This window comes from Nocardia sp. FBN12, from assembly GCF_050320175.1.
In the GTDB taxonomy this organism is placed as follows: Bacteria; Actinomycetota; Actinomycetes; order Mycobacteriales; family Mycobacteriaceae; genus Nocardia.
In genome coordinates this window covers 901,998-1,129,917 of the sequence record NZ_CP190048.1, presented here as the reverse complement: position 1 = coordinate 1,129,917, position 227,920 = coordinate 901,998, and the positions used below count along the sequence as shown (strand labels likewise).

Below are 227,920 nucleotides of genomic sequence, written 5' to 3'. Positions count from 1 at the left end.
TCATCGACGGTCTCCAGGTTCTCCCAGAGCGCCCGGAAATCCGGCAGGTCGGCCGCGGTGATGAACGGTGCGGGTATCGGATTCGCGCCGTCGATCACGACGAGTTCGCCGACGGAGTCGGGATACTCGCAGGCGTAATGCACGACCAGGTCCGCGCCGTACGAGTGGCCCGCGAGGATGGGCGCCGAGGGCAGGCCGCGGCGTCTCAGCTCCGCCATCACCGCGACGAAATCGCCGAGGAACGCCTCGAAGGAGTATCGGTCGGCGGCGGACGAAAGGCCATGGCCCCGTAGGTCGAAGGTCACGACATCGAAGTCGCGCCGCAACGCGTCGATGAGTTCGTGCAGCTCGGCCTGCGTCGAAGTCAGACCGGGGCACAGCACCAACGGTCGCCCGGTGCCGCCGCGAGACACCGGGATCGTGACGCCGTTGTGGCGGACGGTGAATTGATCGGCTGTCGTATTCATGCCGACCATGCTGCGGGGTTGCCCTTGCGTCAGGGTCAACCGTTGGCAGTGACGGGAGCCGCCTGTGCGCTGCGGGCGTATTCCGTCGGCGACATCCCGATCTCGGCGGTGAATTCGCGGCTGAAATGCGCCTGGTCGAAATAGCCGAGGTCGGCGGCCAGGACCGCGAGGTCGGGGCGGCCGTGTGCGAGCAGGTCGGCGGCGTCCTGCAGCCTGAACCGGCACAGCACCCATTTCGGGCCTGCGCCGACGTAGCGGCGGAACAGGCGTTGCAGGGTGCGGATCGGGATCGCGAAACGATCGGTGACCTGGTCGACCCTGGTCAGTTCCTGATCGTTCGCCATGGCCGTGACGATGCGGGTCACCAGCGCGTAGTGCGGATCGTCGGTGCGCCCGCGGCCCGCGAAGAATTCCTCGACGATGGTCCGTCTGCGTTCGTCGTCGGGTTCGGCCAACACCCGTTCAGCCAGCCCGAGAGCCGCAGGCAGCACCGACGTCAACGGCGCCGAATCATCGCGTAGCGCTCCGACATCCATGCCGGTGAAGGCACCGAAGCCGCCGGGGGCGAACCGGATGCCGAAGGTCTCGCCTTCCCCTTCGAGTTCGCGCACATACTTCGTCGTGCACACTCCGGTGACGAAACCGCCGGTGCGGGTGGTGCTGCGTTCGAAGGTGACATTCACACACGGAAACGACAGCACCTCGGCCGAATAGCTGGGCAGACCACGCAGATCCCATCGCACCACCCAGTACCGGTCCGCGAACTCGGCCAGCGCGGGCCCAACGCCGAGCCGGTTCAGCGACCGGTGCCTGGCCTGCTCCTCCGGGTGCAGGATGCCTTTCATATCACCGGGATCCGGTGCCGCTGTCATCACCGGCCGAACTGTCGCGTTCTTACAAGACGGTCCGTCATCGGCGGACGAGGATCGTAGTCATGACCAATCCCGTTGCGCCCATTCCGGAGGGCTACCACTCCATCACCTGCTTCCTGGCCGTGCCGGACGGTAACGCGGCCATCGACTTCTACACCGCGGTCTTCGAGGCGAAGCTGATCAGCCGAGCCGACCTGCCCGACGGACAGCCCGCGCACGCCGAACTGCTCATCGGTGATTCCACCCTGCAGCTCGGAATGCCCATCCCCGACAACAATGTTCGCGCCCCCGCGGACTGGGTGCACACCTCGGTGGTGCACTACTGCCCCGACGTGGACGCGGTGATCGCCCGCGCGCTCGAACACGGTGCCCGCAGCGCCGAGGAGCCGCAGACCTTCGTCACCGGCGACCGCTTCGGCGTGGTGATCGACCCCTTCGGCCACCGCTGGGCGGTGATCACCCGCGTCGAGGACGTCTCCAAGGAGGAGGCCGACCGCCGCGTCGCGGCCTGGATGGCCGAGCAAGGCTGACGGCGCGTGCCGCGGGGCTCGGTTCGACATCCGAATCAGCTGAGCCCCGCGGCGTCCATGCCGCGCAGCTCCTTCTTCAGGTCGGCGATCTCGTCGCGCAAGCGGCCCGCCAGCTCGAACTGCAGTTCGCGGGCCGCGTTCATCATCTGCGCGGTGAGTTCGGTGACCAGGGCGGCCAGTTCGGCACGTGGCATCGACTTCACATCGCGGTCGGTGTAGATACCCGCACTGGCCCGGCCCGGCTCGCCTTGCGCGCGCCTGCCGCGGCTGGCGTTGCGGCCCGATCCGCCGACGGCCACCTCGTCCTCGGCCTCGGTGTACACCTGGTCCAGGATGTCGGCGATCTTCTTGCGCAGCGGCTGCGGGTCGAGACCGTTCTCGGTGTTGTAGGCGATCTGCTTGGCCCGGCGGCGGTCGGTCTCCTCGATGGCGTGCCGCATCGAGTCGGTGATCTTGTCGGCGTACATGTGCACCTCGCCGGACACGTTGCGCGCCGCGCGGCCGATGGTCTGGATGAGGCTGGTGCTCGACCGCAGGAAGCCTTCCTTGTCGGCGTCGAGGATCGCGACCAGCGACACCTCGGGCAGGTCGAGGCCCTCGCGCAGCAGGTTGATGCCGACGAGTACGTCGTATTCGCCAAGGCGCAACTGCCGGAGCAGCTCGACACGGCGCAACGTGTCGATCTCGGAGTGCAGGTAGCGAACCTTCACCCCTAGGCCGAGCAGGTAGTCGGTGAGGTCTTCGGACATCTTCTTGGTGAGCGTGGTGACCAGGACGCGCTCGTTGCGCTCGGCGCGCTCTCGGATCTCGTGCACCAGGTCGTCGATCTGGCCCTTGGTGGGCTTGACCACGACCTTCGGGTCGACCAGGCCGGTCGGGCGAATGACCTGCTCGACCACCTCGCCGCCGACCTGACCCAGCTCGTAGTTGCCGGGGGTCGCCGACAGATACACCGCCTGACCGATCCGTCCGGCGAATTCCTCCCAGGTCAGCGGGCGGTTGTCGACCGCGGAGGGCAGCCGGAATCCGAAATCGACCAGGTTGCGCTTGCGCGACATGTCGCCTTCGAACATGCCACCGATCTGCGGCACCGTGACGTGCGATTCGTCGATCACCAGCAGGAAATCGTCGGGGAAGTAGTCGAGCAGCGTGGCAGGCGCCGAACCCGCCGGACGCCCGTCGATGTGGCGCGAATAGTTCTCGATGCCCGAGCAGAAGCCGACCTGACGGATCATCTCCAGGTCGTATTCGGTGCGCATGCGCAACCGCTGCGCCTCGAGCAACTTGCCCTGCCGCTCGAACTCCGCCAGCCGCGCGGCCAATTCGGTCTCGATGTCGGCGACCGCCCGCTCCATCCGCTCCGGTCCGGCCACGTAGTGGGTGGCCGGGAAGATGCGCGCCGAATCTACTTGGCGCACAACATCACCGGTGAGCGGGTGCAAATAGTAGAGCGCCTCGATCTCGTCACCGAAGAACTCGATGCGGATCGCCAGCTCCTCATAGGACGGGATGATCTCGACAGTGTCGCCGCGCACCCGGAACGAGCCGCGGGTGAATGCCATGTCGTTGCGGGTGTACTGCACGTCGACGAGCAAACGCAGCAACGCGTCGCGGTCGATCTCGCCGCCGACCTCGAGCTGCACCGACCGATCCAGATACGACTGCGGGGTGCCGAGACCGTAGATGCACGACACCGACGCGACCACGACGACATCGCGACGCGAGAGCAGACTCGAGGTCGCCGAGTGCCGCAACCGCTCGACATCGTCGTTGATCGAGCTGTCCTTCTCGATGTAGGTGTCGGTCTGGGCGATGTACGCCTCGGGTTGGTAATAGTCGTAGTACGAGACGAAGTACTCCACCGCGTTGTTCGGCAGCATCTCGCGCAATTCGTTGGCGAGCTGGGCGGCGAGGGTCTTGTTCGGCGCCATCACCAGGGTGGGGCGCTGCAGCTTCTCGATCAGCCAGGCGGTGGTCGCCGATTTACCCGTACCGGTGGCGCCGAGCAGCACGACATCTTTCTCCCCCGCGTTCACCCGGCGCTCCAGCTCGGCGATGGCCGCGGGCTGGTCGCCTGCGGGCGAGTACTCGCTGACCACCTCGAAGCGCGCGCCCGTGCGCTCGATCGTGCCGACGGGGCGGTGCTCGGAATGGGCGATCGGGTGACCCCGCTCTTCGTACCCTTCCGTCGGGATCTCGGTTGCGAATGCCATGGATCAAGCTTAAGCGCGACCACTGACACATTCGCTTCCACGAACCGTCAGCCCAGCGGCCATCGGACGCGTCCCTGGCGGTCAGCCGGTAGATTCTGCGCTCATGACGCAGGCATCCACCGTGCACGTGCATCCGCCCAAGGTCGAGTACTTCGACGTCGCGGCCAAGACGAACACCGATCCCAAGGGGTTCGTCCGGGCGGTGGAGGTCTACCGGGTGGAGCCGTGGGGCCTGTACATGGGCCGTCACTCCGATCACGCGCACTTCCACTACCTCGAATCGTGGGTGCTGCCCGAGCTGTCGTTGCGAGCGTCGAAGCTGCACTACAACCCCGGCGTCGAGCAGTGGCAGGACATCTATGTCGATGTCGGCTCGTTCACCTGGGAGTCTCCGACTCTGATCCGCGGGGTCGACCACTACCTCGATCTGCTCGTCCGCACTGGACGCGATGTCCGGCTCGTCGATGTCGACGAGCTGATGGCCGCCCACAGTGCCGCCCTGCTCGACTCCGCGCAATGCCAGGCCGCGATCGAGCACGCGACCGCCGCGGTCGACGGGATCGCCGCGCACGGGTATTCACTCGAGCGCTGGCTGAACACCCACGCCATGACGCTGACCTGGCGCCGAAACGACGCACCGCCCGGACCTCGGTAGCGGTCCGGGCGGTGCGAATTGGCGGAGTCAGCCGGCCGACAGGCTCGGGAACAGATCCGCGAGGCCGCCGCCACACGACGCGCTGCCGGTGCTCCCGGCCTGGCCGACGGTGACGGTGATCGAGTCGCTGATCAGCAGCTGACGCGCTTCGAGCTTGTGCTGGCCCGCCGTGGTCGGCTTCCAGGTGATGCTCACCGTGCCCGACAGCAGCGACGGCGAGACCGGACTGCCCGGGATGTCAACGCCGTTGTCGGTGAACTTCACCGAGGTCAGTCGATCGACCTCGACGCTCGCGGTCAACTTGTAGCTGCAACCGACCTTGTGGTCGGTTCCGGCCACGCCGAGGTTGCCGACCCAGGCCGAGGCCTGCGGAGCGGCCAGCACGATACTGGCGGCGACGGCACCGAGTGCGGTGATGCCGAAGCTCGCACGGCCGAACTGACGGTGATGTGTTGTCATACGCGCTACAACTTTCCCCTGTGATTCGAGTCACCCGGTAGTGACTTCGCACAATGTACCCAGCGCACGACACCGTTCGGCCGTTTTCCGAAACATTGATGTTTAACAGTTTTCCGCGTGGTTCACCCGCGGGCGCGAGCCCACTCGGTGACCACCGGATAGACCGCGTCGAACCACGGTTCCTTCACGCCGTAGTAGGCGTCGCCTGCCGCGTCGGCGGCCAGATCCGCCGCCGCGAGTTCGGCCCCACGCTTGATCGCCAGGTACTCCGCTCGCGCGCTCTCGTTCGCCCGCAACCAGTCGCGCAGATCGAGCGCGAACCGCTGACCGAGCGAATCCTGCACGCGCAGATGGACATTGGCGGGCCGACCGGGATCGGCGTTGCCGTGCAGGCGTTTTCCCCACCGGGCGAGGTCGGTGCCCGCCGGATCGCTCGCGCTCGGCTTCGGATTGTCGTGCGTCACGTGCGCGGCCAGGGGAAATCCGCCCGCCGTCAACGCGTCCGCCAGCGATTCGGCCGTGGCCATGTCGGCCACCGTGACCTGGATGTCGATGATGTCCTTGGCAGGCAGTCCGTGGACCGCGGTCGATCCGACGTGATCGATGCGCACCGCCGACGCACCACAGGCCAGGTGCAACCTGGCGATGATCCGGCGCGCCTGCACATCCCATTCCGGGTCGGTGACGAGGCGATACTCGGCACGCGCGCGGACGCCCTCGCGCTGGTTGCGTTCGAACGGCACCAAGCGCCGCTCCCACAGCTCACGAACCTGCGCTTGCACCATCTCCGGCGCGCCGTTGTTGTCGAGCCACACGTCGGCGACCGCGCGACGCTGATCGTCGGTGGCCTGCGCGGCGATCCTGGCCCGTGCGTCCGCTTCGGCCACACCGCGGTGTTCGACCAGCCTGCGCAGCCGCGTCTGTTCTTCTGCTCCGACGACAACGACGAGCTGCATCAGCGGTGCGAGCCCGTTCTCCACGAGCAACGGAATATCCTGCACCACAATGGCGTCCACGGGGGCGTCACCGATCAGTTCGGCTTGGCGAGCACCGACTAGCGGGTGGGTGATGGCGTTGAGCTTGCCGCGCGACACATCGTCAGCGAAGGCGACCGCGGCCAGCGCGGGCCGGTCCAGACTGCCGTCAGGGCTCAGGATCCCCGCACCGAATTCCTCGACCAGCGCCGTCAGACCCGGCGTGCCGGGGGCGACGACTTCACGGGCGATCGCGTCGGAGTCGACGAGTACCGCCCCGAGCTCGACCAGTGTCCGCGCCACTGTGGATTTACCCGCTCCCATGCCTCCGGTGAGGCCGATCCGCAACATGGGCCCAGTCTCGCATCCCAACCGCCGCGCCGGGGCAGCACCTGCGACACGCCCATGCCCGGAGCGGCGGAAGATCCCGGGCCGGGCGCGTCGCGTGGATTAATCTTCCGCGCGGGCGAGAAGGCCGCACGACTACCGACAGGATGATCATGAGTACCAGGAACCACCGGGCGGCTCGCCACCGCCTCGGTATGCCGGGCGGCGTGCACTGCATCGAATTCCCCGCTGTGGCAGCAACTCTCGCCGAATACCGGCGCTCCTGGTTCACCGCCCTGCTCTCCCCCGCCAGACACAGCTTCGCCGCGATACGCAAACGACCCAGCATGCCCGCCGGCTACTGGTCACCCGCCGCCGCGAGCTGAGGACCGCCCGCGAGGCGAACGCACCGCCGGTGATCCGCCGGCAGCCGGGTCCAGTGCCCTACTCCCGCAACCCGAGTGAACGGACCAGATCGAGCATCTCCGCTCGATAGAGCTTGTCCGGTTGTTGCGCCCGAGGCCCGAGATGACCGTAGATCTCCAATGCGAGCAACCCGTGCATGCGCCCCCACATCCGCAGCGCGAGAGCCAATCCCGCGGGTGGCAGATCGGGGAATTCACCGCGCACGTGATCGACGAGCGCGGGATCGAAATCCGGCCACGCCGGTGCGCCGATGGTCTGCGAGGCCGCCGCGTGCGGCCAGGCCGCCGCGGCCAGGCCGACCAATCCGCTGCACGCACGCAGCTCCGCCTCGCGAGCGGGCCCCTCCGACGGCGGCTGGTAACCCAGGACCGGATCGCCGTAGATCAACTTGAACCCAGCGGGATTGGCGACCGCCCACTCCCGGACAGTCTCGCCCCAGGCCACGATCCGCCCCGCCGGATCGGCCTCGGGCACCGCATCGCGCGCGGCCTCGGCCCGGTCGACGAGCGAGGTGTAGACATCGGCGATCAAGGTGGTGATCAGGTCGTCCCGAGCCGGGAAGTATCCGTACAGCGCCCCGGCGGTCATCCCCATCTCTCTGGCGATGGCGCGCAACGAAATCGCGTCGGGACCACCGTCGGCCAACAGCCGCAACGCGATCGCCTTGATCTCCGCTGTCGCTTCTTCGCGCAATCGCTCACGCCGATTCCTCACCTCGACCACGGTTGACACCTTACAGCGTTCGTCTACTATCAGCCGTGCTGTTACTGAACGGCGTGTAGTAAACGAACCCTGAAGAGAAACCGAGGTCATTGTGAACATCGGAGTATTCGGCGCGACCGGCGTCATCGGCTCCCGAGTGGTTGCCGAAGCACAGCATCGAGGTCACCGGGTGACGGCGTTCACCCGCGATGGCGCCCGTTTTCCCGCCGAGCAGGGCGACACCACGTGGCGAGCCGCCGATTGGCTCGACACCGACAGCATCGCCGCCGCGATCGAGGGGCTCGACGTGGTGATCAGCGCGGTCAACGCGGGGCACGGCATCGCCGACACCATCGCCAAGGCAGGCAACTTCGTCGTCGGCGCGCGGGCGATGGTCGGTGCGCTGCAACAACATCCGGACATCCGGTTGGTCGTCGTCGGTGGTGGCGGCAGCTTGGAGGTCGCCCCCGGCCTGCAGCTGGTCGACACACCGGACTTCACCCGGGTGCTCACCGAGGAACTGCGAGTACCGGCCGAGTATCGCGAAGCCGTACTCGCCGGCCGCGATGCGCTGAATGTCTATCGTCAGTCCAATCGGCACTGGACCTATCTGAGCCCGTCCTCGGGGCGGATCGAACCGGGGCCGCGCACCGGTCGCTATCGACTCGGCGGCGATCAGCTTCTCGACTCCGACACCGATATCTCGGCCGAGGACCTCGCCGTCGCGCTCCTCGACGAGGTCGACAACCCGCGTCACCTCCAGCGACGCTTCACCGTCGGCCGCTGAACACGATCACCCCGGAAAAGGCCGAAGGCCCCGGTCCATGTGGACCAGGGCCTTCGGTTGTGTAGCTGTCGATTCAGGCGTTTGCCGCTGAATCAGGCGTTGCCGCTGAGCTTCTCCCGCAGAGCCGCGAGCTGGGCATCGCTGGCCAGCGAGCCGCCCGTGGACTCGGCCGCACCGGAGGTGGACGCAGGCGCGCTGCCACCGGTCTCGGAGGAGTAGTTGCCCGCGACGGGACCACCAGCGGCGGCCTCGGCGGCAGCGTCGGCTGCCATCTTCTCCATCTGGGCAGTGTGCATCTTGTGGCGACGCTCGGCCTCGGCGTAACGGCCTTCCCACTCTTCACGCTGCTTGTCGAACCCGTCGAGCCATTCGTTGGTGTCGGGATCGAAGCCTTCGGGGAAGATGTAGTTGCCCGCATCGTCGTAGCTGTCGGCCATGCCGTACTTCGACGGGTCGAACTCGGCGTTGTAGTCCTCGTTCGCCTGCTTCAGCGACAGCGAGATACGACGACGCTCGAGGTCGATGTCGATGACCTTGACCATGGCGTCGTCGCCGACGGCCACAACCTGGTCCGGGACCTCGACGTGGCGCTCGGCCAGCTCGGAGATGTGGACCAGGCCCTCGATGCCCTCTTCGACGCGCACGAAGGCACCGAAGGGAACCAGCTTGGTGACCTTGCCGGGCACGATCTGGCCGATGGCGTGGGTCCGGGCGAACTGACGCCACGGGTCTTCCTGGGTCGCCTTGAGCGACAGGGAGACGCGCTCGCGGTCCAGGTCGACGTCGAGAACCTCGACGGTGACCTCGTTGCCGACCTCGACAACCTCGGACGGGTGGTCGATGTGCTTCCAGGACAGCTCGGAGACGTGCACCAGGCCGTCGACGCCACCCAGGTCCACGAAGGCACCGAAGTTGACGATGGAGGACACGACGCCCTTGCGGACCTGGCCCTTCTGGAGCTGGTGCAGGAACTCGCTGCGGACCTCGGACTGGGTCTGCTCGAGCCAGGCGCGACGCGACAGAACCACGTTGTTGCGGTTCTTGTCGAGCTCGATGATCTTGGCCTCGATCTCCTTGCCGACGTACGGCTGGAGGTCGCGGACACGACGCATCTCGACGAGTGAGGCGGGCAGGAAGCCACGGAGACCGATGTCGAGGATCAGGCCGCCCTTGACGACCTCGATGACGGTGCCCTTGACGGCCTCGTCCTTCTCCTTGAGCTCCTCGATCGTGCCCCACGCGCGCTCGTACTGCGCCCGCTTCTTGGACAGGATCAGGCGGCCTTCCTTGTCCTCCTTGGTGAGGACCAGGGCCTCGACCGCGTCGCCCACGGAAACGACCTCGTTCGGGTCGACGTCGTGCTTGATGGAGAGCTCGCGGGAGGGGATGACGCCTTCGGTCTTGTAACCGATGTCCAGCAGGACCTCGTCACGATCGACCTTGACGATGGTGCCTTCGACGATGTCACCATCGTTGAAGTACTTGATCGTTGCGTCGATGGCGGCCAGGAAATCCTCGGCGGAGCCAATGTCGTTAATGGCTACCTGCGGCGAGGTGACGGTGGTGGGCATATGTGGGTTTGCTCCGGACGGATTGTGGTCGGTTGCGGACATTGGATCTTTCGGTACGCTGCGAGATCACCGCGACGACGCGACGAAGGGATACCGGTAAAGTATCGCACGGACCGTCGCACTTGCCGCTGATCAAATTCAGCGTCCCTCTACAGCGTGCATCAGCCTACGCGACCGGCGCGGAGCCGGGCAAACCACCCCCCGCGCCGCGCCGATACCCTGTGCGGCGTGTCCGACGACGAACGCCACGCGCAGGCCAACGCGCTGCTGGGTACCTCAGCGACCACCCGAACCAAGATCGACTCGCGCGACAGCGAGCGCGCGAATCGCCGCTGGTGGGACGCCGACGCCGAGCAGTACCACCAGACCCACGCCGACTTCCTCGGCGTCGACTCCCCCGGCGGCGAGTTCGTGTGGTGCCCGGAGGGTCTGCACGAGGGTGACATGGGGTTCCTCGGTGACGTGACCGGCAAGACCATCTTGGAGATCGGCTGCGGGTCGGCGCCGTGCTCGCGGTGGCTGGCCGGGCACGGCGCGTTCCCGGTCGGGCTCGATATATCGATGGGGATGCTGGAGCGTGGCGTGGCCGCGATGGATCAGGGCGGACCGCGGGTACCCCTTGTCCAGGCGGGCGCCGAGGCGCTGCCCTTCGCCGACGCGACGTTCGACCTGGCCTGCTCGGCGTTCGGCGGAGTGCCGTTCGTCGCCGATTCGGCGCTGGTGATGCGCGAGGTGGCGCGGGTATTGCGGCCGGGTGGGCGCTGGGTGTTCTCGGTGAACCATCCGATGCGCTGGATCTTCCCCGACGACCCCGGCGAGGCGGGTCTCACGGCCACGATCCCCTATTTCGACCGCACTCCTTATGTAGAGGTCGACGGTGACGGCGTACCGACCTATGTCGAGCACCATCGCACGATCGGCGACCGGGTCCGCGAGATCGTCGGCGCCGGCCTGCACCTGGTCGACATCGTCGAACCGGATTGGCCGGAGTGGCTCGACCGCGAATGGGGTCAGTGGTCGCCCCTGCGTGGGCAGATCTTCCCCGGGACCGCCATCTTCATCGCCGAGAAGCCCTAGAACTCCGGCAGCACCGCGAAGGACGGGTCGACCCGCACGCTGGGCACCGTGTCGGCGATCCAGCGGCGCGCCCTGGTCAGCGCGTGATCGGGGAACTCGGCATCGAAACGAACGTCGTCGGACAACAGATACGGCAACCGTCCGCGCAGCCCGGGCGCGTACGGGTGCGGCGGGCACATCTCGGTGCGACGGACCTGCCGCCCGATCGCGGTCTCGCGCGCGCCGGGCACCCCGGTCTCGGGGCAGATGATCTGGAACACCGCCGAGCACCGGTCCTTGGGCACCACGATCGACGCGGCGAAAACGAGTTCACCGCGCGGACCCGGCAGTTGTGTCTTCTCCACCCGGAGCAAGGCGGGCAACTGGTCGACCCACACCACGAAGGCCTCGATCAGGCAGCCGGTGCGCGCGTGATGCTCGGCCAGCCGCCTGCGCAACCGTTTCAGGTCGTGCAGGCGGGCGGGCAGATCGGGCGTGCCGTTGACATAGTTGAGCGCGACGACGTCACGAGTGGCCGGATTCCCCCAGGTCGTGTCGTCCAACTGTTGCATTCCAGGAATGTCGAACGAGATGGGCACCGGATCAATTTACCGGCGGTTACGAGTTCGGTTGTCCCCCTGGGGCGCCCGGCGCGCCGATCAGGGGAGAAACGCGCTCGTCGACCAAGTCGACCAGCAAGGCTTCGTGACTGATCACCATCGCGCGGCTGCGCGGGGTGGCGAGCACGGTCGCCAAGGCGGTGCGAAAGGCTTCGGCGGCGGCGCGGTCGTCGAAATCCAGGTCGATGAGCACGCGTGCCTGCGCGCCGTCGAGCCGGCCGACGCGGTAGGCGCGTACGCCGTTGTCGGCACGGAAGCGCTCGTACTGGTCGAACGCGGCCTTCCAGTCGTCGTAGTCGCGCACGGTGTTGTCGATGTGCAGGGTGACGGTCATGATGGCCTCCGTTGTCGTGCCGAATGGGTATCTCCATGGTCGACCGGTCCGATGCATCGCCGACATCCCTGATCCTGGGGGTCTTCCGCCGTAGACTGGGAAAGTGCCGAGCACCTTGGCCGACCGGATCGGCCGTCTGTGCCGCACCGATCACTCCGCCAAACGACTCCGTGAACTCGTGCTGATCGAGATCCGCGCGACGATCCCGTTCGCCGGTCATGTCTTCGCCCTCACCGATCCCGTCACCGCGGTGGCGACGGCACCACTGGCCGATGTCCCCGGTCTCGATCTCGGGCTCCTGCCGGACTTGATCCGCGCCCGCTACCTCACCCCACTGAATCGCTGGGACACACTGCGCGGCACCGGTGCCCACTCGTTGCTCGGCGCCACCGACGGCGACCCCGACCGCTCCCTGCTGTGGCGCGCCGCGCAGCGCGATCTCGGCATCACCGACTCCGCCACCATCACCTTCGCCGACCGTTACGGCTGCTGGGGCTTCCTCGAACTTCTCCGCTGCACCGAATCCCCTTTCACCGCAGCAGAACTCGCCGCACTGAGTGCGCTGACAACCACAGTCACCGCCGGCCTGCGCCACACTGTCGGCGCCACCTTCGTCGAAACCGACGCCCGGCTCGCGCCACTCGGTCCCGCCGTCGTACTCCTCGACGACACCCTGCGCGTGCGCTCCCAAACGGCAGCCGCCGCGGATTCGCTGCTCCGCCTACTCCCCCCGGACGAACCGATTCCCCCCGTCCCCGCCTCGGTCTACAACGCGGCCGCCGCCCTCCTCGCCACCGAGGCGGGCACCCCCGTCGGCCCCGCGACCTCCCGCGTCCACCTGGGCGGCAACCGCTGGCTCACCGTGAAAGCCGACCGTATCGGCACCGACATCGCCGTGTCCCTCGAACCGAGCACCGCCACCGAACGCCTCGACCTGTTCGCCCGAGCCCACGCCCTCTCCGCCCGGGAATCCCAGGTCCTCACCCTCCTGGCCACCGGCCTGGATTCCCGCGAACTGGCAGCGGAACTGTTCCTCTCCGAACACACGATCAACGATCACGTGAAGGCCATCCTGGCCAAATCCGGAACCCGAACCCGCCAGCGCCTCCTCTCCCGCGTTCTCGGGGTCGGCTGACACGGCGGGATCGATCCGCTAGTCGCGCTTGGGTTTTCGGCCCGCTTGGTCGAGGGCGAGGCGCAGGGCGTATTCGATCTGGGAGTTGATGCTGCGCAGGTCGTCGGCCGCCCACTTGGCTATTGCCTCATGGACGGCCGGGTCGAGCCGCAGCAGGATCTTTTTGGGGTCCTTCTTCGGCTGGGTCACGGGGCGGCTCAGGCGTAGAGGGATCCGGTGTTGACTACCGGCTGGATGGCGCGGTCGCCGCAGAGTACGACGAGCAGGTTGGAGACCATGTTGGCCTTGCGTTCCTCGTCGAGTTCGACGGTGCCCTGTTCGGCGAGGCGGTCGAGCGCGAGGGCGACCATGCCGACGGCGCCTTCGACGATCTGGACCCGGGCGGCGACGACCTGGGCGGCCTGCTGGCGCACGAGCATCGCCTGGGCGATCTCGGGGGCGTAGGCGAGGTGGGTGATGCGGGCCTCGATCACCTCGATGCCCGCGGTGAGGGTGCGTTCACGCAGCTCGACGGTGAGTTCCTCGGCGACCTCGGCACCGTCGCGCAGGCTGGTGCGGGCGTCGTCGTGGGCATCGTAGGGGTGGGTGGTGGCGAGGTGGCGCACCGCCGCCTCGGACTGGGTTTCGACGTACTCCTCGTAGTCGTCGACGGCGAAGGCCGCCTTGAAGCTGTCGACCACCTTGTAGACCACGACCGCCGCGATCTCGACCGGATTGCCGTCGGCGTCGTTGACCTTGAGCTTCTGGGTCTCGAAGTTACGTACCCGCAGCGAGATGGTTTTGCGGTCGGTGAGCGGGACCACCGAGAAGAACCCGGGGTCACTGACCGAGCCGATGTAGCGGCCGAAGAAGGTGACGACCTTGGCCTCGTTGGGATTCACGATGATCAGCCCGGTGGCGAGCAACGAGACGACCAGCATCGCGACGATGGCGGCTACCGCGCCGGTCCAAGCCAGTGCGCCACCGTCGTTCTTGGTGGCGGAAATGAACGCGAGAACGGTGGCGGCGCCGAGCAACAAGGTGAACACCAGCCACCCCAGCAAGACAGCGAACCCGTTGACGCGGAATGCGGACCGAAGCTTCATGACATCCTCCCGATATCTGAGTGATATCACTAAGATAGTAGATATCGGGAGGCTGAGCAAGCCGCGCTAGGAGCCGGGAGCGATATTCCGGTTGGCGCGGAACATGTTCCGCGGGTCGTACTTCGCCTTGGCCGCAGCCAGCCAGCGGTAGGTGTCCGGGGAGTATCCGGCCGCGGTCTGCGCATCGTCGGCCGCACCGCCCGCGCCGTAGAGGAACGCGAGACTGTGCCCGATCATCCACGGCGCCAACACCTCTCGGACCGCCGCGAGGCCTTCGGGCGCGGAGTCGCCCTCGCCGGGCGCGGTGATCACCCGCACGATGTAGTCGGCGTTGCGATGATCGATCGACGCCGCGCCACCGTGCCGGAGAGCCGCACCGAGATGACGGATGTCGATGACCGCGTCGACCGACCCGCCCGGCGCGGTCAACGTGCGCAGCGCGGACAGCCCCTCTGGAGTCAGCTCCGAGAGCAAGGCGTTGGTCGCGGCGTAAGCATGCGGGAAAGGCGGATCACTGTGGATAGTGTGCGATTCGGCGTAGGGCATGGTGCGCAGGTCATCACTCAGCCGAGGTCCGAGCTGCCGCAACGGCGCGACCCACCGCTGCCCCTCCTCGTCCGGCCCGTCGAAGGCGATCCGGATCGAGGCAACGTGGCGGCCGCGCAACGATTCCGGCACGGGCGGGATATCGGGATAGGTCACCACGGCGATCGTGGAAGTCAGTTCGCTCGGCACGGTCGCGGTCCAAATGCGCCAGGCCTCCAGCGCCGCATCGACCAGCGGCGTATCGAAAACCAGCTGCCCGCCGTAGATTTCGGTGACGGGCACGAGATCGAGTTCGAGCCCGGTCACCACACCGAAGTTCCCGCCCGAACCCAGTACCGCCCCGAACAATTCGTCTTCGGGCGTGAGTGTGCGCATCCTGCCATCGGCAGTCACCAGGTCCAACGAGCGCACATGATCTGCCGCATAACCGAATTCCCGAGCCAACAGCCCGAGCCCACCCCCGAGCACATACCCGACCATCCCCACCGACGGCGAGGACCCGTTCAACGGCGCCAGCCCGTACCGAGCGGCCGCCTCGACCAGTGCCCCCGCCCGCACTCCCGCACCGATGCGCGCGGTGCGGGCCCTGGGATCGACGGTGACGGCGTCCATCCGGCCGGTCGTGATGAGCACGCCGCCATCGGCAGCCACGGACAGTCCGTGCCCGGTGGCCTGCACCGCGACCGGAAGGTCGTGCCGCGCGGCGAATTCCACCGCCGCCCGCACATCCTCGGCGTGCAGGGCGCCGACCACGAAGGCGGGACGGTGGGTATAGGCGGTTTGGAAGCCGGCGATCTCCTCGGCGTACCCGGTGTCGCCGGGAGTGAAGACAGGGCCTGCGAAGGTCGATTGCGTCGCGATATCGGTCATGTCTTCGACTGTGCGCGGGATCGATAAGTAAGTAAAAGAGATAGTTCTTCTGATACGTATAATCGATAGTTATGGAATTGCGGCAGCTGCGCTACTTCGTAACGGTCGTCGACGAAGGCGGCTTCACCCGGGCCGCCGAACGCCTGCACCTGGCCCAACCGGGTCTCAGCACCCAGATCCGTCAGCTCGAACGCGAGCTCGGGCAGCCGCTACTCGACCGAGGCGCCCGCACCGTGACGCTCACGGAAATCGGCGCCGCCGTCCTCGAACACGCGCGGGCCGCATTGGCCGCGGCCGACCGGATCGGCGAGACCGTGCAGGAGTTCACGGGGCTGCTGCGGGGTCAGGTCCGGTTGGGAATGATCTCCGGTGCGGCGTTCGAGATGTTCGATGTCGCAGGAGTACTCGCCGATTTCCATCACGATCATCCACAGGTCGGGATCAGCCTCACCGAGGACACCACCGAAAGGATGCTCGCCGCCATCGAAAACGACGAGCTCGATATCGCGTTGACCGGATTGACCGGCGCCCCAATCGGTTCCGGGGTCGGCGTGGAGGTCATCCTGGAGACCACCCTCGCCGCCGCGGTCGCTCGCGACGCACCCGTCGATCCCGCCGAGTCGGCTGGCACCATCGCCGTGGCCGACCTCGCCGACCGGCGCCTCATCTGTCTCACCCGCGGCACCGGCCTGCGTGGTGTCTTCGAACGGTCGTGCACGGCAGCGGGTTTCACCCCCGACATCGCCTTCGAGGCGGCCGCTCCACCGTTCCTGCTCGAACTCGCCGCGCGCGGTCTCGGCACCGCGATCGTCCCCGCGCTCACCCTCGCCGAGGCAGCAAACTTCGCGGTGCGGACACTCGACATCGTCGCCCCGCGAATCCACGGCAGGCTGGCACTCGTGTGGCGCACCGACCGCCCACTCAACCCGGCCGCGAAGGTGCTGCTCGGCCAGTTGCGCATCGCGTTCGGCGGCCACACCGCGGACACCGGCGACGATCCGGCATGATTCGTCAGGTACCGCCGCCGACGTGCCGCTGACGGCGGCGCGCCCCTCGGCGCTACGCTCTAGCGAACCGATGAAGGAGAGCTCGACCAGGACGAGGAAGGGCGTGCGTGGTGGAGTCGACTACTGCTGCGAAACTGCAAGAGCTTCGGAACAATCTGACGGCCGCGCGGGAACCCGCGGGGGACGCGGGGATCGCCAAGCGGGCGGCGAAGGGAATTCCCAGCCCACGCGAACGCATCGAAATACTGCTCGACCAGGGCAGTTTCACCGAGATCGGCGCATTGGTGAAGCAGCCGGGTGCGGCCGACGGTCTCTATGGTGACGGTGTGGTCACCGGGCACGGCCGGATCGACGGGCGCCCGGTCGTGGTAATCGCGCACGACCAGACCGTGTTCGGTGGTTCGGTGGGTGAGATGTTCGGGCGCAAAGTCGCGATGGCGATGGATCTGGCGGCCGATATCGCGTGCCCGTTCGTGGCGATCAACGACTCCGGTGGCGCCAGGGTGCAGGACGCGGTCACCTCGCTGGCCTGGTACGCGGAGATGAGCAGGCGCCAGACCCGGCTGTCGGGGGTGGTGCCGCAGGTGTCGGTGATGTTGGGCAAATGCGCTGCGGGCGCGGTGTATTCGCCGATCAACACCGATGTGCTGATCGCGACCGAGTCCGCGTACATGTTCGTGACGGGTCCCGAGATCATCCGCGAGACCACCGGCGAGGAAGTGACTCTCGACGAGCTCGGCGGCGCGTTCAACCAGGCGCACAACGGCAACATCCACCATGTGGCGGTGGACGAGAAGGCCGCATTCGAGTGGGCGCGAACCTATTTGAGCTTCATGCCGTCGAACTGCTACGAGCGGGCACCGCTGGTCAATCCCGGTCTCGAGCCCGAGATCACCGACTCCGATCGCGAACTGGATTCGCTCATACCGGATTCCGACCGCATGGGTTACGACATGTACGAGGTGCTGCTGCGGATCTTCGACGACGGCGAGTTCCACGAGGTCGGCGACGGCGCCGCGCGCAATCTGATCACCGGATTCGCACGGGTCGACGGACGCAGTGTCGGTGTCGTCGCCAATCAGCCACTGGTGGCGAGCGGCGCGATCGACGCGCGCGGGTCGGACAAGGCCGCGCACTTCATCCGGCTCTGCGACGCGTTCGAGATTCCGCTGGTGTTCGTGGTCGACACACCGGGCGTACTGCCGGGTGTCGAGGAGGAGAAGATCGGCGTCATCAAACGCGGCGGCCGGTTCTTCTACGCGGTCGTCGAGGCCACCGTCCCGATCATCACCGTCGTGGTTCGCAAGGCCTACGGCGGCGGCTACGCGGTGATGGGCTGCAAGCAGCTCGGCGGCGATATCAACCTCGCCTGGCCGACCGCGCGCATCGCGGTGATGGGCGCCGAAGCCGCGGTCGGCCTGACGCAGCGCAAACAGCTCGCCGCCGTCCCCGAGGCCGAGCGGCCCGCCGTGCGTCAGCAGATGGTCGACTTCTACAACGCCGCCGTCGCCACCCCGTGGATCGCCGCCGAACGCGGCTATATCGACGCGGTCATCGAGCCCTCGACCACCCGCCTGGAAATCCGCAAGGCACTGCGCCTGCTCGGCGACAAACACATCGAGCAGGCCCCGCGCAAACATCGCCTGATGCCGTTGTAGCGGCTGGTCACCGCGAGGTGGCCAGTACGCACGCTGCCACATAGCCCCGCACGAGTGGGCGGTTGTCGTCGCGACGCCAGGCCAGGGCGAGTTCGCACGGGCTCAGGCCGGTGACCGGCCTGGTCACCACGCCGTCGTGGGCGACCAGCGCGGCGTTGCCGGTGGCGAGCAGGACGATGCCGTCGAGGTTGACCAGTGCCTCGTAGGTCTTCCTCGGTGCTCGACACTTCGGCATGCTACGCGCTGACCGAACTCGTCTGCGGCACCGGTGAAGTACCACGCTGGGTGACCTCACGCACCAGCAGGTAGATCGGGAAGGCGATGGGCGACAACAGGATCGTGCCGACCAGCAGCGGGCCCATCAGCAGTGGGTGGACGTTGCGCTCGCGGCTGTCGAGGTAGATCCAGCGCCCGAGGAACAGGTCCCAGGCGATGATCTGCGCCCACAGCGCGGTCAGCACAGCGGGGTCGGCGACGGCGTCGGTGATGGCGGCCAAGGACGGCGAGGTCACCAGCGACCACAGCGCACCCAGCACCGGGACTGCGACAATCGCCCACACCACCAAGGGCACCAGCACAATCCACGGTGACGAGATGATCGCGCGGGTCAAGCGCCAGGTCGGGGCGAAGATCATCAAGGCCCAGAACGGCACCGTGACGAAGAACGACAGATCGAACAGGGTGCTCATGCGGTGGCTACCTTTCGAAGGTCGGTCGCGCTCGCGACCGAGATCAATACTCCGACAACGACTCCGGTGAGAATCGCGGCCGCGGCGGTGAGGGTGGCCTGATCAGGGTGGATCAGGGGCTGACCACGCAGTGCCTGCCAGGTGACCAGGGCGAGGACCGCCGCGTAACCCGCCGACGCGGTGATGATCAAGCCGAGTCGCACGCGCACCGACCGCAACAAGGGGATCCGCGGCGCCGAGAACACCAGTAGTGCGGCGAGCAGGGGCAATGCCTGCAGGGCGTGCATGCCGAAGAAGTGCGGGATGCGCAGGTCACCGTCGGTGGTGCTCCACCCGGTCAGCGGCATGCCGGGTGTGCCGTCGGGGGCTCCGACCGTGTGCGCGCCCGCGATACCCTCGACGCCGGATTCCTGTTGCGGCATCAGATTTCCCAGTGCCAACCCGACCAACGTGATCGCGATGCCGAGACGAATCGACCAGGTGACCGAGGCGTCGCCGAGACGTGCGCGCATCAGCCCGATGCCGATCACCAGGGTTGCCAGGAACAGGATGACGATGCTGGATCCCATGATCACCCAGAGGGCGCCGTCGAAGGCGGTGGTCATGTTGTAGTGGCTGCGCGTGCCGCGGATCACCTGCCCGAAGATGATCACCTGTTCGATCACGCCGGTCACCACGATCACCGTGGCCATCCACGAGGTGAGCCGAGAAGGCTTGGGCCGCAACGACATCAACCAGGCCAGCGCCACGCTGTAGAACACGAACGAGATCGCGAACTTGGTCGGCTTGAACCAGGCGGTCGACCCGGCGATCACGCGGTCGTCGACCAGCATCCCGATCAGTCCGACCACTACGAGCGCAGCGTTGACGGCGGCGAAATACATCAGCGGTCGATGCAGCGGGGCGTTGGGGCGGGGCAGCGAAGGGACGGTCAGGACAGACATGCGAATCTCCCAGAGATAGATAGCTATACTATCCGTTATGGATAGCTAGACTATCCGCTATGGGTGACGTAGGCAAGGGGTAGGAACGAAATCGGAGGTAAGAGTGCGAATCTCGGAGTTGAGTGAACGCAGCGGCATCGCGCTGGCGACCATCAAGTACTACCTGCGCGAAGGATTGCTGCCCCCGGGCGAACGCACCAGCCCCAACCAGGCCAGCTACGGCGAAACCCACCTGCGCCGGCTGCGCTTGATCCGCGCGTTGATCGAGGTGGGCGGCATCCCGGTTGCCACCGTCTCCGACGTTCTCGCCGCGATCGACTCCCCCGAGATGCCGCTGTTCCATGTGCTCGGAGTGGCACAGGACAGCCTGTCCACCCCGGTGCCCGCCGCCCATGACGCCGACTGGGACCGTGCGTACGAGGCCGTGCGCACGGAGATGGACCGGCGCGGCTGGGACATGAAGCCGAGCCCGCAGGCCATCGACACGCTCACCGGAGTGATCGTTCGCCTCACGCAACTCGGCTACCGCGACTGGGCAACCACCACCCTGCCCACCTATTTCGACAGCACCCGCGCAGTCGCGGAAACCGACGTGGCCTCCGCCCTGTCCGCGGGCGGGCGCGACGACATCATCGACGCGGTCGTCGTACTGACCGTCCTCGGCGACACCGCACTGGCCGCCATCCGCCGCATCGCCCAGGCGCAGGTCTCGCTGGAACGGCTGAAGAACCCGGACACCCCCTGAACGCGAAACGGCCCCGCGTGAACCCAAGAATCCGCGGGGCCGTTTCGGCGTATCTCAGAGCAGACGTGACAAGAACGCCTGGGTCCGCTCGTGCTGTGGGTTGGCCAGCAGTTCACGCGGCGGTCCCGACTCCACCACCACACCGGCGTCCATGAACACCAGTTCGTCGGCGACCTCACGGGCAAAGCCCATCTCGTGGGTCACCACCAGCATGGTCATGCCCGAATCGGCCAGCTCCCGCATCACCGCGAGCACCTCACCGACCAGCTCGGGGTCCAGTGCCGAGGTCGGCTCGTCGAACAGCATCAGCTTGGGGTCCATCGCCAGCGCTCGCGCGATGGCGACCCGCTGCTGCTGACCGCCGGACAGTTGCGCGGGGTAGGCGTTGCGCTTGGCCGAGAGCCCGACCCGCTCGAGCAGCTCCTCGGCCCTGGCGATCGCCTCGGACTTGCGGATCCCGCGCACCTGGATCGGTGCCTCGATCACGTTCTCCAGCGCCGTGCGGTGCGGGAACAGGTTGAAATGCTGGAACACCATGCCGATGTCGCGACGCTGGACCGCGGCATCGCGCTCGTGCATCTCGTAGAGCTTGCCGTTCTTCTCCCGGTAGCCGACGAGATCGCCGTCGACGTAGAGCCTGCCCGCGTTCACCTGCTCGAGGTGATTGATGCACCGCAGGAACGTCGACTTGCCCGAGCCCGACGGCCCGACCAGGGTGAGCACCTTGCCGCGCTGCACCTCGAGCGAGATGCCCTTGAGCACCTGCAGCGCGCCGAAGCTCTTACACACCCGGTCGGCCAGGACCATCGGCGGAACTGCCACTTCTGGTTCGGTCATTTCGCCTTCACCGCCGCCTGCGCCGTGGCCAGTTCCTGCAGCTGCTTGGCTGTCAGCTGCCGGGTGGCACCGCGCGAGTAATAGCGTTCCAAGTAGTACTGGCCGACCATGAGGATGCTGGTGATCGCGAGGTACCAGGTGGCACAGACGAGCAGCAGCGGGATCGGCTGGAAGTTCACGCCGTAGATGTCACGGGCGCGGCCGAACAGGTCGGTGCTCAACGGGATCGCGGTGACCAGCGAGGTCGTCTTGAGCATGCCGATCAGCTCGTTGCCGGTGGGCGGGATGATCACCCGCATGGCCTGGGGCAGCACCGTGCGGCGCATGGTCTGCGTCCACGACATGCCGAGCGCCACCGACGCTTCGCGCTGACCCTCGCCGACGGAGTTGATACCCGCGCGCACGATCTCGGCCATGTAGGCGGCCTCGTTGAGACCGAGGCCGATCACCGCGAACATGAACGCTGCCTGCAGGTTCTGCACGTCGAAGTGGAAGAACTGCGGACCGAACGGCACGCCGAGGTCGATCTGCTTGTAGAGCGACGGGACCAGGCCCCAGAACACCAACTGCACGAACACCGGGGTGCCGCGGAAGATCCACAGGTAGATCCACGCGGCGGTACGCAGCACCGGGTTCGGTGACAGGCGCATCACCGCCAGCACCGTGCCGAGACCCACCGCGATCGCCATCGCGAGCACGGTGAGCTCCAGGGTGACGATCGCGCCCTGGGTGATGCGACTGTCGAACAGATACTTGCCGTAGGTGTCCCACCGGTAGGCGGGATTGGTAGCAGCACCGTAGACGAACAATCCGACCAGGATCAGGATGATTGCCGCCGCGATCCAGCGGCCCGGCCTGCGCAGCGGGACCGCTTTGATCGGTTCGGGTTCGGTGCCCGGTCCGGGCACCTCCACCGTGTCTTTCTTGTCGGTCACGTCAGCTCACTGCACCGTTGATCACCGAGGTCTTGATCTGACCGTCCTGCACACCCCAGTTGGTGGTGATCTCGCCGTACTTGCCGTTGTCGATCAGATGTTGCAGCGCCTTCTGCAACGACACCGCCAGCGGCGAGGTCTTCTGCACGGCCCAGCCGTAGGGCGCGGAGTCGAACAGCGGGCCCGCCGACTCGATCTTGCCTTCGCTCTGCTTGATCGCGTACGCGGTCACCGGGGAGTCCGCCGACATCGCGTCGACCTGACCGAGCACCAGCGCATTGGTCGCGGCGCTCTGCTCATCGAAAGCCTTCATATCGATGGCGGGCTTGCCCTCGGCGACGCACTTGGCGCTCTTGGCGGGAATTTCGTCGGTGTGCTCGACCGTAGTGGCCTGTACGGCGACTTTCAGGCCGCACGCATTGTTCGGATCGATCGCTTTACCGGTTTGCTGGGCCCACTGGATACCCGCGGAGAAATAGGTCGTGAAATCGACCTGCTGTTCGCGTTCGCGCGAATCGGTGATCGACGACATACCCACGTCGTAAGTGCCCGCCTGAATGGCCGGAATGATCTTCTCGAACGAGGACTCGACGTAGTCGACCTTCAGTCCGAGGGTGCTCGCGACAGCGTCGAGCAGGTCGACATCGAAGCCGACGATCTTGCCGCTGGCGTCCTTGTACTCGTTCGGCTGATACGGCACGTTCACGCCGACGACGATCTTGCCTGCCTGCTTGACCTTGTCCGGAAGGGTCGCCGCGATCGCGTCGACCTTCTCCACAGACACCTTGTTCACCGAGGCGCCGTCGCCCTCGGTGTTGTCGGCGCAGCCGGTGAGGACCAGCGCACCGCCGGCGACGGTACACAGCAGTCGCACGGCGCCACGGCCGAGGACAGTTCGAACAGACAAAGGAGCCTCCACATTTCACGTCGACGCCGGCCACGTGTCAGCGCCTGTTTGGCAATGTATGCGAACCGGACACAGCGTGGTGCGACAGTAACCGAAGATTAATCAGCGAATGTGAAAGGGGTACCTTCACCTCCGGTGCACGCGGGCCCGTACCTGCTCGGTGAATTCGCTGGTGGAAGCCAGACCGCCGAGATCCGCGGTCGCGATTCCGGCGGCCAGCGTGGCCGCCACAGCGTGGCTGATGCGGTCGGCGGCATCGTGTAGCAAACGGTTCTCGGCGCGAACCGCCAACCAGCGCAACAACATTGCCGCCGACAATTGCAGCGCGGCGGGATTGGCCCGATTGTGCCCGGCCAGACCGGGCGCCGCGCCGTGCACGGCCTGCGCCATCGCGCGCGTGTCGGAGCAGTTGAGTGAGGCGGCCATGCCGAGTGAGCCGCTGAGCTCACCGGCCAGATCGGAGAGGATGTCGCCGAACAGGTTCTCGGTGACGATCACGTCGAACTCGGCGGGTGCGCGGACCAGGTGCGCGGCCATCGCGTCGACGTGTGCGTCGTCGACGGTCACCTCCGGATACTGCTCGGCCACTTCGTAGCAGACATCACGGAACAGGCCGGTCGTCATCGGCAGCACATTGGCCTTGTGCACCACGGTGACCCGCTTGCGCCTACCCATGGCCAGGCGCAACGCCTGATGCGCGATCCGCTCGCACGCCTTGCGGGTGATCACCGCCACCGCCATCGCCACGTCCTCGGTGGGGCGGAACTCCCCCGACCCGGCGAACATATTGCGGTCGGCGTAGAAGCCTTCGCTGTTCTCCCGGACGATCACCAGATCGATGTCGGGCGCCATCGCGCGCACCCCGGCGAACGCGGCGGCGGGGCGGATGTTGGCGTAGAGCTCGAGGCGTTTGCGGATCACGCCGCCCGGCGCCACTCGCATGTCCGACGGATAGGAGGCGTTGTCGTGGGGGCCGAGGATCCAGGCGTCGAGATCCTCCAGCGCCGACAGCGTCTGTTCCGGCAGCGGGTCGCCGCAGGCGGCGATTGCGTCGTGCCCGATCTGCAGCGGCACCCACTCCACCGGGGCGAGCCCGGCCGCGCCGATCGCTTCGTCGACGACCGCTCTGGTCGCGGACACCACCTCGGGGCCGATTCCGTCGCCGTCGATCACTCCGAGTCGCAGGTTCGCCTTCGTCGCATTCACCCCGCTATCTTCGCGCGCGCCCGTCGGGCGCCGGGCACGTGGTGCGCCCTGACACGCGGCCGGTACCGAATTTCTGGCCGTTGTAGTGGGGATTCACGGCCCGCGCGGACGGTGGGCCCGGGAGCGTCGAACGACCGGGGGAAGATATAGGAACGCCGCGGCGTTACAGCCGGGGACACCGACAAGGAGAGGACGTCATGGCCACCCAGACGCTGACCCAGCAGAACTTCGACGAAGTCATCACCGGAAACGACGTGGTCCTCGTCGATTTCTGGGCTTCCTGGTGCGGTCCGTGCCGCAGTTTCGCGCCGACCTACGAGACCTCGTCGGAGAAGCACACCGACGTCGTCTACGGCAAGGTCGACACCGAGGCCGAGCAGGGGCTCGCCGCTGCCGCCAATATCCAGTCGATTCCGACCATCATGGCCTTCCGTGAGGGCGTGCTCGTGTTCGCCCAGCCGGGCGCGCTGCCGCCCGCCGCGCTCGAGGACCTGGTGACCCAGATCAAGGATCTGGACATGGACGAGGTGCGCAAGCAGATCGCCGAGCAGCAGGAGTCCTCTCCCGCCGAGTAGGCTGCTGCGACCCAACGCCGAACATACAAGGGCCCGTTCACCTCGAAAGGTGAACGGGCCCTTGCGTGTTCGGGTGGTGTCAGCCCGCGAGCAGGTTGACGCCGGCGATCATGGCGCGCACGGTCGATTCCGCGCTGCCCGCGGCGGTGGCCACCGCCCAGCCGCGCCTGCCGTTGAACTCGCACTGCATGAAAGTGGCGGTGCCGTCGGTGGTCGGGCGCTGATGGAAGTGCAGGATCTCGAGGGGGTAGCCCTCGTCGTAGAGCGCCGACGTCATCGCCGCGACCGGGCTGCCGGTGGCGATGACGGTGCGAAGGTGGTCGGCGAATTCCAGGGTGGCGGTGAAATCCGTTCCGGAACAGGACCATTCGCGAAGCGCGATGGACCCGTCGGCGCGGGTGTACCGGTCGAGGAATGCGGCGGGGTCGAGGTCGGTGAGCTCGGCGCGCAGGCCCTTGGGGGCAGCGGCGAACAGGGCATGGTCCAGTGTCAGCGTCATTGCAGGTGAGGTCTTCCCGAAGATGTCTTCGTTGGCAGGTGGGACCAGCAGAACGATGAGATACAGCCCGCAGCGTAGGGGCTGGTCCGAATCAGACCCCGCTACGGCGGATTACTACGAGAAGAATTCGCCGTGAAGCTTCCTGCGCGGTCTGCGCAGCAGCGACCGCGAGGTCGCGGTCAGCGACTAGCAGCGCGGCACAGCGGGCGGGATTCGGCACGCAGTCGAGGATAGGGCGATCGTCGCGAGATCGCAACCTGGTTTACCGCACGGAGTGTCTACCGGTGAGTACCATCACCGCAGCTCAGGATCGGTAACAGTCGGCGCGGGCGCGGCGATGGGTATCGTGGCGGGCATGGGGCTGCTCATGGCGATGACGATTCCGGGTCTCGCGTGTCTGCTGATCCTGTTGGCGTTCATCGAGGTGGCGATCAATCGCGCGACCGGGACACGATTTCTGCCGTGGACGCGCAAGCGTGGGGGCACGGTGGCCGCGGCGACCGGCTTCGAACATCTCACCGCGATGTTCCAGGGGTCCAAGCATCACGAGTTCGAGCAGCGGCAGAGCACGCTGATGCATCGCGAGGACCCGTCCGAGGGCGCGCCGCCGCGGGACCAGGTGGATCTGACAGGTGGGTCGGCGCGACTCGTCGCCCGCGAGCGCTGACGCCGTTCGCAGCTCGGATTCGTCGAAAGTCCCAGTGCGCCTGAGCTTTCGACTACATCGCCAGTGCTGTTCGGATCAGTTCTTCGGCAGCGGAACTACCGAGGCGAGGGCGCGGGCCGAACCGTCGACGTCGAGCTGCACGCGCAGGCTGTCGAGTCGCGAGCTCGTCCGCAACACCACTTTGTCGCGCATCATCACCGGTCCGACGTGTTCGACGATCGCCCGGTACGGAAGTTGATGACGGTCCGGGTGCGCGGCGAGCGCTTCCTCCACGGCCTCCCAGTAGACGGCGTTGTTGACGTGGCCCAGCCGGTCGACGTCGGTGACACGCAGCGGGAACGGCACTGCCTCCACGTGCGGATCGTCGAGTTCGGCGAGGGCCGCTTTCCAGCGCAGGCGGTGTTCGGTGGTGCTGGCGAGCATCGGCGCCATGAACGCGTCGCTCATCCGCGCGGGGCGGCCCGCGACCGGGTCGATGTGGATCAGGAACGCCGCGGCCTCGATGTGCCCGCCCTGCTCTCCACGAAGCTGAATTCGCATGTCGCACCATCGGTTCGAGAGCGCGTCGGCCCAGCGGCGTAACTGGACGCGATCGCCGAACATGATCGGCTCGTACACGTCGATCACCGTGCGCCGCACGATCCACGCCTGATGGAGATCCCCGTCCTCGACCGCGTCGAGGTGATCGAACCCGATGTCCTGCAGATACCGCGCGACCGCGTCGAGCCGCAGCCGATCGTCGCCGTCGGTATCGCCCAGCCGCACCGGCCACGACATCGCGAAGGCCTGCTCGATGTCGGGGCAGTCGGGCAGCGGGGTCGCGATGACGTCAGCAGTCATACGGCCGATGCTGCCACAGTTCGCCGCGCCAGGGCCGATCCGACCGGCCGTGGACCGGTCGGGCGCCGACAGCACCACCCGGCCGGCGCGCCGCCGAGCGAACACACGCAACCGAGGAAGTCGTGCGGCATCCCTCCGGCGTGTCGAGTATCTCACCGAAACGTCAACCGAAGACGTTGAACCGCAGCTCTTTTCGTCCGTATGGTCAGCTCGACGCCTCAGACAGGATGGACGCGATGCTGATCGATTTCCTACCGGACAAAGCGCTCTACCCCTTCGAATCCCAGTGGTTCGACTCCTCCGCAGGCCGAGTGCACTACATCGACGAGGGCTCCGGGATCCCCATCCTGTTCTGTCACGGCAGCCCCACGTGGAGCTTTCTCTATCGCAAGATCATCGACGAGCTGCGCGATCGGTTCCGCTGCGTAGCAGTCGATTACCTGGGGTTCGGACTGTCGGAACGGCCGGCGGGCTACGGCTACACCATCGCCGAACACGCCGCCGTGGTCGGGGAACTCGTCGACCACCTCGGGCTGGATCAGTTCGTGATCATGGGGCAGGACTGGGGCGGGCCGATCGGCACCGCGGTCGGCACCGAGCGGGCCGACCGGGTTCGGGGACTGGTTCTCGGCAACACCCTGTTGTGGCCGACGGACACCTGGCCGCAGAAGGCATTCAGCCGGGTCATGGCCAGTGCGCCGATGCAGCGGCGGATCTTGCGCGACAACCTGCTGGTCGAGCGATTTCTGCTCGGTGAGCTGCGGAACACGATCAGCGACGCCGAGGCCGATCACTACCGGAAGGTGCAGCCATCGCCGGCGGCCAGGCGCGGCATCGCCGCCATGCCCGGACAGATCCTGGCGGCCCGGCCCTTGCTCGAGCAGCTGGCCACGAACGTTCCGGCTCGGCTCGGCGCCACACCGACCCTGCTGGTCTGGGGCATGAAGGACATGGCGTTTCGCGCTCCGGCGTTCCTGCCGCGAATGCGCGAGACGTTCACCGATCACCAGGTCCTCGAACTTCCCGAGGCCAAGCACTTCATCCCCGAACACGAGCCGGCCACGATCGCCGAAGCCATCCGCCTGCGTTTCCGCTAGCTGACGGTGCGCTGGTCGCCATGATCGGGCACGAGCAAATCGTTGGCTAACATATTGTGACCAGATCGTGAATCTCCCGCGAGTCGCCGCCGAGAACGACCGATCGCACGGTAGCGTCGCGGCCGCTAGGCCAATTGTTACTGCGTGAAAGGACATGTTCTACATGGCATTCGAAGTCACTGGGGCTATCGGCGATCACTACAACGAAGCCGGTGGTGCGTCCAGCCCGCTGGGTGAACCGACCTCGGCAGAGCAGGACGCCCCCAACGGTGGCAAGTTCCAGGAATTCACCGGCGGCGTCATCTACTTCAAGCTCCCGACCGGAGCCAAGACCGTCTACGGCGCCATCCGTCAGGCATGGGAAGCCGAAGGCGGCGCGGGCGGCCGGTTCGGCTACCCCACCTCCGACGAGCAGGACATCGAAGGCGGCAAGATCAGCCACTTCGAGAACGGTTCGATCAGCTACAACATCGCTGACGACGCCGTGACGGTCAACGCGTAACTCGCGTCCCCGCACGCCACGATGGGCACCGACCCCGGGTCGGTGCCCATCGTGCTGTGTGGAGCAGGTCAGTGCGCGGCCGCGTCCCAGCTGCGGCCGGTGCCCACGGAGACGGTGAGCGGGACCGAGAGTTCGATCGCGGCCGACATCTGTTCGCGCGCAAGGGCTTCGAGCGCCGCACGTTCGCCGTCGGCGACCTCGAAGACCAGTTCGTCGTGAATCTGCAGCAGCATCCGCGATTCCAGGCCCGCTTCGCGAATCGCGTTCTGCACGTTGATCATCGCGACCTTGATGATGTCGGCGGCAGTGCCCTGGATGGGGGCGTTCAAGGCCATCCGCTCAGCGGATTCGCGGCGCTGACGGTTACTGGAATCCAGGTCGGGCAGGTAGCGGCGGCGGCCGAACAGGGTCTGGGTGTAGCCGACCTTGCGGGCCTGGTCGACGACATCGGACAGGTAGTCGCGAATGCCGCCGAAGCGGTCGAAGTAGACGTCCATCTGCTCTTTGGCCTCGGCGGTGCTGATCTTCAGCTGGGCGCTCAGACCGTAGGAGCTGAGACCGTAGGCGAGACCGTAGGACATGGCCTTGATCCGGCGGCGCAACTCGGGGCTCACCTCCGCGATCGGGATGTCGAAGGCCTTCGACGCGACGAAGGTGTGCAGGTCCTCGCCGGAGTTGAAGGCCTCGATCAAGCCGGCGTCACCGGACAGGTGCGCCATGATGCGCATCTCGATCTGGCTGTAATCGGCGGTCATGAGTTCGGCGAAGCCGGGGCCGACGACGAAGGTGTCGCGGATCTGGCGGCCGGTGTCGGTGCGGATCGGGATGTTCTGCAGGTTCGGCTCGGTCGAGGACAGGCGACCGGTGGCGGCGATGGTCTGGTTGAAGGTGGTGTGGACGCGGCCGTCGTCGGAGACCGACTTGAGCAGGCCGTCGACGGTCACCTTGAGCCGGGTCGCGTCGCGGTGGGCCAGCAGGTGTTCCAGGAACGCGTGGCCGGTCTTCTCGAACAGTGATTCCAGCGCGTCGGCGTCGGTGGTGTAGCCGGTCTTGGTGCGCTTGGTCTTGGGCATGTCGAGCTCGTCGAACAGCACCACCTGCAGCTGCTTGGGCGAGCCGAGGTTGATCTGCTTGCCGATCACCTCGTAGGCGGAGTTCGCGGCCTCGCTGACGCGGTCGGCGAACTGCTGCTGCAGGTTCTCGAGCTGGGTGACGTCGACCGCGATGCCCGCTTCCTCGAGCTGGCCGAGCACGCCGAGCAGCGGCAACTCCATCTCCGTGAGCAGCGGGGTCGATTCGATCGCCTCGAGTTCGGTATCGAGGGCGACTGCCAGGTCGGCGACCGCGCGGGCGCGCAGCATTTCCTCGCGGGCGATGTCGGCGGCGACGGTGTCCTCGTCGTCGAGCAGGGAGAGCTGGCCGGTGTCGCCGGTCTCGACCCGCAGTTCGCGCTTGAGGTAGCGCAGGGACAGATCGTCGAGGTTGAAGCTGCGCTGGCCGGGGCGGACCAGATAGGCGGACAGGGCGGTATCGGTGGTGAGACCGCCCAGCGCGAAGCCGCGCCCACGCAGTGCGTGCCCGGCGGACTTGGCCTCGTGCAGCGCCTTGGGCACCTCGGGATCGGCCAGCCAGGTGGCCAGGGCCGTCTCGTCTTCGGGGGTGAGGACGGTCAGGTCGATGTAGCCGCCCTCACCGTCGGCGGCGGCGATTGCCAGGGCCCGCGCGTCGCCGTGGATCGGCGTTCCGGTCCCGACAATCGAGAGACCGTGGCGCACACCTGCTTTCGCGTGCTCTGCCAGCCAGTCGGCGACCGCTCCCTGATCGAGCGCACCACCGCTGATCTCGAAACCCGACTCAGCTTCCGGCTCGGGGGAACCGAGCGTGTCGAACAGCCGGTCGCGCAGCACCCGGAACTCGAGGTCGTCGAAGAGCTGGTGGATCTTGTCGCGGTCCCACGGCGCCTTGATCAGCTGATCGGGGCTGTAGGGCAGCGGCACCTCGCGCACCATCTCGGTGAGCTGCCGGTTGAGCACGACGCTGGACAGATTCGCGCGCAGCGAGTCGCCGACCTTGCCCTTCACCTGGTCGACGCGGTCGACCAGAGTGGCGAGATCGCCGTATTCGCGGATCCACTTGGCGGCGGTCTTCTCCCCCACGCCGGGAATGCCGGGCAGATTGTCGCTCGGGTCGCCGCGCAGCGCCGCGTAGTCGGGGTACTGCGCGGGAGTGAGGCCGTATTTGGTCTCCACCTCGGCCGGGGTGAACCGGGTCAGATCCGAGACGCCCTTCTTCGGGTAGAGGACCGTGACGTCGTCGTTGACCAGCTGGATCGCGTCGCGGTCGCCAGTGACGATGAGGACCCGGTAGCCCTGGGCCATCGCCTGGGTGGTGAGGGTGGCGATCACATCGTCGGCTTCGTAGCCGTCGATGGCCATCACCGGGATGCCCATCGCGCCGAGCACGTCCTTGGTGAGTTCGACCTGCCCACGGAATTCGTCGGGGGTGGCGCTGCGATTGGCCTTGTACTCCGGGTACGCCTCGGTGCGGAAAGTCTTGCGCGACACGTCGAACGCCGCGGCCACATGGCTGGGCTTCTCGTCGCGCAGCAGATTGATCAGCATCGAGGTGAACCCGTACACCGCGTTGGTGGTCTGACCGGTGACGGTCTTGAAGTTCTCCGCCGGTAGCGCGAAGAACGCGCGATAGGCGATCGAATGCCCGTCCAGGAGCAGCAGCGTAGGCCGCTCACCCTCGGGGGCAGTGGTCGTTGTCGATGCCTGCGCAGTCGTCGGTGAACTCACCCGACAGAGTCTAGGGACACCCTCTGACAGACACGAACACCGCCATCACCACATCCCAAACCAGACTGCCCCGTCTTCAACAACCCTCCAAAAACCCAGTCACCCCCCCGCGACCCCAAGGGAACGGCGGCCACGAAGTGGCCCGTCGCGGCCGGGTCACCGCTCAGCCCCCGGGCCGTAGGCGACGAAGCCCTACCCCCGATCCGCCATGACCGCACTCCCAGCCCCCACCCGCGACCCTTAGGGAGCGGCGGCCACGAAGTGGCCGGTCGCGGCCGGGTCGCCGGTTAGGCGCCGGGGCGTAGGCGACGAAGGAGCAAGCCCCGGTGCCTAACCGGCGGCCCCTCGGGGCCGCGACTCGAGCGCGCCAGCGCTCCAATAAACACAGCGTCAAACCTGCCTGGGACTACCGAACGCAGGTCACCCTCGCACCCGCGACTGCCAGCCGCATCGTCGAGGGGCCCGCGCCGTCGGCAATTCAGTCGACACCCAGGTAGGCCGACATCACCGCAGGATCAGTCAGCAAAGCCGCCCCGGGACCGGACTTGGTGACCTCGCCGGTTTCCAGGATGTAGGCACGATCGCTACGCGTCAGCGCCTGCTGGGCGTTCTGCTCCACCAGCAGCACCGTGGTGCCCTGACGGTTGATCTCACTGATGATCCGGAAGATCTGCTGGATCACCATGGGCGCCAGGCCCATCGACGGTTCGTCGAGCAGCAGCAGCTTCGGGCGGGCCATGAGGGCGCGGCCGATGGCGAGCATCTGCTGTTCGCCGCCCGACATCGTGCCGCCGATCTGTTTGCGGCGTTCGGCCAGGCGGGGGAACAGTTCGAAGACCCAGTCCAAGGTCTGCTGGTACTCGGACTTGTTCTCGAAAGGCCTGCCGTAGCAACCCATGTCGAGATTCTCCGCGACCGTCATGCCGGGGAACACGCCGCGACCCTCGGGCGCCTGGATGAGACCCTCGACCACCCGGTCGTGCGCCTTCATCGTGGTGATGTCTTTGCCCTGGAACAGAATTCGTCCCGAGGTGAGCGGCAGCAGCCCCGACATCGCCCGCATGGTGGTGGTCTTGCCCGCGCCGTTGGCACCGAGCAGGGTCACCAGTTCGCCCTCGGCGACCGAGAGCGAGATGCCGTGCAGCGCTTCGATCCGGCCGTAGTTCACGACCATGTCCTGCACCTCGAGCAGTGGGGTCGCGGTCTCGACCACGGCCTCCGGCTCATCGCGCGACTGCACCACCACGGCGTCGGCCACCGGCGTCGGGGTCGCCCCTTCTTCCGCGGCGGCCACCGATTCCTCGCGAACCTCCTCGATCGTGTCCGCGTCGGGCACGCCGAGGTAGGCGGCGATCACCGCCGGATCCTCGCGGACCGCGGCGGGCAGGCCGTCGGCGATCTTGCGCCCGAATTCGAGCACGACGATCCGGTCGGTCACGCCCATCACCAGGCGCATGTCGTGCTCGATGAGCAGCACGGTGTAGCCGTCGTCGCGGATCTTGCGGATCAGGTCCATCAGCGCCGACTTCTCGCTGGGGTTGAACCCGGCAGCCGGTTCGTCCAGACACAGCAACTTGGGCTCGGTGGCCAGCGCACGCGCGATCTCGAGCCTGCGCTGATCGCCATAAGACAGGTTGCGCGCCTTCTCGACCGCGCGCGGTGCGATACCGACGAACTCGAGCAGCGCCATGCCACGTTCGATGGCATCACGCTCCTCGCGCTTGAACTTCGGCGTGCGGAAGACCGCGCCGGGGACCGAGGTGGTGTGGCGGGCGTCGGTGCCGACGACCACGTTCTCCAGCGCGGTCATCTCGCCGAACAGCCGCACGTTCTGGAACGTGCGCGCGATACCCATCCGGGTGATCTCGTTGCGCTTGGTCTTGGCCAGCGGCTGACCATCGAAGTGCACACTGCCCGACGCGGGCTTGTAGACGCCGGTGATCGCGTTGAAGCAGGTGGTCTTGCCCGCGCCGTTGGGGCCGATCAGGCCGAGGATCTCGCCGCGGCGGATCTCGAAACTGACGCCGTCGAGCGCGGTCAGACCACCGAACTTGACGGTCAGACCATCGGTGCGCAGCAGTGGCTCACCGACCGCGGTCTCGATCGCGCGATGCGGCGCGACCACCTCGGCGACGGTCTCGGCATCGGCGAGTTCGGGCATCACCGCGGTGACGTCGACGTCGCCCGTCGGCTCGACTTCGGGCGGCGGCTGGTAGCCGGCCTTCATGTCTTCGTTGTCGAACAGCGCGTCTCCCGCGCCTGGCCCCGTCATCGCCCTGCTCCGATCGATTCGGCCGCCGGCTTGCGCACGACCGCCTGGTACACCTGTCTGCCGTAGGCGAGCAGCTTCTGCCGCACCGGGAACAGACCCTGTGGCCGCAGAATCATCATCACCACGAGCGCGATGCCGAAGTAGAGGTACTTCAGGTCACCGAGGTTCTGCGCGCCGCCGGGACGGAACAGCAACACACTGCCGAACAGCAGCAATCCGAGGATCACGGCGACGATCGCCGTTCCGATCACCGCCCGCCGGACCCACGTGCCCAGCGCGTCCTTCTTCCACCGCCACAGCAGCCAGAGGCCGATCAGCAGTGCGATATCGAGGCCCAGCAGCAGGTAGCCGGTCGACTCGCTCGACACCAGCTGCACCGACTGCAACCGCATCGGCAGGTAGGCGATGAGGAACGCGCCGACGATCACGCCGAGCTTGTTGCCCGAACCACCGAGCACGACCGCGCACAGGAACAGCATCGACAGGATGATGTCGAACTGTTTGGGGTTCACGTAGGTGACCTGACCGGCGTACATCGCGCCCGAAAGGCCGCCGACCGAGGCGCCGATCACGAACGCCCACAGCTTGAACTTGAAGGTCGGCACGCCCATGATCTCGGCGGCGTCCTCGTCTTCGCGGATGGCGACCCAGGAGCGGCCGACCCGGCTGCGCTCGAGGTTGCCGATGATCAGCAGCACCACGATCACGAAGACCATGCCGAGCCAGAACCACCAGGTGCCGTTGTTCGCTCGGGTGAAGGGGTTCCAGCTGCTGGTGTCGCCGAGGTTGCCCGGGGAGAAGAAGCCACCGGGGTGCGCTTCGGATTCCCCAACCTCGGGGTAGGCGATCTTCGACAGCCCGAGGCTGCCGTTGGTCACCTCGCCCAGGTTGTCGGCCATCAGCCGAACGATCTCACCGAAGCCGAGCGTCACGATCGCGAGGTAGTCACCGCGCAACCGCAGGGTGGGCGCGCCGAGGATCAGGCCGGCCAGCGCGGTGAGCGCGACCGCGAGCGGCAGGCAGGCCACCCACGCCCAACCCGAACTGAGCCACCCGCCGTCGGTCTGGTTCCACGGACTGTTCGGGCTGGTGAGCAGGCCGACCGTATAGGCGCCGACGGCGTAGAAACCGACGTAACCGAGGTCGAGCAGACCCGCCTGGCCGACCACCACGTTCAGGCCGATGGCGATCAGGGCGTACATGGCGAACTGCGCCATCACGCCACCGAAACTCACGCCGGGAGTGTTGAGCAGCGGGGGCGGGAACAGCGGCAGGATCGCGAGCGCGGCGATGATCGGCACGCCGACGGCCCACTGGCCCGGCCGCGACAGCCCGTCCCACCAGGTCCGGATAGCATCGCCGAGGCCGCGCCGATCCTGCTGCGCGACAGGCGTTTTCGGAGTCTTCGTCAGGTCTGTCATGCGCGTGCCCTCCCCAGGCTCTCGCCGAGGATGCCGGTCGGCCGGAACATCAGCACGGTCACCAGCAGCACGAAGGCGACCACGTCACGCCATTCGTTGCCGAACAGGATCGACCCGTACTGCTCGGCGATGCCGAGGATCAACCCGCCGAGCAGCGCGCCGCGCAGGTTACCGATACCACCGAGCACCGCGGCGCTGAACGCCTTGATACCGAGGATGAATCCGCCGGAGAAGATGATGCCGGTGGGAATGTAGAGGGTGTACAGCATCGCCGCGGCGCCTGCCAGCAGACCACCGATGAGGAAGGTCAGCACGATGACCCGCTCGCGCGAGACACCCATCAGCGTGGCGGTGTCGGGATCCTGTGCCACCGCGCGGATGGCGCGGCCGAATTTGGTTCTGTTGATGACGATTTCGGTGGTCACCGCGAGCACGACGGCCGCGGCGAAGATCACCAGCGCCACATTGGTGACCGACGCGCCGAGGAAGGTGAACTGTACCTTCGGCTCCACGAGCCGGATGCCGGTCTGGGCGTTGGAGCCGCCGAGGCCCGGCTTGATCTTGGGCAGGATGTAGTGGACGAACTCCTGGATCACGAACGACATACCGATCGCGGTGATCAGGAAGGCCAGCGGCTTCGCGCCACGCCTGCGCAGCGGGCGATAGGCGACCCGTTCGAGCCCCACCGCGGCGATGCCGGAGACCAGCATGCCGAACAGCATCGCGACACCCAGATAGAGCACCGTCAGCAGGACACCCTGGGAGTACACATTGCCGCTGGGCGCGAAGCCGAGCAGTTCCAGACCCACATAGGTGCCGAACATGCCGAGCATGAAGATTTCGGAGTGCGCGAAGTTGATCAGTCGCAGCACGCCGTAGACGAGCGTGTAGCCGACCGCGACCAGGGCGTAGATCGAGCCGTAGGTGAGACCGTCCACGGTCAATCGCCAGAACTGGTCGATCACCCCGGAAACGTTGAAATCGATGGACCCCTCGGCCAACAGGGTCACACCGAGCGAAGCCGCTGATGTCATGGTTACTCTCGCGTCAGGCGCGCGGTGCGCGTGGGATCACCACGCGCACCGCGCACACGTCATCGGAACTACTTGACCTGGTACATCCAGATCTGGATGTTGGCCAGTTCGCCGGTCTCGCCCCACTTGTACTGGCGGGCGACACCAGTTCCGCTGTAGTTACGGACGTAGTCGACGAGCTCGGCGCGGGTGACCTTTCCGGAGTCGATGCCCTTGAGCAGGATCGTCGTGAGGTCGTATCCCTCGACGGAGTAGACGCCGGGCGCCTGACCGTTGAGCGCCTTGTAGTCGGCGGAGAACTTCTCCGGCGCCGGGCTGCACGGGCAGGACAGCAATGCGTCCTTGGACGAGGAGCCTGCCTGGCGGACGAACTCGGGATCGTTGCTGCCGTCGGCGGAGACGAAGGTGGCGGTCACGCCACCGGAACGCAGCTGCTGCACGAACGGCGCGGCCTCGGCGTAGTAGCCGGCGTAGAAGATGGCGTCGGGCTTGGCCGCGTTCAGCGACGACACGGCGGCCGAGAAGTCCTTATCACCTTCCTTGACATTCACCGCGCAGGACGGGTCAGCCGCGGGGCCGGCCGCGGTGATGAACGCCTTCGCCAGACCGGCGCCGTAGTCGGTGTTGTCCTGCACGACGCAGAGCTTCTTGAAGCCCTTCTCGCCGGTGAGGTAGTTGGCGATGGCCGGACCCTGCGAATCGTCGTTGCCGAGCCCGCGGAAGAAGGTCTTCCAGCCGTTGGCCGTCAACGTGGGGTTCGTGGCCGATGCGGTCAGCGTGGGCATGCCTGCCTCGCTGAGGATCTGGCCGGTCGCCTTGGTCTCACCCGAGAAGGTCGGGCCGACCAGTGCCACGATGTTCGGGTCGGCGACGATCGTCGGAACCACCTGGCTGGCGATCTGCGGCTTGCCCTCGGTGTCGAACTGCTTCACCGAGACCTGGCAGTCCGGGTTGGCCTTGTTGTGCTTGTCGAGCGCGAGCTTCACGCCCATGATGATGTTGATGCCGAGGGCGGCGTTGCCACCGGTCAGCGGGCCCGCCATGCCGAGCGTCAGCGGCGCGCACTTGGCCTTACCGTCGCCTGCGGGGTCCGCGGCCGCACCGGCATCGGTTGTCGCGACGGCCTTGCCCTGGGTATCGAGCTGAACCACCGGCTGGATGGAGAGATCGGTGTTGCCGCCACCGCCGCCATCTGACGACTTGTCACTGCATCCGGACAACACCAACGACGCGGCAGCTCCGATAACCAGAACTCCTCGCGTCGACCGACTGCGCCATGTCGAACTGAGCACGTCTCACCTCTATGTCCTGTGCTCCCCGGGTTCACCGAGGGGGCCGACCACGTTCAGCCCGCAGAGAACATATCGCCGCTTTGTTAGATCCGCATCACATTCGCATCATGTCGGATGCCTCTTGTCCAAGCAATAGTTCACATTATTGTTTCGCTTCCGTAAACATTTCCGGCTTTGGGCCCGCGCGACAGTAAGAGCGAAACCGAGTTACTGCGGAGTGAGGTTCTCCAGCACGACTTCGGCGACCGCCTTCATCGTCGTGCGCCGATCCATCGCGGTGCGCTGAATCCATTTGAACGCCTGCGGTTCCGAGAGGCCTTGGGTCTGCATGAGCACACCCTTGGCCCGCTCGACCAGTTTGCGCGTCTCCAAACGATCCGACAGATTCGCGACTTCGGTTTCCAGCGCGGTGATTTCGTGAAAACGACTGGCCGCGAGTTCGATCGCGGGGACCAGATCGGACTTGGTGAACGGCTTCACGAGATAGGCCATCGCGCCCGCGTCGCGTGCGCGCTCGACCAGGTCGCGCTGACTGAACGCGGTCAGAATCACCACGGGCGCAACGCGTTTCGACGCGATCTCGGCGGCGGCGTCGATGCCGTCACGGCGCGGCATCTTCACGTCCATGATCACCAGATCCGGGCGAAGTTCCTCAGCGAGCTCGACGGCCTGCTGCCCGTCGCCCGCTTCGCCGACGACGTCGTAGCCCTCTTCCTTGAGCATCTCGACCAGGTCCATCCGGATCAAGGCCTCATCCTCGGCGACGACGACCCGCTTGGCCGCGGCCTCACGCGTGGCGCCGGCTGCATTCGTGCTCATAGGTTCGACCCCTCTGGATTCCGGTGCCCGTCGATCACACCACGACCGGCGTTGTAAAGAGTACCTTTCACCTCCGCGCGGAGAATGCGCCTGCGATGAGATCGCGCACACCCTGCGCCGGATACTCCCCCGCGGAGCGCGGCATGTGCCGCGCTGCCGCCGTGGTGCCGAGTGTGGGACTCGAACCCACACGTCCTTTCGGACAACGGTTTTTGAGACCGTCGCGTCTGCCAGTTCCGCCAACCCGGCGCACCGCGGTCACTATAGCGTCTCGGCGCGCCGGGAAGCGAACTGCCGGTCGAACCGGAGGCCCAGCTGCCCCGTAGTACCCCCAGAGGGCACCACGGAAGGGGCTGCGATCATGCGCGTAAAGAGGACCACGGTCGACCTCGACGCCTACCCCGACCTGGTGATGATCCTGCTCGGCATGCGGGTGCGCACGCCGCGAGGGCTGCTGCGACTGCTCGGCGTCGGCCCGAAGTTGTATCGCTCACATGCCGACCGGCCCGACGGGTTGCTGCACCACGATGACGTCGTGTGGTCGATGCTGCCGCCGCATTGGGGCGCCCGGCAATACTGGCGCGATCTGGATTCGCTCGAACGCTGGACACGCTCGGAACCACACCGGCAGTGGTGGCGCGAATTCCTGCGCGATTCCGGCGGCACCGGTTTCTGGCACGAGGCCTATTTCCGCCGCGGTGGCATCGACGCGGTCTATGACGACATGTCCGCGGCGACGGGGCTGGCGGCGTTCGCGCCGGTCGTGCCCGCGCGTGGCCCGATGTTCTCCACCAGGGGCCGGGTGCACGGCACCCCACCGGGCGTGCCACCGGTTATTACCGAATCGAATTATTATGATCCGAACGAGTGACGATCGACACATATCATCGCGAGGTTTCCACGCCATATCTCGTGGGTATCACGGTCACACACAACGGATTTGCGCATCGTGAATGATGTACGGCGTTCAACCGAAAGGTGAATAAGTAGTACCGCGCTTGTGATGGTTACAATTCCGGCCTACTCCGTGACAATCGACCCGATTACGGTGTCGGTATGCACGTGCTCTTCGTCTGCAACTCCAATGTCTGCCGTTCGGTGATCGCCGAACGGCTCACCCTGGCATTCGCGGCGGAGCACGGTCTACCCGGCCTCACCGCGGAGAGCGCGGGCACCAGGGCACTGGTCGGCTTTCCGCCCGAGCCGCTGGCCGTGGAGACGATCCAGGGCCTGGGCGGCGACACCAGTGGTTTCAAGGCCCGAAAACTCAAGCCCGAGATGGTCGATCGCGCCGACCTGGTGCTGACGATGACCGATTCCTTACGCGACCAGGTCGGTGAACTGGCCTTCGGTATCGCCCCGCGCACCTTCACCCTCGCCGAGGCGCATCGGATCGCCAAGGTCACCGGCGCGAAATCCATTGCCGCACTGCATCACGCACGCAACAACCTGGCCTATGTCGGGCGGGAGAACATCGCCGACCCGATCGGCCTTTCGGCCGAGGCGTTCCTCCAGGTCGGCGACCGCATCGCCGAATTGCTGTTCCCCGTGCTGGGAGCGCTGGCACCGCACGAGCAGACGAAACTCTCCGGCGACGGCGATCGTCCCGGCCTGGTGATCGCTCCCGGCGGGCCCCGCCCCCTTTCGGCGTTCCTCGCCGCCCAGCGCGGACGCTGAGCCGGGCCGAGTCCACCCGTAGGACTGTTCGCCACGGCGCGCAGGGATTACACTTCGGCGCGGACGTGGGTGTTACCCCTTGCAGGTTCGACACACGACGGGACCACAGACTTGCCGAAACGCATTTCGGATGTTTCGCTCCATGTGTACGTGACACCGGAGACCCTCGACCGCATCGTCGCCAGTGTCCGGACGGTCCTCGACGACCACGTACACGACCGCAACGTCTATGCCTGGCGGTTCACCCTGCCGGTCGACACGAGCGATCCGGTCCATCACCACCTCGAATCCCAGTGGCGCAGTAGCTGTCCCGGCGTCGACCCGAGCGCGGAGAGCACCTACGAGATCGCGCTGAGCCTGGTCGGCGAGTCGGCCGAACTCACCGACGCCGACATCGCCGATCTCGAACACGGTCTCGCGCTGGCCGTGTACGGCGCGACGCAGGCGCAGCCCACGTGCGGTGTGCCGTTCACGTTGCGCGCGCATCAGCGCACCGATGTCGTCGCACCCGAACTCGACCGCGAACTGCGCTGAGGAACCTCAGCGGGCCGGGAAGTGCCGGATGACACCTTCCTGCACGGTGGTGGCGATCAATTCGCCTGTGCGCGAATAGAACCGGCCGGTCGCCAGACCACGCGAACCGGCCGCGACCGGTGACTCGGTGGAGTAGAGCACCCAGTCGTCGAACCGGAACGGACGGTGGAACCACATCGAGTGGTTCACCGTCGCCGCGAGAATCCGGTCCAGCCCCCACGACAAGCCGTGCGTGGTGATGATCGAATCGAGCACGGTGGTGTCGGAGGAATAGCCGAGCGCGGCCACGTGCAGCAGTTGATCATCGGGCAACCGGCCGTCGGTACGCATCCAGACCCGGTTGTGGTTGAGCTTCTCCCCGGTGCCCTTGAGGATCCACGACGGATCGTTGGTGTAGCGCATATCGATCGGGTGCGGCGCCTTGATGAACATCTCCAGCTTGTCCTCGAAGCCGGCGAAGCTCTCCTCCACCCGGGGCAGGGTTTCGGGGTCGGGCACGTCCGGACCCTCGTGCGCGTGCTCGAGGCCCTTGCCCCAGTCCTGGAACGCGGCCAGCATCACGAACAGCTCCTGGCCGTCCTGACTGGCGGTCACCGTCCGGTTGGCGAGCGCGCGGCCGTCGCGATGGCGCTGCACGTGGTACTCGATCGGCTTCTTCACATCGCCGCCACGCACGAAATGCGCGTTGAGCGCGTGCAGCGGCCGGTCGCCCGCCGTGCGGCCTGCCGCCATGATCGCCTGCGACACCAGCTGGCCGCCGAAGGTGCGGCTCCACACCTTCTCGGGGTGGTTCCCGAGAAAGGTGTCCTCGCCGATCGACTCGAGGTCGAGCAGGTCGAGCAACACCCGCAGATCAGGTGTCGGCTCGCCCTGGGTGGTCTCGATGTCGATCGAACTGCTCACTACTAGTGGTCCTCTTCGCCGATGCGGTGCACGTGGATCAGGTTGGTGGAACCGACGGTACCCGGAGGGGAGCCGGCGACGATGACCACCAGGTCACCCTTGCGATAACGCTCCAGCGACAATAGCGCCTGATCCACCTGGTGGATCATCGCGTCGGTGGTGTCCACCATGGGCACGATGAACGTCTCGGTACCCCAGGTCAGCGTGAGCTGGCTGCGCACCTCCGGCAGCGGGGTGAACGCCAGCAGCGGCAGCGGGGTGTGCAGGCGGGCCAGGCGGCGCACGGTGTCACCCGACTGGGTGAACGCGACGAGCGCCTTGGCGTTGAGCCGCTCGCCGATGTCGCGGGCGGCGTAGGAGATCACGCCACGCTTGGTGCGCGGCACGTGGGTCAGGGGTGGCACCCGCGACGTCTCGGACTCGACGGCGGTCACGATGCGGGCCATGGTGCGCACCGCGTCGATCGGCCAGGCGCCCACCGAGGTCTCCCCCGACAGCATCACCGCGTCGGCGCCGTCGAGCACCGCGTTGGCGACGTCGGAGGCTTCGGCGCGGGTCGGCCGGGAGTTCTCGATCATCGATTCGAGCATCTGGGTGGCGACGATGACCGGCTTGGCGTTCTCGCGCGCCATCTGGATCGCGCGCTTCTGCACCAGCGGCACCTGCTCGAGGGGCAGCTCGACGCCGAGGTCACCGCGGGCGACCATCACCGCGTCGAAGGCGAGCACGATCGCCTCGAGGTTGTCGATCGCCTCTGGCTTCTCCAGCTTGGCGATCACCGGCACACGGCGGCCGACGCGATCCATGATGTCGTGCACGAGTTCGATGTCGGACGGCGAGCGCACGAAGGACAGTGCGATGAAGTCGACGCCGAGCTCCAGGGCGAATTCGAGATCGGCGATGTCTTTTTCGGACAGAGCGGGCACCGACACGTTCATGCCGGGCAGCGACAGCCCCTTGTTGTTGCTCACCGGGCCGCCCTCGGTCACCCGGCAGACGACGTCGTTGTCCTCGACGGATTCCACCGTGAGGCCGACCTTGCCGTCGTCGACGAGCAGCCGGTCCCCGGCCTTGGCGTCCTGGGCGAGCTCTTTGTAGGTGGTCGAGACACGGTCGTGGGTGCCGTCGACCTCGTCGACCGTGATCCGCACCTGCTCGCCGTTGGCCCACACGGTCTTGCCGTCGGCGAAGCGGCCGAGGCGGATCTTGGGTCCCTGGAGGTCGGCGAGGATGCCGACCGCGCGGCCGGTCTCGTCGGAGGCCGCGCGGACCATCTTGTAGTTGTCGGCGTGGTCGGCGTGGTCGCCGTGGCTGAAGTTCAGCCGGGCCACATCCATGCCGCTTTCGACGAGCTCACGAATACGATCCTGGGTAGCAGTGGCCGGGCCCAAGGTGCACACAATCTTCGTCCGTCGCATCACGGCCCCCAGCCTAGTACTCGGGCAGCGCCGAGTCTTTTCGCCTGTCGGGTTGCACGTTTAGTTCGACTTGTGTTCACGAAAACTGTTGCTAGCGAACAGCCACATGCCGGGAAAGTCTTGTTTCGAGACGGCTCTGACCGAACCCGAGGATCAGGCAGATCACCCAGTAGTAGAGCGCCGCGACGCCGTAGAGGGCGAAGAAGTCGAAGGTGGGGGCGGCGGCCAGCTGGGCGGTGCGCAGCAGTTCGGTGACCAGGATGGTCGAGGCCAGCGAAGTGTCCTTGACCAGGGAGATCAACGTGTTCGACAGCGGCGGCACCGCGATCCGGGCGGCCTGCGGGAAGACGATGTCCCAGAGCGTCTGCACGTAGGTCATGCCCAGCGATTGCGCGGCCTCCCACTGCCCGTGCGCCACGCTCATGATCGACGAGCGCACCACCTCCGCGGCGTAGCCGCCGACATTGAGGCTGAACGCGATCACCGCCGCCGGGAACGGATCGATGACGATCCCGAACTGCGGCAGCGCGTAGAACACGATGAACAGCTGCACCAGCAGCGGGGTGCCGCGGATGATCGAGATGTAGAAGCGGGCGGGCGCCGACAGCACCCGCCGCGTCGACATCCTGGCCAGCGCGACACCGACCGCGATGGCCAGGCCGATGACGAAGCTGATGGCGGTGAGCGGCAACGTCATCGTCACCGTGGCCTTCAGCATCGGCACCAGGTTGTGCCGGATCAGCTCCCAGGTAGCCGGATCCATCCGCTATTTGCTGACGTCGGTGCCGAAGTACTTCTCCGACAGACGGGCCAGCGTGCCGTCGGCGCGCAGCTCTTCGAGGGCCTTGTCGACGTCGGTGATGAGCCCGGTGTCATCCTTGCGCGCGGCGAAGGCCTGCTTGCTGGTCTCGCCGGTCTCGGCCGCGATCTTGATACCGGTGTCACCGGTCTTCTTGGTGTACTCGCCCACGGCCAGGGTGTCGTTGACGGTGGCGTCGACCCGACCGGCCTTCAGCAGCTGCACCGCCTGCACGAACCCTTCCACCGCTTCGACTTTCGCGCCGGCGCCCGCGGCGACCTTGCTCCAGTTGCTGGTGGCCGACTGCGCGGTGGTCTTGCCCGACAGGCTCGCCAGCGAGGTGATGGTGGTGTTGTCGGCCTTGGTGACGATCACGCCCTCCGACGTCGTGTACGGCTGCGACAGCGCGTACTTGGCCGTGCGCTCGGGATTCACGGTGACCTGGTTGGCGACCAGATCGAAACGCTTGGACTCGAGCCCGGCGAAGATCGAGTCCCACGGGGTCTGCACGAATTCCACCCGCTTGCCGAGCTTTTCGCCGACCGCCTTGGCGACCTCGACGTCGTAACCGGTGAGCGTGCCGCCCTCCTGGTAGCTGAACGGCGCGTAGGTGCCCTCGGTACCGACCTTCAGCACGTTCGGGTCGGACGCGGACGAGCAGGCCGACAGGCCCGTCGCGGCGACGACAGCGAGTACGGCGGCGGCAATGAATTTGCGCACGGACATCCCTTTCTCCGCTGCGCGTAGGGGGCACGCGCAGGCCAAGCGACGCTACGGCGCCACCACAGACCGACACAGAGTATCGCTCACCGTGATCGCAAATACCGGGGGGAAACGCGAAACGGGCGCCCTGCGTGAGCAGAGCACCCGTTCATCCCCGTGTGATGACGTGTCAGTCGCGCAGCGGGCGACCCTGCGCGTCGGGCACCTTGCCGGTGAGCATCATGATGCCGTCGATCAGCGGCCAGATGGCGCCGAGACCACAGGTCAGCCAGGTGACCGCGATCTGGGCGATGCCGAGACCGGTGTAGCCGAGGTAGAAGCGGCCGACGCCGAAGCTGCCGAGGAAGATCTGCAGCAGACCGGCCATCAGCTTCTGCTTGTCCGAGAACGGCACGCCGTACATGTCCCGGCCGTAGGGCGCCTCCGGGTCGTTCGGGTTGAAGCCCTGCGGCATCGCCCCGTACGGCGCGGCACCGTAACCCGGCTGCTGGGCGTACGGGTCTGCGGGCTGACCGTACTGCGGCTGCGGCGCACCGTACTGCGGCTGACCGTAGCCGGGCTGCTGGGCGTACGGATCGGACGGCTGACCGTAGGCCGGCTGACCGTACTGCGGCTGCGAACCGGAGTTCTGCGGCTTGTTCAGGTCAGGGCCGTACTGTGGATTGGGGTTATAGGGGTCGGTCACTCATGTCCTCCATCATTCGTGCGGGTACCCGTCGTGGCCCCCGGCCAGTGGTGATCGGCCGAACGGCGGTGCGCGCGCGACGATCACGGGCCATTGTTGCCGGTACTGCCCGCCGTTGTCTTGTCGGGTACCACCCGATCCGGCCTCGCCACACATTCGAAATATCGCGACGGGCGCCCGCGATGTTGCCGGGCGCCCGTCGATTCCCTGAAAACCGTCGTGGATCAGGACTTCTTCGCCGCTGATTTCGTCGGCTGCGCGGCGGCATCGGCTTGCTTCTCGGCGGTATCGTCCGCCACCGCGGCCGCTTCGCCGGAGTCCGTCGAATCACCTTCGGCCGCAGCCGAATCCGGCTTCTTCGTCACGTCGACGGCCGTGGCCTCGGCAGCCGGGGCCGCGGCGGCGTTGTCGGCCGCACCGGCGGCGCGCAGCGCGGCGAACTGCCACGGCCATGGGCGCGGTTCACCGTCGGGCTGCAGCTGCGCGGGCGTCTCGCGGCCCTTGGTCGCCAAGGCGAAGTAGGCCATGGCGCCGAGGAAGACCAGAGCGGAGGTGAACGAGTTGATCCGGATGCCGAGAATGTGGGTGGCTTCGTCGCTGCGCAGCAACTCGACGAAGAACCGGCCGAAGCTGTAGCCCGCGACGTAGAGCGCGAACAGGCGCCCGTGACCGATCTTGTAGCGCTTGTCGAGCAGCACCAGCGCGATGACGACCAGCACGTTCCAGACGAGCTCGTAGAGGAACGTCGGCTGCACGACCTCGAGCACCCGCCCGGTCGACACCCCGTTCATCATGTCGCGCGCGCCGGTCTCGGCGTCGAACCGCTCGTAGATCTCCAGACCCCACGGCAGGTCGGTGGCGCGCCCGTAGAGCTCCTGGTTGAAGTAGTTGCCGAGCCGGCCGATGGCCTGGGCAAGCAGCACGGCGGGCGCGACCGCGTCACCGAGCGCGGGCAGCGGGATCTTGTACATCCGGCAGCCGATCCAGGCGCCGATGGCGCCGAAGAACACCGCACCCCAGATGCCGAGGCCGCCCTGCCAGATATACAGCGCCTCGACGGGATGCTTACCCGCGCCGAAGTACTTCTGCCAGTCGGTGGCGACGTGATAGATCCGGCCGCCGACCAGGCCGAACGGCACCGCGAACATCGCGACATCGAGCACGGCGCCCGGCTGACCACCGCGCTCGCGCCACCGCCGTTCACCCCACCAGATGGCGACGACGATGCCGAGGATGATGAACAGCGCGTATGCCCGCAGCGGGAAGGGTCCGAGTTGCCAGACCCCCTGGGGCGGACTCGGAATATAGGCCAGGACTGAGTTCACGCGCCCCACGTTAGTGGAGAGGCTTACGGCCGTGTTGCCGCGACCCGGACGGCGGACGACGGGCCGGTGACGAGCGATGGGCCCGGCCACTGATCAGCGGCCGGGCCCATCGCGGGAACCGCTAGGACCGAACGGTTGCCGAGCGCACGCCTTCGGCCAGTTCGGCAGTCAACGCGCGGACCGCGTCGAGGCCTTCCGGTACGGCCGAGACCAGTGCCGAGCCGACGATCACGCCGTCGGCGTACGCGGCGATCTCGGCGGCTTGGGCACCCGAGCGCACGCCGAGGCCGACGCCGATCGGGATGTCGGAATGGGCGCGGATGCGCGAGCACAGCGCGGGGGCGGCCGAGGAGACCGCGTCGCGGGCGCCGGTGACGCCCATGGTCGAGGCCGCGTAGATGAAGCCGCGCGAGGCTTCCAGGGTCTTGACCAGTCGCTCTTCGGTCGAGGAGGGTGCGACCAGGAAGATGCGGTCCAGGTTGTGGGTGGAGGAGGCGACGAACCAGTCGTCGGCCTCGTCGGGGATCAGGTTGGGCGTGATGATGCCGGCGCCACCGGCCGAGGCCAGGTCGCGGGCGAAGTTGTCGACACCGTACTTGAGCACCGGGTTCCAGTAGCTCATCACCACGGCCTGACCACCGGCATCGGTGATCGCCTCGACGACGGAGAACACGTCGCGCACCCGCACACCGCTGCGCAGGGCCTGCTCGGCGGCGGCCTGGATGACCGGGCCGTCCATCACGGGATCGGAGTAGGCGACGCCGACTTCGACGATGTCGCAACCGGATTCGACGAGGGCGCGGACCGCGGCGATGGAACCGGCGAGGTCGGGATAACCGGCGGGCAAGTAGCCGATCAGCGCGGCCCGTCCTTCGCTACGCGCGGCGGCGAAGGTATTCGCGAGGCGGGACTGCTGGCTCACTGCTTGTGCTCCTCAGCATCCTCGTCGAACAAACCGAACCAGCGGCCCGCGGTGTCCATGTCCTTGTCACCACGACCGGACAGGTTGACCAGGATGACCGCGCCCTCACCGAGCTCCACACCCAGTTTCAGCGCACCCGCCACCGCGTGCGCGGACTCGATCGCCGGGATGATGCCCTCGGAGCGCGAGAGCAGCAGCAGCGCGTCCATCGCCTCGGTGTCGGTGATCGGCCGGTACTCGGCGCGGCCGATGTCCTTGAGGTGGGCGTGCTCGGGGCCGACGCCCGGGTAGTCGAGACCGGCCGAGATCGAATGCGATTCGATGGTCTGGCCGTCGTCGTCCTGCAACAGGTACGAGTAGGCGCCCTGGAACGCACCGGGCGTGCCACCGGTGAAAGTGGCTGCGTGCCTGCCGGTTTCGACGCCGTCACCGGCCGCCTCGAAGCCGACCAGGCGCACACCCGCGTCGGGGATGAAGGCATGGAAGATGCCGATGGCGTTGGAGCCACCGCCGACGCAGGCCACGACCGCGTCGGGCAGTCTGCCCGCTTGCGCCGGAAGCTGGATCTGCTCGCGCGCCTCCAGGCCGATCACGCGCTGGAAATCACGGACCAGCAGCGGGAACGGGTGCGGGCCCGCGGCGGTGCCGAAGCAGTAGAACGTGTCGTCGGCGTGGGTGACCCAGTCGCGCAGTGCCTCGTTGATGGCGTCCTTGAGCGTCTGCGAACCCGAGGTCACCGGGATCACCTCGGCGCCGAGCAGCCGCATGCGGGCCACGTTGAGCGCCTGGCGGGCGGTGTCGACCGCGCCCATGTAGATCACGCAATCGAGGCCGAGCAGCGCGCACGCGGTGGCCGTGGCGACGCCGTGCTGGCCCGCACCGGTCTCGGCGATGACGCGGGTCTTGCCCATCCGCTTGGCGAGCAGTGCCTGGCCGAGCACATTGTTGATCTTGTGCGAGCCGGTGTGGTTGAGGTCCTCACGCTTGAGGAAGATCCGCGCGCCACCCGCGTGCGCGGCCAGCCGGGTGCATTCGAACACCGGCGACGGACGACCGGTGTAGTCGCGCTGCAACCGGTCGAGCTCGTCGAGGAAGCCGCGGTCGGTGCGGATCTTGTCGTATTCGGCGGTGACCTCTTCGATCACGGCCATCAGCGCCTCGGGGACGTGCCGTCCGCCGTAGACGCCGAAGTGGCCGCCCGCGTCGGGTTCGTAGTCGGAGTGCTGCGCGACGCCGGCGCTCGCCGGGGGAAGCACTGTCACCGAATGCTCCGGCGAGCCGGCTTCGGGCAGGACGGGTGCGTGCCCGCGGTCACCAGTTCCGACACCGCCGAACGCGGGTTACCGCTGGTCACCAGGCCTTCGCCGACGAGCACGGCGTCGGCGCCCGCACCGGCGTAGGCCAGCAGGTCGGCGGTACCGCGGATGCCGGACTCGGCGACCCGGATGACCTCCGAGGGCAGACCGGGCGCGATCCGCGCGAACACATCGCGGTCGACCTCGAGGGTCTTGAGGTTGCGCGCGTTGATGCCGATCACCGTCGCACCGGCTTCGAGGGCGCGATCGGCCTCTTCCTCGGTGTGCACCTCCACCAGGGCGGTCATGCCGAGGGATTCGGTGCGGTCGATCAGCGAGGCGAGCACGTCCTGTTCGAGGGCGGCCACGATCAGCAGGATCACGTCGGCGCCGTGGGCACGGGCCTCGTGGATCTGGTACGGGCCGACGACGAAGTCCTTGCGCAGGACCGGGATGTTCACGGCGGCGCGCACGGCGTCGAGATCGTCGAGCGAGCCACCGAAGCGGCGACCCTCGGTGAGCACGCTGATGATCCGCGCGCCACCGTCTTCGTAGGCCTTGGCCAGTACGGCGGGATCGGGAATGTCGGCGAGCGCGCCCTTGGAGGGGCTGGCTCGCTTCACTTCCGCGATGACACCGATTCCGTCCTCGTGCAGCGCGGCGTGTGCGTCCAGCGGCCCCTTGACCGCGGCGGCAGCAGCTTTGATCGCTTGAAAATCGAGGAGGGCTTCGCGAGCGGCAACATCCGCTCGGACCCCGTCGAGAATCGAGTCGAGTACCGTCATCTGGCTCGAATCCTTTCTGGGGAGACGCACTTCTCGCCCGAGAGTCCCCTCGGGCGCTGTCTCACCGATGCTGGTAAAGAATAAATGCCCGCCGCGCGTGTCACTGCGGCGGGGGTGCTGCTGGTCACTTGTTCTCTCCGGCCGGACCGTGGTAGGCGCCGGGGGTATCGGAGGTGTCGGTCGGGTCGGTCCCCGCGTCGAGCGCGTCCCACAGCACTCGGTCCGACAGTGGCGCCGCCGATCCGGTCTCCGTGTGCTGCTTGCTCACCGCCGCGCTGGCGTCGGCCCGGCGGAACACCGGGTTGTCGTATTTGTCGGAGGCCTCGGCGCGTTCGCCGGTGCGGCGGGTGAGCAGGATGCCCGCGGCCAGTGCCAGGCACGCCGCGAAGATCGACAGGATCGCGGGACCGAGGTGGGTGTCGGCGCCGCTGACCACCGCGCGCACCGGCAGTTCGGCCAGCGTGCCCGCCCGCTCGGCGGTCTTGCCCGCGCCGACCGCCAGCGCGAAGCCCGGTACCGCGGCCGCGGCGGCGACCACCGAGATCACCACCCCGAGCAGCTGCCGCAGCACTCCCTTGACCGCGAACACCGCCGCGATCGAGGCGACCAGCACCAGGGCAAGTGGGGTGAGCGCGCCGAACCACACGCCACCGTTGAGGTCGTCGGTGCGCGGTTCGGTGAGCCCGTCGGCCGAGTGCACCGTCACCCACGTCATCCGCGAGGAGGCCCACAGCCCGGCTGCCGCCAGCGCGAGCAATACGACCGCGACGACGGGCTTCGCGGCCGGAGCGGGCGCCACACCCGTGGCCGCGGTGGAGTCGGTGCGGTCGGCAGGCTGTGACGTATCGCCGGACGTGTTCGGACCATCAGGGTGGACTTCCGGCGCAGCCGACTCCTCGGCGCCGACGGGCCGACCGGTGCGTTCTTCTCCTGATTCGGCCGTCACAGGTGCCCGCCTTCGTAGGTGCGCAGGGTCTGCGCCGCCGCGATCGCCTTGAGTACCGCCATGGCCTTGTTGCGGGCCTCGGTGTCCTCGTAGACCGGATCGGAGTCGGCGACCACGCCCGCGCCCGCCTGGACGTAGGCGGTGCCGTTCTTGAGCAGGGCGGTGCGGATGGCGATGGCGGTGTCGGCGTCGCCCGCGAAGTCGAGGTAGCCGACCACACCGCCGTAGACGCCGCGCCGGGTCGGTTCCAGCTCCTCGATCAGTTCCATCGCGCGCACCTTCGGCGCACCCGACAGCGTGCCGGCTGGGAAACAGGCACGCACCGCGTCGAGCGCGATCTTGCCCTCGGCGAGCAGCCCGGACACCGTCGAGACCAGGTGCATCACGTGGCTGTAGCGCTCGACGTGACGGTACTGGGTGACCTTCACCGTGCCGGGACGGCAGACCCGGCCCAGATCGTTGCGACCGAGGTCGACGAGCATCAGGTGCTCGGCGTTCTCCTTCTCGTCGGCGAGCAGGTCCTTCTCGAGCAGGATGTCGTCCTCGGCGCTCTCGCCGCGCCAGCGGGTGCCCGCGATCGGATGTGTCGTCGCCACCCCGTCTTTCACGGTGACCAGCGATTCGGGACTCGAGCCGACGATGGAGAACGCGGTGCCACCCTCGCCGTCGGGAATGTGCATCAGATACATGTACGGGCTCGGGTTCGAGGCTCGCAGCATCCGGTAGACCGCGAGCGGCGACCCGGTGTAATCCATTTCGAAGCGCTGCGAGAGCACCACCTGGAAGGCCTCGCCCGCCTCGATCTCCTTGATCAGGCGGTGCACGCCCGCACCGAATTCCTCGGTGGTGCGCCTGCGCAGGAATCGCGGTTCGGGCTGGTCGAAGACCGACACCGTGGAGGGCGCGGGGGTGGCCAGCGCGGCGGTCATCCGGTCGAGCCGGGCGACGGCGTCGTCGTAGGCGGCGTCGACCCTGGAGTCGGTGCCGTCCCAGTTCACCGCGTTGGCGATGAGGGTGATCGCGCCTTCGTGGTGGTCGAACGCGGCGAGGTCGGTGGCCAGCATCAGCACCAGTTCGGGAAGTTGCAGATCGTCGGCGGCGAGTTCGGGCAGCCGTTCGATCCGGCGTACCGCGTCGTAGCCGAGATAGCCGACCATGCCGCCGGTGAGCGGCGGCAGGCCGGGCAGCCGCTCGGTGCGCAGCAATTCGAGGGTCTCGTGCAGCACGCGCAGCGGGTCACCGCCGGTGGGCGCGTCGACGGGCACCGTGCCGAGCCAGGCGGCTTCGCCGTCGACCACGGTGAGCGCCGACGGACTGCCCGCGCCGATGAACGACCAGCGCGACCACGAGCGCCCGTTCTCGGCGGATTCGAACAGGAAGGTCCCCGGCCGGTCGCCCGCCAGTTTGGAATAGGCCGAGAGCGGAGTTTCGGAGTCCGCCAGCACCTTTCGGGTCACCGGGACGACCCGGTGCTCGGCGGCGAGCAGCCGGAACTGTTCGCGGGTCGTGGTGGTTGGTGTCGACGCGCCCTGCATGGCCCCATCATCCCAGGCGTGCCGCCGCCGACGCGCGCGGACCCGACCCCCGCGCCGAATCGGGCGGTGACCGGCATCACTACACTCGCGCGCGTTCCATGTCGCATGCGGTTATCCCCTTTCCGAGAGGAGCAATGTTGTACCCCTCGCACCAGGGCGCACAGGAGGGCCGGCTGGCCATCCCGTCGCAGCAGCACTACGGCCCCGGCCAGCAGTCGGCCACGAGCGCGCTCAATTCGTTCGTCACCTACGCCAAAGCCATCCAGGATCTCGACAAGAAGAACTTCCCCGACGAGTACGCCGGGCACAGCGACCGCATCCGCGAGCTAGAACCGCTGCTGCGCGCGCACGGCATCCTCGACGTGATGCAGATCCGCAATCCCGACGTCGCGGCACTGCTCGGGCAGTAGGCCCGCAGGTCCCCGTTCGCGCCCGCGAGCGGGGATCTTCCCTACTCGGCCGCCGGTCGTTACTGTCTGGGCATGCAGCCAGGCCAGCGCGCTCCGCAGTTCGAGCTCCCCGATCAGTCCGCCCAGCTCCGCTCGCTCGACGGCTTGCTCGCCGACGGCCCGCTGGTGCTGTTCTTCTACCCCGCCGCCAATACCCCCGTGTGCACCGCCGAGGCCTGCCACTTCCGCGACCTGAGTGGTGAATTCGCCGCGCTGGGCGCCACCTGTGTCGGCATCAGCACCGACAGCACCGAGGTGCAGGCCGGCTTCGCCAGCAAGCAGCGCCTCGACTACCCGGTGCTGTCCGATCACGACGGCGCGGTGGCCGCCGAATTCGGCGTCAAACGTGGCCTGCTCGGCAAACTCGCCCCGGTCAAGCGACACACCTTCATCATCGACACCGACCGCACGATCCTGAAGATCGTCACCGGCGAACTGCGTGCCAACGTCCATGCCGACGAGGCACTGGCCTTCCTGCGCGAACGCAGCACCACGCCCGAGTAACACCTGTCCATGGTCCGCCCCGCGGCCTCCCCGGACAGGGCAGGATGGCGGCCGAACGGGCGAAGCGGATGCAGTACCGTCGTGCGTATGACCAGGTCGACCCGCCCCACCGGACGCCAACGTCCCAGTGGCGCTTTCGGGCCGGTCCGTGACGAGACCCGGAATGCTCGCATCATCGAAGCGGTCTTGGACCTGATCGTCGAGAGCGGGTACGCCGACCTCACCATGGGTGCGGTCGCCGCGCGCGCAGGGGTGGCCAAGGCCACCGTCTATCGTCGATGGGCCTCGCGCGAGGACCTCGTCGCCGACGCCCTGGAGAGCATCATGATCCCGGCTGTCCCGGCCGGGGTGCCGACCGCCGGGACACTGCGCGAGGACCTCATCGCCACGCTGACCAACAGTTCCGCGTGCCTGCGGCCCCGGGAGCGTCGCTTCTCGGCGGTGCTGGCCGCGGCGACCGCGTCTCACCCACAGATCGCCGACACCTTGCGCGAGCGGTACATCGCCGTGCAGCGCGAGGGGATCGTCTCCTGTCTGCACCGAGCTCGAGAGCGCGGCGAAATCACCGCGGACCGGGTTGAGCGTCTGCTGGCGCCGCACAGGCTGGAGATCGCCGCGGCCGTCGGCGTGCTGGTCCTGCAGGAGGACTTGCTCGGTGCCGTTCTCGACGTCGAGGGGATAGCGCGCCTGGTGGACCAGGTCATGCTGCCCCTCGTCGGCACCACCTCCACCGGCTGAGGCCCTACCCGCCGGTTCATCGATTCCACGTCATATCTGTTCGGCCGATTGTCGCTCGGCCTGCGCTCAGGCATGCCCATCAACTAGGTACACCGAAGACTCGATACTGTAGAGTCTCTAGTTGATGGCCGTTCGCGCCCGCGTGCCGATGAATCGTGACCAACAGAAAGCAGGACCTGGTATGCCGACCAACGACAAGGCGAAAGTGCTGATCACCGGGGCAACCGGAATGCAGGGCGGCGCCGCTGCCCAGGCGCTGCTGCGCGCCGGTCATCCCGTGACCGCGTTCGTGCGCGACCCCTCTTCGGCCCCCGCCCAGGCGCTCGCCGCGCAGGGCGTTGCCCTCGCGACCGGAGACCTGGAAGACCCCGCGTCGCTCGAGGCCGCCGCAGCCGGACACGATGCGGTCTTCTCCGTGCAACTGCCGGGCGTCGACCCGGCCGACCCCGGCGCCGAGCAGCGCCAGGCTCGCAATATCGCCACCGCCGCCAAGCGGGCCGGCGTGACTCAGATCATCCACACCTCCGTCTCGGCGACCGGGTGGCGCACTCAATACCCCGACATCGACATCACCGACTCCGGGATGGAGGCGTACTGGGACGAGAAGGAAGCCGCCGAAGAGGCGATCCGGCAGGCAGGCCTGGAGCGCTGGACCATCCTCAAGCCCGCCTTCTTCATGGACAACTACCTCCTTCCCTCCAAAATCGCTTTCATATTCCCCGAGCTGCCGCAGGGCGAGCTGGTCACCTCGGCGAGCCCAGAGGCGGTGTTGGTGATGACCAACACCGACGACTTCGGCGCGGCGGTCGCTGCTGCCGTGGCCGATCCCGACACGTTCCACGAAGCTGAGATCGAACTCGGCGGCGACGCGCTGACGCAGAACGAAATCGCCGACATTCTCGCCAAGGCCACCGGCCGCGAGATCACTGCCGTGTTCATCTCCTCGCAGGAGCAGGAAAAACGCGCCGGTACGCCCACGGCGTGGAGTGATACGTGGACCGACCGCGTCGGCTACCCCGCACGCCCCCACCACGCCGCCCGCTACGGCCTGACCACGACGTCCCTCGAACAGTGGGCAGCACAGCAGGACTGGCACTCCCCGGCTTCCTGAACTGGGCGCGGCGATTTATCGCTCCTCGGCCACACGGCTGCGACTTCGACTAGTGACCACACCGGTCGGCGAATCGCCGGGCGACGGACCGACGCCCGGCGTTCCGGCGCACTTACGCTGGGCAGATGACAACCGGCGAGGTGCAGTCGAGCGGTCAGAAGTCCACCGCTGTCGTGTGGCGTAACCGGGCCATCTTGGCCCTCGCCACGGTGGCGGTCCTGGTGATCGCCTATTTCATCCTGTCCTCGTTCATCCCCCGATGGTGGGCCCAGCGGCTGGCCAACACCGTGCAGGGCAGTTTCAGCGCGGGCATCTGGTGGGGTCTGGTGTACGGGATCGTGTTCACCCTGCTACCGCTGCTGCTGGTGATATTCGCGGTGCGGGTCTGGAAACGCAAGGGCGGCAAGTTCATGGCGGGCGCGGCGGTGATCATCGCCTTGGCCTGCGCACTGCCGAACCTGATGACTCTGACGATCGTGCTCGGTGGCAACAACGCCGCACACGCCGGTCAGCGAATTCTGGATGTCGACGCGCCCGCCTTCCGCGGCGCCTGCCTGGTCGGCGCCATCATCGCCGCGGTGCTGTTCGTCGTGGTGGTCGCGCTGATGGGCAAGCGGGGACTCAGCCGTCACAAGGCCGCCAAGGCCGCGACACCGCCGCCGGAGCCCACCGTGCCGCCGATGACCGGCGACCGGTAACCCGCACCGGCACTCCCGCGGTGATGTGAGTGACCTCACGACCACCGCCAACTCGCGGACGTCACAGCGACGTCGTGGCAAACTCTGTGCTGTGCGCGCCTCACTCCACCATGTCCGCCGTCCGGCCGCGAGGCAGCTCCGGCGATGACTCAGTGGCTCGACCCCGTCGAACAGCGCGCATGGCAGGCGATCGTCGCGCTCATGACCCGGATTCCCGGCGCGTTGGACACCCGGCTGCAACGCGAGTCGGGGCTCACCCATTTCGAATTCCGGGTACTCAGCCTGCTGTCGGAAGAGGCGGGCCATCGCCTGCAACTGAGTGATCTCGCCCACAAAGCAAATGCGTCGCTATCGCGGTTGTCGCACGTGGTGTCGAAGCTGGAACGCCTCGGCTGGGCGCGACGCGACACCACCGCGGGCAGGCGGGGTGTGTACGCGGTCCTCACCGACGCGGGTTTCGAGAAGGTGATCGAGGCCGCCCCCGGCTATGTGGACGCCGTACGCAGCCTCGTTCTCGACGGTCTCACCGATAAGCAGACCGCGCAACTCGCGGTGCTCGGCGAAGCGCTGTCGGACCGGCTGAATCGGGCCCTGGTCGACGACGCCGACTAATCGGCGGCCAGCAGCACGTCGGTGTCGAAGCAGGTGTGGGTGCCGGTGTGGCACGCCGCGCCTTCCTGATCGACGATCAGCAGCAGCGTGTCGCCGTCGCAGTCCAGGCGCACTTCGTGCACGTACTGGGTGTGGCCCGAGGTCTCGCCCTTGACCCAGTACTGCTGACGCGATCGTGAATAGTAGGTCGCCTTGCGGGTTTCCAGCGTGCGGGCCAGCGCCTCGTCGTCCATCCACGCCATCATCAGCACGTCGCCGGTCGCCTTCTCCTGCGCGACCGCGGCGATCAGTCCGTCCTCGGTGCGCTTGAGGCGGGCGGCGATGGCAGGGTCGAGGCTCATGCCTCGTTTATAACAGCAGCCAGTTCGATCGCCACCAGCAGTTCGACGAGGTCGTTCACGCTGCGCACGTTGCGACCGGTGAGCTCGGCGATCCGGCCGAGCCGGTACTTGGCGGTATTGAGGTGAATGTGCAGAGTGTCGGCGGCCTCGCGCAGATTCATGTCGGCGGCGGCGAACGCGCGGATCGTCTCCGCCAGCGTGCCGCCGCGAACCCGGTCCTCGGCCAGCGCGCTGCCGATGCGCGGGTCGACCAGCTGTCGGGTGGTGTCATCGGCGCGCAGGAGCAAGTATTTGAAGGGGGTGAGCTGCGGTAACGCGAGTACCCCTCCCCCTTCGGGCAGGAGTTCGAGCGCGGCTTGGGCCTGCCGGTAGGCGCGCGGGATCTGAGCGACCTCGGTGACCGCGGTGCTCACACCGACGGCCAAGGTGATGCCCTCCGCGCCCAGTTCGTCCTGTATCGCGCGCAGCCGCTCACACAAGCCGTCGGCCGCCGCGCCCGGACGCAGCGCCGGCACGGCGACGATCTCCGAGCCGCGCACCACCGACAGCGTCCGCAACCCGTTGACCGTGCACCGCGCCAGCGCCGCGGACACCAATTGCCTTGCTTCACTGAGCTTTTCGGTCGAATCCTCGGTGCGCTCCGCTCGGTCGAGTACCACCGCGGTCACCACGACCACGGGCGTGGTGCGCTCGGCCCCGATGCCGTGCGCGGTGGCCACCGACAGATGCGGACCGCTCGCGGGCAGCGCGCCGTCGAGCAGCGCGTCCATCAACGCCTGGGAGTCGCGACCGGATTCGGCGGCCACGTACTGCTGGAATTCCAGATACGCGTCGGTCGCCTGGGTGCTGATCAGATCGGTATAGCGCGCCAGCGGCCCCGCCAGCGACAACACCGCCGCCTGCCCGGTCTCGGAATCGCCCGCGTGCGCGAGCAACGTCTTCCACATAGCCCGCTGGCCGAGGCGGAAGGCGGCGATGTAGTCGACCAGCGGCAGCCCGGTGCGGGCCCGTCGCGCCGCGGCCTGCCTGGCGTAGGCGACATCGGCCGGGCAGACGCGTCGACGCTCGAGCAGCGCGCCGAGCCCGGTGCGGCTGAGCCGCGCCAGCTGATCGTGCACATCGTCGAGCACACCGGGACCAGCGGAGGCGTACCCGGGCAGCTGGACGAGGATCTTGGCCATCACATCGTCGGCGATCTCGTCGGCGTGTGCGTAGGCGCAGCCCGCAATCCGCCGACGCTCGGCCTGCACCTGCTCAGACTCGGCCGAAACGGATAAACGTGACACAGCTGACATGTTTCGGGAGTGTGCATGCGCGCGCCCACAGTGTCAACCACGTCACACTGTCCGCAGCGGACGAGCGGCGGCTGCGTTCTTGGTCCGCAACGTCCAATGTGGGCTCCGACCTGCGGTCTTAGTGTTTGCCGCATGCTCGAGATAACCAACCTGACGGTGCGCTTCGGCGGCATCACCGCCCTGCAGGACGTCGGGTTCACGGTCGCTCCCGGCGAAATGGTCGGCCTGATCGGACCCAACGGCGCCGGCAAGACCACCCTGTTCAACTGCCTGACCCGGCGCAACCGGCTGACGTCGGGCACCATGCGCTACCGCGATACCGATCTGTCGACGGCGCGCCCGGACGCGCTCGCCGGACTCGGCATCGCCCGCACCTTCCAGAACCTCGGCTTGTTCCCCCGCCTCTCGGTGCGCGAGAACATCCTCGTCGGCGCGCATCACCGGGCCTGCGCGGGCTTCGTGTCGGCGGGGCTGCGGTTGCCGAAGGTCCGCAAGGAGGAGAAGGCGCTGCGCGTCGAGGCCGACGAACTGCTCGAACGCCTCGACCTGACCGCGGTCGCCGAGCATCCAGCCGCGGGCCTGCCCTTCGGCACCCTCAAACGCATCGAACTCGCCAGAGCGCTGGCGGTGCGACCACAACTGCTGCTGCTCGACGAGCCGGTGAACGGCCTGAGCCACGGCGAAGTGGACGAATTCGCCCAGCGGCTGCGCGCCCTGCAGGCCGACCTCGCGCTGACCGTGATCGTCGTCGAACACCACATGGGTTTCGTGATGGGCACCTGTGATCGGGTGATCTGTCTCGAGTTCGGCCAGGTGATCGCCGAGGGCACACCGGAAGCGGTACAGCAGGATCCGGCCGTCATCCGCGCCTACCTGGGAGCTTCGGCATGAGCGAGCACTGGCCGACCGCAGACGACGCGTACCTGGTGGTCACCGACCTGCACGCCGGGTACGGTGCCGCGAAAGTCCTGCACGGCGTGAGCTTTTCGGTCGCACAAGGCGCGGTATGCGCGATCCTCGGCCCGAACGGCGCGGGCAAGACCACCCTGCTGCGCGCCCTGTGCGGGATGATCAAGGTGCGCGGCAGCCTGCTCCTGGACGGTGACGAAGTGTCCGGTCGCGCACCGGAGACGATGGCGCGCCTCGGTGTCGCCCATGTGCCGGAGGGGCGCGGCACCTTCGCCCCGCTCACCGTCGAAGAGAACCTGCGCCTCGGCGCCTACCCCCGCCGTGACCGCGCCGCCGTCGACACCGACCTGCGCCGCGTCTACGACTACTTCCCGATCCTGCGCGACAAACAGCGCGACGCCGCGGGCGGCCTGTCCGGCGGCCAGCAGCAGATGCTCGCCATCGGCCGGGCCCTGATGCTGCGGCCCCGCCTGCTGCTGCTCGACGAGCCCTCACTCGGCCTCTCGCCGCTGGTCACCCAGGAGTTGTTCGGGATCGTCGCCACCATCAACGAAGAGGAACGCACCACGGTGATCGTCGTCGAACAAAACGCCCACCTCGCGCTCAATGTCGCCCAGCAGGCGCACGTCCTGGAAACCGGGCGCATCGTCTTGTCGGGCACCGCCGAGCAGATCCGGGCCGATGAGCAGGTCACCCGCTCCTACCTGGGAATCCAGGTGAAGCCGTGATCGAATTCCTGCAGCAACTCGTCGAGGGACTCTCGGCGGGCGCCATCTACGCGGGCCTCGCGCTGGCCCTGGTACTCATCTACCGATTCACCGGAATCGTCAATTTCGCCCAGGGCGAGCTGGCCATGTTCTCGGCGTTCCTGGCCTGGCAGCTGAGCCAGATCATGCCGTTCTGGACGGCGCTGCCGCTCACCTTGGCCATCTCGTTCGCCGGCGGCATGCTGATCGAACGAGTGGTGATCCGTCCGGTCGAGGGCGCACCCGAGATCACCCTGGTGATCGTCACCGTCGGACTGTTCTTCACGATCCACGCCGCCGCGGGCTGGATCTGGTCGTATCAGACCAAGTCGTTCCCGAACCCCTTCCCGGAGGGCGCTTTACGTGGTGGCGGCCTGAGTGTGGGCTACGGCAGCCTCGGCATTCTGCTCGTCGTCGCCGTGGTCATGGCACTGCTGTATCTGCTGTTCCGCTACACCAGGATCGGGCTCGCGATGCGGGCGGTGGCGTGTAACCCGCAGTCGGCCAAGCTCGTCGGCATCCGGGTCGGCACCGTGCTCGCGCTCGGCTGGGGTCTGGCCGCGCTGGTCGGAGCGGTGTCGGGCGTGCTGTCGGCACCGCTGCTGTTCCTCGAACCCAACATGATGGGCGGGGTCCTGATCTACGCCTTCGCGGCGGCGACGCTGGGCGGGTTCGACTCCCCCGGCGGCGCGGTGGCAGGCGGTCTGATCGTCGGCGTCGCCGAAACCCTCACCGGCGCTTACGTCGACGCGATCGGCACCGAACTCAAGATCGGTGTGCCGCTGGTGATCATCCTGGGCGTGCTGTTGCTGCGCCCTCAAGGCCTGTTCGGACACGCGGCGGTGGAACGAGTATGAGCGAAGTGAACATTGCGGCAAGGCCTTCGGCTACCCCGGTCGCGAAACCGATACTGCACCGGCTGAATACGGTGCGCTGGCCACTCGTCGCGATCGGCGTGCTGCTCCTTCTCGCCTGCCTCGCCCCCTTCCAGTTGGTGCCCTTCCATACCTTCCAGCTGGCCATGGCGATGATCTACGCGGTCACCCTGCTCGGGCTGAACCTGCTGGTCGGCCACACCGGCCAGATCTCGCTCGGTCACGGCGCCTTCTTCGCCATCGGTGCCTATACGGCCGCGATCGCGATGGAACACTGGGACACACCGTATTTGGCGACCATTCCGATCGCCGCGGCCGTCACCTTCGCCCTCGGCTTCGCCCTCGGGGTCCCGGCGCTGCGGCTGCGCGGGCTGTACCTGGCACTGGTCACCCTGGCCATCGCGATCTTCCTGGTGCCGCTGCTCAAGCGGTTCGACGGACTCACCGGCGGTTCCATGGGACTCACCGTCACCAAGCCCGTCCCGCCCGCGTGGACCGGGCTGGCCGAGGACCAATGGCTGTACTTCCTGGCACTGGCCACCACCGTGGTGAGCTTCGTGCTGGTCGCCGGGATGCTGCGCTCCAGGGTCGGGCGCGCGCTGCACGCGGTGCGCGACAACGAGATCGCCGCCGAGGTACTCGGAGTGAATCTGGCGCACTACAAAACGCTCGCCTTCGCCTGGAGCGCGCTGCTGGCGGGCATCGCGGGCTGTGTCTACACCTGGGTGATCGCGTTCGTCTCGCCCGACTCCTTCGCGCTCACACTGTCGATCACGCTGCTGGCCGGACTGGTCGTCGGCGGACTCGGCACCACCTGGGGCCCGCTGCTGGGCGGACTGTTCGTGATGTTCGTGCCCAGCTTCGCCCAGGACGTCAATCAAGCCGCCCCCGGCGTCATCTTCGGACTGCTGATCATCGCGGTCATGTACCTCGCACCGAAGGGTTTGGCCGGCCTGGCCACCCAGTGGTCGCAATGGCTCGGACATCGTGTCCGGAAAGGGAAAACTCATGCGCACTAGGGCAATCCGCTCCATCGGCGTGACGGCCGCGCTCCTCGCGACCCTCACCGCGTGTGGCGGTCGCGGCGAGGAGACCGGCTCTGTCGGTCAAGGCGACTGCAAGGGTCAGCAGACCACCGGTATCACCGACAGCACCATCAAGCTGGGCGGGGCGTACCCGCTGTCGGGCCCGGCCTCGGCTTACAGCGAGGTGCCCAAGGGCGCCAAGGCCTACTTCGACTACATCAACGCCGAGCAGGGCGGCATCGACGGCCGCAAAGTCGAGTACATCGTGCGCGACGACGGTTACCAACCGCCCAAGACGGTCGAGGAGACCCGTCGCCTGGTCGAACAGGACCAGGTGTTCGCGGTCTTCCAAACACTGGGCACGGCAACTTCTTCGGCGGTCACCGACTACCTCAACCAGCGCAAGGTGCCGCAGGTGTTCGTCGCCACCGGGGCCAACAAGTTCGGTTCCGCCACCGAGAACCCGTGGACCATGGGCTGGCAGCCCAGCTATCGCACCGAGGGTCTGGCTTACGCGCAGTACGTGAAGCAGCAGCGACCGAACGCGACCGTAGCGGTGCTCTACCAGAACGACGACTTCGGCAAGGACCTCCTGGCGGCGTTCACCGAGGGCGTCGCGGGCAGCGGGGTGAAGGTGATCGCCGAGCAGAGCTTCGAGGTCACCGACCCCACCGTCGACGCTCAGGTCCGCAACCTGGCGAACTCGAAAGCCGATGTGCTGCTGAATTTCTCGACACCGAAGTTCGCCGCGCAGGCACTGGCCGCCGATGTGCGCAACGCCGACTGGAATCCGTTGCACGTGCTGGCCGTGGTGTCCAACACCATGGCCACCCTGCGTCCGGTCGGGCTGCCCAACGTCCAGGGCACGGTGACCGCGGCGTTCCTCAAGGACGCCGCCGACCCGCGCTGGTCCACCGACACCGGCATGCAGACCTACCGAGCCAAGCTGACGCAGTACGCCCCCGGCGCCGATCCGGAGAACCAGCACGCCATGGCCGGATGGACGATGGCCGAGAGCTTCCGCAAGACCATGGAAGCGGCGAAGTGCCCCACCCGCGAGGGCCTGCGTGACGCGATGCGCTCGCTCGACAACGTCTCCGCCGACCTGATGCTGCCCGGCATCTCGATGAAAACCGGTCCCCAGGACGGCTATCCGCTCGAAGCCGTCGGCATCCAGACCTTCGTCGGCGAGCACTGGTCGCTCAAAGAGGGCGGCCTGATCGACACCAGCGGCAAATAGTCGCTGCCCCAACCGTTGCGCAGCGCATCCCAGCGTGCGCGGCCTGTCCGAAAACACCGATCGATGAGGTTCGAAGATGAGAATGTCCACCACCTTGGCCACGGCGGCCATGACCGCGCTGGCCCTGTGTGCCAGTACCGGAACCAGCCACGCCGATCCGGCTCCCCAGACCGAGGTTCGCTACGAGGTCAGCAGGCAGGGTGACACCGCGGTGCTGTCCACCGACGGCAAACTGCAGGTTGTCGACGGCCAGTTGGTACTCACCACCGGCGCCGACACCCCGGTCGCCGCACTGCCACTGACCTACCGCATGGACGACAAGGTGTACCCGATCGCGGCCACCATCGACGGCGGCAAGGCGACCCTGACCCCGTCTCGCGAGGGCGGCACCCCGGTGGCCCCGGCGACGAACCTGATCACCCAGGACGTGGCCGCGCAGCAGATCGCCGAGTCGTTCACCCCGCGTGATCAGGCCGCCCTCGGCGTGCTCAGCCAGCGCCTCGGCGTCGGTGGCGCCGTGGCGGCCATCGTCGGCGCGGTGGTCGGCGGCGGCATCGGTTGCCTGGTCGGCGGTGCCGCGGGCGCGACCATCGCCAGCCCGGTGATCATGCTGCTGGTGCCGTGGGTCGGCGCCACGGTGGCCGGTTGCGTGCTCGGCGCGGCCACGCTCGGCGCGGTCGGCACGATGATCGGGCTGGTCACCGTCGGTGGTCCGCTGGCGCTGTTCTCGGCATACCAGTACTTCTCGACGATTCTCGCGCCGTGCCCGGCCGACCTCGGCGCCTACTGCAAGGATCCCGCGGTCCCCACCCCGCCGAAGTAGTCCCAACGCACCGCCGTCTCGCCGGCCCGCCCGATCAACTCGTCGGGCGGGTCGGCTCGTGGCCTTTCCGGCCGGTAAGGAATCCTTCATGCGCAGAACAGTTTTCGATGCCGAGCACCGCGCCTTCCGGGCGGCGATGCGCGCGTTCATCGAGGCCGAAGTCGTGCCGAGTTTCGGCAAGTGGTACGACAACGGACTGGTGCCGCGCGAATTCTATTACCGGCTGGGCGAACTCGGGATTCTCGGCATGGAGGTGCCCGTCGAATACGGCGGCTCCGGCCTGGACTCGTTGCGGTACCGGGCGGTGCTCACCGAGGAGATCGCCCGCGCCGCGGTATCCTTCGGTGGCGCACGCGCCCATGTGTCGCGCTGTCTGCCGCTGATCACCGACTTGGCGACCGCCGAACAGCGGCAACGGTGGTTGCCCGGATTCGTCACCGGCGAAACGATGTTCGCGCTCGCGGTCGCCGAACCGGGCACCGGGACCGAACCGTCGGATATGCGGACCACCGCGCCGTTGTCGCTGGACGGCACCGAATATCTGCTCAATGGTTCGAAGACCTTCGTCGTCGGTGGTGTGCACGCCGACCGCGTCATCGTGGTCGCGCGCACCGCGGCCCCGAACAGCGAAGACCCCACCTACGGCCTGTCGCTGCTGGTCGTCGACGCCGCCGCGCCCGGCTATCGGGTCGGCCGCGCGCTGGACACCCTCGGCCGAAAGGTCTCGGGCACAGCCGAACTCACCTTCACCGATGTCCGGGTACCGGTCACCGATCGCCTCGGCGACGCGCACCGCGGCGATGCCCACCTCGCCGCGCAGCTGCCACGGGAACGGCTGACCATCGCGGTCGGCGCCCACGCACAGGCGGGCGCGGCGGTCCGGTTCGCGCACCGCTTCACCGCCGAGCGCACCGCGTTCACCCACTCGGTGGCGGGCTTCCAGAACACCAAGTTCGAACTGGCCGCCTGCCGTGCCGAGGTCGACGCGCTGGAGGCGGTCGTCGACCGCGCCCTGGCCGCCCACGACCGCGGCGACCTGACCCCCGCCGATGCGGCCTCGGCCAAGATGTTCTGCACCGAGTCGGCGGGCCGGGTGATCGACCGCTGCCTCCAATTGCACGGCGGCGTCGGCTATCTCGCGGACTCCCCCATCGCCCGCCTCTACGCCGACCACCGCATCGACCGCATCCTGGGCGGCACCAGCGAAGTCCTGCGCACCACCATCGCCGCGGACATGGGACTGTGAGGGTGGTTCAGCGAGCGCGGTTCAGCTCACCGAGCAGCCGCCAGGTGCGCTGCTGGTCCTCGGGCGTGGTCAGGTCGGTCTGCGAGAACACCACATCGGTGGCGCCCGCGGCGAAGTAGTCGGCCACCCGCGCGGCGACTGTCTCCTCGTCACCGATCACCACCAGCTCGGCGGCCCGCTGCGCGCCCGACAGCGCGACTACCCGCTGATAGGACGGAACCGTGTCGTAGAAGGCAGTTTTCGCCTCGGCGACACGCTGTGCCTCGGCGACGTCGGCGGTCACGACGCCGGGGACCATCGCGACGACGCCGGGACGCGGCCTACCCGCCGTCGCCGCGGCGGTGGTCAACGGCGCGACAATGTGCTCGGCCAGTGCCTCGGGACCGACCAGGAAGGGCAACGTGCCGTCGGCCAGTTCCCCGGTGGCCTGCAACGCTTGCGGCCCCATCGCCGCGACCAGCACCGGCACCGTCGGGTCCGCCCCCGCGACCGCCGTGGGCATCGGACTGGCGGCGGTCACTGTCTCACCACGGAAGTCGACCTCCCCGGTATCGAGAATCGACCGCAGCGCCGTGAGGAACTCGCGCAATCGGAGGGCAGGCCGATCGAACGGCCCGCCGAACGCCTGCTCGGACAACGACCGAGCGCCCAGCCCCAACCCGAGCACGAACCGCCCACCGGCCGCCGCCTGCGCGGTCTGCGCCTGACTCGCCACCAGCAACGGATGCCTGCCCGGCACCGGCACCACCGAAGTCCCCACCTCGATCCCCGGCACCGCCCGACCGATCAACGCCGACAACACAATCGAGTCAGTGCTGAACGTCTGCCCCAACCACACAGAACTCAACCCGACCTCGGCGGCCGCGCGGCCGAGGTCCACGGCCGTGTCCACAGCATTGGCGGACTGATCGAAGGCAAAAGGGGACAACGCGATTCCGAAACTCATCCCCGAACCAACATCGGCGCCACCAGAATCCATCGCAGTCGCCGCACGATGATTCCAAATGACGGCGGGCTCCGATGACAGCATCGCGGATTCGACAGCCAGGATGGGGGCTGCCTACGGCACAATGGGATTCGTGCTGCCGCGCGAGATCGTCTCCGACGCCGCGCTGTCGCGTCTGCGCGCGGGCTCACGGGTCAGCGGACGGTGATGCCGTCCGCTCGCATCGCATCCTTGACCTGACCGATCGTCAGATCGCCGAAGTGGAAGACGCTCGCGGCGAGCACCGCGTCGGCTCCGGCGTGGACGGCAGGAGGGAAGTGTTCGATCGAGCCCGCGCCACCGCTGGCGATCACCGGTACGCGGACCGCGGCGCGGACCGCGGTGATCATCGGCAGGTCGAAGCCTGCCTTGGTGCCGTCGGCGTCCATCGAGTTCAGCAGGATCTCGCCCACGCCCAGTTCGGCGCCGCGGATGGCCCATTCGACGGCGTCGATGCCGGTGCCGCGCTTGCCGCCGTGAGTGGTGACCTCCCAGCCGGAGGGGGTGTCGGGCTGGCCGTCGGGGACGGTGCGCGCGTCGACCGAGAGCACGATGCACTGGGCGCCGAAACGCTGCGACATCTCGAACAGCACTTCGGGGCGCGCGATGGCGGCGGTGTTCACCGACACCTTGTCCGCGCCCGCGCGTAGCAGCCGGTCGACGTCTTCGACCGTGCGCACGCCGCCGCCGACGGTGAGCGGGATGAAGATCTGCTCGGCGGTGCGGGTCACCACGTCGAGCATGGTGGCGCGGTCGCCGGTCGAGGCGGTGACGTCGAGGAAGGTCAGCTCGTCGGCGCCCTGGGCGTCGTAGGTCGCGGCCAGTTCCACCGGGTCGCCCGCGTCGCGCAGGTTCTGGAAGTTCACGCCCTTGACCACGCGGCCCGCGTCGACGTCGAGGCACGGGATCACCCGGACCGCCAGCGTGCTCGCCGCGGTGGTTTCGGTGCGCGGTGTCATGGGGTTCACCCTCGTTCTTCTTCGCTGACGGTACAGATCATTTCCAGCAGTTCCTGGTGCACGCCCGGTGCGGCGGCCAGCACCGAACCGGAGGTGATCGTCCACGGCGCGCCCGCCAGGTCGGTGACCACGCCGCCCGCCGCGCGCACCAGCGCGACCCCCGCCGCGTTGTCCCACGGGTGGTGCCCGAAAACCACCGCGCCGCCGAGCGCTCCGGAGGCGGTGAACGCCAGGTCGATGCCGGTCGCGCCGTGCATGCGCACACGCGAGGACAGCCGGCTCAACGCACCGAGCAGATCGAAGCGGAACTGGCCGGGGATGCGACCGGCCGAGTCGAGGTTGAAGGCGCCGAACCCGATCATCGAGTCCGACAGTTTGGCCGGTTCCAGCGGCGGCAGCGCCACGCCGTCGAGATACACCGGCCCGCCGGATACCGCGGCATAGCGGCGGCCGAGCATGGGCAGCCAGGTCAGGCCGATCACCGGCTCGCCTTCGTGCACCAGCGCCAGCAGCGTGCCCGACATGGGGTGACCGGAGGAGTAGTTGAAGGTGCCGTCGATCGGATCGAGCACCCAGGCCGTGCCGGAGGTGAGCGCGGGCCCACCGAATTCCTCGCCGTGCACCGCGATCCCGGTGCGCTGCTGGAGTTCGGCGGAGATGGTGCGCTCCAGCTCGAGATCGAGTTCGGTGGCGAAGTCGTTGCGGCCCTTGGTCACCGCGCTCGGCGCGCCGAGCCCTTCGACGAAACGCGGCACCACCCCGTCCAGAACCTGGGTGGCGACGGTCAGCAGGTCGGTCAGTTCGGCGGTGCTCAGCGCGGCGGTCATCGGCGGTGTCAGCGCACCGCGGCCAGAGCTTCGGGCAGCGTGAACCGGCCCGCGTACAACGCCTTGCCGATGATCGCGCCCTCGACCCCTTCGTCGGCCAGGCCCGCGATCGCGACGAGATCGTCGAGCACCGAGATCCCGCCGGAGGCGACCACCGGCGCCTCGGCCGCGTTGGCGACCTCGCTCAGCAGCTCGAGGTTGGGGCCGGTCAGCGTGCCGTCCTTGGAGACATCGGTGAGGACATAGCGCGCGCACCCGTCGCGCTCGAGTCGTTCGAGCACCTCCCACAGGTCGCCGCCGTCGGTCACCCAGCCGCGGCCACGCAGCCGCCACTGCCCGTCGATCTGCTTGACGTCGAGCCCGACCGCGATCCGGTCGCCGTACTCACCGAGCACCCGCGCACACCACTGCGGATCCTCGATCGCCGCGGTACCGATGTTCACTCGCGCGCACCCGGTGGCCAGCGCCGCCTTCAGTGAATCGTCGTCACGGATGCCACCGGACAGCTCGACCTTGACATCGAGTTCACCGACGACCTGCGCGATCAGCTCCCGATTGCTCCCCTTGCCAAACGCCGCGTCCAGATCGACCAGATGCACCCACTCGGCCCCCGCCTGCTGCCACGCGAACGCCGCGTCACGAGGCGACCCGTAGCTCGTTTCGCTACCGGCCTCCCCTTGCACAAGGCGCACGGCCTCACCATTGGCGACATCGACAGCGGGCAACAGCACAAGACTCACGCGACCAGACTAGTAGGTCTGCCCACCGGACCACGCAACGGTCCACCGCGGCGCCGTGTCGATGCGCGCGTGCGCCCGCCCGGCCGTGACGCGGCCGGACGGGCGGGTCCCGCCTCAGTGTCCGGTCGACACCAGATGCTGGTCGTCGGCGGCGGCAGCGGTGTTCGCGCGACGGGTCAGCAGCAACAGCAGTGCGGTGAGCAGACCGACCGCGGCGAAGATCGCGGTGGCCGCGAAGCCCGCCTGGAAGCCGTCGGTGCGCGCCTGGAAGCCCGGGTCGGGGGTGCAGGCGAAGGCCACCGACGAGGCGACGGCGATGCCGAGCGCGGCACCGATCTGGAACGCGGCGTTGTTGATGCCGGAGACCAGACCCGATTCCTCCGGGCGCGCACCGGTCAGCGAAGCGATGGAGGCCGACCCTCGACGACTGCGGCCGCACCGCCGCGGGGTAGTCACCTGTTCGGGACAGGCCGGATCCGATGAGCCCGGCCTGTGACGACTCCCCGACTCGATCAGCCGGCCACGGCTTCGAACATGCCGGGCTCATAGGAACCGCCCTGCTGACGCAGGATCACCCCGAGCCGATTGGCCGCGTTGATCTGGGCCACCACGGCAACCAAGGCGGCGAGCTGCTCGTCGTCGTAGTGCTGACGCGCCTGGGCCCAGGTCTCGTCGGACACACCCCGCGCGGCGTCGGCGACACGGGTACCTTCCTCGGCCAGCGCCAGCGCCGCCCGTTCCGCGTCGGTGAACACGGTCGATTCGCGCCATGCGGCAACAAGATTGATCCGCGTCGCGGACTGGCCGGCGTGAGCGAGGTCCTTGCTGTGCGCGTCGGTGCAGTAGCCGCAGCCGTTGATCTGACTGACGCGCAACATCACCAGGTCCTGGGTGGCTTTCGGCAGCGTCGACTGCATCAGCGCCAGGCTGGCGTTGCCGAATCGCTTGCTGAACTTGGCGCCGACCTCGGTGTCGAAAAGGTTGAATCGGGCTTCCATGACGGGTTCCTCACTGGTAGTGCTGGATCGGACGACCATGAGACGAACGCGACCGGAGCTCCGTAACACCCGGTCGGCGTGACGCACGCCACTGCGGATCGGTGTTACGCCACGGCGGCGGCCGGCGTCTGGTGTGCGACACATCCGAGCGGAGACAGGAGCTACCCATGGCGCCGCGGACCACGCCCGACGACACCGCGACCGCGGTGTTCGTCGCCCATCGCAATCTGCTGTTCACGGTCGCCTACGAGATGCTCGGCTCGGCCGCCGACGCCGAGGACGTGTTGCAGGAGACGTGGCTGCGGTGGGTGGGCGTCGACCTCGATACGGTGCGGGACCAGCGCGCGTATCTGGTCAGGATCACGACCCGCCAGTCACTCGATCGGCTGCGAACGCTCGGCCGGCGCCGGGAGTCCTATGTCGGTCCCTGGCTACCCGAACCGCTGCTGACCACGCCTGACGTGGCCGAGGACGTCGAGCTGGCGGAGAGCGTCTCGATGGCCATGCTGCTCGTCCTCGAGACGCTGGCGCCGATCGAACGAGCGGTGTTCGTGCTGCGCGAAGTGTTCGATCTGCGCTACGACGAGATCGCCGACGCCGTCGACAAGAGCCCTGCCGCCGTCCGCCAGCTGGCCTACCGGGCGCGCGCCCACGTCGCGGCCCGCCGACCGCGCGGGATCGTGTCCGCGAGCGAATCCCGCGATGCGCTCGCGGCGTTCCAGCGGGCGATCGAAACCGGCGATCTGCGGAATCTGCTCGACCTACTCGCGCCGGATGTCGTCTTCCTCGGTGACGGCGGCGGAATCAAGCAGGCGGCGCTGTCGCCGATCGTGGGCGCCGACCTGGTCGCCGCCTTGCTCACCGCCAGTGTGCCGAGGATCGGCGCCGAGATGACCGTCGAACCGGCCCAGCTCAACGGCCACCCCGCCCTGATCCTGCGCCGCGACGGCGCGATCGACACGGTCTTCGCGGTCCGCGTCGACGACGGCCTCATCACCGGGCTCTACTCCGTGCGTAATCCCGACAAGCTCTCGCGGACGCAGACGGCGACCGCTCTTCGGCGCTGAGCGAGAGTTATTGCCCCGGTGAACTTTTCGCGGATTCCGAGAAGGGTCGAATCGTTCAGCCGAGGCGGCGGCGGAGTTCGGGCAGGCCGTCGCCGGTGAGGTCGTCGAGGGCGACGGTGCGGCCGACCACGGCGAGCGCGATGGCCTCGCCCGGGCCCCGGACTTCCGGGCCGTTGCCCGAGGACCAGGTGACATCGGTGGCGACGAAGCGCAGGCCCTTGGTGTATCTGCCGGGGAAGGCGAAGGGGTCCGGGTAGGAAAGGACAGCGGTGAGACGATCGGCGGGAATGGTGCGGGGGCGGCCGAGCGGGCGGCGGATATCCTGGTGGTGGACCACCAGGTCGGACAGCATCAGCCGGGGTGAGAGCTTCGACAGTCGACCCGCCTCGTTGTCGAGCTTGTCCACCATCTGCGCGGTCGGCAGCGCCGAGAACGACTGCGCGATCGTGTTATTGGTGCGATTCACCGACCCGAGACTCTTCACCACCACTCCCGCGTAATTCAGCGGACTCAGCGTGTCCTGCAGCATATGCCCGACGACATCGCGCACTCTCCACCCCGCACACAGCGACGGCGTCTCCCACTCCTGCTCGCTCAAACTCCGCAGCAGTGCGATCAGTTCGGCCCGTTCCTCGGTCAACATCCCCCGGTAGCTCATATCGCCACCTTATGTCCGCCCGCTGCGCACCGAATCCACCCACAGTCGGATTTTGTCGGGCCGGACACGACTACGACGCCGAGAGCATCACCCCGCCTCCCCCGCTAGGACGATGCGCGACAATGGACGGCCGCGAACTTTCGCGCCGCTGCCCATCCCCGTCACGAACAGGACCCTGCCTCTTGGCCAAGCAGAATCGTCGACGTCGCACGGGCCGTAAACCGGCAGCCGCTCCCGGACTTCCGGTCGACGCCGCGCTCTCGGGTGACGTGGCGCAGGTCGCCGACGCGATCGCGACGGTGGCCTTCCTCGCCGCCCAGGGCGACAAGAACGCGATCGCGCGGTTCGTCGAACAGGTGGCCGGCGCGGAGTTGACCGCCGGAATGCAGCTCGCCGGGCAGCGAATCATCGCCCGCGCCTTCGAGTTCGGCTGGTTACCCGCCGACATCCACGAGGCCGCGCGCAGGCGGGTGGACGAGTTCGCGACCGGCTATCTGGCGGACCTGATGGCCGAGCATCTCGCCGAGTTCCCCGCCGAATCCGTCGACGAGATCTGGCAGTCGCAACTGGGCGAGCTGGCGGCCACGGTGTGGTGGACGGCCGACCGCCCGCACCTCGACCAGTGGGCCGATCGCCGATTGCTCACCGGAGCGGAGGCCCTCACCGCAGCCCTGAGCGCCCTGAGCCTGCTCATCCAGCTCCCGAAACTCGAGCAGATCCTCCCGCTCCCCGGCACCCGCGGACAAACCACCACCCACCACCACGTCGACGAAAAGACCCTCGGCCGAGTGCGCGGCCTCCTCGCCAAAGCCGAGTCGACCTCCTTCGCCGAAGAAGCGGAAACCCTCTCCGCCAAAGCGCAGGAACTCATGACCAAATACGCCATCGACCGCGCCCTACTCGACGCCGAGCGAGCCGACCCCGACCTCCCGGCCGCCCGCAGAATCTGGCTCGAAACCCCCTACACCGACGCCAAAGCCCTGCTCATCGACATGGTCACCCGAGCCAATCGCGCCCGCGCGATCTTCGTCGCCGACTGGGGTTTCGTCACGATAGTCGGCGACGACCTCGACCTCGACGCCGTGGAGATCCTGTCCACCTCCCTGCTCGTCCAAGCCACCCGCACCATGATCGACAACGCCACCACCGAGGAATCCCGCTCCCGCCACTACCGCAAGGCGTACCTCACCGCCTATGCCACGAGAATCGGCGAACGCCTCGCCAAGGCCGCCGAGGTAACCATCGCCGACGCGCCCACCCACCTGCTCCCAGCCCTGGCCTCCCACCGACAACGAGTGGACAAAGCCTTCGACACCTACTTCCCCACCGCCCGCACCCGAGGCATCACCATCCGCAGCGCCGAAGGCTGGACCGCGGGCACCGAAGCCGCCGACCAAGCGCACTTCGACAATCGCTGACCATTCGCGCCCAGCTGACCGCTGCCGATGGTGGCTACGACTGGATCGACTGAACGATCAGTGGCCCGCTATCGGCCCGTCCGATCGCTGAACAGCTGGTCCAGATCTATGACGGCCCGCACTTGCGGACCGCTCAGTTCGAAGTACTCGGCCGCGGACACGTGATGCAGCGAAGCGACCAGCATGGCGGGCGCGGATTCGACCTTGGTGTTCAGGGCACGGACATTCGCGTTGTACAGGCGCCTGGAAGCCGCGATCCGGTCCTCGATGTCGGCCAGCTCGCGCTGCAGTGCCGCGTAGTTGCGCACAGCTCCCAGCTCGGGATACTCCTCGGAGAGGGCCTGCACGCGCCTGAGCTCCGTGGTCAGAGCGTTCTCGGCGGAGGCGACCGCGAACACGGCGGTGCCAGTAGGCTTCGCGGCGCCGGTGAGTGCCCGCGCACGGTTACGCGCCTCGATCACCGCTTCCAAGGTGCCGCGCTCGAAGGCCGCGGCCCGCTCAACGGTGGCGACCACATTCGGTACCAGGTCGTGGCGGCGCTGCAGCTCGACGTCGATCTGTTTCCATGATTCGGCGACCAGGTTCCGGAGCCGGACGAAGTCGTTGTAGGCAGCGAAGTACCACAGAACCACGATCAGCCCCACGACGACAGCGGTGACCAGGACAGCGGTACTCATGCGAAATTCCGTTCTCTGAGAGCGTCGGGGCCGTACTGCTCCGACCGATCGGACTGAGTCGCGTAGTCGGTCCAGACGAACCTGGGGATGCCCTCGGCGACGATTCGCATCACCTCGAACACCGTGCCGATCTCGCGGGGTCGATTGCCGAGGATGGTGACCCCCACCAGTTGGTTGCCCACGATCTCGAACTTGGTCACGCTCGCCGCCTGCCTTCGCGGCCCGAGGTTCACCAGCAGCTCGATCGTGCGCGGTGTGAAAACCGCGTGTGCGAACGCCGGATTCGACGAATGCACCGAGTAGTGCTTGTTGAAGTCCGCGGATTCGAACTCCACCCGATCACCGGTGGACAGGTCCAACGTCGGCCCCATCGTCAACCGGGGAAGCGCCGCGGGAAGGTCGATGATGAAGACATTTCGGTAGTGAGTGCTGATGTTGATCTTGTTGTTGTGGAGCCAGGTCAGATGGAAGAAGCTGGCCGGGTAACTGCCGATCCTGCCCTGCATCGCGTCGCGGACCCGAAAGCGCCGTGCCCGGCCGATAGTGAACGGCGGGAAGTCCCACTCGGGCACCGGCCATCCTGCCGCGCGGTGATAGACGAAACCGTGCTCATCGGCCCATCGCGCGGTCCACCGCTTGCGAACAGCCTTCACGATGATCCCCGAGGGCACGAACGCCAACAGCGGTGTCGCGAGCACCAAGACCCACGAAAACGGGCGACCATGGTCGCGCCACCACCCGTACTGCAGGATCACCAGGACGACAAAGGTCATCGCCGTCACCGCGTCGAGGAACCGCGGGCCCGTCCAGAAAGGATCGTTACCGCTGCCCGAGTGCTGGCCATCGACCGTCTCGCCCACAATGTCTCCTACCGTCAACGCACCTCCGAGAAGAGGACGCGTGAACGATCGCAGTGGCCACTTGCAGACTCCTTACGCCGACCTTTATCCAGGGTCCGAACGAGGTTGCCTGGCTCGCAACCGAGCTCGTACGCTCGAAATGTGCGGCCGATCATGTCCGAACGGGAGCTGGATGTCGGTTGGGACCTGGCGAGGTCGACAGCGACAGCGATGGCGGGCGTTTCGATGGACGGGTTTCGCGACCGTGGGTCCGTGGGGTGCGATATGCGGATTTTCGCTCGGCCGGAGGTCACCGTGGTGATCCAGTTCGGGGACAGTCGTTTGACCGTGGACGGTCCTGATCAGCAGCCCACCTTCGATGGGCTGGTCGCCGGTCTCGTTCCCGGTATTCGTCATGTCCGCGCGGAGCGCCTCGAATGCGTGGAGTTGCGGATGTCGCCGATCGTCGCCTACCGCCTGCTCGGTGTCGCTCCGGCCGACTTGGCCGGCGCCTTGGCGGGACCGGGCGAAATCTGGGGATCGGCGGCACCGCTGCTGTGCGAGCAGCTGTCCGAAATGACAACGTGGGCGCAGAGATTCGCGGTGACAACGAAATTTCTGGCCGCCCGGGAAACAACCAGGATGGCCGATCCCGAGGTCGCCGCCTGCTGGGAGCGAATCATCGCGGACAGGGGCGCGGTCCAGGTGCGGGAGCTGGCCGAACTGACCGGGTGGAGTCGCCAGCGCGTGTGGTCGAGATTCACCGCACAGGTCGGCGTGACACCCAAACGAGCGGCGATGGTGGTCCGATTCCGCCGCGCGTTCGACCTGCTGACGGTGGGCCGCTCCGCCGCCGAAGTCGCTGTGGCATGCGGCTATTCGGACCAATCCCACCTCCACCGCGACATGGCGGCCTTCGCCGGAATCACCCCCGGCGCACTCGCGGCGACCTGATGCCGAACATTCGTCCAAGACGCGACCACGCTCGAGGCCGACAGTGGTCACATGAGCAATTCCCAGGGCCTCGAGCGGCGGATCCGCGCGGCGGAACAACGTGTTGCCGCCACCTACGGACTGACGACCACCGAACACGTAGTCATGCTGGGCGACCCCACGGTTCGCGTCCTGACAGTCGGCGAGGGTGAGCCGCTCGTCCACATCAACGGCATCTCCGCGCCCGCGATGGGCATGGCACCCCTGGTCGCCGGCCTGCCCGGCTTCCGGCACATCCTGATCGACCTCCCCGGCCACAGCCTCGCCCCGCCCTGCACCTGGCAGGGTCGAACAGTCCGCGAACTAGCGATCGGCGTAGTCACCGGAACTCTCGACGCGCTCGACATAGAACGAGCCGCATTCGTCGGCAGCTCCCTGGGCGGCCTGTTCACCCTCTGGACGATGCTCGACGCACCCGAGCGAGTATCGCGAGCAGCGCTGGTCGCCACCCCCGCCACCGCCTTGCCCGGATCCCGCGTCATCGCCGAGTTCGCAGCCCTGACCTCCCCGATCCGGGGACGTTTCGACCAGAGCCTGATGCGACTACCGTCCCCTCGGTTCATCGCACGGATCGCTCTCACCGAGGCGATCGGCGCGAACGCGGCACGCGCGATGTCGGACGACATGCTCGACCTACACCGCCTGCCACTGCGCCTACCAGGACAAGCCGCGTCCTACCGCGCCCTCCTGCGCCGCCTGATCCAAGATCGGACCGCACGCCCCGAGAACGTCCTCACCGACGCCGAACTCGCCCGAATCGACACTCCGACCCTGTTCGTCTGGGGCGAAGACGACGTCTTCTGCTCACCCGAACAGGCACGGTCATCCGTGGCGAAGATCCCCGGCGCACACCTCGCCGTCGTTCCCGGCGGCCACGCCCCATGGTTCGACGACGCCCACCGTTGCGTCACGCTGGTCCGTGCGTTCCTGGCCGGCGATCGCCATGCGTAGCCACGAGTGGAAATATTGTTCACCCCTGGCGAGACCGTGGCGTCGACGGCCCACGAACCGCCGGAACTACAGCGACCCGATCCAGTTGCGCAGCAACTGCGCACCCGCATCGCCGGACTTCTCCGGGTGGAACTGGGTAGCCGACAGTGGCCCGTTCTCGACGGCTGCCAGGAACGGAACCCCGTGTTCGGCCCAGGTGAGCTTCGCGGGGGCGATGTGCTCGTTGTCGGGGAGTTCCCACTGCTGGGCCGCGTAGGAGTGGACGAAGTAGAAGCGGGTGTCGGCGTCCATGCCGGCAAACAGGGTGCTGTCGGCGGGTGCTTTGACCGTGTTCCAGCCCATGTGCGGGAGGACGGGGGCGTCCAGACCGGCGACCGTGCCCGGCCACTCACCGCAGCCCTCGGTCTCGACACCGAACTCGACGCCGCGGTCGAACATGACCTGCATGCCGACGCAGATGCCGAGTACGGGACGTCCGCCCGCGAGGCGCTGACCGATGATCCGGTCACCGCGCACCGACAGCAGCCCGGCCATGCAGGCCGCGAACGCGCCGACACCGGGGACGACGAGGCCGTCGGCGGCCAGCGCGGCTTCCGGATCGGCCGTGACCTCCACCTGCGCACCCGCACGCACCAGCGCGCGTTCGGCGGAGTGCAGGTTGCCGGAGCCGTAGTCCAGCAGCACAACGGATTTCACAGCACACCCTTCGTGGACGGCACACCACTGACCCGGGGGTCGATTTCGACGGCGGTGCGCAAAGCCCGTGCGACAGCCTTGAATTCGGCCTCGGTGATGTGGTGCTGGTCGCGGCCGTAGAGCACCCGCACGTGCAGGGCGATACGGGCGTTCTGCGCGATCGACTCGAAGACGTGCTTGTTGAGCACCGTCGAATACGAGGCACCGGGACCCGCGCTGGGAATGATGGTGTGCACCAGGTGTTCCGGCTCACCGGTGAACACGCAGTACGGTCGCCCGGACACGTCGACGGCGGCGTGCGCGAGGGTTTCGTCCATCGGGATGAACGCGTCGCCGAAGCGGCGGATCCCCTTCTTGTCGCCCAGCGCCTGGCCGAGTGCCTGGCCGAGCACGATCGCGGTGTCCTCGACCGTGTGGTGCGCTTCGATCTCGATGTCGCCCTCGGCTCGCACGACCAGGTCGAACCCGGCGTGCGCGCCGAGCGCGGTCAGCATGTGGTCGTAGAACGGCACGCCGGTGGAGATCTCGGTCTGCCCGGTACCGTCGAGGTTCAGCTCCACCAGAATCGAGGACTCTTTGGTGACGCGTTCCACCCGCGCTGTTCTGCTCATGATGTGCTCCTCCACAGGTGGATTCAGTGAGTAAGGTCGGTGCCCGCGATATCGCGGCTCACGCGCAGGAATTCGTCGTTCTCGGCGGCGAGGCCGATGGTGGCGCGCAGGTAGCCGGGGATGCCGACGTCGCGGATCAGCACGCCCGCGTCGAGGTAGTGCTGCCATGCGGCGCCCGCGTCGGTGAACCGGCCGAACAGCACGAAGTTGGCGTCACTGGGGATCACGTCGAAGCCGAGCGGCACCAGCGCGGCGGCGACCCGATCACGCTGGGCCGCCAGTTCCGCGACACTGCCGAGGGTTTCGTCAGCGTGCCGCAAGGCCGCGCGGGCGGCGGCCTGGGTGACCACCGACAGGTGATACGGCAAGCGCACCAGCAGAATCGCGTCGATCACCGCGGGCGAGGCGGCCAGGTAGCCCAGGCGCCCGCCCGCGAAGGCGAACGCCTTGCTCATGGTGCGGGTGATCACGAGCTTGGTCGGGAACCGGTCGATCAGGGTGATCGCGCTGGGCGCCGCCGAGAACTCGCCGTAGGCCTCGTCCACGACGACGATGCCGGGCGCGGCATCGAGAATCCGCTCGAGCTCGTCGATCGGAATGCTGTGCCCGGTCGGGTTGTTGGGGCTCGTCACGAACACCACGTCAGGCCTGCGTTCGACGATCTGCGCCACCGCGTAGTCGATATCGAGCGAGAAGTCACCGCTGCGCTTGGCCTCGACCCACTCGGTGTCGATCCCCTCCGAGATGATCGGATGCATCGAGTACGAGGGCACGAAACCCAGTGCGCTGCGGCCCGGTCCGCCGAATGCCTGCAACAGCTGTTGCAGAATCTCGTTGGAGCCGTTGGCCGCCCACACATTCGCGGTGTCGACCGCGACGCCGGTCTGCCGGGTCAGATACTCGGCCAGGTCGTGGCGCAAGGCGACGGCATCTCGATCCGGGTACCGGTGCAGATCGGCCGCGGCGGCACGCACCGACTCGGCGACGTCGTCGATCAGCGCCTTGCTCGGCGGGTGCGGGTTCTCGTTGGTATTGAGCTGCACCGGCACCGTCAATTGCGGTGCGCCATAAGGAGACTTGCCCCGCAGGTTGTCGCGCAGTGGTAGCTGGTCCAGGGTCGCCGAGGCGCCGGGCACGGTGGGAGTGCTCACGACAGCGCCTCGAAACGCGCCTGCACGGCCTGACCGTGCGCGGGCAGATCCTCCGCATCGGCAAGGGCGACAACGTGTCCGGCGACATCCTTCAACGCCGCCTCGGTGTACTCCACGATGTGGATGCCACGCAGGAACGTCTGCACGCTCAGCCCCGAGGAGTGCCGCGCGCAGCCTGCGGTCGGCAGCACGTGATTCGAGCCGGCGCAGTAGTCACCCAGGCTGACCGGCGCCCACGGGCCGACGAAGATCGCGCCCGCACTGCGCACCCGTGCGGCGACCGCGGCAGCGTCGACGGTCTGGATCTCGAGGTGCTCGGCGGCATAGGCATCGACGACCCGCAAACCCTGCGCGATGTCGTCGACGAGCACGATCCCGGACTGCTTGCCCGACAACGCTTCCCGTACCCGATCATTGTGCTTGACCACCGTGAGCTGAGCATTCAGCGCGGCATCGACCGCGTCGGCCAGCGCGGGAGAATCGGTGACCAGCACACTGGCGGCCAGCACGTCGTGCTCGGCCTGACTGATCAGATCAGCGGCCACGTGCACCGGATCGGCGGTGGCATCGGCCAGCACCGCGATCTCGGTCGGGCCCGCTTCGGCATCGATGCCCACCAGCCCGCGGCACAACCGCTTGGCCGCGGTGACGTAGATATTGCCCGGCCCGGTGATGAGATCGACGGGCTCGAGCGCCCCACCATCGGTATCGACACCGCCGTACGACAGCAATGCCACCGCCTGCGCACCGCCGACCGCCCACACCTCGTCGACGCCGAGCAGCGCGGCCGCCGCCATGATCGTGGGGTGCGGCAGCCCACCGAACTGGGACTGCGGCGGCGAGGCCACCACCAGCGACTCGACACCCGCGGCCTGCGCCGGGACCACATTCATCACCACAGACGACGGATACACGGCGTTGCCGCCGGGCACATACAGCCCGACACGCTCCACCGGCAGCCACTTCTCGGTGACGGTGCCACCGGGCACGACCTCGGTCACCGTGTCGGTACGCCGCTGATCGGCGTGCACCTTCCTGGTCCGCTCGATCGCGACCTCGAGCGCCGCCCGAACAGCCGGGTCCAGCTCGGCGAGGGCTTTGCTCAGCTCGCCGACCGGCACCCGCACCACCGCGGGCCGCACACCGTCGAACTTCTCGCTGTAGTCCAGCGCGGCCGCGGCACCTCGATCACGAATGTCCTCGACGACCGGCCGCACATGATGCAGCACCGAGTCGACGTCGACCCCGCCACGCGGCAGCGCGGTGCGCAGCTCGGCAGTGGAAGGAGTACGACCGCGCAGATCGACGCGGGCGAGCTCGATGCGGGTAGTCATATCGGGGTACGGTCCTGTTCTGTGCTGGGGCTCAGGTCAGCTACCAGCCTAATGGTCGCCCGCCATCGCTTTTCCAGCACATCCTCCCCAGCCGCGCCGCCTCGACCGGCCGCGGCGAACAGGCAGCGGGCCCGGTCACGATCACCGAGCCCGCCGCGCGTGCCTGCTACTTCGCCGCGGGCACGTCCGGGATCCCGTTCGCGGTCGGTTTGTCCTGGTCCGCGCCGGAGTTGTCCTGGGTGATCGGGGTGTCACCGCCACCGGTCACCAGGACCGGCGTGACCGAGGTAAGCGCGCCGTTCTTGATCTCGGCGACGCGCACACCCGACATCCCCAGGTGGTTGTCCTTCGAGAACCGCAACGGTGCCAGCCCCGGCCCGTCGAATTCGGCACCGACCTTCTCGATCGCCGCCACAATGCCCTCGCGGGTCGGTTCGGGTCCGGCCGCCTGCAAGGCCTGCACGAAGGTGTAGGCCTGTGCCATGCCGTAGACGTGGTAGCCGGTGAGCTCGCCCTGCTGGCCACTCTCCTGCCACACCGTGCGCCACAGATCCGTCCACGGATCGCCCACGCTCTCGGGATCGGCCACGTAGGAGGTGGTCATCACACCGTCGAGCATGCCGCCACCGTTGCCGACCGCGCCTTCGGAGAACCGGGCGAGCAGCGAACCGACCAGCGCCGGGTCGGAGCCCACATTGCTGTAGAACCAGGACGGTTTGTAGTTGAGCTTGAGCGAGCCGAGCTGGCTCAACGCCGTGTACGAGGGGACGTTGAAGCCCACCACCAGGTCCGCTCCGGCGGCCTGCAACGCGGCGATCTGGGGGCCGATGTCGGTGTTGCCGGGGGTGTAGCGAACGGCCTGGACGACTTGGTTCTTGATGTACTGGTTGATGCCCTTCTCGCCATCGGCGCCGAGATCATCGGCCTGCAGGAACAAGCCGACCTTCGCGTTCGGCTTGTTCTTCTTGATCCAGTCGCCGATGATCTTGCCTTCGACCTCGTAATCGGGCTGCCAACCGAAGGTGAACGGCTTCTTCTGCACCGCGTCACCCCAGGCCAGCGACCCGGAGGAGACGAAGAGATCGGGCACCTTCTCGCTGTTGAGGAAGTCGACCACCGCGCTGTGCGTCGGGGTGCCGAGCCCGCCGACAATCGCGAAGACCTGGTCCTTGAGCACCAGTTCGTTGACGACACGGCTGGTGTTGGTGGGGTTGTAGGCGTCGTCACGCGCGAGGAACTCGATCGTTCGCCCGTTCACGCCGCCCTTCTTGTTGAGGTAGTCGTAGTAGGCCTGATGGCCGACGGGGATCTCGCTGTAGCCGGGCGCCGCGACGCCGGTGAGCGGGAAATGACCGCCGATCTTGACGCTGGTGTCGGTGACGCCGACGCTGGACTCACCACCACCGCCCCCGGTTCGCTCCGCGCCCGCACCGCACGCCACCAGCGACGCTGCCGCCACGCAGGCGCAGGTGGCCGAGGCCACCCGTTTCATCCATGTCTTCATCACTGCCGAATCTCCTTCGAACCGGGTTGATCGTTACGGATCTGGGCTTGGTCATCGCGAGGCCGCGAGCGCCGCCGCAGCAGTGCGCCGGCAATGCCGACGAGACCCGACGGAGCCGCCAGGATGACCGCGATGGTGGTGAGCCCGTAGATGAGCGGGGTGAGCTCAGCTGCTTGGATGTCGCTCAGCCCGATGCCCGAGCCCAGATCGGTGACGGCGGGCGGCAGATAGGTGAGCAGTGCCGCACCGACCAGCGCACCGACGAGGCTGCCGAGCCCGCCCAGCACGATCGCGCTGAGCAGCACCAGCGAGAGCGTGAGCGGAAACCCGCTCGGCGCGGTGATCCGCACCGAGAGCGCCATGATCGCGCCGGCCAGCCCCGCGCACGCGGTGCTGACGACGAAACTCTGAATCCTGGTTCGGCCCAGATTGATTCCGGCCAGCGAGGCGGCGATCTCATCGTCGCGCACCGCCCGCCAACGCCGTCCGACCCGGCCCGCCGACAGGTTCGCCAACAGCACGAACACCACGATGAGACAGCACCAGCCGAGGTAGGCCACGTACTTGCTCACCGACATCTCGTTCCCGGTCAGAAAGAACGCCAGGTCGCCGAGCCAGTCCGGCACAGCGGGGGCGCGCACGTTGAGTCCCTGTTCGCCGCCGAGGAATTCGTCGAAGTAGATGGCCAGCCCCGGTACACCGATGGCCAAAGCCAAGGTGGCCCCCGCGACGTAGGGGCCGTGCAGGCGCGCCGCCGCCACCCCGACCACCGCGCCGATCATCGTCGTCACCACGGTCGCGACCAGCAGGACGACGAGAATCGGTGCGTCCGAGAACTTCTGGAGAACGACCGCGGTGGTGTAGGCGCCGATCGCCAGGAACGCGCCGTGCCCCAGCGACAACTGCCCGTTGAGGCCGGTGAGCATCGTCAGCCCGCCCGCGGCGATGGCCAGGTAGGCCATGGACGCCAGCTGCACGGATCGGTAGTCGCTCACCGACTCCACCACGACGACGATCGCGACAAGGCCGAGCAGCGCCAGCGTCAGGTGCCGCAGCAGCACCGATGTCTTCAAGGTGCGCAACATGATTCAGACCTTCCGAGTCGCGGTCCGGGAGAACAGACCGCCGGGGCGCGCCAGCAGCACCGCCAGCAAGATGACCAGCGAGGCCAGCGGGACCAGTTCCGAACCCACGTAGCCGCTGACGAAGCTCAGTCCCAACCCCAGCAGCAAGCCGCCGACCACCGCGCCGACCGGGCTCTCCAGCCCGCCGATCACCGCGGCGACGAAACCGAACACCACTACCGAGTCCATGAACGCCGGATGCACCAGATTCCCGCCCGCGATGAGAAGTCCGGACAGAGTCCCAGTCAGTGCCGCCAGCGCCCAGCCCAAGGTGAGCATCCGGTTGACCTTCACTCCGAGCAGCCGGGCGACCTCCGGGCTGAACGCCGAGGCGCGCATCTTCAGTCCGACATCGGTGAACCGGAACAACGCCGCCAGCAGCACCATCACGATCAGCACCGACACGATCGTGAACACACCGAAACCGGTGAGCGCCAGATTGAATTCGCCGATCTGGAAACCGCGCAAGCCGAACGGCGCGGGAAAGGATCGGTACCGGGTGCCGAAGACGATGGCCGCGATCGCCTGGATCACGATGAACAGGCCGAGCGTGACGATGACCGCGTTGATATCCGGTTTCCCCTCCACCGGCCGGATGACCACGCGTTCGGTCACCGCACCGAGCAGGAAGCCACACGCCAGCGCCGCGAAAAACCCCAGCCAGTAGGAGTATCCGGCGTCGACGATCACGAGCGCGACATAGACGGTCACCATCGCCATCGGCGCCTGCGCGAAATTCACGATCCGGGTGGATCGCCAGATGAGTACCAGAGCCAGTGCGAACGCCGCGTAGATCGCGCCCGAACTGATGCCGGTGAGCAGTGTGTTCACCAATTGCTGCACGAGAGGTCCTAACCGGAAGTGCTTCTCAGAAGCCGAGATACGCGTGGCGGAGTTGGTCGTCACCGGCGAGGGTCGCGGCGGCGTCGCAGACGACGACCTTCCCCAGATTGAGCACGACGCCCTGGTCGGCGATGGACAAGGCACTGCGGGCGTTCTGCTCCACCAGCAGGATCGTGAGCCCTTCGGTTTCCACCAGACCGCGCAGGAGATCGAAGATCTCGGCGACGACGCGCGGTGCCAGGCCCAGCGACGGTTCGTCGAGCAGCAGCATGGTGGGGTCGGCCATCAGCGCACGGCCGATCACCAGCATCTGCCGCTGCCCACCCGAGATGGCGCCTGCGAGCTGGTCGCGGCGCTGCGCGAGCATCGGGAACAAGGTGAACACCCGGTCGATGTCGACCGGCCGGGACTTGTCACGCCGGCCGAGCGCACCGAGCCGAAGGTTCTCCGCCACAGTCAATTCCGTGATCACCCCGCGCCCTTCCGGCACGTGGGACAGGCCGAGCGCGGACATGTTCTCGGCCGGGGTGCGGGTCAGGTCGTGGCCGTCGAGCAGCACGGTCCCGTGCTCGGCGCGGACCAGGCCCGAGATCGTCCGCAGGAGTGTGGACTTGCCCGCCCCGTTGGCGCCGAGCACCGCCGTGACCTGGCCGCGCGGCACCGTGACCGTCACGTCGCGCAGTGCGCGCACCGGACCGTAAGCGACACTGAGATGCTGGATTTCGAGCATCGGATTCACCGTTCCCCGGTAACGGCCGAGTGGTGAACTTCCTCACCGAGATAGGCGGTGATCACCGCCGGGTCCTCACGCACCTGGGCGGGTGTGCCACAGGCGATGAGCTTGCCGAAATCCAGGACCGCGATGCGGTCGCAGACGCTCATCACCAGGTCCATGTGATGTTCGACGAGCATGATCGACATCCGTTGCGCGAGTTGACCGATGAGTTCGCCGAGTTCGTCCATCTCCGCGTTGGACAGCCCGCTCGCCGGTTCGTCGAGCAGCAGCAGCCGTGGCTGCGCGACCAGCGCCCGCGCCAGCGCGACGCGTTTGCGGACCGGATAGGGCAGGCTGCTCGGAACTCGCCCCGCCACCTCGGCGATACCGAGCTCGGCCAGCACATCCATGGCACGCGCGCGCAGCGCCCGTTCGTCTCGCGAACCGAGCGCGAACAGTCCCGCGAGGAATCCGGCACCGGCGTGCCGGTCGGCGCCGATCATCACATTGTCGAGCACGCTCATGTGGTCGAACAGCCCGAGCCCCTGCAAGGTTCGGGCGATGCCGAGCCCCGCCAGCTGATGTGGCCGCAGCCCGGTCAGTTCGGCGCCCTGCCACCACAGCGACCCGTGGTCAGGGCGGACGAATCCGCACGCGACATTGAACAGGGTCGTCTTCCCCGCGCCGTTGGGGCCGATCACGCCGAGCACCTGCCGCGGCGCGATGTCCAGCGAAACATCCGACAGCGCCACCAGCCCGCCGAACGATATCGAGATCCCGTTCATGGCCAGTACTGCTGACGGCGGGTCAGGAATCCCCGGTTCCGCAAGACTCATAGCAATTCTCTCTTACCACTGTGCACCAGACCGCCTCGGTATCAACCGTTTCGGTCCCTCGACCAGGCTACTAAGCGCTCAGTCAGATGTGACTTAATGCATAGTTGCTAGCTAAGGTGGGAAAGTCAAGGGCTGCACTCGGACAGCGGTGCGGATTCCCGCGCGCGGTCCGCGTCGCGGCCACCCGGCGGGCGAGCGCAGATCGGAGCGGCTATGGCCACGCGGCAACCGGACGAATCCCACGGCTGGCAGTTTGACGATCCACGGCTACAAGACTTTTCACCCGAACTGTGGCCGGACACCTACAGCGAGGTCGCCCGGAATCTGCTCACCTCCGCGACCCGATGCTTCGCCGCGAAAGGCTTCCAGGGCACTACCACTCGCGACATCAGCGCGGGGGCGGGCTTGAGCCCCGCCGCGATGTATGTGCACTTCCCGGCCAAGGAGCACATGCTGTTCGAGATCACCCGCGTCGCCCATGTCAAAGCCCATGAGGCCCTGCTGGTTCCCGATCCCGGCGACCCCGTCGAGCACCTACGCAGCGTGGTGACCGAACACGTCATCAGCAACGCCCGCTGCCACGTGGCCGCACGAGTAGCCCAATACGAGATGGCGAACCTCACCGCCGACCATCTCGCCGAGATTCGCGTGATTCGCCGCCGCACCACCACCCTGTACCGAAACCTGGTATCGCACGGCATCGACAGCGGCGCCTTCACCCCCATCGATGTCACCAGGGTGGTGCGCGGCATCATCGCCCTCGCGATCGACCCGGTGCGCTGGTATCGGCTCAGCGGCCCCGACACCCCGGAGGAACTGGGCGCGTTCAACGCCGGGCTGGCGGTGGCCCTGGTCACCGGCAATTCGCCGGATCAGGGGTCCGGTCGGCGAAACAGCGTATCCACCAGCTGAATTCGGCGCCCCGCCGATTCCGCCCGCTGTCGCGACGGTCAGAGTGCGAGCACCAGTTTTCCGGTGTTGCCGCCGGTGAACAGCAGGTTCAAGGTTTCGCCGAACTGTGCCACGCCGCCGTCGACGACGTGTTCGCGGCTCTTCAGCGTCCCCTCGGCCAGCCACTGACCGATCTGCGCGACCGCCTCGCCGTAGCGATCGGCGTAGTCGAAGACCACGAATCCGGTCATGGTGGCGCGGAATACGAGCAGCGACATATAGCGCGACGGCCCCAGCTGCAGCTTCTCGTCGTTGTACGCCGAGATCGCCCCGCACAGCACCACCCGGGCCCCGCGGCGGAGGTTGGCGAGCGCGGCATCGAGAATCTCGCCACCCACATTGTCGAAGTAGATGTCGATGCCCTTCGGCGCCAGCTCACGGATCCGGCGCAGAACGTCGTCACCGCGGTAGTCGATGGCGGCGTCGAAGCCGAGCTCCTCGGTGAGCAATCGGCACTTTTCCGGCCCGCCCGCGATCCCGATGACGTTCGCGCCCTTGGCCTTGGCGATCTGGCCGACCACGCCGCCGACGGCGCCGGCCGCGGCCGACACCACCACGGTCTCACCGGGCGCCAGCTTCCCGACCTCGAGCAGACCGAAATACGCTGTCATGCCGGGCATTCCGAGCGCGCCGAGCCAGGTGGGTCCGGGCGCGACGCTCAGGTCGACCCGCCCGACGCCCTTGCCGTCGCTGATCGCGTACTCGGTGACGCCGAAGGTCCCGCTCACCGTGTCGCCGACCGCGAAGTCCGGGTGCGCCGATTCGACCACCGTCGCGATATCCAGCGCGCGCATCACGTCGCCGAGCCCGACCGGCGGCACGTAGGAGCGCACGTCATTGAGCCAGCCACGCATCGCCGGGTCCAGCGAAATGAAGTCGACTCTCACCAGAATCTGTCCGGCGGACAGCGCGGGAAGCTCCTCGGTCGTCACCGTCCAGGTGTCGGCGTCGGGAAGTCCGGACGGACGCTGCGCGAGCCGCACCTGCTGGGTTTTCGTCATGGTGACCATCTCATTCCTCGGCCGGAGCCGCGCGGCGATCAATATTGAAGTTGATACCGGATTCAGATAGGGTCGCGATAACGAAGTGACTCACATCACATGTGCCGAGCCGCGGTGGTCGGGCGAACCACTCGAGTTCGCCCGACTTCCGACTAGCGCGTATCCCCGTCGATGCGCAGATTGCCGCCCGAGTTCACCACACGCATGACCATCGCCTTGGTCGAGCCGTTGATGGTGATGCTGGCCAGGCGCATGTTCGTGGATCCGTCGGCATTGTTGCCGCTCACGGCGGTGATGCTGGCGAAGTTCTGGATGGAGCGGTCGTTCCAGTACTCACGGAAGGCGGACTCGCCGCCGTAGACCTGCTGGGCGGCGGGTGTGAGCAGTGACCACGAACCGGCCGGGTCGCTGAAGAACGCCTCAACCAGCTGACCGGCCGAGCCGATGTCGACCGTGCCGACATTGCTCGCCTGCCCGAGCGGCGGAACGGTCGCGCTGGGCTTGGGCGCGGCCGAGGCCTGCGCGGAGGTCTGCGGACCGGCCTGCGTCTGCGGCGACTCCGAGTCCGAGCTGTTCAACGCGCTGAACGCGACGGCGACCGCCGCCACCACGGCACCCACCGCGGAACCGATCAGCACCGCACGCCCCTTGCCCGCCTGCTTGCGCGGCGCGGGCATCGGCTGAGCCTGGGTACGCGGATGCGCGGCGGTGTCCTGACGGGGCTGCGGACGCGGGTTCGAGCGGATCTGTCGCGTCGTCGAGGTGGACGCGCCTGCATGCGAGGCCCGGCGCCCGGACTGCCGGATCACCTGGGTGGTCGCCGCGGAGTTGCGTCGATTGAAAGCCTCACTGGCAGGCACGAATCCGGCCGGCACCGCGTTCTCGTCCTCGGCGAACGAGGCCAGCGCGTCGCGCGCCTCGGTCATCGTCGGGCGGTCGAGGGGGTCCGGGCTGAGCAGGTCGAGCAGGAAATCGGTGGCAGGGCCCGCGTTGTGGGGCTCGCGCACCTGTCCGTTGGCGGCGGCGTAGAGCACCGCGAGGGGGTTGGCGTTGGCGCCGTAGGGCGGTTCGCCTTCCAGCGCGTGGAAAAGCGTTGCGCCGAGGGCGAATACGTCGGCCGCGGGGGTCGGATCGGAGCCGCGGGCGACCTCGGGTGCCAGATAGGCGGCGGTACCGCAGATCAGCCCGGTCTCGGTGAGCGTCACGTCACCTGCCGCGCGGGAGATGCCGAAGTCGGTGATTTTCACCTCACCGTGGTCACCGAGCAGGATATTGCCCGGTTTCACGTCGCGGTGTACCAAGCCGGCCTGATGGGCGGCGATCAGCGAGGAGGCGACCTTCTCACCGATCCGGGCGACCTCGAGCAGCGGCAGCGGGCCCTTCTGGCCCAGCTCACCGGCGAGGCTGACCGACTTGAGGTACTCCATCACCAGGCACGGATCACCGTTGTGCTCGGTGATGTCGAAGACCACGATGGCATTGGGATGCTGGAAGCGTGCCGCGTTGCGGGCTTCCCGAATCGCGCGCTGGCGCAACACATCCCGCTCGCCCTCGGGCAAGCTGGGTTTGATGTGGATCTGCTTCACTGCCACGGAGCGTTGGAGGCGTTCGTCGACAGCACGCCATACAACGCCTGTGCCGCCGCTACCAATACGCTCGACCAGGCGGTAATGCTCCGCGATCTTCTGACCGGTATCGATGGCGCCTACTCCGAACCTTCTCGAAATTGTGACATCCCGCGTATTGACCATGGATATGGTCCGCCGACGAGTGTAGCTGGCTGGGTGATGACCGCGTGCGGCAGCGGGGGGATTGCTCGCCTGCGGGGGGAAAGACGACTCATGGTGTCACACGTAGCATCCGTCCCGCTGCCTCGACCGCCGGACCGGAGCTGCCCGCGTCCGCGACGAACACCGCGAACGCCACATCACCGTCGATGCCGACGAACCAGCCGTGGGCATGGGTGTCGTCGAGATACTCCGCGGTACCGGTCTTGCCGAGCAGACCGGGGATGTCGCGCAGCGCGGTGGCGGTACCGGCGCTCACGGTCTCCGCCATCATGGTCTCTATCTGCGACGTCACCGCTTCGGGCACCGCGGGCGACGTCCGATCCGGGGCGCCGGGACGTCCACGGATGATGCTCGGCGGCGGCGCGGAACCGTGCGCGAGGGAGGCCGCCACGAGCGCCATGCCGAACGGCGACGCGGTCACCGTGCCCTGTCCGATGCTCGATTCGACCCGTTGCGCCGGGTTTTCGGCGGAGGGAACTTTCCCGGTGACAGTCGTCAAGCCGGGTGTCACATAGTCCACACCCAGACCCAGTTGTTGGGCGGCCGCGGTCAGTCCGTCGGCGGGCAACTTCACTCCCAACTCGGCCATCGTGGTGTTGCACGAGCGTGCGAACGCGGTGTGCAGAGGCACCATACCCAGGTCGAAGCCGTTGTCGTTGGGAATCGTGCGGCCCTCGATGGTGGCGCGGCCCGGGCAGGGCAGCACGGTGTCGGGGGTCAGGCCGCCCGCTTGCAGTGCCGCCGAGACCGTCACGGTCTTGAAGGTGGAGCCCGGCGGGTAGAGCCCGGTCAGCGCGATCGGGCCCTGCGCGTCGCCGGGCTCGTTCTGTGCCACGGCCAGCACCTCCCCCGTCGAGGGGCGCAGCGCGACGATGGCAGCCGGGGTGGCGATCGGGGTGAGTGCGTCCTCGGCGGCGTGCTGCAGGTCGATGTCGAGCGTGCTGGCGATGTCTGTGGTGGGCTCAGCGTCGGGCCCGGCGATGCGCCGGGTGCCTTCGGCGGTCTGCGCGCGGATCGCCCAGCCTGCCGCGGCGTCGGCCTGTTCCTGCCAGATCTCGGCCAGGCCGCCGATGGTGGGTCCGGCGAGTGCCTTGTCGACGGTGAGCAGCCGGGTCTGTGGCGCGAGCGTCACCCCGCGCACCCCGGTCAGCGACTGCTGCACCGGCGCGATGTCGGCGTCGCGCAGGGCGACGGCGGTGATCGGCTTGCCCTGCGCCGCAGCGAGATCCGCCTGCAAGCCGGCCTCGGTGACGCCCTGCGGCGCGAGCAGCGCCGCGGTGGCGGCCAGGTCGGCATCGGGCGCGACGTTCACCAGCGTCACCACCTGCTGGGTCATCAGGTCACCGCCGGTGGCGTCGAGTACACGGGCAGGCTTCGCCTCGACCGGGCTGTAGCTGAGCGGGCCGAGGTCGAGGCCGGGCGCGACCGTGGTCGGCTGCCAGGCGATCTTCCACTCGTCCTCGCCGGTGGTGGTTCCGGCGCTCGAGTAGGTCCACGCGTTGCGGCCCTCGGGGCCGAATTTCCAGGTGGATTCCAGCGTGAAGGACTTGCCGTCGGTCGATGTCACCCGGACCGTGTCGTTCTTGCCGAGGTTGTCGAACAGCGCGGTCAGGGCCGGTCGGGCCTGCTCGGGCGCATCGGTCAATGCCGCGGCGGCGGAGGCGTCGCCGCTGGTCAGCGCGGCGGCGAAGGACTCTGCGACGGTCTGCGGCTGGTCGGGTCCGGACGAGCAGGCAACAGGAAACGCAGCGAGCGCGACGAACAGGACCGAGACCTTCCGTGGGGTGCGCACGGTCCGAGAGTAGCCGGATCTGTGGTGCCGGTGTGGTTGTTGTGGCTGCGGTGAGCAGTCTCCCGCGCTACCACCAGCCGGTGATCGCCCCGATCTGACGGCCGAGTTCGGGGGCGAGCGAGCGGGCGTAGCTGGCGGTCAGGTGGTGTTCGTCGCGATAGATGAGCACATTGCCCTCGACCACGCGGCAGCGCTGCGGCCGGCAGACCGCGTCGGACAGGTCGAGCGGGTGGATGTTCGGGTAGCCTGCCGCCGGTTCCGCGGCGGGGTCGTGCGGGTCGAGGACCTCGGCGCGGTCGAGCCCGCAGCTGTCGGGGTCGCCACGGTGGGCCAGGCAATCGGTGGCCCGGTAGAGGACACCGTCGCGGCGTAACCGTGGCGTGTCGCGCAGCGCGAGCACATTGAACCCGCGATCCTGCATGGCCGTCCACACCTCGAGGTATTCGGCGGGCACCTCGTCGCCGAGGCCGTTCATGCGGTAGCGCGTGGACAGCGTCAGCACCCAGTTCGGCGGTTCGGCGGACAGCCGGTCGAGTACCTCGACGGACCACTCGTGGCATTCGGGGAACGGCCACTCGGCGTAGGACGGCTCATCGGCGAGGACGACCGGGCACCCCTCCTTGAGGTAGGAGATCACCCGGAACCCGTGTTCGACGCCGAGCACCTCCAGCGCGGGCAACCAGTGCTCGGAGTGTGAGCCACCGACCAGCGCGATCGAACGGTCGGCGGTGGGGTCGCCGTAGGTACAGACGCGGACCTCGCGGTCGGGGGTGATGCAGCCGTCGGTGGTCGGCGACGGGGTGTCGGCTTGTCCTTCGAAGACGGTGGGACGCATGGGTTCCGGCGAGTATTCGGCGCCGGAGAGCAGTGCCTGGGCACCCGGGTAGCGCTGGGCGTCCAGTGCCCGCGGTGGCACGGCCGGGTTCGCCACGAGCACGACCTGCCAGCCCACCGAGGCGATCAACACCGCGACCGACAGCGCGGTGACAAGGGCGCCGGTCCCCCGGCGGCGTTCGGTCGGCTCGCCGCGAGGCGGCATCCGCAACGGCGTCTCGATCAGGCGGGTTGTCGCGTAGGCCAGGATCAGCGAGGCGCCGATCACCACCAGCCCGTCGACGACCCCGGCATCGGCCCGACCGGTCTCGCCGAGATAGAAGATGAGAATCGGCCAGTGCCACAGATACAGCGGATAAGCGAACGCGCCGAGTTCGGTACAGACCCGGCCTGCCAGCAGCCGATTCGGCCACGCCCGCGCGGTGCCACCGAATCCCGACGCGATCACCAGGCAGGCGGCCGCCACCGGCCACAGCGCCGCGACGCCGGGGAACTGATTCGCCCCGTCGAACAGCGGCCCGCACGACAGCACCATCGCCAGCCCGAGCGCGGCCGCGAGTGCACGCAGCCGGTTCGGCATCCGCAACCAGGGTGCCGCCACGGCCAGCAACGCACCGGCCAGCAACTCCCAGCCGCGCGCGACACTGTCGTAGTAGGTCCACGCCTGGTGCTGTGCGGTGCCCGATGCCGCGTACCAGAACGACAGCAGCCCGAGCCCGGCCAGCACGAGCACCAGGGCGAGGCGCCCGGCCGACCCGCGTCGCCGCAACCACGCCCACCCGGCCAGGAGCGCGAGGATCGCCAGGTAGAACTGCCCCTGCACCGACATCGACCACAGGTGCTGCAACGGGCTCACCGACGGATCGGGCGAGAGATAGTCGAGTTCGGCGGTCGCCAGATACCAGTTCTGGCCGTAGAACATCGAGGCCAATGTCTGCGCGGAGGCTTCCCCCAGCTGGGTATAGGGCCGCAGCACGACCGTCGCGAGCAGAACCGTCCCCAACACCACCACCAGCGACGGCATCAACCTGCGCGCGGTCCGGCGCGCGGTCTCCCCCACGGAAACGCCACCGCGCCGCTCCACCCCGCGCACCACGGCACCGGTGAAGAAGAACCCCGACAGCACCAGAAAGATGTCGACACCGCCGGATACGCGGCCCGCCCACACGTGGAAGGCCACCACGAGCGCGATGGCTATCCCGCGCAGCCCGTCCAGATCCTGCCGTCGTTCGACGGTGCCACGAACCGCCGCACCGGCTTCGACCGGCAACGCGAGACGAACGTTCGGCACCATCGACCCCACAGAATCGGCCCCCACAACGGAATTGTTTCCCGGCAAGTAACCATCAATTTGCCGTAGCGCCATCCAGGAAGCAAACCGCCGTGCCGTGTGGGGACAGCGCTATCCGGTTCGCCAGGGAGTGGCCGCGATGCTGGTGGCGTCGGTTTCGGTGAGGTCGATATCGAATATTTCGGCCAATACCTTGGTCAGCTCGGTGGGGTCCAGATCACGTGAAGTCGAGGTGCCGTCCGGGTATTCCGCGATCAACGTCAGGTCGTCGAGCACGTGGTGGACATCGGGCAGGAACCGCTGGAGGAAGGGCCGGGTGGTGAACGGCGACCGTGGTGAGGTCGACACGAAGTGGTTGCCGACCGTGTAGTCGATGCGGAACTGCGGGTTCTCGGTGAAGGTGTAGCGGTCGAGCCAGCCGTCGCGGCCGAACTGGAACAGCACCCACTGGTCAGCCCGGTGTTCGAGCCGGTAGCGCCAGTCACCGAGCGTGAATTCGCCTGCGCTGTCGACCAATTCGAACGGCTCGAGCGGACCGAAGCCGAAACCGACATCGCAGATCCAGACGCGGTCGTCGTCGGGGGTGTGCACGCGCAGCAAGGCGTGGGTGGCGGGCCGCAGGACACCGGTATCGGCCACTCCGTAGGTGACCCGGCCACTGAGTCCGGAGACGCCGAACCCGAGCCGTTCGAGCGCGGCGGCGAAGATCGCGGCGTTCTCGTAGCAGTAGCCACCGCGACGGTGCCTGACCAGCTTGTCCTGCAGGGAATTCAGGTCGAGCGGGATGCCACGTCCGAGGATGATCTCGAGATTCTCGAAGGGGATCGTGGTGGTGTGCGCCCTGACCAGTGCGCGCAGGGTGTCGACCGAGGCGGTGCGCGGTCCGTCGTAGCCGATCCTGGCCAGATAGGCGTCCAGGTCGAGCTCGTCACCCTGCCAGCCGTGATCGTCGGTCATCGCGTCCTCGTTTCGGTCGGTGTCTTCTCGCACAACCGCACTTCGACGAACGTTGTTCCCGGGCGGCTCAGGCCGCGCACTTCGCGCCTACGGGCGCCGCGGGGGCGGTGACCAGCCCGTTCTCGACATCGACAATATAGTCGCTGACCTGCGGCGCGAGCGGCTCGGTCCCCGCGAGCAGCCGCAGCACCACACACCCACCCTCGAACAGCGCGGGCCCGACGGAGTGGTCACCGGGAACGATCGCGCCGGTGAGGTCGCGCCCGCTGACCACGGTGTAGAAGGAGAACGGTTTGCCCGCCGCGGTGAGCGCCGCCCGCAGTTCCACGCTGGTCGCGAAGGGCACGATGGCGTCGGCGGTGCCGTGGATCAGGAAGGCCCTGCGCATGCTCAGCCGGTCGGCGAGCAGCGCGGGCGAACGGTCGACATAGGCGAGCGGGCAGATCACCGGCGTGCAGCCGCCCGCGTCACGTTCGATCTGGCGCGGGAGTGCGGGATTCACCGATCCACTGGCCGCCCACATGGTGAAATCATCGGCGGGACCATAGTTGTCGACCCAGTAGTCGAACAGGCCGGGCGGCCCGTGTGCCACCGCGAGCCCGCTGGTGATGCCGCCCTGACTCCAGCCCCACAGCACGGTGGACGCGATATCGGGATGCTCGCCGCGATACCACTGGGTCGCCGCCACCAGGTCGTGCCAGCCCGCCCACAGATTCCAGTCGCCGGTGCGCCACGGCCCGTCGGCGCTGCGCAGATCCATCAGCAGGATCGGCGACCCACCCGTGCGCGCGAGCGCGGTCATGTACGGGGCGAAATCGGCCGACGAACCACCGTGCCCGTGCACCGCCACCACCAGTTTCGTCGCCGGGATATCGCCTGGCACACAGCGATACGGCTCGTACACGCGGCCGGTCGCCCGCTCGCCGTCGACCGTGATCGCCACCGGCCGCAGGTCGACGCCCGGCGTGCACGTCGGTTGTGCCCGCACGACCGGTCCGACCACGGACAACATCGTGAGCAACGCGGACACCGCGACGAGGACCCCGACCCGCTTCATGGCGCGATTGTCCGCCACCCCGCGGCCGGGGTCCAGCATCTCGGCGCGCGTCCCCATCGCGCACCGCGACTGCCCACGGCCGAGCTGTCCCGGTCGTCAGCGCAGTGCGGCCTCCGACCCGCGATGCAACTGCACCGGCGCCGTCTTGCTCGCGGTATCGGCGTTGATCCCCTTGGCGGCCGGATTCGCCTGTTCCAGTTGAGGTTTGCGATCCAGCAGCGTCTTGGTGAGCACGCAGGCCAGGTTCGCGTCGAGGTCCTCGCGCACGACGAGCAGGTTGGGCACCACGATGGTCGGCGCGTCAGCGGGCAGACCGTAGGTGGCGGCCGGGATCGTGCCCGTCTCGTAGACTGGGTTGATCTCCTTCAGCTTCGGCAGCACCCCGGTGATGTCGAGAAAGCGGACCTTGTCCTTGGCGGTGGTGAACAGGTCCGTGATGCCGGGCGTCGGCAGGCCACCGGACCAGAACATGGCGTCGATGGAGCCATCCTTGAGCCCGTCGACGGTCTTGGTCAGGTCGAGGCGCTGGGCGGCGACATCGGTGTCGGGGTTGAGGCCCGCGGCCTGCAGCACGCGCTGGGCGATCACCTCGGTGCCCGATTTGGGCGAGCCGGTGGAGACCCTTTTGCCGCGCAGGTCGGCCAGTGAGTTGATGCCCGCGTCGGTGCGCACGATGACCTGGGTGTAGTTGTCGTAGAGCCGGGCCAGCGCGCGGATCGGCTGCGCGGTGGTGAAGCTGCCCTTGCCCGCGACCGCGTCGGCCGCGGAGTCGGCGAGCGAGAAGCCGACCTGATAGGTGCCGCCGACCACCTGCTGGATGTTCTGCACCGAGGCGCCGGTTTCGGCCGCCGTGGCTTTCACGGTGCCACCGGTGGCGGTCGAGATCTGCTCGGCGTAGGCGTTGCCCAGCGCGAAGTACACGCCGGTCGCGTTGCCGGTGGCGATGCCGATCCTGGTGTCCTGCTTCACTTCACAGGTGACCTCGCCGCCCCCGTCGGCCGTCGGGGTGTCCTGGCGGCCACCACAACCGGTGAGCAGTGTGACAGCGGCGGTGACCGCGACCACGGCGACAATACTTTTGACCATCAGGTCCCCTCTCGTCGACGGCGACGCCGCCTGCCGATTTCTGTCGATCACGGTGTGCCCGTGGACGTTTTCCGTACCCGGTCGACGAGCCCCGCCACCACGGCGACGACCAGCAACCCGAGCCCGATTCCGGTGGCGAGCGGATTCGGGTACAGCAATGTCAGGCCTGCCGCGGCGGCCAGTCCGCGCGGAATCGGACCGATGGCACCGATCCCGAACAGCCAACCGCCGGTCGCCGCCGCCAGCGCCGCGACTCCGACGCAGGCGGCCGCGGTGACCCACAGCACGTCGAGCGCCGCACCGCGTCCGAGCAGGTGCTGCCCGGAGTCGGTGAGCACGAACATCAGTGGCACCAGGAAGGCAGGCAGCGCGTATCGCAGGGCGTGCCACATGGTCGGCATCGCTTTCGCGCCGGTCACCGCCGCCGCCCCGACGGCGGCGAGGGCGGTCGGCGGTGTCACTTCCGAGAGCACCGAGAAGTAGAAGACGAACATCGCGGCGGCGGGCGCGGCGACGTGCAGGTCGAGCAGTGCGGGCCCGATGATCACCCAGCCGATGACGAACGACGCCGTGACCGGCACCGCGAGGCCGAGCAGCGACAACGCGATCGCCGCCAGCACAGCGGTGGTCGCCAGGACGACGGCGGGATCATCCGACAGCGCCGAGCCGGCCTTGACCAGCAGCGCGGCCAGTTGGGCACCGAGCCCCGTCTTGGTGGTCATCGCGGTGATCACGCCTGCCGCCGCACACACCGCCACCACGGGCAGAGCCGAGCGCATACCGACCGAGAGGGCACGCAATGCCTCGAAGGCGAACTGCGTCACGGTCTTTCGCGTCCAGCGATACCTGCCCGGCGCGTCCGCCTCGGCGGCGGGGGTCGCTGTGCCCACGGGCGCGGCAGTCGTCGGCGCGGTGTCTGCCGCGGCGGACCTGCGCAGCATCCGATCCGGGATGGCCAGGAGCAGCGCCAGGACGGTGGCGTAGACGACGGCGCGCGTCGCACTCACGCCGACCAGCAGCAGCACGACGATCACGATCAACGACGAGAAGTGATATCCGAAGCGTCCCAGCAGCTTCCACCACGGCGTCGGCAGCGGCCCGTCCGCCAGATCCGCCGGCGCGCGCCCGTCCGCGTGGATGCGGCGCGCGTCGATCTCGACCGAGAGCAGGATGCCGAGGTAGTACAGCAGCGTCGGGATCAGCGCCCACCCGAGCACCGTCACATACGACACATCGAGATACTCCGCGACGATGAACGCCGCCACACCCAGCGTCGGCGGCGACAGAATCGCACCGACGCCCGCCGCCGCGAGCATCCCACCGGCCTGTTCGGGCCGGTAACCGGCTTTGCGCAGAATCGGCCAGGTCACCGCGCCGGTGCTCACCGCGGTCGCGGTCCCCGACCCCGAGACGGTCCCGAGCAAGAAACCCGAAGCCACCGCTGTACGTCCCGCCGCGCTGTGCGAGCGACGGAACAACGACACCGACAGATCGACGAAGAACCGTGCGGCACCGGAGAATTCGAGCACCGCCCCGTACAGCGTGAACAGCACGATGTAGCTGGCGGCCACGTCCAACGGTGTGCCGTAGAAGCCGCTGCCGGAGTTGTAGAGCGCGTCGACGATCTGATCGATGTCGAGCCCCGCGTGCGCGATCGACCAATCCTGGGGCAGCAGCCCGCCGTAATACCCGTACCCGAGGAACACCAGACACACCACCGGCAAGATCACCCCGGTGGTGCGCCTGCACGCCTCGAGCACGAGCACGAGCAGCAGCCCGCCCATCACCACATCGAGTGGCGCCAGCATCCCCTGGCGATCGAGGAACGCGTCGTATCCCCCACCCGCGTCCCCGATCCGGATCGGCAGCACCGGATACAGACACACCACCACAGTGATTCCGGCCAACACCCAGTCCAGCACCGACGGCCCATCAGCTCGATCGAGCCGCCCCCACCACGACCGATAACTCAAATAGACCAGCGGTAGCGCGACGGCCAGAAAGATGACCAGGTAGTACTGACTCCCCTGCGCCAACGGCCGAAACACCTGCCACACCGACAACAGCGCGAGCCCGAGCGCGACGACACCGACCAGCCGATGGGGGAATCCGGAGAGCACCCGCGCGGGCCGCTCCTCATCGTCCACCCCCAGCTCAGCCGCAGTAACAACCGGTGGCGCTGCGTTCATGAGCGGACGATAGCAACGAGATTCACGCCGGGGAGCGAAACCGAGAACCACGCAGTCTGCACAAAATGGACACTACGCACGGTGGCATTCGGCAGCCTTCTCGACCTCATCCGCCCCTGGCACCCTGATACCCGCCGTCCAGCACAAAGGCTTCGCCCGGGCCGTCGGTGCGCGCGGTTGTCGGTGCCCCCGCATACCATCCGGTCATGCTTTCGATCGATACCGCGCAGCGTCGCGCCCGGCTGGCGACTCGGCATCGGCTCGCGCCGTCGGCCCGTTCGACCGACCCTGTGGACATCGCGCGTTCGATGGTGGTTCTGCACGCTACCGATCCCGCGACGGTGTTCCTGTCCGTCGGGGCTCGTGGCATCGACCTCACCCCGGCCGAGGTGGAGAAGGCGCTCTACGACGACCGTGCGCTGATTCGGATGCTCGCTATGCGTCGCACGATGTTCGTCGCGCCGACCGAACTGCTGCCTATTCTGCAGGCGTCCACCTGTGATGCGCTGGCCCACAAGCAGCGTCGTACCTACGGTCGCTATATCGAACTGGCGGGTGCGGTCGACGGTGACATTTCGGCGTGGCTGGCCGAGGTCGAAGCCGAGACCCACGCGGCGTTGCTCACCCGGGGAGCGGCCACCGGCGTCCAGCTGAGCAAAGACGTGCCGCGCCTGCGCACGCAGATCGACACCGCTCCTGGGAAGTCCTATTCGAAACCGACGAGCATCACCACGTGGGTGCTCGTGGTGCTCGGCGCCGAGGGACGGATCGTGCGCGGCCGCCCGAACGGCAGCTGGACCAGCAGCCAATACACCTGGGCGCCGGTGGAAACCTGGCTGCCCCAAGGGTTTTCACCGATGCCCGCCACGGAAGCCCGCGTCGAGCTGGTGCGTCAGTGGCTGCACACCTTCGGCCCGGCTCCGATCACCGACCTGAAATGGTGGACCGGCTGGACGCTGGGCGACGTCCGAAAGGCCTTGGCGGAACTCGACACCGTCGACGTGGACCTCGACGGAACCCCCGGGATACTCCTCGCCGACGACCTCGACCCGGTCGCCACCCCCGAACCCTGGGCAGCCCTGCTCCCCGCCCTCGACCCCACCCCCATGGGCTGGCAATCCCGGGAGTGGTTCCTCGGCCCCCACGCCCCCGCCCTCTTCGACACCAACGGCAACATCGGCCCCTCCATCTGGGCCGACGGCCGCATCGTCGGCGGCTGGGCCCAACGCCCCGACGGTGAAGTAGTGATCCGCCTCCTCGAAGACGTCGGCACCGATACCGAAAAGCTCATCGACGCCGAAATCGACCGCACCACAACCTGGTTCGGTGACGTCCGGGCCATCCCCCGCTTCCGCACCCCGTTGCAACGCGAACTCACCGGCTGATCCTCAGACGCGGATCACCGTCGGCCCGAGCGCCTCGTATCGCCGCGCTTGCGCGATCCCCAACTCGGCGCCGGTGATCAACGATTCGAAGTCGCAGACCTCGGCGAACCGGCAGAAGCTCGTCACCCCGAACTTGCTGTCAGCCGCCACCAGGATCCGCCGGGCCGAACGCCGAACCGCCTCCCCTTTCACGGCGGCCACCGCGGGATCGGGGGTGGTCAGGCCGTTCTCCACCGAGATCCCGTTGGTGCCGAGATAGGCGAGGTCGATGCTGAGCTCGCCCAGCATGCGCAGCGCCCAGTGGTCGACGGTCGCCAGGGTGCGCCCGCGCATCCGCCCACCGAGCAGCAGCACCGTGATCCCGGGACTGTCGGCCAGCACTTCAGCGGCCAGCAGCGAGGCGGTGACCACGGTCAGTTCCCGGTCCGCCAGCTTCTCCGCGATCAACCGCGGCGTGAATCCCTCGTCGAGATATACGGTTTCGGCACCGTGCAACTGCTCGGCGGCGGCCCCGGCGATCCGATGCTTCTGCGCCAGATCGACCCGGCTGCGGTATTCCAGACTCGATTCGAAGACCGCGCTCTCCATCGGGATGGCGCCACCGTGCACCCGGCGCAGCAGCCGACGTTCGGCGAGGGTGCGCAGGTCGCGGCGGATGGTCTCCGCCGCGACCCCGAGTTCGTCGGCCAGGCCGAGGACATCCACCCGCCCTCGTGCGCGGGCGTACTCCACGATCTGCGACTGCCTCGATTCCGAATCCACCACGCTATTCTGCGATATCGGCGTGCGCTTGCACGTCACCGAGTGCGGCCGCGATCTCCTCGCGTGTCGCCGCCGACCGCAGCCGCCGCACCTGCTCGGCGTCGGCGAAGACCGTGGCGATCCGCGACAGCACCGCCAGATGGTCGTCCCCGGCACCCGCGATGCCGACGACGAAATCCACCCGATTCCCGTTCCAGTCGATCGCTTCCTGGTACCGCACCACCGCGATCGCGCTATGCCGGATGGCGTTCTTGGCCGCGTTGGTCCCGTGCGGTATGGCCAGCCCGTTGCCCATGAAGGTGGACACCGTGCGCTCTCGCTCGTGCATCGCCGCCACATAGTCCTGCTCGACCGCGCCGGCGGCCACCAGCAGCGCACCTACCTCATCGATGGCCTCGGCACGGCCTCGAGCCAGGCCCGCGAGCACGATCGAATCGGACGCGAGCAGGTCGGGAGCTGTCTCGGAACCTTCTGCACGGGACAGCATTCCGACGATCTCGCCATAGGTGGGACTGTTCATGAAGTCGGTCACGGACACGTGCAGCGCCGAGGGCGTGCGAGTCCGCGCCCGTTCGGCCAGGTCAGCGTGCGTGACCACCAGGTCGTAATCGTCACCGAGGCTCGCGATCGCGCGATTGACCACGCTCACGTCGGCGAATCCCGCCTCCCGAATCCGCTTGCGCAGCACCGAGGCACCCATCGCCGAGGAGCCCATGCCGGCATCGCAGGCGAAGACGATGGTCGAGATCCGTGCCGGGGCGGGATCATTCGCCCCCAGCAGCGTCGAGGCGATCGAGCGCTTGCCCTTCATCGCTTCCATGGTGGCGGTCGCGTCCGCCAGGTCGGGCTCGGCGCCGGTCCGGTCGGTCCGCAGCAGCACGGCCGCGATCAGAAACGTCACGATCGTCGCGCCGAGCACCGACAGCGTGACACCCAGATAGCTGTCGCCTGCGGTCTGGGCGTACACCGCCAGGATCGAACCCGGTGCGGCAGGCGCGCGCAGACCGGAACCGAACACGACATTGATCAGCACCCCCGCCATGCCGCCCGTGATGACCGCCACGATCAGCCGCGGCTTGGTGAGCACATACGGAAAGTAGATCTCGTGGATGCCGCCGAGGAAGTGGATCACCGCGGCGCCCGACGCCGACGCTTTCGCCGCGCCCCGCCCGAACACCGCGAAGGCCATCAGCAATCCGAGGCCAGGGCCGGGATTCGCCTCGAGCAGGAACAGCACCGACTTGCCGGTCTCGCTCGCCTGATTGGTGCCGAGCGGGGTCAGGATGCCGTGGTTGATCGCGTTGTTCAGGAACAGCACCTTGGCCGGCTCGATGAACACCGAGGTGAACGGCAACAGGTTGTTCTCGACGAGCAGGTCGACGATATTGCTTGCCGCCCTGCTGAATCCGGTGACCAGCGGCCCGATCCCGAAGAAGCCCGACACCGCCAGCACCGCACCGGCGATCCCGGCCGAGAAGTTGTTCACCAGCATCTCGAAGCCGGGACGGATCTTGTTCTCCCACACCGCGTCCAGCCGCTTGATCACCCAGCCACCGAGTGGGCCGACGATCATCGCGCCGAGGAACATCGGCACTTGCGCACCGGCGATCACGCCCATGGTGGCGATCGCGCCGACCACCGCGCCGCGCGCGCCGTAGATGAGCCGCCCGCCCTGCGCACCGATCAGGACCGGCAGCAGGTAGGTGATCATGGCGCTGACGATGCCCCCACCGTCGTAATCACCCCATCCGCCGATGCGGGCCACCCAGCTGTCCTCGCCCCAGGCGCCGGTGAGCGAAGTGATCCAGCCCTTTTCGATGAACAGGGCCGTGAGCAGGCCCCAGGCTATGAAGGCGCCGATATTCGGCATGACCATGCTGGACAGGAACGTCCCGACCCGCTGCACGTGGACGCGCAGTGCGGTGCGTGATTCCGGTGGTGAGACAGACATCGTATTTTCCTCGAACGGCTCGAACAGATGTGACCCTGGCCACATTGACCCACTCAGTAGAGCGCACATTCGGTCATCTTGACAAGCATTCGGGCATAACTGGGCAGCCATTGCAGTGGATTTATGCCCGAATGGTCGCTACCGTAGGCGCGGAGACACAGCCCACACCCGGCCGGAGACGGCGAAAGGAAGACGGCTCACATGAAGGCCCTGCGCTATTACGCACCCGAGGACATCCGCCTCGAGGACATCGACGAACCCCAGTGCGGCCCGGACGAGGTCAAGCTCAGGGTGCGCAACTGCTCCACCTGCGGCACCGATGTCAAGATCCGGTACAACGGCCACCAAAACCTCACGCCCCCACGCACTCTCGGCCACGAGATCGCGGGGGAGGTCGTGGAAGTGGGTGCGCGGGTGGCCGAGCTGTACGGCGCGTCATGGCAGGTCGGTGACCGCGCGCAGGTCATCGCGGCGGTGCCCTGCGGTGACTGCCACGAGTGCCGCAAGGGCTGGATGGCGGTGTGCCGCAACCAGACTTCGGTCGGCTACCAGTACGACGGCGGTTTCGCCGAGTACGTGATCGTGCCGCGAGAGGTATTGCGCGTCGACGGCCTGAACCGGATTCCCGAGAATGTCGGCTTCGCGGAGGCATCGGCGGCCGAGCCGCTGGCCTGCGCGATCAACGCCCAGGAACTGCTCGGCATCGAATCCGGCGACACAGTAGTCGTTTTCGGCGCGGGCCCGATCGGCTGCCTGCACATCCGGATCGCGCGCGGCGTGCACCAGTGCGGGCCGGTCTATCTCGTCGATGTCAATGCCGTGCGGCTGGCGTTGTCGGCGAAGGCGGTTGCGCCCGACGAGGTCATCGACGCGTCGCAGACCGACGTCGTCGATCGCGTCATGGAGCTGACCGGCGGCCGCGGCGCGGATGTGGTGATCACCGCGACCGCCGCGAACATCACCCAGGAGCAGGCCATCGCGATGGCCGCACGCAACGGCCGCATCTCCTTCTTCGGCGGTCTACCGAAAACCGACCCCACCATCACCTGCGACTCCAACGTCATCCACTACCGCCAACTCCACATACACGGCGCCAACGGCTCTGCCCCCGAACACAATCGGCGGGCCTTGGACTACATCGCCACCGGCCGAGTCCCGGTCCACGACCTGATCACGCACCGCATCCCCCTCGCCGACGCACTCGAGGCGTTCACCGTCGTCGAAAAGGGCGAGGCCATCAAGGTCACCGTCGAACCGTGACGGACCACGCCTGAGCGGCTCGCTCACATATCGAGCCCGAGGTCGAGCACGCGGACCGAGTGGGTGAGAGCGCCGATGGCGAGGTAGTCGACGCCGGTGCCCGCGTATTCGGCGGCTTGTTCGAGCGAAAGTCCGCCGGAGGACTCAAGTTTGGTGTCCGGCGCCGTCGCGTCGCGGCGCTGGACGGCGGCCTGGGTCTGCCAGAGGGGGAAGTTGTCGAGCAGGACCAGTTCGACGTTTTCGGCCAGGACGGCGTCGAGTTGTTCGAGGCTGTCGACCTCGACCTCGCAGGCGATCTCCGGTGCCAGTTCGCGGACCGCGCGCAAGGCGTTGACGACCGAGCCCGCCGCCACCACGTGATTGTCCTTGATCAGCGCGGCATCGCCCAGACCCATGCGGTGGTTGACGCCGCCGCCGACGCGGACCGCGTACTTCTGCAGGGCACGCAGGCCGGGCAGTGTTTTGCGGCTGTCACGGATCTCGCATCCGGTGCCGTCGACCTCGTCGACCCAGGCGGCGGTGGCGGTGGCGATGCCGGACAGGTGGCAGACCAGGTTGAGCATGGTCCGTTCGGCGGTGAGCAGGCCGCGGGTGGGGGCGACGATGCTCAGCACCGAAGTGCCCGGCTCCACGCGGGTGCCGTCGGCCACCCGGGCGGTGATCTCGTAAGTACCCGCGCCGAGGACCTCGTCGAGCACGAGCAGTCCGACGTCCAGGCCCGCGACAGTGCCGTGCTGGCGCGAGACCACCGAGGCCTTGCTCACCGCGTCCGCGGGCACGGTGGCGACCGTGGTGACGTCGGGGCCGTAGCGCAGGTCCTCGTCGAGGGCGGTACGGATCAGCGTCAGCAGCTCATCACGGTCGAGGGTGGCATCCAGTGCCATCACTGCACTCCTGTTCTCGGGCGACTGGTTGCCGCGTCGATCGGGCGGGAGACTCTCGCTCCGCCGGTATTACCTGAACAAACAGCATGGTGACGCGACGACTCTCACCGCGTCCCCACCGGCTCGGAATCCACTGCCATGGTGGACAGCTCGAGACCACTGTGCGTCTCACGAATCGCGGTACTGTGCCGTTGCCGATCGACCGACTCCGGATACTCTGAACGCGTATGGCACCCGCGACTCTCGGTCCGGCGGGCCGCCGCGTGCAGCAGCGCCCGCGCGGTCAAGGTGAGCGCCGCGTCTTCGATGCGCCGCAGATACTGCGCCGATTCCGCACCGAGGTCGAGCAGCGGCACCGCCGACATCGCGGCCTCGATGCGTCCCAGCGCCTCGGCGAGTCCGGCACCGTCGCGCACGACCGAGGCATGCTCGGTCATCGCCTGTTGGACCACCGAACGATCGGCGAATTCCAGTGTCCACGACGCGATCTCGTCGACCCGCGCGCGAACACCGACCCGCTCCACCGCCGCCGCGCCTGCCCGCTCACCGACCACCAGCCCTTCGAGCAAGCTGTTGGAGGCCAACCGATTGGCGCCGTGCAGCCCCGTTCTGGCGACCTCACCCGCCGCGAACAGCCCCGGCACACCGGTCCGTCCGTGGGTATCGGTGAGAACTCCACCGCACTGATAGTGCGCGGCGGGTGCGACCGGAATCAATTGCGCCGCAGGGTCGATCCCCGCCGCCAGACACGAGGCGGTGATGGTCGGGAACCGCTGCGCGAACCCCTCGACAGCGCGTGCGTCGAGGAAGACGTGGTCGGTCCCGAGTGCCCGCATCCGCTCAGCGATCGCCCGCGACACCACATCCCGAGGTGCCAAGTCACCTCGTGGGTGCCCAGCAGTCACCGAGTTCCCTTGGGAGTCAACGAGTATCGCTCCTTCGCCGCGGACCGCCTCGCTGATCAACGGCCGCCTGCCCACCCCGCCCGGCGTGTAGAGCACCGTCGGATGGAACTGCACGAATTCGAGATCGGCCACCGCCGCCCCGGCCCACAAGGCCAGCGCCACACCGTCCGCGGTCGCCCCGGGCGGATTGGTGCTCAGCGCGTAGAGCTGCCCGAGCCCACCGGTGGCCAGCAGCACCGAGGGCGAATGGACGACGCCGAAACCGTTGTCCGACACCGCGATAACGCCCTGCACCCCGTCGGGCCCGGTCACCACACGCAGCGCGGCGGCACCGAACAGCACCGGCAGCCCCGCCGCGTTCAGCGCACGTTGCACCTCGGCGCCGGTAGCGTCCCCACCGGCGTGAATGATGCGTCGCGTGCTGTGCCCACCCTCGCGGGTGCGCGAGATCTGCCCGTCGCGTCCGAGGTCGAACACCGCACCGAGGTCGGTCAGCGCGGCGACCGCGGCCTGCCCGCCCTCGACGATCGAGCGCACCGCGTCGACCTCGCACAAGCCCGCCCCGGCCTCGACCGTGTCATGCACATGCGAATCGACCGAATCGCCCAGTGGCGCAACGACAGCGATGCCACCCTGCGCGTACTGCGTCGACGTATCGGTCGGGCCACCTTTGCTGAGGATGAGCACCCGCAGGCCACGCAACGAGGCCGTGCGCGCCGCGGTGAGACCCGCGACGCCACCGCCGATGACCACCAGGTCGACCTCGGCCTCCCAGGAAACCACCATGGTCGCCTACCGTCTCGGCCGAACGGTGCCGGTCACTCTCCACCACCGGAGTTGCCGATCGCGATCATCCGCTGCACGGAAGCGCGCCCAGCCTCGGCCATCGCCAGGTCGACGTGCACCTCGTCGGCGCCCTCGACCAAGCAGCGCAGCAGCGCGGCCGGGGTGATCATCTTCATGTACTTGCAGGACGCGCGATCGTTGACGGCCTGGAAGTCGATCCCGGGCGCCGCCTTGCGCAGCTGGTGCAGCATGCCGATCTCGGTCGCCACCAGCACCTGGTTGGAGTGCGATGCCTTCGCCGCGTCGATCATCCCGCCGGTCGACAGGATGTGCACCCGCTCGGCCGGGAACGCGCCCTCGCCGGCCAGGTACAGCGCCGAGGTGGCGCAACCGCACTCCGGGTGCACGAACAGCTCGGCATCGGGGTGCGTGCGGGCCTGCTCGGTGAGCTCGTCGCCGTTGATGCCGGCGTGCACGTGGCACTCGCCCGCCCAGATGTGCATGTTCTCGCGCCCGGTCTCCCGCTTGACGTGCGCGCCGAGGAACTGATCGGGCAGGAACAGCACTTCGCGGTCGGGGTCGATCGAGTCGACCACGTCGACGGCGTTGGAGGAGGTGCAGCAGATGTCGGTGAGTGCCTTCACCTCGGCGGTGGTGTTCACATACGACACCACCATCGCGCCGGGGTGCTCGGCCTTCCAGGCGCGCAGTTCCTCGGCGGAGATCGAGTCGGCCAGCGAGCAGCCCGCGCGCTGGTCCGGGATGAGTACGGTCTTGGCCGGGCTGAGGATCTTGGCGGTCTCGGCCATGAAGTGCACGCCGCAGAACACGATGGTGCCCTCTTCGGCCTCGGCCGCGATGCGCGACAGGGCCAGCGAGTCGCCGACGTGGTCGGCCACGTCCTGGATCTCGGGCAGCTGGTAGTTGTGCGCGAGGATGGTCGCATTGCGTTCGCGCGCCAGCCGGCGCACCTCCTGCGCCCATTCCGGCGTCGCCTCGACACCCGCGTAGCCCGTGGGTCCGTCGAAGACCGAATCCATCAGCGTCCGCTGTGCAGTCGTCGTCGCCATGGTGGCTCCCTTCATCGTGCGAGCGGCTCCATCGCCGCGATTCGCACCAAACCAGGTTTTCGACTTACAATCGAAAACGTGCCCCATAGTAACACCATCCACGAATCGCTCACCGCGGTGTTCCAGGTTCGCCGCTTCCCCTCGAGCATTTCCGCAGGTAGAGGCGCCAAGTACCCGGAGTTGGCGGTCCTGCTGTGGGAACGCGCGCTCGATCCGCAGAAGGGCACGTGGTCGCTACCCGGCGGCCGCCTGCGCGACGACGAGGACCTCGACACCTCCGCGCGGCGCCAGCTCGCCGAGAAGGTCGACGTGCGCGACCTGCACCACCTCGAGCAGTTGTCGGTGTTCAGCAATCCCGAGCGCGTCCCGGCCCCGCGCCGCATCGCCTCGGCCTACCTCGGCCTGGTCCCCCTCACCACCGAACCCAAACTCCCCTCCGACACCACCTGGCACCCGGTCTCGAACCTGCCCGACATGTCCTTCGACCACCGCACCGTCGTCGACCACGCCCGCACCCGCCTTGCCGCCAAACTCTCCTACACCAACATCGCCTACGCGCTCGCTCCCGACACCTTCACCATGTCGACCCTGCGCGAAATCTATTGCGCCGCACTCGGCTACGACGTGGATACCACCAACCTCCAACGAGTCCTCACCCGCCGCAAGGTCATAACCCCCACCGGTGCCACCGCGCCCTCCGGCCGAGCAGGCGGCCGGCCCGCGGCCCTCTATCGCTTCACCGACTCCGGCCTCCGCGTCACCGACGAGTTCGCGGCCCTACGCCCCCCGACCTGACCGGACCCAGCGGGATGCCTCTCGGCTACCGCATCACCGTGCGGACCGCGGCGGAGGACCGAAAGTTGTCGGTGGGCGGTGTCACACTGCAGGCATGGACAACAACCGAGCGGACGCGAAAGAAACCACCTCCTACGACGACCCTGACGCGCCATGGAACAAGGAGTTCTCCGAGGAGGAGATGGCAGGCTGGAACGACGGGGTCATCACGGAGTTCCGCGAGAACGAGGGAAGAGTCGGGGGCGACTATGCGGGCGCCACGTTGCTGCTGCTGACGACGACCGGCGCCAAAAGCGGTAAGCCGCACGTAGTTCCGCTGGGTGCGTTGTATCGCGGCGACGTGATGTACGTGAGCTCGTTCATGGAGGACAAGTACCCGGCCTGGTATCACAACGCCAAGGCTGATCCCCGGGTGACGATCGAGTTGGGTGGGGAAGAGTTCGCGGCGAAAGCCGACGTACTGACGGGCGAGCGATACGACGAGTTCGCGGCGTGGGCACTGGCGGAGAATTCGTTGCTGGCCGAATATCAGGCCAAGGTCGACAAGCCGTTGCCGCTGGTGGTGCTGACCCGGACGGAACCGGAATAGTCCGGCCCGTTCAGGATTCGTGGCGGCGGTCGCGGTGCTTGGGCGAGCGCCGGTAGGCGCGCCCACTCGGCACCGCGGTGGCGGCGGACGAGCTGCGCAGGGCGTGGCGGCGGCGCCAGGCGACCAGATCGGGTCGCTCGGCGGGCTGTTCAGCGGCCTGCTCGGCTGCGGTCTTCATGGTCAGGTCCTCCCCCGAAACTTCGATGTCGCCAGGATAAGGAGCTGGTACGACCACATTCCACTGGTTTTCCGGTGAACCGATCCACGCCGAGGTCTATTCCTTGTCCACCGCGGTCGCGGCAGCCTTGCCCGACTTCTGCTGCGGCGCAGTCTTTTTGTCGATCGGCGCGCCGATCAAGACATCCGCCCATCGCGTCGTCGGATCGATGTCGAGCAGCAGCGCCTTCACCAGCAAGGTCAGCGGAATCGCCAGCAGCGCCCCCAGCGCACCGATCACCCACGCCCAGAACACCAGCGACAAGAACGTGATGGTCACCCCGAGTCCCACGGCATCACCGACGAATTTGGGCTGGATGATCGACTGGATCACGAAGTTGATCACCGAATAGATCACGATCACCCAGATCATCAGCACCGGACCGCTGTCGAGTAGCGCGAGCAGCGCGGGCGGGATGACGCCGATGACGAACCCGATGTTGGGGATGTAGTTGGTGATGAACGACAGCAGCCCCCACAGAATCGGCAACGGCACACCCATCAACCACAGCGCGCCGCCGTCGATCACCGCGACGATCGCGCCGAAGACCGTCGACACGATCAGGTACTTGCGGGTCCCGGTGGCGAAGGAGGTCAGCGCGTTCGCGATGGCGGGCCGCTCCCGCGCCACGAACTCCATCCGCTTGGCCATCGTCATGCCGTCGACGGCCATGAACAGCAGCAGCGCCAGCACGAAGAACAGATTCGAGAACACCCCGAGAACCCCACCGAGCAGCATCTCGATGGCGCCCACCGCCTTACCGACGTCCACGCCATCGAGGACACTGTGGATCTGCTCGGTGCTGACGCCCAGGTCCGACAGCCACCCCCGCGCGTTGTCGAGCAGCGAGTTCAGCTTGTCCGCGTATTCCGGCAGCAGTGAGGCCAACTGCACCGCCGACAGCGCGAGCGCACCACCGATGCCGACGATGATCGCCACCACCGCGGCGAGCGCCACCGCCATCCCCGCCCACGCGGGCCATCCGCGCCGCTGTGCCCAGCTCTGCAACGGCTCCACCGCGACGGTGAGCATGAGCGCGAGGAAGACCGGCCCGACGATCCCGGAGAACGCTTTCAACCCGGCGATGGTGACGACGGCGGCGGCCAGCGACAGCAACACGATCAGGCCGCGGGGAATCGACCACTCGGCGGGCGGTGCTGCGGCGTCGGTGCTCGGCTCGGACATGCGCCGAACGCTAGCCACGCGAAAACGCCGCCACCTCCCCCGTTCCGGGTGAGATCCGCGCTCAGGCGGTCTTCATCTGCGGCTTCGGTGGTGGCGCCGCGGTGCGGCGGGCGATCCGTCCGGTCGCCCAGAAACCCAGTTCGACCACCCAGAAGACCAGCAGCGCGGCAGTCACCACCACAACAGGCACCGCGAGGAAGACCACCGAGGGCACCGCGATCAGCAACCAGCCGAGCACATCGACCGCGCGAGCCCCACGCAACCTGCTGCCGAGGCGCACCGCCGCCCACATCATCCAGCGCCGCGGCACCGATACCCCGGCCTCGTGCAGGCTGCGCCGGAATATCCCGTCCGCGTCGGCGGGCCCGACTTCGCCTGTGCGGCACAGATAGTCGTGCAGGATCGCGGCCCGGGTGTAGGCGCCGTAGCGGGGAATCAGCCACACCAGCGCGCGCGGCACCGACGCGAAGTCGGTGCGGAATCCGCTGGGGACGGTGAAGGTTTCGACCGCGCCCTGATAGGTCAGCGGTTCGGTGAGCCGCCAGAATCTCGCGTCGAGTTCCTCGACGACCGGACCACCACCGATGAATCCCACGACCGTTCCTCTCGCATCGCAAGCAAGTACCTACCTGCTGTTATGCGAAAATGGTATCGCGCTATGGGCACTCAGCCGCGGGGTTGCGAACTCGGATCGAAATCGCCGCTCGGCCGATACTGTTCGGCGCCGTACGGCAGCCGGTATTCGTCGGCGTCGTCGGCGAAGTCGGCTGGGCGCAAGTCACCGAGCAGCCCGGCGGCGCCGGTATTGAGATCGGCGGCCGGGTGCAACGCGGCGAGGAACAACAGCACCAGGGCAGCGAGAAACGGTTGCACCAGCAGGGCGAGATCGGTGCCGACTTCCGCGGGCAGCGCGACGATCTGACCGATCGCCGGGTCGTCGGGGCGCGGATGACGCACGCCCGCAACCCCTTCGCCGATCCACATCATCAGCACCGCGCCGAGCCCGGAGGCGAGCAGCACGCCGAGCACCAGCGCGGGTCCCCGCGCGACCCGCACCCGCCAGGCACCGACCGCGCTCAACACCGCGACCACCGCGCCGATGCACAGGAACATCCCGACCGCGTCGAACAGGTGCATGCTCTCGCCGGTGAGTACCGCGGCGCGACCGGGCTGGGTCACCCGCAACCGCTCGGTCGGCGCCAGCAGACCCCAGACCACGCCGGCCGCCGCACTCGCCACCAGCACCACGGCCATGACGACGCCGACGCCGACGACCTCGCGCCGCAATACCTCCGGACGCTCCCCGCGGCCGAGCACTACCGGCGTTCCAACCGCGCCGATTCGATGACACCGTGCCGCGAGCACTTGGCCCACCAGCCGTCGGGGCTGATCTGCACGATCATCCGGCGCCCGCAGTGTTCGCAGAATCGCGGCGGTTCGAGACCGAGCGTGGCCGACGCGGGCATCGCGTCGTCGATTCCGGGCACGATCCGCTTACCCGTGAACGGGTTGTAGCGCTCATCCAATGCGGTTACCGCCTCCGTGAAGTGCGACTCGGCGGTCGTGTCATCCCTGCCGACCTGGGTCGATACTCGATCGTACACAGCGATTTACAGTGTTTCGTTGAACGCCTTGATCGGCATGCTCAGCTCGCCGAGCAGATCCAGATCGGACTCGGCGGGACGGCCGAGGGTGGTGAGGTAGTTGCCGACGATGACGGCGTTGATCCCGCCGAGCATGCCCTGCTTGGCGCCCAGGTCGCCGAGGGTGATCTCGCGACCACCGGCGAAGCGCAGGATGGTGCGCGGCATCGCGAGCCGGAAGGTGGCGATCGCGCGCAGCGCGTCGGCGGCGGGCAGTACCTCGAGGTCACCGAACGGGGTGCCCGGACGCGGGTTGAGGAAGTTCAGCGGAACCTCGTCGGGGCTCAGCGCGGCCAGCTGCGTGGCGAACTCCGCGCGCTGCTCGATGCTCTCGCCCATGCCGAGGATGCCGCCGCAGCACACCTCCATGCCGGCTTCACGCACCATCCGCAGCGTCTCGAAGCGCTCCTCGTAGGAGTGGGTGGTGACGACCTTGGGGAAGTGCGACTTGGCGGTCTCGAGATTGTGGTTGTAGCGGTGCACGCCCATGGCGGCGAGCTGGTCGACCTGCTCCTGGTTGAGCATGCCGAGCGAGCAGGCGACCTGGATGTCGACCTCGTTGCGAATGGCCTCGACACCCGCGGCGACCTGCGCCATCAGGCGCTCGTCGGGCCCGCGCACGGCGGCGACGATGCAGAACTCCGTGGCGCCGGTCTTGGCGGTCTGCTTGGCCGCCTCGACCAGGCTGGGGATGTCGAGCCAGGCCGCGCGCACCGGCGACTGGAACAGGCCCGACTGCGAGCAGAAGTGGCAGTCCTCGGGGCAACCGCCGGTCTTGAGGCTGATGATGCCCTCGACCTCGACCTCCGGGCCGCACCACTTCATCCGCACGTCGTGGGCGAGCTCGAGCAGCGCTTCCAGGCGGTCGTCGCCGAGGCGCAGCACCTCGACGGCCTGCTGCTCGGTGAGGCCCTCGCCGCGCTCGAGCACCTGCTCACGGGCGATGGCCAGAATATCGGTCTGGACGGGTGCCTGTGTCACGACGTGATGTCCCTTCGACGGGGGTATGCGCACGAGCCGTGGGCGTGATCCACCCGGCGTGGCCGTGCAACTTGAACGGTGTTCAGGATAGGGTAGCGGCTACGAGTGAGTCACGACACTCGGGTCGGAAATTCACCACGAAAGGACGCGCGTGCAACTGCGGAAGACGGATGTGGTCGATGCCGCCGTCGCGATTCTCGACCAGTACGGGCTCGCCGACCTGACGATGCGCCGCCTCGCGGGCTCGCTGCAGGTACAGCCGGGGGCGCTGTACTGGCACGTCAAGGACAAGCAGACCCTGCTGGGCGCGGTGGCCGACCGGATTCTCGCCCCGATGGACGAGCCGATCACCGCCACCGAGTGGCCCTCCCAGCTCACCGAGTTGGCGCATCGGCTGCGCGACTGCCTGCTCGCCTTCCGCGACGGCGCCGAACTGGTGTCGGCTACCTATGCCTCGCGGCTGACCACGAGCAAGGCGCGGGAACGCCTGGCCGGCATCGTCATTCGCGCCGGAATGACCAGGGAGGAAGCCGATCTCACGGCCTACACCCTGCTCTACTACGTGCTCGGCCAGACCGTCGACGAGCAGTCGCGCATGCAGATGGACTCCGTCGGCGCGCTCGGCGAGGACAACACGCCCTTGCTCGAAACCCCCGATCCCACCGCCCGATTCGACTTCGGCTTGCAGCTGTTCATCGCGGGCGTGCGCACCATTCTCGGTACCCGCGTGCGTTGATCAGGGCGGATCGTGGCGATTGGCTTCCTGGAAGCGGCGCACGAACGGCAGCACCTGCGATTCGATGACCTCGTTGTATTCGCCGGGTCGCTGAATCGGATTCGCGTGTTCGATCTGACCCGGCCGCACTACCGACAGTGTGCCGTCGACGCCACCGGCGTGTTCGATCAGCACGTCGTGGGAATAGGCCACGTCCACCACGCCGTCGCGGGCGGCGTCGCGGGGGCGGATGAACACGATGGCCGGGTTTCGCTTGTCCGGATTCGGCCGGCCGAGCGCCCGGAGATCCGCGGTGCCGCCGCCCGCGACGATCGCCAGGAACTGCGACTCGATCAACCCGTTACTGGCCGCATCTCGCGAGAAGATCTTGTCGCGCAACACCTCCGACGCCGCCGCGCCCATCGCGCGATAGTCGATGTCGTAGAACAGCCCGTCGCGCTGCGCGAAACGTTCACGCCGCACCGACATCTCGACCGCGAAGCGCAGCAGCCTGCTCTCTCTGGCACCCGGCAACCAGCCCAGCCATCGCACCAGATCGGCACCACGACTACGACTTTCGGGTCGCACCGCATCCAGGTCCATCGGTGTGCAATCCAGCACAACGGCCACCAAGCGCCGATCGCTACCGAGGTGGATGTGCCGCGCCACTTCGAGCGCGATGATCCCGCCCATGCTGTGCCCGACCAGCACGATATTGCGCACATTGCCGTACTTGGCGGCCCGCACGATCATCTCGGCGATGACCTTGGTGTCGATACCCGCGTTGTCGTAGCGCACGGCCCACACCACCCCCAGCCGACTCAGCGCGGGCAATGCCTTGGCGGTCGGCACCGCGTTGACTCCCCCGAGCCCGACCATATCGACGACCGCCGTATCCCAATCCCGGGAATCCGCAGGCAGATTCGCAGGCAGCAACTCCGGCGTGGTCTGCGCCAGCCGCTCGCGCTCGGGAACCACATCATGCACCCAGTACTGCCCGAACACGATCATCGCGACCAGCAGCACCCCGCCGATGCGCAGCGCCGCCAACCTCGTCCGGCGCCAGCGGCACCACGCGTGACCCAGCCGGGTTTCGCGCAACCGTTCCCGCCGACGCGCATCGTCGAAGTCCGCGACGGTGGACGGATGCCGATCGAATGACGACATAACTCCACTGTAGGGGCGGCTGTCAGCCCGTGCCGGTCACCATCCGGCCATCTGAAACGGCAGCCTCCGCCCGCGCGAGCCGTTACCCCTGCTCGTAGCGCTGCGCGTACCGGGTCGGCGGTTCCCCGAAAATCGTGCGGAAGTCGCGACTCAGATGGGCCTGGTCGGCATAGCCCAACGCGGCGGCAAGCGCGGCCCAGTCGATCTCCACTCCGTCGGCGAGACGCTCGGTGACCTCGTGCAGCCGGTAGCGCCGCACCACCCACTTCGGCCCGGGGCGTCACCCGAATGGGCGGCCCGATGGAGCTGCCCGCGTCCTTGGTCGGCGGCATGGTTGTCGGAGAGCTGACCGTGCACGGCTGGGATCTCGCCCGCGCCCTCGACACCACCCTGTACTGGGACGATGACCTGCTGCGCTACGTCCACAACGAAGTGATGGCCACCGCCGACCAAGGCCGTGCGATGGGTATCTACGGACCCGAGATCCCGGTCGCGCCCGGTGCGCCCCTCCTCGACCGAATCCTGAGTCTCACCGGCCGCGATCCCGCGTGGCGATAGGCCACTACATCACCGCAGGCCCAGGTCGTGCGCCGAAACGCTCTGGGCCAGAGTCTCATTCATCGCTGACCATTCGTGGCTGCACTCGCCCGGGGAACCAGCGGTAGATCGCGACGGTGCCGAGGCCGACGCCGACAGCGAGCAGGGCCCCGGCGGCGGCCAAGCCCGCGACGGCGCCCACCAGGCCGACAGCGACCGGACCTGCGAACATTCCCACGTCGTGGGTCAGGCGCCAGGCGCCGAGGAATTCCGCGCGGCGGTCCTCCGGTGCGGCGAAAGCGCCGACGGTCATGATGAGGCCGTTGCTCAGCCCGTTGGCCAGGCCGAGCAGCATGGTCGCCGCGCCCATGGTGAGCGCGGAGTGGGTGAAGGGCAGGGCCGCGTAACCGGCGGCGAAGCAGATGCCGCAGGCGATGCCGGTCACCCGGCTGCCCGCGCGGTCCAACCACACCCCGGCCGGGTACGACATGAGGACGTCGACCGCGCCGGCCAGGCCGAACAGCAGACTGGTGGTCGCGGCGTCGATACCGAGATGGGCCGCCCACAGCGGCAACAGTGCCGTGCGCGATGCCCGCGCCGCGCCGACCGCTACCGCGGCGAGCCCGAGCGTGCTCAGCGCCCTGCGGTTTTCGGACAGCACCGTGTGCAGTGGCCGCAGCGTCGACGGATCGTCGAGGTCACCGGAACGGATCGCCACCATCGCCGCCGACGCCGCCACCGTGGTGACCAACTGCAACCACAGCGCACCGACCGGCCCGAGCCCGTGCACCAGTGCCGCACCGAAAAACGGCCCGCAGAAGAAGCCGAGCCGGTGCGCACCGGCCAGCGTCGACATCGCCCGCCCACGCTGTTCCGGCGCCACCACCGACACCAGATACGTCTGCCGTGCCAACCCCCACACCGCGCCCGCCGCCCCGTTGAGCAGCAGGCCAAGCGCGAGTACTCCGAGATTCGGCGCGAAGATCGCCGCGAGCACCCCGACCGTGCCGAGCACACTGCCGACCCCGATCGCCGCCCGCTCGCCGATCCGGGCGACGATCCGGCCCGCGGGAAGATCGGCGAGCACCATCCCGAGCCCACCGAGCGCCACGATCAGCCCGGCCGTGCCCGCCGACGCCCCGAGATCCAGTGCGCGCAAGGCGTACATGGGTGCGGCGGCACCGGTTCCGGTGCCGTACAACGCCATCGGCGCGAACACCGGCCAGACGAGCGAACGCAGGCGCAGCGGCTCGGCGTCCAGCGCGGCCGCGCTCATCGCGCCCTGCCGCGGCTACCTCGACCAGGGCAACAACTTCCGTCGGAATCAGGGCTCATCCGACAGCGGCGGGCGTCTGCGCGAACTGACTGCGCGGTCGAGCGAGTCCGAAGTGGTCGCGCAGCGTGGTCCCGGTGTATTCGGTGCGGAACAGCCCGCGCTCCTGCAGGATCGGCACCACCGTTTCGGCGAAGACCTCGAGTCCACCGGGGTAGTACGGCGGCATCACGTTGAAGCCATCCGCCGCACCCTGTGTGAACCACTCCTCGATGGTGTCAGCCACCTGCTCGGGCGTTCCCGCGAACACCCGGTGCCCGCGCGCACCCGCCAGCCGGTGCAGTAGCCCTCGCAGCGTTGGCCGTTCCCGCTCGACGATCCCCGCGACGACCTGCAATCTGCTCTGCGCGTTGTCGGTGACATCGCCCGCCCCCGCGAACACTTCCACGGGTACCGGCTCGTCGAGCACGAGACCACGCAGCGAGGTTCCGGTGATCGATTCGAGCTGCTTGATTCCGTATGCCGGCACTGTCAGTTCGTTGAACTCGCGTTCCAGACGCAGTGCGGCGGCCTCGGTGCCGGCGATGAACGGGCTGATCCCCGGCAGGATCTTCACCTCGTCGGCGCTGCGTCCGAACTCGGCTGCCTTGGACTTGATATCGGCATAGAACGACTGCGCGTCCGAAAGTCGTTGGTGGGCGGTGAATATGGCCTCCGCGTACTTGCCGGCGAAGGCGCGCCCCTCGTTCGATGCGCCCGCCTGCACCAGCACGGGACGGCCCTGTGGTGTTCGGGCCGAGTTGAACGGTCCACGCACACTGAGATGTTCGCCGACGAAGTCGATCGGGTGGATCTTGTCCGGGTCGGCGTAGATACCGGCGGCACGATCGAGCACGATCGCGTCGTCCTCCCAGCTGTCCCACAGCCCGACCACAGCGTCGACGAATTCCCGTGCGCGGGCATAGCGTTCGGCGTGATCAGGGTGGCGTTCGAGTCCGAAATTCGCCGCGGCCAGATCGGTTCCGGTGGTGACGATGTTCCAGCCCGCACGTCCACCGGAGATGTGGTCGAGCGAGGAGAACAGCCGCGCCAGATTGTAAGGCTCGTAATAGGTGGTCGAGGCGGTCGCGATCAGGCCCAGATGTGTTGTCGCCGCGGCGATCGCGGTGAGCAGAGTGATCGGCTCGAGGCCGGGCGCGGCATTGTGCCGCACGTCGGTGCGCAGGGCGGGTCCGTCGGCGAAGAACACCGCGTCGAGCTTCGCCGCCTCCGCGGTCCGCCCGATCTCCTGGTAGTAGGCGACGTCGTAGATGCGGTCGGGCCTGCTGTCGGGATGCCGCCAGGCGGCCTCGTGGTGCCCGGACGGGTAGATGAACGCGTTGAGACTCAGTTGACGCGGTGCACTCATGACGCCTGCTTCACCTTCTCGAATTCTGTGGTGTCGACACCGAGTCCGGCCAGCAGCGTCTCGCGCAACCGCACGAACTCCGGGTGCGCGTGCCTGCGCGGGCGTGGGGTTTCGATCCGCTGATCGATCGTGATCCGGCCCTCGTCGAGAACCAGCACCCGATCGGCAAGCAACACAGCCTCGTCCACATCGTGGGTCACCAGCAGCACGGCGGGTCGATACCGCTCGCACAGCGCCTGCAACAGGGCATGCATCCGGATCCTGGTCAGCGCGTCGAGCGCGCCGAACGGCTCGTCGGCCAGCAGTAGTTCCGGTGCGCGCACCAGCGACCTGGCCAACGCCACCCGCTGCTGTTCACCTCCGGAAAGCTCACGCGGCCAAGCCTTCTCGCGCCCCGCCAGTCCCACTTCGGCCAGCGCCGACCGCCCCCGTTGCCCGGCATCACGCCCGGTCAACCCGAGCACCACATTGTCGAGCACCCGCGCCCACGGCAGCAGCCGCGAGTCCTGGAACACCACCGCGCGCTGCGCAGGCACCGTCAGCTCGCCCGAACCGGGTACCTCGGAATCGAGTTCGGCGAGCGCTCGCAGCAGCGTGCTCTTCCCGGAGCCGCTGCGCCCGAGCAACGCTACGAACTCACCGCGCCGGATCTCGATATCGATGCCGTTCAACACGATTCGCCTGCCGAAGCCGCGCGTCAGCGCGCGGGTACCTACGACGACCCGCTCGTCGGAGCTCAGTCGCCCAGTGTCTGTCGCCATGCCAGCACCTTTCGTTCCGTTGCCCGCACGGCGAGGTCGCCGAACAGTCCGAGTAGCCCGTAGATCACCAGGCCGACGACGATCACATCGATCTGCCCGTAGGTGCGCGCCTGCGTCATCAGGTAGCCGATGCCGCTGGTCGCGTTGACCTGTTCGACCACCACCAGCGCCAACCAGGAGATGGTCACCGCCAGCCGTAACCCCAGGAAGAAGCCGGGCAGCGACCCCGGCAGCGCGATCCGCCGCAGAAACCCCCACCGCGAAAGGCCCACCGTCTCAGCGAGTTCCACATAGCGCGCGTCCACGCTGCGCAGGTAGGCGTGGGTGTTGATGTAGATCGGGATGAGCACGCTGGTGGTGATCACGATCAGCTTCATCTGCTCGCCGATCCCGAACCAGACGATGAACAGCGGGATCAGCGCCAGCGTCGGGATCGCCCGCTTGATCTGCACCGGACCGTCGACTACCGCTTCGCCGATCCGGCTCAGCCCAGCGATCAGCGCGAGCACCACGCCGATCGCCACACCGAGGACCAGGCCGATCACGGCTCGCTGCAACGAGGTCAGCAGGTTGGACTGCAACCGGCCGTCGGCGATCAGGTCTGCGGCGGTCTGCGCGACCGTCCACGGTGCGGGCAGCGTCTCCGGGTCGATGGCGCCGATCGCGGAGCCGATCACCCAGGTGCCGATGAGCAGCGCCGGACCGAGGGCGAAACCGAACGGGATCGGTTTGCCTGGTCCCAGCCTGCGTCTGCCCCGCCCACGCGGCGCGAGCGCCTCGACCGGCACGGCGCTCGTCCTGATCCGGCGCAGGACGCCGACGTCGAGGGTGGCCATCAGCTCGCCGCCGGCGCGAACGCCGCCCCGCTGGCCGTGACGGCCTCGGTGACCGCGGCGTCGAAGCGCAGGTCGAACCCGTCGGCGGCCTTGATCTTCTTCGGCAGCTCACCCACGGCGTCGATCGCGTCGATGGTGGCCTGCTGCCGGGCGATCAGCTGCTGGTCCAGGTGCGGGAAGGTGTAGGTGCCCAGCGATTCGACGATCCGCTCGGCGTCGTCGGCACTGACCTTCTGGCTCTCGATGTAGTACCGGCTCGCCCATTCCTCGCGATGAGTGTTGGTCCACTGCCAGGCCCGCACGAACGCACCGACCAGGGCGCGAGTCGCGGCGGCCTTCGCCGGATCCTGGACCACCGCCCGGCGCGCGTACACGTACGCGAGGCCGCTGTAGATGCCCGTGGTCTCCGAATCCGGGATCAGCGAGGCGCCCTGGGTGCGCAGGAACCGGGTCACGTTGGGTTCGATCAGCGGCGCCACATCGACCTGACCGGTGCGCACCGCGTCGGGGAACTCGGCCAGCTGCAGCCGGACCAGTTCCACCTCGGTGGGCTTCAGACCCGCCTTGGTGAGCGCCTTCAGCACCGACGCCTGCTGGGCGGTGCCCTCGGCGTACGCGATCTTCCTGCCCTTCAGATCCGCGAGCTTCGCGATCGAACGTCCGGGTGCGACAGCGAGTTTCATCGCCTGCGGGTTGGTTTGATAGGAGCCGATGATCGGTACGTCCTGGCCCGCGGCCAGCGCGTGGATCGGCGGAACATCACCCACCTGACCCACATCGGCCGCGCCCGCCCGGAACGCCTCGAGGATGGCCGGGCCACCGACGAAGTTCGCGAACTCGATCTTGAACGGCAGCTTGTCCAGCTCACCGGACAGCCGCAGCGCCGATTGCAGGCGTTCCTGCTGATCGGCGACGACGAGCGTGGTCCCCGGCGGCACCTCGGTCGGTAGCGGTTCGTCGGGGGTACCGACCGGCGCGTCATTGCCCTGCGCGCAGCCGGTGAGGCCGAGCGTCGCAACGGTTGCCACCGCGAGGAGTGCGGCGGTGGCGCGGCCACGCAGGCCGGTTCGAGAGGTATTCGGTCGGTACATACACCGAATTCAAGCAACCGCGCCCGCCGCCGAACACCTTTAGCTTTCCGGTGATTCGAAGGGCCGGATTCGTTCACCCGTACCCACCCAGCCACGTGGCACCGCGTGCCGCGTACAGTCGCGTTGTCCTCCCCGGCGGGTGCGGGAATCCGGTGTAATTCCGGGACGGTCGCGCCACTGTGATCGCCTCACGGCGAAAGTCAGACCTCCCTCGCCGGGACACCCTCTGAAAGGGCCGCGCCTTGCCTGTGGAGAATTCGCGATGATCCGTGCTCGGATCTCGCTCGCGTTACCCCTGCTCGGGGCCCTGTTACTGGTGGCCATGATCGGCGCGACCGGCTTCGGTGCGGAGATCGTGCCCGTCGCCGCGGTCCTCGACACCCTCACCGCCCGGCTCAGCGGCACGACACCCACCGACCTCGGCATCGACACCATCGTCTGGCAGCTCCGAGTGCCACGCACCCTGCTGGCAGCGGTCGTCGGTGCCGGGCTGGCGCTGGCCGGCGCGGCGATGCAGACATTGGTGCGCAACCCGCTGGCGGATCCGTTCCTGCTCGGTGTCTCCTCCGGTGCGGGAGTCGGCGCGGCCGCCGTCATCACCTCCGGCCTGTTCGCCGGTGCGGGCATCTGGGCACTGTCGGGCGGTGCGCTGCTCGGCGCGCTCGGCGCCGCGACCCTGGTATTCCTGATCGCGTTCGCCCAGGGCGGTCTCACACCGTTGCGGCTAATTCTCACCGGCACTGTGCTCGGTTCGGCGTTCGCCGGGTTCAGCAGCTTCCTGGTGTTTCGCAGCACCGATCCCGCGGCGGCCGAGTCGGTGCTGTTCTGGCTGCTCGGCAGTCTCGCCGGTGCTGATTGGACGACTCTGGCCCTGCCGTTCACGGTCGTGGTGGCGTGCGGCGCGATCCTGATGGCGATGGCGGGCTGGCTGGACGCGCTCACCCTCGGCGCGGATACCGCGTCGTCGGTCGGAGTTCCGGTGCGGCACCTACGCATCGGCCTGTTCGTGCTGCTCGCGGTGCTCGTCGGGGTGCTCGTCGCGGTGTCGGGCGGCATCGGTTTCGTCGGGCTGGTCGTCCCGCACGCCGCGCGGATGATCGTCGGCCCACGCCACCGCGACCTGCTGCCCACCTGCGCGCTCGGCGGTGCGTTGTTCCTGGTCGTCGCCGATGCCGCCACCCGAGTACTGGTGCGCCCCACCGAGATACCCGTCGGCGTCCTCACCGGCCTCATCGGCGCACCCATCTTCCTCTTGCTGATGGGCCGACGCCGCTACCAATTCGGCACGTCATGAGCCGCTATCAGCGGGTCTTCAGCCGACGAGCAACGAGCCCCGACAACGCACCACACGCTCTCGCACAGCACGAAACCACCTACGACCTCGGCAGGCCTTCGCCTGGCGGCGTTGCGGCCGGCAGCGATTCGCGAGCCGAGGAGGCGGGCTCGCTCGATTCGCGCGGCCGGGCCGAAGGGTCGCGCACGGCGGAGGGAGCAGGCGAAATGCGAGCCGCCGCGCTCACCTGCGCGATCGGGCGGCGGAATATCGTTGTCGGCGCTGATTTTTCGATCAAGTCCGGCGAGACCGTCGGCATCGTCGGGCCCAACGGCAGCGGCAAGTCGACGTTGTTGCGGGTGCTGGCCGGTGTCAACAGACCGGCACACGGCCAGGTGCTCGTGGACGGCCAGGACCTGCACGCTCTCCGGCCCCGGCACCGTGCCGCGACGGTGGCGTTGGTGTCGCAGGACGAGAGTCCGCCCGCCGACATGCTCGTCGGCGAAGTGGTCGCCCTCGGGTTGACGCCCTACCTGCCGCCGTGGGGTCTGGGCGCCCCGCGCGAACAGCGACGGGTGGCACAGGCTCTGGGATCGGTCGATATGCCCGGTTTCGCGGGCCGACAGGTGCAGCACCTGTCGGGCGGCGAGCGGCAACGGGTACTACTCGCCCGGGCCCTGCTCCAAGACACCCCCGTCCTGCTCCTCGACGAACCGACGAACCACCTCGACGTCACCCATCAGCTGGAGCTGCTCGCCCTGATGCGAAACCTGAACCGCACCGTCGTCGCGGCCCTGCACGATCTGTCACTGGCCGATCGCTACTGCGATCGGATCATCGTGCTGCACAACGGTTCCACCCGACCACCCGCACCACCGGGCGAGGCGCTGACCCCCGATGTCGTCGCCCAGGTCTTCGGTGTCGATGCCGCGCGCGTCCAGCATCCGACGACCGGCGAACACCACCTGCTGATCACCCCGCGAGAGGCGCGATGATGAACAACCACGGCCGAATCCTGGCCACCACTGCCATGGCCGCCATTCTGACGGCCTGCACCGGCACCGCCACGCAGTCCGCCACGACGGTCCCGATCAGCAACTGCGGCAAGCAATCCCAGTTTCCCGCCCCCGCGCAGCGCCTGTTCGTCAATGACGGGAATCTCGTCTCGATGGTGCTCGCCCTCGGTGCGCAGGACCAGGTCGCCGCGGTCTCGAGCATTCAGCGCGACGCCGATACGCTGCGCGCGCACTACGGCGCCGACATCGTCGACGGCCTGAAATCTGTTGCACCCGAATACCCCTCACGCGAGACCGTGCTCGCCCAACGCCCGGACGTCATGGTCGCCGGCTGGAGCTACGGCTACGACGAGGCGAGCAACCTGACCCCAGCGGCGCTGCAGAAAGACGGCATCGCCGCCTATGTCCTCACCGAGAGCTGTCGTCAACTCGACGGCGCGGCCGCACGCGGCACCGTCGAGCCGTGGACCGCGTTGCGCACCGACCTCACCGACCTCGGCACGATCACCGGACACCCCGACCGCGCCGCCGAGGTCACCGCCGACCTCGACCGCAGGCTCGCCGCCCTGACCGCCGCACCGAAGCCGGCGAAACCCCCGACCGTGTTCCTGTTCGACAGCGGCACCGACACCATCTTCTCCAGCGGAAGATTCGGTGCGCCGCAGGCGATCCTCGAAGCCGCGGGTGCCCGCAACATCCTCGATGATGTCGACGACACCTGGACCAAGGTCTCCTGGGAGCGTCTCGCGGCCGCGGACCCGGACGCGATCATGTTCGTCGACTACCCCGGCCAGAGTTACGCGCAGAAGGTCGACCTGCTGCGTGCCAAGCCGGGCATCAACGGTCTACGCGCGGTCCGCGACAGCCGGTTCTTCAACCTGCCCTACGCGCTGTGGACCAGCGGACCGCTCAATATCGATGCGGCAGAACAGATCCGCAAGCAGCTCGAAACGTGGAATCTGGTCCCCGGCTCGCAGATCACGCCCCGCGCCGACGACGCCGTACGTTGAAACCCTCGGTGCGGGCAGTGCGCTGACCAGCGCGATCAGCGCACCGGCGGCACTCAGCCGATGGTCCCCCGCTCGGCGAGCGCCACCAGTTTCGTGAGCGCCAGCTGCCAGCCGATCTCGTTCTCGACGGGACCGAGCCCGGCCGGTACCCCTTCATGCAGTACCTCGAGGTGCGTGCCGCCGTCAGCGTCGGTCAGAGTGAAGGTGACGGTCTGGGCCCCGGTCATGTCCGGCTTCTCCGTGACGAATTCCAGCACCTCGACCACCTGCTCATCCGCGATCAACGAGCGAAATGTCCCGAAATAGGCATCGTGCTGCTGCCGGACAGTCCCCGCGTCGTGCTGCCCCGTGTCGGTGGGATCGTCGTAGGTGAGGGTGATCGAGAACGATCCGCCCTCCACCGGCTCGAAGCGATGTACCTCGACAGCTATCCCGTCGGGCATCATCCAGGCAGCCACCGCGTCGCCGTCCACCAGTAGCTGGTAGACGGCCGAACGAGGAGCGTTGATCTGCGTACCGATCCTGGTCGTCGCCATGACTTTCACGATAGCCGCCCGGCCGATGCCGACCGGTCAACCACCGGAGCTACGCGCCAATGTCTGCAGAGGGTCGGTCAGCACATCGGCGAACGCCAGCTCAGCGGCCCCGATCAGCGGCGCGTCGTCAGCCAGCGCCGAGGTCCGTAGCCGGACCCGTTCGCGCACCGCGAGCAGTCCGTTCACGGCCAGCCTGCTCCGGACCTGGGCGGCGGAGCCCAGATAGATCTCGCGCAGCACGCCACCGAACACGACCATTGTCGGGTTGAAGATGTTGACCAGGTTGGCCACCCCGTAGCCGAGCCAGTCACCGACCTGGTGCAGCGCGTCGCGGGCGGTCGCGTCACCGCGGCTCGCCGCGTCCACGATCGCCTCGACCGCGGCCCGACCGGTGAGGTCAGCACGTCCCGCCGCGGCGATCAACGCCAGCTCGCCCGCCTCGGCTTCGAGGCAACCGCGCGAACCGCATCGGCACGCCCGCCCACCCGGGTTGACGATCATGTGCCCGACCTCACCGCCGTAGCCGCCCTCACCGCCGAGCAACTCGCCACCCATGATGACGCCACCACCGATGCCGACTTCACCGTGCAGGTAGATCAGATCCGACACCCCCACCCCGACACCGCGCTCGCGCTCGGCGACCGCACCCAGGTTGGCGTTGTTGCCGACGACGACCCGAACCCCCAGCCGCTGCGACAGTTTCGCGCCGACCGGCACATCCACCCAGCCGATGTTCGGCCCGTACCGCACGACACCGTCGCCCTCGCGCACCATCCCGCAGAACGCGAGACCGACACCCACGCAGACACTGTCGTGCGCCGCCGTGCCGATCATCGTCTCCGCCATCACGGCGAGCGATTCGATCACTTCATCGGGATCGAATGCCGTACTGTCGCGCGGAGTTTCGCGCTGGTCGAGAATCACACCGCCCAGACCGACCCGCGCCACCGCGAGCCGGTCCGCACCGACATCCAACGCGAGCACATACACCCGCTCCGACTCCGGCCGCACCACCAGCGACGGCCGTCCGGCCTTGCCGGTCTGGCGTGGCAGTTCCTCACTCACCAGCCCGGCAGCGGCGAGGTCGGCGGTCAGCGCCAGAATGGTGCTGCGGTTCAGGCCCATTCGCTCGGCCAGCTCCGCCCGCGAGACCGGGCCACTCAGATGGACGTGGCGCAGCAGCACGGCGAGATTGCGTGTTCGGATCTCGTCCGGGGCGGGTGCAGCCCTCATTCGGCCCAGCCTTCCCGGTCGATGGTCAACTTCCTGGCAGCGAACGCTTGCGGGACAGCGCGTCCACCCCCGCCGCGAGCAGCAGAACGAATCCTGTCACAACGAATTTCGTGCCCGCGCTGTAGCCCATCAGCCCCATCCCGTTGTTGATCACCGCGACCACCGCCGCACCGAGCACCGCGTCCAGCATCCGGCCGCGACCACCGAACAGGCTGGTGCCACCGATCACCGCCGCACCGACCGCGGTGAGCAGCACGTCGGAACCACCGGTGTTCGGATCGACCGAGTTGGCCCGCGAGGCCGCGATCAACCCGCCGACGGCGGCCATGGTCGAGCACAGCACGAAGGCACTGATCTTGATCCGATCGACCGGAATGCCCGCGCGCCGAGCCGCTTCCACGCTCCCACCGACCGCGTAGACATGCCTACCGAACGAGGTGCGATCGAGCACGAACGTCCACAGCAACAACAGCGCGATGATGATCGGCACCACGATCGGCATGCCCTGCAGCGAGTTGACCTCCGGGTTGCGACTGCGCTCGTCATTGAGCACCAGCACCGCGATCCCCGCGACGAGCGCGACAGTCGCTATCCGCAACGCGACCACCGGTGCCGTCTCGCCGGTCAGCCCGAGGGTGGTGCGCGCCCGCAACTTTCGGTACTGCACGAACGAGAACCCGGCGAGCAGCACCAGATACATCACCCAGCCGAGCAGTGGCGGCACGTTCTTGTTCGCGATCGCCAGGATCGTCTCGTCGTGGATGGAGATATTGCGGCCGTTGTCCATGATCTTCAGCGCCACACCCTGCAGCGCCAGGAACGCGGCCAATGTCACCACGAACGACGGGACCCCGACCTTCACCACGATCGCCCCGATAGTCAGCCCGATCACCACGCCGGCGAGCAGTGACACGAGAACCGCTGCGTACCAGGGCCATCCCTTGTCGGTGAGCAACACCGCGAGTACCGCGGCACACACACCACTGGTGAAGCCGGCCGACAGGTCGATCTCACCGAGCAGCAGCACGAAGATCAAACCCATCGCGATCACCGCGATGGCGGCGCCCTGGGTGAGCAGGTTCGCGATATTGCCCTGCGTCATGAACACCGGTCGTGCGATCCAGAACACGACCGACAGCACGACCAGCGCGATGACCGAGGGCAATGCACCCATATTGCCGCTGCGAACCCGCGCGACGTAACCGGTGACCAATTCAGTCACCGGCGCGGCGGGCTCGGCGGCCTTGTCCGTGACAACCGTGCTCATGCCTGCACTCCGATTCCGAGGCTCCCGCTACGGCCGGAGGTGATCAGTTCGACGACTTGCGAATGGGTCACATCCGCGGTCCGTACCTGGGCCGCCATCCGGCCCAGGTACAGCGCCGCGATGCGATCCGAGACCGCGAAGACATCGTTCATGTTGTGCGAGATCAGCACCACCGCAAGACCTTTGTCGGCCAGGCGGCGCACCAGTTCGAGCACCTGCTGAGTCTGGGCGACACCGAGCGCCGCGGTCGGCTCGTCCAGAATCACCACCTTGCTGTTCCACAGCACGGCCTTGGCGATGGCGACGGTCTGGCGTTGTCCACCCGACAGGCTCGCCACCTTCTGCCGCACGGACTTCACCGTCCGCACCGACAGCCCGGCCAGGGTCGCGCCCGCCAGTTCCTCCATGCCGTATTCGTCGAGCACGATGCCGTGCTTCTTCTCGCGGCCGAGGAACATGTTCTGCACGATGTCGAGGTTGTCGCAGAGCGCGAGATCCTGATACACGATCTCGACCCCCAGCTCCGCCGCGTCCCTCGGGTTGCCGATCTGCACCGGCTTTCCGTCGAACAGCACCTCGCCCGCATCGATCGCATGCGTGCCGCCGATGCATTTGACCAGGGTGGACTTGCCCGCGCCGTTGTCGCCGACCAGCGCCGTCACCTCACCGCTGAAGGCGGAGAAGTCGATATCGTGCAGGACGTGAACCGGGCCGAAGCTCTTCTCCACTCCGCGTAGTTCGATGAGCGGGGTGTCGGCCATCAGCGGACGCCGTTATCCGCGCAGAGCTTGGCGAATTCACCGGTGCACAGCTCGGCCTTGTCGACGAATCCGTCCGCGACGACGTCGTTCACAGTGTTCTTGAAGATCGCCTTCGGCTCGAGCAGCACCGCGGGCACCTTGGTCTTCGCCTCGGGGTCGTCGACGGTGCTCGGCGCCTCGCCCTGCTCACCGTTGGCCAGCGCGATCGCGAGCTTCGCACCGGCGGCGGCCTCGAGCTTGATCGCCTTGTACACGGTCATGCACTGATCGCCGGCGAGCACGTTCTGCAGGCCCTGCACCGTCGCGTCCTGACCCGTCACCGGGATCTGCCCGTTCAGCTTCTGCTTCTTCAGCACCGCGATGGCGGCGTTGGCCAGACCGTCGTTGGCCGCGACGGTACCGCCGAGGTTCGGCGTCCCGGTGAGCATCTGCTCGAAGATGGTGCCCGCCTTGGTGTTATCCCATTCCGGGACGGCCTGATCCGGGCCCTTCACGTACTCACCCGCGTCGAACTTCGGCTTCAGCGCGCCGTCGTAGCCGCTCTTGAACAGCGCCGCGTTGTTGTCGGTCGGGCCGCCGTTGAGGTAGGCGACGACCGGTTTCGCCGCCCGCTTGTCGGCCAGGCACTTCGCGAGGCCGTCGCCCATCAGCTGTCCGACCTTCACATTGTCGAACGACACGTAGTACGGCGCGCCGCCGCCGAGGGTCAGCCGGTCGTAGTCGATCACCGTCACACCCTGGGCCTTGGCCTTCTGGATGACCGCCTTGCCGGTGCCGCTGTCGAGGTTGGTGATCATCAGCACCGAGGCGCCATTGGTGATCATCTGATCGGCGATCGTCTGGAAGGCGTTCTTGTCGCCCTGGGCATTCTGGATGTCGGCCTTGATCCCCGCGGCGTCGAACGCCTGCTGGAGATACTTGCGATCGGCCGTCTCCCACCTCGCCGAGGTCTTGCTGTCGGGCAGGATGACGCCGATCTTGGCGCCGGCTCCCGAAGAGGTCGTAGTGTCGTCGCCGCAGGCGGTGACCGAGGTGAGAAGTGCGATCGAGACGGCCGCGATGCCGAAGATCCCCTGACGCATGAGCGTGGGCCTTTCGTGGAACCACCGCCTGGTGGGCGGTCGAGCTGGAGCGAATGTTGTTCTCGACAACATACTCCAGAGTGACGCGGCCCACTACGGAAACGCAAAAAGGCCCTCCAACCGAAGTTGGAGGGCCTTTCGCAATGATGTTCCGGCAGTGTCCTACTCTCCCACACCCTGTCGAGTGCAGTACCATCGGCGCAGGTGGCCTTAGCTTCCGGGTTCGGAATGGGACCGGGCGTTTCCCCACCGCTATAACTACCGTAACTCTATGAAACTAGACAGCGCTCCCCACACAACAACCCCAAAAAAGGTCTGTGTGAGTGTGCTGCAGTGTCTGTTGTTTCAGAAACCGCACAGTGGACGCGTAACACCTTTGTAGTAAGCCCTCGGCCTATTAGTACCAGTCACCTACACCAGTTACCTGGCTTCCAATTCTGGCCTATCAACCCCATGGTCTGTAGGGGGCCTTAACCCATCAAGTGGGAGAGAAACCTCATCTTGGAACAGGCTTCCCGCTTAGATGCTTTCAGCGGTTATCCCTTCCGAACGTAGCCAACCAGCAGTGCTCCTGGCGGAACAACTGGCACACCAGAGGTTCGTCCGTCCCGGTCCTCTCGTACTAGGGACAGCCTTCCTCAAGTTTCTTACGCGCGCGGCGGATAGAGACCGAACTGTCTCACGACGTTCTAAACCCAGCTCGCGTGCCGCTTTAATGGGCGAACAGCCCAACCCTTGGGACCTACTCCAGCCCCAGGATGCGACGAGCCGACATCGAGGTGCCAAACCATCCCGTCGATATGGACTCTTGGGGAAGATCAGCCTGTTATCCCCGGGGTACCTTTTATCCGTTGAGCGACACCGCTTCCACTTGCCGGTGCCGGATCACTAGTCCCGACTTTCGTCCCTGCTCGACCTGTCAGTCTCACAGTCAAGCTCCCTTGTGCACTTGCACTCAACACCTGATTGCCAACCAGGCTGAGGGAACCTTTGGGCGCCTCCGTTACATTTTGGGAGGCAACCGCCCCAGTTAAACTACCCACCAGGCACTGTCCCTGAACCAGATCATGGTCCGAGGTTAGAAGTCCAATACGATCAGAGTGGTATTTCAACGACGACTCCCACAACACTAGCGTGCCGCTTTCACAGTCTCCCACCTATCCTACACAAACCGTACCGAACACCAATACCAAGCTATAGTGAAGGTCCCGGGGTCTTTTCGTCCTGCCGCGCGTAACGAGCATCTTTACTCGTAATGCAATTTCGCCGAGTCTGTGGTTGAGACAGCAGAGAAGTCGTTACGCCATTCGTGCAGGTCGGAACTTACCCGACAAGGAATTTCGCTACCTTAGGATGGTTATAGTTACCACCGCCGTTTACCGGGGCTTAAATTCTCAGCTTCGCGGACAAAGTCCGCTAACCGGTCCTCTTAACCTTCCGGCACCGGGCAGGCGTCAGTCCGTATACATCGTCTTACGACTTCGCACGGACCTGTGTTTTTAGTAAACAGTCGCTTCTCTCTGGTCTCTGCGACCTTCCCCAGCTCTGAGTGCAAGACTCGTCACCAGGGCAGGTCCCCCTTCTCCCGAAGTTACGGGGGCATTTTGCCGAGTTCCTTAACCACAGTTCTCTCGATCGCCTTAGTATTCTCTACCTGACCACCTGTGTCGGTTTGGGGTACGGGCCGTGTACCAGCTCGCTAGAGGCTTTTCTCGGCAGCATAGGATCACTGAATTCCCCTCAACGGGTACGCATCACGTCTCAGGATATGTGTGTGACGGATTTGCCTATCACACTCCCTACACGCTTACACCAGGTATTCCATCACCTGGCCCAGCTACCTTCCTGCGTCACCCCATCGCTTACCTACTACAACCGGGGTCCTGTGCAGCAATCATCCCTCTCACCCGAAGGCTCGATAAGACAACATTTGGACAGTTAGCACAACTGATTCAGCATTGGGCGCGGATACACGGGTACGGGAATATCAACCCGTTGTCCATCGACTACGCCTGTCGGCCTCGCCTTAGGTCCCGACTCACCCTGGGCGGATTAACCTGGCCCAGGAACCCTTGGTCATTCGGCGGACGAGTTTCTCACTCGTCTTTCGCTACTCATGCCTGCATTCTCACTCCCGTGGCCTCCACAGCTAGTTCACACTGCTGCTTCCACGGCCACAGGACGCTCCCCTACCCATCCACACACCTGGCCCTGCACGAATGCAGGACGGGTTATTGTGTGAATGCCGCGGCTTCGGCGGTGTACTTGAGCCCCGCTACATTGTCGGCGCAGGATCACTTGACCAGTGAGCTATTACGCACTCTTTCAAGGGTGGCTGCTTCTAAGCCAACCTCCTGGTTGTCTAAGCGACCCCACATCCTTTTCCACTTAGTACACGCTTAGGGGCCTTAGCCGGCGATCTGGGCTGTTTCCCTCTCGACTACGAAGCTTATCCCCCGCAGTCTCACTGCCACGCTCTCACACACCGGCATTCGGAGTTTGGCTGACTTCGGTAAGCTTGTAGGCCCCCTAGGCCATCCAGTAGCTCTACCTCCGATGTGAAACACGTGACGCTGCACCTAAATGCATTTCGGGGAGAACCAGCTATCACGGAGTTTGATTGGCCTTTCACCCCTACCCACAGCTCATCCCCTCAGTTTTCAACCTAAGTGGGTTCGGGCCTCCACGACGTCTTACCGTCGCTTCACCCTGGCCATGGGTAGATCACTCCGCTTCGGGTCCATAATGTGCGACTGAATTTCGCCCTATTCAGACTCGCTTTCGCTACGGCTACCCCTCAACGGGTTAACCTCGCCACACACCGATGACTCGCAGGCTCATTCTTCAAAAGGCACGCCATCACCCCACACACTCGAAAGTGGAGGGCTTTGACGGATTGTAAGCGCACGGTTTCAGGTACTATTTCACTCCCCTCCCGGGGTACTTTTCACCTTTCCCTCACGGTACTAGTCCGCTATCGGTCACCAGGGAGTATTCAGGCTTACCGGGTGGTCCCGGCAGATTCACAGCAGATTTCACGGGCCCGCTGCTACTCGGGAGACATCCACAACAGCCAAGAAGTTTTCGTTTACCGGACTATCACCGTCTATGGCAGGCCGTTCCAGACCACTTCAACTAACAACTTGGTTTCTTACTGTTGCTCGACTCGGCAGAGTCGAGAAGAATGTTCCCACTACCCCAACCAGACAACGACTGCCGTCTATCACATCTGATTGGTTTAGCCTCATCCGCTTTCGCTCGCCACTACTCACGGAATCACTGTTGTTTTCTCTTCCTGTGGGTACTGAGATGTTTCACTTCCCCACGTTCCCTCCACACACCCTATATATTCAGATGCGGGTAACACGACATCACTCGTGCTGGGTTTCCCCATTCGGAAATCCTCGGATCTCAGCTCGGTTGACAGCTCCCCGAGGCTTATCGCAGCCTCCTACGTCCTTCATCGGCTCCTGGTGCCAAGGCATCCACCGTACGCTCTTAAACACTTACTAACAAAGATGCTCGCGTCCACTGTGCAGTTCTCAAACAACACACCCACTCGCAACCATGTTCCGGGACTGACTCGACCCGAAGGCCGGCAGTATCTCGAAGATCCGAGCGGATCGTTTGTTTTGCCTTGAAAGACACTCGCGTGTTCTTTCAGGACCCAATAGTGTGTCGGTATATCACCACGGCCGAAGACATTGCTTCCACCTAGTGCGATGAGTTTGTCAGTGTTCCACCCATGAGCGTCCGCAGACCTACGAATGAGATCTAAACGGTCTCTGACACAACCTCATCCACCTGTGTGGAGAGTTTGTGTAGATGTGCTCCTTAGAAAGGAGGTGATCCAGCCGCACCTTCCGGTACGGCTACCTTGTTACGACTTCGTCCCAATCGCCGATCCCACCTTCGACGGCTCCCTCCACAAGGGTTAGGCCACCGGCTTCGGGTGTTACCGACTTTCATGACGTGACGGGCGGTGTGTACAAGGCCCGGGAACGTATTCACCGCAGCGTTGCTGATCTGCGATTACTAGCGACTCCAACTTCACGGGGTCGAGTTGCAGACCCCGATCCGAACTGAGACCGGCTTTAAGGGATTCGCTCCACCTCGCGGTATCGCAGCCCTCTGTACCGGCCATTGTAGCATGTGTGAAGCCCTGGACATAAGGGGCATGATGACTTGACGTCGTCCCCACCTTCCTCCGAGTTGACCCCGGCAGTCTCTCACGAGTCCCCGCCATTACGCGCTGGCAACATAAGATAAGGGTTGCGCTCGTTGCGGGACTTAACCCAACATCTCACGACACGAGCTGACGACAGCCATGCACCACCTGTACACCGACCACAAGGGGGCCTACATCTCTGCAGGTTTCCGGTGTATGTCAAACCCAGGTAAGGTTCTTCGCGTTGCATCGAATTAATCCACATGCTCCGCCGCTTGTGCGGGCCCCCGTCAATTCCTTTGAGTTTTAGCCTTGCGGCCGTACTCCCCAGGCGGGGTACTTAATGCGTTAGCTACGGCACGGATCCCGTGGAAGGAAACCCACACCTAGTACCCACCGTTTACGGCATGGACTACCAGGGTATCTAATCCTGTTTGCTACCCATGCTTTCGCTTCTCAGCGTCAGTTACTTCCCAGAGACCCGCCTTCGCCACCGGTGTTCCTCCTGATATCTGCGCATTTCACCGCTACACCAGGAATTCCAGTCTCCCCTGAAGTACTCTAGTCTGCCCGTATCCCCTGCAAGCTTAAGGTTGAGCCCCAAGTTTTCACAGAAGACGCGACAGACCGCCTACAAGCTCTTTACGCCCAGTAATTCCGGACAACGCTCGCACCCTACGTATTACCGCGGCTGCTGGCACGTAGTTGGCCGGTGCTTCTTCTACAGGTACCGTCACTTACGCTTCGTCCCTGTCGAAAGGGGTTTACAACCCGAAGGCCGTCATCCCCCACGCGGCGTCGCTGCATCAGGCTTTCGCCCATTGTGCAATATTCCCCACTGCTGCCTCCCGTAGGAGTCTGGGCCGTGTCTCAGTCCCAGTGTGGCCGGTCACCCTCTCAGGTCGGCTACCCGTCGTCGCCTTGGTAGGCCGTTACCCCACCAACAAGCTGATAGGCCGCGGGCCCATCCTGTACCGATAAATCTTTCCACCACCGACCATGCGATCGGTGGTCATATCCGGTATTAGACCCAGTTTCCCAGGCTTATCCCGAAGTACAGGGCAGATCACCCACGTGTTACTCACCCGTTCGCCGCTCGTGTACCCCGAAGGGCCTTACCGCTCGACTTGCATGTGTTAAGCACGCCGCCAGCGTTCGTCCTGAGCCAGGATCAAACTCTCCGTTGAAGACTCTTAACTCATGTCCGAAGACACAAATCAGAAATATCTAACTAGAGTCCGAAAACCTAGCAAAGCCAAACACCAGCAAAAAAGATTCGCTGTTGTTTTCAATGTCCAACTCTCATGACCGGGGGGTACATGAGAAGTTGGCACCAATAATAATTATTGGCACTGACATTCATCGACACACTATTGAGTTCTCAAAGAACACACGCACACACTTCTACCCACGACTTCTCGGAGGGGTTTCGGTGAGGCAAGGGTTCGTACTTTAGCTCAGAAGGCTCATCGGAAGCAAGTCCCGAAGAGGTAACCCTGAACACATGATCAGTCAGGCGCTCAACGTCCTACCTCGTGTCCGAGCCAGTGGCTCAGTCGGCGTCCGTGTCGCTCTGACTCGAATAAAGTTACGCACCGACCAACACGAAGTCAAATCGGGTGGTCAAGGGCGGTTTCCAGACAGCAGGCCGGTGGTGAACCAGCTCGCCGCGGCCGCTGTGAAGCGATGGCGGTCCCACTGTCCCGCACCTTCGGGGATCATGCCGACCAGCGGAGTCTCGGTGACTCGCGGAAGGTCATCGCGATTGCATCGCGAGGCGAGGTCGGGGTCGGCCGGCCAAGAGCCGATCACCAAACCCGCGCACGCAACGCCGGCCGCGGCGAGCGTGCGGGTGGTGAGTTCACTGTGGTTGAGGGTGCCGAGGCCGGCGGCGGCGACAACAACCACCGGGGCTCCGAGCTTCTGGGCGAGGTCGAGCAGGGTGAACTCCCCCATCCGCACCAGCAGCCCGCCCGCACCCTCGACCAGCACCAGGTCTGCGCCGGCGAGCGAATCGACGGCGGCGACGGTGTCGCTCAGAGTCAGTAGCGGCATGGCCGCGCGGCGGGCGGCGGTGTCGGGAGCGAGCGGTTCCGGGTAGCGGGCGAGCTCGAGGGTGCGGGTCACCCCGGTCAGGCGGGTGATTTCGGCGAGGTCGCCCGGTTCGCCGGGGGCGATGCCGGTCTGGGCTGGTTTGCAGACCGCGACGGTGCGGCCCGCGGCCTGCGCGGCGGCGGCGAGTGCCGCGGTGACGACGGTTTTGCCGACGTCGGTCGAGGTGCCGCTGATCAGCAGGACAGTCATGCCGTCACCGCTTCCTTGCCGCGGGCGGACGCGAGGACGTCACCGAGGACCTCAGCGATCGTCTCGAGTTCAGCGGAGGTGAGGTCGGCGCGGGCGGTGAGGCGCAGCCGTGAGGTGCCTTCGGGGACCGAGGGCGGGCGGAAGCAGCCGACATCGAGGCCGCGGGCGCGGCATGCCTGCGCGGCATCGAACGCGACTTGGGCTTCGCCGAGGACGACGGAGACAACCGCGGAATCAGGATCGGCGACGCCGGCGATCCGGGCGATGTCGGCGGCGCGGTCGAGAACGCGGGTGGCCATCGACGGGTCGCGGCGCAAAAGCGCGAGGGCGGCGCGGGCCGCACCGACCGCGGCGGGCGCAAGGCCGGTGTCGAAGATGAAGGTGCGCGCGGCATCGATGAGGTGGGCGCGGATTCTGGCGTCCGCCAGGACCGCTCCGCCCTGGGCCGCGAATGCCTTCGACAGGGTCGCGGTGATCACCAGGTCCGGCTCGCCGGCCAAGCCCGACTCGTGGACGAGTCCGCGCCCGCCCTCGCCACGCACACCGAGACCATGGGCTTCGTCGACGATCAGGATGGCGCCGTTCGCCCTGGTGACGCGATGCAGGTCGGCCAGCGGTGCGAGGTCGCCGTCGGCGCTGAAGACCGAATCGGTGAGGACCAGCGCGCGTTCCTCGGCGCGCTCGGCGAGCAGTCGTTCGATCGCGGCGACATCGCGGTGCGGTGCGATCGCGACTCTCGCGCGGGAGAGCCTGCACGCGTCGACCAGCGAGGCGTGCGAGCCCGCATCGGAGACGACCAGGGTGCCGCGTCCGGCCAGCGCGGTGACCACGCCCAGGTTGGCGGCGTACCCGGTGGCGAAGACCAATCCTGTTTCGGCGCCGACGAATTCGGCCAGTTCGAGTTCGAGTAGCGCGTGCTCGGTGGTCGTTCCGGTGACCAAGCGCGAGCCCGTGGAGCCTGCTCCCCAGCGACGCACCGCCGCGATCGCGCCTTCGACGACCTCGGGGTGCCGGTGTAGGCCCAAGTAGTCATTGGAGGCGAGGTCGATAGCGGACGACTCGGCGACGCGCTCGCGCAAATGCCGACGTAGCCCGGCGTCGACCCGTTCGGCCGCACGCTCGTCCAACCAGCTCAACGGATCCGTACTCACAGTTGAACAGCATACTTGAACACCGTTCAGGACGGTCGGGCTCATGCGACCGAGGCCTTCACCGCCGCGCGCACGGCCTCGGTGACAGTGGCGATGTCGGCGGTGGTGCTGATGAACGGGGGCATCGTGTAGACGAGATTGCGGAACGGGCGGAGCCAGGCGCCCGCGTCGACCGCCGCATCGGTTGCCGCGCGCATATCGACAGGTTCATCGAGTTCCACGACACCGATCGCGCCGAGGACGCGGACCTCGGCGACGCCGGGGAGCTCGGCGAGCGGCGCGAGGCCTGCCCGTAGTTCGGACTCGATCCGGGCTACTTCGCCGCGCCAGTCCCGTGAGCGCAGCAACTCGATCGAGGCGACCGCCACGGCACAGGCCAGGGGGTTGCCCATGAAGGTCGGTCCGTGCATCAGCCCGCCGTGCGCCGCGCTGATCGCCTCGGCGATCCGTGTGGTGCACAGCGCCGCGGCCAGGGTGAGATAGCCGCCGGTCAGCGCCTTGCCGACGCACATCACGTCCGGCGCGACGCCAGCGTGATCGGCGGCGAACAGCTCGCCGGTGCGGCCGAATCCGGTGGCGATCTCGTCGAAGACGAGCAGGACGTCGTTGTCGTCGCAGATCCGGCGCAGTTCGGTGAGGTAGCGCGGGTCGTGCCAGCGCATGCCGCCCGCGCCCTGCACGACCGGTTCGACGATCACCGCGGCCAGTTCGTCGCGATGGGTGGCGACCGCGCGTTCGAGTTCGGCGACGTAGCCGGGCTCGAAGTCGCGCGGCGGCGCGGGGACGAAGACCTGCTCGGTGAGAACGTCGGTCCACAGCGAGTGCATGCCGCCGTCCGGGTCGCAAACGCTCATGGGTGTGAAGGTGTCGCCGTGGTATCCCCCACGCCAGGTGAGCAGCCGGTTCTTCGCCGGGCGACCGAGGCTGCGCCAGTACTGCAGGCACATCTTCGTCGCGACCTCGACCGAGACCGAGCCGGAGTCACAGAGGAAGACCTTGTCGAGGCCGGCGGGCGTGAGCTCGACCAGCAATTGGGTCAGGCGGGTGGCCGGCTCGTGGGTGAGGCCGCCGAACATCACGTGACTCATGCGCTGCGATTGCGCGAACAGGGCAGCGTCGAGAACGGGGTGGCAGTAGCCGTGGACCGCGGCCCACCACGAGCTCATCCCGTCGACGAGTTCGCGACCGTCGGCGAGGGTGAGGCGCGTTCCGGCCGCACTCGCCACGACCAGCGGCTCGGTGGTCGCGGGGAATCCGCCGTAGGGATGCCACACGTGTTCGGCATCGAGGGCGGTGATCTGCTCGGGGCTCAGGTTCACAGGTTTCCTCGTCGTCGCCCGGTGCTGCCGAGACGACAGCCTTGAACGCTGTTCAAGTTATCACTTGCCGTCGTCGGGAGATCAGGTGTCCGCGTGATTCGCGATCGCGGCGGGCATCCGAGCGAGTGCGTCCCTGACCACGGCGAGCGAGTGCGCGCCGAGTTCGGCGGCGATCGCCTGCTCGATCCGCTGGATGTGCTGCCCGGCCAGCGCCACCGCCCCGTGCCCCGCCGCCGTGAGGACGATCAGCCGCGCGCGCCGGTCGGCGGGGTCGGGTGCGCGCTCCACGTATCCGTTCTTTTCCAGGTGCGTGACCAACTCCCCCATCGACTGCTGGGTCATCCCGGCGGCCTCGGCCAGCGCGGTCACCCGGGATCCGCCCGGCGCCAGGTACCGGAATACCGCGTAGTGCGCGGGGCGCAGGTCGGCTCCGAGCCCCGCGCGCAGCTCGGGGTTCAGCGCACGCTCGTAGGCGTCGGCCGCCTGGACCAGCAGTTTCAGCAATGAGGAGCGTTCAGCCATTGACATAATAGGAAGGTTACCTTTATATCTGGGTGATGGCTGACATCGGTTCCGTCCTCACCTTCCGCAACGGGCACAGGGTCACGCTCGTCGAACGCGGCGCCGACGCACAGGGCGCCTACCTGCGCCTCGAACACGTGCTGCCGCACATCGGCCGGGAGGCGGGCCCGCACTGGCATCCCGAGATCAGCGAGACCTGGACCATCCGCACCGGTCAGGTGCGGTTTCGGATCGGCGGAGCGGAGATCGTCGCACAGCCGGGCGATACGGTGACCGCTCCTGCGCGCGTCGTGCACGAGTTCTGGAACGAAGCCGAGGACACCGTGCTGGACCATGTGATCCGTCCGCCGCTGCAACACTGGGAGATGTTCGCGTTCTGGAGCGGCCTCGACAACGCGAACAAGACGACCACGAGCAAGCTCCCCCGCAATCCGCTCGCCCTCGGTCTGCTGTGGGAGTACCAGGACGGCTATCTCGCCGGTCCGCCCGCTTTCCTGCAGCGGCTGATCTTCGGCGGATTGGCCGGGCTCGCGCGGCGCACGGGCTACGCCCGGCGGTTGCTCGCGACCACATCGGCCTGAGTGGCGGTCAGCGAGCGGACGGTCACATCGTGCGCGGTGGGGCCCGCAGGTCCATTACTGTCGTAGCATGTCGAGCCCGAACGACCGACCCGAGGTGTGGCCGGGCACCGCGTATCCACTGGGCGCGACCTACGACGGCGGCGGCACGAATTTCTCGGTGTTCTCCGAAGTCGCCACGAAGGTGGAGCTCTGCCTGATCGCCAAGGACGGCTCTGAGACCCGCGTCGACCTCGATGAAGTCGACGGTTATGTCCGGCACGCCTATCTCCCGTCCGTCACGCCGGGTCAGCGCTACGGCTTTCGTATCCACGGCCCGTACGATCCGGAGCTCGGATTGCGGTGCGACCCCAGCAAACTGCTGCTCGACCCGTACGGGAAGGCGTTCGACGGGGAGTTCGTCAACGATCCCTCGCTCTACACCTACGGGCTGGACTCGCTGGGCCACACGATGACCGGGGTGGTGATCAACCCGTTCTTCGACTGGGGTCCCGACCGGCCGCCGAACCGGCCCTATCACGAGACGGTGATCTACGAGGCGCACGTCAAGGGCCTGACGATGACGCACCCGGACATCCCGGAAGATCTGCGTGGCACCTATGCGGGCCTGGCGCATCCGGCCGTCATCGGGCATCTGAAGTCGCTGGGCGTCACCGCGATCGAGCTCATGCCGGTGCACCAGTTCTTCCACGACCACGTGCTCACCGATCAGGGACTGCGAAACTACTGGGGCTACAACAGCATCGGCTATCTCGCGCCGCACAACCAGTATTCGGCGCGGCCACGGGGTGACGGCGCGGTCGCGGAGTTCAAGGCGATGGTGCGCGCGATGCACGCCGAGGGCATCGAGGTGATTCTCGATGTCGTCTACAACCACACCGGCGAGGGCAACCACAACGGACCGACACTGAGCTTGCGCGGCATCGACAACGCCGCCTACTACCGGCTCGAAGAGGACGACCCCGAGCACTACAAGGACTACACCGGCACCGGCAACAGCCTCAATGTCCGCCATCCGCACACCCTGCAGCTGATCATGGACTCGCTGCGGTACTGGATTCTGGACATGCACGTCGACGGGTTCCGCTTCGACCTCGCCGCCACGCTGGCACGCGAATTGCATGATGTGGACCGGCTTTCCGCGTTCTTCGACCTCGTCCACCAGGATCCGGTGGTGAGTCAGGTCAAGCTCATCGCCGAACCGTGGGACGTCGGCGAGGGCGGCTACCAGGTCGGCAACTTCCCCAGCCTGTGGACCGAGTGGAACGGCAAATACCGCGACACCGTGCGTGACTACTGGCGTGGGGAGCCTGCGACGCTGGGCGAGTTCGCCTCCCGGCTCACCGGATCGTCGGATCTGTACGAGTCGACGGGCCGGCGGCCGGGCGCCAGCATCAACTTCGTCACCGCGCACGACGGGTTCACGCTGCGAGATCTGGTGTCCTACAACGAGAAACACAACGATGCCAACGGTGAGGGCAATCGGGACGGCGAGAGCCACAACCGGTCGTGGAACTGTGGTGTCGAAGGCGAGACCGACGATCCGCGGGTTCTCGCGCTGCGTGCGCGTCAGCAGCGCAATCTGCTGGCCACGCTGATCCTGAGTCAGGGCACGCCGATGCTCGCCCACGGTGACGAGATCGGGCGCACTCAGCTCGGCAACAACAATGTGTACTGCCAGGATTCGCCGCTGGCGTGGATGGACTGGTCGCTGGCCGAGTCGAACGCCGACCTGCTCGAATTCACCCGGACGGTGATCGCCTTGCGCACCGAACATCCGATCTTCCGGCGCCGCCGTTTCCTGGCCGCCGGTCCGAGCGACGACAACGGCCATCGGCGCGAGATCGCCTGGTTCGCGCCCGCGGGCACCGAGATGACCAACGACGACTGGGACAGCGGCTTCGGCAAGTCACTGGCCGTGCTGCTCGACGGCGACGGGATCGCCGAACCTGGTCCGCGAGGTGAGCGCATCAGCGACGACTCGTTCCTGCTGTGCTTCAATGCGCACGACGAAGCGATCGATTTCGTGCTGCCGGGCCCGGAGTTCGGTGCGCGATGGTCGCTCGCCCTGGATTGTTCGACCCCCACCGGCGCGGCCGACGCGGTACACACGGCCGCGGCGACGCTGCCGGTGGCCAGCCGCTGCCTGCTCGTATTGCGCCGAACCGCCTAGCCGCCGAGCGAGACCATGACCGAGACCTATGTGACCGATCCCCAGACCATGCTCCATCGTGCGCCCGTGCGGGCAGGCACGGTGCGTAGCACCTACCGGTTGCAGTTGCGCCCCGACGCGCTCACCTTCGCCGATGCCCGCGCCATCGCCGAATACCTGCAGCAGCTCGGCATCTCGCACCTGTATCTGTCGCCGATCCTGACCGCGGCGCACGGGTCGACGCACGGGTACGACATCACCGATCCGACCTCGGTCTCCGCCGCCCTCGGCGGGCCGACGGGGCTCAAGGCACTGTCGGACGAAGTGCGCAGTCGCGGAATGGGATTGATCGTCGACATGGTGCCCAACCATGTGGGGGTCGCCGATCCGCGGCAGAATTCGTGGTGGTGGGATGTGCTGCGCAACGGCCAGAAGTCGCAGTACGCCAAGTACTTCGACATCGACTGGAGCTCGGGCAACGGCGCGGGCGGGCGGCTGGCGCTACCGGTCCTGCAGAACGAGAACGACCCGGCGGCGCTGACCGTCGACCGGTCCGGGCCGGAACCGATGCTGGCACTGCACGATCTGCGCTTCCCGATCGCGGCGGGCACCGACGGCGACAACGCGCTGCGCATCCACGACCGCCAGCACTACCGGCTCGTCAGCTGGAAGGCGGGGGTGTGCACGTATCGGCGGTTCTTCGCGGTGAGCAGTCTGGCCGCCCTCCGGCAGGAAGACCCTGAGGTGTTCGAGGCGACGCACCGGGAGCTGGCGGCCTGGTGCGAACACGATCTGATCGATGGTGTCCGGGTGGACCATCCGGACGGATTGTCTTATCCGAGTGCCTATCTCACCCGGCTACGCAGGCTGATCGGTCCGCAGCGGCTGTTGCTGATCGAGAAGATCCTCGCCAATCGCGAGCCGTTGGACGCGACGCTGCCGGTCGACGGAACCACCGGCTATGACGCGCTCGCCGATCTCGGTGGGGTGCTGATCGATCCCGCGGGCGAGACGACGCTGACCGAACTGTCCCAGCACGTCGCCGGACACGGGAGCGACCGGTCGTGGTTCGGCGAGACCGAGCATCGGATCAAACGGGCCGTCGCGGAAACCATTCTGGCGCCGGAGATCCGGCGATTGGTCGCCGCGATCAAACGCGACGGCAACGCGGGCAGTTTCGACACCCTCGCGGTGAGCAACGCGACCATCGAGGTGCTGGCTTTCATGCCGGTGTACCGGGTGGATTACGCGCCGCTGGCCGGGATGACGGCCGCCGTCGTGGCGGAGGTGGAGAAACGCAACGCCGAACTGACGGCGCCGCTGTCGGTGCTGGTGACCGCGCTGTCGGTGGGAGGTGAAGCGGCGACGAGGTTCTCGCAGGTGTGCGGGGCGATCACCGCCAAGTCGGTCGAGGACACGATGTTCTATCAGGGTGCGCGGTTGGTGTCGCTCCAGGAGGTGGGCGGCAATCCGGCGCGATTCGGGCACACCGTCAACGACTTCCACCTGTCCAACAGCGAACGCGCGCAGCGCTGGCCCGCGACCATGACCACGATCTCGACCCACGACACCAAGCGCGGTGAGGATGTGCGCGCCCGGATCGGGGTGCTGTCGCAGATGGCCGACGTCTGGTCGCAGCGGGTTCGTGGCTGGCTGGAAACCACCCCCGCGCCCGACGGGGCGACGGCATTGTTCTTGTTGCAGAACATGTTCGGGGTGTGGCCCGCCGACGGGCGACCTGCCTCGTCGGTGCCGGGCCTGCGGGATCGCCTGCACATGTTCGCGGAGAAGTCGATTCGCGAGGCCGGCACCAAGACATCGTGGGAAGAGCCCGACGCGGAGTTCGAATCGGCCGTGCACGGTTGGCTCGACGCGGTGATCGACGGTCCGGTCGGCACCGGCATCGGCGATCTGGCACATGAGCTCGCGCCGCACGCATGGTCGGACGCGGTGGCGCAGAAGCTCTTACAGCTGTGCGCGCCCGGGATTCCCGATATCTATCAGGGCACCGAGTTGTGGGAGGACTCCCTCGTCGACCCCGACAATCGGCGGCCGGTCAACTTCGCCACCCGGGTCGGGATGCTCCAATCGCTCACCGACACACCGACCCTGGATACCACCGGCGCGGCGAAGATGTGGGTGGTCGCGTACGCGTTGTGGTTGCGGCGGGAGCGGCCGGAGTGCTTCGTCGGCGGGATGTACCGACCGCTGTACGCCGTCGGCGAGCACGCGCATCGGTTCGTCGCCTACGGGCGAGGGCCCGCCGGTGAGGCGCCGGAGGTGATCGTGGCGGTGACCCGGCATTCGGTCGGGCTCGCGGCGACGGGCTGGCTCGACACCACGTTGCCACTGCCCCAGGGCAATTGGACTGATCGATTGACCGGCAACACCTTCTCGGGCAGCGCCAAGCTGGACAAACTCTTCGCCCGGCTGCCTGTCGCGCTGCTGGTGCGCTGACTGCTCGAAGCACGCGCCGGGCTGAGCGAGCACAAGCGAGGGACCGACGCAGGGTGCGTCGGTCCCTCGTGTCCAGCTCAGTGGCTGCGACGTAGGCCCAGATACTGCAGGGCCGCGAAACCGCCGACAGTCACCGACTGCATGACTGCCCACACCGCGCCCACTGTGGTGAGACCGAGCGCGCCGGTCGACAGCGCGACGAGACTGGCCACGACCCAGGCGGCGTTGCCGATCGCCACCGCCGATGCCGCGGCCCGGTTGACCGGCGCCGAGCGGCCGACGACCGCGACGGCGAGGCCGTAGGCGGTGAGGAAAGCGCCGATCACGATGCTGACGCCGGCATCGAGTCCCAGTAGCCGTTCCAGCGGATGCGCCAGTGCCAGATAGGCCAGGCCGTTGGCGGTGGTGACAACGGCGTCGAGACGAAGCGCCAGCAGCAGGCTCTCGCCGGAGGTGAACAACGCGGACAGGCGGGACGGGGCGGTGGCGGTCATGGCGGATTTCCTTGGCTGCGAAGGGGTCAGTTGGTGGCGGGGACCTGGTCGAGGAACCCGTAGACGCTGTCGATTCGGCCGTCGGTGAGGACGGCGACATCGAAGCCGATCACGACGGCGGGAGCGTCGGCCGGGCCGAGGCCCCAGGTGAAGCGGACCTGGTCGTGGTGGGCGTCGACGGGACCGGCCAGGGTGAAAGTCCAGTCGGGGAACTGGGCCTGGACGCCGGCGATGGCGGCCTCGAGTTCGGCGTGGCCGGTGACCGCGACCAGCGGGTCGACGTAGCGGGCGTCCGGGGTGAACAGGCGGGCGACGGCGGAGCGGCGGGCGGCGGGCTCGCGGGTGTTCCACGCTTCCAGGTACTGTGCGACGACGGTGTTCATCTCGACCTCCGAAATAGGCTTTGAGCTGGTGTTTCGCTGGTTGTTCCTGCGATGGGTACAACGTTATGGCGCGCGGGGGGTCGGTCGAATCAGTCGCCTATAGGTACTTTTCCCGTCGCGACTACGGGCGGTACCGGTACGGCGATACGGTGGAGCCCATGCTGCACGGACGCGATGCCGAACAGGCCAGGATCGACGACCTGATCAGCGCGGCGCGCGCAGGACGTAGCGGGGCCCTGGTGGTGCGCGGTGAGGCCGGGATCGGGAAGACCGCGCTACTGGATTACGCAGCAGCGCAAGGTGTTCCGACAGCGCGTAGCGCGGGGATCGAGTCCGAGGCCGAATTGCCCTTCGCGGCACTGCATCTGCTGGTCAGGCCGGGTATGGAGCTGGTGCGCCAACTGCCGTCGCGGCAGCGTGACGCGCTCGAGGCGGCGTTCGGGCTCGGCGAGGGCGCACCCGCCGATCGGATGCTGATCGGGCTGGCGGTGCTGACCCTGCTTGCCGAGGAGGCAGCGCAGGGACCGCTGCTGTGTGTGATCGACGACGCGCAGTGGCTCGACCAGGCCAGCGCGGAGGCACTGCTGTTCGCGGCGCGCAGGCTCGAGGCCGAGGGGGTGGTGATGCTGTTCGCGACGCGCTCGGGGCCGCAGGATTTTCCCGCTCCCGGGCTGCCCGAACTCGCACTGCCGGGCTTGCGGCCCGAGGCGTCGGCGGCACTACTCGATGCCGGTCCCATCCCGCTGAGTCCGGCCGTGCGGTATCGACTGCTCGCCGAGGCGGGCGGCAATCCGCTTGCCCTGCTGGAACTTCCGTCCGTGGTCGGCGACGGCAGTGTCGATGACGCGAATCCCCTGCCGTTGACGCAGCGGTTGCAGCTGGCCTTCCACGGCCGCGTCGCCCGCTTGCCCGCGGCCACCCGGACCGTACTGCTGGTCGCGGCGGTGGCCGGTGCCGCGGACCTGGCACCGATCCTGCGTGCCTCGGCCGGTCTCGGTGCGTCACTGCGGGATCTGCAACCCGCCCAGGACGCGGGCATGATCGGCACCGACGGTCAGGTGCTGACCTGGCACCACCCACTGATGCGGTCGGCGGTGTACCAAGGTGCCGCGCTCACCGACCGCCTCGCCGCCCATCGCGCCCTCGCCGACGCACTGAGCGGCGACGACGCCGCGGACTTGCGCGCATGGCATCTCGCCAGTGCCGCAACAGGTCCCGACGAGGACACCGCGACCGCACTCGAGCACACAGCCGACCGTGCCCGGCGCCGCCACGGCCTCCATGCCGCCGTGACCGCCTACGATCGCGCGGCCGCGCTGAGCATCGACACGAGCGCCCGCGTACGCAGACTCGTCCTCGCCGCCGAGTCCGCGACGGAGGCAGGCCTCACCGACCGCGCGGAGCGACTCGCCGAGCGAGCCGCGTCGCTGTCGAGCGAGGTCCGGGAGCCGGCACGCGAGACCCCCGACGGCCGAGCAACCGGCGGCGCGACCGGGCAGGCAGCGCGGCCTGGCGAACGAGAGCCTTTGAGTTCCGCGGGGGCAGTCGGCGGGCGTGGCGAGCAGGTCATCGCGGCCGAGGTAAGTGATGCCGAGTTCGAACTGCGGCTGGACCTGGTACGGGCGCAGGCCGAATTCGCGGGCGGCAAACCGGGTTCCGCGCATCGGCGGTTGATGTCGGCGGCCGTCGCGGTGCGCGAGTCGGATCCCCGTGGTGCGGCCCGGATTCTGACCAAGGCCGTACACACCGCGTGGTACCTCGGACCCGACGAGCTCGACGAGGTCGCCGATGTCCTGGCGACACTGCGGCTGGTGGACGAAGATCCCGCGACGCCGATCGCGCGGTATCTGACCGGGTCGGTGACGGGTCAGCGGGTCGCCGACCTGCGGGACGCGGCGGCCGCGGCCCGGGCGGGCGGAGCGGACAGTCCCGCCGACCTCGTGCAGTTGTGTGGCAGCGGCTTGGTCGTCGGGCAGGACGAGCAGGTCGAGGAGCTGGCCGGCGACTTGATCAGGGAATGCAGGGAGCAGGGGCGGATCGCCTTGCTGGCGCCGCTGTTGTTCTTCCGATCCGAGGGGTTGTTGTTCGGTGGGCGACCGAGGGAGAGCCGGATCGCGGCCGAGGAGGGGTTGCGGATCGCACAGGACATCGGACAGGTGCAATGGGTCAGTCAGATCCACGCGTATCTGGCGTATCTCGCCGCGCTACAAGGTGATTCGACACGGTGCCGCGACCACGCCGACCGTGCCGTAGCCGAGGAATTCGGTGGGGCGGGCGCGGTCGGTGCGTCGTGGGCGCATGCGGCCATGGCGCTGCTGGCGCTCGGGGAAGGCAGGCTGGAGCAGGCGCGGACCGAGCTCGCGCATATGACGGTCGAACCAGCTCGCCATCACGTCATAGGGCTGCGCACGCTGCCGGATCAGATCGAGGTGGCGGTCCGGCTCGGCGCGACCGAACACGCGACCGAGGCACTGGACCGGCTGACCACCTGGTCGCAGCGGGCCGGGCAGGAGTGGATCGCGGCGCTGGCGGCCCGCGGACGTGCGCTGCTGGCCGATGGATCGGACGCCGAGCAGCACTTCCAGTCCGCACTCACCGCGAACCGGCCGTTCGACGAAGCCCGCACCCGGCTGCTCTACGGCGAATGGCTGCGCCGCGACAAACGCAAGGTCGACGCGCGCACTCAGCTCGAGCAAGCGATGGCGCTGTTCGATCGGCTCGACGCGGCGCTGTGGAGCGAACGCGCCCGCACCGAGCTGGGCGCGCTCGGTGTCGGAACCGGTGCGCGCGCGAGCGGCGGCCCGCTGAACGTGCTCACTCCGCAGGAGTCACAAATCGTCCGGCTGGCGGCACAGGGCCTGTCGAACAGGGAGATCGCGGCCCGGCTGTTCCTGAGCCACCGCACAGTCGGCCATCACCTGTACAAGGCCTATCCGAAGCTGGGCGTGCTGTCGCGCGGTGAGCTGAGCGCGCTCGATCTGGACGAGTGATCCGCGGCGGGCAGACGATGAGCTCGGAAGCGCCGAATCAGCTGCGCGACGCGGTGCGGGTGGCGCCGATGGTCCAGCGGACGGCGGCGACCGCGGCCGCGGCCAGCACCGCGACCTGCGGCGACCCGACGATCAGGAGCAACAGCGCACCGACCACGAGCGCGCCGACGAGCGCCTCGAGCTTGTAGACCGGCCAAGCGCTACCCGCGATGTCGACGGTCGCGGATGCTGCCGGTGAGGTGAGCACTGCCATGCAGACCAGGATAGACGCACATCGAAGTTCGGGCCACCGAACTTATTCGAATCACCCCATCGGGAACATCACATACCGATGAATCGTTGTGCAGGTCATGCCACTCACAGGAGAGTACGCACCGAGCACTTCGGACTGGGCACGCGAACAGGCCGAGACCTACGAGAACTCCGGCGGCGCCGAGGGCACCTCGCTGCAAGGCAAGCCCGTCATCCTGCTCACCACCAAGGGCGCCAAGACCGGCAAGCTGCGCAAGACGCCGCTGATGCGCGTCGAGCACGAGGGTGAGTACGCCGTCGTGGCGTCGCTGGGCGGGGCGCCGAAGAACCCCGTCTGGTACTACAACATCAAGGCCGATCCGCATGTCGAACTGCGTGATGGCACCACCACCAAGGACTACACCGCGCGCGAGGTAGTCGGCGAGGAGCGGGCGCGGTGGTGGGAGCGCGCGGTCGCCGCGTGGCCCGACTACGACGAGTACACGAAGAAGACCGATCGCGTGATCCCGGTCTTCGTCCTCACCCCACGCTGAATCCGCAGGTCCGAGCCCACCCGCCGTGATCACCACGGCGGGTGGTTCCCATCGTCACGCGCGCGGGGCGCCTCGGTAGCATTGTGCGGGTGTCCCCCATCGCTGACGTCGCCGAAGTGTCCGTAACCCGTCCGCCGCTGTCCGCGGACGAGATCGACGCCGCCGCCAAGCGAATTTCCGACATCATCGAGCCGACACCGCTGCAGTACAGTGCGCGGCTGTCGGCGAGCACTGGGGCGCAGGTCTACCTCAAGCGCGAGGACCTCACCGCGGTCCGCTCCTACAAGCTGCGCGGCGCCTACAACCTGATGGTGCAGCTCACCGCCGCCGAGCGCGCGGCCGGTGTGGTGACTGCCAGCGCGGGCAACCACGCGCAGGGCGTGGCCTTCGCCTGTCAGGCGATGGGTGTGCGCGGGCGCATCTACGTGCCGACCACCACCCCCAAGCAGAAGCGTGACCGCATCCGCGTGCACGGCGGTGAGTTCGTCGAGCTGATCGCGGTCGGCGAGACCTATGACGCGGCCGCCGCGGCCGCCGCCGACGATGTCGCCCGCACCGGCGCCACCATGGTGCCGCCGTTCGATGACGCCCGCACCGCCGCGGGTCAGGGCACCATCGCCGCGGAATTCCTCGAGCAGCTCGGCACCGCACCCGACCTGGTGATCGTCCCGGTCGGTGGCGGCGGCTGCCTCGCCGGCATCGGCACCTACCTGCGCGAACGAGCACCGCAGAGCGGCCTGCTGGCGGTCGAGCCCGCGGGCGCTGCCTCGCTCACCGCCGCGCTGGTCGCCGGTGCGCCGGTGACGCTGCCCGAGATCGACCCGTTCGTCGACGGTGCGGCCGTGCGCCGCATCGGCGAACTGCCCTACCGGGCGGCGGCATCGTTCGGCGGCCGGATGGTCTCGCACGCTTCGCTGCCACTGCTCACCACGCCCGAATCCTCCTCCGGCACAGCGCCTTTCCGGGTGATGCTGGTCGACGAGGGCGCCATCTGCACCGCGATGCTCGACCTCTATCAGAGCGAAGGCATCATCGCCGAGCCCGCGGGCGCACTGGCCACCGCGGCGTTGGCCGAGATCGACATCGAACCGGGCAGCACGGTCGTGGTGCTGGTCTCGGGCGGTAACAACGACGTCTCGCGCTACGGCGAGATCATCGAACGCTCGCTCGTGCACCGCGGTCTCAAGCACTACTTCCTGGTCGATTTCCCCCAGGAACCCGGTGCGCTGCGCCGCTTCCTCGACGACGTCCTCGGCCCGGACGACGACATCACCATGTTCGAGTACGTCAAGCGCAACAACCGGGATACCGGGGCCGCGCTGGTCGGCATCGAACTCGGCGCCACCGACGACCTGGCCTCGCTCATGCACCGCATCGAGGAGTCCCCGATCCAGGCCGAACGCCTGGAACCGGGTTCCCCCGCCTACCGTTATCTGACGTAGGAGCGCCGCGCGGCGGTCACGCCGCCGCGCGGTCCTCGCGATGTCCGGACGCGCGACTCGCGCGCACGCTCGACACGACCAGCGGCAGCAGCCAGCCCATGGCGAGCTGGTCGTAGGGCAGCAGTATCTGGTCGAGACGGTTGTGGACGTAGGCCACCGAGAGTCCCGACTGCGGGTCGACCCAGCCGAACGAACCGCCGAGTCCGATGTGGCCGAAACCGTGCCGTGCGCCGGGGACGGGCAACGAGTGGTAGCCCAGGTGCCACATCATCGGAAGATAGAACAGCGCGTGGTCGAGCCGATACGTCTGGACCCGGCGGATCGCGGTGTGCGTGCTCGGCCGCAGATACGGCGTACCGTCGACGCTGACGCCGTCGGCCAGCGCGGCATACATCCTCGCCAGCCCGGCGGCGGTCGCGACACCGTTGCCCGCGGGCATCTCGGTGTTCAGGATCGTGGGGTCGTCACCGTCGAGAATGCCGTCGAGGCCGGGCACGAACAGGCACCGAGCCGCCGCACCGAGCGGTCCGGGCAGCCGGAACCCGACCTTGGCGAGGAAGCCCGCGGCGAGCGGGTGCGCGGCGAAGCTCATGTGCGCGCCGACCAGCCGGGCGTACTCGGTCGACGAGTCCGCGGCGGGACGCCCGAGGTGGATGCCATCGATACCGAGCGGATCGGTGACCTCGCTGCGGATCAGCTCGCTCATACTCCGGCCGGTCACGCCCCTGGCCAGGCCCGCGAGTAGCCAGCCGTAGGTCAGTGCGTGGTAGGTGGGGGTGCCGAGCATCCGGTCGGGAGTGGCCAGCGCGAGGCGATCCTCCATCAGTTCGTGATCGAGGGCTTCCGCGGCGGTGCCGGCGACCATGGACAGCGACGAGAGTCCGGCGCGGTGGGTGAGCACGTCGGCGACGGTGATCGAACCCTTCCCGTGCGCGGCGAAGCGCGGCCAGTACTCGGCGATCGGCGCCTGGTAGTCGATCAGCCCGCGATCGGCGAGCCGGTGGATGACGGTGGCGGTGACGCCCTTGGTCGCGGAGAACACGATCGCCCCGGTGTCCGCGGTCCACGGCCGATCACCCGCGCTACCGGCCCAGAAATGGGCGAGAGGTTCACCGTGGCGATAAACCGCGAGTGCCCCGCCCGCGTCGCGGCGATGGCCGATCAAGGTGGCGAAAGCGCGCACCAGCGGGCCGAATCCAGCCGGGGCGTAACCCCCGACACCGGCCGGGAGGGCAGTGCTTTCCTGCCCGTAAGCGTCGTTGCTCATCATCCGACTATACGGTGTTATGTCTATTCGGCAATGGCGCGTTTCGGACCTGTGGCCGACCCGTAGCCGGGCGAAATCACTCGGTGACCACCGTGCCCGCGCCGTCACCTTCCTCTAGCACGGCGAAACTGTGACCCGAAACAAGTGTTCCCGCACCACTTTCGGTGGCGGGCGACCAGGCGAGCAGCACGCGACCGTGCACCGGGATCACCACTTCGTCCTCGGCGAGGTTGCACACCACTGATATTCGGCCACGACGCAGGATGAACCAACGTTGTGCTTCGTCATAGTCGGCCCACACGCGTTCCAGCCATGGATCGGTGAACTCGGGCCGGGATTTACGCAAGGCCAGCAGGCCGCGATAGCAGGCGAGCAACCGGGCGTGCGGTTCGCGACCGACCTCGGTCCAGTCGAGCTTGGACCGGGCGAAGGTGGCCGGGTCCTGCGGGTCGGGCACCTCCTCGGTGGACCAGCCGTGCTCGGCGAATTCGGCGCGGCGCCCGCTGGCGGTAGCCGCGGCGACGACCGGGTCGGTGTGGGAGGTGAAGAATTGGAACGGGGTCCGCGCACCCCACTCCTCGCCCATGAACAGCATCGGGGTGCTCGCCGAGAGCAGCACCAGCGCCGCCTTCACCGCGAGCTGGCCGGGTGTGAGGTAGGCGCTGGGGCGATCACCGATCGCGCGATTGCCGATCTGATCGTGGTTACAGGTGTAACCGAGCAGCGCGCTGCCGGGGACGAGGTCGCGCCGCAGCGGAGCACCGTGGCTGCGGCCACGGAAGCTGGAATAGGTCGCGGCGTGGAAGAACCCGTGGGTGAGTGTCTGCGTGAGGCAGGCCAGTGAACCGAAATCGGCGTAGTAGCCCTGCCTTTCGCCGGAGACAGCCGTGTGGACGGCGTGGTGCAGGTCGTCGTTCCACTGGCCGGTGAGCCCGTAGCCGCCTGCCGCGCGTGGGGTGATCAGGCGAGGGTCGTTGAGGTCGCTCTCGGCGATCAAGCTGAGCGGTCGGCCCAGATGTGCTGCCAGTGCGGTGGTTTCGACGGTGAGCTCGTCGAGCAGGTGGGTGGCGGTGCGGTCGACCAGCGCGTGCACGGCGTCGATGCGCAGTGCGTCGACGTGGAATTCGCGGAGCCAGCGCAGGGCGTTGTCGATGATGTAGGCGCGGACCGCGTCCGAGCCGGGACCGTCGAGGTTGAGAGTCTGTCCCCAGGTGTTGCGGCCGGTGGTGAGATAGGGGCCGAAGCGTGGCAGATAGTTGCCGCAGGGGCCGAGATGGTTGTAGACCACGTCGAGGCAGACCGCGAGGCCGCGGGCGTGGCAGGCGTCGACGAAGCGTTGCAGGCCGTCGGGGCCGCCGTAGCTTTCCTGCACCGCGTACCATCCGACGCCGTCGTAGCCCCAGTTGTGGGCGCCGTCGAAGGCGTTGACCGGCATGAGTTCGACGGTGGTGACGCCGAGGGTGACGAGGTGGTCGAGGTGCTCGATCGCCGCGTCGAAGGTGCCGTCGGGGGTGAAAGTGCCGATGTGAAGCTCGTAGAAGACCGAGCCGGCAAGTGGTCTGCCTGTCCAGTTCTGGTCGGTCCAGGCTGTTTGGTCGAGGTCGTGAACGGCGGAGCTCGCGTGCACGCCGTCGGGTTGGCGGGCCGAGCGCGGGTCGGGCAGGACCGTCGGGTCGTCGTCGATGAGAAACCCGTATCGCGCCCCCTGACCTGCGTCGACACGCACCGACCAGTTGCCGCCGCCGTTTCTTCGCATCGGGTACTCGACCCCGTCCAGTCGCAGCCGCACCGCTCCCGCCGCCGGAGCCCACACCCGAAACTGCCTCATCGGCCCAGCATCGCATGCCCCGCGCCGGCATGCTCGATCAACGATTCACCGCGCGTGTGCGGCGACCCCGACCGGTCCGGCGCCGATGCACAGCGACTGCCGCTCGTCGAGGGACCTGATCCGCAAGGTGTCGCCACCACCGAGGAGCCGGACGTACACGGTGTTCAAGCCCGCGCGCACGTCGGCGATCGTCTCGGTCTCGCCCTCGAAGGACAGGGCGATCCGGCCGTCCCGTTCGGCGTTGTAGTTCACCTGGGCGGTCCAGTCGCGAATCTGCATCGGGCCGTCGAGTGGGAGCTTGGTGCCGGTGGTGCCGGGCACGCGGTACCCGCAGCGGGGTTCGGGGCCCTCGACGATGGCGCGGTTCCACCAGACCTGCGCGTCGACGATGGCGCCTTCGTCGGTGATCATCCGCAAGCGTGGGGTCGAGAGGGCGAAGGTGGTGGGGGTCGCGATCGGGGCGAAGACGCGGTCGGTCATGTTCTCGGGGAAAGCCAACGGGTTCAAGACATTCCACGGAACTTCTTGCGGCAGCAGCGGCGCGTCGGCGGCGCCGGGAAGAGCGGCACGCACGCCGGTGACGTAGGTACGGGCCGGGCTCGGCTCCCATGACCTGGTGAAGGTGATCGTCGAGTACACACTGCTCGCGAGGAACACGATGATCGCCGCGATACCCACTGTCCGCCGAGCCCGACCGTCGCGTCTCACCTCGACCGCGGCCGATCCACTGACGGTGCTCGAACTCGACCGGTGGCGGCGGGGCGCCAGCGCGATCAACGCGAGCGCGGCGGTGGCGATGACGGCGAAATCGGCGAAATAGCGCACCGACTGCAGGAGCAGACCCGCGGTACTCGGCCCGTCACGGAGGAGGACGACGGGGGCGATTGTCAGGACCGCGTATCCGGCGGCGCACACCCAGATCGCGGCGACTCGGCAGCGGGTGCGAATCGTCCACGCCGCGAACAGAATCAGTGACAGCCAGCTCAGCGCGACCAGCAAGCTCGGCGAATCCGCCCACGGGGTGGCGGGTTGCCAGCGTTCCCAGTGCCATGGGCCGCCGAACAGCGCGGGCACCAATCCGTCGGACAGCGCGCGGCTCCACAGGGCGCCGGGATGTTCGGGTGCCGAGAGTCCCCTCGGACGTTGGATGACAAGCAGAAAACACGCCGACCACGCCAGCAGCACCGCACCGGCCGCCGTCCACAGCGCGCCCCCACGCCGAGCGGCCGACCGCACAGATCCCCCCGTCACGTGGGCGGCCAGCACCGCCACCGCGAAAGCCACCGGCAGCACGACCACCGATTTCTCGAAGAACAGCAACGCCACCGCGAACACCGCCGCGCCCGACACCGCGTACCTGCGCTGCCCGGTGCGCACCAACCGCACCGCGTCCGCGCTCACCCACGCCAGCGCGATCTGCAACGGCAGCGCGTTCACCGCCGCCGACCACCAGGCGAACGCGGGCACCGTCAACGGGACGAACAGGTAGAACGCCAGGGGTCCGAGCATGCGGGCGCGAAGCCCGAGCAGCACGATCAACAGTCGCAGCACCGCCAGCGAAACGAGCAGTTGCAATCCGGTCAGCACCACGACGGCGACTGCCCAATTCAACGGCGCCACCTCGGTGACCAGCCAGGTCAGCACGAACGCCAACGGCATCACGTGCCCGTCGTGACTGGTGAACAGCAATTCCGTCGACAACACCGGCTGACTGCTCACCCGGCCGATCAGCAGGAAATCGTCCCAGTAGAAGAATCCCGAGGCGGCCACCCAGCCGCGCAGGACCAGCTGCGCCAGGATCATCATCGCCGCGACGAGCAACACCGCGCGGCCGGACATCCGCCACGGCACCGGCCGCGATCGGTCCCGGGAGTGGGGCGGCGAGTCGAGCAGCGGCACTGACGTCACGCCTCTCGACGCTAGCTCCTGGTTCGCGGGGCGGCCATCACGACCCACCACAGGGGTGGCACCGATGGTCTGTGTTCGCCCACATGTTCATTTTGTACTGATCTGTTCAAAACGTGCTACGGTCGTCGAATGGCCCGACCCAAGGAATTCGACGAGCATCGCGCGGTGGACGCCGCCATGCGGGCGTTCTGGTCCGCCGGTTACGAGGCGACCTCCACCCAGGACCTCTGCGCCGCGACAGGTTTGGGCCGCAGCAGCATCTACAACACCTTCACCAGCAAACGCGACCTGTTCGATCGCGCACTGCGCCACTACATCACCACGAAGAACGCACCCCTGTTCGACATCCTCGACAGCGACGCACCGGCCAGGGAGCGGATCGGCACCATTCTGCGCCGGACCGCGCAGGCGCCCGACAGCGAACCCGCGGGCTGTCTCGTGGTCAACTCGATCGTCGAACTCGCCCCCCACGATGCCGCCGCACGGGCCACCCTGCGCGCCGACGAGGAGCGCCGCCTCGACGCACTCACCGCGACGATCGAAAGTGGCCAGCGCGCAGGCGAATTCGCGACCGACCGCGACGCGCGCGCCATCGCCCAGTTCCTGACCGCCACCATCAGCGGCATGCGCGTCGCGGCGCGCGGCGGGGCGGATCATGCCACCCTCACCGCGATCGCCGAAACCGCGATGCACTGCCTCTGAGATCCAGCGGCCCGACCCGACTTTCACCATGCCCCAGTTTTGAACCAATTGATCCAAAATAGAACGAAAGGTTGTCATGCCGACCGCTGTGTACATCCTGGGCCTGTCCATCTTCGCCCAGGGCACCTCCGAGCTGATGCTGGCCGGCCTCCTCCCGGAAATGGCCGCCGACCTTGGTGTCTCCATTCCCAGTGCGGGACTGCTCATCTCGGCCTTCGCGCTGGGCATGCTGGTCGGCGCGCCGCTGCTGGCCGTGGTGACCCTGCGCTGGCCGCGCCGTGACGCCCTGCTGGCCTTCCTCGCGATCTTCGTCGCCGCCCACGTCGTCGGCGCGCTGAGCGGCGACTACTGGGTGATCTTCGGGACCCGAGTGGTGAGCGCCTTCGTCTACGCGGGGTTCTGGGCGCTGGCGGCGGCGACCGCGGTGAGCCTGGTGGCGCCCCAGTTGCGCGGGCGGGCGATGAGCATCGTCGCGGGTGGGCTCACCATCGCCACGATCTTCGGGGTGCCCGCGGGCACGGTCATCGGCCAGAATCTGGGCTGGCGCGCGGCCTTCTGGGCGGTCGCCGTGCTGTCCGCGCTGACGATGATCGGTGTGTTCGCGAAGATTCCCGGCGGTCGACCCGCCACGGTCCCGGTGCTGCGCAGCGAACTGCGGGTGATGGCGAACCCGCGACTGTGGGTGTCCTATGGCGCCACCGCGCTGTCGACGGGTTCGGCGTTCGTCACCTTCGCCTACCTCGGCGCGATGCTGGCCGACACCACCGGCATCTCGGTGGCGTGGGTTCCCGCGGTGCTCGGCCTGTACGGCGTCGGCGGGTTGATCGGCATCACGATCGGCGGTCGATTCGCCGACGCGCACCCGTTCCGCACACTGTACGTGGGGGCCGTGGGAATGACGGTGGTCGCGGCCGCGATCGCCGTGACCGCGTACTCCCCCGCCCCGATGATCGTTCTCGTCCTACTGCTCGGCGCTTTCGGTTTCGCGACCAATCCGGCGTTGAACACTCGCGTCTTCACGCTGGCGGACGGGGCCCCGACGCTGGCCGCGGCGACCAACTACTCGGCGTTCAACGTCGGGATCACCGTCGGTCCGTGGCTGGGTGGACTGGCCATCGGCGCCGGGCTCGGCTTCACCTCGGTCGGCTGGATCGGCGCCGGACTCGGGCTGGCCATGCTCGTCACCGTCGCCCTGTCCCACCGGCTGGAACGTCGGCCCCGAACGGCCGCTGCTACCTCCGAGCCGCGTGTACCCGCGTTGATCCACCCGTAGTTCGTTTCCGGCTTCCTCAGCCCAGGCAGCCGGGGCCGAGCAGCGCTTTCAGGTCACCCATCAGCGCCGAGGACGGGGAGACCCGCCAGGCGTCGTCGAGTTTGAGCATGGTGGTCTTCTCGCGAGCGCCGACGTGGCGGATGAAGACATCCGAGGTGCCCTGGTGACGGGTGAGGACCTTCTTGAGTTCACCGAGCTTGTCGGGCGTACACATCCGGGTCGTCATCACCACCGCCACCGGCTTGGCGACACCGATGGCCGAAAGATCGGGGACGACAAGGTCGTTGGCGATCAGCGAGATGCGGTCGTCGCGCACGGAGACCCTGGCCTTCACCAGCACCACGGCGTCTTCGACCACGTCCATGCCGTAGACCGAGTACGACTGCGGGAAGAACAGCACCTCCACACCACCGGTGAGATCTTCCAATTGCGCCGAGGCCCAGGCCAATCCGTTCTTGTTGATGCGGCGGTTCACCGAGGCGAGGATGCCGCCGATGGTCACCTGCGCGCCGTCCTTGACGTCGCCTTCCAGGATCGCCGGGATGGGGGTGTCGACCTGGGCGGCCAGTACGTGTTCGACACCGTTGAGCGGGTGCCCGGATACGTAGAGGCCCAGCATCTCACGTTCGAGAGCGAGCTTGTGCTTGGTCTCCCATTCGTCTTCCGGCACTTTGACGTTGAATACCGACGCCATCGAGTCGTCGCCGTCGCCGAGGCCACCGAACAGGTCGAACTGGCCGATCGCCTCGGCCTTCTTGGTCGACATCACCGCGTCGATCGCATCGGAGTGAATCAGCAGCAGGCCCTTGCGTGGGTGCCCGAGCGAGTCGAATCCGCCTGCCTTGATGAGGGATTCGGTGACCTTCTTGGAACAGGCGATCGCGTCGATCTTGTTCAGATAGTCGGAGAAGTCGGTGAACTTCGACTTCTCCCTGCGAGCGTTGATGATCGAGCCGACCACGTTGGTGCCGACGTTGCGGACCGCGCCGAGGCCGAACCGGATGTCGGTGCCGACGGAGGCGAAGTTCAGCTCCGATTCGTTGACATCGGGCGGCAGCACCGTGATGCCCATCTTGCGGCAATCCGACAGGTAGATCGCGGCTTTGTCCTTGTCGTCACCGACGGAGGTGAGCAGACCCGCCATGTACTCGGCCGGATAGTTGGCCTTGAGGTAGGCGGTCCAGAAGGAGACGAGGCCGTAGCCGGCGGCGTGCGATTTGTTGAACGCGTACCCGGCGAACGGGAGAATCGTGTCCCACAGTGCCTTGATGGCGGGCTCGGAGAAATCATTGGCGAGCATGCCGTCGCGGAAGCCGGCGTAGGCCTCTTCCAGGACGGAGAGCTTCTTCTTACCCATGGCGCGGCGCAGGATGTCGGCTTGGCCGAGCGAGTACCCGGCCACCTTCTGCGCGATCTGCATGATCTGTTCCTGATAGACGATCAGGCCGAAGGTGTCGGCCAGGATGTCCTTCAGTGGCTCTTCGAGTTCGGGGTGGATCGGTTTGACTTCTTGCCGGTTGTTCTTGCGGTCGGCGTAGTCGTTGTGGGCGTTCATGCCCATCGGGCCGGGTCGGTACAGCGCGAGGACGGCGACGATATCGCCGAAGCCGGTGGGCTGCATGCGGCGCAGCAGGTCGCGCATGGCACTGCCGTCGAGCTGGAAAACACCGAGAGTGTCGCCGCGGGCGAGCAATTCGTAGGTGGCCGGGTCGTCGAGCGGCAGGTTGTCCATGTCGAGATCGATGCCGCGGTTGGCCTTGATGTTCTCCAGGGCGTCACCGATGACGGTGAGGTTGCGCAGACCGAGGAAGTCCATCTTCAGCAGGCCGATGGCCTCGCACGACGGGTAGTCCCAACCGGTGATGATCGCGCCGTCCTGCGCGCGCTTCCACACCGGGATCGCGTCGGTGAGCGGCTCTGAGGACATGATGACCGCGCAGGCGTGCACACCCGCGTTGCGGATCAGGCCTTCCAGGCCTTTCGCGGTCTCGTAGATCTTGGCGATATCGGGGTTGGAGCCGATGAGCTCACGCACCTCGGCGGCTTCCTTGTACCGCTCGTGATCGGGATCGGTGATGCCCGAGACCGAGATGTCCTTGGCCATGATCGGCGGCGGCAGCGCCTTGGAGATCTGGTCGGCGATGGCGAAACCGGGCTGGCCGAACAGGACTCGCGCGGAGTCCTTGATCGCGGCCTTGGTCTTGATGGTGCCGAAGGTGATCACCTGGGCGACCCGGTCGCTGCCCCACTTCTCGGTGGCGTAGCGGACCATCTCACCGCGGCGGCGATCATCGAAGTCGATATCGATATCGGGCATCGACACGCGCTCGGGGTTGAGGAATCGCTCGAACAGCAGACCGTGCGGGATGGGGTCGATATTGGTGATGCCCATCGCGTAGGCGACCAGCGAACCGGCCGCCGAACCACGGCCGGGACCGACGCGGATGCCGACTTCCAGCGCGTGCTTGATCAGGTCGCCGACGACGAGGAAGTAGGCCGGGAAACCCATCTCGCAGATGACTTTGAGTTCGAAGTCGGCGCGGTCGAGGTATTCGCGCGAGGGACCGTCCGGGAAGCGACGATCGAGACCATCGAGGACTTCCTTGCGCAACCAGCTGGCCTGGTCGTGGCCCTCGGGCACCGGGAAGACCGGCATCCGGTCGCGATGGGCCCACACGTCGTCGTAGGACTGGACCCGCTCACCGATGAGCTCGGTGTTGTCACACGCGCCGGGGACCTCGGCATCCCAGATCGCGCGCATCTCCGCGGCGGACTTGAGGTAGTAGCCGTCACCGTCGAACTTGAAACGGGTCGGGTCCGAGAGCGTCTTGCCGGTCTGAATGCACAGCAGCGCTTCGTGGTTGACCGACTGGTCCTTGGTGACGTAATGGCAGTCGTTGGTGGCGATCGGCGGGATGCCGAGCTGCTTGCTGATGTCGATCAGGCCCTCGCGGACCCGGCGCTCGATGGACAGACCGTGGTCCATCACCTCGAGGAAGAAGTTGTCGGCGCCGAAGATCTCCTGCCACTTCGCGGCGGCTTCGAGCGCTTCGCGATCGTGGCCGAGGCGCAGGCGCGTCTGCACCTCACCCGACGGGCAGCCAGTGGTCGCGATGATGCCCTCGGCGTGCTGGGCGATGATCTCCTCGTCCATCCGCGCCCACTTGCCCAGCTGACCCTCGATCGAGGCCAGGCTCGACAGCTTGAACAGGTTGCGCAGACCGGTCGCGTTCTCGGCCACCATCGTCATGTGGGTGTAGGCACCCGAGCCGGAGACGTCGTCGCCCTTCTGGCCGGGGTCGCCCCACTTCACGCGCTTGGTGTCGAAGCGCGAGCCGGGCGCGATGTAGGCCTCGATGCCGATGATCGGCTTGATGCCCGCCTTCTTGGCCGAGTTGTAGAACTCCGAGGCGCCGTACATGTTGCCGTGGTCGGTCATGCCGACCGCGGTCATGCCCAACCGATCCGCCTCCGCGAACAGCGGCGAGATCTTCGCCGCGCCATCGAGCATCGAGTACTCGGTGTGGTTGTGCAGGTGAACGAACGATCCGGACGGAGCCAAGACGGTCCTTCCTCCCATAGAGTCGGCGGGGGTTGGCCTTGGCATTCTATGCACGGGGGTCCGACACATTTCGCACTCGGCGCGCGCGCCACGAACCGCACCTCGTGTGGGGCGGCGTATCGTGGTGAACGTCACGACGGGCGCTCGAGCTCGCGAAGAAGTCGACCTGGTCCGATTCCGGTGCCCACACCGACATAATCGATCCGTGCACTCCAATCGGCCGACTCGATGACCCCTTTCATCGTCGCCGCCGCGGTCGTCGCCCTGCTGGTCGTGGCCTTGCTGGTGTGGCGACGTACGCAGCGGGTTGTCACCACCCCCGCACAGCGCGCCGTCCACCAAGCGCTGCACACCGCGTCGCTGGCCGCCGTGCCGTTGCGGCGCGGGCTGACCGAGGAGTCCGCGAACGAGGCGGCGCCGCACCTGCGCGCGCTCGCGGGCGCCGAAGCGCTCGGGATAGCTGATGCGGAGGGGACACTGCTGGCCTGGGATGGTCCGCATGCGGGGATGCTCGCGCTGTTCGCTGACGCGGGCCGCCGGGCTGTCGCGGACGAGCGGCCGGTGCTGGTGGCCGGTGACGAGCACACGTTGATCGCGCAGCCGTTGTCGATCGACGGGGGCGCGGCGGTCGGCGCGCTCGGAATGGTGACGACCGGCACACCGGGGCCGGGGATGCTCGGGGCGGCGGCGGAGGTGGCGCGGTACGCCTGTGGGCAGTTGGAGCTCGCCGAGCTGGATGCCTCGCGCGCTCGCGTCGACCGGGCCGAATTGCGTGCGCTGCGGGCTCAGATCAGCCCGCACTTCATCTACAACGCGCTCAACACGATCGCCTCGTTCGTCCGCACCGACCCGGATCGGGCCCGCGAACTGATTCTCGAATTCGCCGACTTCACCCGCTACTCCTTCCGCGCCGCGGGCGAATTCACCGTGCTCGCCGACGAACTCCGCAATATCGAGCGATACCTGGCGCTGGAACAGGCCCGCTTCGGCGATGCGCTCGACGTGCGCCTGCGCATCGCACCGGAAGTCCTCGGCGTCGTCCTGCCCTTCCTCGCCTTGCAACCGCTCGTCGAGAACGCGGTCCGGCACGGCCTCGCCGGGGGCGGGCGGGGCGGCCAGCTCAGCATCGTCGCCAGCGACGCGGGCACCGACTGCCTGATCAGCGTCGAAGACGACGGCATCGGCATGGACCCCGACCTCCTGCGCTCAGGCGCGCTCGACGCCGTCGACACCGGCTCCGGCCCGGCCCGCACCGGCGAGGCGGCCCACGTCGGCCTCGCCAACGTCGACGACCGCCTGCGCGCCGCCTTCGGCAACGACTACGGCCTTGTCGTGGAAACCGCACCCGGCGCCGGCACGAAGGTCAGCATGCGCGTGCCGAAGTTCCGCGCCGGTATCCGCGCCTGATGCGCCTCGAACGGCAGCGTTCGACACCACCGTCACGGGTGCCGGTTACCATGGATGGGTTGTGACTTGGAACACCGAAGAACCCTCGACCGCCCTGCGGGTGCTCGCCGTCGACGATGAGAAACCGGCGCTGGATGAGCTCGTGTATCTGCTGAGCACGCAGGCCGGGGTCGGGGAGATTCATCGGGCGGGTGAGGCAACGGGTGCGCTGCGGTTGCTGCGGGCGCATCCGATCGACGCGGTGTTCCTCGATATCGATATGCCAGGGCTCACGGGAATGGAATTGGCCGGGATTCTGTCGGAATTCGCGGAGCCACCCGCGGTGGTTTTCGTCACCGCGCACGATGACCACGCGGTGGCCGCATTCGATTTGGGGGCAGTCGACTATCTGCTGAAACCGTTGCGGGGCGCTCGGTTGGGTGAGGCGGTGCGGCGGATTCTGGCGGGGCGGGTTTCGGTGCCCGCGGCGGTGGTGGCCGAGTCCGCGCATCCCAGTGAGGTGATTCCGGTGGAGCTCGGCGGGGTGACCACCTTGGTGAATCGGGCCGATGTGGCGTGGGTCGAGGCGGATGGTGACTACGCGCGGTTGCATACCGGGAGTGGATCGCATTTGGTGCGGATTCCGTTGTCGGCGTTGGAATCACGATGGGAGGACGCGGGTTTTCTGCGGGTGCATCGGTCGTATCTGGTGGCATTGCGATTGGTCACCGGGTTGCGCAGTTCCGGTAACGGGACGGTGGTGTGTCTGCGGGCAGAGGGGGCGGCCGGGGCGGTGGAGTTACCGGTGAGCAGGCGGCAGGTGCGTGAACTCAAGCAGCGGCTGGTGCACGGGCCCCGGCAGAATTGGTCGCAGCGGTGACGGGTCCGCAGCGACCGCCGCGCGAACGCGTGGTGCTGGCGCAGCGGCGGGGTGCGCGTCAGGTGCGCACTCGCACAGAGGTGGTCGAGCAGACCGATCTGGGCGCGGCGTTGATCGGTGGGCTGATCCGGGCGCAGCTGGGTCTGGCATTGCGCCTGGGGCTGGTGGTGGCGGTCGGGTTCGGCGCGCTGCCGGTGCTGTTCGGCATCGACACGATCGCCGAGGCCGCGGTGCTCGGGATCCGCCTGCCGTGGCTGATCCTCGGCGTGGTCGCGTTCCCGGTGCTCTACGCGGTGGGGTGGTCCTATGTTCGCCTCGCCCAACGCAACGAGGACGACTTCCTGGAACTGGCCGGGGACTGACACATGCCCTGCGACCAGACGCCGACCCCATGAGCCCCGACAATCCCGCGCTCACGGTCGCCGCCCTGCTGCTGGCGGCGCTTGCCACTGTCGGCATCGGATTCTATGGAGTGCGCCTGTCCCGCACGACTTCCGACTTCCTGGTCGCCTCACGCACAGTGGGTTCGCGGTGGAACGCGGCCGCGATCTCCGGTGAATACCTCTCCGCCGCTTCTTTTCTCGGCGTCGCCGGATTGATCGCCAAGTACGGCGCGGACGCCCTGTGGTATCCGGTGGGTTTCACCGCGGGCTATCTGGGTCTGCTGATGTTCGTGGCGGCGCCGCTGCGCCGATCCGGCGCGTACACCGTGCCGGACTTCGCCGAATTCCGATTGGGATCTATTCGGTTGCGGCGCATGGCGGCTGGTCTCGTTGTACTGGTGTGCGCGGTCTATCTGATCCCCCAGTTCCAGGGCGCCGGACTGACCCTGCACATTCTGCTCGGGGTGCCTGCGTGGGTGGGTGCGGTCGCCGTCGGCGCGATCGTCTTGGTGAATGTGATCGGCGGCGGTATGCGGTCGGTGACGCTGGTGCAGGCATTCCAATACTGGCTGAAATTGACCGCGGTGGCGGTGCCCGCGCTGGTGCTCGGGATGCATTTCCTGGCCGATGAACGACCGGTCGCCACGCCCGTGCCACCGACCGTCGACGAACGAACCGCCGTCGATATCTCCACCGATGTGGTGGTGCACCTGGATGTTTCACAGCGGGTCACGATCACCGGGACGCTCGACGGGCACGCGGTCGAGGGGCCGGTCGTGCTGACACCGGGCGATCACACCCTCGCCTCGGGCACCGAATTGATCCTCGCGCCGGGTTCGGCCGTCCCGGTGGTGGCCGGCGCACCGGCCGACGGCGCGAGCTGGGTGGCTCCCGGCGGCGGCTTCGGCGGGGAACATCCCCAGTACCAGGTGTTCTCGCTGATCGTGGCGACCTTCCTCGGCACCATGGGACTGCCACACGTGCTCGTGCGCTTCTACACCAACCGCGACGGACCGTCGGCGCGCCGGACCGCGCTGACCGTGATCGGGCTGGTCGGCGTCTTCTACCTGTTCCCGATCCTGCTCGGCGTCTTCGCCCGGCTCTACGTGCCGCAACTGCTGATCACCGGCGCCTCCGACGCGGCGGTCGTACTGCTGCCCGGCGCGGTTCTCGGCGGCCTCGGCGGACAACTGCTGGCCGCGTTGGCGGCGGCCGGGGCGATCGCGGCGTTCCTGTCCACCTCGTCGGGGCTGCTGGTCAGTCTGGCGGGCGTGCTCAGTACCGACGTGCTGCGCGGGCGGATCCGGGACTTCCGGCTCGCCGCCCTGGTCGCGGGCCTGGTCCCGCTGACGCTCGCGGTGACCGTCGCGTCCCTCGATCTGTCGCGCACCGTCGCCCTCGCCTTCTCGGTGGCCGCGTCGACGCTGTGTCCGCTGCTCGTGCTCGGCATCTGGTGGCGCGGACTCACCGCGACCGGCGCGGCCGCTGGCATGCTCACCGGCGGCATCACCGCGGGCGGCGCGACCGTGCTGGCAGTGCTCGGTGGCGTCTCCCCCGACCTGGCGAACGGCTGGCCCGCCGCGATCGTCGACTATCCGGGCGCGGTCAGCGTGCCACTGGCCTTCGCCGTCACCATCCTGGTCAGCCTCGCCACCACCGGCCAGGATCCGCGGACGGTCGCCGGGGTCTTCCTGCGCATGCACGCGCCCGAACGACTCGGGATGAGCGCCGATCGCGACCCCGAAAACGCCACTCACCGGTGATCTCGGGCCGACCGTTCGTCGCACCACATCGACCGCTCACCGCACGGGCGGCCACCTTCACCGAGTGACCCACGCCACACCATCATGCACCCGCCTCCGGGGACCTACCGTCATCTCCACGCACGACCCCCCTTCACGCTAGGACGACCGGCATGACCCAAACCGACACCGAGGCGCCAGATCCGCGCACGCCGAGTGCCGACGAATGGCTCGCGGTACAGGCGAGTCCGCAGTTCCAAGAGCTGCGAAACCGTCTGCGCCGCTTCATCTTCCCGATGACCGCGCTGTTTCTGGTGTGGTACCTGAGCTACGTGTTGCTCGGCGCCTACGCGCACGACTTCATGGCACAGAAGGTCTTCGGCAACATCAATGTGGGCCTGCTGCTCGGACTCGGGCAGTTCGTCTCCACATTCCTCATCACCGGGCTCTACGTCCGTTTCGCCAACCGTGAACTGGACCCGCGTGCCGCGGCCATCCGCGAAGAACTCGAAGGGGGCCAGGCATGAGCGTCACCCTTGCCGCGTCTTCGACGGTGGGCAATCCCATCGCCAATATCGCCATCTTCCTGCTGTTCGTCGCGGTCACCATGGTCGTGGTGATCCGGGCCAGCCGCAACAACGCCAGTGCCGCGGACTATTTCACCGGCGGGCGCGGCTTCTCCGGTCCGCAGAACGGCGTCGCCATCGCCGGTGACTACCTGTCGGCCGCGAGCTTCCTCGGCATCGCGGGCGCGATCGCCGTCTACGGCTACGACGGGTTCCTGTATTCGATCGGGTTCCTCGTCGCCTGGCTCGTCGCGCTGCTGCTGGTGGCCGAGATGCTGCGCAACACCGGCAAATTCACCATGGCCGATGTGCTCAGCTTCCGGCTCAAGGAAGGCCCGGTGCGCACCGCGGCCGCGCTGACCACCCTCACCGTGTCGCTGTTCTATCTGCTCGCGCAGATGGCGGGCGCCGGCGGCCTGGTCGCGCTGCTGCTCGATATCTCCAGTCGCGCGGGACAATCCGTCGTGATCGCCGCCGTTGGCGTGCTGATGATCGTGTACGTGCTGGTCGGCGGCATGAAGGGCACCACATGGGTGCAGATCATCAAGGCGGTGCTGCTGATCGCGGGCGCCGCGCTGATGACGGTGATGGTGCTGGCCAAGTTCGGCTTCAACTTCTCCGACATCCTCGGTGCCGCACAGGAATCGGTGAGCGAGTCCACCAGCAAGGCGGTCGCCGCCCGCGATGTGCTCGCGCCCGGCGCGCAGTACGGCGGCAGTGAGATGTCCAAGCTGAACTTCCTGTCGCTCGGCCTGGCACTGGTACTCGGCACCGCGGGTCTGCCGCACGTGCTGATGCGCTTCTACACGGTGCCGACCGCGAAAGAGGCTCGGCGCTCGGTGGTGTGGGCGATCGGCCTGATCGGTGCCTTCTACCTGTTCACCCTGGTGCTCGGTTACGGCGCGGCGGCCATCGTCGGCCCGGACAAGATCCTCGCCGCGGCGGGTGGCCAGAACTCGGCGGCGCCGCTGCTGGCGTTCGAACTGGGTGGCGTGATCCTGCTCGGGGTGATCTCGGCGGTCGCGTTCGCGACGATCCTCGCGGTCGTAGCCGGACTCACCATCACCGCCTCGGCCTCGTTCGCGCACGACATCTACGCCAGCGTGCTCAAGAAGGGCAACGTCGACGAGGTCAAGCAGGTGCGGGTCTCGCGGATCACCGCGGTGGTGATCGGCGTGCTCGCGATCGGTCTCGGCATCCTCGCCAACGGCCAGAACATCGCGTTCCTGGTGGCGCTCGCCTTCGCGGTGGCGGCGGCGGCGAACCTGCCGACGATCCTGTACTCGCTGTTCTGGAAGCGCTTCAACACCACCGGCGCGCTGTGGTCGATGTACGGCGGCCTGATCTCGACCATCGTGCTCATCGTGTTCTCGCCCGCGGTGTCGGGCAACAAGACCGCGATGATCAAGGGTGCCGATTTCGACTACTTCCCCCTGGCCAACCCGGGCATTGTGTCCATTCCGCTGGCGTTCGCACTCGGCGTGCTCGGCACCTACCTGGGTGGCCGTGGCGAGCAGGTCGATCAGGCCAAGGCCGCGGAGATGGAAGTCCGGTCCCTGACCGGCGTCGGTGCGGAGAAGGCGATCTCGCACTAGCGCCACCCCTGCCCGTGCCGGTGGTTCGCCCCACCGGCACGGGTTGTTCCCCCACGTTTTCGAAGGAGAGTTTCTTGTGACCAGTTACCCGCCCGCCCAGGGTTTCGTCGAGCAGGCCAATGCCGATGCCGCGCTGTACGAGCAGGCGCGCACCGATCGCGACGGTTTCTGGGCCGAGCAGGCCAACCGGTTGCACTGGCACAAGCCCTTCACCGAGGTGCTCGACTGGTCCGACGCGCCGGTCGCGCGCTGGTTCGGCGACGGCGAACTCAACGTCGCCTACAACTGCCTCGACCGCCACGTGCTCGACGGGCACGGCGACCAGGTGGCCATCCACTGGGAGGGCGAGCCTGGCGATTCCCGGGCCATCACCTACTCGGAACTGCTCGATGAAGTGTGCAGGGCGGCAAATACTTTCACTACGCTCGGCCTCGTCGCCGGTGATCGGGTCGCGATCTACATGCCGATGGTGCCCGAAGCCATTGTGACGATGCTGGCGTGCGCGCGGCTCGGGCTCACCCACTCGGTGGTGTTCGCCGGGTTCTCCCCCACCGCCTTGCGTCAGCGGGTCGACGACGCCGAAGCCCGGCTGATCGTGACCACCGACGGGCAGTGGCGGCGCGGGAAGCCCGCCGCGCTGAAGTACGCCGTCGACGAGGCGCTGGGTTCGGATCCGTCCAGCGTCGAGCACGTGCTGGTGGTGCGCCGGGTCGGCCTCGACGTCCCGTGGACCGAGGTGCGCGATCTGTGGTGGGACGAAACCGTCGCTGTCGCTTCGCCTTCGCACGAGGCACAGGCCTTCCCCGCCGAGCACCCGCTGTTCATCCTCTACACCTCCGGCACCACCGGAAAGCCCAAGGGGATTCTGCACACGACCGGTGGATACCTCACCCAGACCGCCTACACCCATCACAACGTCTTCGATCACAAAGCGGGACAGGACGTGTACTGGTGCACCGCCGATATCGGCTGGGTGACCGGGCACAGCTACATCGTCTACGGGCCGCTCGCCAACCGCGCGACTCAGGTGGTGTACGAGGGCACTCCGAACTTCCCCGACGAGAATCGTCATTTCGAGATCATCGAGAAGTACGGCGTCACTATCTATTACACCGCGCCCACGCTGATTCGGACCTTCATGAAATGGGGCCGCGAGATCCCCGACGCCCACGACCTGAGCACCCTGCGGCTGCTCGGCTCCGTCGGCGAACCGATCAACCCCGAAGCCTGGCGCTGGTACCGAGAAGTGTTCGGCGCAAACGCGACTCCGATCGTCGACACCTGGTGGCAGACCGAGACCGGCGCCATCATGATCGCGCCGCTGCCGGGCGTCACCGCCACCAAGCCCGGCGCCGCGATGGGCCCCCTGCCGGGGATCTCCGCCAAGGTCGTCGATGACGAGGGCACGCCGCTGGCTTCCGACGAATCCGGGCTGCTCGTCCTCGATCAACCGTGGCCGTCGATGCTGCGCGGCATCTGGAACGACATGGACCGCTACCGCGAAACCTATTGGCAGCGTTTCGCTTCCGAAGGCTGGTACTTCGCCGGCGACGGGGCCAAGCTCGATGCCGACGGCGATCTGTGGATCCTGGGGCGCGTCGACGACGTGATGAATGTGTCCGGGCACCGCATCTCCACCGCCGAGGTGGAATCCGCGCTCGTCGGGCATCCCGCTGTCGCGGAGGCCGCCGTGGTCGGCGCGTCGGACGAGACCACCGGTCAGGGGATCGTCGCGTTCGTCATCCTCACGGGCTCGGCCGCCGCGGCCGAGGAGCTCGTCGCCGAGCTGAAGGCGGCGGTCTCGCTGGAGATCAGCCCGATCGCGCGGCCGCGCGAGATCCACATCGTGCCCGAGCTGCCCAAGACACGCAGCGGCAAGATCATGCGCCGACTGCTGCGCGATGTCGCCGAGGGCCGCGAACTCGGCGACACCTCGACACTGGTCGACCCGACGGTGTTCGAGTCGATCGCCACTGCGTGACGGATCGGTGCCGCGACGTAGCGGCCCGCGTCACGACGGACGTCCGATGGCGCGGGACCGGCCGTCCCGCGGCGCGGGCGCGCGGACCCGAATCCGCCGAAAGGACACAGCGTGAGCGCGCCGGATGGACGTAGCCCGCGCGGTACCGGGCATGCTGGGACGGTGGAGATACCAATGTTCCCGCTGGGTGCGGTGCTGCTACCCGGCGAATCGCTGTCATTACAGATCTTCGAGCCGCGGTACGTGGCGCTGGTCGAGGACTGCATGGACGGTCGGCGAGAGCCGGAATTCGGTGTCGTGCTGATCGCGCGTGGGCACGAGGTGGGTGGTGGTGAGGTGCGCACGGAGGTGGGCACCGTCGCCCGGATCACTGAGGTGATCGAGCTGCCCGGGTCTCGGTACCGGCTGCGCTGCAAGGGAACCGAGCGTCTCCGTATCGAGCAGTGGCTCGATGACGCGCCCTATCCCCAGGCTCTGGCGCAGGTCTGGCCCGACGGGCCCACCGACGGCGACGGCGAGTTGCTGTCTGGTCTCCGCGAGCGCGCGGCCCGCCTGCACGCGCTGACCGCACAGTTCGCCCGCCGCAACGGCATCCGTCGCCCGCCGCCGTCGGCCTCGCTCGACGAGCTGTCCGACGATCCGACCACTCGCTCCTACGAGCTCGCCGCTCGCCTGCCGATCGGCCCGACCGACCGCCAGGCGGCGCTGTCCGCCCCGGACCCCCACAGTCGGCTCGTGGCGCTGTCCACCGCGGTCGACGACGCGATCGCGATGATGGAGTTCCGCCTGCTGTGATGTAGTCCGACGCGAAGCCGCACCGGAAATGCACCACGCGAGTCCAGGGCCGAGGACTGATAAGCGAAGGGCCGCAGCAGATTCGGCGATGATCGCAGATCGGCGACTCTCCGGTCAGTCCGGTGCGGCGATGGTGATCACGATCTTGGCCCGAGCATGTTCGGTCTCCATGTACTCGATAGCGGCAGGCGTTTCGGCGAGCGGATAGGTCCGGTCGACGGCCGGGCGGAGCTTGCCCGATTCGATCAGTCCGCGGAGCTCGGTCAGGGACTCCGGAGTCTGCTCCGCGAGGGGAGCACGGATGGCCGGTTTCACGAACGGACGGGCCAGCTGCCCGCGCGCGAGCAAGCCGACCGGGCCGAACCAGCTGCCACCGTCGAAGTTGCCGCCGCCGGACATGACCAGCGTCCCGGTGGGTTCGACGAGGCGAAGCAGTGCGCGCAGGGTCCGGGTTCCGGCGAGGTCGAGGACGGTGTCGTAGCGGCCGGTCACGGTATCGCGGGTGTAGTCGAAGACGTGCTCCGCGCCGAGCGACCTGGCCGCCTCGACGTTGCGGGTACTGCACACCGCGCTGACTTGCGCGCCCTCGGCCCAAGCGATCTGGACCGCGAAGGTGCCGACCCCGCCGGAGGCACCGATGATCAGCACCCGCTCACCGACATCACGCAGACAGGTGAGGGCGGTATTGGCGGCCAACGGCACCGCCGCCGCTTCCTCGAAACTCAGATTCGCCGGCTTCCGGTCGAGCAATGCCCGCGGCACCGCGAGGTACTCCGCGAACGCGCCGCTGACCGCCTCCCCGAAAACCTCGTCACCGGCAGCCAGATCGTTGACGCCGTCCCCCACCTCCTCGACCGTCCCCGCGAAATCACCGCCCGGCACCGGGTTCGCCGGTCCCCGCCGGCCGAAGACCGACCGATCCATCCACCGCGCGATCTTCGGATCGCCCCGCATCACATGCCAATCCCGCGCATTCACCGACGCGGCGTGCACCCGAACCAGCACCTCCCCCGCTCCCGCCCGCGGCCGCTCGACCTCCGCCACCGACAACATCGCCGATGACCCGTAAACCTGCTGCACAATCGCCCTCACACCGACAACGCTAGGCGCCCCGACCACCCGCCCACATCAGGGAATCCCCCGATGCTCGGCGGAGATTCAGCCCGTCGCGGTTCGTTTCGATCAGCCGGCGGAGAAGTAATGGCCGTTGTCCAGATCGGCGAGCAGGCCGGGCTGAGTGGGTTCCCAGCCGAGGGTTCGGCGAGTGATGAGGTTGGACGCCGGGTAGCTCTGCGTGACGATGTTCGCGAGGAAACCGAAGTATCCCGGCACCATCAGTTCGTCCGCGGGAATGCTCACTGCGGGCAGGCCGAGACGGCTGCCGATGGCCTCGGCGATCTCGCGGAGTGGGATGGCCCCGTCCCCCACCGCGTGCCAATATTTGCCGGCCTGCCCCTTCTCCAGGGCCAAGCGGAACACGGAGGCGACATCGCGGACGTGCACGGCGTTCCACAGGTTCGCGCCGTCTCCGGGGTAGCCGACGAAGCCCTTCTCCTTCGCGAGCGCGATCAGCTGCACGAGGAAGCCTGCAGGATCGGTCGTGCTGTGTGCGATGTTGGCGAACCGCACGACCGAAGACCGCACTCCCCGCTCGGCGAGGCCGACTACGGCGGTTTCCACGACATTGCGAACCCGCAGGGTGCCCTTGTACTCATCGCCGCCGGGAAGGGCCGGGTCCTCCTCGGTGGCCGGCCGGCCCAGGCTCCCGGCTGAGCCGATGCTCCCCGCTGCGACCAGCGGCTTTCCGGTCCCCGCGAGTGCCTCGCCGTACGCGAGGACGATCGGGAGTTCCGCGGCGGCCACGGCGTCGATCCCGCCGACCGGAAGCAGGTCTTGCCTGTGCGCGACGTGGATGACGCCGTCGGAGTCTGCGGCTGCCTTCGCGAGCCCGTCGAGATCCTCGAGGTCGCCGCGACGCACCTTCGCGCCGAGCGCGGACAAGGCCGCCGCGGCCATGTCCGACCGGGCCAGGCCGGTGACCTCGTGCCCGGCGGTGATGAGCTCGGGGATGATGTACGAACCGGAGTGGCCGGTCCCGCCGGTGACGAAAACGCGCATGCTGCTGTCCTTCTGAGGATGGTGGCGGGCGGCATTTCTCGTGCCGTAGATCGACTGACGTGATGGCACGCGAGAAGTGGTGGTGCGGGTGCGCTCAGCCGCGAAGGTTGACGCCGAGAGAGAAGTTGAAGTCCCCCACGCCATTACGGGCCAGGCTGATCATCAGCACACCCACCCCTTCCAGCCAGCGCGCCATCTCCAGGCCGCCGACATCCAGCGGGCGCAAGCCGAGGCTCTCGATGAACGCCGACACGCTCGCCTTCGCCCGCGCGTCGTCGCCGGCGAAGAGCACGTCCAGCGGGCCGCCCTGGGCCAGGATGTGGCCGAAGACGGTGTTGAACGCCTTCACGACATTCGCGCTCGCCGGGACCGCATCGGCGATCTCCTGCGCGCCGGAAGTGCCGTCAGGGGTGACCAGCCCCGTGGCGTCGGCGGTGGAGGTGTTGGAGATGTCGATGACGACCTTGCCGGCCAGCGCGTCCCCGTACCGGTCGACGACCGGCACGGCGCTGGCGTACGGCACGGCGAGGATGACGAGGTCGCCCGCCGGGGTGGTGCCGAATGTCCCGGCCGTGGCGCCGCCGCCGAGCGCGGCGGCCACTTCCGCGGCTCTGGCCGGGTCGCGGCCGATGATCTCGACGGCGTTGCCGCCGGCGAGCGCCCGGGCGGCCAGCGTGCCTGCCATGTTTCCCAAGCCGATGATGCTGACGCTGCTCATGGGTATGCCTGCTTTCTGGATCTGGATAGGACGCATTCAGATTCGGGGCCCTGAAATCAAGTCCCGATGTCGAATTCCGATGCCGAATTCGCTTTGGCCCCAATGGGTATCGATCAGGTAGGCACCTATTGAGGATGCCATTCGACCTGCGTGGCCGTCCAAGACCTCTTTCGGCCGTGGTGATACCTTGAAGGCATCACCGGACCGGGAGGTTTCCATGGATCTGGACCCGCGCAAACTGCGCTACTTCCTCGCCGTCGCCGACACGCTGCACTTCGGCCGCGCCGCGGAAGAGCTGCATATCGCGCAGCCCGTACTCAGCCGGCAGATCCGCGCGCTGGAACACGATCTCGGCGCCTCGCTGTTCACCAGGGATCGCCACGGCGTGGCGCTGACCGACGCCGGCCGACAACTGCTGGCCGACGCCGGTCCGCTGCTCGCCGCCGCGGACGCGGTCCGCCGCCGGGTGACCGTGGCCGCCCACGGCAGCCGGCGGCTGACGGTCGGCTTCCGGACCGGCATCCCGGTCATCCCGGCGGCGAAGGCGTTCGGGGCTCGACATCCGGACGTGGTCGTGGATGTGCAGCGGATCGAATGGGATGACCAGGCCCCGATGCTGCTCGACGGCCGCATCGACGTCGGCTATGTGCGGCTGCCCATCGACGAGACCGGCCTGCGCGTGACCCCGCTGTACACCGAGCCGCTCATGGTGGTGCTGCCCGCAGGCCACCGGCTGGCAGGCAAGGAGGAGGTCACCGAAGCCGACCTGGCCGGTGAGCCGCTGGTCTGGCATGCCGACCCGAGCACGCATCCCACCACGCGCCCGCACCCCGACTCCGGGCTGCGGGTGCGCGACGTGGAGGAGAAGCTCGAGCACGTCGCGGCCGGCCGGGGCATCTCGTTCGTCGGGCGATCGGAGACACTGTTCTACTCACGTCCCGACATCAGCTACGTACCCATCCCGGAACTCGCACCCGGCCAGGTGTGCCTCGCGATGGCGGCATCGCGCACCTCGCCGCTGGCCGACGACTTCCTCACCGCGGCGCGAGCGACGGCCGAGATCACGGCAGAATGTGGGGACCATGAGGCTCATTCAGGCGGCACCGAACGCTTCGAAAACTTCGGGGATTTCGAGGCCTTCGGTGCGAGAGGAGGCGACGGCCTCGGCACGCAGCAGTAGTCGTGACAGCACCTCGGGATCGGACAATATCGAATTCGGTCGAACCGGGAGCGGCTGTAGGTCGTTGACAGGGAAGGAGCCGGTCGGCGTGACGGCCATACTTTGATCGGAGAACGACCGATGACCATCATTGATTGCTCGCTGAACCGTCGTACCGCCGTCGTGGGTGCGGGCGCACTGGCCGTTGCGGCGACGCTGACCGCTTGCGGTAGCTCGGCGACGAGCGAATCGGCGCCCGCCGCGCCGGCCGAACCCGGGGCACCGGCAGGCGCGCTGGCCAAGGTGGCGGATGTTCCGGTGGGTGGTGGGGTGATCGTCGGCGACACGGTGGTCACGCAGCCGACCGCGGGCAATTTCGTCGGGCTGTCGTCGACCTGCACGCACGCCGGATGCAAGGTCGCGACCGTGGCCAAAGGGACCATCAATTGCCCTTGCCACGGCAGCCGGTTCGGGCTCGACGGTGCCGTGCGCGGCGGTCCTGCCAACGAGCCGCTGGCCGCCAAACCTGTTCGCGTCGAGGGGGAATCGATCGTTCCCGCGTAATCCGAACGCGCGCCACACCCGCACCGCGACATTGCCGGCAGTGCGGGCGTGACGATTCGATCAGCCTGCGTCCATCATTTCCGACATGCGCCGTTCCATTTCTTCCGCAGACACATCTTCGATGTGGGTGGCCACGGTCCAGCGGTGACCCCACGGATCCTCGAAGGCGCCGCTGCGGTCGCCGTAGAACTGGTCGGTCATCGGAGTGGTCGCGGTAGCGCCCGCGTCGAGCGCCGCGGCGAAGGCGGCGTCCGCGTCGGCGACGTACACCATCAGGTTCACCGGGGAGCCGCCGACGGTTTTCGGGTCGATGAAGCCGATCTCGGGGACGGGGTCGCCGACCATCAGCACCGAGTCGCCGACGAGCAGTTCACTGTGCACGATGGTGCCGCCCGGGCCGTCCATCTTCATGCGCACGGTAGCGCCGAAAATGGCGGTATAGAAGTCGATCGCTGCGGCCGCTCCCGCGCACGCCAGGCCGGGACAGATCCGCGGATAGCCTTCGGGGAACGGTGAAACATCAGACATCGGATACCTCCGTGTCGAGAGTGATGTTCGGACGACCCCAGCGTATTCCCCTCGCGTGCTCGGGGAAAGGTCGTCGCTTCTTCGGCCATCCGTTGAGATCAGGACTAGTAGAACTCGTTTTACTCCTGTAGAACTTGTTTCAGGTTTAGAACCTGTTTCAGTTTTGCTGTCGAAGTCGGAGGGCCGGGACGTGCGCTACGGGGTTGTCTTGTTCACCAGTGACCGGGGCATCGCGCCCGCCGATGCGGCGAAGGCCGCCGAAGACGCGGGATTCGACGCGTTCTACGTCCCGGAGCACACCCATATTCCGGTGGTGCGGGCCGCGGCCCATCCGCAGACCGGCGACTCATCGCTGCCCGACGACCGGTATCTGCGCACGCTCGACCCGTGGGTCGCGCTGGCCACCGCCGCCGCGGTCACCGAGCGGATCACCCTGTCGACAGCGGTGGCGCTGCCCGCCGAGCACCACCCGATCACCCTCGCCAAGACCATCGCCTCGCTCGATCACCTGTCCGGTGGACGGGTGGAGCTCGGCGTCGGATTCGGCTGGAACACCGATGAACTCGCCCATCACGGCGTCCCCGCGAACAAGCGGCGCACGGTGTTGCGCGAGAACCTCGACGCGATGCGGGCGCTGTGGTCCCAGGAGGAAGCCGAATTCGCCGGCGACTTCGTGAAATTCGGCCCGAGCTGGTCCTGGCCGAAGCCGGTGCGCGCCGGGGTTCCGGTGTTGCTCGGAGCGGGCGGCACCGAGAAATCGTTCGGGTGGCTGGCCGCCAACGCCGACGGGTGGATCACCACCCCGACCGAAGGTGACCTCGGCGCCAAAGTGGAGCTCCTGCACCGGGTCTGGAAGGAAGCAGGCCGCGACGGCACCCCGCGGGTGATCGCGCTGGCCGGACGTCACAATGCCGAGCAGCTCGCGAGCTGGGCCGACCAAGGCGTCACCGAGGTGGTCTTCGGGCTTCCCGACAAGAGTGCCGACGAGGTCCGCGGCTACCTCGGCCATCTCGGCGGGAAGCTCGCCGTATCGGCGTGAACCCGAGCCGGTCTCAGCCGCGGAGCTTGCGCACTTGCGCCGCGGTGAGATCGGCGAGCACGCCGGGATCGACGACTTCCGGCGCCGTGACGACAACCTGAACCAGCGTGTTCCCCACTTGCACAAGCGATGTCGCCGACGTGAGGGTGAGTCCCTCGCTCGAGGCGGTCAGGGTGAACGCCGCGCCCGCATCACCCGCGGGTGGCTGTGCGAGCGCGCTGGTTCGATACTCGATCCGCACGCCCTCGTCTTCACCCGAATAGCTGGTACAGCGCCGGGGTTGCGCCTGCAGGGCTTCGAACGCGGGAGCCAAGGCGGTATCCGGATAGCTCGCCGCGTCGATATCGATCGTGGCGAAACTCGGCCCCGCGAACTGCACCGACGCGGCGGCAGCCGACCCCGGCCACTGCTGCGAGATAGGCGAGAGCAGGCGGGCGCAGTCGGGCGGATCGGTCAGCGCCTTCGCGGGGACCGCGGGCGCCTCGGACTCGGCGCGCGGCGGCACCGCGGCGAAATCACCGGGGAGATCCGTGGCGGCGAGCAGGCCCGCCGACAGCTGTGCCGGATCCCGCACGACGGTGCCGCTGCCGGGCGCGGCGGTTACCGGCCCTGTCCACGGCACGCACGATCCCGCCGAGCCGCACTCGTCCTCATCGGACCCACAGCCCGCGATCCCGACCAGCCCCACGCACGCCGAAGCGACTGCGCCGACGCGCAGCACACTCACCCGCATCATTCCGTCCAGGAAACGCGCGTCGACTGCGTCTGGACCAGCGTGCTCACGCTTCGCTCGTCACGATAGGTCTGCTGACCACCGATCTCGATCGAACCCGAAACCGGCAGCGGCATCCCGAGATCGATAGTGATCGAGCCGACACCTTCCATCACGTAATTGTCGATGTCGAGCTCGCCCGCGTCGTTGGGCAACTCCCACACCATGTCGGTGGGCGTCTGATTCACCTGCAGGTCGATGGTGAGCCGGTCACCCTCGCGGCTGGTGAGCGTGGCCGTGGTGATCTGGTCCAGGGTGACCGCGCCGGTGATCTTCTGATGCACCGTCCACACCGCACCGATGCCGACGGGCTGGTCCGGGAACGCGATCGACTGGTACACCGCCTGGTAGAAGGCCTGTTCGAGCGCGGCCCGCGCGTTGTTCGGGGTGTCCGGCGACGGAGCCATGCGCAGCTCGGTGATCGCGCCGAGATCGCTCATCCCCAAACCGGCGTGTGACCCGTCGGCCGAGGTGAAGGCCTTGTTGAGCGCCGGGTCGGGGGTGGTGACCGCGCCGACGGTGAGGTCGACGCCATCGGCGCCCGCGCGCGCGATCATCGGGATGGTCAGCGCGGCGGGCGAGAAGTCGCGGGCCGGCTGATCGTTGACCTGCTGCTGGATTCGGTAGTCGGTGCGCAGCGTCACCTCCTGGGTGGTGCCCGCGACATAGCGCGGCCGCAGCAGATCGCGCGGCTCCTCGCCGGGCGAGATCATCGTGGTGACCGCCGCCGAGATCGGCACGGTGACTTCCTTGCCGATGCCGAGCGGTTCGGTGCCGTCGACCTCCGCGGCCGGGGCCGAGCGGTCGGCGCACCCGGCGCCGAAGGTCGCGAACCCCAGCACGAGCGCCACCAGTAACACCCCGGGGCGCGCGACGCGGGGTAAGCGAGATCTAGACAACACCGTCACAGCCATCAGCGTACGACCGCTTCCTGAGTAACACCTGGGACTCCTCGGCACCGCGGCGCAGGCCAGATCACCACTAGGGAATGATGGACGCGTGAGTGAAGACCGGCCAACCGACAACGCTGCCGTTCCCGAGACCGGCGACGACTCCGTCCCCCCGTCGGCCGCTGCCGTGCCCGAGGCCATCGAGAAGGCGAAACCCGCTGGTCGCCGTCGTTTACCGATGTTGCTGATCATCGCCGTCGTGCTGTTCGGGCTCGACCTGCTGACCAAATGCCTCGCGGTCGCCTTCATCGACCCGGGCGAATCGGTGCCGATCATCGGCGATTTCGCGCGGTTCACCCTGGTGCGCAATCCGGGCGCGGCGTTCTCGATGGCGACCGGCATGACCTGGCTGCTCACCCTGATCGCCGCCGCGGTGGTGATCGGGGTGATCCGGATCGGGCGCACCCTGCGTTCGCTGTGGTGGGCCATCGGTCTCGGCATGGTGCTCGGCGGGGCGCTGGGCAACCTGGTCGACCGGCTCTTCCGATACCCAGGCCCGCTGCAGGGCCATGTGGTCGACTTCGTCGCCGTCGGCTGGTGGCCGGTCTTCAATGTCGCCGACTCGGCCATCGTGTGCGGGGCGATCCTGCTGGTCGCGCTCACCGTGTTCGGTTTCGAACCGGACGGCACCCGCAGCGGTCGCAAACACACCGAGGAGACCGTATGACCGAGTCAGGGCCCGGAGGCGGCAGCTTGCGTAACCACGGAGGGCCCCTCGGGCATACGCAGGAGGACGCTGCATGAGAGAAACCAGAACGATGCCCGTTCCCGATGGCCTGGACGGGATGCGGGTGGACGCGGGACTCGCCCGGCTGCTCGGCCTCTCGCGGACCGCGGTGGTGGCGCTGACCGAGGACGGCTCGGTGCAGATCGACGGGGTCGCCGCGGGCAAGTCCGACCGGCTCACCGCGGGCGCGTGGCTGGAAGTGATCTTCCCCGAACCCAAGCGCGAGCTGACGGTCGAGGCCGCCCCGGTCGAGGGGATGAACATTCTCTACGCCGACGACGACATCGTCGCGGTGGACAAGCCGATCGGCGTCGCCGCGCACTCCGGTGTCGGCTGGACCGGCCCGACCGTGGTCGGCGGCCTGGCGGCGATGGGCTATCGCATCTCCACCTCGGGCGCGCACGAACGGCAGGGCATCGTGCACCGGCTCGACGTGGGCACCTCCGGGGTGATGGTGGTGGCACAATCCGAACACGCTTACACGATGCTCAAGCGCGCCTTCAAGGAACGCACGGTCGACAAGCAATACCATGCACTCGTGCAGGGACACCCGGATCCGAGCAGCGGCACCATCGATGCGCCGATCGGGCGCGCGCGGGGCAATGCCTGGAAGTTCGCGGTGACCGGCGACGGCAGGCCCAGCGTCACCCACTACGACACCATCGAGGCGTTCCAGGCGGCCAGCCTGCTCGACGTGCACCTCGAGACCGGCCGCACGCACCAGATCCGGGTGCACTTCTCGGCGGTGCGCCACCCCTGCGCGGGTGACCTCACCTACGGCGCCGACCCGACGCTGGCCAAACGCCTCGGCCTGGAACGGCAGTGGCTGCACGCGCGTCAGCTCGGCTTCCACCACCCCGCCGACGGTCGCTGGCTCGAGATCACCAGTGAGTACCCCGACGATCTGGCGGGCGCCTTGGACGTATTACGCAATGCCTGACGACCCGCGGTCGTCCGAACCAGCGCCGGACACGGCGTCGGACGAGCGCGGGGATTCACCGGCAGCACACGCGGGCACCCCGGCCGACGGCCACGGGGATCCGGCCGCCGCGGTCGGCAGCGGTTCGCCCGAGGATGCCTCCGCTGCGGCCCTCGGCAACATGCCGGCGGAAACACCTGCCGCGGAGGAAGACTCGCGAGAACGACGGGTTTCGCTCCGCAACTCGGTGATATTCGGGATCACGGCGATCGGTGCGGTGATCCTGCTGGTGATCGCGTTCCGCGAACCGCCGCCCGCGTCGGCGGTGACCACCGATCGGCTGGGGCCCGCACCCGGCGAGCAGGTCGAGCAGTACCTGGTCGACGCGAGGAAATCCCTCGGCGGTGGCGATGCCGACCAGCATTGGGCACTCGTGTCGTTCACCGAATACGTGGCGCCCCAACAGCTTCCGGCAGTGGCCGACGGGTTGCGGATCTCCGGGGTGATCCAGCACGTGCCGATCGATCGGGTCCAGACGCCGGTGATCACCGTCGCGACTCCGGGCGGTGACGAGCCCGCGGTGAAGTCCGGCGAGGCCGCGGCGGGTCTGGTCGCGACCCAGCGGTTCCGCGATCAGCGCAGCGCCGACATCGCCCGCGTCACCGCGAGCCGCTTGCGGGCAGGCTGCGCGTGCACGGCCGGGATCGTGGTGCGCGGCACCCTGCCCCAATTGCGTGATCTCGCAACACAACCCGGTATCAGGGCCGTACAGGCACTACCGCCCGACGCTGTCGCGGGCCGGTTCGCGGTGAGTCCGCTCCTGCCCGGCAGCAGCGACACCGTCACACCCGTTCCCGATGACGGCCCGGTCCCGACCGAGTAGATCTCACCCGGCGCCGTCAGGTGGCGCGGCGGATGTCGGCGATATCCCACAGCGCGCGGGCCCGATCGACGTCTCCGGCCTGGTCATAAGCAGCTGCCATCAAATCCAGCGCATCGATGTCGAGTCGATCGATCTGCCCGATGAGATCGGCGAACAGATCGTCCAGGTCGTCGGGGGTCACCGGGTGGTCCCTGGACGATGCGACAGCTTTACCTCCATAACCGGCAAAGGTACTCCAACACCCAATGTACGTACGGCACAAGGGTTCTCGAGGAACCACCGGCCCCGGTCAGCGCTCGGTCACGCCCCTTGCGCCCCCACCGGGGGAAACAGCTTGCCCGCGCCGCCGGAGCGCCGCGCCTGTACCCACCAGGCCAGCTCGACCAGCACGATGCCGATCGCACCGCACACCACCGCCGCCAGCGTCAGCCGCGGGTTGGAGGGGTCGAGCTTGAAGAACTCGCGGGTGAACGGGATCGTGAACAGCGCGACATAGGCCAGCACCGAGACCGCGATCAGCACCACCTTCCACCACACATACGGGCGCGCCACCAGCACGAGCACCCACACCGCGATCATGATCAGCGTGATCAGCGCGGTGGTACCCGCCTGCACCTTCTGCGTTTCCGAGGCCTCCGGTCCGGCGTAGGCGATGAGGTAGGCCACGAAAGTCGCGATGCCGATCACCACACCCGAGGGCACGGCCAGCCGCATCACCCGGCCGACGAAGCCGGTGCGCGCGCGCTCGTTGTTGGGCGCGAGCGAGAGCACGAAGGCGGGGATGCCGATGGTGAACCACGCCGCGATGGTGACGTGGCGCGGCAGGAACGGATACCCGATGGGGTCGTAGCCGAAGATCTGCGAACCGACGCCCGCGATACCGACCAGGAACGCCAGCAGTACCGAGTACACGGTCTTGGTGAGGAACAGGTTCGAGACGCGTTCGATATTGCCGATCACCCGGCGACCCTCCCCCACCACATACGGCAGGGTCGCGAACTTGTTGTCCAGCAACACGATCTGCGCCACCGCGCGGGTGGCCGGGCTGCCCGCTCCCATCGCGACACCGATATCGGCGTCCTTGAGGGCTAGCACGTCGTTCACGCCGTCACCGGTCATGGCGACGGTGTGCCCGCGCGACTGCAGGGCACCGACCATCGCGCGCTTCTGATCGGGACGCACACGGCCGAAGGTGGTCTCGTGATCGAGGACGTCGGCGAGCGCGGTCTGATCGTCGGGCAGGGTGCGCGCGTCGACGGCGTGGTCACCGCCGGGCAGGTCGAGCGAGGAGGCGACAGCGCCGACGGACACGGCGTTGTCGCCGGAGATCACCTTGATCGAAACCTGCTGGCTCGCAAAGTACTCGAGGGTCTCTTTGGCGTCGGGGCGCACCTTCTGTTCGAGCACGACCAGCGCGGCGGGTTCGACCGTGCCGGGCGCGTCGTCGGCGTCGACCGGGCGGTCGCTGCGCGCCAGCAGCAGCACGCGCAGACCCGACGAGCCGAGCTGCTCGGCGTGGGCGGCATCGCCGGAGGCGGGGTCGAGCAGCACGTCGGCGGCACCGAGCAACCAATCACCGTGGGCGCCATAGGAAATGCCGCTCCACTTCTTGGCCGAGGAGAACGGCGCGATGGCGGTCTGTGACCAGCCGGGCGAGTCGGGCAGCGCTTCGGCGATGGCCTGGACGCTGGCGTTGGGGCGCGGGTCGTCGCCGGCGAGTGCGGCCAGCACGGCCTTCACCTGCGCCTCGTCGAACGCGCCGAGTGGTTCGACCTGCGCCAGGCGCATGCCGTTCTCGGTGAGGGTGCCGGTCTTGTCGGCGCACACCACGTCGACGCGGGCCAGACCCTCGATCGCGGGCAGTTCCTGCACCAGGCACTGACGTTGCCCCAGGCGCACCACACCGACCGCGAACGCGATCGACGTCATCAGCACCAGACCTTCGGGCACCATCGGCACCAGCGCGGCGACCATGCCGGTGACGGCCGGGCGCCACGATTCCCCGCTGGAGACCAGCTGGTTGTAGATGCTGAGCAGGCCGGCGGGGATGAGCAGGTAGGTGATGAATTTCAGGATCTTGTCGATGCCCGACCGCAATTCGGAGTGCACCAGCGTGAACTTGCTGGCTTCCTCTGCCAGTTTCGCGGCGTAGGCGTCTTTACCGACCTTGGTGGCGCGGTAGGCGCCCGAACCCGACACCACGAAGCTGCCCGACATCACCGGCGCGCCGACGCCCTTGTCGATCGGGTCGGCCTCACCGGTCAGCAGCGACTCGTCGATCTCGAGCGCGGCGGCCTCCTCGACCTCACCGTCGACCACGATCTGGTCGCCGGGGCCGAGCTCGATCAGATCGTCGAGCACCACCTCGCCGGGCGCGACCTGCTCGGCGACGCCGTCGCGGCGCACCGTCGGCTTGGCCTGGCTGACGATCGCCAGCTCGTCCAGGGTCCGTTTCGCCCTGACTTCCTGGATGATGCCGACCGCGCTGTTGGCGACGATGAGCAGCCCGAACATGCCGTCGATGATCGAGCCGGTCGACAGGACCAGCAGGAACAGCACACCGAGGATGGCATTGATGCGGGTGAACACGTTCGCGCGGACGATCTCGCCGACCGACCGGCTCGCCCTGGCCGGGACGTCGTTGGTGCGCCCGTCGCGGCGGCGCTCGTCGACCTGTGCGGCGGTGAGCCCGGCAGCTGCCGGTTCCTGCACGGAAATGGACATGCTCGTCAGATTAGCCGGTCGTATCATGGGATGAATGCAGCGCAGCTCATCCCCGCCCGGTGTCGTTTTCGGCGCGGGGGCCTACCTCATCTGGGGTTCGTTCGCCGCCTTCTTCGGGCTGCTGGCATTCGCCGCACCTGCCGAAGTGGTGGCGCAGCGGATCGTCTGGACGCTGGTCGTGGTGCTGGCCGCGCTCACGCTGACCGGGCGGCTGGGTAGCCTGCGCGGGATCGATGCCAGGACCTGGCGGATGGCCGCCGCGGCCTCGGCGGCGTTGTCGCTGAACTGGGGTGTGTACGTCTTCGGCGTCACCACGGGCCACATCGTGGAATGCGCGCTCGGCTACTTCATCAATCCGCTGGTCACCGTCGCCTTCGGGGTGCTGCTGTTCCGGGAGAAGCTCACCAGGGCGCAGTGGGTGGCGTTGGGGCTCGGTGCGCTGGCGGTGGTGGTGCTGACCGTCGATTACGGCAGGCCGCCGGTGATCGCGTTGATCCTGGCCTGCTCGTTCGCCACCTACGGCCTGGTAAAGAAGGTGATCCGGCTCGACGCGCTGCCCGGCATCGCGGCCGAGGGCATCGTGGCCGTGCCGTTCGCGCTGGCGTTCCTGATCGTCCTGATGGCCACCGGCCGCAGCGAAATGGCCTCCAGCCCCGCCCATTTCGGCCTCATGCTCGCCACCGGGCCCGTCACGCTGCTCCCGCTGCTGCTCTTCGCCGTCGCGGCCAAGCGAGTCCCGCTCTCGACCATGGGCATCCTCCAATACCTCACCCCGGCCCTCCAGATGGCCTGGGGCGTGGCGGTCATGCACGAACCCATGCCGCCCTCCCGGTGGGCCGGTTTCGCCCTGATCTGGACGGCGCTGGCGGTGTTCACCACCGACGCTCTGCTGCGAGCGCGCCGCAACCGGCAGCCCTCGGTCGCCGAGGCCACGGACGTAACCGCGCGATAGCCCCCTTCGGTGTCACATCGGCAGCTCGATTCGGTGTCACACCGGTGTGAATCGCCGGTGGATCACAAGCCGACCGGTAGGCTCGCTAATCGGACAATCGGATAGTGGGCACCCGAGAGGGGTGGGTTCTGTGCACGATGCGGGGTACTCGGATCGGGTCGCCGGAGTGCTGGTCGGCACCGCCGCCGGTGATGCGCTGGGGGCGGGCTACGAGTTCACGCAGCCGGGGCCGGACACGGTGGTCGACATGGTCGGCGGCGGGGTATTCGACTGGGCGCCGGGTGAGTGGACCGACGACACGTCGATGGCCGTCGCCGTGGCCGTGGCCGCTGCCAGTGGGCCGGGAATCGATCTCGACGCGGTCGCGGCGGGGTTCGTCTCCTGGTACGACTCGAAGCCACCCGACATCGGGAACCAGACTCGAAACGTCTTGTCCGCCAGGCCGTCCTCCGCGCTGGACATGCAGGCCGTGGCGATGTCGCTGACCGGGCGCACCGGCGGTAACGGCTCACTGATGCGGACCGCGCCGGTCGCGTTGGCCTATCTCGACGACGCCGCCGAATGCGTCGCGGCCGCGGGCCGGGTCGGGTTGCTCACGCACCACGACGAGAACGCTGTCGAGGCGTGCAAGATGTGGACCTACGCGATCCGGCATGCCGTCCTGAACGCCGATTTCGACGGGGTTCGCGAATACGTCAGCGGCTCACCGCAATCCGCGTACTGGACCGACCGGCTCGACGAAGCGGAGAAGGGCACACCCGCCGACTTCCCGAACAACGGCTGGGTGGTGCACGCGCTGCAGACCGCGTGGTGGGCGATCACGACCACCGATCAATCGACGCCCGAGCACCTTCCGCTCGCGCTCGAGGCGTGTGTCCGTGCGGGCAACGACACCGACACCACCGCGGCCATCGCGGGCGGTCTGCTCGGCGCCCGCTGGGGAGCCTCCGCGGTCCCCGCCCGCTGGCGCGCCATCCTGCACGGCTACCCCGGCCTCACCGGCGCCGACCTCCCGGACCTCGCCCTGCGCATAGCCACCAACTCCCGTTAGCCAGGCCGGCAGCCGGACCGGCGCGCTGTGCCGCCACCTCACGGCCGCCACGGTCGATCACCGCAGTGGAGCGAAACGCCGGGGGCTATACGCGACCGGCCGACGCTCAGGCGGCGATTCGGCTCGACGCTCGACCGGTGACTACCAGGCGGTGATGACGGGGCCCGGAGTCCATGTGCCCCAGCGGTTGCCGGAGTTGATATCCACCTGCGCGGGAGTGGCGGTGGTGTCGAGGGGCAGGTACTGCTCGAGGGAGCCCCAGTCCCGGTCCCAGTCGTTGTTCAGGTACGTCGGGAGGGTGCGGGCGGTGAACAGGAGCTGAGTCCAGCCGAGGGGGCCGCCGCCGTCGTGGCCCTGCCAGAGGTTGGTGATGGTGGCGCCGTTGCGGTCGGGCAGGATGCGGTATTCGGGGAGCTCGGCGACACCGTTGTAGGTGGGCATCTGGTTCTGGCACGGGAAGTGCAGTCCCACCGCCCAATCCAGGAGCACCGGTGCGTCGCGGCCGACCAGCGCGCTGAGCGTGGTGGTCTGCGGCATGCGCGGCGGAGTGACCGCGAGCCACTGATCGGGGCCGAGATCCTTGTCTGCGGCGACCAGGCGGACAACGCTCGTCTCCGACGGCAACTGGTCCATCGGGATCCGCAGATTGCGCCACATCGGCGCCGGGCCGATGTCGGTCGGCGCGATCCGGCCGGTCACGGTGACGCTGCCGTCAGCCGCGGCGGTGCCGTACTCGACAGCCAGTTCCTGGCCGGGGTGGACGATGCCGTCGGCGTCCACGGTGCGGATTCGCCCGGCCACCGACATCGCCAGCAACGGGCCGCGTGGGCCGTCCGGGAGGCGGAACCAACCGGTGGTCAGCGCCGCGGGCTCCTGCGTGCCGGGGCGGTAGCTGCCGAGCACCGGCGTGGTCGCGGGGTCGAGACCGAACGGGAGCTGCAACGAGCCCTGTCGCGATTCCGAGCCGGCCGAGGTGGAGGCGTCGCGCAGTTTGTCGGGGTCGTCGGACACCGAATTCGCTTGCCCGGTGGTCGATTCCACCTCGTCCGAGGTGAGGACCGGTGCGACGCCGTCGGCCCGGAAGCCGGTGGATTCGGTGCCGTTCATCGTCGCGGGCATGTCACCGGACAGCGGCGCGAGCATCGAGGCGTTCGGGTCGGTTTCGACGAGCACCTCATCAGCCATGCCGCACCCTCCGGCGAAGGCCGCCGAGAAGTTGGATTCGGCGAGGGAGTACGCGGGGTACTGGGCGACGGTGGCCTTGGCGAAGGAGGCCACTTCGAACAGCACCATCATCGCGGCGGCGATGGCGAGGACCGGCATCCCGGCGAACCGCCCCACCTCGGCCTTCGGATTCAGGTTCGGGTGGACGTGGAACCATGCCGCCACGGCGAGCGCCACCAGGGTAAGGCCGACGAACAAGGTCGAGACGCCGTAACCGGCGACCGTCGGCGGCTTGTCCCACCAGGGGATTCCCCACGAGGAGACGTACCAGTACCCGTTGGCACCGACCCAGGTCATCGACAGTGCGAAGAAGACACCAGCGGCGAACAGCGCACGGTTGCGCATCGGCCGCAGGACTCCTGCGCTCACCGCGACCGCGGTCACCGCGGCGACACAGGTCGCCAAGCCCGCGAAGACACCGAACTGGTGGGTCCACTTGGTGGGCGAGAACATCATCAGCACCATGGCGGCGAGGGTGATGCCGAGCATGCGCCGGACCGGGCCGACCGCGGTTCCGGGGATGTGGCCGCCGCGGCGCAGCATGACGGCGGTGCAGACGATGAGGCCGATCAGCATCGCGAAGACACCGAATCGCCTGGTCAGCCAGCCATCAGCGTTGAGCTGCAGCAGGTATTGGTAACGCAGGAATTCGAAGAACCAGGACTCCCCCGGCCCGATCACGTTGTGCACGGCGAACATCTCCCGCACACCGGCGAAGGTCCGGTCGGCGAAGACGACGGTGAGCACCACTGTGCCCGCTGCCAGGATCGGCAGCAGTTGCGCGAGGTAGCCCACCGACTTCGACCGCGCCACGATCATCGCGGTGACGACACGCGCACCGGCCACCAGCGCGCCGAGGCAGATCAGGCCCGACGGTGCGCCGGTGAGGGTGAACGCGGCCACGATCACGGCGACGGCGAACGGCACGAGTCGTCGGGTCGCGATTGCTCGTTCGACCGAGACCCAGGTGACCAGAACACCCAGCGCGACCACGAATTCCGCGCGCAGACCGTTGTTGTAGGGCAGCCAGAAAGCCAGGAAGACGAAGGCCGCGGTCCAGGTGGCGACACGTTCGCGGCGCACCGCCACACCGAGGCGCGGCAGCACTTCGCGGCTGATCAGCCACCAGGTCAGCACGCCCGCGCCGAGGGCAGGCAGCCGGACCAGCGGGCTCACCGCGGAGATGTGGGTGAGCCAGCCGATGATGTCGACGTACGGGGTGTAGAACGGCCCCTCGTCCACGCTGAACCACCGGTAGTAGTTCGACATGTTGCCCGAACTGCGCGCCCCCCTCGCCATCCCGAGGATGTAGCCGTCGTCGGAGGTGTTGGCGCCGATGAAATGCCAGACGAGCAGCACCGAGAACACCAGCCAGTCGACCGGGCGCAGCCGCCACCAGCGTTGCGGCAGGAATCGACGCGCGGAGCGGCCGTCGAGGGCGTCGAGGCGGTGCAGGGCGAACAGCGCCACGGCGGTGGCGAGCAGGCACAGCACGATCGCGGCCAGTTTGAGCCAGGTCGGCGAGGACGTGTAGCGGGCGTCGACGTCGACGCGCACCGCGAGGTCCGCGGGGGCGGCGCCGGTCAACTCGCTGAATACGCCGACGACCTGGGGACGCAGATCGGCGGCCACGGTGGCGCCTTCACCGAGACCGGTTGTGGTGACAGTGGATTCCTGCGGGGTGATCGCGATCGTCAGCGCGCAGGAGCGGTCGAGCACCTCCGCCAGTGGCGCCGTCCACACCAGTGTCGAGCGCGAGACGACGTCCACGCGGCCGGGGCGTTCCGCGGTATCGGCGACCACTTTGACGACGAAGCCGTACTTCTCCATGTCGGCCGACTGGCGTGGCACGGTCGAGACCGCGACACCGCCGGTGGCCGCCAGCGAACTCAACGAGGCGCACGGCACCGTGGCCGACAAGGCGGCGGGCGCGTAGGCGATGAGCGGCGATTCCACCGCGGCGGGCGAACCCTGCTGGGGCCACGACACCGTCGCGGCGTCGACCCGGACGGGCAGGAACGGGATCACCGCGGCACTGAGAATGCCGATCAGTCCCGCGACGATCGCGACGATGCGCGCCCACCCCGGGCGATCACGTCGCGCCGGCTCCGACACATCCTTGGGCGGATGCCCCTGCCGCACGATCGTCTCTACCACGGGGCCCGATAGTAGCCGCGCCACCGGCAGCAGGCGAAACACCGTCTCGACTCGCACGCAAAAGCCCCGTCCGGAAACCTCCGAACGGGGCTCGAGCGGGGCAGATCAGGGGCAGGCGACCGAGGTCTGACCCAGGTTGGTCATCATGCCGCAGGCCCACGACTTCTGGACCTTCCACTTGCCCTCTTCGGCCACGAACGGCACGTCGACGACATTGGTCTGACCGTTGACCGTGAAGTTGGCCTTCGCGTTGACGCTGTCACCGAAGGAGGTCACCTCGGTGACCTGCACCTGGACATTGGCGTCCGAGGCGGCCTGGGCCAACCGGTTCGGCAGCTCGGGGTCGGCCTCGCCGCCCTGCACGAAGTCCAGCTTCTGGTCGTTGGGGACCGACGGGTCGAGCGCGGTGGTGAGCTGCTGGTTGAGCTCCTCCACGGTCGGCACGGGGGGCAGGTCCGCGGCGGCCGAGGCCGAAGCCTTCGCGCTGGTGGTGGTTTTGGCGGCGGGCTTGTCACCCTTGTCGTCGCTGCACGCGCTCAGGCCGAGGGCGGCGACCACGGCCAGTCCGGCGATCGCTACACGTCCGGTCGTACGAAGCTTCAACTGCTCGTCCTTTGCGTTCGAGGGGGGCGGGATTCCATCGCGGTAGCCGAGGCTACTCTTCACGCGAGACTGGCGAGCGGATCGGCCCGTGTCAGCCCCGTGTCGTCGGCTGGAAAGGTACGCGCCGCACCGGGACCTGTCGAGCTGGTCTCGAAACGCACGGTCACCACGCCGTAGCCCGCGCCCTGTACCCACCCGTGCCCGAATTCCGGGTGATTCACATCCATTCCCGGAAACCACAGTCCCGCAGGCAGATTCGGCTGCTCTTCCGGTGGCGGCGCCGTGTCGGTGACGGTGCCGAGGTCCTCGGGCACGGCCTGATCGAGTTCGGGGAACAGCGATTCCTGTCGTACCAGCGACAATCCGCCGTAGCCGACCCCGACCAGACGGATCGGGCCGAGCTCGGCGGGGTCGATCGCGGAGCGTTGCGCGGCGGCGGCCAGAGTGGTCAGGTCGGCGGTGGCGTAGGGCAGGGTGAACGACCTGGTCACGATGCCCATATCGGACTTCTTGAGTTTGAGCACCACGGTGCGGGCTGCGCGGCCGTCGCGTTCGAGCCTGCGATGCGCCGAGGCGGCCATCGCGGTGACGGCGGCGCGCAGCTGCGCCATGGTGACGATGTCGCGCTCGTAGGTGTTCTCGGCGCTGATCTGTTTGGCCTCGGCGCGTTCGGCGACCGGGCGGTCGTCGATCCCGCGCGCGAGCCGGTGCAGGGCGGCGCCCATGCTGCCGCCGAGGATCGAGGCGGCCTCCGATTCCGGCAGTGCGGCGAACGCGCCGACCGTCTCGATACCGAGGCTGCGCAGCCTGCTCTCGGCGACCGGCCCGATCCCCCACAGTTTGCGCACCGGGAGCGAGGCGAGCAGTTCACCCTGCTCGGAGGGGGAAATCACCCGCATCCCATCGGGTTTCGCGAGGCCGGAGCCGATCTTGGCGAGTTGTTTCCCGGTCGCCGCGCCGATCGAGGCGGTGAGGCCGGTCTGCGCCAGGACGAGCGCGCGCAGCATCGCGCAGTAGTCCTGCACCTGCGCCACACTCGCGCCCGCCAACTCGGCGGGCTCGGCGAAGGCCTCGTCGAACGACAGCGTCTCCAGTACCGGAACACAGCTGCGCAACGCGTCGAACACCTGCCCGCTCAGCACCGAGTACAGCGCACCGCGCGGCGGCACGACCACGGCCGACACGCCGATCAGGCGCCGGGCCTGATGCATCGGCATGGCCGAACGCGCGCCGTAGACCCGAGCCTCGTAACTGGCCCCCGCGACCACTCCGCGCTGGGTCGCCCCACCGACGAGGACCGGGCGCCCCCGCAGCGTGGGTCTCGTCAATTGCTCTATCGAGGCGAAGAAGGCGTCCATATCGATGTGCAGCACCCAGCGCCGGGCAGTGACGGCCGCATCGGGCCTGGCCGGAGCCCCGGCGACAGGGGTGTGGGTGCGCACGAGTCGCAATCTACGCCCGGCCACCGACAATTCCCTCGAGCCGTTCACAACCGTGGCACACCGATCACCCAGGCGGATATGTGATGATCGAGGGATGAAGATCCGCAAGGCTGTCATTCCGGCGGCGGGAATCGGCTCCCGGCTGCTTCCGCTGACCAAGGCGACGCCGAAGGAGATGCTGCCGGTCGGTGACAAACCGGTCATCGAACACACGGTGCGTGAGCTGGTGTCCTCCGGGATCACCGACATCACCATCGTCGTGAGCAGCGGCAAGTCGCTGATCCAGGATCACTTCCGGCCGAATCCGGCGCTGGTCGCGCAACTACGCGCCGACGGCAAGTCCGCCTACGCCGACGCGGTCGAGGAAGTCGGTGAGCTCTCCCGCGAGGGCCACATCACCTACCTCGACCAGCACGGCCCGTACGGCAACGGCACGCCGGTGCTCAACGCCGCACGGCATCTGGGCGACGAACCGATGCTGGTGCTGTGGCCCGACGACGTGTTCGTCGCCGAGGTACCACGCGCCCAGCAGCTGATCACCGCCTACGAATCCACCGGATGCCCGGTGCTCGCGCTGCTGCCGATGTCGCCGGGCGAATCGCAGCGCTACGGCGTGCCGGTGGTGCGCGAGGACCTCGACGACGGACTCCTGCGCATCTCCGGCCTGATGGAGAAGCCAAAGCCCGAAGACGCACCGTCGGCCTTCGCGGCGATCGGCGGATACGTGGTGACGCCGGGCATCATCGACGAGCTGCGCATCCAGACCGAGAACTGGTACACCCACCAGACCGGCGAGGTGTACCTGACCGACGCGATCAACAACTACGCCGCCGAGCACGCGGTGTACGGCCAGGTCATCCAGGGTCGCTGGTACGACACCGGCAACCCGGCCGATTACCTGGTAGCCCAGTTCGCCTCGGCCCTTGCCCATCCCGAATACGGCCCGCTGCTACGGCAACTGGTGGACTGAGGTCGTTGTCGTGGCCCGCCCGATTCTGGACTGAGTGGAGGGTGCGACGAAGGAGTGCCCGGAGGGAGAGAAGAATCGGGGCCCGAAGGGCCGCGACCCGCGGCGCCAGCCGCCAACAATTCAGAACCTTCGGATCGCGAAGATGTCGAACTCGCGCAGCGGGTGTAGTCCGACCGGGATGCCCCAGTCGTGGGCGTCGAGGAGTTGGCCGCCGCCTGCGTAGATGCCGACGTGCGAGCCGTCGCCGTTGAGGATGACGACATCGCCGGGTGCCAGGCCGCCGAAGGTCACCGGGAGGCCGACTTTCGCCTGCTCCCAGGTGGTGCGCGGCAGGGTGACGCCGACCTGGCGGAATGCCCACTGGACCAGCGCCGAGCAGTCCCAGGAGTGCGGGCCGACGGCGCCCCACTCGTAGGGTTTGCCGATCTGGGTCAGGGCGGCGGTGAGTGCGCCGACGCCGGTCGCGCTGGGAAACGGAATCATGCCGGAGCCGCTGGAGCTACCCGACGACGAGCCGGATTCGCCCGAGCCCGACGAGCTGCCGGGCTGCGACCATGCCGGACCTGCCAGCACGAGGGTGGTGGTGATGGTGGTGACGAAGCCGAAGGCCAACCGTCTCACGAGTTTTCGCTTCATGTGCGCGCCCTTCCTCACGGCCGGGTGCTGAGCCTCCGGCTGGTCGGCTATCGGGCGGCATCGCCTGCGCCACCCGCTGATCCGGTGTCGCGCCGCGATGTTGCCATCGTCGACGCGGCACCGTTTCCACAGGACAATCGTCACGAGCAGTCACTGTCGCCTCAGCGGTTCCATGCGCATCAGCAGTAACATCACGATTCTGCCCGACTGATTCGCCGATGTCACAAAATTCAGCAACTTTCCAGCATCTTTTTTCGCACGCTCAGGCGATGAGGGTCAGCGCCGCCTTGATGCCCGCGCGCACCGTGTCGCTGTCGCCCACGCCGCCGCTGATCGTGACGCCATCGCGGGTGAGAAGTAGGGCGCGGGCCGCGTCGTCGGGGGCGGAATGGCCACCCACACGGAGGCGTTCGGCCATGAGTTCGCGAAACCAAGCACGGTAGTCGTCGACGACGCGGCGGACCGGATGTTCCGGATCGGGAAACTCGACGGCGGCGTTGAGGAACGGGCAGCCACGGAAGCCGGGGCCGCAGCTGATGTCGCGGAGGGTGTCGAAGATGGTGGTAATGGTGGCGAAGCCTTCGCCTTCGACCGATTCCAGCGCCTCGCGCTGGCGCGCGTATTCGCGCTGCAAATAGGCCACGACCAGGTCATCTTTGCTTTTGAAGTGCCGGTAGAAGGTGGCCTTGGCGACGCCGGCCTCGGCGATGATCCGGTCGATGCCGACCGTGTGCACGCCCTCGGCATAGAACAGCCGAGTAGCAGTTTCTAGTAGACGATCACGGGCTTCGCTCACCCCTTGACAATAGCAGACAGACCTGTCTACTCTCGGTCGCAAGTGAACAGACAAGTCTGTCTAGGAGGACACATCATGGCTCCCATCTACACCGCGATCGCCACCTCGGTCGGCCGCGACGGCCGTTCGTACACCGATGACGGCGTGCTCGATCTGAAGCTCGCCCGTCCCGAGGCGATGGGTGGCGACGGCGCGGGGACCAACCCCGAGCAGCTCTTCGCGGCGGGCTATTCGGCCTGTTTCGCGAGCGCGCTGCAGCTGGTCGCCAAGCGGATGAAGCTCGACGCCGACGACGCGTCGGTGACGGCCGAGGTCGGTTTGAATCCCCTCGAGGGCGGCCGGTTCGGCCTCTCGGTCGTGCTGCGCGTGGAGCTGCCGGAGCACCTGCACAACGAGCAGGGCGAACAACTGATCGAGACCACCCACCAGGTGTGCCCGTACTCCAACGCCACCCGGGGCAACATCCCGGTGGAACTGGTTGTCGAGTAACCGTCCACCGAACAAGAAAGGTCCGGGCGCTGAATGCCCGGACCTTTCTCAGCTGTACAGAACTCAGACCTTGGCGACCGAGACCTTCACGCCGCCCGTGATCTCGGCGGCATCGGCACCGGCATCACCGAAAGTCAGTGCGGTGGCGAGGATTTCCCCGGCGATCAGGTCGCGGTGGGTCGCGGCCCACTCCGCCCGCTCGGCGGGAACGTCGAGGACCACGCTGATCCGGTCGGACACGTCGAGCCCCTGCGACTTGCGGGTTTCCTGCAGGTCGCGGATGAGGTCGCGGGCCCAGCCCTCGGCCTCCAATTCCTCGGTGACCACCGAGTTCAGCACCACCAGGCCGGCATTACCGGGCAGGGCGGCGGTGGACTCGGGTTCGGCGGCCACCAGGCGCTGGGTGTACTCCTCGGGCAGCAGCGTGATTCCGGCAGCGGTCACGACACCGTCGGCGGATTCGCTCCACTCCCCTGCCTTGACGGCCTTGATCACCGTCTGGACCTGCTTGCCGATGCGCGGACCGGCGGCGCGCGCGTTGACGACCAGCTCGAACCGGCCGTGCGCGGAGACGTCGGTGGTCAGGTCGACCTTCTTGACGTTGACCTCGTCGGCGATCAGCTCGGTGAACGGTGCGAGCCGCTCGGCATCCGCCGCCGCGATGGTGACCTCGGCCAAGGGCAGCCGCACCCGCAGGTTCTGCGCCTTGCGCAGGCTCAGCACTGTCGAGCACACGACCCGCACCTCGTCCATGGCGGCGACGAGTTCGGGATCGTGCGGCAGCTCGGTCTCGGTCGGCCAGTCGGTCAGGTGCACCGAACGCTCGCCGGTGAGCCCACGCCAGATCACCTCGGTGATCAGCGGCAGCAGCGGTGCGGCGAGCCGGGTGACCACCTCGAGGACCGTGTGCAGGGTGTCGACCGCGTCGCGGTCCTCGGACCAGAAACGCGAACGCGACCGGCGCACATACCAATTGGTGAGCGCGTCGGCGAACCCACGCAGTTCGTCGGCGGCACCGGCGATGTCGTAGGTCTCGAGCGCCTCGGTGACCACGTCGCGGGTGACCGCGAGTTTGGCGAGGATGTAGCGATCGAGCACGTTCGGCGAATCCGTACGCCACACACCGGGCTTCGAGGCGTAGAGCTGCAGGAAGGTCCACGCGTTCCACAGCGGCCGCATCGCATGGCTCACGCCCTCGCGGATGCCACGCTCGGTGACGATGAGATTGCCACCGCGCAGGATGGGCGAACTCATCAGGAACCAGCGCATGGCGTCGGAGCCGTCGCGGTCGAAGACCTCGTTGACGTCGGGGTAGTTGCCCTTCGACTTCGACATCTTCAGGCCGTCGTCACCGAGCACGATGCCGTGCGCGGCAACGGTTTTGAACGACGGGGAGTCGAACAGCGCGGTCGAGAGCACGTGCAGCGTGTAGAACCAGCCGCGGGTCTGCCCGTTGTACTCGACGATGAAGTCGCCGGGGAAGTGGCTGTCGAACCATTCCTTGTTCTCGAACGGGTAGTGCACCTGGGCATACGGCATCGAGCCCGACTCGAACCAGCAGTCGAGCACCTCGGGTACCCGGCGCATGGTCGAGTTCCCGGTCGGGTCGTCGGGATTGGGCCGGGTGAGGTCGTCGATGTAGGGGCGGTGCAGGTCGGTGGGGCGCACGCCGAAGTCGGCTTCGAGCTGGTCCAGCGATCCGTAGACGTCCACGCGCGGGTAGGCCGGGTCGTCGGAGACCCACACCGGGATCGGGCTGCCCCAGTAGCGGTTTCGGCTGATGTTCCAGTCGCGCGCGCCTTCGAGCCACTTGCCGAACTGGCCGTCGCGGATGTGCTCGGGCACCCAGCTGATCTGCTGGTTGAGCTCGACCATCCGGTCGCGGAACTTGGTGACCGCGACGAACCACGACGGCACGGCCATGTAGATCAGCGGCTGGCCGGAGCGCCAGCTGTGCGGGTAGGAGTGTTCGATCGTCTCGTGCCGCAACAGCTTTCCGGCGGCCTTGAGGTCCTTGATGATCACCGGGTTGGCGTCGAACACCATCAGGCCCTCGTACGGCGGCACCATCGAGGTGAACTTGCCCGCCGGGTCGAGCGGCTGCACGATCTCGATCCCGTTCGCCGAGGCGACGTCCATGTCCTCCTCACCGAAAGCCGGCGCGAGGTGGACGACGCCGGTACCGGAATCGGTGGTGACGTAATCGGCCTCGAGCACGCGGTGCGCGTTCGGGTGGCCGAGGAAGAAGTCGAACGGCGGCCGGTACGACAGGCCTGCCAGCGCCGCGCCGTCGTACTCGCCGAGCACCTCCGGCTCGTCACCGAGCTCGCGGGCGTAGTGCGAGACCCGTTCGGCGGCAAGCACATAGCGCTTGTCATCGGCGCCGCGCACATGCACGTAGCGCACGTCGGGGTGCACCGCGATCGCGAGGTTGGACGGCAGGGTCCACGGCGTGGTGGTCCAGATCAGCGCATTCGCGCCGTCGAGGGCCGCGAAGGGATGCTCGGCCGGGACGACCAGCTGCATATCGACGGTGACCGCGGGGTCCTGCCGCATCTTGTACGCGTCGTCGAGGCGGGTCTCCTGGTTCGACAGCGGAGTCTGCTCGTACCAGCTGTAGGGCAGCACGCGGAAGCCCTGGTAGATCAGACCCTTCTCGTGCAGCGACTTGAACGCCCACATGACCGACTCCATGAAGTCGAGGTCGAGGGTCTTGTAGTCGTTGTCGAAGTCGACCCAGCGGGCCTGCCGGGTGACGTAGTCGCGCCACTCGCCGGTGTAGCGCAGCACCGACGACTTACAGGCGGCGTTGAACTCGGCCAGCCCCATTTCGTCGATCTGAGCCTTGTCGGTGATGCCGAGCTGCTTCTCCGCCTCGATCTCGGCGGGCAGGCCGTGGGTGTCCCAGCCGAAGCGGCGGTCGACCTTCTTACCGCGCATGGTCTGGAAGCGCGGGATCAGGTCCTTCACGTAGCCGGTCAGCAGGTGGCCGTAGTGCGGCAGGCCGTTGGCGAACGGAGGCCCGTCGTAGAAGACGAACTCGCCTTCTTCATCCCGGTTGTCGATGCTGGCGCGGAAGGTGTCGTCGCGGGCCCAGTAGTCGAGCACCTGGGTTTCGAGCTCCGGGAACGTCGCGCCCGCAGCCGCGCCGAAGTCGACCCGGGGGTATGCGCTACCGGTAGTTGTCTCGTCCGCCATCGCGGATTGCTCCTCGTGCCGCCGCGCCGTGAGCGCGAGATGTGGGCACGGGGACGATGTCGGCGCCGGTGCGCCGTACCGCGGTACCACCCCGTTTGCCTGGTCCACTCCCTACGGAACGGGCCAGGCCTCTCGTTGTGTGAGCTGTGACGGGCTCACCCGTTCGGTTCTACTGAGCGCGAACGCTGTTCTTCCGAAGGCTCCCCGGTGATAGCCGGATCAGTGCCATGTGTACTTGGATTCTAACCGGACGCGTCCAGCCGATATTTCGCGCCGGTTCAGTTCCGCCGGGAGTGCCGCCCGGCCGGGGTCGGTTCGCTCTCCGGTTTCCGGGTGGCCAGTGCGCTCACGAGCAAACTCGCGGCACCGACAACACAGATCACAATGCATCCCCAGGCCCATACCACCGAGCCGGTGGCGAGCGCCGCGACGAGCAGTCCGAAGCCGATCGCAGCAAGAACAAGCGTCAAGACGAGCATGCTGACTCCCAAGCAAACCGAGCAGCCCGAGGGTAACTGGGCGTTCCCGAATCACGCGACGCGCTGCGTCGCGCGACTCGGGAACCAGTTTACTTGCCGCCCTTGGCGAAGGAAGCCGGAGCGAGACTGTTGGCCGAACCGTTGGTTTCGCCCGCGAACTCGCCACCGTCGACCGGCACGGCCGACCCACGGTTCTCGAGCTCTTCCAGCTGCGATTCCAGGTAGGACTTCAGGCGCACGCGGTACTCGCGCTCGAAGGTCTTCAGCTGCTCGATGCGGCTTTCCAGCACCGTGCGCTGTTGCGTGATCGTGGCCATGATCTCGGCGTGCTGACGCTCGGCGTCGGCGGTGAGCGCCTCGGCCTTGTCCTTGGCCTGCCGGATCTGGGTGTCGGAGCGGTTCTGCGCGTCGGACAGCATCGCGTCGGACTTCTGCCGCGCGTCGGCGATCATCGCTTCCGAACGGGTGCGGGCGTCGCCGACCAGTCGCTCGGAGTTTGCCCGCGCGTTCGAGAGCAGTCCCTCGGCCTCGGTCTTGGCGTCGGTGGTCAGGCGATCAGCCATCTCCTGCGCCAGGGTGAGCACCTTCGCGGCCTGCATGTTCGCGTCCGGGCCGTTGTTCTGCACCGGCGCCGCGACGGGCATCGGCGCGGGCGGCGCGACCGGAACCGGCTGCGGGACAGGTTCTGGCGCTGGGGGAGGCGCCTGCTGTACGGGGGCTTTCGCGGCGTTGACCGGGGCGGGCCCGCGGTTCTTCTTGGCGTCGGCCAGCTCGGTGTCGAGTTCGGCGACCCGCTGACGCAGGTCGGCGTTCTCCTCGATCAGGCGCGAAAGCTCCTGTTCGACGAGATCCAGGAAGGCATCGACCTCGTCCTCGTTGTAGCCGCGCTTACCGATCGGCGGTTTGCTGAACGCGACGTTGTGCACATCGGCAGGAGTCAGCGGCATCGAAGGATCCCTTCACGCGTCTTTTGGAGAACTAGCAAGCGGTCTTCTCGATTCATTGTGTCACACGGAGGTCACGGGCTGCCCGAGCCTACCCACGATCGACATCAGGATGAAGACGAGGAAGAGCAGGACCATTATCGAAAGATCGAGACGAATCCCCCCAAGATTCACAGGAGGTATCAAACGCCTCAGCAGTTTCACCGGAGGGTCGGTAACAGTGAAGATCGCCTCGAGGACGATCACCACTACACCGGTCGGGCGCCAGTCGCGCGCGAAACTGCGAATGAACTCCACGATCACCCGACTGATGAGCAACAGCCAGAAGATGAAAAGCACGAGGTACAGAACCGCGAACAGGGCCACGGCTTCACTCTGCCGCAAAAAACGCGGCGTGCAAAATGGCCGCGCCGCGCAGTGCGCGGGCGGCCATCTCGGTAACGGGTGTGCGGACTCTATTTCTGGTTGTAGAAGCCGTTTTCGGCGATCCGGCGGCGTTCTTCCGCTGATACGTCGACATCGGCCGGTGAGAGCAGGAACACCTTTGTCGCCACCTTGTCGAACGAACCACGCAGCGCGAACGCCAGCCCGGCCGCGAAATCGACCAGCCTTTTCGCATCGGCATTGCTCAGGTCGACCAGATCCATGATGACCGGATTCCCTTCGCGGAACCGTTCACCGATGATCCTGGCCTCGCTGTAGTCGCGCGGACGCAGCGTGGTGATCTTGGACAAGGGACCTCCGTCCTCGAAGATCCCAGGACGCCGCGCGGGCGCGGGCTCGGGGCGCATGCGCTCCTCCAGCCTGCGCTCCTCGGCGTCGGGATCGACCGCGAGCGCACCACGAGTGGAGCCACGCATACCGGGTGCGACACCGCCTGCCCGGAAGGACCGGCCCGACGACGGCGCCGTTTCGATCCTGGTGGGGCGTCGCGGCGTCTCGTAGCGATCGTCGGCGTAGGTGTCGGCGACGTAATCGTCGCGACGCGCCTGGTAGGCCGACTTGTACGCCGGCTGCGGGAAGTCGTCGGCCTCGTCCTCGAAACGGTCGGCGCCGTAACGGTCTTCGGCATAGCGGTCGTAGCTGCGCGGGCGGGCGCGGCCCGCGCGCTCCTCGGCGCCACGAGGGGCATGATCGTCGACGTAGTCGTCTTCGTACTCATCGAGCGGAACCATGCCGAAGTACGCCTTGAACTTATGCAGGGTACTCATCTGGTCGACCTTCCTTCGGCCCCGGTGGCGGCCGGGTGTTGAAGTTCTTGCTCAGCGCCTCTTCGGCCCAATCGTATGTGTCGAATGTGACTGATGAGGTTTCTTTGCTACGCCGAGGTTATCGGTCGGGCGCCCATCAAGGCAGTTCCGACACGCACACACGTCGAACCGTGTTCGACCGCAATCTCCAAATCACCCGACATACCTGCAGAAAGTTCGGTGGCTTCGGCGTGTTGCGCGAGCAGCGAAGTGTGCAATGTCGCAAGATTCGCAAACGACACATCAGTCGGGGCGTCAAGGGGCGGAATCGCCATCAGACCGGCCAGATGCAGGCCGGGAGCCTTCGCTACCAGGTCGGCCAGGGTGAGCAGATCGGCGGGTGCGACACCCCCGCGTCCGGGGTCGGCGTCGAGGCTCACCTGCAGCAGCACCCGCAGCGGCGCGATACGCTCGCCGGCTGCGAGTGCGTCCTGCGCGGCTCTGTCCAGGGCGTTTGCCAGACGTTCGCTGTCTACCGACGCCACCGTGTGCGCCCAGCGGGCGGCCGAGCGAGCCTTGTTGCGTTGTAAACGGCCGATCATGTGCCATTCGACATCGTCGTAGGCGAGTTCGTCGACCTTCGCGGCGGCTTCCTGCTCACGGGACTCACCGAATTCGCGTCGGCCGAGAGCGTGCAGGATGGCGACATCGGCGGCCGGGAAGAACTTGGTCACCGGGAGCAGCTTGACCGAACCCGCCGGACGACCCGCGGATTCGACGGCGGCGTCGATGCGGGCGAGCAGACCGTCCAGGCGCGCGGACAGTTCCGCGGTGCGTGCTGTCGTCGCTGCGGTGTCCGAGGTCATACGCGTGCTCCGGTGGTCGTGCGGGTGCGGCCCGCGGTGGTTTCCGAGCCGGCGACCCGGCTCATCCGGGCGATGTTCACGCGGCGGCGTCCATCCAGATCACGCCGGCGATGCGGCCCGTCGGGGCACCGCGGCGGTGGCTGAACAGGGTTTTGTCCTCGATGGTGCAGCGGGGGTCGACGGCGATCCCGGCGACACCCGCCTCGGTGAGCTGTCGGCGGATGCCCGCGCGCAGGTCGAGGCCGGGGGTCTTGCGGACGGTGGTGGTGGCACTGCCCGGCAGGTGCGCTTCGACGTCGGCGCGCATGGCGGCGGGGACTTCGTACTGGCGACCCGAGGCGGCGGGGCCGAGGAAGGCGCCGATGCGGTCGATGCGGGCGCCGGCGGAGACCATCGCGTCGAGAACCCGGGGGACGATGCCGATTCTGGCACCGATGCGGCCCGCGTGGACGGCGGCGATGACGCCGACCTCGTCGTCGGAGAGCAGGATCGGCACGCAGTCGGCGGTGAGCACCACCAGCGCCAGGCCGGGCACGTTCGTGACCAGCGCGTCGGTCACCGGGACCGGTTCGGCGCGCGGCCCGTCGACGATCTCGACGGTGCGCCCGTGCACCTGCTCCATCCACACCAGCCGGTCAGGGGTGAGGCCGATGCCCTCGGCCAGCCGAATTCTGTTGCGGCGCACCGCTTCCGGATCGTCACCGACGTGGTCACCCAGGTTGAACGAGTCGTAGGGCGCGGCGGAGAAGCCACCGGCGCGGGTGGTGGTCACCCGGCGAACGGTCACGGTAGGAGGTGCGGAAGTCATGGTTCGAGGGTAGTGCGATCACGGGGTGGGACGGTCACCGCGCACAGTGACTTCGGTCAAGCTGACCCGAGCGGGGTTCGTTCGACCCGCACCGAACCTGATTCGACGACGGGGTGGCGGTGGTCGACTCCAAGACCGAGCCCGTCGCCTGCTCGGCCGAGAATGCCGTTACCAGGTCGTCCAGGTGCATGACAAGGAGGTCGAGTGCCACGAGGACTACACCTCCTACGAGGAGACGTTCGGCAGCGGCGGCACCGTCGCCTTCCTCTGTCTCGCCCCCAATTTCAAGGAGGGCAGCTGCTACAACGAGGGCATGATGACCGGGTACAAGTTCGTGCCGTGCACCGCGTCCGATGCCAGCTTCAAGGTCGTCAGCCGCGTCGACGGCCAGGTCGACGAGCAGCTGTGCGGCAAGGACGCCGACCAGGTGCTCGTGGTCAATGATCCGAAGATCACGTACTGCCTCGGCAGCGCCAAGGGCTGATCCCTCGCACCAACGTGAAAGCGCCCGAACTCGACAGGAGTTCGGGCGCTTTCACGTACAGCCTTATCGACGCATGAAGATGGGGACTTCGATGTCGTCGTCATCGTCGCCGTCGTCACGCGGCACCGAATTGTTGACCTCGTTCATCGCCCGCTCGGTGACCCGCTGACGCTCCGACTCCCGGTACCGCTCGGTATCGCGGTAGTTCGGCGCAGCGGCCCGACCACCGGACACCCCGGCCGTGGCGGGCTCGGTGGGCCGTGTCGGCGCCTCGGGGGCGCGCCCCTGGCCGATCTCGCCCGCGCGACCGGAACCGATCGGGTTGGCCCCGGTCCGGCTCGTCGGGGCCGTCGTGCTCTCGAGACTGCGCCGCGACGGGCCGCCACCGTCGAATCCCGCGGCGATGACGGTGACACGCACCTCGTCGCCGAGCGAATCGTCGATGACCGTACCGAAGATGATGTTGGCCTCGATGTGGGCCGCCTCCTGCACCAGCGAGGCCGCCTCGTTGATCTCGAACAGGCCGAGATCGGACCCGCCCGCGATCGACAGCAGCACGCCGTGCGCGCCGTCCATGGAGGCTTCCAGCAGCGGCGAGTTGATCGCCGTCTCGGCCGCCTTCACCGAACGACCCTCACCGCGCGCCGAGCCGATGCCCATGAGTGCCGATCCGGCACCCGACATCACGCTCTTGACGTCGGCGAAGTCGACGTTGATCAGGCCGGGGGTGGTGATCAGGTCGGTAATACCCTGAACACCGTTGAGCAGCACCTCATCCGCGGAGCGGAAGGCGTCCATCAGACTCACGGCCGCGTCGCCCAGCTGCAGCAGCCGGTCGTTCGGAATGACGATGAGGGTGTCGCACGACTCGCGAAGCAGGTTGATCCCTACTTCGGCCTGGTTCCCGCGCCGTTTTCCTTCGAAGGAGAACGGCCGGGTGACGACCCCTATAGTCAGGGCGCCCAACTTGCGGGCGATGCTGGCGACGACGGGGGCGCCACCGGTACCGGTGCCACCACCCTCGCCTGCGGTGACGAAGACCATGTCGGCGCCCTTGAGCACCTCTTCGATCTCGTCCTTGTGGTCCTCGGCGGCCTTACGGCCGACTTCCGGATCGGCGCCGGCTCCGAGACCGCGGGTGAGTTCGCGACCGACATCGAGTTTGACGTCGGCATCACTCATCAGCAGGGCTTGCGCGTCGGTATTGACCGCGATGAACTCGACTCCCTTGAGTCCCTGTTCGATCATTCGGTTGACGGCGTTCACGCCGCCGCCGCCGATACCGACGACCTTGATCACTGCAAGGTAGTTGTGCGGGGGCGTCATGGGCTCTCGCCTTCCTTCGATCTTAAACCCTCAACCTCAACCATAGGGTTGGCGTTATGTCAAGTATCCGACTGCTGCGGAACGCTATTCGCAGCCACTGCGATCCCGGCGCAGGCGCGCCGAGACGAGAGCCAGAATCTTGTGCCACAAAGAATGTCGCTCACTTTACCGTGACCAGATTCGGACTCGAAACGTCGAACACGGTCCCCTCACGGGTCAGGAGCGGCAACACGACGGCAGCTTTGCGCTCGCCGTCGCCCGTACCGCCCCACACTACCTTTCGACCGTCGCGCAGGCTCAGCGAGACGTCCGAAATAGACCGTGCGACAACCTCGCCCACCTGAACCGACAGCGCGGGCGGCAGGGTCACCAGCACAGCTACCGCTGCTCGGGCGGCCGCGGGGCCGGTGAACGAGCCCTCGGTGAGCAATTTCGGTACCCCGATCGGCGGTTCGGGTTCGATCGCGAATTCGACGCTCTCGGCGTCGATCAGGTGGGCGCCGTCCGGTGCGTCGAAATACACCACCGGTGTTCGCTCCACGACGGTCACCAGCACTGTCGAGGGGAATTTACGTTGTACCCGGACCGAACGCACCTTCGGGATCGCGGCGACGCGCTGCGCGATCGCGGTGGTATCGATGCGCAACATCGAACGGCCGTCCGGAATTTCGAGGCGCCCGCGCACATCGGCCTCCGGCACCACCGACAGGCCGTCGACGCGCACAGTACGCACCGACAGCGCCGGAGTGAACCAGGCCAGTGCCACCACCAGGGTCACCACGACCACCCCGACCACCGTCCAGAGACGGTAGCCGTGCCACCCGCGCGCGGCGGGCATCGGCAATCTCACCGGCCGCCCTGCTGCGGCCTGGCCCGCAGGCCGTCGAGGATCTGGGTGCCGAGCATGGTGACATCGCCGGCGCCCATGGTGATCACCACGTCGCCGTCGCCCGCGAGGCCGGCGACCTGCTTGCCGACCTTGGACATATCCGGCTGGTAGTGCACGGGTTTGGTCACCGACTGGGCGACCAGCGCGCCGTTGACGCCGGGCAGCGGGTCTTCGCGGGCGCCGTAGACGTCGAGCACGACCACCTCGTCGGCCAGGCTCAACGCGGTGCCGAACTCCGTGGCGAAAGTGGCGGTGCGGCTGTACAGATGCGGCTGGAACACCACGATCACCCGACCCCGCTGCAGGCGCGCACCGTCACGCGCTTCCTGGGCGACGAGCTGCGCGGCGGCCTCGAGCACCGCCCTGACCTCGGTGGGATGGTGGGCGTAATCGTCGAAGACGCGCACCCCGTTTTCCCGGCCGGTGAACTGGAACCGGCGATGCACGCCACCGAATCCCTCCAGGCCCTGCACGATCTCGTCGACATCGGCGCCGGTGGCGCGGGCGGCCAGCAGCGCGGCCAGCGCGTTGAGCGCCATGTGCCTGCCGGGTACCGACAGTCGCAGCGCGCGCGGGGTGGGTTCGCCGTCGAGCTGGAATTCGACGATGCCGCCGACGTCACGCGGTTGCCAGTCGAGCAGCCGCGCTCCGACGGTCACGGGCGCGTCGGTGAGATCGCCCGATCCGTAACCGAGAACCGTGATCCCGCGTTCGGCCATGCGCGGCGCGACCCGCTGGGCGAACGCGCGCGAACCGGGATCGTCGAGGCACACCACCAGCAGGCCGCCGGAAGCGAGCCGGTCGGCGAAATCGTCGAAGACCTGGATGTAGGCCTCATCGGTGCCGAAGTAGTCGAGGTGGTCGGATTCGATATTGGTGACCACGGCGACGTCCGGGTCGTATTGCAGCAGGGAACCGTCGGACTCGTCGGCCTCGGCGACGAATATGTCACCGCTGCCGTGGTGGGCGTTGGTGCCCGCCTCGTTGAGCTCGCCGCCGACCGCGAACGACGGATCGGCGCCGCAGTGCTGCAGCGTGACGATCAGCATCGAGGTGGTCGAGGTCTTGCCGTGGGTGCCCGACACCAGCAAGGTGTTGTGCCCGCGCATCAACGAGGCCAGCACCGTGGGACGCATCAGGACGGGGATATTGCGCCGATTCGCTTCGACCAGTTCGGGATTGGTCTTCGGGATGGCGGCGTATGTGGTGACGACGGCCGTCGGGCCGCCGGGCAGCAGGTCGAGCGCGTCGGCGGCGTGGCCGATACGCACCTCGGCACCGCGGGCCCGCAGCGACAGCACGCCGCGGCTTTCGCGGGCATCGGAGCCGGAGACCTGGCCACCACGCGAGAGCAGGATGCGCGCGATGCCGGACATGCCTGCACCACCGATGCCGACCATGTGCACGCGCGCGAGTTCGGGTGGCAGGGCGGCCTCGCCTGCGATCGAACCACCGCGCTCGGCTTCGGGCTCGCTCATCGGGCGACCTCGGTGACGATCCTGGCCACCGTGTCGGCAGCGTCGCGATGGCCTGCGCCTGCGGCGGCGCGGCTCATCTGCGCGAGTCGAGCGGGGTCGAGCAGCAGCGGAATCACCTCATCGATCACGTATTTCGGGGTCAGCTCGGCGTCGGCCACTATTGTGCCACCACCTTGGGCCACCACCGGTCGGGCGTTGAATTCCTGTTCGCCGTTGCCGTGTGGCAGCGGCACATAGAAGGCCGGCAGGCCGACCGCCGACACCTCGGCCACCGTCATCGCGCCGGATCGGCAGACCACCGCGTCGGCGGCGGCGTAGGCCAGGTCCATTCGCGACAGGTAGGGCACCGCAATGTATTCGGCGGCTGGCGCCGCGGGTAATTCCAAGGTGTTCTTGGGGCCGTGCGCGTGCAGCACCGAGACACCGGCGGCCGCGAGTTGCGGTGCGGCACCGGACACGGCCTCGTTGAGGCTGCGCGCGCCCTGCGAACCGCCGAACACCAGCAGTACCGGGCCCTCGGCGGGCAGTCCGAAGTGCGCGCGAGCCTGCGCCCGCAGTGCCGGACGATCGAGCTCGGTGATGGAGGCGCGCACCGGAATTCCGACGACCTCGGCACCCGCCAGCCCCGAATCGGGGACGGCGGCGAGCACTTTCGCGGCAAGACGAGCGCCGACCTTGTTGGCGATCCCGGCTTTCGCGTTGGCCTCGTGCACGATCACCGGCACCTTGCGCTTGCGGCCGAACAGCCCGCCGCGCGCGGCGAGATACGCGGGCAGTGCGACATAGCCGCCGAACCCGATGATCACGTCGGCCTGCACGTCGTCGATCACCGCCCTGGTGGCCTTGACCGAGGCGCGCACCCGGCCGGGCAGCCGCAGCAGGTCGGCAGAGGGTTTGCGCGGCAACGGCACCGGCGGGATGAGTTCCAGCGGGTACCCGCGTTCGGGCACCAGTTTCGTCTCGAGTCCACGTTCGGTTCCCAAGGCCGTCACCCGGATCGAATCGTCGAGTCTGCGCAGCGCGTCGGCGACTGCCAACGCGGGTTCGATGTGGCCTGCGGTTCCCCCGCCTGCGACGATCACCGACAACCCGGATCGCGGGTTACTCACCTGGATCTACCTCGTTCTCTCTGTCGTATCGAAACTCGCGAAGCACTGGTCACGTTCCGCTACCTCCGCCGGTCCGCCGTTTCACCGGGCGGTGTGGCATCGGGTAGGTCGGCTCCCACGCTCTTGTCGACCGTAGCGAACTCGTGCCGCGGCTCTCCGGCGCGCGTCGCCTGCGGTCGGCGGGCGGCTGGCGGCGGGGTGGCTGACGTGGGCGTTCGGTTCTGGCGCGCGGGGCGGCCTTTCGCGGCGCGCTCGGCGGGGTGTACACCTCGGGCACCGGCAGCCGGAGCAGCCTGCTGAATCTGCCGTCCTGACCGGCCTGCAACGCCGACACGGCCTCCGGTTCGTGCCGGGCGGCGCTGGCGATGATGCCGAACATGAACAGCGTGATCGCCAGCGACGAACCACCGGCCGAGACCAGCGGCAGCTGCAGACCGGTCACCGGCAGCAGCCCGACGACGTAGCCGATATTGATCAGCGCTTGCGCGGTGATCCAGGTGGTCGCGGTGGCGGTGAGCAGACGCAGGAACGGGTCGACCGAGCGCAACGCGATGCGGATACCGGTGTAGACGAACAGGGCCAGCAGCGCCAGCACCAGCATGCAGCCGAGGAAGCCGAGTTCCTCGCCGATGATGGCGAAGATGAAGTCGTTGTGCGAGTTGGGCAGGTAGCTCCACTTCGCGCGGCTCTGACCGAGGCCGCGGCCCCAGATACCGCCGTCGGCGAGGGAGTACTTGGCCTGGCGCGCCTGGTAGTTGACGCCCTGCGGATCGTCACCGGGATTGAAGAACGCGCGCACCCGGTCGGAGCGATAACCGGCCGACAGCGCCAGCACGGACGCGGCGACCACGCCGGTCACCATGATCCCGACGAACAACCGCACCGGCAGCCCGCCGAACCACAGCAACGCCATCAACACGATGCCGAGCGCGATCGTGGTCGACAGGTTCGGCTCGAGCACCACCAGCAGACACACCAGCAGACCGGCGGGCACCAGCGGTACCAGGATGTCCTTGAGCTGGGCGCCCCGGCGCGAGGCGAGCAGGTGCGCGCCCCACACGATCAGGGTCAGCTTGACGACTTCGGAGGGCTGGATCGACAGCGGGCCGATGTCGAACCAGCGCCGCGCGCCGCCGTGGATCGAGCCGATGCCGGGAATGAGCACCAGCACCAGCGCGAGCACCGACAAGCTGAAGATCGGGAACGACCACTGGCGCAGGAACCGCAGCGGCAGGCGCAGCGCCACATAGAACGCGACAGCGCCGAGCGCGGCGAACATCGCCTGCTGGACGAACAGCGCGTAGGCCGAACCGCCACCGGCATAGGCCTCGACGCTCGACGCCGACAGCACCATCACCAGACCGAGCACGGTGAGCAGGGTCGCGATGGTGACGATCAGGTGGAACGACGCGAGCGGCCGCGCCAACCACGCCCCGAACCGCTCCCCCGCCCAGTTCGGCTGCCCCGAACTCTTGCGGCGAGTACTGCCGCGGCCCTTGTCGTCCACGCTGCCCCGGCTTTTACCCACGTTGTCCCCTCTTGGGCGATGGCGGGTCCACCGGGCGCGCGTGCGTCATAGCGCCCGCCCGATGTCACCATCTTCCAGTGCCGTCACCGCATCCACGAAACAGCGTCCGCGGTGGGTGTAGTCGTCGTACATGTCCAGGGAAGCCGCCGCGGGCGCGAGCAGTACGGTATCTCCGGCGCGAGCCAGACCCGCCGCGGCACGCACCGCGCGGCCCATGACCGCCTCGGCTCGCTGGGATCTCGACGACTCCATGTCTGCATCGTCTCCCGCATCCAGCTCGATGACCGGGACTTCGGGTGCGTGTCGCGTCATCGCGGCGGCGATCACCGGCGCGTCGGCCCCGAACAGCACCGCGCCGACCAGCCGATCACCGATCTCCTCGATCAGATCGTCGACACTGGCGCCCTTGAGCAGACCGCCCGCCACCCACACCACCTGCGGGTGCGCCATGATCGCGGCGCGCGCGGCGTGCGGGTTGGTGGCCTTGGAGTCGTCGATGAACTCGACACCGCCGAGTTCGCGGACGAACGCGGTGCGGTGCGGGCCCACCTTGTGCTCGGCGAGGCCTTCCTTGACGAACTGCGGTGCCACGTCGATGGCCCTGGTCAGCGCGGACGCGGCCAGCGCGTCGGCGATGCCCGCGGGTCCCGGCGGGCTGATGTCGCTGGTCTCGGCGAGGATCGCGGCCTTGGTGAAGGCGCGGTCGAGCAGTTTGCCGTCGACCACGCCCAGCTCGCCGTCGGCGGGGACACCGATCCGGAAGCCGACCGTGCGGCGAGCTTTGGCCTTACGGGCCAGTGCGCCCGCGACCGGGTCGTCGAGGCCGACGACGCCGACGCGACCGGTGAGCGCGCGCGCCTTCGCGGCGGCGTAGGCATCGAGGCCGCCGTGCCAGTCCAGGTGATCCTCGGCGACGTTGAGCACGACACCGGCTTCGGGTCGCACCGACGGCGCCCAGTGCAGCTGGAACGAGGACAGCTCGACGGCGAGAACCTGCGGGCCGGGGTTGCGGCGCAGCGCGTCCAGGATCGGCAGGCCGATATTGCCGCAGGCCACGCTGGAGATGCCGGCGGCGCGCAGGATCGAGTGCGTCATGTTGGTGGTGGTGGTCTTGCCGTTGGTGCCGGTGATCACCAGCCATTTGCGGACCGGGCCGTAGATGCGGGCCTGATCGACCCACCAGGCGAATTCGACGTCACCCCAGACGGGCACGCCCTCGGTGACCGCCGAGACCAGCACCGGTGAGTCCGGTCGCCAGCCCGGGCTGGTGATCACGAGCGCGAACCGGCTCAGGTCGGCGCTTTCGAGTTCGACGCTGGTGGCGATCTCGAGACCGAGTTCGGCGGCTTCGGCGAGTGCCTTGGCGCCGTTGTCGGTGACCACCGGGTGGGCGCCGATATCGCGCAGCGGTTCGATCAGCGAGCGTCCGGAGACGCCCCAACCGGCGACGAGAACGTCACGGCCACGCAGGAATTCGAGCATCGGGCCCGGGGAACGCAGGGCGCGGGGCGAGTGTTCGACCATGTCTCTACTCACCCGACCTGTGACAGATATTCGCTGTAGAACAGGCCGAGGCCCACTGCGGCGGAGATGCCCGCCAAAATCCAGAACCGGATGATCACCGTGGTTTCGGCCCACTTACTCAACTCGAAGTGATGGTGGAACGGCGCCATCTTGAACAACCGATTGCGCGTGGTGCGGTACACCGCCACCTGCAGCATCACCGAGGCCGCCTCGGCGACGAACAGCGCGCCGATCACGGCCATCAGTAGCTCGGTGCGGGTGGTGATCGACAGACCGGCGATCAGGCCGCCCAGTGCCAGCGAACCGGTGTCGCCCATGAAGATTCGCGCGGGCGCGGCGTTCCACCACAGGAATCCGATACAGGCGGCGGCGGCCGCGGCACAGACGAGGGCCAGATCCAGCGGATCGCGCACGTTGTAGCACCCGGCTTCGGGGCTGGTGGAGCACGAATTGCGGTACTGCCAGAAGGTGATGATCACATACGCGCCGAGCAGCAGGCTCATCGAACCGGCCGCGAGGCCGTCGAGGCCGTCGGTCAGGTTGACCGCGTTGGACCAGGCGATCACCAGGAACAGCACCCAGATCACGAAGATCAGCGCGCCCATCGACAGGGTGTTCCAGTCGCGCACGTAGGACAGGTGCTTGCTGGCGGGGGTGAGCCCGTCGGGGCTACGGAACTGCAGGGCCAGCACCGCGAAGATGACCGCGGCGGCGGTCTGGCCGATGTACTTGCCCGCGGCGGTCAGGCCGAGATTGCGCTGTTTGCGCAGCTTGATGAAGTCGTCGAGGAAGCCGACGATGCCGAGCGCGGTGGTGAGACCGAGCACGAGCAGACCCGACGCCGTCGGCCCTTCCGCGTCGTAGCCGATACCGATCAGGTGCGAGCCGAGGTAGCCCGCCCACATGCCGATCAGAATCGCGACGCCACCCATGGTGGGGGTGCCGCGCTTGGCCTGGTGACTGGCCGGGCCGTCGACCCGGATCTCCTGACCGAAGCCCTGTCTGGCGAATACCCGAACCAACAACGGCGTCAACAGGATCGACACCGCCAGTGCGATTCCCGCCGCGAACAGAATTTGCCTCATCGAGCTGTATTACCTTCCGCTGCCCCGGTCAGGTGCTCGGCGACGGCCCACAGGCCCACCGCCTTCGACGCCTTGACCAGTACCACATCGCCTGCGGCGATCTCGTCGTCGAGCAGCGCGATCGCCGCGTCGATATCGGGAACGAGGATCGATTCCTCGCCCCATGAGCCTTCCATCACCGCTCCCTGGTGCATGCCGTGGGAGGGTCGTCCGGTGCCGACCACGATCAGCCGATCGACGTCGAGGCGCACGGCCAGTCGTCCGATCGCGTCGTGTTCGATCACCGAGGTGTCGCCGAGTTCGCCCATCTCACCGAGCACGGCCCAGCTGCGCCGGGGTTCCGGGCTCGACTTCGCGAGGGTGACCAGCGCTTTGAGCGCGGCCCGCACGGAGTCGGGGTTGGCGTTGTAGGAGTCGTTGATGACGGTGACGCCCGCAGGGGTGGTCGTCACGTCCATCCGGCGGACCGAGGCCGCGGTGGCACCGGACAGGGCTTGGGCGACGGTTGCCAGGTCAGCACCGCATTCGAGGGCGACGGCGGCGGCGGACAGCGCGTTGCCGACCTGGTGTTCGCCGTGGACCGCGAGCCGCACCGGGATCGATTCGGCGCCGACGTGCAGGATGAAGTGGGCGCGGGCCTGGTCGTCGGTGGTCACGTCGGTGGCGCGGATGTCGGCGTCGCCGGACAGGCCCACCTTCACCACGCGTGCCTTCGTTCGCGAAGCCATGGCCGAGACATTCGGGTCGTCGGCGTTGAGGACGGCCAGTCCCTCGGCGGGCAGTGCTTCGACCAGCTCGCCCTTGGCTTGCGCGATCGCTTCGCGGCTGCCGAATTCACCGAGGTGGGCGGTGCCGACATTGAGTACGACGCCGATCCGGGGCGGGGCGATGCGGGCCAGCTCCGCGATGTGTCCGCGACCGCGCGCGGAGAGTTCAAGGGCGAGGAACTTGGTGTCGGTGCCCGCGCGCAGTGCGGTCCACGGGTGGCCGAGTTCGTTGTTGAACGAGCCGGGCGGCGCGACCACCGCACCGAGCGGCGCGAGTACCGCGGCGAGGAGATCCTTGGTCGAGGTCTTGCCGGAGGAACCGGTGACGCCGACGACGGTGAGTCCGGTGCGCTCGGCGAGCCGCTCGGTGCTCACGCGCGCCAGCTCGGCCAGCGCGGCGAGTACCGCGGCACCGGAACCGTCCGCGTCGGAGCTCAGCGCGACCGAGGTCGCGGGCACCGAACCGAGGTCGGGTGCGACGACGATCGCGGGCACGCCGACCGGGCGAGCCGCGAGCACCGCGACCGCTCCGGCGGCCACCGCCTTGGCGGCGTAGTCGTGTCCATCGGAGTTGACGCCGGGTAGGGCGAGGAACAGATCGCCGGAACCGATTCGGCGCGAATCGAATTCGACCGAACCGGTCACCAGTGCCTGGGGGTCGGGTACGTCGTGGAGCTCGCCGCCGACAACGTCCGCGATCTCCCGCAGTGTCATCTCGATCATGAAACCGTCAAGTCCTCCGAGTCCGTGTGCGGACGATGTGGTGTCCGCAGGGCATCCAGCGCCACCGCGACTACCTCGCGGTCGTCGAAGGGATGCTTGACGCCCTTGATTTCCTGCCCCGCCTCGTGGCCCTTGCCCGCGACGAGTACCACGTCACCGGACCTGGCCCAGGCGAGTGCGGTGGCGATGGCCGCCGCGCGGTCACCGATCTCGCGGATCTCGCCGCGGTCGGTGGCCGGGAGTTCGCCGGCACCGGCGATCACGGCGGACCTGATGGCCGCCGGGTCCTCGGTGCGTGGGTTGTCGTCGGTGACGATCAGCAGGTCGGCGCGGGCCGCCGCGGCGCCCATGAGCGGGCGTTTGGCCGCGTCACGGTCGCCACCGGCGCCGAGCACGACCGCCAGCCTGCCCACACCCGCTTCGGTGAGGTGGCCGCGCAGGGTGGTCACGACGGATTCGATGGCGGCGGGCTTGTGCGCGTAGTCGACGACGGCGAGGAAGTCCTGGCCGCGCTCGACGCGCTGCATCCGGCCCGGCACGTCGACGACGGCAAGCGCGGGCGCGGCGACTGCCGGATCGACGCCGGCCGCTGCGCAGGTGGCGACGGCCAAGAGGGCGTTGGCGACGTTGTAGCGGCCGGGCAGACGCAAGCGCACCGTCAGTTCGCCATCGGGTCCGGCGGCGGTGAATTCCTGTTCGCCACCGGCGGTCTTGATGTCGCCGCTGACCTGCCAGGTCCCCGCGCCGGTGGTCGACACGGTGACCGGCTCGGCCAGGTCACCGGCCAGGCGGGTGCCCCATTCGTCGTCGACGCAGATCACCGCGGTGCGCGCGGCGATCGGCGAATCCGCGTCGAACAGCCGACGTTTCGCGGCGAAGTAGTCCTCGAAATCCTTGTGGAAGTCGAGATGGTCCTGGGACAGGTTCGTGAACGCGCCGACCGCGAACCGCACACCGTCGACCCGGCCCAGCGCGAGCGCGTGGCTCGACACCTCCATCACGACCGCGTCGACGCCCTGCTCGACCATCGCGGCGAACATCGCGTGCAGTTGCGGCGCCTCGGGGGTGGTGAGCGCGCTCGGCACCCGCTGCCCGCCGATCCGCGTCTCGATGGTGCCGATCAGCCCGGTGGACAGTCCGGCCGCGACCAGCCCGGCTTCCACCAGGTACGAGGTGGTGGTCTTGCCTGAGGTGCCGGTGATGCCGATGATGCGCAGTCGATCGCTGGGGTGTCCGTAGATCGCGGCCGAGAGTTCGCCGAGGACCGCGCGTGGCTGCTCGCGCACCAGCACGGGCACCGCCACGTCACCGATCAGCTCGGCGCCCGCGGCATCGGTGAACACGGCGACCGCGCCGTTCGCGATCGCGTCGGCGGCGAATCGGGCGCCGTGCGAGTTCGCGCCGGGCAGCCCGGCGAACAGGTCACCGGGGCGCACCGCGTTGGAGCGCTGCTCGATGCCGGTGACCGTCACCCCGATGGATGCCGTCGTGGCGCCGACGAGGTCCGCTACGGCCTGCAGCGACGTCGACAACGGAGTGGTTGGCCGGAGCGCGTGCGGGCTGGACTGCGCGGGCACAAGGCTCCTCTCTGAGAGTGATCGAGCGCGTAGGCGAGACGAGCAGTCAGGTTACCGACGCGCGGTGTCGGACGGACAACGTGGGTTGAGTTATTCGGTGGTTCGCGGCCCGCCCGCCGCTGGACTGAGTGGAGGGTGCGACGAAGGAGTAGCCGGAGGGAGGGAACAGGGCCGAGAACCAGCGGCGCCAGCCGCTTATGATGTTGCCTCGAGCACCAACCGCTTGGCCTCCGGTGACGGTGGCACTCGGTCACGCTGCAGCGCCCAGGAGGCGATGCTGTGGAACAGCGGGGCGGCGGACCCGCCGCCGGTGCCGTCGGAGCTGCGGACGGGGGCGTCGAGCATCATGCCGATCACGTAGCGGGGGTTGTCGGCGGGTGCCATCCCGGCGAAGGTGCTGTAGAACGACGAGGTCGAATAGCACCGGCACGCGGGGTCAACCTTCTGCGCGGTGCCGGTCTTGCCCGCCACCTGGTATCCCTCGATCGAGGCGGGCGCGCCGGTGCCCATCTGGACACCCATCGGGTCCTTCTGGACGGTCGCCTGGAACAGCTCGCGCAGGGTGTGCGCGGTCTGCGGGCTGACCACGCGCACGCCGTCGGGCTGCAGTTCCTCGGTGCGGTTGCCGTCGGGGGCGATCTTGGCCTTGACGATGCGCGGCGGGATCCGCAGGCCGTCGTTGGCGATGGCCTGGTACATGGCGGTCATCTGCAGCGTGGTCATCGAAAGGCCCTGGCCGATAGGCAGATTCGCGAAGGAACCACCCGACCACTGATCGCGGGCGGGTACCTGGCCGCCACTCTCGCCGGGCAGGCCGACGCCGGTGCGCTGACCGAGCCCGAACCGATCGAGCATGTCGGCGAACCGGTCCTCGCCCACCCGCTGGGCGAGCATGAGAGTGCCGACGTTGGAGGACTTTCCGAAGATGCCGGTGGTGGTGTAGGGCGCGACGTCGTGCTGCCAGGCGTCGTTGACGGTGACGCCCGACATCCGGATCGAGCCGGGCACCTGCAGCACCTCGTCGGGGGTGGTCACGCCGTATTCGATGGCGGCCGCCGCGGTGACGATCTTGTTGACCGAACCGGGCTCGAAGGGGTCGGCCACCGAGGGGTTGTTCATCTTGCCCGAGGCCCAATGATTCGGGCCGAGCGCGGGATTGAACGTGCCGTCGTTGGCCATCGCCAGCACCTGGCCGGTCTTGGCGTCGAGCACCACCGCCGAGGCCGAGGAGGCGCCGGACACCTGCTTGGCCTGTTGCACCTGCTGCTGCACGTAGTACTGCAGGTCCGCGTCGAGCGTCAGCTCGACGCCGTAGCCGTTCACCGCGGGCTGCAGGTCGCGGTAGCTGCCGGGGATCACCGCGCCGTCGGAACCCTGGTCGTAGGTGCGCGAACCGTCGGTACCCGACAGCACCGAATCCAGTGCCGATTCCAGACCCATCTGGCCGTGCCGGTCGCCACCGATCGCGCCGATGACATTCGCCGCGAGCGAGCCACCGGGGTACTCGCGCAGGTCCTGCCGTTCGACACCGACCTCCGGGAACTTCTCCTTGATCTCGGCGGCCACCCGCGGATCGACGTTCTTGGCCAGATAGTGGAACTTCTTGTCGCTCTTCAGCTTGTCGAGGAGTTCCTGCTCGGTGGGCGCGCCGAGCTTGTCGTGGATGAACTTCGCGATGTCGGTGAGCCGCTGCTCCGGATCCGGTGCGCTCGGCTTGAGCTTCTTGGCTTCGACCAGTTTCTCGCGCTCCGTCACCGGCTGGAAGGTCAGGGCTTTCACGGTGAGCGTGAAAGCGAGCTGATTGCCGTGCCGGTCGGTGATGGGGCCGCGCACGGCCGCCTCGGTCGCCTTGATGGTGCGCTGCGAGGCCGCCTGCGCCGACAGCGCGGGTGCGGCGAAACTCTGAATGTAGAGCAGCTGCAACGCGACAACGGCCAACGTCGCCAGCAGGGTGACCCGGCCGACACCGAGGCGAAGGCGGATCGGCCGGTCCGGCGAGAGCGAGCCGGCGCGGGCCCTCGACGAGACCGGCCCGCGTCGCTGTTGCGACGCGGGCCCACTCCGCTTCATCGGGGAGCGTCCGGCGATTCGACGACCTGTGGCTGTTCGCTCGGCGGTCCGGCCGCGGGGGCTCGTAGGCCGGTGGTCGGGGCCGCGCCCGCGGGTAACGGCGCACCGGCCGGGTCGGCCACGACACCCGGTGCGGGCGGCGGCGTGTCGGCCGAGGCGAGAGGTTCACCCTGACCTGCGACGTCGACTCGATCGGGCACCGTCGCCGGGGCGAGCGGAGCACCGCCGTCCGTCGGCGCGAGGACCTCGCCGTTGCCCGCCGCGGGCGCCTGGACCGGAGCCTGGCCGTTCGCGGGGTCGGGGACAGTGGCTTCGACCGGGGCGAGCGGAGCCGGCGCCGGCGCGGCCGCGGGCTGCGGCGACACCGCCGGAGCCTGCGGTGTATTCGCGGCCGGGGCGGCCGGTGACGCGAGCACGTTCGCCGGAACACTGGTGGGCGCGGCAGGACTGGCCGTGGCCGCGCCCGGCTGGACCGGCACCACCCGCTCCCCCTGCGCCTGGGCGTGCCCGGGCGCAGGGCTGTTCGGCGTGGTGGTCGGCGGGCCGTTCAGCGGCGGCACCGGCGCACCCTGGGCGGGCGTCGGGTTACCGATCACGCTCACCTCGCCGTCGGCGCCGATCACCAGCCGGGCCGGATCCTTCGCGGGGATCATGCCGAGTTCGCGTGCGCGGGCGGCCAATTCGGGGGCCGAGTCAGCGGCGGCGACCTCGCGCTGCAGCGCGGCCCGCTCGTCGTCGAGCTTGCGGTTGACCGCCCTGGCGTCACCGAGCTGGTAGCTGTCCTCGGCGGCGCGGGTGGTGAGCAACAGGGTGAGGGCGAGGCCGCAGCCGAGCAAACCGATGATCGCGGTGACGAACGGGATCCGCCCCGCCATCGTCGATGCCTGTTCGGGCAGCTCGATGCCGTCGAGCAACTGCTCCCTGGTGCGCTTGCGGGCGTAGGCCCGCTGTGCCGCACCGGACTTCACTCGTTCGGCCGCCTCCACGCGCCGAGCGGTCTTGCTCGGCACCGCGATTGTGCTCGTCCGCACGCTCATCGTTTCCCCTCCTGTGTCCTCCCTGACCTCTCCGCGATTCGTTCGGCCGCGCGCATCCGCACCGGCGCGGATCGCGGATTGACCTCGATCTCGGCTTCGGTCGCTTTTTCCGCGCCACGGGTGAGCATCGTGAATTCCGGTCCCATGCCGGGCAGTTCGACCGGCAGGTCCATCGGGGACCGGGACACGATCCGTGGCGCGAGTTCGTGTTTGACCAGCCGATCTTCGAGCGACTGATACGACATGACGCAGATCCGTCCGCCCACCCGCAGTGCATCCAGTGCCGCGGGCAGTGCCGCCCGCAGCGAGTCGAGCTCACCGTTGACCTCCACCCGCAGCGCCTGGAACGAGCGCTTGGCCGGATGTCCGCCGGTGCGGCGCGCCGCGGCCGGAATGCTCGCGTAGAGCACCTCGACGAGTTCGGCGCTGGTGCTGAACGGCTTGACCGCCCGCCTGCGCAGCACCTCCGAGGCGATCTTGCCCGCGAACCGTTCGTCGCCATAGGTTTTCAGCACCCGGGCCAGGTCGCCGTGGCTGTAGGTGTTGAGCACGTCGGCGGCGGTGATGCCGGTGGTCGGGTCCATCCGCATGTCCAGCGGTGCGTCGACGGAGTAGGCGAAGCCGCGTTCGGCCTCGTCGAGCTGCATCGACGACACCCCGAGGTCCATCAGGACGGCCGAGACGGAACCGGTTTCGTCGAGTCCCGCTTCGGCCAGTGCCGCGGGGATGCCGTCATAACGGGTGTGGACCAGCGTGATCCGGTCCGCGTAGGGCGCCAGACGCTCGCCTGCCATGCGCAACGCGGTGGTGTCGCGGTCGAGACCGACCAGGCGCGCTTGCGGGTAGGTGCGCAGGAAATGCTCTGCGTGACCGCCCAATCCGAGGGTCGCGTCGAGGTAGACGGCGCCCGGTTCGCTCAGCGCCGGGCCGAGCAGATCGTCGGCGCGCTCGAGCAGGACCGGCACATGACGGGGGTTCTCGGCGTCATGGTTCACCTCGACCTCCCGGGATACTGCCTCGCGTCGCAGACGGGTCGCCTTGCCACACAGTGCTTTTCGAATGAGTGCTTGTCGAACGAGTTGGTGCTGCGAATGCTTCGAGGTCTCTGACCGGGGCAAGGCACCTGGCGTCGGGGAAGTACGTCAGGGTCCACGCCCGGGCAGAGGCCTCGCAGCACTCGCGTGCTCCGGGTCAGAAGATTCCGCCCAGCGACTCGTCTCCGGCTTGCGCGTAGTCCTCCTCGTGTTCTTCGAGGTAGGTCTCCCACGCCTGCTTATCCCATATTTCGAGGAAGTCGACCGAACCGATCACCACGCAATCCCGCGAGAGGTTCGCATAGCGCCGATGGTCCGGCGACAGCGTGATCCGGCCCTGTGCGTCCGGACGTTGCTCGTCGGTGCCCGCCGCCAGCGCTCGAACGAAAGCCCTTGCCTGCGGATTACTTCGGGACGCCGACGCCGCTCGCCGCGCGAGCGCGGTGAACTCGTCTTTGGGATACACGGCAAGGCTGTGGTCTTGGCCCTTCGTGACCATCAACCCTCCCGCCAGATCGTCTCGAAACTTCGCAGGCAACGTCAGCCGCCCTTTGTCGTCCAATCGGGGGGTGTAGGTACCGAGGAACATCCCGGCCACCTCCCTACTGGATTCACCTCGCCGTACGGCCTCTCCTGTAGTGCGCGACCCACATTACCCCACTTTCCCCCACTTTCAATCGAAACCCTGAGTGATCCTGCTCCCCGCCAACACAATTCCGCAGGTCATTCCAGCTATCACTGAGATTCGCGGTTATCCCGTGTTCGGGCGACCCGCGCGGGTCGGCAACCCCTCGTTCCGACAACGTTCAGCAAACATCGCAGGTGCGACCCAGCCCGCGCGAGCTGGTGGGGGAAGCGTGGGGCGCGGTGGGGAAGGTGGGGGAACCGCCCTGCCCGTTGGCCATCAGGGCGGCGGGCGCACAGACGCACGAAGGCGGCGCCACACCCGGTGGTGGGTGTGGCGCCGCCTTCGTACCAGCTAGGTCTGAGCTATTCCTGCTCGAACCTTCGCCGGAATCGGTCTTCCATTCGCTCGGAGAAGCCGCCGGACTTGCGCTGGCGACCGCCGCGGGCCGTGGGTCCGCTCGACGGGCCGCTGCCCGCAGCGGGAGGCTCGGTCGCGTCCGGTCGGGCGGCGTGACGCGAGTTGCCGATCATCAGCAGGACACCAGCGCCGAACATGGCGATGAATCCGACGAGACTGATGATCGGGAAACCGCCCGGCTTGAACGGGGCGGCGATGCCGGCGACGAGCAGAAAAAGGCCGACGGCGAACAACGCCGCAGCTTGGAGTCTGCGTCGACTCGACGTGGAGCGAAGACGTCCGCCGCGGACGGACGAGGCGAACTTCGGATCCTCAGCATAGAGAGCGCTCTCGATCTGTTCGAGCATGCGCTGCTCGTGCTCGGAGAGTGGCACGGTACCTCCCCCGGCACTAGGCGTGGCTGGTCGCCTCCGGGTAGGCGACGGGTAGCCGACCTTGGCGGCTATCTGCTCCCCATGATACGAGTTCGATCGGTGGCGTACCACCTACTCGGTCATAACTAAGCGGTCATGTCGCGGCCACGACTCGGCTGCGGGCGGCTCTTAGCCGCGGCTACCAGCGCATCGTCGACGTCGTAGAGGAATGCGCCCACCCGTGAGCAGAACTCGTCGGCTTGTGTGTCGGTGATCGCACGGTCCAATCCGGCCTCCAGCGCGGCCCGTAATTGCGAGTGCGCCTCGAAGTAATCGGCCCACATCACGAACTCCGGGCTGGCGCGTCTCAGTAACACCCAGGCGCTGCGCGATCGCGCACGCGGCGCCTGGTCGGCACCGGTGAGTGCGATCATCGAACCCGCGCCACGCAGCGCGGCCAGGTACGCGGTACGGAACCGCTCCCCCGGTTCGTGCTCCCAGGCGGAATCAGTGAGTAGGGCATCGGCTTGACGTAGTAGTCCGCCGGCGCGCCCGTCGTGGCCCGCGTGCGCGCGACCATCGTTGTGACCAGCCATCTGCTGCCCCTTTCGCCCCTCGCACTGATCGAACTAACATTCGAACGTTTGAATTGAGATTGAATATAGGGACACCCACCGACAACTTTCCGCGTCCGCGCACCATCGACGAGAGCCATGACAGCCGTCAAGCCGAAACACACCCCCGCACCCGTCATCGTCGACCTCAGCGTCGCCGCCCTGCGCGCACGTCTGCACGACGCCCTGTCGGTGTACGTCGCCGCGATGGACTACCCCCGCGGCACCGAGCACCATCGCGCCCCGATGTGGACCGAGCACACCACCAGGACCGGCTGGCGGGCCGTCGCCGCGGTGCTGCCCGATGACACGGGTGGCGTCGACCTGCGCACCGCGCCGATCCTGGCGATCGCCTATGGCTACAGCGGCGCGCCTCGGCAGTGGTGGCATCAGCAGGTGCAGACCGGGATGCGCCGGTGCGGGTGGCCCGATGCCGCCGCCCGTGACCTGCTCGCCGACTATTTCGAACTCACCGAGCTGCACGTCCACCCGGCCGCGCAGGGGCGTGGGATCGGGGCGCGGTTGCTCGAGCGGCTGCTGGCCGACCGCGTCGAGGCGGCCGTGCTGCTCTCGACGCCGGAGGTGCCCGAAGAGGCGAACCGGGCCTGGAAGTTGTACCGGCGGGCCGGATTCACCGATGTGATCCGCAATTTCGTGTTCGCGGGCGATACCCGGCCGTTCGCCATCCTCGGGCGCAGGTTGCCGATGCCCCCCTCGAATCTATGACGACGGTGGTGGTCGGTTCCGGCCACAACGCGCTGGTCGCGGCCTGCTATCTGGCACGGGCCGGGCAGCGGGTACAGGTGCTCGAGCGCGACGAGGTCCCTGGCGGCGCGGTGTCGACGGTGGAGCGGTTCCCCGGCCATCTCGTCGATCGTGGATCTTCGGCGCACATCATGATCCGGCACACCGGGATCATCGAGGAGCTCGAGCTCGAGCGGTTCGGGTTGCGCTATCTCGACTGTGATCCGTGGGGGTTCACGCCCGCCGACGGTGAGCGCCCGCCGATCGTTTTCCGTCGTGATCTCGACGAGACGTGCGCATCGATCGCGGCGGCGTGTGGTGTCAAGGACGCTGACGCCTATCGCCGGTTCGTCGGGGTGTGGGGCGAGCGCAGCGCGCGGGTGATGCGGTCGTTCGGCGGGCCGGCGACGCCGGGCAGGCTCGTCCGTTCGTTCTGGGGGCTGGACGCGCGGGCCGGTGGCTCGGCGTTGTCGCGGGAGTTCTTGCAGTCCGGTGACGCGCTGCTGGACTTCTGGTTCGACGATGAGCGGCTCAAGGCGTCGCTGGCGTGGTTCGGCGCGCAGTCGGGTCCGCCGATGTCGGAACCGGGGACCGCGCCGATGGCGGGGTTCGCCGCGCTCATGCACGCGCTGCCGCCCGGACGTGCGGTGGGTGGAAGTGGGGCGCTCAGTGCCGCGTTGATCGCGCGTCTGCGCGCCGACGGTGGCGAGTTGCACACCGGCGACGCCGTCACCTCGCTGCGCCGAGTCGGCAGCGGGTGGCAGGTGTCGACCGAATCGGGCCGGACCCTGCACGCCGACACCGTGATCGCGGGCTCCCACATCCTGTCGACGCTCGATCTGCTGCGCGCGGGCGATTTCGACCCCGCGGTCCTCGACGACTGGCAGCGGCGCATCCGGGTCGGCCCCGGCATCGGCATGGTGGTGCGCCTGGCCACCGACCGGCTACCCGAATACCCCGGTTCCTCACCCGCCGAATCCGCCCGCGGTCTGCAGTTTCTCGTCTCGGACCGCCGCCAGCTTCGGCTGGCCCACGGCGCCGCCATGGCCGGTTCACTGCCGCCACGTCCGGTGGTGCTGGCGATGAGTTTCAGCGCGCTCGACCCGTCCATCGCACCCGCTGGCGAACATCAGCTATCGCTGTGGGCGCAGTGGCATCCGTACGAACTGGCCGACGGCAGCGACTGGGCGGCACACGCCGAGCGCGAGGCGGATCGGATCGTCGCCGAAGTCGACCGGTACGCACCAGGTTTCGCCTCGACGGTGCGTCAGCGGTTCGTACAGACACCGGTCGATCTCGAGCGGGAGATGGGTCTGCGCGGCGGCAATGTCATGCACGTGGAGATGTCGCTCGATCAGATGATGCTGTGGCGTCCACTGCCCGAGTTGTCGGGCCAGCGAGTCCCCGGCGCTCCCGGCCTCTACCTGACCGGCGCATCCACCCACCCCGGCGGCGGTGTGTCCGGAGCCAGCGGCCGCAGCGCGGCCAGGTTGGTCCTCGGCGACGGCCGCAAGCGCCGGTTCACGCTGCCACGACAGCGATGAAGGCCGTTCACTCGCCGCGCAGCGCCCGGTCGATCGCTCGGCGGCGTCCGTGACCGGCCCGGACCTGGCCGGCGCGGTGCGCCGCAGTGTCGCCGCGACCCGCGGCTGGTTCGGCGTCGATCCACGCCGTGCGATTCCCGCCGTCACCGCGATGGCGCTGGTGCTCGTACAGATCACCTATCCGTTGAGTACAGGTGTGGCGCGCGACCGGATCACCGTCGCCGTGGTGGCCCTGTCGGCCGCGACTGCTGTGCTGCACGCTGCGACCACTCGCGGATTGCGGTGGGCCACCGGATTCTTCGTCATCGTGTCCGGTCTTGGGCTCCTCGCCGAAATCGTCGGCACCACGACCGGATTCCCGTTCGGCAGCTACGTCTACGCCGTCGATCGGCTCGGGCCCGCGTTCGCCGATGTTCCACTGGCGGTGCCCCTCGCCTGGACCGGTGGGCTGTACCCGATCTGGATCGTCGCGGGGATGCTCGCGTCCGGCAGACACCTGGCCCCCTCGACCGGGGTCTCGGCGGCGCCTGGTCCGAGCCGGGCCGAAGCCCCGAACACAGGCTCCACGGCGGTGCGCCACTCGCCGAAGCGCTCGCTCAGCGGTTCGAACACGCGGCGCGTGGGACTGTTCGTCGTCGGTGCGGTGGGCTGGGATCTGTTCCTCGATCCGCAGATGGTCGCCGATGGTCAGTGGACCTGGGCGGTCCGCGACGCCGGGCTGCCCGGCCTGCCCGAGATCCCGTATACGAACTATCTGGGTTGGGCACTCGTCGCCGTGATCATGGCGGTGATGCTCACCCTGCTCGATCGGCTCCTCCCGCCTGCGCGTGATCCGTCGGTGGCGGTCCCGGTCGCGGTGTTCGGGTGGACCTGGCTCGGGTCGGCTCTCGCGCACGCGGTGTTTCTCGGCCTCCCGGCGTCGGCCGTCTGGGGTTTCTGCGGTGTGGGCTTGCTCGGAATCCCCTTGTTTGTCCGTGCGCGGGCGCGGCAACGCGCGTTGTGAGGGGCCGAGCCCGCCGCGACACACCTCGAATCAGCGGGAAAAGGCCTGATCGGCGCGGCTGGGCGACGTCCGGTGGGCCCGTCGTGTGGGCTCTCGGGCTCGAGCCTGGCACGATGTCAACCGTGCAGCCGAGTACCGTCGCCGACATGCCCGCTTCCTCGCCGCGTCGTTCCGTGCCCGCGCGGCGCGTAGCGGCCGTCGCCGTCCTGTTGGCACTGCTCGTGCCCGCGCTGGCGGGGTGCCTGCGGGTACAGGTGTCGATGGGGGTGTCGTCGAACGACCGGGTGTCCGGCCGGATCGTCGCCGCGGTGGTGCCGACCGGGCCCGAAGACCGAGGTCCGCAGCTGAAGGCGCCGGAGCCGCTGGCGGCGAAGGTGCGGGTGGAGAACTACAACCAGGACGGGTACGTCGGCACGCAGGTGTTCTTCGACGATCTGTCGTTCGGCGAGGTCGGCCAGCTCGGTGGGCTGTCGGATCAGACGCAGGGCATGTTCACCCTCGACTTCCAGCGCAGTGGTGATCTGGTGAGTCTCACCGGCCGGGTCGATCTGGAATCGGTGCCGCCGCAGGGCTCGGACGTGCAGTTCTCCATCGCGTTCCCGGCTCGCGTGGCCAAGACCAATGGCACCCGCGAAACCTCCAACAGCGAGAACACCGTGTCGTGGAAGCTGCCCGCCGGCGAGGTGTCGACCCTGCGCGCCGAGGTGAAATACGCCGACCCCAACACCCGCTCGTTCGCGGGCTGGGCCGGCATCGTCGGCGGCATCACCCTCGCGGTGGCCGCGCTGATCGCCGGGCTGGCGTTCCGCGATCGCAACCCCGCCCCGCCGCACGCCCCCCGCGGCGGTTTCTCCCCCTCGGAGATGTGGCGCGAGATCTCCAGTCGCAGACTGGGCCGCTGACATGGGCGCGGCGGCCCGCTACCTGACCTGGGCGGGCACCGGCCTGGCCGCGCTCGGCGCGACCACCGCCGCCTATAACCTGCTCACCTTGCGCACCCTGCCACGTGGCGTCGCGGGCGTGATCGAGCCGGTCACGGTCTGTGTGCCCGCTCGCGACGAAGCCGAGCGCCTCCCCGCGCTGATCGCCGACCTTCGTGCCCAGACCGGCGTCCCCCGCCTGCACGTGTTGATCCTCGACGACGCCTCCACCGACGGCACCTACGACGCCGCACTGGCCGCGATCGCAGGCGACGAGCGCTTCACCGTGCTCCGCTCCGCCGCCCACCCCGCACCCGGCTGGACCGGTAAGGCCGCCGCGTGCGCCCGCCTGGCCGCCCGCACCGACGCGGCCGCCCTGGTCTTCGTCGACGCGGATGTGCGCCTGGCTCCCCAGGCGATCGCCGCGGCCGTGACCGAATTGCGCAGGCGCGAAGCGGGTTTGGTTTCCGCCTGGCCGGTGCAGGAAGCCGGTTCGGCCGCCGAACACCTGGTCCAGCCACTGCTCGCCTGGTCATGGGCCTCGACCCTGCCGGTCGGCCCCGCCAACCACAGCCTGCGCCCGTCCACCGCCGTCGCGTGCGGCCAGTTCCTGGCCGTCGACGCCGAGGCCTACCGTGCCGCCGGCGGCCACGCGGCCGTAGCCGCCAGTGCCACCGAGGATCTCGACCTGGCGCGCGCCGTCCGCCGAGCAGGCCACCGTACTGCCCTGATCACCGCGGGCCCGGCCGCGAGCACCAGAATGTACACCGGCACAACCGAACTCACCGACGGCTACACCCGCTGGCTCTGGTCCGCCTACGGCGGCCGCCGAGACACCGGCGCCGCCATCGCGATCCTCGCCACCCTCGCCTATTGGATCCCCCCACTGGCCGCCCTCTTCGGCCGCGGCCGCACCCGCCGCGCGGGCCTGCTCGGCTACCTCGCGGCCGTCACCAGCCGCCTCACCGCCCGCACCATCGAAACCCGCCGCCCCCCGGCACCGTCCGACCTCACCTCAGCTCTGGCCCACCCCCTGGCAGTAGCCCACTACCTGACCCTGTGGACCCGCTCCCACCACCGCCACCGCACCGGCCGCCTCCGCTGGAAACAACGCCCCCTGGTAACCCCCGAAGAATCGATCGCCCGCCACGCCTGAACGCCTCGCCGCCCACTCAGTCCACTTCGGTGATGCCGATCGTCGGAAAGAAGAAGCAGGAGCGGCCGCGTTGTCGGTGGTGCCGAAGACGGCGGCCAGCACGGTGCCGCGGCCGGTGTCCACGGGGACCGCGCGGACGCCACCGACGGGAATCGCGGCGAAGAGGAAGTCGCGGATCGCGGTTTCGGCGAGTGGACGCAGTTCGACAGGAACCCCGGGCGGAACCATCGCGCGCACGATGTCCGCGATCGGCCCCATCGACGCCATACCGCCCCGCCCGGTACTGATATTGAGCCAGGCCACCTGCATACCCGAGGTTTTCGTCGCGGCGGTGTCGGGAGCCAGACCGTAGGGCAGGAAGGTGAACAGGGTCTGGCCCGATTTCACGGCGGACAGGTCAAGACCGGGGATCGGGAGCGTGTTCGCCGGCCACGGGCCCGGCACCGCGCCCGCGACCGCTGGGACCAGGCCCGCACCGTCGCCGGTGCAGTTCGCGGCCACCGTGGGGTAGAGGAACGGCTGGATACCCATCGCTTTCAGCGTCTCGACGACAGTTTGATAGGCGCCGAGTAGATCACCGGCACCCGCGGCGGGCGTGGAGTTCGGTGCGTCCCGGGTGACGGCGGGCGTCACCGGGGCGGCCGGTTCCGCGACGGCCGGGGACACGGCCAGCACCAGCGCGGCGGCGCAGGCCGTCAGCGAGGTCAGTGTGGTGGAACGGCGCGGCATGATCACGACGTACTCCTCATCGACGCAGAGAAGGCCGACGCTACCGCGCGCAGCGGGTGAATCCGGGCAGGTGAAGTAACCGGCCGTTCGGCGCGTCGCAATTCTGCGGCTAACCCCACCGCAGCTCAGTGACCTCGCCGAACCGGGGCAATTGTGCCCACATCCATACCCGGTTCCAAGCTCTGCGCTCACGCTGATTTCTACCGTTGCCGCCACGGCATCTGTGCCACATGCTGATTCAGCTCGGGACGCAACGCCGGAGCACAACCATCCAGAGCGACCGAGAGACCTGGCTCTACGACGTCGCAGCAACCCGCCCTGTTCGAGGGTGTGGGTGCTTCTGCCGGGTTCGATGGAGGAGATTGCCGTGCTGACCGTGGGATACCGCCGCCGCCATATCGACCAGTGCCGAGTGACCGCGATTGCCTGTCCGGCCTGAGTGCCGCCAGCTCGCGAACCCGTAACTGGCCGGGTGGAGGTCACTGTGCCTCGTTCCACTGTTCCCGAAGGACTCCTATGACCGCGTCCGCCGTCTCCGGCGCCGAGACCGCACCGCCGGGCGACGCGCCGCCCGCCGCACCGGAATCCGCCGACGATCTTCCGCGGATCGCCGGCTCGTGGCACCCGTGGCGGTGGGTCGTCGCCGCGATCGCGCTGCTGCTGGTGGCCCAGTTCGCGCACGGTCTGATCACCAATCCGGGCTGGGACTGGGGCACATTCGCCCAGTACTTCACCGCGAAGTCCGTGCTGGCCGCCCTCCGGGTGACCATCGAGCTGACCCTGTGGGGCACCGTCCTCGGTTTCGCCATCGGCACCCTGCTGGCGATCGGGCGGGTGTCGAACAATCCGGTGCTGCGGGTGATCGCCTGGACCTACGTCTGGGCGTTCCGTTCGATCCCGCTGATCGTGCAGCTGCTGTTCTGGTTCAACATCGCGTACCTGTATCCCCGGCTGTCCGTGGGCATTCCGTTCGGGCCCGGGTTCTTCGATTTCGAGGTGAACGGCGTCATCAGCGGCTTCACCGCGGCGGTGATCGGCCTGGCCCTGCATCAGGCGGCGTACTCGGCCGAACTGATCCGGGCCGGTCTGCTCGCCGTCGACGCGGGCCAGCTGGAAGCGGCTGCCGCGCTGGGGATTCCGCGCTGGCGGCAGTTCCGCACGATCGTGTTGCCGCAGGCGATGCGCACGATCGCGCCCAACGCGGCCAACGAGGTGATCAGCCTGTTCAAGGGCACCTCGATCGTGTCGGTGATGGCGATCGCCGAGCTGTTCTACCAGGTGCAGGTGATCTTCGGCCGCAACGGCCGGGTGGTGCCGCTGCTGATGGTGGCCACGGCCTGGTACATCGTGCTCACCACCGCGTTGACGATCGTCCAGTTCTACATCGAACGGCACTACGCCAAGGGCGCCCAGCGTGAGCTACCGCCGACGCCGTGGCAGCGGGTACGCGCCAAGGTCACCGAGATCGCCGCCGCACCCCGAGGAGCCACCCGATGACCGCCGCGGTGCAGGCACGAGGAATTCGCAAGTCCTACAACGGCACCGAGGTGTTGCGTGGGATCGACTTGGCGGTGCGCACCGGCGAGGTCGTCGCGCTGATCGGCCCGTCCGGGTCGGGCAAGTCCACGCTGCTGCGGGTGCTCAACCACCTCGAGGCGCAGGACGCGGGCACCGTGCACGTCGACGGTGAGCTGATCGGCTACCGGCAGCGCGGCAATACGCTGCGCCCGCTGCCCGATCACGCGGTGCGCGCCCAGCGCGGCCGGATCGGTTTCGTATTCCAGCAGTTCAATCTGTTCCCGCACCTCACGGGGCTGGAGAACGTCGTGCTCGCCCCGGTCTCCTCGCAGCGCCGCCCGCGCGGCGAGGTGGTCGCGGAGGCCGAACAGCTGCTCGACCGGGTCGGCCTCGCCGATTTCGCCGACGCCTACCCCCGCAGGCTCTCCGGCGGCCAGCAACAGCGCGTCGCGATCGCCCGGGCCCTTGCCATGAAGCCGCGGCTGATCCTGTTCGACGAGCCCACCTCCGCGCTCGACCCGGAATTGGTCGGCGAGGTCCTCTCGGTGATCCGCGATCTCGCCCGCACCGGCACGGCTCTGGTGATCGTCACCCACGAGATCGGGTTCGCCCGTGAGGTCGCCGACACGGTGGTCTTCCTCGACGAAGGACAGATCGTCGAACAGGGCGACGCCGCCACCGTCCTCGACCGCCCCGAACATCCACGCACGCAGGCATTCCTGTCCCGCGTGCGCTGAGTATCCCTTCCGAAGAACAGGTTTCGACACCGATGAAGCTCTCCACACTGATCGGCATCATCTCGGCGGCCACGCTGCTGACCACCGGCTGCACCGCCGATCCGGAATCCGCCGAGACCGTCCAGGCGGGTTCGGTCACCTTCGACCTCTCGCCCGCGCAGGACGGCAGGGTGCGGGTCGCGAAGGTCGACGCGATTGCCGCCGAAGTGCCGCAGGCGATTCGCGATCGCGGCACGCTGCTGGTGACCGGGTCGGGCGGTGCCGCCCCGCCGCTGCGGTTCTATGCCACCGATGACAAGACCGTGGTGGGTTCCGAAGTCGATTTCGCCTCGCTGGTCGCCGACATCCTTGGACTGAAATTGGTTCCACAGGTGGCGGATTGGTCGCAGAGCTTCGTGCGGATCGACTCCGGCGAGGCCGATGCGTTCATCTCCAACGTCACCGTCACCGAGGAGCGCAAGGAGAAGTACGACTTCGCGACCTACCGCAAGGACAACGTCGCACTCGAGGTGCCCAAGGACAGCTCGCTGGTCTTCACCGACCGCAAGAGCCTGGTGGGCAAGCGCATCGGAGTGGGCGCGGGGACGAATCAGGAACAGCTGCTGGTGAAGTGGAGCGAGAAGAACGTCGCCGAGGGGCTGGCGCCGATCGATATCGCCTACTACCAGCAGATCACCGACTATTACCTGGCGCTCGCCTCCCAACGGCTCGACGGCTACATCGGCCCCAATCCGACCGGCATCTACCACTCGACCACCACCGGCGAAACCAAGATCATCGCCACCTTCTCGGGCGCCGGTGAAGCGTTGCAGGGCGAGATCGCGGTGCTGTCCAAGAAGAACAGCGGCCTCAATGCCGCCGTGCACAAGGCGCTCGTCCACGCCATCGCCGACGGCAGCTATCAGAAGGTCCTCGATCGCTGGGGCCTGGATTCGGAGAAGGTCACCGAGTCGCGGATCAACCCGCCCGGCCTGCCGAAAAAGCCTGCCGCATGAGGTCGTTCGAGAAGCTAGGAGCCCGCGCATGAAATTCCTGCTGATGACGCTGATCACCCGGGTGCCCGATCCGGTGACCGGGGTGGTGCCGACAACGCGTGATCGCCTGCACGACGTGATCGAACAGGCCGAGCGCGCTGAGGAATTCGGCTACGACGGGTTCGCGGTCGGTGAGCGCCACGAGGATCCGTTCCTGTCCGCCGCTCCCCCGGTGGTGCTGAGCCACATCGCGGCCCTCACCTCGCGGATCAGCTTGTTCACCGCGGTCACCACGTTGAGCCTGCTCGACCCGGTGCGGGCGTTCGAGGACTATTCCACGCTCGACAATCTGTCCGACGGCAGGCTCGAACTGATCATCGGCAAGGGCAACGGCGCGGCGCAGGCACAGCTGTATCACGTCACCACCGAGGATCAGTGGGACCGCAATCGTGAAGGCTACGAGGTGTTCCGGGCGCTGTGGGACAGCGACGAGGTGACGTGGTCGGGACAGTTCCGGCCCGCGCTCACCGCGGCCAAGGCGTTGCCGCGACCGTTGCAGCCGCGAGTGCGGATCTGGCACGGAAGCGCGACGAGCCGGGAGTCGGTGGAACTGGCCGCGCGCCACGGTGATCCGGTGTTCTCGGC

General features: G+C 67.7%; 214 protein-coding genes, 1 tRNA gene, 3 rRNA genes, 2 pseudogenes and 2 riboswitches (2 of these 222 only partly in view). Of the genes and pseudogenes, 80 read left to right on the top strand and 140 right to left on the bottom strand.

Annotated elements, in window-relative coordinates:
* Together ACQHI0_RS05670 and ACQHI0_RS05665 are read right to left on the bottom strand one after the other, a co-directional pair.
* On the bottom strand, positions 1-467 hold the 5' portion of the coding sequence (locus tag ACQHI0_RS05670; protein WP_427906865.1) for an alpha/beta fold hydrolase. Its footprint begins 367 nt before the window's first position; only the first 467 of its 834 coding nucleotides appear in the window; its start codon is at positions 465-467; its stop codon lies beyond the left edge, outside the window.
* Positions 468-502: 35 nt separating this feature from the next.
* Positions 503-1,339: a helix-turn-helix domain-containing protein gene (locus ACQHI0_RS05665; RefSeq protein WP_427909092.1), complete on the bottom strand. Its 837-nt coding sequence runs from the start codon at positions 1,337-1,339 to the stop codon at positions 503-505.
* A 62-nt stretch (positions 1,340-1,401) separates the two neighbouring features.
* Here ACQHI0_RS05665 and ACQHI0_RS05660 point away from each other — a divergent pair, with 62 nt between their 5' ends.
* Positions 1,402-1,869 carry a VOC family protein gene (locus tag ACQHI0_RS05660; protein WP_427906864.1) on the top strand — a complete coding sequence of 156 codons (468 nt, stop codon included), beginning with the start codon at positions 1,402-1,404 and terminating at the stop codon, positions 1,867-1,869.
* A 35-nt stretch (positions 1,870-1,904) separates the two neighbouring features.
* Here ACQHI0_RS05660 and uvrB read toward each other — a convergent pair whose 3' ends face one another.
* Positions 1,905-4,082 (bottom strand): excinuclease ABC subunit UvrB, encoded by a 2,178-nt coding sequence (gene uvrB / locus ACQHI0_RS05655; RefSeq protein WP_427906863.1) that lies wholly within the window; start codon positions 4,080-4,082, stop codon positions 1,905-1,907.
* 103 nt (positions 4,083-4,185) lie between these two features.
* On the opposite strand from uvrB, the gene ACQHI0_RS05650 reads away from it, so the two are divergent.
* Positions 4,186-4,737, top strand: coding sequence for a DUF402 domain-containing protein (locus ACQHI0_RS05650; RefSeq protein ID WP_427906862.1), 552 nt, complete (start codon positions 4,186-4,188; stop codon positions 4,735-4,737).
* A 27-nt stretch (positions 4,738-4,764) separates the two neighbouring features.
* Here ACQHI0_RS05650 and ACQHI0_RS05645 read toward each other — a convergent pair whose 3' ends face one another.
* Both ACQHI0_RS05645 and coaE read right to left on the bottom strand, forming a co-directional pair.
* On the bottom strand, positions 4,765-5,196 hold the full coding sequence (locus tag ACQHI0_RS05645; protein ID WP_427906861.1) for a hypothetical protein: 432 nt from the start codon (positions 5,194-5,196) through the stop codon (positions 4,765-4,767).
* Between the two features lie 122 nt (positions 5,197-5,318).
* Positions 5,319-6,521 carry a dephospho-CoA kinase gene (gene coaE / locus ACQHI0_RS05640; RefSeq protein ID WP_427906860.1) on the bottom strand — a complete coding sequence of 401 codons (1,203 nt, stop codon included), beginning with the start codon at positions 6,519-6,521 and terminating at the stop codon, positions 5,319-5,321.
* A 149-nt stretch (positions 6,522-6,670) separates the two neighbouring features.
* Between coaE and ACQHI0_RS05635 the strand changes: the two genes are divergently transcribed.
* Positions 6,671-6,883 carry a hypothetical protein gene (locus tag ACQHI0_RS05635; RefSeq protein ID WP_427906859.1) on the top strand — a complete coding sequence of 71 codons (213 nt, stop codon included), beginning with the start codon at positions 6,671-6,673 and terminating at the stop codon, positions 6,881-6,883.
* Positions 6,884-6,941: 58 nt separating this feature from the next.
* Here ACQHI0_RS05635 and ACQHI0_RS05630 read toward each other — a convergent pair whose 3' ends face one another.
* Positions 6,942-7,646, bottom strand: a complete 705-nt coding sequence (locus ACQHI0_RS05630) for a TetR/AcrR family transcriptional regulator (RefSeq protein WP_427906858.1) — start codon at positions 7,644-7,646, stop codon at positions 6,942-6,944.
* A 91-nt stretch (positions 7,647-7,737) separates the two neighbouring features.
* Here ACQHI0_RS05630 and ACQHI0_RS05625 point away from each other — a divergent pair, with 91 nt between their 5' ends.
* Positions 7,738-8,412 (top strand): NAD(P)-dependent oxidoreductase, encoded by a 675-nt coding sequence (locus tag ACQHI0_RS05625; RefSeq protein ID WP_427906857.1) that lies wholly within the window; start codon positions 7,738-7,740, stop codon positions 8,410-8,412.
* 92 nt (positions 8,413-8,504) lie between these two features.
* Here the strand turns inward: ACQHI0_RS05625 and rpsA are convergent, their stop codons facing one another.
* Entirely contained in the window at positions 8,505-9,983 is a 1,479-nt protein-coding gene (gene rpsA, locus ACQHI0_RS05620; protein ID WP_427906856.1) for a 30S ribosomal protein S1, read from the bottom strand.
* A gap of 228 nt (positions 9,984-10,211) precedes the next feature.
* Here rpsA and ACQHI0_RS05615 point away from each other — a divergent pair, with 228 nt between their 5' ends.
* Positions 10,212-11,060, top strand: a complete 849-nt coding sequence (locus ACQHI0_RS05615; protein ID WP_427906855.1) for a class I SAM-dependent methyltransferase — start codon at positions 10,212-10,214, stop codon at positions 11,058-11,060.
* Here the strand turns inward: ACQHI0_RS05615 and ACQHI0_RS05610 are convergent.
* Both ACQHI0_RS05610 and ACQHI0_RS05605 read right to left on the bottom strand, forming a co-directional pair.
* Complete coding sequence (locus ACQHI0_RS05610) at positions 11,057-11,611, bottom strand: hypothetical protein (RefSeq protein WP_427906854.1); 555 nt, start codon at positions 11,609-11,611, stop codon at positions 11,057-11,059. The genes ACQHI0_RS05615 and ACQHI0_RS05610 overlap by 4 nt on opposite strands.
* Positions 11,612-11,657: 46 nt before the next feature.
* A complete protein-coding gene (locus tag ACQHI0_RS05605) occupies positions 11,658-11,993 on the bottom strand; it encodes a hypothetical protein (protein ID WP_427906853.1) in 336 nt (111 codons plus the stop codon).
* Positions 11,994-12,096: 103 nt separating this feature from the next.
* Between ACQHI0_RS05605 and ACQHI0_RS05600 the strand changes: the two genes are divergently transcribed.
* On the top strand, positions 12,097-13,128 hold the full coding sequence (locus tag ACQHI0_RS05600) for a response regulator transcription factor (RefSeq protein ID WP_427906852.1): 1,032 nt from the start codon (positions 12,097-12,099) through the stop codon (positions 13,126-13,128).
* A gap of 18 nt (positions 13,129-13,146) precedes the next feature.
* On the opposite strand, the gene ACQHI0_RS05595 is transcribed toward ACQHI0_RS05600, so the two are convergent.
* The 3 genes from ACQHI0_RS05595 to ACQHI0_RS05585 all read right to left on the bottom strand — a co-directional run bounded on the left by ACQHI0_RS05595 (position 13,147) and on the right by ACQHI0_RS05585 (position 15,629).
* The gene (locus ACQHI0_RS05595; RefSeq protein WP_143875908.1) at positions 13,147-13,317 is read right to left on the bottom strand and encodes a toxin-antitoxin system HicB family antitoxin; all 171 of its coding nucleotides are present in this window, start codon (positions 13,315-13,317) and stop codon (positions 13,147-13,149) included.
* An 8-nt stretch (positions 13,318-13,325) separates the two neighbouring features.
* Entirely contained in the window at positions 13,326-14,213 is an 888-nt protein-coding gene (locus ACQHI0_RS05590) for an SPFH domain-containing protein (protein WP_427906851.1), read from the bottom strand.
* 66 nt (positions 14,214-14,279) lie between these two features.
* Positions 14,280-15,629 (bottom strand): FAD-binding oxidoreductase, encoded by a 1,350-nt coding sequence (locus ACQHI0_RS05585; RefSeq protein ID WP_427906850.1) that lies wholly within the window; start codon positions 15,627-15,629, stop codon positions 14,280-14,282.
* A gap of 71 nt (positions 15,630-15,700) precedes the next feature.
* Between ACQHI0_RS05585 and ACQHI0_RS05580 the strand changes: the two genes are divergently transcribed.
* Together ACQHI0_RS05580 and ACQHI0_RS05575 are read left to right on the top strand one after the other, a co-directional pair.
* Positions 15,701-16,636: a LysR family transcriptional regulator gene (locus ACQHI0_RS05580; protein ID WP_427906849.1), complete on the top strand. Its 936-nt coding sequence runs from the start codon at positions 15,701-15,703 to the stop codon at positions 16,634-16,636.
* 110 nt (positions 16,637-16,746) lie between these two features.
* Entirely contained in the window at positions 16,747-18,294 is a 1,548-nt protein-coding gene (locus ACQHI0_RS05575) for an acyl-CoA carboxylase subunit beta (protein WP_427909091.1), read from the top strand.
* A gap of 7 nt (positions 18,295-18,301) precedes the next feature.
* Here ACQHI0_RS05575 and ACQHI0_RS05570 read toward each other — a convergent pair whose 3' ends face one another.
* The 3 genes from ACQHI0_RS05570 to ACQHI0_RS05560 are packed head-to-tail and all read right to left on the bottom strand — an operon-like array spanning position 18,302 to position 19,927.
* Complete coding sequence (locus ACQHI0_RS05570; protein ID WP_427906848.1) at positions 18,302-18,529, bottom strand: hypothetical protein; 228 nt, start codon at positions 18,527-18,529, stop codon at positions 18,302-18,304.
* 1 nt (position 18,530) lies between these two features.
* Entirely contained in the window at positions 18,531-18,983 is a 453-nt protein-coding gene (locus ACQHI0_RS05565; RefSeq protein ID WP_427906847.1) for an ABA4-like family protein, read from the bottom strand.
* Positions 18,980-19,927 (bottom strand): hypothetical protein, encoded by a 948-nt coding sequence (locus ACQHI0_RS05560; RefSeq protein WP_427906846.1) that lies wholly within the window; start codon positions 19,925-19,927, stop codon positions 18,980-18,982. Before ACQHI0_RS05560 ends, ACQHI0_RS05565 begins: the two co-directional genes overlap by 4 nt.
* A 103-nt stretch (positions 19,928-20,030) precedes the next feature.
* Here ACQHI0_RS05560 and ACQHI0_RS05555 point away from each other — a divergent pair, with 103 nt between their 5' ends.
* Entirely contained in the window at positions 20,031-20,672 is a 642-nt protein-coding gene (locus ACQHI0_RS05555; protein ID WP_427906845.1) for a MerR family transcriptional regulator, read from the top strand.
* Positions 20,673-20,726: 54 nt separating this feature from the next.
* On the opposite strand, the gene ACQHI0_RS05550 is transcribed toward ACQHI0_RS05555, so the two are convergent.
* From ACQHI0_RS05550 to ACQHI0_RS05535, 4 genes are all read right to left on the bottom strand, one after another.
* Entirely contained in the window at positions 20,727-21,479 is a 753-nt protein-coding gene (locus ACQHI0_RS05550; protein ID WP_427909090.1) for an amino acid ABC transporter ATP-binding protein, read from the bottom strand.
* Positions 21,480-21,505: 26 nt separating this feature from the next.
* A complete protein-coding gene (locus ACQHI0_RS05545; protein WP_427906844.1) occupies positions 21,506-22,444 on the bottom strand; it encodes an ABC transporter permease subunit in 939 nt (312 codons plus the stop codon).
* Between the two features lies 1 nt (position 22,445).
* The gene (locus ACQHI0_RS05540) at positions 22,446-23,351 is read right to left on the bottom strand and encodes an ABC transporter substrate-binding protein (protein ID WP_427906843.1); all 906 of its coding nucleotides are present in this window, start codon (positions 23,349-23,351) and stop codon (positions 22,446-22,448) included.
* 126 nt (positions 23,352-23,477) lie between these two features.
* A complete protein-coding gene (locus ACQHI0_RS05535) occupies positions 23,478-24,557 on the bottom strand; it encodes an isocitrate/isopropylmalate dehydrogenase family protein (RefSeq protein WP_427906842.1) in 1,080 nt (359 codons plus the stop codon).
* A 197-nt stretch (positions 24,558-24,754) separates the two neighbouring features.
* Between ACQHI0_RS05535 and trxA the strand changes: the two genes are divergently transcribed.
* A complete protein-coding gene (gene trxA / locus ACQHI0_RS05530) occupies positions 24,755-25,132 on the top strand; it encodes a thioredoxin (protein WP_056824580.1) in 378 nt (125 codons plus the stop codon).
* Positions 25,133-25,211: 79 nt separating this feature from the next.
* On the opposite strand, the gene ACQHI0_RS05525 is transcribed toward trxA, so the two are convergent.
* Complete coding sequence (locus tag ACQHI0_RS05525) at positions 25,212-25,631, bottom strand: 2-keto-3-deoxygluconate kinase (RefSeq protein ID WP_427906841.1); 420 nt, start codon at positions 25,629-25,631, stop codon at positions 25,212-25,214.
* Between the two features lie 274 nt (positions 25,632-25,905).
* On the opposite strand from ACQHI0_RS05525, the gene ACQHI0_RS05520 reads away from it, so the two are divergent.
* The gene (locus ACQHI0_RS05520; protein WP_427906840.1) at positions 25,906-26,298 is read left to right on the top strand and encodes a DUF6191 domain-containing protein; all 393 of its coding nucleotides are present in this window, start codon (positions 25,906-25,908) and stop codon (positions 26,296-26,298) included.
* 75 nt (positions 26,299-26,373) lie between these two features.
* Here ACQHI0_RS05520 and ACQHI0_RS05515 read toward each other — a convergent pair whose 3' ends face one another.
* Positions 26,374-27,138, bottom strand: coding sequence for an acyl-[acyl-carrier-protein] thioesterase (locus ACQHI0_RS05515; RefSeq protein ID WP_427906839.1), 765 nt, complete (start codon positions 27,136-27,138; stop codon positions 26,374-26,376).
* 236 nt (positions 27,139-27,374) lie between these two features.
* On the opposite strand from ACQHI0_RS05515, the gene ACQHI0_RS05510 reads away from it, so the two are divergent.
* Both ACQHI0_RS05510 and ACQHI0_RS05505 read left to right on the top strand, forming a co-directional pair.
* Positions 27,375-28,235 carry a haloalkane dehalogenase gene (locus tag ACQHI0_RS05510; RefSeq protein WP_427906838.1) on the top strand — a complete coding sequence of 287 codons (861 nt, stop codon included), beginning with the start codon at positions 27,375-27,377 and terminating at the stop codon, positions 28,233-28,235.
* A gap of 163 nt (positions 28,236-28,398) precedes the next feature.
* Complete coding sequence (locus tag ACQHI0_RS05505) at positions 28,399-28,737, top strand: LGFP repeat-containing protein (RefSeq protein WP_427906837.1); 339 nt, start codon at positions 28,399-28,401, stop codon at positions 28,735-28,737.
* Positions 28,738-28,805: 68 nt separating this feature from the next.
* Here the strand turns inward: ACQHI0_RS05505 and polA are convergent, their stop codons facing one another.
* From polA to ACQHI0_RS05465, 8 genes and pseudogenes are all read right to left on the bottom strand, one after another.
* A complete protein-coding gene (polA, locus tag ACQHI0_RS05500; RefSeq protein ID WP_427906836.1) occupies positions 28,806-31,538 on the bottom strand; it encodes a DNA polymerase I in 2,733 nt (910 codons plus the stop codon).
* 478 nt (positions 31,539-32,016) lie between these two features.
* Positions 32,017-32,712 (bottom strand): ABC transporter ATP-binding protein, encoded by a 696-nt coding sequence (locus ACQHI0_RS05495; RefSeq protein ID WP_427909089.1) that lies wholly within the window; start codon positions 32,710-32,712, stop codon positions 32,017-32,019.
* 147 nt (positions 32,713-32,859) lie between these two features.
* A pseudogene (locus ACQHI0_RS05490) lies at positions 32,860-33,699 on the bottom strand (ABC transporter ATP-binding protein); the annotation flags it as partial.
* A 107-nt stretch (positions 33,700-33,806) separates the two neighbouring features.
* Complete coding sequence (locus tag ACQHI0_RS05485) at positions 33,807-35,231, bottom strand: branched-chain amino acid ABC transporter permease (protein WP_427906835.1); 1,425 nt, start codon at positions 35,229-35,231, stop codon at positions 33,807-33,809.
* The gene (locus ACQHI0_RS05480) at positions 35,228-36,265 is read right to left on the bottom strand and encodes a branched-chain amino acid ABC transporter permease (protein ID WP_427906834.1); all 1,038 of its coding nucleotides are present in this window, start codon (positions 36,263-36,265) and stop codon (positions 35,228-35,230) included. Before ACQHI0_RS05480 ends, ACQHI0_RS05485 begins: the two co-directional genes overlap by 4 nt.
* 68 nt (positions 36,266-36,333) lie before the next feature.
* Complete coding sequence (locus ACQHI0_RS05475; protein WP_427906833.1) at positions 36,334-37,491, bottom strand: branched-chain amino acid ABC transporter substrate-binding protein; 1,158 nt, start codon at positions 37,489-37,491, stop codon at positions 36,334-36,336.
* 273 nt (positions 37,492-37,764) lie between these two features.
* Positions 37,765-38,376 carry an ANTAR domain-containing response regulator gene (locus tag ACQHI0_RS05470; RefSeq protein ID WP_056824610.1) on the bottom strand — a complete coding sequence of 204 codons (612 nt, stop codon included), beginning with the start codon at positions 38,374-38,376 and terminating at the stop codon, positions 37,765-37,767.
* A gap of 162 nt (positions 38,377-38,538) precedes the next feature.
* Positions 38,539-38,625: transfer RNA gene (locus tag ACQHI0_RS05465), tRNA-Leu, on the bottom strand.
* Between the two features lie 112 nt (positions 38,626-38,737).
* Here ACQHI0_RS05465 and ACQHI0_RS05460 point away from each other — a divergent pair.
* The 3 genes from ACQHI0_RS05460 (at position 38,738) to ACQHI0_RS05450 (ending at position 40,587) form a co-directional block, all read left to right on the top strand.
* Positions 38,738-39,247 carry a monooxygenase family protein gene (locus tag ACQHI0_RS05460; RefSeq protein ID WP_427906832.1) on the top strand — a complete coding sequence of 170 codons (510 nt, stop codon included), beginning with the start codon at positions 38,738-38,740 and terminating at the stop codon, positions 39,245-39,247.
* 185 nt (positions 39,248-39,432) lie between these two features.
* Complete coding sequence (locus ACQHI0_RS05455) at positions 39,433-40,053, top strand: low molecular weight phosphatase family protein (RefSeq protein WP_427906831.1); 621 nt, start codon at positions 39,433-39,435, stop codon at positions 40,051-40,053.
* A 150-nt stretch (positions 40,054-40,203) separates the two neighbouring features.
* The gene (locus tag ACQHI0_RS05450; protein WP_427906830.1) at positions 40,204-40,587 is read left to right on the top strand and encodes a hypothetical protein; all 384 of its coding nucleotides are present in this window, start codon (positions 40,204-40,206) and stop codon (positions 40,585-40,587) included.
* A 6-nt stretch (positions 40,588-40,593) separates the two neighbouring features.
* On the opposite strand, the gene ACQHI0_RS05445 is transcribed toward ACQHI0_RS05450, so the two are convergent.
* The 11 genes from ACQHI0_RS05445 to ACQHI0_RS05395 all read right to left on the bottom strand — a co-directional run bounded on the left by ACQHI0_RS05445 (position 40,594) and on the right by ACQHI0_RS05395 (position 51,923).
* Positions 40,594-41,490, bottom strand: coding sequence for an acyl-CoA thioesterase (locus tag ACQHI0_RS05445; protein WP_427906829.1), 897 nt, complete (start codon positions 41,488-41,490; stop codon positions 40,594-40,596).
* Positions 41,491-41,492: 2 nt separating this feature from the next.
* The gene (gene pyk, locus ACQHI0_RS05440) at positions 41,493-42,911 is read right to left on the bottom strand and encodes a pyruvate kinase (RefSeq protein ID WP_427906828.1); all 1,419 of its coding nucleotides are present in this window, start codon (positions 42,909-42,911) and stop codon (positions 41,493-41,495) included.
* An 88-nt stretch (positions 42,912-42,999) separates the two neighbouring features.
* Positions 43,000-43,671, bottom strand: a complete 672-nt coding sequence (locus ACQHI0_RS05435; RefSeq protein WP_427906827.1) for an amino acid ABC transporter permease — start codon at positions 43,669-43,671, stop codon at positions 43,000-43,002.
* Between the two features lie 3 nt (positions 43,672-43,674).
* Entirely contained in the window at positions 43,675-44,427 is a 753-nt protein-coding gene (locus ACQHI0_RS05430) for an amino acid ABC transporter substrate-binding protein (RefSeq protein WP_427909088.1), read from the bottom strand.
* A 172-nt stretch (positions 44,428-44,599) separates the two neighbouring features.
* On the bottom strand, positions 44,600-45,115 hold the full coding sequence (locus ACQHI0_RS05425; protein ID WP_427906826.1) for an NINE protein: 516 nt from the start codon (positions 45,113-45,115) through the stop codon (positions 44,600-44,602).
* 224 nt (positions 45,116-45,339) lie between these two features.
* A complete protein-coding gene (lgt, locus tag ACQHI0_RS05420; RefSeq protein WP_427906825.1) occupies positions 45,340-46,440 on the bottom strand; it encodes a prolipoprotein diacylglyceryl transferase in 1,101 nt (366 codons plus the stop codon).
* Between the two features lie 121 nt (positions 46,441-46,561).
* Positions 46,562-47,362, bottom strand: a complete 801-nt coding sequence (trpA, locus tag ACQHI0_RS05415) for a tryptophan synthase subunit alpha (RefSeq protein WP_427906824.1) — start codon at positions 47,360-47,362, stop codon at positions 46,562-46,564.
* Positions 47,359-48,624, bottom strand: coding sequence for a tryptophan synthase subunit beta (gene trpB / locus ACQHI0_RS05410; RefSeq protein WP_427906823.1), 1,266 nt, complete (start codon positions 48,622-48,624; stop codon positions 47,359-47,361). The genes trpA and trpB overlap by 4 nt, the downstream gene beginning before the upstream one ends.
* A complete protein-coding gene (trpC, locus tag ACQHI0_RS05405) occupies positions 48,621-49,442 on the bottom strand; it encodes an indole-3-glycerol phosphate synthase TrpC (RefSeq protein ID WP_056824640.1) in 822 nt (273 codons plus the stop codon). The genes trpB and trpC overlap by 4 nt, the downstream gene beginning before the upstream one ends.
* Before the next feature lie 124 nt (positions 49,443-49,566).
* Positions 49,567-50,388 carry a TIGR02234 family membrane protein gene (locus ACQHI0_RS05400; RefSeq protein WP_427906822.1) on the bottom strand — a complete coding sequence of 274 codons (822 nt, stop codon included), beginning with the start codon at positions 50,386-50,388 and terminating at the stop codon, positions 49,567-49,569.
* On the bottom strand, positions 50,385-51,923 hold the full coding sequence (locus ACQHI0_RS05395; protein ID WP_427906821.1) for an anthranilate synthase component I: 1,539 nt from the start codon (positions 51,921-51,923) through the stop codon (positions 50,385-50,387). The genes ACQHI0_RS05400 and ACQHI0_RS05395 overlap by 4 nt, the downstream gene beginning before the upstream one ends.
* Before the next feature lie 134 nt (positions 51,924-52,057).
* Here ACQHI0_RS05395 and ACQHI0_RS05390 point away from each other — a divergent pair, with 134 nt between their 5' ends.
* From ACQHI0_RS05390 to ACQHI0_RS05365, 6 genes are all read left to right on the top strand, one after another.
* A complete protein-coding gene (locus tag ACQHI0_RS05390) occupies positions 52,058-52,333 on the top strand; it encodes a hypothetical protein (RefSeq protein WP_427906820.1) in 276 nt (91 codons plus the stop codon).
* Positions 52,334-52,405: 72 nt separating this feature from the next.
* Positions 52,406-52,876, top strand: coding sequence for a peroxiredoxin (locus ACQHI0_RS05385; protein ID WP_427906819.1), 471 nt, complete (start codon positions 52,406-52,408; stop codon positions 52,874-52,876).
* An 87-nt stretch (positions 52,877-52,963) separates the two neighbouring features.
* On the top strand, positions 52,964-53,614 hold the full coding sequence (locus ACQHI0_RS05380; RefSeq protein ID WP_427906818.1) for a TetR-like C-terminal domain-containing protein: 651 nt from the start codon (positions 52,964-52,966) through the stop codon (positions 53,612-53,614).
* A gap of 181 nt (positions 53,615-53,795) precedes the next feature.
* The gene (locus tag ACQHI0_RS05375) at positions 53,796-54,725 is read left to right on the top strand and encodes an NmrA family NAD(P)-binding protein (protein WP_427906817.1); all 930 of its coding nucleotides are present in this window, start codon (positions 53,796-53,798) and stop codon (positions 54,723-54,725) included.
* A gap of 125 nt (positions 54,726-54,850) precedes the next feature.
* Complete coding sequence (locus ACQHI0_RS05370) at positions 54,851-55,423, top strand: permease (RefSeq protein WP_427906816.1); 573 nt, start codon at positions 54,851-54,853, stop codon at positions 55,421-55,423.
* A gap of 144 nt (positions 55,424-55,567) precedes the next feature.
* A complete protein-coding gene (locus ACQHI0_RS05365) occupies positions 55,568-56,035 on the top strand; it encodes a MarR family winged helix-turn-helix transcriptional regulator (protein ID WP_427906815.1) in 468 nt (155 codons plus the stop codon).
* On the opposite strand, the gene hisI is transcribed toward ACQHI0_RS05365, so the two are convergent.
* On the bottom strand, positions 56,032-56,376 hold the full coding sequence (gene hisI, locus ACQHI0_RS05360) for a phosphoribosyl-AMP cyclohydrolase (protein ID WP_427906814.1): 345 nt from the start codon (positions 56,374-56,376) through the stop codon (positions 56,032-56,034). The genes ACQHI0_RS05365 and hisI overlap by 4 nt on opposite strands.
* On the bottom strand, positions 56,373-57,662 hold the full coding sequence (locus ACQHI0_RS05355) for a PucR family transcriptional regulator (RefSeq protein ID WP_427906813.1): 1,290 nt from the start codon (positions 57,660-57,662) through the stop codon (positions 56,373-56,375). Before ACQHI0_RS05355 ends, hisI begins: the two co-directional genes overlap by 4 nt.
* Before the next feature lie 141 nt (positions 57,663-57,803).
* Here ACQHI0_RS05355 and ACQHI0_RS05350 point away from each other — a divergent pair, with 141 nt between their 5' ends.
* The 7 genes from ACQHI0_RS05350 to ACQHI0_RS05320 all read left to right on the top strand — a co-directional run bounded on the left by ACQHI0_RS05350 (position 57,804) and on the right by ACQHI0_RS05320 (position 64,535).
* Entirely contained in the window at positions 57,804-58,562 is a 759-nt protein-coding gene (locus ACQHI0_RS05350) for an ABC transporter ATP-binding protein (protein ID WP_427906812.1), read from the top strand.
* Positions 58,559-59,308 (top strand): ABC transporter ATP-binding protein, encoded by a 750-nt coding sequence (locus ACQHI0_RS05345; RefSeq protein ID WP_427906811.1) that lies wholly within the window; start codon positions 58,559-58,561, stop codon positions 59,306-59,308. The genes ACQHI0_RS05350 and ACQHI0_RS05345 overlap by 4 nt, the downstream gene beginning before the upstream one ends.
* The gene (locus tag ACQHI0_RS05340; protein ID WP_427906810.1) at positions 59,305-60,183 is read left to right on the top strand and encodes a branched-chain amino acid ABC transporter permease; all 879 of its coding nucleotides are present in this window, start codon (positions 59,305-59,307) and stop codon (positions 60,181-60,183) included. The genes ACQHI0_RS05345 and ACQHI0_RS05340 overlap by 4 nt, the downstream gene beginning before the upstream one ends.
* Positions 60,180-61,220 (top strand): branched-chain amino acid ABC transporter permease, encoded by a 1,041-nt coding sequence (locus ACQHI0_RS05335; RefSeq protein ID WP_427906809.1) that lies wholly within the window; start codon positions 60,180-60,182, stop codon positions 61,218-61,220. The genes ACQHI0_RS05340 and ACQHI0_RS05335 overlap by 4 nt, the downstream gene beginning before the upstream one ends.
* Complete coding sequence (locus ACQHI0_RS05330; protein ID WP_427906808.1) at positions 61,210-62,466, top strand: ABC transporter substrate-binding protein; 1,257 nt, start codon at positions 61,210-61,212, stop codon at positions 62,464-62,466. Before ACQHI0_RS05335 ends, ACQHI0_RS05330 begins: the two co-directional genes overlap by 11 nt.
* A 76-nt stretch (positions 62,467-62,542) precedes the next feature.
* Entirely contained in the window at positions 62,543-63,289 is a 747-nt protein-coding gene (locus ACQHI0_RS05325) for a hypothetical protein (protein ID WP_427906807.1), read from the top strand.
* An 88-nt stretch (positions 63,290-63,377) separates the two neighbouring features.
* Positions 63,378-64,535 (top strand): acyl-CoA dehydrogenase family protein, encoded by a 1,158-nt coding sequence (locus ACQHI0_RS05320; protein ID WP_427906806.1) that lies wholly within the window; start codon positions 63,378-63,380, stop codon positions 64,533-64,535.
* A gap of 7 nt (positions 64,536-64,542) precedes the next feature.
* On the opposite strand, the gene ACQHI0_RS05315 is transcribed toward ACQHI0_RS05320, so the two are convergent.
* Positions 64,543-65,481, bottom strand: coding sequence for a TIGR03564 family F420-dependent LLM class oxidoreductase (locus ACQHI0_RS05315; RefSeq protein WP_427906805.1), 939 nt, complete (start codon positions 65,479-65,481; stop codon positions 64,543-64,545).
* 58 nt (positions 65,482-65,539) lie between these two features.
* On the opposite strand from ACQHI0_RS05315, the gene ACQHI0_RS05310 reads away from it, so the two are divergent.
* On the top strand, positions 65,540-65,689 hold the full coding sequence (locus ACQHI0_RS05310) for a hypothetical protein (protein ID WP_427906804.1): 150 nt from the start codon (positions 65,540-65,542) through the stop codon (positions 65,687-65,689).
* On the opposite strand, the gene hisF is transcribed toward ACQHI0_RS05310, so the two are convergent.
* The 5 genes from hisF to ACQHI0_RS05285 form a co-directional block, all read right to left on the bottom strand.
* The gene (gene hisF / locus ACQHI0_RS05305) at positions 65,676-66,479 is read right to left on the bottom strand and encodes an imidazole glycerol phosphate synthase subunit HisF (RefSeq protein WP_427906803.1); all 804 of its coding nucleotides are present in this window, start codon (positions 66,477-66,479) and stop codon (positions 65,676-65,678) included. The genes ACQHI0_RS05310 and hisF overlap by 14 nt on opposite strands.
* A gap of 5 nt (positions 66,480-66,484) precedes the next feature.
* Positions 66,485-67,306, bottom strand: coding sequence for an inositol monophosphatase family protein (locus ACQHI0_RS05300; RefSeq protein ID WP_427906802.1), 822 nt, complete (start codon positions 67,304-67,306; stop codon positions 66,485-66,487).
* Between the two features lie 8 nt (positions 67,307-67,314).
* Positions 67,315-68,046 (bottom strand): bifunctional 1-(5-phosphoribosyl)-5-((5-phosphoribosylamino)methylideneamino)imidazole-4-carboxamide isomerase/phosphoribosylanthranilate isomerase PriA, encoded by a 732-nt coding sequence (gene priA, locus ACQHI0_RS05295; RefSeq protein WP_427906801.1) that lies wholly within the window; start codon positions 68,044-68,046, stop codon positions 67,315-67,317.
* 114 nt (positions 68,047-68,160) lie between these two features.
* The gene (locus ACQHI0_RS05290; protein WP_427906800.1) at positions 68,161-68,502 is read right to left on the bottom strand and encodes a hypothetical protein; all 342 of its coding nucleotides are present in this window, start codon (positions 68,500-68,502) and stop codon (positions 68,161-68,163) included.
* A gap of 56 nt (positions 68,503-68,558) precedes the next feature.
* Entirely contained in the window at positions 68,559-69,044 is a 486-nt protein-coding gene (locus ACQHI0_RS05285; RefSeq protein ID WP_427906799.1) for a carboxymuconolactone decarboxylase family protein, read from the bottom strand.
* 167 nt (positions 69,045-69,211) lie between these two features.
* Here ACQHI0_RS05285 and ACQHI0_RS05280 point away from each other — a divergent pair, with 167 nt between their 5' ends.
* Positions 69,212-70,111, top strand: a complete 900-nt coding sequence (locus ACQHI0_RS05280; protein ID WP_427906798.1) for an RNA polymerase sigma-70 factor — start codon at positions 69,212-69,214, stop codon at positions 70,109-70,111.
* Positions 70,112-70,166: 55 nt separating this feature from the next.
* On the opposite strand, the gene ACQHI0_RS05275 is transcribed toward ACQHI0_RS05280, so the two are convergent.
* Positions 70,167-70,769 (bottom strand): maleylpyruvate isomerase family mycothiol-dependent enzyme, encoded by a 603-nt coding sequence (locus ACQHI0_RS05275; protein ID WP_427906797.1) that lies wholly within the window; start codon positions 70,767-70,769, stop codon positions 70,167-70,169.
* A gap of 182 nt (positions 70,770-70,951) precedes the next feature.
* Between ACQHI0_RS05275 and ACQHI0_RS05270 the strand changes: the two genes are divergently transcribed.
* Positions 70,952-72,187, top strand: a complete 1,236-nt coding sequence (locus ACQHI0_RS05270; protein ID WP_427906796.1) for a DUF2786 domain-containing protein — start codon at positions 70,952-70,954, stop codon at positions 72,185-72,187.
* 68 nt (positions 72,188-72,255) lie between these two features.
* Here ACQHI0_RS05270 and ACQHI0_RS05265 read toward each other — a convergent pair whose 3' ends face one another.
* Together ACQHI0_RS05265 and ACQHI0_RS05260 are read right to left on the bottom strand one after the other, a co-directional pair.
* The gene (locus tag ACQHI0_RS05265) at positions 72,256-72,864 is read right to left on the bottom strand and encodes a LemA family protein (RefSeq protein WP_427906795.1); all 609 of its coding nucleotides are present in this window, start codon (positions 72,862-72,864) and stop codon (positions 72,256-72,258) included.
* A complete protein-coding gene (locus tag ACQHI0_RS05260) occupies positions 72,861-73,724 on the bottom strand; it encodes a DUF3137 domain-containing protein (RefSeq protein WP_427906794.1) in 864 nt (287 codons plus the stop codon). The genes ACQHI0_RS05265 and ACQHI0_RS05260 overlap by 4 nt, the downstream gene beginning before the upstream one ends.
* Before the next feature lie 264 nt (positions 73,725-73,988).
* Here ACQHI0_RS05260 and ACQHI0_RS05255 point away from each other — a divergent pair, with 264 nt between their 5' ends.
* Together ACQHI0_RS05255 and ACQHI0_RS05250 are read left to right on the top strand one after the other, a co-directional pair.
* Entirely contained in the window at positions 73,989-74,657 is a 669-nt protein-coding gene (locus ACQHI0_RS05255; protein WP_427906793.1) for a helix-turn-helix domain-containing protein, read from the top strand.
* Between the two features lie 51 nt (positions 74,658-74,708).
* The gene (locus ACQHI0_RS05250) at positions 74,709-75,647 is read left to right on the top strand and encodes an alpha/beta fold hydrolase (RefSeq protein ID WP_427906792.1); all 939 of its coding nucleotides are present in this window, start codon (positions 74,709-74,711) and stop codon (positions 75,645-75,647) included.
* 66 nt (positions 75,648-75,713) lie between these two features.
* Here ACQHI0_RS05250 and hisH read toward each other — a convergent pair whose 3' ends face one another.
* The 9 genes from hisH to ACQHI0_RS05205 form a co-directional block, all read right to left on the bottom strand.
* Positions 75,714-76,343 carry an imidazole glycerol phosphate synthase subunit HisH gene (gene hisH / locus ACQHI0_RS05245; RefSeq protein WP_427906791.1) on the bottom strand — a complete coding sequence of 210 codons (630 nt, stop codon included), beginning with the start codon at positions 76,341-76,343 and terminating at the stop codon, positions 75,714-75,716.
* On the bottom strand, positions 76,340-76,954 hold the full coding sequence (gene hisB, locus ACQHI0_RS05240) for an imidazoleglycerol-phosphate dehydratase HisB (RefSeq protein ID WP_427906790.1): 615 nt from the start codon (positions 76,952-76,954) through the stop codon (positions 76,340-76,342). The genes hisH and hisB overlap by 4 nt, the downstream gene beginning before the upstream one ends.
* Positions 76,955-76,977: 23 nt before the next feature.
* Positions 76,978-78,105 carry a histidinol-phosphate transaminase gene (locus ACQHI0_RS05235; protein WP_427906789.1) on the bottom strand — a complete coding sequence of 376 codons (1,128 nt, stop codon included), beginning with the start codon at positions 78,103-78,105 and terminating at the stop codon, positions 76,978-76,980.
* On the bottom strand, positions 78,102-79,439 hold the full coding sequence (hisD, locus tag ACQHI0_RS05230) for a histidinol dehydrogenase (RefSeq protein ID WP_427906788.1): 1,338 nt from the start codon (positions 79,437-79,439) through the stop codon (positions 78,102-78,104). Before hisD ends, ACQHI0_RS05235 begins: the two co-directional genes overlap by 4 nt.
* 166 nt (positions 79,440-79,605) lie before the next feature.
* On the bottom strand, positions 79,606-80,943 hold the full coding sequence (locus ACQHI0_RS05225) for an ABC transporter substrate-binding protein (protein WP_427906787.1): 1,338 nt from the start codon (positions 80,941-80,943) through the stop codon (positions 79,606-79,608).
* Complete coding sequence (locus ACQHI0_RS05220) at positions 80,943-82,028, bottom strand: branched-chain amino acid ABC transporter permease (RefSeq protein WP_427906786.1); 1,086 nt, start codon at positions 82,026-82,028, stop codon at positions 80,943-80,945. The genes ACQHI0_RS05225 and ACQHI0_RS05220 overlap by 1 nt, the downstream gene beginning before the upstream one ends.
* A 3-nt stretch (positions 82,029-82,031) precedes the next feature.
* Positions 82,032-82,910 (bottom strand): branched-chain amino acid ABC transporter permease, encoded by an 879-nt coding sequence (locus ACQHI0_RS05215; protein WP_427906785.1) that lies wholly within the window; start codon positions 82,908-82,910, stop codon positions 82,032-82,034.
* A 25-nt stretch (positions 82,911-82,935) separates the two neighbouring features.
* Entirely contained in the window at positions 82,936-83,640 is a 705-nt protein-coding gene (locus ACQHI0_RS05210; protein WP_427906784.1) for an ABC transporter ATP-binding protein, read from the bottom strand.
* Between the two features lie 5 nt (positions 83,641-83,645).
* Positions 83,646-84,461 (bottom strand): ABC transporter ATP-binding protein, encoded by an 816-nt coding sequence (locus ACQHI0_RS05205; RefSeq protein WP_427906783.1) that lies wholly within the window; start codon positions 84,459-84,461, stop codon positions 83,646-83,648.
* 213 nt (positions 84,462-84,674) lie between these two features.
* Here ACQHI0_RS05205 and ACQHI0_RS05200 point away from each other — a divergent pair, with 213 nt between their 5' ends.
* Positions 84,675-85,373: a TetR/AcrR family transcriptional regulator gene (locus tag ACQHI0_RS05200; protein WP_427906782.1), complete on the top strand. Its 699-nt coding sequence runs from the start codon at positions 84,675-84,677 to the stop codon at positions 85,371-85,373.
* A gap of 38 nt (positions 85,374-85,411) precedes the next feature.
* Here the strand turns inward: ACQHI0_RS05200 and ACQHI0_RS05195 are convergent, their stop codons facing one another.
* The 8 genes from ACQHI0_RS05195 to ACQHI0_RS05160 all read right to left on the bottom strand — a co-directional run bounded on the left by ACQHI0_RS05195 (position 85,412) and on the right by ACQHI0_RS05160 (position 97,409).
* Positions 85,412-86,422: an NADP-dependent oxidoreductase gene (locus tag ACQHI0_RS05195; RefSeq protein ID WP_427906781.1), complete on the bottom strand. Its 1,011-nt coding sequence runs from the start codon at positions 86,420-86,422 to the stop codon at positions 85,412-85,414.
* A gap of 143 nt (positions 86,423-86,565) precedes the next feature.
* Entirely contained in the window at positions 86,566-88,164 is a 1,599-nt protein-coding gene (locus ACQHI0_RS05190) for a protein kinase domain-containing protein (protein ID WP_427906780.1), read from the bottom strand.
* 88 nt (positions 88,165-88,252) lie between these two features.
* Entirely contained in the window at positions 88,253-89,995 is a 1,743-nt protein-coding gene (locus ACQHI0_RS05185; RefSeq protein WP_427906779.1) for a penicillin-binding transpeptidase domain-containing protein, read from the bottom strand.
* Positions 89,996-90,062: 67 nt separating this feature from the next.
* Positions 90,063-92,123 carry an acyltransferase family protein gene (locus ACQHI0_RS05180; RefSeq protein ID WP_427906778.1) on the bottom strand — a complete coding sequence of 687 codons (2,061 nt, stop codon included), beginning with the start codon at positions 92,121-92,123 and terminating at the stop codon, positions 90,063-90,065.
* Between the two features lie 108 nt (positions 92,124-92,231).
* A complete protein-coding gene (locus tag ACQHI0_RS05175; protein ID WP_427906777.1) occupies positions 92,232-93,077 on the bottom strand; it encodes an arylamine N-acetyltransferase family protein in 846 nt (281 codons plus the stop codon).
* 67 nt (positions 93,078-93,144) lie between these two features.
* The gene (locus tag ACQHI0_RS05170) at positions 93,145-94,191 is read right to left on the bottom strand and encodes an alpha/beta hydrolase family protein (protein ID WP_427906776.1); all 1,047 of its coding nucleotides are present in this window, start codon (positions 94,189-94,191) and stop codon (positions 93,145-93,147) included.
* A gap of 39 nt (positions 94,192-94,230) precedes the next feature.
* Entirely contained in the window at positions 94,231-95,220 is a 990-nt protein-coding gene (locus tag ACQHI0_RS05165; protein WP_427906775.1) for a TAXI family TRAP transporter solute-binding subunit, read from the bottom strand.
* A 47-nt stretch (positions 95,221-95,267) separates the two neighbouring features.
* The gene (locus ACQHI0_RS05160) at positions 95,268-97,409 is read right to left on the bottom strand and encodes a TRAP transporter permease (RefSeq protein ID WP_427906774.1); all 2,142 of its coding nucleotides are present in this window, start codon (positions 97,407-97,409) and stop codon (positions 95,268-95,270) included.
* Between the two features lie 206 nt (positions 97,410-97,615).
* Between ACQHI0_RS05160 and ACQHI0_RS05155 the strand changes: the two genes are divergently transcribed.
* Positions 97,616-98,794 (top strand): winged helix DNA-binding domain-containing protein, encoded by a 1,179-nt coding sequence (locus tag ACQHI0_RS05155; RefSeq protein WP_427906773.1) that lies wholly within the window; start codon positions 97,616-97,618, stop codon positions 98,792-98,794.
* 3 nt (positions 98,795-98,797) lie between these two features.
* Here ACQHI0_RS05155 and ACQHI0_RS05150 read toward each other — a convergent pair whose 3' ends face one another.
* Positions 98,798-99,556 carry a DeoR/GlpR family DNA-binding transcription regulator gene (locus tag ACQHI0_RS05150; protein ID WP_427906772.1) on the bottom strand — a complete coding sequence of 253 codons (759 nt, stop codon included), beginning with the start codon at positions 99,554-99,556 and terminating at the stop codon, positions 98,798-98,800.
* A 4-nt stretch (positions 99,557-99,560) separates the two neighbouring features.
* Positions 99,561-101,507, bottom strand: coding sequence for a PTS mannitol transporter subunit IICBA (locus ACQHI0_RS05145; RefSeq protein ID WP_427906771.1), 1,947 nt, complete (start codon positions 101,505-101,507; stop codon positions 99,561-99,563).
* Positions 101,508-101,708: 201 nt separating this feature from the next.
* Here ACQHI0_RS05145 and ACQHI0_RS05140 point away from each other — a divergent pair, with 201 nt between their 5' ends.
* Positions 101,709-102,767: a zinc-dependent dehydrogenase gene (locus tag ACQHI0_RS05140; protein WP_427906770.1), complete on the top strand. Its 1,059-nt coding sequence runs from the start codon at positions 101,709-101,711 to the stop codon at positions 102,765-102,767.
* 23 nt (positions 102,768-102,790) lie between these two features.
* On the opposite strand, the gene nadC is transcribed toward ACQHI0_RS05140, so the two are convergent.
* From nadC to nadA, 3 genes are all read right to left on the bottom strand, one after another.
* Positions 102,791-103,651, bottom strand: coding sequence for a carboxylating nicotinate-nucleotide diphosphorylase (gene nadC, locus ACQHI0_RS05135; protein WP_427906769.1), 861 nt, complete (start codon positions 103,649-103,651; stop codon positions 102,791-102,793).
* Positions 103,652-103,755: 104 nt separating this feature from the next.
* The gene (locus ACQHI0_RS05130) at positions 103,756-105,342 is read right to left on the bottom strand and encodes an L-aspartate oxidase (RefSeq protein ID WP_427906768.1); all 1,587 of its coding nucleotides are present in this window, start codon (positions 105,340-105,342) and stop codon (positions 103,756-103,758) included.
* Between the two features lie 32 nt (positions 105,343-105,374).
* A complete protein-coding gene (gene nadA, locus ACQHI0_RS05125) occupies positions 105,375-106,412 on the bottom strand; it encodes a quinolinate synthase NadA (RefSeq protein ID WP_427906767.1) in 1,038 nt (345 codons plus the stop codon).
* A 78-nt stretch (positions 106,413-106,490) separates the two neighbouring features.
* On the opposite strand from nadA, the gene ACQHI0_RS05120 reads away from it, so the two are divergent.
* The gene (locus tag ACQHI0_RS05120; RefSeq protein WP_427906766.1) at positions 106,491-107,207 is read left to right on the top strand and encodes an NUDIX hydrolase; all 717 of its coding nucleotides are present in this window, start codon (positions 106,491-106,493) and stop codon (positions 107,205-107,207) included.
* Between the two features lie 94 nt (positions 107,208-107,301).
* Positions 107,302-107,796 (top strand): nitroreductase/quinone reductase family protein, encoded by a 495-nt coding sequence (locus ACQHI0_RS05115; RefSeq protein WP_427906765.1) that lies wholly within the window; start codon positions 107,302-107,304, stop codon positions 107,794-107,796.
* Between the two features lie 10 nt (positions 107,797-107,806).
* On the opposite strand, the gene ACQHI0_RS05110 is transcribed toward ACQHI0_RS05115, so the two are convergent.
* From ACQHI0_RS05110 to bioB, 6 genes are all read right to left on the bottom strand, one after another.
* Positions 107,807-107,974, bottom strand: a complete 168-nt coding sequence (locus ACQHI0_RS05110; RefSeq protein WP_427906764.1) for a hypothetical protein — start codon at positions 107,972-107,974, stop codon at positions 107,807-107,809.
* Between the two features lie 96 nt (positions 107,975-108,070).
* Entirely contained in the window at positions 108,071-109,198 is a 1,128-nt protein-coding gene (locus tag ACQHI0_RS05105) for an AI-2E family transporter (protein WP_427906763.1), read from the bottom strand.
* Positions 109,199-109,259: 61 nt separating this feature from the next.
* Positions 109,260-109,793, bottom strand: coding sequence for a DUF1353 domain-containing protein (locus ACQHI0_RS05100; RefSeq protein ID WP_427906762.1), 534 nt, complete (start codon positions 109,791-109,793; stop codon positions 109,260-109,262).
* Positions 109,794-109,864: 71 nt separating this feature from the next.
* Positions 109,865-110,515, bottom strand: coding sequence for a DUF2567 domain-containing protein (locus ACQHI0_RS05095; protein ID WP_427906761.1), 651 nt, complete (start codon positions 110,513-110,515; stop codon positions 109,865-109,867).
* The gene (locus ACQHI0_RS05090; protein WP_427909087.1) at positions 110,515-110,724 is read right to left on the bottom strand and encodes a hypothetical protein; all 210 of its coding nucleotides are present in this window, start codon (positions 110,722-110,724) and stop codon (positions 110,515-110,517) included. The genes ACQHI0_RS05095 and ACQHI0_RS05090 overlap by 1 nt, the downstream gene beginning before the upstream one ends.
* An 84-nt stretch (positions 110,725-110,808) precedes the next feature.
* Entirely contained in the window at positions 110,809-111,822 is a 1,014-nt protein-coding gene (gene bioB, locus ACQHI0_RS05085; protein ID WP_266287331.1) for a biotin synthase BioB, read from the bottom strand.
* A 151-nt stretch (positions 111,823-111,973) separates the two neighbouring features.
* On the opposite strand from bioB, the gene ACQHI0_RS05080 reads away from it, so the two are divergent.
* Complete coding sequence (locus tag ACQHI0_RS05080; RefSeq protein WP_427906760.1) at positions 111,974-112,558, top strand: TetR/AcrR family transcriptional regulator C-terminal domain-containing protein; 585 nt, start codon at positions 111,974-111,976, stop codon at positions 112,556-112,558.
* Here the strand turns inward: ACQHI0_RS05080 and ACQHI0_RS05075 are convergent, their stop codons facing one another.
* Together ACQHI0_RS05075 and ACQHI0_RS05070 are read right to left on the bottom strand one after the other, a co-directional pair.
* The gene (locus tag ACQHI0_RS05075; RefSeq protein WP_427906759.1) at positions 112,559-113,704 is read right to left on the bottom strand and encodes an alpha/beta fold hydrolase; all 1,146 of its coding nucleotides are present in this window, start codon (positions 113,702-113,704) and stop codon (positions 112,559-112,561) included.
* 82 nt (positions 113,705-113,786) lie between these two features.
* A complete protein-coding gene (locus ACQHI0_RS05070; protein WP_427906758.1) occupies positions 113,787-113,963 on the bottom strand; it encodes a helix-turn-helix domain-containing protein in 177 nt (58 codons plus the stop codon).
* 41 nt (positions 113,964-114,004) lie between these two features.
* Between ACQHI0_RS05070 and ACQHI0_RS05065 the strand changes: the two genes are divergently transcribed.
* Positions 114,005-114,262, top strand: coding sequence for a hypothetical protein (locus ACQHI0_RS05065; protein ID WP_427906757.1), 258 nt, complete (start codon positions 114,005-114,007; stop codon positions 114,260-114,262).
* A 55-nt stretch (positions 114,263-114,317) separates the two neighbouring features.
* Here ACQHI0_RS05065 and ACQHI0_RS05060 read toward each other — a convergent pair whose 3' ends face one another.
* From ACQHI0_RS05060 to ACQHI0_RS05040, 5 genes are read right to left on the bottom strand one after another with little or no spacing between them, the layout of a single operon-like run.
* The gene (locus tag ACQHI0_RS05060; protein ID WP_427906756.1) at positions 114,318-115,517 is read right to left on the bottom strand and encodes an MFS transporter; all 1,200 of its coding nucleotides are present in this window, start codon (positions 115,515-115,517) and stop codon (positions 114,318-114,320) included.
* Between the two features lie 55 nt (positions 115,518-115,572).
* Complete coding sequence (locus tag ACQHI0_RS05055) at positions 115,573-116,922, bottom strand: LLM class flavin-dependent oxidoreductase (protein ID WP_427906755.1); 1,350 nt, start codon at positions 116,920-116,922, stop codon at positions 115,573-115,575.
* Positions 116,919-117,683 carry an ABC transporter ATP-binding protein gene (locus ACQHI0_RS05050; RefSeq protein ID WP_427906754.1) on the bottom strand — a complete coding sequence of 255 codons (765 nt, stop codon included), beginning with the start codon at positions 117,681-117,683 and terminating at the stop codon, positions 116,919-116,921. Before ACQHI0_RS05050 ends, ACQHI0_RS05055 begins: the two co-directional genes overlap by 4 nt.
* On the bottom strand, positions 117,659-118,519 hold the full coding sequence (locus ACQHI0_RS05045; RefSeq protein ID WP_427906753.1) for an ABC transporter permease: 861 nt from the start codon (positions 118,517-118,519) through the stop codon (positions 117,659-117,661). The genes ACQHI0_RS05050 and ACQHI0_RS05045 overlap by 25 nt, the downstream gene beginning before the upstream one ends.
* Complete coding sequence (locus ACQHI0_RS05040) at positions 118,519-119,610, bottom strand: ABC transporter substrate-binding protein (RefSeq protein WP_427906752.1); 1,092 nt, start codon at positions 119,608-119,610, stop codon at positions 118,519-118,521. Before ACQHI0_RS05040 ends, ACQHI0_RS05045 begins: the two co-directional genes overlap by 1 nt.
* 98 nt (positions 119,611-119,708) lie before the next feature.
* A riboswitch (cobalamin riboswitch) is annotated at positions 119,709-119,855 on the top strand.
* 17 nt (positions 119,856-119,872) lie between these two features.
* Between ACQHI0_RS05040 and ACQHI0_RS05035 the strand changes: the two genes are divergently transcribed.
* The 3 genes and pseudogenes from ACQHI0_RS05035 to ACQHI0_RS05025 all read left to right on the top strand — a co-directional run bounded on the left by ACQHI0_RS05035 (position 119,873) and on the right by ACQHI0_RS05025 (position 122,909).
* Positions 119,873-120,904 carry a FecCD family ABC transporter permease gene (locus ACQHI0_RS05035; RefSeq protein ID WP_427906751.1) on the top strand — a complete coding sequence of 344 codons (1,032 nt, stop codon included), beginning with the start codon at positions 119,873-119,875 and terminating at the stop codon, positions 120,902-120,904.
* Between the two features lie 266 nt (positions 120,905-121,170).
* Positions 121,171-121,878 (top strand): annotated as a pseudogene (locus ACQHI0_RS05030) (ABC transporter ATP-binding protein); the annotation flags it as partial.
* The gene (locus tag ACQHI0_RS05025) at positions 121,878-122,909 is read left to right on the top strand and encodes an ABC transporter substrate-binding protein (RefSeq protein WP_427909086.1); all 1,032 of its coding nucleotides are present in this window, start codon (positions 121,878-121,880) and stop codon (positions 122,907-122,909) included. The pseudogene ACQHI0_RS05030 and the gene ACQHI0_RS05025, both read left to right, overlap by 1 nt.
* Positions 122,910-122,962: 53 nt before the next feature.
* On the opposite strand, the gene ACQHI0_RS05020 is transcribed toward ACQHI0_RS05025, so the two are convergent.
* The 12 genes from ACQHI0_RS05020 to ACQHI0_RS04965 all read right to left on the bottom strand — a co-directional run bounded on the left by ACQHI0_RS05020 (position 122,963) and on the right by ACQHI0_RS04965 (position 137,252).
* On the bottom strand, positions 122,963-123,445 hold the full coding sequence (locus ACQHI0_RS05020) for an SRPBCC domain-containing protein (protein ID WP_427906750.1): 483 nt from the start codon (positions 123,443-123,445) through the stop codon (positions 122,963-122,965).
* A 36-nt stretch (positions 123,446-123,481) separates the two neighbouring features.
* On the bottom strand, positions 123,482-124,678 hold the full coding sequence (locus tag ACQHI0_RS05015) for an ROK family protein (RefSeq protein WP_427906749.1): 1,197 nt from the start codon (positions 124,676-124,678) through the stop codon (positions 123,482-123,484).
* A gap of 25 nt (positions 124,679-124,703) precedes the next feature.
* Entirely contained in the window at positions 124,704-125,945 is a 1,242-nt protein-coding gene (locus ACQHI0_RS05010; RefSeq protein WP_427906748.1) for a sugar ABC transporter permease, read from the bottom strand.
* Positions 125,942-126,706, bottom strand: coding sequence for an ATP-binding cassette domain-containing protein (locus tag ACQHI0_RS05005; RefSeq protein WP_427906747.1), 765 nt, complete (start codon positions 126,704-126,706; stop codon positions 125,942-125,944). Before ACQHI0_RS05005 ends, ACQHI0_RS05010 begins: the two co-directional genes overlap by 4 nt.
* Complete coding sequence (locus ACQHI0_RS05000; protein ID WP_427906746.1) at positions 126,706-127,788, bottom strand: sugar ABC transporter substrate-binding protein; 1,083 nt, start codon at positions 127,786-127,788, stop codon at positions 126,706-126,708. The genes ACQHI0_RS05005 and ACQHI0_RS05000 overlap by 1 nt, the downstream gene beginning before the upstream one ends.
* Positions 127,789-127,937: 149 nt before the next feature.
* Positions 127,938-128,054 (bottom strand): 5S ribosomal RNA (gene rrf, locus ACQHI0_RS04995).
* A 111-nt stretch (positions 128,055-128,165) separates the two neighbouring features.
* Positions 128,166-131,300, bottom strand: a 23S ribosomal RNA gene (locus ACQHI0_RS04990).
* Positions 131,301-131,626: 326 nt separating this feature from the next.
* Positions 131,627-133,143: ribosomal RNA gene (locus tag ACQHI0_RS04985) — 16S ribosomal RNA — on the bottom strand.
* Together the 16S, 23S and 5S rRNA genes form the textbook arrangement of a ribosomal RNA operon.
* 436 nt (positions 133,144-133,579) lie before the next feature.
* Positions 133,580-134,260: a dethiobiotin synthase gene (gene bioD / locus ACQHI0_RS04980; RefSeq protein ID WP_427906745.1), complete on the bottom strand. Its 681-nt coding sequence runs from the start codon at positions 134,258-134,260 to the stop codon at positions 133,580-133,582.
* On the bottom strand, positions 134,257-135,456 hold the full coding sequence (locus ACQHI0_RS04975; protein WP_427906744.1) for an 8-amino-7-oxononanoate synthase: 1,200 nt from the start codon (positions 135,454-135,456) through the stop codon (positions 134,257-134,259). Before ACQHI0_RS04975 ends, bioD begins: the two co-directional genes overlap by 4 nt.
* Positions 135,453-136,730: an adenosylmethionine--8-amino-7-oxononanoate transaminase gene (locus ACQHI0_RS04970; protein WP_427906743.1), complete on the bottom strand. Its 1,278-nt coding sequence runs from the start codon at positions 136,728-136,730 to the stop codon at positions 135,453-135,455. Before ACQHI0_RS04970 ends, ACQHI0_RS04975 begins: the two co-directional genes overlap by 4 nt.
* An 81-nt stretch (positions 136,731-136,811) precedes the next feature.
* The gene (locus tag ACQHI0_RS04965) at positions 136,812-137,252 is read right to left on the bottom strand and encodes a MarR family winged helix-turn-helix transcriptional regulator (protein ID WP_427906742.1); all 441 of its coding nucleotides are present in this window, start codon (positions 137,250-137,252) and stop codon (positions 136,812-136,814) included.
* 35 nt (positions 137,253-137,287) lie between these two features.
* Here ACQHI0_RS04965 and ACQHI0_RS04960 point away from each other — a divergent pair, with 35 nt between their 5' ends.
* From ACQHI0_RS04960 to treY, 3 genes are all read left to right on the top strand, one after another.
* A complete protein-coding gene (locus ACQHI0_RS04960) occupies positions 137,288-137,833 on the top strand; it encodes a cupin domain-containing protein (protein WP_427906741.1) in 546 nt (181 codons plus the stop codon).
* A 67-nt stretch (positions 137,834-137,900) separates the two neighbouring features.
* Positions 137,901-140,003 (top strand): glycogen debranching protein GlgX, encoded by a 2,103-nt coding sequence (gene glgX, locus ACQHI0_RS04955; protein ID WP_427906740.1) that lies wholly within the window; start codon positions 137,901-137,903, stop codon positions 140,001-140,003.
* Between the two features lie 48 nt (positions 140,004-140,051).
* On the top strand, positions 140,052-142,439 hold the full coding sequence (gene treY, locus ACQHI0_RS04950) for a malto-oligosyltrehalose synthase (RefSeq protein ID WP_427909085.1): 2,388 nt from the start codon (positions 140,052-140,054) through the stop codon (positions 142,437-142,439).
* A gap of 77 nt (positions 142,440-142,516) precedes the next feature.
* On the opposite strand, the gene ACQHI0_RS04945 is transcribed toward treY, so the two are convergent.
* Positions 142,517-142,933, bottom strand: a complete 417-nt coding sequence (locus tag ACQHI0_RS04945) for a hypothetical protein (protein ID WP_427906739.1) — start codon at positions 142,931-142,933, stop codon at positions 142,517-142,519.
* A gap of 26 nt (positions 142,934-142,959) precedes the next feature.
* A complete protein-coding gene (locus ACQHI0_RS04940; RefSeq protein WP_266299647.1) occupies positions 142,960-143,316 on the bottom strand; it encodes a nuclear transport factor 2 family protein in 357 nt (118 codons plus the stop codon).
* Positions 143,317-143,474: 158 nt separating this feature from the next.
* Here ACQHI0_RS04940 and ACQHI0_RS04935 point away from each other — a divergent pair, with 158 nt between their 5' ends.
* Positions 143,475-146,306, top strand: coding sequence for a helix-turn-helix transcriptional regulator (locus ACQHI0_RS04935; RefSeq protein ID WP_427906738.1), 2,832 nt, complete (start codon positions 143,475-143,477; stop codon positions 146,304-146,306).
* A 37-nt stretch (positions 146,307-146,343) separates the two neighbouring features.
* On the opposite strand, the gene ACQHI0_RS04930 is transcribed toward ACQHI0_RS04935, so the two are convergent.
* Positions 146,344-146,559 (bottom strand): hypothetical protein, encoded by a 216-nt coding sequence (locus ACQHI0_RS04930; RefSeq protein WP_427906737.1) that lies wholly within the window; start codon positions 146,557-146,559, stop codon positions 146,344-146,346.
* 97 nt (positions 146,560-146,656) lie between these two features.
* On the opposite strand from ACQHI0_RS04930, the gene ACQHI0_RS04925 reads away from it, so the two are divergent.
* Both ACQHI0_RS04925 and ilvA read left to right on the top strand, forming a co-directional pair.
* Positions 146,657-147,091 (top strand): nitroreductase family deazaflavin-dependent oxidoreductase, encoded by a 435-nt coding sequence (locus ACQHI0_RS04925; protein ID WP_427906736.1) that lies wholly within the window; start codon positions 146,657-146,659, stop codon positions 147,089-147,091.
* 89 nt (positions 147,092-147,180) lie between these two features.
* Complete coding sequence (gene ilvA, locus ACQHI0_RS04920) at positions 147,181-148,533, top strand: threonine ammonia-lyase IlvA (RefSeq protein ID WP_427906735.1); 1,353 nt, start codon at positions 147,181-147,183, stop codon at positions 148,531-148,533.
* A gap of 16 nt (positions 148,534-148,549) precedes the next feature.
* On the opposite strand, the gene ACQHI0_RS04915 is transcribed toward ilvA, so the two are convergent.
* The 3 genes from ACQHI0_RS04915 to ACQHI0_RS04905 form a co-directional block, all read right to left on the bottom strand.
* Positions 148,550-149,800 carry a serine hydrolase domain-containing protein gene (locus tag ACQHI0_RS04915; protein WP_427906734.1) on the bottom strand — a complete coding sequence of 417 codons (1,251 nt, stop codon included), beginning with the start codon at positions 149,798-149,800 and terminating at the stop codon, positions 148,550-148,552.
* Between the two features lie 76 nt (positions 149,801-149,876).
* A complete protein-coding gene (gene treZ / locus ACQHI0_RS04910; RefSeq protein WP_427906733.1) occupies positions 149,877-151,628 on the bottom strand; it encodes a malto-oligosyltrehalose trehalohydrolase in 1,752 nt (583 codons plus the stop codon).
* A gap of 45 nt (positions 151,629-151,673) precedes the next feature.
* Positions 151,674-153,536 carry a hypothetical protein gene (locus ACQHI0_RS04905; protein WP_427906732.1) on the bottom strand — a complete coding sequence of 621 codons (1,863 nt, stop codon included), beginning with the start codon at positions 153,534-153,536 and terminating at the stop codon, positions 151,674-151,676.
* A gap of 129 nt (positions 153,537-153,665) precedes the next feature.
* On the opposite strand from ACQHI0_RS04905, the gene ACQHI0_RS04900 reads away from it, so the two are divergent.
* Both ACQHI0_RS04900 and ACQHI0_RS04895 read left to right on the top strand, forming a co-directional pair.
* Positions 153,666-154,238 carry a TetR/AcrR family transcriptional regulator gene (locus ACQHI0_RS04900; RefSeq protein WP_427906731.1) on the top strand — a complete coding sequence of 191 codons (573 nt, stop codon included), beginning with the start codon at positions 153,666-153,668 and terminating at the stop codon, positions 154,236-154,238.
* Between the two features lie 76 nt (positions 154,239-154,314).
* The gene (locus ACQHI0_RS04895) at positions 154,315-155,511 is read left to right on the top strand and encodes a Cmx/CmrA family chloramphenicol efflux MFS transporter (protein ID WP_427906730.1); all 1,197 of its coding nucleotides are present in this window, start codon (positions 154,315-154,317) and stop codon (positions 155,509-155,511) included.
* A 16-nt stretch (positions 155,512-155,527) separates the two neighbouring features.
* Here ACQHI0_RS04895 and dnaE read toward each other — a convergent pair whose 3' ends face one another.
* Complete coding sequence (gene dnaE / locus ACQHI0_RS04890) at positions 155,528-159,091, bottom strand: DNA polymerase III subunit alpha (protein WP_427906729.1); 3,564 nt, start codon at positions 159,089-159,091, stop codon at positions 155,528-155,530.
* A gap of 210 nt (positions 159,092-159,301) precedes the next feature.
* Between dnaE and ACQHI0_RS04885 the strand changes: the two genes are divergently transcribed.
* The 8 genes from ACQHI0_RS04885 (at position 159,302) to ACQHI0_RS04850 (ending at position 168,401) form a co-directional block, all read left to right on the top strand.
* Positions 159,302-160,480, top strand: a complete 1,179-nt coding sequence (locus tag ACQHI0_RS04885; RefSeq protein ID WP_427906728.1) for a sensor histidine kinase — start codon at positions 159,302-159,304, stop codon at positions 160,478-160,480.
* A gap of 61 nt (positions 160,481-160,541) precedes the next feature.
* A complete protein-coding gene (locus ACQHI0_RS04880) occupies positions 160,542-161,339 on the top strand; it encodes a LytR/AlgR family response regulator transcription factor (RefSeq protein WP_427906727.1) in 798 nt (265 codons plus the stop codon).
* Positions 161,336-161,701 carry a hypothetical protein gene (locus ACQHI0_RS04875; RefSeq protein ID WP_427906726.1) on the top strand — a complete coding sequence of 122 codons (366 nt, stop codon included), beginning with the start codon at positions 161,336-161,338 and terminating at the stop codon, positions 161,699-161,701. The genes ACQHI0_RS04880 and ACQHI0_RS04875 overlap by 4 nt, the downstream gene beginning before the upstream one ends.
* Before the next feature lie 29 nt (positions 161,702-161,730).
* The gene (locus ACQHI0_RS04870) at positions 161,731-163,485 is read left to right on the top strand and encodes a cation acetate symporter (RefSeq protein ID WP_427906725.1); all 1,755 of its coding nucleotides are present in this window, start codon (positions 161,731-161,733) and stop codon (positions 163,483-163,485) included.
* Between the two features lie 152 nt (positions 163,486-163,637).
* Complete coding sequence (locus ACQHI0_RS04865; RefSeq protein ID WP_427906724.1) at positions 163,638-163,991, top strand: DUF485 domain-containing protein; 354 nt, start codon at positions 163,638-163,640, stop codon at positions 163,989-163,991.
* On the top strand, positions 163,988-165,625 hold the full coding sequence (locus ACQHI0_RS04860) for a solute symporter family protein (protein ID WP_427906723.1): 1,638 nt from the start codon (positions 163,988-163,990) through the stop codon (positions 165,623-165,625). Before ACQHI0_RS04865 ends, ACQHI0_RS04860 begins: the two co-directional genes overlap by 4 nt.
* Before the next feature lie 76 nt (positions 165,626-165,701).
* On the top strand, positions 165,702-167,606 hold the full coding sequence (gene acs / locus ACQHI0_RS04855; protein WP_427906722.1) for an acetate--CoA ligase: 1,905 nt from the start codon (positions 165,702-165,704) through the stop codon (positions 167,604-167,606).
* Between the two features lie 111 nt (positions 167,607-167,717).
* Entirely contained in the window at positions 167,718-168,401 is a 684-nt protein-coding gene (locus ACQHI0_RS04850; RefSeq protein WP_427906721.1) for an LON peptidase substrate-binding domain-containing protein, read from the top strand.
* 114 nt (positions 168,402-168,515) lie between these two features.
* Here the strand turns inward: ACQHI0_RS04850 and ACQHI0_RS04845 are convergent, their stop codons facing one another.
* The 3 genes from ACQHI0_RS04845 to ACQHI0_RS04835 form a co-directional block, all read right to left on the bottom strand.
* A complete protein-coding gene (locus ACQHI0_RS04845) occupies positions 168,516-169,493 on the bottom strand; it encodes an NAD(P)-dependent alcohol dehydrogenase (RefSeq protein WP_427906720.1) in 978 nt (325 codons plus the stop codon).
* Positions 169,494-169,583: 90 nt separating this feature from the next.
* Positions 169,584-170,519: an SDR family oxidoreductase gene (locus tag ACQHI0_RS04840; RefSeq protein ID WP_427906719.1), complete on the bottom strand. Its 936-nt coding sequence runs from the start codon at positions 170,517-170,519 to the stop codon at positions 169,584-169,586.
* A 94-nt stretch (positions 170,520-170,613) separates the two neighbouring features.
* Positions 170,614-171,237, bottom strand: coding sequence for an NADPH-dependent F420 reductase (locus ACQHI0_RS04835; RefSeq protein ID WP_427906718.1), 624 nt, complete (start codon positions 171,235-171,237; stop codon positions 170,614-170,616).
* A gap of 217 nt (positions 171,238-171,454) precedes the next feature.
* Here ACQHI0_RS04835 and ACQHI0_RS04830 point away from each other — a divergent pair, with 217 nt between their 5' ends.
* Positions 171,455-172,417 carry a LysR family transcriptional regulator gene (locus ACQHI0_RS04830; protein ID WP_427906717.1) on the top strand — a complete coding sequence of 321 codons (963 nt, stop codon included), beginning with the start codon at positions 171,455-171,457 and terminating at the stop codon, positions 172,415-172,417.
* Between the two features lie 120 nt (positions 172,418-172,537).
* Complete coding sequence (locus tag ACQHI0_RS04825; RefSeq protein WP_427906716.1) at positions 172,538-172,960, top strand: ubiquinol-cytochrome c reductase iron-sulfur subunit; 423 nt, start codon at positions 172,538-172,540, stop codon at positions 172,958-172,960.
* 60 nt (positions 172,961-173,020) lie between these two features.
* On the opposite strand, the gene ACQHI0_RS04820 is transcribed toward ACQHI0_RS04825, so the two are convergent.
* Positions 173,021-173,488 (bottom strand): VOC family protein, encoded by a 468-nt coding sequence (locus ACQHI0_RS04820; RefSeq protein ID WP_427906715.1) that lies wholly within the window; start codon positions 173,486-173,488, stop codon positions 173,021-173,023.
* Positions 173,489-173,678: 190 nt separating this feature from the next.
* Here ACQHI0_RS04820 and ACQHI0_RS04815 point away from each other — a divergent pair, with 190 nt between their 5' ends.
* Entirely contained in the window at positions 173,679-174,527 is an 849-nt protein-coding gene (locus ACQHI0_RS04815; RefSeq protein WP_378660517.1) for a TIGR03619 family F420-dependent LLM class oxidoreductase, read from the top strand.
* 13 nt (positions 174,528-174,540) lie between these two features.
* Here the strand turns inward: ACQHI0_RS04815 and ACQHI0_RS04810 are convergent, their stop codons facing one another.
* Both ACQHI0_RS04810 and ACQHI0_RS04805 read right to left on the bottom strand, forming a co-directional pair.
* Positions 174,541-175,263 (bottom strand): hypothetical protein, encoded by a 723-nt coding sequence (locus ACQHI0_RS04810; protein WP_427906714.1) that lies wholly within the window; start codon positions 175,261-175,263, stop codon positions 174,541-174,543.
* Positions 175,260-176,213, bottom strand: coding sequence for a hypothetical protein (locus ACQHI0_RS04805; RefSeq protein ID WP_427906713.1), 954 nt, complete (start codon positions 176,211-176,213; stop codon positions 175,260-175,262). Before ACQHI0_RS04805 ends, ACQHI0_RS04810 begins: the two co-directional genes overlap by 4 nt.
* An 85-nt stretch (positions 176,214-176,298) precedes the next feature.
* Here ACQHI0_RS04805 and lspA point away from each other — a divergent pair, with 85 nt between their 5' ends.
* From lspA to ACQHI0_RS04790, 3 genes are all read left to right on the top strand, one after another.
* Positions 176,299-176,916: a signal peptidase II gene (lspA, locus tag ACQHI0_RS04800; protein ID WP_427906712.1), complete on the top strand. Its 618-nt coding sequence runs from the start codon at positions 176,299-176,301 to the stop codon at positions 176,914-176,916.
* A 73-nt stretch (positions 176,917-176,989) separates the two neighbouring features.
* The gene (locus tag ACQHI0_RS04795; protein WP_427906711.1) at positions 176,990-177,916 is read left to right on the top strand and encodes an RluA family pseudouridine synthase; all 927 of its coding nucleotides are present in this window, start codon (positions 176,990-176,992) and stop codon (positions 177,914-177,916) included.
* Complete coding sequence (locus ACQHI0_RS04790) at positions 177,909-178,778, top strand: hypothetical protein (RefSeq protein WP_427906710.1); 870 nt, start codon at positions 177,909-177,911, stop codon at positions 178,776-178,778. Before ACQHI0_RS04795 ends, ACQHI0_RS04790 begins: the two co-directional genes overlap by 8 nt.
* A 16-nt stretch (positions 178,779-178,794) precedes the next feature.
* Here ACQHI0_RS04790 and ACQHI0_RS04785 read toward each other — a convergent pair whose 3' ends face one another.
* Positions 178,795-178,959 carry a hypothetical protein gene (locus ACQHI0_RS04785; protein WP_427906709.1) on the bottom strand — a complete coding sequence of 55 codons (165 nt, stop codon included), beginning with the start codon at positions 178,957-178,959 and terminating at the stop codon, positions 178,795-178,797.
* Between the two features lie 119 nt (positions 178,960-179,078).
* Positions 179,079-181,502 (bottom strand): cation-translocating P-type ATPase, encoded by a 2,424-nt coding sequence (locus ACQHI0_RS04780; protein ID WP_427906708.1) that lies wholly within the window; start codon positions 181,500-181,502, stop codon positions 179,079-179,081.
* Between the two features lie 34 nt (positions 181,503-181,536).
* Here ACQHI0_RS04780 and rarD point away from each other — a divergent pair, with 34 nt between their 5' ends.
* Both rarD and ACQHI0_RS04770 read left to right on the top strand, forming a co-directional pair.
* Entirely contained in the window at positions 181,537-182,454 is a 918-nt protein-coding gene (gene rarD, locus ACQHI0_RS04775) for an EamA family transporter RarD (protein ID WP_427906707.1), read from the top strand.
* Positions 182,455-182,575: 121 nt separating this feature from the next.
* Positions 182,576-183,505, top strand: a complete 930-nt coding sequence (locus ACQHI0_RS04770) for an ADP-ribosylglycohydrolase family protein (protein ID WP_427906706.1) — start codon at positions 182,576-182,578, stop codon at positions 183,503-183,505.
* A gap of 141 nt (positions 183,506-183,646) precedes the next feature.
* Here ACQHI0_RS04770 and ACQHI0_RS04765 read toward each other — a convergent pair whose 3' ends face one another.
* From ACQHI0_RS04765 to ACQHI0_RS04755, 3 genes are all read right to left on the bottom strand, one after another.
* Positions 183,647-186,886 (bottom strand): arabinosyltransferase domain-containing protein, encoded by a 3,240-nt coding sequence (locus ACQHI0_RS04765; protein WP_427906705.1) that lies wholly within the window; start codon positions 186,884-186,886, stop codon positions 183,647-183,649.
* A 105-nt stretch (positions 186,887-186,991) separates the two neighbouring features.
* Positions 186,992-187,489 carry a hypothetical protein gene (locus ACQHI0_RS04760; RefSeq protein ID WP_427906704.1) on the bottom strand — a complete coding sequence of 166 codons (498 nt, stop codon included), beginning with the start codon at positions 187,487-187,489 and terminating at the stop codon, positions 186,992-186,994.
* A gap of 59 nt (positions 187,490-187,548) precedes the next feature.
* On the bottom strand, positions 187,549-188,847 hold the full coding sequence (locus ACQHI0_RS04755; RefSeq protein ID WP_427909084.1) for a DNA polymerase IV: 1,299 nt from the start codon (positions 188,845-188,847) through the stop codon (positions 187,549-187,551).
* A gap of 178 nt (positions 188,848-189,025) precedes the next feature.
* On the opposite strand from ACQHI0_RS04755, the gene ACQHI0_RS04750 reads away from it, so the two are divergent.
* Positions 189,026-189,901 carry a UTP--glucose-1-phosphate uridylyltransferase gene (locus ACQHI0_RS04750; protein ID WP_427906703.1) on the top strand — a complete coding sequence of 292 codons (876 nt, stop codon included), beginning with the start codon at positions 189,026-189,028 and terminating at the stop codon, positions 189,899-189,901.
* A gap of 120 nt (positions 189,902-190,021) precedes the next feature.
* Here the strand turns inward: ACQHI0_RS04750 and ACQHI0_RS04745 are convergent, their stop codons facing one another.
* Complete coding sequence (locus ACQHI0_RS04745) at positions 190,022-190,537, bottom strand: NlpC/P60 family protein (RefSeq protein ID WP_427906702.1); 516 nt, start codon at positions 190,535-190,537, stop codon at positions 190,022-190,024.
* Positions 190,538-190,799: 262 nt separating this feature from the next.
* Positions 190,800-191,333 (bottom strand): TetR/AcrR family transcriptional regulator, encoded by a 534-nt coding sequence (locus ACQHI0_RS04740; protein ID WP_427906701.1) that lies wholly within the window; start codon positions 191,331-191,333, stop codon positions 190,800-190,802.
* A 75-nt stretch (positions 191,334-191,408) separates the two neighbouring features.
* Between ACQHI0_RS04740 and ACQHI0_RS04735 the strand changes: the two genes are divergently transcribed.
* Positions 191,409-191,822, top strand: coding sequence for an organic hydroperoxide resistance protein (locus ACQHI0_RS04735; protein WP_427906700.1), 414 nt, complete (start codon positions 191,409-191,411; stop codon positions 191,820-191,822).
* Positions 191,823-191,885: 63 nt separating this feature from the next.
* Here the strand turns inward: ACQHI0_RS04735 and ileS are convergent, their stop codons facing one another.
* The 7 genes from ileS to pgeF all read right to left on the bottom strand — a co-directional run bounded on the left by ileS (position 191,886) and on the right by pgeF (position 199,307).
* Complete coding sequence (gene ileS, locus ACQHI0_RS04730; protein ID WP_427906699.1) at positions 191,886-195,020, bottom strand: isoleucine--tRNA ligase; 3,135 nt, start codon at positions 195,018-195,020, stop codon at positions 191,886-191,888.
* Between the two features lie 278 nt (positions 195,021-195,298).
* Positions 195,299-195,499: a hypothetical protein gene (locus tag ACQHI0_RS04725; RefSeq protein WP_427906698.1), complete on the bottom strand. Its 201-nt coding sequence runs from the start codon at positions 195,497-195,499 to the stop codon at positions 195,299-195,301.
* Positions 195,500-195,588: 89 nt separating this feature from the next.
* Positions 195,589-196,446 (bottom strand): DivIVA-like cell division protein Wag31, encoded by an 858-nt coding sequence (gene wag31 / locus ACQHI0_RS04720; protein ID WP_427906697.1) that lies wholly within the window; start codon positions 196,444-196,446, stop codon positions 195,589-195,591.
* A gap of 60 nt (positions 196,447-196,506) precedes the next feature.
* Entirely contained in the window at positions 196,507-196,809 is a 303-nt protein-coding gene (locus ACQHI0_RS04715; protein ID WP_067459304.1) for a YggT family protein, read from the bottom strand.
* A gap of 89 nt (positions 196,810-196,898) precedes the next feature.
* Entirely contained in the window at positions 196,899-197,654 is a 756-nt protein-coding gene (locus tag ACQHI0_RS04710) for a cell division protein SepF (protein ID WP_266299555.1), read from the bottom strand.
* A 107-nt stretch (positions 197,655-197,761) separates the two neighbouring features.
* Positions 197,762-198,499: a YggS family pyridoxal phosphate-dependent enzyme gene (locus ACQHI0_RS04705; RefSeq protein WP_427906696.1), complete on the bottom strand. Its 738-nt coding sequence runs from the start codon at positions 198,497-198,499 to the stop codon at positions 197,762-197,764.
* A gap of 76 nt (positions 198,500-198,575) precedes the next feature.
* Positions 198,576-199,307 (bottom strand): peptidoglycan editing factor PgeF, encoded by a 732-nt coding sequence (gene pgeF / locus ACQHI0_RS04700; protein ID WP_427906695.1) that lies wholly within the window; start codon positions 199,305-199,307, stop codon positions 198,576-198,578.
* Between the two features lie 184 nt (positions 199,308-199,491).
* On the opposite strand from pgeF, the gene ACQHI0_RS04695 reads away from it, so the two are divergent.
* Positions 199,492-199,791, top strand: coding sequence for an LppU/SCO3897 family protein (locus tag ACQHI0_RS04695; RefSeq protein WP_427906694.1), 300 nt, complete (start codon positions 199,492-199,494; stop codon positions 199,789-199,791).
* A gap of 63 nt (positions 199,792-199,854) precedes the next feature.
* Here the strand turns inward: ACQHI0_RS04695 and ftsZ are convergent, their stop codons facing one another.
* The 15 genes from ftsZ to ACQHI0_RS04620 all read right to left on the bottom strand — a co-directional run bounded on the left by ftsZ (position 199,855) and on the right by ACQHI0_RS04620 (position 217,932).
* Positions 199,855-201,117, bottom strand: coding sequence for a cell division protein FtsZ (gene ftsZ, locus ACQHI0_RS04690; RefSeq protein WP_427906693.1), 1,263 nt, complete (start codon positions 201,115-201,117; stop codon positions 199,855-199,857).
* A gap of 160 nt (positions 201,118-201,277) precedes the next feature.
* Positions 201,278-201,955 (bottom strand): cell division protein FtsQ/DivIB, encoded by a 678-nt coding sequence (locus ACQHI0_RS04685; RefSeq protein WP_427909083.1) that lies wholly within the window; start codon positions 201,953-201,955, stop codon positions 201,278-201,280.
* Between the two features lie 8 nt (positions 201,956-201,963).
* Positions 201,964-203,484 carry a UDP-N-acetylmuramate--L-alanine ligase gene (gene murC, locus ACQHI0_RS04680; RefSeq protein ID WP_427906692.1) on the bottom strand — a complete coding sequence of 507 codons (1,521 nt, stop codon included), beginning with the start codon at positions 203,482-203,484 and terminating at the stop codon, positions 201,964-201,966.
* Positions 203,481-204,593, bottom strand: coding sequence for an undecaprenyldiphospho-muramoylpentapeptide beta-N-acetylglucosaminyltransferase (gene murG / locus ACQHI0_RS04675; protein ID WP_427906691.1), 1,113 nt, complete (start codon positions 204,591-204,593; stop codon positions 203,481-203,483). The genes murC and murG overlap by 4 nt, the downstream gene beginning before the upstream one ends.
* 49 nt (positions 204,594-204,642) lie before the next feature.
* Positions 204,643-206,019, bottom strand: coding sequence for a putative lipid II flippase FtsW (ftsW, locus tag ACQHI0_RS04670; protein ID WP_427909082.1), 1,377 nt, complete (start codon positions 206,017-206,019; stop codon positions 204,643-204,645).
* 147 nt (positions 206,020-206,166) lie between these two features.
* Positions 206,167-207,603 (bottom strand): UDP-N-acetylmuramoyl-L-alanine--D-glutamate ligase, encoded by a 1,437-nt coding sequence (gene murD / locus ACQHI0_RS04665; protein WP_427909081.1) that lies wholly within the window; start codon positions 207,601-207,603, stop codon positions 206,167-206,169.
* A gap of 50 nt (positions 207,604-207,653) precedes the next feature.
* The gene (gene mraY, locus ACQHI0_RS04660; RefSeq protein WP_427906690.1) at positions 207,654-208,730 is read right to left on the bottom strand and encodes a phospho-N-acetylmuramoyl-pentapeptide-transferase; all 1,077 of its coding nucleotides are present in this window, start codon (positions 208,728-208,730) and stop codon (positions 207,654-207,656) included.
* A complete protein-coding gene (locus ACQHI0_RS04655) occupies positions 208,727-210,220 on the bottom strand; it encodes a UDP-N-acetylmuramoyl-tripeptide--D-alanyl-D-alanine ligase (RefSeq protein WP_427906689.1) in 1,494 nt (497 codons plus the stop codon). The genes mraY and ACQHI0_RS04655 overlap by 4 nt, the downstream gene beginning before the upstream one ends.
* Entirely contained in the window at positions 210,217-211,797 is a 1,581-nt protein-coding gene (locus ACQHI0_RS04650) for a UDP-N-acetylmuramoyl-L-alanyl-D-glutamate--2,6-diaminopimelate ligase (RefSeq protein WP_427906688.1), read from the bottom strand. Before ACQHI0_RS04650 ends, ACQHI0_RS04655 begins: the two co-directional genes overlap by 4 nt.
* A gap of 195 nt (positions 211,798-211,992) precedes the next feature.
* On the bottom strand, positions 211,993-213,867 hold the full coding sequence (locus tag ACQHI0_RS04645) for a peptidoglycan D,D-transpeptidase FtsI family protein (RefSeq protein ID WP_427906687.1): 1,875 nt from the start codon (positions 213,865-213,867) through the stop codon (positions 211,993-211,995).
* Positions 213,864-214,904: a hypothetical protein gene (locus tag ACQHI0_RS04640; protein ID WP_427906686.1), complete on the bottom strand. Its 1,041-nt coding sequence runs from the start codon at positions 214,902-214,904 to the stop codon at positions 213,864-213,866. The genes ACQHI0_RS04645 and ACQHI0_RS04640 overlap by 4 nt, the downstream gene beginning before the upstream one ends.
* Positions 214,901-215,899, bottom strand: a complete 999-nt coding sequence (gene rsmH / locus ACQHI0_RS04635) for a 16S rRNA (cytosine(1402)-N(4))-methyltransferase RsmH (protein ID WP_427906685.1) — start codon at positions 215,897-215,899, stop codon at positions 214,901-214,903. The genes ACQHI0_RS04640 and rsmH overlap by 4 nt, the downstream gene beginning before the upstream one ends.
* Before the next feature lie 196 nt (positions 215,900-216,095).
* On the bottom strand, positions 216,096-216,527 hold the full coding sequence (gene mraZ, locus ACQHI0_RS04630; protein WP_056816815.1) for a division/cell wall cluster transcriptional repressor MraZ: 432 nt from the start codon (positions 216,525-216,527) through the stop codon (positions 216,096-216,098).
* A 401-nt stretch (positions 216,528-216,928) separates the two neighbouring features.
* A complete protein-coding gene (locus tag ACQHI0_RS04625) occupies positions 216,929-217,357 on the bottom strand; it encodes a DUF3040 domain-containing protein (RefSeq protein WP_427906684.1) in 429 nt (142 codons plus the stop codon).
* Between the two features lie 125 nt (positions 217,358-217,482).
* The gene (locus ACQHI0_RS04620) at positions 217,483-217,932 is read right to left on the bottom strand and encodes an SAV_6107 family HEPN domain-containing protein (RefSeq protein WP_427906683.1); all 450 of its coding nucleotides are present in this window, start codon (positions 217,930-217,932) and stop codon (positions 217,483-217,485) included.
* Between the two features lie 117 nt (positions 217,933-218,049).
* On the opposite strand from ACQHI0_RS04620, the gene ACQHI0_RS04615 reads away from it, so the two are divergent.
* The 9 genes from ACQHI0_RS04615 to ACQHI0_RS04575 form a co-directional block, all read left to right on the top strand.
* Positions 218,050-218,676 carry a GNAT family N-acetyltransferase gene (locus ACQHI0_RS04615; RefSeq protein ID WP_427906682.1) on the top strand — a complete coding sequence of 209 codons (627 nt, stop codon included), beginning with the start codon at positions 218,050-218,052 and terminating at the stop codon, positions 218,674-218,676.
* Positions 218,673-220,238: a phytoene desaturase family protein gene (locus tag ACQHI0_RS04610; RefSeq protein ID WP_427906681.1), complete on the top strand. Its 1,566-nt coding sequence runs from the start codon at positions 218,673-218,675 to the stop codon at positions 220,236-220,238. Before ACQHI0_RS04615 ends, ACQHI0_RS04610 begins: the two co-directional genes overlap by 4 nt.
* A gap of 151 nt (positions 220,239-220,389) precedes the next feature.
* A complete protein-coding gene (locus ACQHI0_RS04605; RefSeq protein WP_427909080.1) occupies positions 220,390-221,241 on the top strand; it encodes a carotenoid biosynthesis protein in 852 nt (283 codons plus the stop codon).
* Positions 221,242-221,354: 113 nt separating this feature from the next.
* On the top strand, positions 221,355-222,143 hold the full coding sequence (locus ACQHI0_RS04600) for an LppM family (lipo)protein (protein WP_427906680.1): 789 nt from the start codon (positions 221,355-221,357) through the stop codon (positions 222,141-222,143).
* Position 222,144: 1 nt separating this feature from the next.
* Positions 222,145-223,317 (top strand): glycosyltransferase, encoded by a 1,173-nt coding sequence (locus tag ACQHI0_RS04595; RefSeq protein WP_427906679.1) that lies wholly within the window; start codon positions 222,145-222,147, stop codon positions 223,315-223,317.
* A 993-nt stretch (positions 223,318-224,310) separates the two neighbouring features.
* Positions 224,311-224,405, top strand: a riboswitch (SAM riboswitch).
* A 157-nt stretch (positions 224,406-224,562) separates the two neighbouring features.
* Positions 224,563-225,543 (top strand): amino acid ABC transporter permease, encoded by a 981-nt coding sequence (locus tag ACQHI0_RS04590; RefSeq protein ID WP_427906678.1) that lies wholly within the window; start codon positions 224,563-224,565, stop codon positions 225,541-225,543.
* Positions 225,540-226,301 carry an amino acid ABC transporter ATP-binding protein gene (locus tag ACQHI0_RS04585; RefSeq protein ID WP_427906677.1) on the top strand — a complete coding sequence of 254 codons (762 nt, stop codon included), beginning with the start codon at positions 225,540-225,542 and terminating at the stop codon, positions 226,299-226,301. Before ACQHI0_RS04590 ends, ACQHI0_RS04585 begins: the two co-directional genes overlap by 4 nt.
* 32 nt (positions 226,302-226,333) lie before the next feature.
* The gene (locus ACQHI0_RS04580) at positions 226,334-227,296 is read left to right on the top strand and encodes an ABC transporter substrate-binding protein (RefSeq protein ID WP_427906676.1); all 963 of its coding nucleotides are present in this window, start codon (positions 226,334-226,336) and stop codon (positions 227,294-227,296) included.
* Between the two features lie 28 nt (positions 227,297-227,324).
* Positions 227,325-227,920 carry the 5' portion of an LLM class flavin-dependent oxidoreductase gene (locus ACQHI0_RS04575; protein WP_427906675.1) on the top strand. It continues 475 nt past the right edge of the window, so 596 of the gene's 1,071 nt are visible here — the first part of the coding sequence; it begins with the start codon at positions 227,325-227,327; the stop codon falls past the right edge of the window.

Excerpts from the sequence above, each read along its gene's own strand:
- ACQHI0_RS05365 (WP_427906815.1), top strand. The coding sequence starts at position 55,568 with ATGACTCAGTGGCTCGACCCCGTCGAACAGCGCGCATGGCAGGCGATC.
- ACQHI0_RS05010 (WP_427906748.1), bottom strand. The coding sequence starts at position 125,945 with ATGAGCACGGTTGTCACGGACAAGGCCGCCGAGCCCGCCGCGCCGGTG.
- ACQHI0_RS04685 (WP_427909083.1), bottom strand. The coding sequence starts at position 201,955 with ATGCCCGCCGCGCGCGGGTGGCACGGCTACCGTCTCTGGACGGTGGTC.
- ACQHI0_RS04745 (WP_427906702.1), bottom strand. The coding sequence starts at position 190,537 with ATGAAGCGAAAACTCGTGAGACGGTTGGCCTTCGGCTTCGTCACCACC.
- ACQHI0_RS05455 (WP_427906831.1), top strand. The coding sequence starts at position 39,433 with ATGCACGTGCTCTTCGTCTGCAACTCCAATGTCTGCCGTTCGGTGATC.
- murD (WP_427909081.1), bottom strand. The coding sequence starts at position 207,603 with ATGCTCGAATTCCTGCGTGGCCGTGACGTTCTCGTCGCCGGTTGGGGC.
- ACQHI0_RS05580 (WP_427906849.1), top strand. The coding sequence starts at position 15,701 with ATGGAATTGCGGCAGCTGCGCTACTTCGTAACGGTCGTCGACGAAGGC.
- ACQHI0_RS04615 (WP_427906682.1), top strand. The coding sequence starts at position 218,050 with ATGACAGCCGTCAAGCCGAAACACACCCCCGCACCCGTCATCGTCGAC.
- ACQHI0_RS05110 (WP_427906764.1), bottom strand. The coding sequence starts at position 107,974 with ATGAAGACCGCAGCCGAGCAGGCCGCTGAACAGCCCGCCGAGCGACCC.
- ACQHI0_RS05250 (WP_427906792.1), top strand. The coding sequence starts at position 74,709 with ATGAGCAATTCCCAGGGCCTCGAGCGGCGGATCCGCGCGGCGGAACAA.
- ACQHI0_RS05060 (WP_427906756.1), bottom strand. The coding sequence starts at position 115,517 with ATGAGCGCGGCCGCGCTGGACGCCGAGCCGCTGCGCCTGCGTTCGCTC.
- ACQHI0_RS04895 (WP_427906730.1), top strand. The coding sequence starts at position 154,315 with ATGCCGACCGCTGTGTACATCCTGGGCCTGTCCATCTTCGCCCAGGGC.
- ACQHI0_RS04915 (WP_427906734.1), bottom strand. The coding sequence starts at position 149,800 with ATGAGCAACGACGCTTACGGGCAGGAAAGCACTGCCCTCCCGGCCGGT.
- ACQHI0_RS05335 (WP_427906809.1), top strand. The coding sequence starts at position 60,180 with ATGAGCGAAGTGAACATTGCGGCAAGGCCTTCGGCTACCCCGGTCGCG.
- ACQHI0_RS05435 (WP_427906827.1), bottom strand. The coding sequence starts at position 43,671 with ATGGATCCGGCTACCTGGGAGCTGATCCGGCACAACCTGGTGCCGATG.
- ACQHI0_RS04870 (WP_427906725.1), top strand. The coding sequence starts at position 161,731 with ATGAGCCCCGACAATCCCGCGCTCACGGTCGCCGCCCTGCTGCTGGCG.
- ACQHI0_RS05160 (WP_427906774.1), bottom strand. The coding sequence starts at position 97,409 with ATGAACGCAGCGCCACCGGTTGTTACTGCGGCTGAGCTGGGGGTGGAC.
- ACQHI0_RS04820 (WP_427906715.1), bottom strand. The coding sequence starts at position 173,488 with ATGTCTGATGTTTCACCGTTCCCCGAAGGCTATCCGCGGATCTGTCCC.
- ACQHI0_RS04925 (WP_427906736.1), top strand. The coding sequence starts at position 146,657 with ATGCCACTCACAGGAGAGTACGCACCGAGCACTTCGGACTGGGCACGC.
- ACQHI0_RS05265 (WP_427906795.1), bottom strand. The coding sequence starts at position 72,864 with ATGAGTACCGCTGTCCTGGTCACCGCTGTCGTCGTGGGGCTGATCGTG.
- ACQHI0_RS05605 (WP_427906853.1), bottom strand. The coding sequence starts at position 11,993 with ATGACCGTCACCCTGCACATCGACAACACCGTGCGCGACTACGACGAC.
- ACQHI0_RS04640 (WP_427906686.1), bottom strand. The coding sequence starts at position 214,904 with ATGAGCGTGCGGACGAGCACAATCGCGGTGCCGAGCAAGACCGCTCGG.
- ACQHI0_RS04940 (WP_266299647.1), bottom strand. The coding sequence starts at position 143,316 with ATGAACACCGTCGTCGCACAGTACCTGGAAGCGTGGAACACCCGCGAG.
- ACQHI0_RS04620 (WP_427906683.1), bottom strand. The coding sequence starts at position 217,932 with ATGGCTGGTCACAACGATGGTCGCGCGCACGCGGGCCACGACGGGCGC.
- ACQHI0_RS05560 (WP_427906846.1), bottom strand. The coding sequence starts at position 19,927 with ATGTCTGTCCTGACCGTCCCTTCGCTGCCCCGCCCCAACGCCCCGCTG.
- rpsA (WP_427906856.1), bottom strand. The coding sequence starts at position 9,983 with ATGCCCACCACCGTCACCTCGCCGCAGGTAGCCATTAACGACATTGGC.
- ACQHI0_RS05325 (WP_427906807.1), top strand. The coding sequence starts at position 62,543 with ATGAGAATGTCCACCACCTTGGCCACGGCGGCCATGACCGCGCTGGCC.
- bioD (WP_427906745.1), bottom strand. The coding sequence starts at position 134,260 with ATGACTGTCCTGCTGATCAGCGGCACCTCGACCGACGTCGGCAAAACC.
- ACQHI0_RS04735 (WP_427906700.1), top strand. The coding sequence starts at position 191,409 with ATGGCTCCCATCTACACCGCGATCGCCACCTCGGTCGGCCGCGACGGC.
- ACQHI0_RS05395 (WP_427906821.1), bottom strand. The coding sequence starts at position 51,923 with ATGCAGGGCGCGTCGACACCAACCACCACGACCCGCGAACAGTTCCGG.
- ACQHI0_RS05390 (WP_427906820.1), top strand. The coding sequence starts at position 52,058 with ATGTTGTACCCCTCGCACCAGGGCGCACAGGAGGGCCGGCTGGCCATC.
- ACQHI0_RS05115 (WP_427906765.1), top strand. The coding sequence starts at position 107,302 with ATGGACAACAACCGAGCGGACGCGAAAGAAACCACCTCCTACGACGAC.
- ACQHI0_RS05170 (WP_427906776.1), bottom strand. The coding sequence starts at position 94,191 with ATGGGGACGCGCGCCGAGATGCTGGACCCCGGCCGCGGGGTGGCGGAC.
- ACQHI0_RS05345 (WP_427906811.1), top strand. The coding sequence starts at position 58,559 with ATGAGCGAGCACTGGCCGACCGCAGACGACGCGTACCTGGTGGTCACC.
- ACQHI0_RS04885 (WP_427906728.1), top strand. The coding sequence starts at position 159,302 with ATGACCCCTTTCATCGTCGCCGCCGCGGTCGTCGCCCTGCTGGTCGTG.
- glgX (WP_427906740.1), top strand. The coding sequence starts at position 137,901 with ATGTCGAGCCCGAACGACCGACCCGAGGTGTGGCCGGGCACCGCGTAT.
- ACQHI0_RS04585 (WP_427906677.1), top strand. The coding sequence starts at position 225,540 with ATGACCGCCGCGGTGCAGGCACGAGGAATTCGCAAGTCCTACAACGGC.
- hisD (WP_427906788.1), bottom strand. The coding sequence starts at position 79,439 with ATGACTACCCGCATCGAGCTCGCCCGCGTCGATCTGCGCGGTCGTACT.
- ACQHI0_RS05315 (WP_427906805.1), bottom strand. The coding sequence starts at position 65,481 with ATGAGTTTCGGAATCGCGTTGTCCCCTTTTGCCTTCGATCAGTCCGCC.
- ACQHI0_RS05385 (WP_427906819.1), top strand. The coding sequence starts at position 52,406 with ATGCAGCCAGGCCAGCGCGCTCCGCAGTTCGAGCTCCCCGATCAGTCC.
- ftsZ (WP_427906693.1), bottom strand. The coding sequence starts at position 201,117 with ATGACGCCCCCGCACAACTACCTTGCAGTGATCAAGGTCGTCGGTATC.
- ACQHI0_RS05515 (WP_427906839.1), bottom strand. The coding sequence starts at position 27,138 with ATGACTGCTGACGTCATCGCGACCCCGCTGCCCGACTGCCCCGACATC.
- ACQHI0_RS05650 (WP_427906862.1), top strand. The coding sequence starts at position 4,186 with ATGACGCAGGCATCCACCGTGCACGTGCATCCGCCCAAGGTCGAGTAC.
- ACQHI0_RS05195 (WP_427906781.1), bottom strand. The coding sequence starts at position 86,422 with ATGGTCACCATGACGAAAACCCAGCAGGTGCGGCTCGCGCAGCGTCCG.
- ACQHI0_RS05330 (WP_427906808.1), top strand. The coding sequence starts at position 61,210 with ATGCGCACTAGGGCAATCCGCTCCATCGGCGTGACGGCCGCGCTCCTC.
- ACQHI0_RS05205 (WP_427906783.1), bottom strand. The coding sequence starts at position 84,461 with ATGAGTCTTGCGGAACCGGGGATTCCTGACCCGCCGTCAGCAGTACTG.
- ACQHI0_RS04830 (WP_427906717.1), top strand. The coding sequence starts at position 171,455 with ATGGATCTGGACCCGCGCAAACTGCGCTACTTCCTCGCCGTCGCCGAC.
- ACQHI0_RS05145 (WP_427906771.1), bottom strand. The coding sequence starts at position 101,507 with ATGTCTGTCTCACCACCGGAATCACGCACCGCACTGCGCGTCCACGTG.
- ACQHI0_RS04860 (WP_427906723.1), top strand. The coding sequence starts at position 163,988 with ATGAGCGTCACCCTTGCCGCGTCTTCGACGGTGGGCAATCCCATCGCC.
- ACQHI0_RS05550 (WP_427909090.1), bottom strand. The coding sequence starts at position 21,479 with ATGGTCCTGGCCGACCGGGTGTGTAAGAGCTTCGGCGCGCTGCAGGTG.
- ACQHI0_RS05065 (WP_427906757.1), top strand. The coding sequence starts at position 114,005 with ATGGAGCTGCCCGCGTCCTTGGTCGGCGGCATGGTTGTCGGAGAGCTG.
- ACQHI0_RS04655 (WP_427906689.1), bottom strand. The coding sequence starts at position 210,220 with ATGATCGAGATGACACTGCGGGAGATCGCGGACGTTGTCGGCGGCGAG.
- ACQHI0_RS04580 (WP_427906676.1), top strand. The coding sequence starts at position 226,334 with ATGAAGCTCTCCACACTGATCGGCATCATCTCGGCGGCCACGCTGCTG.
- ACQHI0_RS04795 (WP_427906711.1), top strand. The coding sequence starts at position 176,990 with ATGAGAGAAACCAGAACGATGCCCGTTCCCGATGGCCTGGACGGGATG.
- ACQHI0_RS05040 (WP_427906752.1), bottom strand. The coding sequence starts at position 119,610 with ATGTACCGACCGAATACCTCTCGAACCGGCCTGCGTGGCCGCGCCACC.
- dnaE (WP_427906729.1), bottom strand. The coding sequence starts at position 159,091 with ATGGGAGGAAGGACCGTCTTGGCTCCGTCCGGATCGTTCGTTCACCTG.
- ACQHI0_RS05175 (WP_427906777.1), bottom strand. The coding sequence starts at position 93,077 with ATGACCGACGATCACGGCTGGCAGGGTGACGAGCTCGACCTGGACGCC.
- coaE (WP_427906860.1), bottom strand. The coding sequence starts at position 6,521 with ATGTTGCGGATCGGCCTCACCGGAGGCATGGGAGCGGGTAAATCCACA.
- ACQHI0_RS05210 (WP_427906784.1), bottom strand. The coding sequence starts at position 83,640 with ATGCTCGAAATCCAGCATCTCAGTGTCGCTTACGGTCCGGTGCGCGCA.
- ACQHI0_RS05300 (WP_427906802.1), bottom strand. The coding sequence starts at position 67,306 with ATGACCGCCGCGCTGAGCACCGCCGAACTGACCGACCTGCTGACCGTC.
- ACQHI0_RS05050 (WP_427906754.1), bottom strand. The coding sequence starts at position 117,683 with ATGGCGACAGACACTGGGCGACTGAGCTCCGACGAGCGGGTCGTCGTA.
- ACQHI0_RS04865 (WP_427906724.1), top strand. The coding sequence starts at position 163,638 with ATGACCCAAACCGACACCGAGGCGCCAGATCCGCGCACGCCGAGTGCC.
- ACQHI0_RS04645 (WP_427906687.1), bottom strand. The coding sequence starts at position 213,867 with ATGAAGCGGAGTGGGCCCGCGTCGCAACAGCGACGCGGGCCGGTCTCG.
- ACQHI0_RS05275 (WP_427906797.1), bottom strand. The coding sequence starts at position 70,769 with ATGAGCTACCGGGGGATGTTGACCGAGGAACGGGCCGAACTGATCGCA.
- ACQHI0_RS04710 (WP_266299555.1), bottom strand. The coding sequence starts at position 197,654 with ATGAGTACCCTGCATAAGTTCAAGGCGTACTTCGGCATGGTTCCGCTC.
- ACQHI0_RS05470 (WP_056824610.1), bottom strand. The coding sequence starts at position 38,376 with ATGAGCACGAATGCAGCCGGCGCCACGCGTGAGGCCGCGGCCAAGCGG.
- ACQHI0_RS05025 (WP_427909086.1), top strand. The coding sequence starts at position 121,878 with ATGAACAACCACGGCCGAATCCTGGCCACCACTGCCATGGCCGCCATT.
- ACQHI0_RS04960 (WP_427906741.1), top strand. The coding sequence starts at position 137,288 with ATGGCTGACATCGGTTCCGTCCTCACCTTCCGCAACGGGCACAGGGTC.
- ACQHI0_RS04750 (WP_427906703.1), top strand. The coding sequence starts at position 189,026 with ATGAAGATCCGCAAGGCTGTCATTCCGGCGGCGGGAATCGGCTCCCGG.
- ACQHI0_RS05505 (WP_427906837.1), top strand. The coding sequence starts at position 28,399 with ATGGCATTCGAAGTCACTGGGGCTATCGGCGATCACTACAACGAAGCC.
- nadA (WP_427906767.1), bottom strand. The coding sequence starts at position 106,412 with ATGGCGACGACGACTGCACAGCGGACGCTGATGGATTCGGTCTTCGAC.
- murC (WP_427906692.1), bottom strand. The coding sequence starts at position 203,484 with ATGAGCGAGCCCGAAGCCGAGCGCGGTGGTTCGATCGCAGGCGAGGCC.
- ACQHI0_RS05190 (WP_427906780.1), bottom strand. The coding sequence starts at position 88,164 with ATGGTCAATACGCGGGATGTCACAATTTCGAGAAGGTTCGGAGTAGGC.
- ACQHI0_RS05310 (WP_427906804.1), top strand. The coding sequence starts at position 65,540 with ATGACGGCGGGCTCCGATGACAGCATCGCGGATTCGACAGCCAGGATG.
- ACQHI0_RS05485 (WP_427906835.1), bottom strand. The coding sequence starts at position 35,231 with ATGACAGACCTGACGAAGACTCCGAAAACGCCTGTCGCGCAGCAGGAT.
- hisF (WP_427906803.1), bottom strand. The coding sequence starts at position 66,479 with ATGACACCGCGCACCGAAACCACCGCGGCGAGCACGCTGGCGGTCCGG.
- ACQHI0_RS04930 (WP_427906737.1), bottom strand. The coding sequence starts at position 146,559 with ATGGCAGTGCTCACCTCACCGGCAGCATCCGCGACCGTCGACATCGCG.
- ACQHI0_RS05140 (WP_427906770.1), top strand. The coding sequence starts at position 101,709 with ATGAAGGCCCTGCGCTATTACGCACCCGAGGACATCCGCCTCGAGGAC.
- ACQHI0_RS05375 (WP_427906817.1), top strand. The coding sequence starts at position 53,796 with ATGCCGACCAACGACAAGGCGAAAGTGCTGATCACCGGGGCAACCGGA.
- wag31 (WP_427906697.1), bottom strand. The coding sequence starts at position 196,446 with ATGCCGCTGACTCCTGCCGATGTGCACAACGTCGCGTTCAGCAAACCG.
- treY (WP_427909085.1), top strand. The coding sequence starts at position 140,052 with ATGCTCCATCGTGCGCCCGTGCGGGCAGGCACGGTGCGTAGCACCTAC.
- trxA (WP_056824580.1), top strand. The coding sequence starts at position 24,755 with ATGGCCACCCAGACGCTGACCCAGCAGAACTTCGACGAAGTCATCACC.
- ACQHI0_RS05105 (WP_427906763.1), bottom strand. The coding sequence starts at position 109,198 with ATGTCCGAGCCGAGCACCGACGCCGCAGCACCGCCCGCCGAGTGGTCG.
- ACQHI0_RS04595 (WP_427906679.1), top strand. The coding sequence starts at position 222,145 with ATGGGCGCGGCGGCCCGCTACCTGACCTGGGCGGGCACCGGCCTGGCC.
- ACQHI0_RS05480 (WP_427906834.1), bottom strand. The coding sequence starts at position 36,265 with ATGACATCAGCGGCTTCGCTCGGTGTGACCCTGTTGGCCGAGGGGTCC.
- rarD (WP_427906707.1), top strand. The coding sequence starts at position 181,537 with ATGCAGCGCAGCTCATCCCCGCCCGGTGTCGTTTTCGGCGCGGGGGCC.
- ACQHI0_RS05045 (WP_427906753.1), bottom strand. The coding sequence starts at position 118,519 with ATGGCCACCCTCGACGTCGGCGTCCTGCGCCGGATCAGGACGAGCGCC.
- ACQHI0_RS05035 (WP_427906751.1), top strand. The coding sequence starts at position 119,873 with ATGATCCGTGCTCGGATCTCGCTCGCGTTACCCCTGCTCGGGGCCCTG.
- hisI (WP_427906814.1), bottom strand. The coding sequence starts at position 56,376 with ATGAGCCTCGACCCTGCCATCGCCGCCCGCCTCAAGCGCACCGAGGAC.
- treZ (WP_427906733.1), bottom strand. The coding sequence starts at position 151,628 with ATGAGGCAGTTTCGGGTGTGGGCTCCGGCGGCGGGAGCGGTGCGGCTG.
- ACQHI0_RS05200 (WP_427906782.1), top strand. The coding sequence starts at position 84,675 with ATGGCCACGCGGCAACCGGACGAATCCCACGGCTGGCAGTTTGACGAT.
- ACQHI0_RS05280 (WP_427906798.1), top strand. The coding sequence starts at position 69,212 with ATGGCGCCGCGGACCACGCCCGACGACACCGCGACCGCGGTGTTCGTC.
- ACQHI0_RS04840 (WP_427906719.1), bottom strand. The coding sequence starts at position 170,519 with ATGCGCGTTTTCGTCACCGGCGGGACCGGCCACTCCGGTTCGTACATC.
- nadC (WP_427906769.1), bottom strand. The coding sequence starts at position 103,651 with ATGGCACTGGATGCCACCCTCGACCGTGATGAGCTGCTGACGCTGATC.
- ACQHI0_RS05635 (WP_427906859.1), top strand. The coding sequence starts at position 6,671 with ATGAGTACCAGGAACCACCGGGCGGCTCGCCACCGCCTCGGTATGCCG.
- ACQHI0_RS04790 (WP_427906710.1), top strand. The coding sequence starts at position 177,909 with ATGCCTGACGACCCGCGGTCGTCCGAACCAGCGCCGGACACGGCGTCG.
- ACQHI0_RS05665 (WP_427909092.1), bottom strand. The coding sequence starts at position 1,339 with ATGACAGCGGCACCGGATCCCGGTGATATGAAAGGCATCCTGCACCCG.
- ACQHI0_RS05155 (WP_427906773.1), top strand. The coding sequence starts at position 97,616 with ATGCTTTCGATCGATACCGCGCAGCGTCGCGCCCGGCTGGCGACTCGG.
- ACQHI0_RS05510 (WP_427906838.1), top strand. The coding sequence starts at position 27,375 with ATGCTGATCGATTTCCTACCGGACAAAGCGCTCTACCCCTTCGAATCC.
- ACQHI0_RS04835 (WP_427906718.1), bottom strand. The coding sequence starts at position 171,237 with ATGAGCAGCGTCAGCATCATCGGCTTGGGAAACATGGCAGGCACGCTG.
- ACQHI0_RS05005 (WP_427906747.1), bottom strand. The coding sequence starts at position 126,706 with ATGGCCGACACCCCGCTCATCGAACTACGCGGAGTGGAGAAGAGCTTC.
- ACQHI0_RS05055 (WP_427906755.1), bottom strand. The coding sequence starts at position 116,922 with ATGAGTGCACCGCGTCAACTGAGTCTCAACGCGTTCATCTACCCGTCC.
- ACQHI0_RS04965 (WP_427906742.1), bottom strand. The coding sequence starts at position 137,252 with ATGGCTGAACGCTCCTCATTGCTGAAACTGCTGGTCCAGGCGGCCGAC.
- ACQHI0_RS05130 (WP_427906768.1), bottom strand. The coding sequence starts at position 105,342 with ATGGTGGTTTCCTGGGAGGCCGAGGTCGACCTGGTGGTCATCGGCGGT.
- trpC (WP_056824640.1), bottom strand. The coding sequence starts at position 49,442 with ATGACGGTACTCGACTCGATTCTCGACGGGGTCCGAGCGGATGTTGCC.
- ACQHI0_RS04725 (WP_427906698.1), bottom strand. The coding sequence starts at position 195,499 with ATGCTCGTCTTGACGCTTGTTCTTGCTGCGATCGGCTTCGGACTGCTC.
- ACQHI0_RS05460 (WP_427906832.1), top strand. The coding sequence starts at position 38,738 with ATGCGCGTAAAGAGGACCACGGTCGACCTCGACGCCTACCCCGACCTG.
- ACQHI0_RS05590 (WP_427906851.1), bottom strand. The coding sequence starts at position 14,213 with ATGAAGCTTCGGTCCGCATTCCGCGTCAACGGGTTCGCTGTCTTGCTG.
- ACQHI0_RS04975 (WP_427906744.1), bottom strand. The coding sequence starts at position 135,456 with ATGAGCCCGACCGTCCTGAACGGTGTTCAAGTATGCTGTTCAACTGTG.
- ACQHI0_RS04810 (WP_427906714.1), bottom strand. The coding sequence starts at position 175,263 with ATGATGCGGGTGAGTGTGCTGCGCGTCGGCGCAGTCGCTTCGGCGTGC.
- ACQHI0_RS05000 (WP_427906746.1), bottom strand. The coding sequence starts at position 127,788 with ATGCGTCAGGGGATCTTCGGCATCGCGGCCGTCTCGATCGCACTTCTC.
- ACQHI0_RS04805 (WP_427906713.1), bottom strand. The coding sequence starts at position 176,213 with ATGGCTGTGACGGTGTTGTCTAGATCTCGCTTACCCCGCGTCGCGCGC.
- ACQHI0_RS04705 (WP_427906696.1), bottom strand. The coding sequence starts at position 198,499 with ATGACCTCGGACACCGCAGCGACGACAGCACGCACCGCGGAACTGTCC.
- ACQHI0_RS04610 (WP_427906681.1), top strand. The coding sequence starts at position 218,673 with ATGACGACGGTGGTGGTCGGTTCCGGCCACAACGCGCTGGTCGCGGCC.
- mraY (WP_427906690.1), bottom strand. The coding sequence starts at position 208,730 with ATGAGGCAAATTCTGTTCGCGGCGGGAATCGCACTGGCGGTGTCGATC.
- ACQHI0_RS05320 (WP_427906806.1), top strand. The coding sequence starts at position 63,378 with ATGCGCAGAACAGTTTTCGATGCCGAGCACCGCGCCTTCCGGGCGGCG.
- pgeF (WP_427906695.1), bottom strand. The coding sequence starts at position 199,307 with ATGACTTCCGCACCTCCTACCGTGACCGTTCGCCGGGTGACCACCACC.
- mraZ (WP_056816815.1), bottom strand. The coding sequence starts at position 216,527 with ATGTTCCTCGGTACCTACACCCCCCGATTGGACGACAAAGGGCGGCTG.
- ACQHI0_RS04755 (WP_427909084.1), bottom strand. The coding sequence starts at position 188,847 with ATGGACGCCTTCTTCGCCTCGATAGAGCAATTGACGAGACCCACGCTG.
- ACQHI0_RS04590 (WP_427906678.1), top strand. The coding sequence starts at position 224,563 with ATGACCGCGTCCGCCGTCTCCGGCGCCGAGACCGCACCGCCGGGCGAC.
- ACQHI0_RS05015 (WP_427906749.1), bottom strand. The coding sequence starts at position 124,678 with ATGAGGGCTGCACCCGCCCCGGACGAGATCCGAACACGCAATCTCGCC.
- ACQHI0_RS04780 (WP_427906708.1), bottom strand. The coding sequence starts at position 181,502 with ATGTCCATTTCCGTGCAGGAACCGGCAGCTGCCGGGCTCACCGCCGCA.
- ACQHI0_RS04945 (WP_427906739.1), bottom strand. The coding sequence starts at position 142,933 with ATGACCGCCACCGCCCCGTCCCGCCTGTCCGCGTTGTTCACCTCCGGC.
- uvrB (WP_427906863.1), bottom strand. The coding sequence starts at position 4,082 with ATGGCATTCGCAACCGAGATCCCGACGGAAGGGTACGAAGAGCGGGGT.
- ACQHI0_RS05020 (WP_427906750.1), bottom strand. The coding sequence starts at position 123,445 with ATGGCGACGACCAGGATCGGTACGCAGATCAACGCTCCTCGTTCGGCC.
- ACQHI0_RS05570 (WP_427906848.1), bottom strand. The coding sequence starts at position 18,529 with ATGCCGAAGTGTCGAGCACCGAGGAAGACCTACGAGGCACTGGTCAAC.
- ACQHI0_RS05220 (WP_427906786.1), bottom strand. The coding sequence starts at position 82,028 with ATGTTGCGCACCTTGAAGACATCGGTGCTGCTGCGGCACCTGACGCTG.
- ACQHI0_RS05610 (WP_427906854.1), bottom strand. The coding sequence starts at position 11,611 with ATGCAACAGTTGGACGACACGACCTGGGGGAATCCGGCCACTCGTGAC.
- ACQHI0_RS05380 (WP_427906818.1), top strand. The coding sequence starts at position 52,964 with ATGACCAGGTCGACCCGCCCCACCGGACGCCAACGTCCCAGTGGCGCT.
- ACQHI0_RS05495 (WP_427909089.1), bottom strand. The coding sequence starts at position 32,712 with ATGGTCGTGAACTACGGCCGGATCGAAGCGCTGCACGGCATCTCGCTC.
- ileS (WP_427906699.1), bottom strand. The coding sequence starts at position 195,020 with ATGGCGGACGAGACAACTACCGGTAGCGCATACCCCCGGGTCGACTTC.
- ACQHI0_RS04900 (WP_427906731.1), top strand. The coding sequence starts at position 153,666 with ATGGCCCGACCCAAGGAATTCGACGAGCATCGCGCGGTGGACGCCGCC.
- ACQHI0_RS05255 (WP_427906793.1), top strand. The coding sequence starts at position 73,989 with ATGCGGATTTTCGCTCGGCCGGAGGTCACCGTGGTGATCCAGTTCGGG.
- hisB (WP_427906790.1), bottom strand. The coding sequence starts at position 76,954 with ATGAGCAGAACAGCGCGGGTGGAACGCGTCACCAAAGAGTCCTCGATT.
- ACQHI0_RS05645 (WP_427906861.1), bottom strand. The coding sequence starts at position 5,196 with ATGACAACACATCACCGTCAGTTCGGCCGTGCGAGCTTCGGCATCACC.
- ACQHI0_RS05350 (WP_427906812.1), top strand. The coding sequence starts at position 57,804 with ATGCTCGAGATAACCAACCTGACGGTGCGCTTCGGCGGCATCACCGCC.
- ACQHI0_RS05585 (WP_427906850.1), bottom strand. The coding sequence starts at position 15,629 with ATGACCGATATCGCGACGCAATCGACCTTCGCAGGCCCTGTCTTCACT.
- ACQHI0_RS05075 (WP_427906759.1), bottom strand. The coding sequence starts at position 113,704 with ATGTCGTCATTCGATCGGCATCCGTCCACCGTCGCGGACTTCGACGAT.
- ACQHI0_RS05525 (WP_427906841.1), bottom strand. The coding sequence starts at position 25,631 with ATGACGCTGACACTGGACCATGCCCTGTTCGCCGCTGCCCCCAAGGGC.
- ACQHI0_RS04605 (WP_427909080.1), top strand. The coding sequence starts at position 220,390 with ATGGCGCTGGTGCTCGTACAGATCACCTATCCGTTGAGTACAGGTGTG.
- ACQHI0_RS05180 (WP_427906778.1), bottom strand. The coding sequence starts at position 92,123 with ATGGTGCCGAACGTTCGTCTCGCGTTGCCGGTCGAAGCCGGTGCGGCG.
- ACQHI0_RS05285 (WP_427906799.1), bottom strand. The coding sequence starts at position 69,044 with ATGGAAGCCCGATTCAACCTTTTCGACACCGAGGTCGGCGCCAAGTTC.
- ACQHI0_RS05565 (WP_427906847.1), bottom strand. The coding sequence starts at position 18,983 with ATGAGCACCCTGTTCGATCTGTCGTTCTTCGTCACGGTGCCGTTCTGG.
- ACQHI0_RS05225 (WP_427906787.1), bottom strand. The coding sequence starts at position 80,943 with ATGAAGACATGGATGAAACGGGTGGCCTCGGCCACCTGCGCCTGCGTG.
- ACQHI0_RS04935 (WP_427906738.1), top strand. The coding sequence starts at position 143,475 with ATGCTGCACGGACGCGATGCCGAACAGGCCAGGATCGACGACCTGATC.
- ACQHI0_RS04825 (WP_427906716.1), top strand. The coding sequence starts at position 172,538 with ATGACCATCATTGATTGCTCGCTGAACCGTCGTACCGCCGTCGTGGGT.
- ACQHI0_RS04600 (WP_427906680.1), top strand. The coding sequence starts at position 221,355 with ATGTCAACCGTGCAGCCGAGTACCGTCGCCGACATGCCCGCTTCCTCG.
- ACQHI0_RS05660 (WP_427906864.1), top strand. The coding sequence starts at position 1,402 with ATGACCAATCCCGTTGCGCCCATTCCGGAGGGCTACCACTCCATCACC.
- ACQHI0_RS05165 (WP_427906775.1), bottom strand. The coding sequence starts at position 95,220 with ATGGTCAAAAGTATTGTCGCCGTGGTCGCGGTCACCGCCGCTGTCACA.
- ACQHI0_RS05370 (WP_427906816.1), top strand. The coding sequence starts at position 54,851 with ATGACAACCGGCGAGGTGCAGTCGAGCGGTCAGAAGTCCACCGCTGTC.